The organism is Streptomyces sp. 3211.6, assembly GCF_003634815.1.
Lineage (GTDB): Bacteria > Actinomycetota > Actinomycetes > Streptomycetales > Streptomycetaceae > Streptomyces > Streptomyces katrae_A.
In genome coordinates, this window is record NZ_RBXC01000001.1 from 5,779,646 (window position 1) to 6,010,331 (window position 230,686).

General features: G+C 73.1%; 180 protein-coding genes, 1 tRNA gene, 2 rRNA genes, 2 pseudogenes and 1 riboswitch (2 of these 186 cut by a window edge). Of the genes and pseudogenes, 121 read left to right on the plus strand and 64 right to left on the minus strand.

What is annotated here, in order from left to right:
* The 3 genes from BX286_RS26810 to BX286_RS26820 form a co-directional block, all read left to right on the plus strand.
* A 23S ribosomal RNA gene (locus BX286_RS26810) occupies positions 1-1,519 on the plus strand; it begins 1,599 nt to the left of the window's first position.
* Positions 1,520-1,593: 74 nt separating this feature from the next.
* Positions 1,594-1,710 (plus strand): 5S ribosomal RNA (gene rrf / locus BX286_RS26815).
* 5 nt (positions 1,711-1,715) lie between these two features.
* Positions 1,716-1,788, plus strand: a tRNA-Thr gene (locus BX286_RS26820).
* Between the two features lie 125 nt (positions 1,789-1,913).
* Here BX286_RS26820 and BX286_RS26825 read toward each other — a convergent pair.
* Positions 1,914-4,472, minus strand: a complete 2,559-nt coding sequence (locus tag BX286_RS26825; RefSeq protein WP_121016495.1) for a SpoIIE family protein phosphatase — start codon at positions 4,470-4,472, stop codon at positions 1,914-1,916.
* A gap of 192 nt (positions 4,473-4,664) precedes the next feature.
* Between BX286_RS26825 and BX286_RS26830 the strand changes: the two genes are divergently transcribed.
* The 8 genes from BX286_RS26830 (at position 4,665) to BX286_RS26865 (ending at position 18,455) form a co-directional block, all read left to right on the plus strand.
* On the plus strand, positions 4,665-10,169 hold the full coding sequence (locus BX286_RS26830; RefSeq protein WP_187344198.1) for a HAMP domain-containing protein: 5,505 nt from the start codon (positions 4,665-4,667) through the stop codon (positions 10,167-10,169).
* Positions 10,170-10,404: 235 nt separating this feature from the next.
* On the plus strand, positions 10,405-11,085 hold the full coding sequence (locus BX286_RS26835; protein ID WP_079430076.1) for a two-component system response regulator: 681 nt from the start codon (positions 10,405-10,407) through the stop codon (positions 11,083-11,085).
* 136 nt (positions 11,086-11,221) lie between these two features.
* Positions 11,222-13,984: a DNA translocase FtsK gene (locus tag BX286_RS26840; protein WP_187344199.1), complete on the plus strand. Its 2,763-nt coding sequence runs from the start codon at positions 11,222-11,224 to the stop codon at positions 13,982-13,984.
* Between the two features lie 208 nt (positions 13,985-14,192).
* A complete protein-coding gene (locus BX286_RS26845) occupies positions 14,193-15,095 on the plus strand; it encodes a helix-turn-helix domain-containing protein (RefSeq protein WP_100862747.1) in 903 nt (300 codons plus the stop codon).
* Between the two features lie 145 nt (positions 15,096-15,240).
* On the plus strand, positions 15,241-16,755 hold the full coding sequence (rimO, locus tag BX286_RS26850) for a 30S ribosomal protein S12 methylthiotransferase RimO (RefSeq protein ID WP_079430078.1): 1,515 nt from the start codon (positions 15,241-15,243) through the stop codon (positions 16,753-16,755).
* Positions 16,752-17,408 carry a CDP-diacylglycerol--glycerol-3-phosphate 3-phosphatidyltransferase gene (gene pgsA, locus BX286_RS26855; RefSeq protein WP_079430079.1) on the plus strand — a complete coding sequence of 219 codons (657 nt, stop codon included), beginning with the start codon at positions 16,752-16,754 and terminating at the stop codon, positions 17,406-17,408. Before rimO ends, pgsA begins: the two co-directional genes overlap by 4 nt.
* Before the next feature lie 38 nt (positions 17,409-17,446).
* Positions 17,447-17,965: a CinA family protein gene (locus BX286_RS26860; RefSeq protein ID WP_079430080.1), complete on the plus strand. Its 519-nt coding sequence runs from the start codon at positions 17,447-17,449 to the stop codon at positions 17,963-17,965.
* A gap of 109 nt (positions 17,966-18,074) precedes the next feature.
* Entirely contained in the window at positions 18,075-18,455 is a 381-nt protein-coding gene (locus tag BX286_RS26865) for a helix-turn-helix domain-containing protein (RefSeq protein ID WP_007266936.1), read from the plus strand.
* 475 nt (positions 18,456-18,930) lie between these two features.
* Here the strand turns inward: BX286_RS26865 and BX286_RS26875 are convergent, their stop codons facing one another.
* The 4 genes from BX286_RS26875 to BX286_RS26890 all read right to left on the minus strand — a co-directional run bounded on the left by BX286_RS26875 (position 18,931) and on the right by BX286_RS26890 (position 26,140).
* Entirely contained in the window at positions 18,931-19,701 is a 771-nt protein-coding gene (locus BX286_RS26875; RefSeq protein ID WP_187344200.1) for an SDR family NAD(P)-dependent oxidoreductase, read from the minus strand.
* A 32-nt stretch (positions 19,702-19,733) separates the two neighbouring features.
* Positions 19,734-20,546, minus strand: coding sequence for an Fpg/Nei family DNA glycosylase (locus BX286_RS26880; protein ID WP_121016501.1), 813 nt, complete (start codon positions 20,544-20,546; stop codon positions 19,734-19,736).
* A gap of 109 nt (positions 20,547-20,655) precedes the next feature.
* Positions 20,656-21,360 (minus strand): hypothetical protein, encoded by a 705-nt coding sequence (locus BX286_RS26885; RefSeq protein WP_079430083.1) that lies wholly within the window; start codon positions 21,358-21,360, stop codon positions 20,656-20,658.
* Positions 21,361-21,541: 181 nt separating this feature from the next.
* Positions 21,542-26,140, minus strand: coding sequence for an ATP-dependent helicase (locus BX286_RS26890; RefSeq protein ID WP_121016504.1), 4,599 nt, complete (start codon positions 26,138-26,140; stop codon positions 21,542-21,544).
* Positions 26,141-26,220: 80 nt separating this feature from the next.
* Here BX286_RS26890 and BX286_RS26895 point away from each other — a divergent pair, with 80 nt between their 5' ends.
* The 3 genes from BX286_RS26895 (at position 26,221) to BX286_RS26905 (ending at position 28,227) form a co-directional block, all read left to right on the plus strand.
* Positions 26,221-27,084 carry an AraC family transcriptional regulator gene (locus tag BX286_RS26895; RefSeq protein ID WP_121016505.1) on the plus strand — a complete coding sequence of 288 codons (864 nt, stop codon included), beginning with the start codon at positions 26,221-26,223 and terminating at the stop codon, positions 27,082-27,084.
* Positions 27,085-27,208: 124 nt separating this feature from the next.
* Positions 27,209-27,922 carry an AzlC family ABC transporter permease gene (locus BX286_RS26900; RefSeq protein WP_100862743.1) on the plus strand — a complete coding sequence of 238 codons (714 nt, stop codon included), beginning with the start codon at positions 27,209-27,211 and terminating at the stop codon, positions 27,920-27,922.
* Entirely contained in the window at positions 27,919-28,227 is a 309-nt protein-coding gene (locus BX286_RS26905) for an AzlD domain-containing protein (RefSeq protein ID WP_079430087.1), read from the plus strand. The genes BX286_RS26900 and BX286_RS26905 overlap by 4 nt, the downstream gene beginning before the upstream one ends.
* Positions 28,228-28,236: 9 nt before the next feature.
* Here the strand turns inward: BX286_RS26905 and BX286_RS26910 are convergent, their stop codons facing one another.
* Complete coding sequence (locus tag BX286_RS26910) at positions 28,237-29,169, minus strand: hypothetical protein (RefSeq protein WP_121016507.1); 933 nt, start codon at positions 29,167-29,169, stop codon at positions 28,237-28,239.
* 79 nt (positions 29,170-29,248) lie between these two features.
* Between BX286_RS26910 and BX286_RS26915 the strand changes: the two genes are divergently transcribed.
* Together BX286_RS26915 and BX286_RS26920 are read left to right on the plus strand one after the other, a co-directional pair.
* Positions 29,249-29,443 (plus strand): DUF3046 domain-containing protein, encoded by a 195-nt coding sequence (locus tag BX286_RS26915; RefSeq protein WP_079430089.1) that lies wholly within the window; start codon positions 29,249-29,251, stop codon positions 29,441-29,443.
* A 244-nt stretch (positions 29,444-29,687) separates the two neighbouring features.
* Positions 29,688-30,830, plus strand: coding sequence for an AI-2E family transporter (locus BX286_RS26920; RefSeq protein ID WP_121016508.1), 1,143 nt, complete (start codon positions 29,688-29,690; stop codon positions 30,828-30,830).
* Here BX286_RS26920 and BX286_RS26925 read toward each other — a convergent pair.
* Together BX286_RS26925 and BX286_RS26930 are read right to left on the minus strand one after the other, a co-directional pair.
* The gene (locus BX286_RS26925) at positions 30,784-31,539 is read right to left on the minus strand and encodes a Clp protease N-terminal domain-containing protein (protein WP_079430090.1); all 756 of its coding nucleotides are present in this window, start codon (positions 31,537-31,539) and stop codon (positions 30,784-30,786) included. The two genes, BX286_RS26920 and BX286_RS26925, sit on opposite strands and share 47 nt — an antisense overlap.
* 108 nt (positions 31,540-31,647) lie before the next feature.
* Entirely contained in the window at positions 31,648-32,073 is a 426-nt protein-coding gene (locus tag BX286_RS26930) for a hypothetical protein (protein ID WP_100862741.1), read from the minus strand.
* Between the two features lie 299 nt (positions 32,074-32,372).
* Here BX286_RS26930 and BX286_RS26935 point away from each other — a divergent pair, with 299 nt between their 5' ends.
* The 4 genes and pseudogenes from BX286_RS26935 (at position 32,373) to BX286_RS26950 (ending at position 37,987) form a co-directional block, all read left to right on the plus strand.
* Positions 32,373-33,203 (plus strand): serine protease, encoded by an 831-nt coding sequence (locus BX286_RS26935; protein ID WP_121016510.1) that lies wholly within the window; start codon positions 32,373-32,375, stop codon positions 33,201-33,203.
* A gap of 467 nt (positions 33,204-33,670) precedes the next feature.
* Positions 33,671-34,780: a recombinase RecA gene (recA, locus tag BX286_RS26940; RefSeq protein WP_079430093.1), complete on the plus strand. Its 1,110-nt coding sequence runs from the start codon at positions 33,671-33,673 to the stop codon at positions 34,778-34,780.
* Positions 34,690-35,352: pseudogene (gene recX, locus BX286_RS26945) on the plus strand (recombination regulator RecX); the annotation flags it as partial. The gene recA and the pseudogene recX, both read left to right, overlap by 91 nt.
* An 85-nt stretch (positions 35,353-35,437) precedes the next feature.
* Positions 35,438-37,987 (plus strand): ABC transporter permease, encoded by a 2,550-nt coding sequence (locus BX286_RS26950; protein ID WP_121016511.1) that lies wholly within the window; start codon positions 35,438-35,440, stop codon positions 37,985-37,987.
* A gap of 370 nt (positions 37,988-38,357) precedes the next feature.
* Here BX286_RS26950 and BX286_RS26955 read toward each other — a convergent pair whose 3' ends face one another.
* The 8 genes from BX286_RS26955 to BX286_RS26985 form a co-directional block, all read right to left on the minus strand.
* Positions 38,358-38,756 (minus strand): rhodanese-like domain-containing protein, encoded by a 399-nt coding sequence (locus BX286_RS26955; RefSeq protein WP_079430095.1) that lies wholly within the window; start codon positions 38,754-38,756, stop codon positions 38,358-38,360.
* Positions 38,753-39,286, minus strand: a complete 534-nt coding sequence (locus tag BX286_RS26960) for a cysteine dioxygenase (protein ID WP_079430096.1) — start codon at positions 39,284-39,286, stop codon at positions 38,753-38,755. The genes BX286_RS26955 and BX286_RS26960 overlap by 4 nt, the downstream gene beginning before the upstream one ends.
* Before the next feature lie 79 nt (positions 39,287-39,365).
* On the minus strand, positions 39,366-39,452 hold the full coding sequence (locus tag BX286_RS38080; protein WP_311318651.1) for a putative leader peptide: 87 nt from the start codon (positions 39,450-39,452) through the stop codon (positions 39,366-39,368).
* A gap of 33 nt (positions 39,453-39,485) precedes the next feature.
* A complete protein-coding gene (locus BX286_RS26965; protein WP_121016512.1) occupies positions 39,486-41,057 on the minus strand; it encodes an FAD-dependent monooxygenase in 1,572 nt (523 codons plus the stop codon).
* Between the two features lie 178 nt (positions 41,058-41,235).
* Positions 41,236-42,114, minus strand: a complete 879-nt coding sequence (locus BX286_RS26970; protein ID WP_079430098.1) for an amino acid ABC transporter permease — start codon at positions 42,112-42,114, stop codon at positions 41,236-41,238.
* The gene (locus tag BX286_RS26975) at positions 42,111-42,785 is read right to left on the minus strand and encodes an amino acid ABC transporter permease (RefSeq protein WP_079430099.1); all 675 of its coding nucleotides are present in this window, start codon (positions 42,783-42,785) and stop codon (positions 42,111-42,113) included. The genes BX286_RS26970 and BX286_RS26975 overlap by 4 nt, the downstream gene beginning before the upstream one ends.
* Before the next feature lie 84 nt (positions 42,786-42,869).
* Positions 42,870-43,724 carry a glutamate ABC transporter substrate-binding protein gene (locus tag BX286_RS26980; RefSeq protein ID WP_079430100.1) on the minus strand — a complete coding sequence of 285 codons (855 nt, stop codon included), beginning with the start codon at positions 43,722-43,724 and terminating at the stop codon, positions 42,870-42,872.
* A gap of 98 nt (positions 43,725-43,822) precedes the next feature.
* Positions 43,823-44,608, minus strand: coding sequence for an amino acid ABC transporter ATP-binding protein (locus tag BX286_RS26985; RefSeq protein ID WP_079430101.1), 786 nt, complete (start codon positions 44,606-44,608; stop codon positions 43,823-43,825).
* A 285-nt stretch (positions 44,609-44,893) separates the two neighbouring features.
* On the opposite strand from BX286_RS26985, the gene BX286_RS26990 reads away from it, so the two are divergent.
* The gene (locus BX286_RS26990; RefSeq protein ID WP_079430102.1) at positions 44,894-45,604 is read left to right on the plus strand and encodes a response regulator transcription factor; all 711 of its coding nucleotides are present in this window, start codon (positions 44,894-44,896) and stop codon (positions 45,602-45,604) included.
* Positions 45,605-45,616: 12 nt separating this feature from the next.
* Entirely contained in the window at positions 45,617-47,029 is a 1,413-nt protein-coding gene (locus BX286_RS26995) for a HAMP domain-containing sensor histidine kinase (RefSeq protein ID WP_121016514.1), read from the plus strand.
* A 15-nt stretch (positions 47,030-47,044) separates the two neighbouring features.
* On the opposite strand, the gene BX286_RS27000 is transcribed toward BX286_RS26995, so the two are convergent.
* Both BX286_RS27000 and BX286_RS27005 read right to left on the minus strand, forming a co-directional pair.
* On the minus strand, positions 47,045-49,144 hold the full coding sequence (locus BX286_RS27000) for an endo-beta-N-acetylglucosaminidase (RefSeq protein WP_121016516.1): 2,100 nt from the start codon (positions 49,142-49,144) through the stop codon (positions 47,045-47,047).
* Between the two features lie 120 nt (positions 49,145-49,264).
* A complete protein-coding gene (locus BX286_RS27005) occupies positions 49,265-50,518 on the minus strand; it encodes a glycosyl hydrolase (RefSeq protein ID WP_121016518.1) in 1,254 nt (417 codons plus the stop codon).
* Positions 50,519-50,871: 353 nt separating this feature from the next.
* Between BX286_RS27005 and BX286_RS27010 the strand changes: the two genes are divergently transcribed.
* Complete coding sequence (locus BX286_RS27010) at positions 50,872-52,200, plus strand: LacI family DNA-binding transcriptional regulator (protein ID WP_121016520.1); 1,329 nt, start codon at positions 50,872-50,874, stop codon at positions 52,198-52,200.
* A gap of 63 nt (positions 52,201-52,263) precedes the next feature.
* A complete protein-coding gene (locus BX286_RS27015; protein ID WP_398898902.1) occupies positions 52,264-53,241 on the plus strand; it encodes an ROK family protein in 978 nt (325 codons plus the stop codon).
* 11 nt (positions 53,242-53,252) lie between these two features.
* Here BX286_RS27015 and BX286_RS27020 read toward each other — a convergent pair whose 3' ends face one another.
* Both BX286_RS27020 and BX286_RS27025 read right to left on the minus strand, forming a co-directional pair.
* Entirely contained in the window at positions 53,253-54,248 is a 996-nt protein-coding gene (locus BX286_RS27020; protein WP_079430107.1) for a TAXI family TRAP transporter solute-binding subunit, read from the minus strand.
* 272 nt (positions 54,249-54,520) lie between these two features.
* Entirely contained in the window at positions 54,521-55,447 is a 927-nt protein-coding gene (locus tag BX286_RS27025) for a LysR family transcriptional regulator (protein WP_121016522.1), read from the minus strand.
* Between the two features lie 89 nt (positions 55,448-55,536).
* Between BX286_RS27025 and miaB the strand changes: the two genes are divergently transcribed.
* Positions 55,537-57,057 (plus strand): tRNA (N6-isopentenyl adenosine(37)-C2)-methylthiotransferase MiaB, encoded by a 1,521-nt coding sequence (gene miaB, locus BX286_RS27030; protein ID WP_079430109.1) that lies wholly within the window; start codon positions 55,537-55,539, stop codon positions 57,055-57,057.
* 135 nt (positions 57,058-57,192) lie between these two features.
* A complete protein-coding gene (locus BX286_RS27035) occupies positions 57,193-57,900 on the plus strand; it encodes a class III extradiol dioxygenase subunit B-like domain-containing protein (RefSeq protein WP_121016524.1) in 708 nt (235 codons plus the stop codon).
* An 86-nt stretch (positions 57,901-57,986) separates the two neighbouring features.
* Here BX286_RS27035 and BX286_RS27040 read toward each other — a convergent pair whose 3' ends face one another.
* Both BX286_RS27040 and BX286_RS27045 read right to left on the minus strand, forming a co-directional pair.
* Entirely contained in the window at positions 57,987-58,232 is a 246-nt protein-coding gene (locus tag BX286_RS27040; RefSeq protein WP_079430111.1) for an antitoxin, read from the minus strand.
* Positions 58,233-58,280: 48 nt separating this feature from the next.
* Positions 58,281-58,475 (minus strand): gliding motility protein, encoded by a 195-nt coding sequence (locus BX286_RS27045; protein WP_398898811.1) that lies wholly within the window; start codon positions 58,473-58,475, stop codon positions 58,281-58,283.
* Positions 58,476-58,692: 217 nt separating this feature from the next.
* On the opposite strand from BX286_RS27045, the gene miaA reads away from it, so the two are divergent.
* The 6 genes from miaA to hflX all read left to right on the plus strand — a co-directional run bounded on the left by miaA (position 58,693) and on the right by hflX (position 66,811).
* Entirely contained in the window at positions 58,693-59,631 is a 939-nt protein-coding gene (miaA, locus tag BX286_RS27050) for a tRNA (adenosine(37)-N6)-dimethylallyltransferase MiaA (RefSeq protein ID WP_079430112.1), read from the plus strand.
* A 112-nt stretch (positions 59,632-59,743) separates the two neighbouring features.
* Complete coding sequence (locus BX286_RS27055; protein ID WP_121016526.1) at positions 59,744-60,310, plus strand: hypothetical protein; 567 nt, start codon at positions 59,744-59,746, stop codon at positions 60,308-60,310.
* A gap of 85 nt (positions 60,311-60,395) precedes the next feature.
* Positions 60,396-61,271: a diaminopimelate epimerase gene (dapF, locus tag BX286_RS27060; RefSeq protein WP_100862732.1), complete on the plus strand. Its 876-nt coding sequence runs from the start codon at positions 60,396-60,398 to the stop codon at positions 61,269-61,271.
* Positions 61,272-61,411: 140 nt separating this feature from the next.
* Positions 61,412-63,478, plus strand: coding sequence for a bifunctional (p)ppGpp synthetase/guanosine-3',5'-bis(diphosphate) 3'-pyrophosphohydrolase (locus BX286_RS27065; RefSeq protein WP_121016528.1), 2,067 nt, complete (start codon positions 61,412-61,414; stop codon positions 63,476-63,478).
* Between the two features lie 124 nt (positions 63,479-63,602).
* Positions 63,603-65,144, plus strand: coding sequence for a M1 family metallopeptidase (locus tag BX286_RS27070; protein ID WP_100862731.1), 1,542 nt, complete (start codon positions 63,603-63,605; stop codon positions 65,142-65,144).
* A gap of 161 nt (positions 65,145-65,305) precedes the next feature.
* Entirely contained in the window at positions 65,306-66,811 is a 1,506-nt protein-coding gene (gene hflX / locus BX286_RS27075; protein ID WP_079430117.1) for a GTPase HflX, read from the plus strand.
* A gap of 78 nt (positions 66,812-66,889) precedes the next feature.
* Here the strand turns inward: hflX and BX286_RS27080 are convergent, their stop codons facing one another.
* Positions 66,890-68,077, minus strand: a complete 1,188-nt coding sequence (locus tag BX286_RS27080) for a serine protease (protein WP_079430118.1) — start codon at positions 68,075-68,077, stop codon at positions 66,890-66,892.
* 341 nt (positions 68,078-68,418) lie between these two features.
* Between BX286_RS27080 and BX286_RS27085 the strand changes: the two genes are divergently transcribed.
* The 5 genes from BX286_RS27085 to BX286_RS27110 all read left to right on the plus strand — a co-directional run bounded on the left by BX286_RS27085 (position 68,419) and on the right by BX286_RS27110 (position 77,069).
* Positions 68,419-69,765 carry a diaminobutyrate--2-oxoglutarate transaminase family protein gene (locus BX286_RS27085; RefSeq protein WP_079430119.1) on the plus strand — a complete coding sequence of 449 codons (1,347 nt, stop codon included), beginning with the start codon at positions 68,419-68,421 and terminating at the stop codon, positions 69,763-69,765.
* Between the two features lie 699 nt (positions 69,766-70,464).
* On the plus strand, positions 70,465-72,351 hold the full coding sequence (locus BX286_RS27095) for an IucA/IucC family protein (protein WP_121016532.1): 1,887 nt from the start codon (positions 70,465-70,467) through the stop codon (positions 72,349-72,351).
* A gap of 30 nt (positions 72,352-72,381) precedes the next feature.
* Positions 72,382-73,083, plus strand: coding sequence for a GNAT family N-acetyltransferase (locus BX286_RS27100; RefSeq protein ID WP_100862729.1), 702 nt, complete (start codon positions 72,382-72,384; stop codon positions 73,081-73,083).
* A gap of 107 nt (positions 73,084-73,190) precedes the next feature.
* Positions 73,191-75,047: an IucA/IucC family siderophore biosynthesis protein gene (locus BX286_RS27105; protein ID WP_187344201.1), complete on the plus strand. Its 1,857-nt coding sequence runs from the start codon at positions 73,191-73,193 to the stop codon at positions 75,045-75,047.
* 51 nt (positions 75,048-75,098) lie between these two features.
* Positions 75,099-77,069, plus strand: a complete 1,971-nt coding sequence (locus tag BX286_RS27110; RefSeq protein ID WP_079430122.1) for an ATP-dependent DNA helicase — start codon at positions 75,099-75,101, stop codon at positions 77,067-77,069.
* Positions 77,070-77,166: 97 nt separating this feature from the next.
* Here the strand turns inward: BX286_RS27110 and lexA are convergent, their stop codons facing one another.
* The gene (lexA, locus tag BX286_RS27115) at positions 77,167-77,961 is read right to left on the minus strand and encodes a transcriptional repressor LexA (protein ID WP_079430123.1); all 795 of its coding nucleotides are present in this window, start codon (positions 77,959-77,961) and stop codon (positions 77,167-77,169) included.
* A gap of 517 nt (positions 77,962-78,478) precedes the next feature.
* Here lexA and nrdR point away from each other — a divergent pair.
* From nrdR to BX286_RS27145, 6 genes are all read left to right on the plus strand, one after another.
* Positions 78,479-78,994, plus strand: coding sequence for a transcriptional regulator NrdR (nrdR, locus tag BX286_RS27120; protein ID WP_079431988.1), 516 nt, complete (start codon positions 78,479-78,481; stop codon positions 78,992-78,994).
* 135 nt (positions 78,995-79,129) lie between these two features.
* Complete coding sequence (locus BX286_RS27125) at positions 79,130-82,009, plus strand: vitamin B12-dependent ribonucleotide reductase (RefSeq protein WP_100862728.1); 2,880 nt, start codon at positions 79,130-79,132, stop codon at positions 82,007-82,009.
* Between the two features lie 175 nt (positions 82,010-82,184).
* The gene (locus BX286_RS27130; RefSeq protein ID WP_121017738.1) at positions 82,185-83,015 is read left to right on the plus strand and encodes an arylamine N-acetyltransferase; all 831 of its coding nucleotides are present in this window, start codon (positions 82,185-82,187) and stop codon (positions 83,013-83,015) included.
* 33 nt (positions 83,016-83,048) lie between these two features.
* Entirely contained in the window at positions 83,049-83,654 is a 606-nt protein-coding gene (locus tag BX286_RS27135) for a YdbC family protein (protein WP_045947215.1), read from the plus strand.
* A 73-nt stretch (positions 83,655-83,727) separates the two neighbouring features.
* On the plus strand, positions 83,728-84,387 hold the full coding sequence (locus tag BX286_RS27140) for a histidine phosphatase family protein (RefSeq protein WP_079430125.1): 660 nt from the start codon (positions 83,728-83,730) through the stop codon (positions 84,385-84,387).
* An 11-nt stretch (positions 84,388-84,398) separates the two neighbouring features.
* Entirely contained in the window at positions 84,399-85,313 is a 915-nt protein-coding gene (locus BX286_RS27145) for an ADP-ribosylglycohydrolase family protein (protein WP_079430126.1), read from the plus strand.
* Between the two features lie 88 nt (positions 85,314-85,401).
* On the opposite strand, the gene BX286_RS27150 is transcribed toward BX286_RS27145, so the two are convergent.
* On the minus strand, positions 85,402-86,955 hold the full coding sequence (locus BX286_RS27150; protein WP_079430127.1) for an MFS transporter: 1,554 nt from the start codon (positions 86,953-86,955) through the stop codon (positions 85,402-85,404).
* A 138-nt stretch (positions 86,956-87,093) separates the two neighbouring features.
* On the opposite strand from BX286_RS27150, the gene BX286_RS27155 reads away from it, so the two are divergent.
* The 3 genes from BX286_RS27155 to BX286_RS27165 all read left to right on the plus strand — a co-directional run bounded on the left by BX286_RS27155 (position 87,094) and on the right by BX286_RS27165 (position 89,228).
* Positions 87,094-87,699, plus strand: coding sequence for a TetR/AcrR family transcriptional regulator (locus BX286_RS27155; RefSeq protein WP_121016536.1), 606 nt, complete (start codon positions 87,094-87,096; stop codon positions 87,697-87,699).
* Positions 87,700-87,825: 126 nt separating this feature from the next.
* Complete coding sequence (locus BX286_RS27160; RefSeq protein WP_079430129.1) at positions 87,826-88,536, plus strand: ribonuclease HII; 711 nt, start codon at positions 87,826-87,828, stop codon at positions 88,534-88,536.
* A gap of 59 nt (positions 88,537-88,595) precedes the next feature.
* Positions 88,596-89,228 (plus strand): hypothetical protein, encoded by a 633-nt coding sequence (locus BX286_RS27165; RefSeq protein WP_079430130.1) that lies wholly within the window; start codon positions 88,596-88,598, stop codon positions 89,226-89,228.
* Between the two features lie 169 nt (positions 89,229-89,397).
* Here the strand turns inward: BX286_RS27165 and BX286_RS27170 are convergent, their stop codons facing one another.
* Both BX286_RS27170 and BX286_RS27175 read right to left on the minus strand, forming a co-directional pair.
* On the minus strand, positions 89,398-90,024 hold the full coding sequence (locus BX286_RS27170) for a hypothetical protein (protein WP_121016538.1): 627 nt from the start codon (positions 90,022-90,024) through the stop codon (positions 89,398-89,400).
* 215 nt (positions 90,025-90,239) lie between these two features.
* The gene (locus BX286_RS27175) at positions 90,240-92,399 is read right to left on the minus strand and encodes an ATP-dependent DNA helicase RecQ (RefSeq protein WP_121017739.1); all 2,160 of its coding nucleotides are present in this window, start codon (positions 92,397-92,399) and stop codon (positions 90,240-90,242) included.
* Between the two features lie 132 nt (positions 92,400-92,531).
* On the opposite strand from BX286_RS27175, the gene BX286_RS27180 reads away from it, so the two are divergent.
* The 7 genes from BX286_RS27180 (at position 92,532) to BX286_RS27210 (ending at position 103,216) form a co-directional block, all read left to right on the plus strand.
* Positions 92,532-93,794 (plus strand): DUF4192 domain-containing protein, encoded by a 1,263-nt coding sequence (locus tag BX286_RS27180; protein WP_079430133.1) that lies wholly within the window; start codon positions 92,532-92,534, stop codon positions 93,792-93,794.
* A 536-nt stretch (positions 93,795-94,330) separates the two neighbouring features.
* Complete coding sequence (locus BX286_RS27185; RefSeq protein ID WP_398898812.1) at positions 94,331-96,262, plus strand: glycogen debranching N-terminal domain-containing protein; 1,932 nt, start codon at positions 94,331-94,333, stop codon at positions 96,260-96,262.
* A gap of 116 nt (positions 96,263-96,378) precedes the next feature.
* Positions 96,379-97,125 carry an NUDIX domain-containing protein gene (locus BX286_RS27190; RefSeq protein WP_079430135.1) on the plus strand — a complete coding sequence of 249 codons (747 nt, stop codon included), beginning with the start codon at positions 96,379-96,381 and terminating at the stop codon, positions 97,123-97,125.
* 200 nt (positions 97,126-97,325) lie between these two features.
* A complete protein-coding gene (locus BX286_RS27195) occupies positions 97,326-99,281 on the plus strand; it encodes an ABC transporter ATP-binding protein (protein ID WP_121016542.1) in 1,956 nt (651 codons plus the stop codon).
* Between the two features lie 201 nt (positions 99,282-99,482).
* A complete protein-coding gene (locus BX286_RS27200; protein ID WP_079430137.1) occupies positions 99,483-100,370 on the plus strand; it encodes a FadR/GntR family transcriptional regulator in 888 nt (295 codons plus the stop codon).
* A 309-nt stretch (positions 100,371-100,679) separates the two neighbouring features.
* Positions 100,680-102,260 (plus strand): RNA polymerase sigma factor, encoded by a 1,581-nt coding sequence (locus BX286_RS27205; RefSeq protein WP_121016544.1) that lies wholly within the window; start codon positions 100,680-100,682, stop codon positions 102,258-102,260.
* Between the two features lie 101 nt (positions 102,261-102,361).
* The gene (locus tag BX286_RS27210; protein ID WP_079430139.1) at positions 102,362-103,216 is read left to right on the plus strand and encodes a serine protease; all 855 of its coding nucleotides are present in this window, start codon (positions 102,362-102,364) and stop codon (positions 103,214-103,216) included.
* A gap of 218 nt (positions 103,217-103,434) precedes the next feature.
* Here the strand turns inward: BX286_RS27210 and BX286_RS27215 are convergent, their stop codons facing one another.
* Positions 103,435-103,671, minus strand: coding sequence for a hypothetical protein (locus tag BX286_RS27215; RefSeq protein ID WP_079430140.1), 237 nt, complete (start codon positions 103,669-103,671; stop codon positions 103,435-103,437).
* A gap of 446 nt (positions 103,672-104,117) precedes the next feature.
* Between BX286_RS27215 and BX286_RS27220 the strand changes: the two genes are divergently transcribed.
* From BX286_RS27220 to BX286_RS27230, 3 genes are all read left to right on the plus strand, one after another.
* Positions 104,118-106,235: a type IIA DNA topoisomerase subunit B gene (locus tag BX286_RS27220; protein ID WP_079430141.1), complete on the plus strand. Its 2,118-nt coding sequence runs from the start codon at positions 104,118-104,120 to the stop codon at positions 106,233-106,235.
* A gap of 138 nt (positions 106,236-106,373) precedes the next feature.
* A complete protein-coding gene (locus tag BX286_RS27225; RefSeq protein WP_100862719.1) occupies positions 106,374-106,862 on the plus strand; it encodes a DUF485 domain-containing protein in 489 nt (162 codons plus the stop codon).
* A complete protein-coding gene (locus tag BX286_RS27230) occupies positions 106,859-108,451 on the plus strand; it encodes a cation acetate symporter (RefSeq protein ID WP_121016546.1) in 1,593 nt (530 codons plus the stop codon). Before BX286_RS27225 ends, BX286_RS27230 begins: the two co-directional genes overlap by 4 nt.
* A gap of 18 nt (positions 108,452-108,469) precedes the next feature.
* Here the strand turns inward: BX286_RS27230 and BX286_RS27235 are convergent, their stop codons facing one another.
* Both BX286_RS27235 and BX286_RS27240 read right to left on the minus strand, forming a co-directional pair.
* Positions 108,470-109,180 (minus strand): response regulator, encoded by a 711-nt coding sequence (locus tag BX286_RS27235; RefSeq protein ID WP_261993517.1) that lies wholly within the window; start codon positions 109,178-109,180, stop codon positions 108,470-108,472.
* A complete protein-coding gene (locus BX286_RS27240) occupies positions 109,177-110,793 on the minus strand; it encodes a sensor histidine kinase (protein ID WP_121016547.1) in 1,617 nt (538 codons plus the stop codon). The genes BX286_RS27235 and BX286_RS27240 overlap by 4 nt, the downstream gene beginning before the upstream one ends.
* A gap of 242 nt (positions 110,794-111,035) precedes the next feature.
* Between BX286_RS27240 and BX286_RS27245 the strand changes: the two genes are divergently transcribed.
* The 4 genes from BX286_RS27245 to BX286_RS27260 all read left to right on the plus strand — a co-directional run bounded on the left by BX286_RS27245 (position 111,036) and on the right by BX286_RS27260 (position 116,947).
* Positions 111,036-112,724 carry a sensor histidine kinase gene (locus tag BX286_RS27245; RefSeq protein WP_121016549.1) on the plus strand — a complete coding sequence of 563 codons (1,689 nt, stop codon included), beginning with the start codon at positions 111,036-111,038 and terminating at the stop codon, positions 112,722-112,724.
* Positions 112,721-113,398, plus strand: a complete 678-nt coding sequence (locus tag BX286_RS27250) for a response regulator transcription factor (RefSeq protein ID WP_121016550.1) — start codon at positions 112,721-112,723, stop codon at positions 113,396-113,398. The genes BX286_RS27245 and BX286_RS27250 overlap by 4 nt, the downstream gene beginning before the upstream one ends.
* Positions 113,399-113,535: 137 nt before the next feature.
* Positions 113,536-114,330 (plus strand): ABC transporter ATP-binding protein, encoded by a 795-nt coding sequence (locus BX286_RS27255; RefSeq protein WP_121016551.1) that lies wholly within the window; start codon positions 113,536-113,538, stop codon positions 114,328-114,330.
* A gap of 55 nt (positions 114,331-114,385) precedes the next feature.
* Positions 114,386-116,947 carry an ABC transporter permease gene (locus tag BX286_RS27260; protein WP_079430148.1) on the plus strand — a complete coding sequence of 854 codons (2,562 nt, stop codon included), beginning with the start codon at positions 114,386-114,388 and terminating at the stop codon, positions 116,945-116,947.
* Positions 116,948-117,155: 208 nt separating this feature from the next.
* On the opposite strand, the gene BX286_RS27270 is transcribed toward BX286_RS27260, so the two are convergent.
* Positions 117,156-118,427, minus strand: coding sequence for a citrate synthase (locus BX286_RS27270; RefSeq protein ID WP_079430150.1), 1,272 nt, complete (start codon positions 118,425-118,427; stop codon positions 117,156-117,158).
* A 70-nt stretch (positions 118,428-118,497) separates the two neighbouring features.
* On the opposite strand from BX286_RS27270, the gene BX286_RS27275 reads away from it, so the two are divergent.
* Both BX286_RS27275 and BX286_RS27280 read left to right on the plus strand, forming a co-directional pair.
* Entirely contained in the window at positions 118,498-119,652 is a 1,155-nt protein-coding gene (locus BX286_RS27275; RefSeq protein ID WP_079430151.1) for a citrate synthase/methylcitrate synthase, read from the plus strand.
* Between the two features lie 14 nt (positions 119,653-119,666).
* Positions 119,667-120,749 (plus strand): GTP-binding protein, encoded by a 1,083-nt coding sequence (locus BX286_RS27280; RefSeq protein WP_079430152.1) that lies wholly within the window; start codon positions 119,667-119,669, stop codon positions 120,747-120,749.
* 59 nt (positions 120,750-120,808) lie between these two features.
* Here BX286_RS27280 and BX286_RS27285 read toward each other — a convergent pair whose 3' ends face one another.
* Together BX286_RS27285 and BX286_RS27290 are read right to left on the minus strand one after the other, a co-directional pair.
* A complete protein-coding gene (locus BX286_RS27285; RefSeq protein ID WP_187344202.1) occupies positions 120,809-122,956 on the minus strand; it encodes a restriction endonuclease in 2,148 nt (715 codons plus the stop codon).
* 132 nt (positions 122,957-123,088) lie between these two features.
* A complete protein-coding gene (locus BX286_RS27290; RefSeq protein WP_121016554.1) occupies positions 123,089-125,545 on the minus strand; it encodes a DNA topoisomerase (ATP-hydrolyzing) subunit A in 2,457 nt (818 codons plus the stop codon).
* 232 nt (positions 125,546-125,777) lie between these two features.
* Between BX286_RS27290 and BX286_RS27295 the strand changes: the two genes are divergently transcribed.
* From BX286_RS27295 to BX286_RS27310, 4 genes are all read left to right on the plus strand, one after another.
* Positions 125,778-127,130: a pitrilysin family protein gene (locus BX286_RS27295; RefSeq protein ID WP_121016555.1), complete on the plus strand. Its 1,353-nt coding sequence runs from the start codon at positions 125,778-125,780 to the stop codon at positions 127,128-127,130.
* Between the two features lie 20 nt (positions 127,131-127,150).
* Entirely contained in the window at positions 127,151-128,518 is a 1,368-nt protein-coding gene (locus BX286_RS27300) for a pitrilysin family protein (RefSeq protein WP_079431992.1), read from the plus strand.
* Between the two features lie 213 nt (positions 128,519-128,731).
* Positions 128,732-128,891, plus strand: a riboswitch (cyclic di-AMP (ydaO/yuaA leader).
* A gap of 12 nt (positions 128,892-128,903) precedes the next feature.
* Positions 128,904-129,710 (plus strand): M23 family metallopeptidase, encoded by an 807-nt coding sequence (locus tag BX286_RS27305; protein WP_079430155.1) that lies wholly within the window; start codon positions 128,904-128,906, stop codon positions 129,708-129,710.
* 175 nt (positions 129,711-129,885) lie between these two features.
* The gene (locus BX286_RS27310) at positions 129,886-130,551 is read left to right on the plus strand and encodes a GntR family transcriptional regulator (protein WP_079430156.1); all 666 of its coding nucleotides are present in this window, start codon (positions 129,886-129,888) and stop codon (positions 130,549-130,551) included.
* Positions 130,552-130,807: 256 nt separating this feature from the next.
* Here BX286_RS27310 and BX286_RS27315 read toward each other — a convergent pair whose 3' ends face one another.
* Positions 130,808-131,089 carry an HPr family phosphocarrier protein gene (locus tag BX286_RS27315; protein WP_079430157.1) on the minus strand — a complete coding sequence of 94 codons (282 nt, stop codon included), beginning with the start codon at positions 131,087-131,089 and terminating at the stop codon, positions 130,808-130,810.
* A gap of 212 nt (positions 131,090-131,301) precedes the next feature.
* Here BX286_RS27315 and BX286_RS27320 point away from each other — a divergent pair, with 212 nt between their 5' ends.
* Genes BX286_RS27320 through BX286_RS27335 form a run of 4 tightly spaced genes read left to right on the plus strand, consistent with a single transcriptional unit; the run spans position 131,302 to position 136,744 of the window.
* Complete coding sequence (locus BX286_RS27320; RefSeq protein WP_121016556.1) at positions 131,302-134,193, plus strand: bifunctional GNAT family N-acetyltransferase/acetate--CoA ligase family protein; 2,892 nt, start codon at positions 131,302-131,304, stop codon at positions 134,191-134,193.
* 47 nt (positions 134,194-134,240) lie between these two features.
* Complete coding sequence (locus BX286_RS27325; RefSeq protein ID WP_079431993.1) at positions 134,241-134,828, plus strand: DUF5998 family protein; 588 nt, start codon at positions 134,241-134,243, stop codon at positions 134,826-134,828.
* Positions 134,828-136,033, plus strand: a complete 1,206-nt coding sequence (locus BX286_RS27330) for an alkaline phosphatase family protein (protein ID WP_079430158.1) — start codon at positions 134,828-134,830, stop codon at positions 136,031-136,033. Before BX286_RS27325 ends, BX286_RS27330 begins: the two co-directional genes overlap by 1 nt.
* Before the next feature lie 60 nt (positions 136,034-136,093).
* Positions 136,094-136,744: a thymidine kinase gene (locus BX286_RS27335; RefSeq protein ID WP_079430159.1), complete on the plus strand. Its 651-nt coding sequence runs from the start codon at positions 136,094-136,096 to the stop codon at positions 136,742-136,744.
* A 9-nt stretch (positions 136,745-136,753) separates the two neighbouring features.
* Here the strand turns inward: BX286_RS27335 and BX286_RS27340 are convergent, their stop codons facing one another.
* Entirely contained in the window at positions 136,754-137,416 is a 663-nt protein-coding gene (locus BX286_RS27340; protein ID WP_079430160.1) for a response regulator transcription factor, read from the minus strand.
* Positions 137,416-138,621: a sensor histidine kinase gene (locus BX286_RS27345; RefSeq protein WP_121016557.1), complete on the minus strand. Its 1,206-nt coding sequence runs from the start codon at positions 138,619-138,621 to the stop codon at positions 137,416-137,418. The genes BX286_RS27340 and BX286_RS27345 overlap by 1 nt, the downstream gene beginning before the upstream one ends.
* Positions 138,622-138,753: 132 nt before the next feature.
* On the opposite strand from BX286_RS27345, the gene BX286_RS27350 reads away from it, so the two are divergent.
* From BX286_RS27350 to BX286_RS27360, 3 genes are all read left to right on the plus strand, one after another.
* Entirely contained in the window at positions 138,754-139,485 is a 732-nt protein-coding gene (locus BX286_RS27350) for an ABC transporter ATP-binding protein (protein WP_079430162.1), read from the plus strand.
* Positions 139,486-139,490: 5 nt separating this feature from the next.
* The gene (locus BX286_RS27355; protein WP_121016559.1) at positions 139,491-141,818 is read left to right on the plus strand and encodes an FtsX-like permease family protein; all 2,328 of its coding nucleotides are present in this window, start codon (positions 139,491-139,493) and stop codon (positions 141,816-141,818) included.
* 108 nt (positions 141,819-141,926) lie between these two features.
* Positions 141,927-143,240: a cation:proton antiporter gene (locus BX286_RS27360; protein WP_121016561.1), complete on the plus strand. Its 1,314-nt coding sequence runs from the start codon at positions 141,927-141,929 to the stop codon at positions 143,238-143,240.
* An 11-nt stretch (positions 143,241-143,251) separates the two neighbouring features.
* Here the strand turns inward: BX286_RS27360 and BX286_RS27365 are convergent, their stop codons facing one another.
* On the minus strand, positions 143,252-143,584 hold the full coding sequence (locus tag BX286_RS27365) for a transcriptional regulator (protein ID WP_079430165.1): 333 nt from the start codon (positions 143,582-143,584) through the stop codon (positions 143,252-143,254).
* Positions 143,581-143,997: a hypothetical protein gene (locus tag BX286_RS27370; protein ID WP_121016563.1), complete on the minus strand. Its 417-nt coding sequence runs from the start codon at positions 143,995-143,997 to the stop codon at positions 143,581-143,583. The genes BX286_RS27365 and BX286_RS27370 overlap by 4 nt, the downstream gene beginning before the upstream one ends.
* Positions 143,998-144,206: 209 nt before the next feature.
* On the opposite strand from BX286_RS27370, the gene BX286_RS27375 reads away from it, so the two are divergent.
* Positions 144,207-146,906 carry an AAA family ATPase gene (locus BX286_RS27375; RefSeq protein ID WP_398898814.1) on the plus strand — a complete coding sequence of 900 codons (2,700 nt, stop codon included), beginning with the start codon at positions 144,207-144,209 and terminating at the stop codon, positions 146,904-146,906.
* Positions 146,900-147,277 carry a 6-carboxytetrahydropterin synthase gene (locus BX286_RS27380; RefSeq protein ID WP_121016565.1) on the plus strand — a complete coding sequence of 126 codons (378 nt, stop codon included), beginning with the start codon at positions 146,900-146,902 and terminating at the stop codon, positions 147,275-147,277. Before BX286_RS27375 ends, BX286_RS27380 begins: the two co-directional genes overlap by 7 nt.
* A 99-nt stretch (positions 147,278-147,376) precedes the next feature.
* Here the strand turns inward: BX286_RS27380 and BX286_RS27385 are convergent, their stop codons facing one another.
* The gene (locus BX286_RS27385; protein ID WP_079430167.1) at positions 147,377-147,802 is read right to left on the minus strand and encodes a nuclear transport factor 2 family protein; all 426 of its coding nucleotides are present in this window, start codon (positions 147,800-147,802) and stop codon (positions 147,377-147,379) included.
* Positions 147,803-147,908: 106 nt separating this feature from the next.
* Here BX286_RS27385 and BX286_RS27390 point away from each other — a divergent pair, with 106 nt between their 5' ends.
* Both BX286_RS27390 and BX286_RS27395 read left to right on the plus strand, forming a co-directional pair.
* Complete coding sequence (locus BX286_RS27390) at positions 147,909-148,478, plus strand: PadR family transcriptional regulator (RefSeq protein WP_121016567.1); 570 nt, start codon at positions 147,909-147,911, stop codon at positions 148,476-148,478.
* Positions 148,465-149,238 carry an SGNH/GDSL hydrolase family protein gene (locus tag BX286_RS27395; protein WP_121016568.1) on the plus strand — a complete coding sequence of 258 codons (774 nt, stop codon included), beginning with the start codon at positions 148,465-148,467 and terminating at the stop codon, positions 149,236-149,238. Before BX286_RS27390 ends, BX286_RS27395 begins: the two co-directional genes overlap by 14 nt.
* Here BX286_RS27395 and BX286_RS27400 read toward each other — a convergent pair.
* Positions 149,235-150,020, minus strand: a complete 786-nt coding sequence (locus BX286_RS27400) for a VOC family protein (protein ID WP_079430170.1) — start codon at positions 150,018-150,020, stop codon at positions 149,235-149,237. The genes BX286_RS27395 and BX286_RS27400 overlap by 4 nt on opposite strands.
* 176 nt (positions 150,021-150,196) lie before the next feature.
* On the opposite strand from BX286_RS27400, the gene BX286_RS27405 reads away from it, so the two are divergent.
* Positions 150,197-151,030, plus strand: a complete 834-nt coding sequence (locus BX286_RS27405; RefSeq protein ID WP_100862701.1) for a sulfurtransferase — start codon at positions 150,197-150,199, stop codon at positions 151,028-151,030.
* A 45-nt stretch (positions 151,031-151,075) separates the two neighbouring features.
* Here the strand turns inward: BX286_RS27405 and sepH are convergent, their stop codons facing one another.
* The gene (gene sepH, locus BX286_RS27410; protein WP_079430172.1) at positions 151,076-152,098 is read right to left on the minus strand and encodes a septation protein SepH; all 1,023 of its coding nucleotides are present in this window, start codon (positions 152,096-152,098) and stop codon (positions 151,076-151,078) included.
* Between the two features lie 538 nt (positions 152,099-152,636).
* Between sepH and BX286_RS27415 the strand changes: the two genes are divergently transcribed.
* A complete protein-coding gene (locus BX286_RS27415; protein WP_261993519.1) occupies positions 152,637-153,458 on the plus strand; it encodes a hypothetical protein in 822 nt (273 codons plus the stop codon).
* A gap of 7 nt (positions 153,459-153,465) precedes the next feature.
* Here BX286_RS27415 and BX286_RS27420 read toward each other — a convergent pair whose 3' ends face one another.
* A complete protein-coding gene (locus BX286_RS27420) occupies positions 153,466-154,797 on the minus strand; it encodes a D-arabinono-1,4-lactone oxidase (protein ID WP_121016572.1) in 1,332 nt (443 codons plus the stop codon).
* Positions 154,745-156,001 (minus strand): MFS transporter, encoded by a 1,257-nt coding sequence (locus tag BX286_RS27425; protein WP_079430175.1) that lies wholly within the window; start codon positions 155,999-156,001, stop codon positions 154,745-154,747. Before BX286_RS27425 ends, BX286_RS27420 begins: the two co-directional genes overlap by 53 nt.
* 185 nt (positions 156,002-156,186) lie before the next feature.
* Between BX286_RS27425 and BX286_RS27430 the strand changes: the two genes are divergently transcribed.
* Positions 156,187-157,353, plus strand: coding sequence for a ferrochelatase (locus tag BX286_RS27430; protein WP_100862700.1), 1,167 nt, complete (start codon positions 156,187-156,189; stop codon positions 157,351-157,353).
* 9 nt (positions 157,354-157,362) lie between these two features.
* Complete coding sequence (locus BX286_RS27435; protein WP_185117162.1) at positions 157,363-158,166, plus strand: inositol monophosphatase family protein; 804 nt, start codon at positions 157,363-157,365, stop codon at positions 158,164-158,166.
* A gap of 151 nt (positions 158,167-158,317) precedes the next feature.
* Here BX286_RS27435 and BX286_RS36750 read toward each other — a convergent pair whose 3' ends face one another.
* Complete coding sequence (locus BX286_RS36750) at positions 158,318-158,485, minus strand: hypothetical protein (RefSeq protein WP_167747608.1); 168 nt, start codon at positions 158,483-158,485, stop codon at positions 158,318-158,320.
* A 270-nt stretch (positions 158,486-158,755) separates the two neighbouring features.
* Between BX286_RS36750 and BX286_RS27440 the strand changes: the two genes are divergently transcribed.
* The 4 genes from BX286_RS27440 to BX286_RS27455 all read left to right on the plus strand — a co-directional run bounded on the left by BX286_RS27440 (position 158,756) and on the right by BX286_RS27455 (position 162,287).
* Entirely contained in the window at positions 158,756-159,409 is a 654-nt protein-coding gene (locus BX286_RS27440) for a response regulator transcription factor (protein WP_079430177.1), read from the plus strand.
* A 4-nt stretch (positions 159,410-159,413) separates the two neighbouring features.
* A complete protein-coding gene (locus BX286_RS27445; RefSeq protein WP_121016574.1) occupies positions 159,414-160,658 on the plus strand; it encodes a HAMP domain-containing sensor histidine kinase in 1,245 nt (414 codons plus the stop codon).
* Between the two features lie 384 nt (positions 160,659-161,042).
* A complete protein-coding gene (locus BX286_RS27450) occupies positions 161,043-161,339 on the plus strand; it encodes a DUF4193 domain-containing protein (RefSeq protein ID WP_042809536.1) in 297 nt (98 codons plus the stop codon).
* A 9-nt stretch (positions 161,340-161,348) separates the two neighbouring features.
* Entirely contained in the window at positions 161,349-162,287 is a 939-nt protein-coding gene (locus tag BX286_RS27455) for a hypothetical protein (RefSeq protein ID WP_079430179.1), read from the plus strand.
* A gap of 13 nt (positions 162,288-162,300) precedes the next feature.
* Here the strand turns inward: BX286_RS27455 and BX286_RS27460 are convergent, their stop codons facing one another.
* The gene (locus tag BX286_RS27460; protein WP_079430180.1) at positions 162,301-162,774 is read right to left on the minus strand and encodes a DUF3093 domain-containing protein; all 474 of its coding nucleotides are present in this window, start codon (positions 162,772-162,774) and stop codon (positions 162,301-162,303) included.
* 58 nt (positions 162,775-162,832) lie between these two features.
* Between BX286_RS27460 and BX286_RS27465 the strand changes: the two genes are divergently transcribed.
* The 7 genes from BX286_RS27465 (at position 162,833) to BX286_RS27495 (ending at position 169,368) form a co-directional block, all read left to right on the plus strand.
* Positions 162,833-163,417 (plus strand): PaaI family thioesterase, encoded by a 585-nt coding sequence (locus BX286_RS27465; protein ID WP_079430181.1) that lies wholly within the window; start codon positions 162,833-162,835, stop codon positions 163,415-163,417.
* Positions 163,417-163,962: a dUTP diphosphatase gene (gene dut, locus BX286_RS27470; protein ID WP_079430182.1), complete on the plus strand. Its 546-nt coding sequence runs from the start codon at positions 163,417-163,419 to the stop codon at positions 163,960-163,962. Before BX286_RS27465 ends, dut begins: the two co-directional genes overlap by 1 nt.
* Before the next feature lies 1 nt (position 163,963).
* The gene (locus BX286_RS27475) at positions 163,964-164,731 is read left to right on the plus strand and encodes a DUF3710 domain-containing protein (RefSeq protein ID WP_079430183.1); all 768 of its coding nucleotides are present in this window, start codon (positions 163,964-163,966) and stop codon (positions 164,729-164,731) included.
* 159 nt (positions 164,732-164,890) lie between these two features.
* Positions 164,891-167,503, plus strand: coding sequence for a sensor histidine kinase KdpD (locus BX286_RS27480; RefSeq protein ID WP_121016576.1), 2,613 nt, complete (start codon positions 164,891-164,893; stop codon positions 167,501-167,503).
* A complete protein-coding gene (locus BX286_RS27485) occupies positions 167,500-168,186 on the plus strand; it encodes a response regulator (protein WP_079430185.1) in 687 nt (228 codons plus the stop codon). The genes BX286_RS27480 and BX286_RS27485 overlap by 4 nt, the downstream gene beginning before the upstream one ends.
* Before the next feature lie 42 nt (positions 168,187-168,228).
* On the plus strand, positions 168,229-168,648 hold the full coding sequence (locus BX286_RS27490; RefSeq protein ID WP_079430186.1) for an OB-fold nucleic acid binding domain-containing protein: 420 nt from the start codon (positions 168,229-168,231) through the stop codon (positions 168,646-168,648).
* A 3-nt stretch (positions 168,649-168,651) separates the two neighbouring features.
* Entirely contained in the window at positions 168,652-169,368 is a 717-nt protein-coding gene (locus BX286_RS27495) for a DUF3159 domain-containing protein (RefSeq protein ID WP_079430187.1), read from the plus strand.
* A 57-nt stretch (positions 169,369-169,425) separates the two neighbouring features.
* Here BX286_RS27495 and BX286_RS27500 read toward each other — a convergent pair whose 3' ends face one another.
* Complete coding sequence (locus BX286_RS27500) at positions 169,426-170,088, minus strand: TrkA family potassium uptake protein (RefSeq protein ID WP_079430188.1); 663 nt, start codon at positions 170,086-170,088, stop codon at positions 169,426-169,428.
* On the minus strand, positions 170,085-170,753 hold the full coding sequence (locus tag BX286_RS27505; protein ID WP_079430189.1) for a TrkA family potassium uptake protein: 669 nt from the start codon (positions 170,751-170,753) through the stop codon (positions 170,085-170,087). Before BX286_RS27505 ends, BX286_RS27500 begins: the two co-directional genes overlap by 4 nt.
* 210 nt (positions 170,754-170,963) lie before the next feature.
* Here BX286_RS27505 and BX286_RS27510 point away from each other — a divergent pair, with 210 nt between their 5' ends.
* The 6 genes from BX286_RS27510 to BX286_RS27535 all read left to right on the plus strand — a co-directional run bounded on the left by BX286_RS27510 (position 170,964) and on the right by BX286_RS27535 (position 182,792).
* Complete coding sequence (locus tag BX286_RS27510) at positions 170,964-173,018, plus strand: APC family permease (protein ID WP_079430190.1); 2,055 nt, start codon at positions 170,964-170,966, stop codon at positions 173,016-173,018.
* 114 nt (positions 173,019-173,132) lie between these two features.
* Entirely contained in the window at positions 173,133-174,464 is a 1,332-nt protein-coding gene (locus BX286_RS27515; protein ID WP_121016578.1) for a class I SAM-dependent RNA methyltransferase, read from the plus strand.
* A 180-nt stretch (positions 174,465-174,644) separates the two neighbouring features.
* Complete coding sequence (locus BX286_RS27520; RefSeq protein ID WP_121016580.1) at positions 174,645-176,207, plus strand: TIGR02677 family protein; 1,563 nt, start codon at positions 174,645-174,647, stop codon at positions 176,205-176,207.
* Positions 176,204-177,439 (plus strand): TIGR02678 family protein, encoded by a 1,236-nt coding sequence (locus BX286_RS27525; RefSeq protein ID WP_121016582.1) that lies wholly within the window; start codon positions 176,204-176,206, stop codon positions 177,437-177,439. Before BX286_RS27520 ends, BX286_RS27525 begins: the two co-directional genes overlap by 4 nt.
* Positions 177,436-181,557, plus strand: coding sequence for a TIGR02680 family protein (locus BX286_RS27530; RefSeq protein ID WP_121016584.1), 4,122 nt, complete (start codon positions 177,436-177,438; stop codon positions 181,555-181,557). Before BX286_RS27525 ends, BX286_RS27530 begins: the two co-directional genes overlap by 4 nt.
* A complete protein-coding gene (locus tag BX286_RS27535) occupies positions 181,554-182,792 on the plus strand; it encodes a TIGR02679 family protein (RefSeq protein WP_261993520.1) in 1,239 nt (412 codons plus the stop codon). Before BX286_RS27530 ends, BX286_RS27535 begins: the two co-directional genes overlap by 4 nt.
* 70 nt (positions 182,793-182,862) lie before the next feature.
* Here BX286_RS27535 and BX286_RS27540 read toward each other — a convergent pair whose 3' ends face one another.
* Entirely contained in the window at positions 182,863-189,576 is a 6,714-nt protein-coding gene (locus BX286_RS27540; RefSeq protein WP_121016588.1) for a DUF3320 domain-containing protein, read from the minus strand.
* Between the two features lie 300 nt (positions 189,577-189,876).
* On the opposite strand from BX286_RS27540, the pseudogene BX286_RS27545 reads away from it, so the two are divergent.
* Positions 189,877-189,954, plus strand: a pseudogene (locus tag BX286_RS27545) (GNAT family N-acetyltransferase); the annotation flags it as partial.
* A 54-nt stretch (positions 189,955-190,008) separates the two neighbouring features.
* Here BX286_RS27545 and BX286_RS27550 read toward each other — a convergent pair.
* Positions 190,009-190,512 carry an Lrp/AsnC family transcriptional regulator gene (locus BX286_RS27550; protein ID WP_079430208.1) on the minus strand — a complete coding sequence of 168 codons (504 nt, stop codon included), beginning with the start codon at positions 190,510-190,512 and terminating at the stop codon, positions 190,009-190,011.
* A gap of 85 nt (positions 190,513-190,597) precedes the next feature.
* Between BX286_RS27550 and BX286_RS27555 the strand changes: the two genes are divergently transcribed.
* Both BX286_RS27555 and BX286_RS27560 read left to right on the plus strand, forming a co-directional pair.
* Positions 190,598-191,599, plus strand: a complete 1,002-nt coding sequence (locus BX286_RS27555) for an asparaginase (protein WP_079430209.1) — start codon at positions 190,598-190,600, stop codon at positions 191,597-191,599.
* Positions 191,600-191,675: 76 nt separating this feature from the next.
* Positions 191,676-195,146, plus strand: a complete 3,471-nt coding sequence (locus tag BX286_RS27560; RefSeq protein WP_121016590.1) for an NACHT domain-containing NTPase — start codon at positions 191,676-191,678, stop codon at positions 195,144-195,146.
* 39 nt (positions 195,147-195,185) lie between these two features.
* Here the strand turns inward: BX286_RS27560 and meaB are convergent, their stop codons facing one another.
* The 3 genes from meaB to BX286_RS27575 are packed head-to-tail and all read right to left on the minus strand — an operon-like array spanning position 195,186 to position 200,263.
* On the minus strand, positions 195,186-196,172 hold the full coding sequence (gene meaB, locus BX286_RS27565) for a methylmalonyl Co-A mutase-associated GTPase MeaB (RefSeq protein WP_121016592.1): 987 nt from the start codon (positions 196,170-196,172) through the stop codon (positions 195,186-195,188).
* A 12-nt stretch (positions 196,173-196,184) separates the two neighbouring features.
* On the minus strand, positions 196,185-198,395 hold the full coding sequence (gene scpA, locus BX286_RS27570) for a methylmalonyl-CoA mutase (protein WP_079430213.1): 2,211 nt from the start codon (positions 198,393-198,395) through the stop codon (positions 196,185-196,187).
* Positions 198,392-200,263, minus strand: a complete 1,872-nt coding sequence (locus BX286_RS27575) for a methylmalonyl-CoA mutase family protein (RefSeq protein WP_079430214.1) — start codon at positions 200,261-200,263, stop codon at positions 198,392-198,394. The genes scpA and BX286_RS27575 overlap by 4 nt, the downstream gene beginning before the upstream one ends.
* 1,161 nt (positions 200,264-201,424) lie before the next feature.
* Between BX286_RS27575 and BX286_RS27580 the strand changes: the two genes are divergently transcribed.
* From BX286_RS27580 to BX286_RS27605, 6 genes are read left to right on the plus strand one after another with little or no spacing between them, the layout of a single operon-like run.
* A complete protein-coding gene (locus tag BX286_RS27580; protein ID WP_079430215.1) occupies positions 201,425-202,354 on the plus strand; it encodes a TauD/TfdA family dioxygenase in 930 nt (309 codons plus the stop codon).
* Between the two features lie 20 nt (positions 202,355-202,374).
* Positions 202,375-202,929 carry an NADPH-dependent FMN reductase gene (ssuE, locus tag BX286_RS27585; protein ID WP_079430216.1) on the plus strand — a complete coding sequence of 185 codons (555 nt, stop codon included), beginning with the start codon at positions 202,375-202,377 and terminating at the stop codon, positions 202,927-202,929.
* A gap of 22 nt (positions 202,930-202,951) precedes the next feature.
* Positions 202,952-203,995, plus strand: a complete 1,044-nt coding sequence (locus BX286_RS27590; RefSeq protein WP_100862680.1) for an ABC transporter substrate-binding protein — start codon at positions 202,952-202,954, stop codon at positions 203,993-203,995.
* A 6-nt stretch (positions 203,996-204,001) separates the two neighbouring features.
* Positions 204,002-204,820, plus strand: coding sequence for an ABC transporter ATP-binding protein (locus BX286_RS27595; protein ID WP_121016594.1), 819 nt, complete (start codon positions 204,002-204,004; stop codon positions 204,818-204,820).
* Positions 204,817-205,755 carry an ABC transporter permease gene (locus BX286_RS27600; RefSeq protein WP_187344203.1) on the plus strand — a complete coding sequence of 313 codons (939 nt, stop codon included), beginning with the start codon at positions 204,817-204,819 and terminating at the stop codon, positions 205,753-205,755. Before BX286_RS27595 ends, BX286_RS27600 begins: the two co-directional genes overlap by 4 nt.
* Before the next feature lie 30 nt (positions 205,756-205,785).
* Positions 205,786-207,120, plus strand: coding sequence for an LLM class flavin-dependent oxidoreductase (locus tag BX286_RS27605; protein ID WP_121016595.1), 1,335 nt, complete (start codon positions 205,786-205,788; stop codon positions 207,118-207,120).
* A gap of 86 nt (positions 207,121-207,206) precedes the next feature.
* Here the strand turns inward: BX286_RS27605 and BX286_RS27610 are convergent, their stop codons facing one another.
* The 3 genes from BX286_RS27610 to BX286_RS27620 form a co-directional block, all read right to left on the minus strand.
* Positions 207,207-208,127: an NADP-dependent oxidoreductase gene (locus tag BX286_RS27610; RefSeq protein WP_079430221.1), complete on the minus strand. Its 921-nt coding sequence runs from the start codon at positions 208,125-208,127 to the stop codon at positions 207,207-207,209.
* A 123-nt stretch (positions 208,128-208,250) separates the two neighbouring features.
* Complete coding sequence (locus tag BX286_RS27615) at positions 208,251-208,991, minus strand: DUF2470 domain-containing protein (protein WP_079430222.1); 741 nt, start codon at positions 208,989-208,991, stop codon at positions 208,251-208,253.
* Positions 208,992-209,037: 46 nt separating this feature from the next.
* On the minus strand, positions 209,038-209,706 hold the full coding sequence (locus BX286_RS27620) for a TetR/AcrR family transcriptional regulator (RefSeq protein WP_121016597.1): 669 nt from the start codon (positions 209,704-209,706) through the stop codon (positions 209,038-209,040).
* A 98-nt stretch (positions 209,707-209,804) separates the two neighbouring features.
* On the opposite strand from BX286_RS27620, the gene BX286_RS27625 reads away from it, so the two are divergent.
* The 4 genes from BX286_RS27625 to BX286_RS27640 all read left to right on the plus strand — a co-directional run bounded on the left by BX286_RS27625 (position 209,805) and on the right by BX286_RS27640 (position 212,580).
* Positions 209,805-210,200, plus strand: coding sequence for a cell division protein SepF (locus BX286_RS27625; RefSeq protein WP_079430224.1), 396 nt, complete (start codon positions 209,805-209,807; stop codon positions 210,198-210,200).
* A 66-nt stretch (positions 210,201-210,266) separates the two neighbouring features.
* Positions 210,267-211,577, plus strand: coding sequence for a biotin transporter BioY (locus BX286_RS27630; protein ID WP_079430225.1), 1,311 nt, complete (start codon positions 210,267-210,269; stop codon positions 211,575-211,577).
* Positions 211,574-211,969: a nucleotide pyrophosphohydrolase gene (locus BX286_RS27635; RefSeq protein ID WP_237293133.1), complete on the plus strand. Its 396-nt coding sequence runs from the start codon at positions 211,574-211,576 to the stop codon at positions 211,967-211,969. Before BX286_RS27630 ends, BX286_RS27635 begins: the two co-directional genes overlap by 4 nt.
* A 122-nt stretch (positions 211,970-212,091) precedes the next feature.
* Entirely contained in the window at positions 212,092-212,580 is a 489-nt protein-coding gene (locus BX286_RS27640; RefSeq protein WP_079430226.1) for a DUF6099 family protein, read from the plus strand.
* A 139-nt stretch (positions 212,581-212,719) separates the two neighbouring features.
* Here the strand turns inward: BX286_RS27640 and BX286_RS27645 are convergent, their stop codons facing one another.
* Entirely contained in the window at positions 212,720-212,989 is a 270-nt protein-coding gene (locus BX286_RS27645) for a hypothetical protein (RefSeq protein WP_100862675.1), read from the minus strand.
* 204 nt (positions 212,990-213,193) lie between these two features.
* Between BX286_RS27645 and BX286_RS27650 the strand changes: the two genes are divergently transcribed.
* From BX286_RS27650 to argF, 5 genes are all read left to right on the plus strand, one after another.
* The gene (locus tag BX286_RS27650) at positions 213,194-214,117 is read left to right on the plus strand and encodes an LLM class F420-dependent oxidoreductase (RefSeq protein ID WP_079430227.1); all 924 of its coding nucleotides are present in this window, start codon (positions 213,194-213,196) and stop codon (positions 214,115-214,117) included.
* Between the two features lie 46 nt (positions 214,118-214,163).
* Complete coding sequence (gene mmuM / locus BX286_RS27655) at positions 214,164-215,081, plus strand: homocysteine S-methyltransferase (RefSeq protein ID WP_079430228.1); 918 nt, start codon at positions 214,164-214,166, stop codon at positions 215,079-215,081.
* A 191-nt stretch (positions 215,082-215,272) separates the two neighbouring features.
* Positions 215,273-215,770: a hypothetical protein gene (locus BX286_RS27660; protein ID WP_261993521.1), complete on the plus strand. Its 498-nt coding sequence runs from the start codon at positions 215,273-215,275 to the stop codon at positions 215,768-215,770.
* A gap of 54 nt (positions 215,771-215,824) precedes the next feature.
* Positions 215,825-217,051 (plus strand): arginine deiminase, encoded by a 1,227-nt coding sequence (locus tag BX286_RS27665; protein ID WP_079430230.1) that lies wholly within the window; start codon positions 215,825-215,827, stop codon positions 217,049-217,051.
* 131 nt (positions 217,052-217,182) lie between these two features.
* Positions 217,183-218,187 carry an ornithine carbamoyltransferase gene (gene argF / locus BX286_RS27670; protein WP_079430231.1) on the plus strand — a complete coding sequence of 335 codons (1,005 nt, stop codon included), beginning with the start codon at positions 217,183-217,185 and terminating at the stop codon, positions 218,185-218,187.
* A gap of 62 nt (positions 218,188-218,249) precedes the next feature.
* Here argF and BX286_RS27675 read toward each other — a convergent pair whose 3' ends face one another.
* The 3 genes from BX286_RS27675 to BX286_RS27685 form a co-directional block, all read right to left on the minus strand.
* Positions 218,250-218,525, minus strand: coding sequence for a hypothetical protein (locus tag BX286_RS27675; RefSeq protein ID WP_121014619.1), 276 nt, complete (start codon positions 218,523-218,525; stop codon positions 218,250-218,252).
* A 71-nt stretch (positions 218,526-218,596) separates the two neighbouring features.
* Positions 218,597-219,505, minus strand: a complete 909-nt coding sequence (locus BX286_RS27680) for an IS5 family transposase (RefSeq protein ID WP_398897937.1) — start codon at positions 219,503-219,505, stop codon at positions 218,597-218,599.
* A gap of 99 nt (positions 219,506-219,604) precedes the next feature.
* Complete coding sequence (locus tag BX286_RS27685) at positions 219,605-220,024, minus strand: ATP-binding protein (protein WP_121016600.1); 420 nt, start codon at positions 220,022-220,024, stop codon at positions 219,605-219,607.
* 225 nt (positions 220,025-220,249) lie between these two features.
* Between BX286_RS27685 and BX286_RS27690 the strand changes: the two genes are divergently transcribed.
* Both BX286_RS27690 and BX286_RS27695 read left to right on the plus strand, forming a co-directional pair.
* Positions 220,250-221,077, plus strand: coding sequence for an enoyl-CoA hydratase family protein (locus tag BX286_RS27690; RefSeq protein WP_079430233.1), 828 nt, complete (start codon positions 220,250-220,252; stop codon positions 221,075-221,077).
* 4 nt (positions 221,078-221,081) lie between these two features.
* Positions 221,082-223,373: a bifunctional salicylyl-CoA 5-hydroxylase/oxidoreductase gene (locus BX286_RS27695; protein ID WP_121016602.1), complete on the plus strand. Its 2,292-nt coding sequence runs from the start codon at positions 221,082-221,084 to the stop codon at positions 223,371-223,373.
* 27 nt (positions 223,374-223,400) lie between these two features.
* Here BX286_RS27695 and BX286_RS27700 read toward each other — a convergent pair whose 3' ends face one another.
* From BX286_RS27700 to BX286_RS27715, 3 genes are all read right to left on the minus strand, one after another.
* Positions 223,401-224,240, minus strand: a complete 840-nt coding sequence (locus tag BX286_RS27700) for a GNAT family N-acetyltransferase (protein WP_100862671.1) — start codon at positions 224,238-224,240, stop codon at positions 223,401-223,403.
* A gap of 326 nt (positions 224,241-224,566) precedes the next feature.
* Positions 224,567-225,370 carry a PaaX family transcriptional regulator C-terminal domain-containing protein gene (locus tag BX286_RS27710; protein WP_079430236.1) on the minus strand — a complete coding sequence of 268 codons (804 nt, stop codon included), beginning with the start codon at positions 225,368-225,370 and terminating at the stop codon, positions 224,567-224,569.
* A 4-nt stretch (positions 225,371-225,374) separates the two neighbouring features.
* On the minus strand, positions 225,375-226,994 hold the full coding sequence (locus BX286_RS27715) for an AMP-binding protein (RefSeq protein WP_121016605.1): 1,620 nt from the start codon (positions 226,992-226,994) through the stop codon (positions 225,375-225,377).
* A gap of 133 nt (positions 226,995-227,127) precedes the next feature.
* Between BX286_RS27715 and BX286_RS27720 the strand changes: the two genes are divergently transcribed.
* Together BX286_RS27720 and BX286_RS27725 are read left to right on the plus strand one after the other, a co-directional pair.
* Positions 227,128-228,252, plus strand: coding sequence for an acyl-CoA dehydrogenase family protein (locus tag BX286_RS27720; protein ID WP_100862669.1), 1,125 nt, complete (start codon positions 227,128-227,130; stop codon positions 228,250-228,252).
* Positions 228,249-228,662 carry a RidA family protein gene (locus tag BX286_RS27725; protein ID WP_079430239.1) on the plus strand — a complete coding sequence of 138 codons (414 nt, stop codon included), beginning with the start codon at positions 228,249-228,251 and terminating at the stop codon, positions 228,660-228,662. Before BX286_RS27720 ends, BX286_RS27725 begins: the two co-directional genes overlap by 4 nt.
* A gap of 17 nt (positions 228,663-228,679) precedes the next feature.
* Here the strand turns inward: BX286_RS27725 and BX286_RS27730 are convergent, their stop codons facing one another.
* Together BX286_RS27730 and BX286_RS27735 are read right to left on the minus strand one after the other, a co-directional pair.
* Positions 228,680-228,886, minus strand: coding sequence for a 4-oxalocrotonate tautomerase family protein (locus tag BX286_RS27730; protein ID WP_100862668.1), 207 nt, complete (start codon positions 228,884-228,886; stop codon positions 228,680-228,682).
* A 47-nt stretch (positions 228,887-228,933) separates the two neighbouring features.
* A complete protein-coding gene (locus tag BX286_RS27735) occupies positions 228,934-229,683 on the minus strand; it encodes an SDR family NAD(P)-dependent oxidoreductase (protein ID WP_079430241.1) in 750 nt (249 codons plus the stop codon).
* A gap of 111 nt (positions 229,684-229,794) precedes the next feature.
* Between BX286_RS27735 and BX286_RS27740 the strand changes: the two genes are divergently transcribed.
* Positions 229,795-230,686: the 5' portion of a LysR family transcriptional regulator gene (locus BX286_RS27740; protein ID WP_079430242.1), read on the plus strand. The gene runs 41 nt beyond the window's last position; 892 of the gene's 933 nt are visible here — the first part of the coding sequence; it begins with the start codon at positions 229,795-229,797; its stop codon lies beyond the right edge, outside the window.

A 230,686-nucleotide genomic window follows, 5' to 3' on the forward strand; every position in this document is an offset into this window, starting at 1 on the left:
GCCGCCGGCCCAAGGTGGTAGTAGGTAAGCGATGGGGTGACGCAGGAAGGTAGTCCAGCCCGGGCGGTGGTTGTCCCGGGGTAAGGGTGTAGGCCGAGGGGTAGGCAAATCCGTCCCTCATATAAGGCTGAGACCTGATGCCGAGCCGATTGTGGTGAAGTGGATGATCCTATGCTGTCGAGAAAAGCCTCTAGCGAGTTTCATGGCGGCCCGTACCCTAAACCGACTCAGGTGGTCAGGTAGAGAATACCGAGGCGTTCGGGTGAACTATGGTTAAGGAACTCGGCAAAATGCCCCCGTAACTTCGGGAGAAGGGGGGCCATTCCTGGTGATGAGACTTGCTCTCTGAGCTGGGGGTGGCCGCAGAGACCAGCGAGAAGCGACTGTTTACTAAAAACACAGGTCCGTGCGAAGCCGTAAGGCGATGTATACGGACTGACGCCTGCCCGGTGCTGGAACGTTAAGGGGACCGGTTAGTGACCTTTCGGGGTTGCGAAGCTGAGAACTTAAGCGCCAGTAAACGGCGGTGGTAACTATAACCATCCTAAGGTAGCGAAATTCCTTGTCGGGTAAGTTCCGACCTGCACGAATGGCGTAACGACTTCTCGACTGTCTCAACCATAGGCCCGGTGAAATTGCACTACGAGTAAAGATGCTCGTTTCGCGCAGCAGGACGGAAAGACCCCGGGACCTTTACTACAGTTTGATATTGGTGTTCGGTTCGGCTTGTGTAGGATAGGTGGGAGACTTTGAAGCAGCCACGCCAGTGGTTGTGGAGTCGCCGTTGAAATACCACTCTGGTCGTGCTGGATGTCTAACCTCGGTCCGTGATCCGGATCAGGGACAGTGTCTGATGGGTAGTTTAACTGGGGCGGTTGCCTCCCAAAGGGTAACGGAGGCGCCCAAAGGTTCCCTCAGCCTGGTTGGCAATCAGGTGTTGAGTGTAAGTGCACAAGGGAGCTTGACTGTGAGACCGACGGGTCGAGCAGGGACGAAAGTCGGGACTAGTGATCCGGCGGTGGCTTGTGGAAGCGCCGTCGCTCAACGGATAAAAGGTACCCCGGGGATAACAGGCTGATCTTCCCCAAGAGTCCATATCGACGGGATGGTTTGGCACCTCGATGTCGGCTCGTCGCATCCTGGGGCTGGAGTCGGTCCCAAGGGTTGGGCTGTTCGCCCATTAAAGCGGTACGCGAGCTGGGTTTAGAACGTCGTGAGACAGTTCGGTCCCTATCCGCTGTGCGCGTAGGAATATTGAGAAGGGCTGTCCCTAGTACGAGAGGACCGGGACGGACGAACCTCTGGTGTGCCAGTTGTCCTGCCAAGGGCATGGCTGGTTGGCTACGTTCGGGAGGGATAACCGCTGAAAGCATCTAAGCGGGAAGCCTGCTTCAAGATGAGTATTCCCACCTCCTTGAGAGGGTAAGGCTCCCAGTAGACGACTGGGTTGATAGGCCAGATGTGGAAGCCCGGTAACGGGTGGAGCTGACTGGTACTAATAGGCCGAGGGCTTGTCCTCAGTTGCTCGCGTCCACTGTGTTAGTTCTGAAGTAACGAACTCGCCTTGCCGGCTTGAGTTCAACTTCATAGTGTTTCGGTGGTCATAGCGTTAGGGAAACGCCCGGTTACATTCCGAACCCGGAAGCTAAGCCTTTCAGCGCCGATGGTACTGCAGGGGGGACCCTGTGGGAGAGTAGGACGCCGCCGAACAACCCGCCCTTTTAGCTCAGTCGGTAGAGCGTCTCCATGGTAAGGAGAAGGTCAACGGTTCGATTCCGTTAAAGGGCTCCGAAGTAAAAAGGCCCCCGCCATCAGGCGGGGGCCTTTTTGCGTTTCCGGGGTCCGTTCCGTACGGTCCGGCTCCGCCCCGGGCCGCTGGAAGGAGGAGAGCAGCCCGGGGCCGGAAGCGTTCGTCAGGTGCCTTCGCGCGGGTGGGGGACGCGGAAGGCCAGGATGGCCATGTCGTCCGAGGCGGGCTCCGCCGCGAAGCGTTCCACCGCGCGCAGGACGCGGGCGGCGACCGCGCCGGCCGTGAGGCCCGTACAGGTGGTCAGGACCTCGGCGAGGCCGTCGTCGCCCAGCATGCGCGAGCCCTCGCGGCGTTCGGTCACACCGTCCGTGACGCAGAGGAGGACGTCACCCGGGTCCAGGGCCAGGGTCTGTTCGTAGAGGTCCAGGTCGTCGATCACGCCCAGCAGCGGCTGCGGCTCCGCCGCCGTGGTGACCTCGCCGTCCGGGCGCAGGCGCAGCGGGAGCGGGTGGCCCGCGCAGACTACCTTCATCAGGGCGCCACCGTCCGGCTGCGGGTGCAGCTCCCCGTACAGGAGGGTCAGGAAGCGGCTGCGGGCGCCCTCGTCGAGGATGGCCGCGTTCAGCCGTTCCAGGACCGCCGGGCCGCCCAGGCCCTCGCGGGCCAGCAGGCGCAGGGCGTGGCGGGCCAGGCCGGTGACGGCGGCCGCCTCCGGGCCCGTACCGCAGACGTCGCCGATGGCGAAGCCGTACGCGCCGTCGCGGATCGGGAAGACGTCGTAGAAGTCGCCGCCCACCTCGTTGCCCTCGCCGGCCGCGCGGTAGATGACCTCCACCTCCATCCCGGGGATCGCGGGAGAGCCCGGGGGAAGGAGACTGCGCTGGAGGGAACGGCTGATCGCCGTGCGCTCCGAGTACAGGCGGGCGTTGTCCAGGGCCAGGGCCGCCCGGCGCGACAGGTCGTCGGCCAGTTCGAGGATCTCCTGGCGGAAGTGCTCCTCGCTGGGCCGGCCCAGGGTCAGCATGCCGATCACCCGGTTGCGGGCGAGGAGCGGCAGGACGACCGTCTCGCCGCCGACCGCGGCGGCCGTGGCCGGCCAGGGGCGGGCCCCGGCCTCACGGACCGGCTCCGGCGGGTCGACCCGGGACAGCAACTCCTTGAGGCCGTCGATGCGTTCCTCGTCCTCGTGCAGCACGTAGGCGAGGTAGGGGTCGGATGCCTGGTCGGCGATCGTGTAGACGGCGCACCAGGTGGCCAGCGTCGGGACCGTCATCTGGGCCATCAGGGCCAGGGTCTGGTCCCGGTCGAGGGTGCCGGCCAGCAGGTCGGAGGCCTCCACCAGGAAGGACAGGGAGCCGCGGCGCAGCCGTTCCAGCTCGCCCAGGCGCGCGGACTCCACGGCGAGGGCGATGCGGTCCGCGGCGAACTGGAGGCGCAGGGCCTCCTCGTTGGTGTAGCGGCCCGGGCCCTCGGCGGCCACGCCCAGGGAGCCGGTGAGGCGGCCCTCCACCTTCAGGGGGACGGTGACCACCGAGCGCATGCCGGTGGACTCCAGGAGTGGTACGGCCCCGGGGACGGCGGACAGGTCGTCGTGGACGGCGGGCAGCCGGGCGGAGCCGTAGCGGCTGGTGCCCGCCTCGACGGGGACGCGGGCGAAGCGCTGGCGGGTGGAGGGCAGGCCCGTGGTGGCGCGGACCTCCAGCTCGGTCTCGTCGTCGGTCGCGAGCAGCAGGAAGGCGGCGTCGGCGTCGAGCATGTCGCGGGCCCGCTCGACGGTGCGCTGGAGCAGGCCGTCCAGGTCGTCGGGGGCGGGGGAGCCGATGAACACCTCGAAGGGGTCCGCGGGGCGGGGCTCGGAGAGCTGGCCGTCGGAGGCGGGTGCCCGGACCGGGGTCTGGAGGAGGGCGCGCTCGTCGTCGTGGACGAGGAGGCAGACGATGGAGGGCTCGCCGTGGGCGTCGCGGACGCGCAGGTGGGAGGCGTAGACGGGGATGACGCGGCCGTCGGCGCCGCGGATGCCGTAGCTGCCCTCCCAGCGGGACAGCCGCAGTGCCTCGGCGATGCCCGTACCGGTGCCGGGGGTCTGCGGCCAGGCGGCGAGTTCCGCGAGGGGGCGGCCGAGGACCTTCTCGGCGGGGTAGCCGAAGACGTGCTCGGCGTCCTCGTTCCAGGCCGAGATGGTGTCGGCGGCGTCGACCTGGACGACGGCGACGCGGACCCGGCTGTCGGCTAGGGGCAGGAACTGGTCCGGGACGACCGGGCCCGCCGAGCGGGTACCGACCGGACGGTCCGGGAGGTCGAGGCGGAACCAGACGTGTTTGTGCGTGGCCGTGTACTCCACGCCCCAGCGGGTGGCGAGGGCGGCGCAGAGCATCAGGCCGCGGCCGCTCTCGCGGTCCGGGTCGGCGTAGGGCCGCTCGTCGGGGTGGCGCAGGGGGAGCTCGCGCTCGGGGTACCGGTCGGCGATCTCTACGCGTACGCCGTCCTCGGCGCGCAGGCACAGGACCTCGGCCTGGGTTCCGGCGTGGACGACGGCGTTGGTGACGAGCTCGCTGGTCAGCACCACCGCGTCGTCGACGATGTCCGCGAAGCCCCAGCCGTGGAGGGTGTCGCGGACGAACGCGCGGGCAGCGGCGACCGACCGCCCTTGCGGGGTGAAACTGGCAGCCGCCCGTGCCGTGATCACAAGTCTCCTTCGACGCGGTGGGACATCGGATGCCAGGTTACTTACCTTCTCGGTCCCCGTGAGGCGGTCGCACGGGATTCCACCCGCAGGGTGCGGACCATGTGCGAAGGTGCCGAAGTGTTATGGCCGGGTTCGGCCGGGGTGAAACACTGGGCAGGCTCGGAGAGCCGGCTCTTGGACAGCCGGGGATCCGGTGGAACAGCGGTCGACCCTTTCGGGAGGGACACGGTGGAGTCTGGCGCAGCGGTGCGGCGTACGGGAACGCGCCCCAAGGGGGGCAGGTCCCGGCGGAACGGGACGACGGAAGTCGATACCGCCGCACTGAACCGGCTGCTCACGGCCCTGGTGTCGATGCGGGACGGGAACTTCCGCAAGCGGCTGACGGTGTCCGGCGAGGGCGTGATGGCGGAGATCGCCGCCGTCTACAACGAGGTCGCCGACCGGAACCTGCACCTGACCGGGGAGCTGTCGCGGGTCCGGCGCATGGTGGGCCGCGAGGGCAAGCTGAGCGAGCGGCTGGAGACCGGGGCCTGTGAGGGGTCCTGGGCTGCGGCGATCGACGCCTCGAACCAGCTGGTGGACGATCTGGCCCGGCCGGTGTCCGAGGTGGGACGGGTGCTGTCGGCGGTGGCCGAGGGCGACCTGGACCAGCGGATGGACCTGCGGACGCAGGCCCCGGACGGGGCCGGGCACCCGTTGCGCGGGGAGTTCCTGAAGGTCGGCCGTACGGTCAACAACCTGGTCGACCAGCTGTCGGCGTTCACCGACGAGGTGACGCGGGTGGCGCTGGAGGTCGGTACCGAGGGCAAGCTGGGCGGGCAGGCCCAGGTGCGCGGAATGTCGGGTTCCTGGAAGGACCTGACCGATTCCGTCAACACCATGGCCTACCGGCTCACCGCTCAGGTGCGTGATATCGCGCTCGTCACGACGGCGGTGGCCAAGGGCGACCTGTCGCGCAAGGTCACGGTGCACGTGGCCGGCGAGATGCTCCAGCTGAAGAACACCGTGAACACGATGGTGGACCAGCTGTCCTCTTTCTCCTCGGAGGTGACGCGGGTCGCCCGCGAGGTGGGTACCGAGGGCGAGCTGGGCGGTCAGGCGAAGGTGCCCGGGGTCGCGGGCGTCTGGAAGGACCTGACCGACTCCGTCAACACGATGGCGGGCAACCTGACGGCCCAGGTGCGCGGGATCGCGCAGGTCACGACGGCCGTGGCCAACGGCGACCTGTCGCAGAAGGTCCGGGTCAGCGCGCGCGGCGAGGTCGCGCAGCTGGCCGAAACGATCAATCAGATGACGGAGACCCTGCGGACCTTCGCGGACGAGGTCACGCGCGTGGCCAGCGAGGTCGGCGCCAAGGGCCTGCTGGGCGGCCAGGCCCAGGTGCCGGGGGCCGCGGGTACCTGGAAGGACCTCACCGATTCGGTGAACACGGTCTTCCGCAACCTGACCACGCAGGTGCGGGACATCGCCCAGGTGACGACCGCGGTGGCCAACGGCGACCTGTCGCAGAAGGTCACGGTCGACGTGGCCGGCGAGATGCTGGAGCTGAAGAACACCGTCAACACGATGGTGGACCAGCTCCAGTCCTTCGGCTCGGAAGTGACGCGTGTGGCCCGTGAGGTCGGCGTGGAGGGTGAGCTGGGCGGTCAGGCCCAGGTGCCCGGGGCCGCCGGTACGTGGAAGGACCTCACCGACTCGGTGAACACCGCCTTCCGCAACCTCACCGGCCAGGTCCGCAATATCGCCCAGGTGACGACGGCGGTGGCGAACGGCGACCTGTCGCAGAAGGTCACCGTGGACGTGTCCGGCGAGATGCTCCAGCTGAAGAACACCGTGAACACGATGGTGGACCAGCTGTCCTCCTTCGCCGACCAGGTCACGCGGATGGCGCGGGACGTGGGTACGGAGGGCCGCCTCGGCGGCCAGGCCCGGGTCGAGGGGGTGTCCGGGACCTGGAAGGAGCTGACCGACTCCGTCAACTTCATGGCCGGGAACCTGACCTCCCAGGTGCGTCAGATCGCCCAGGTGACGACGGCGGTGGCGCGCGGTGACCTGTCGCAGAAGATCGACGTGGACGCGCGGGGCGAGATCCTGGAGCTGAAGAACACCATCAACACGATGGTCGACCAGCTCTCGGCCTTCGCGGAGCAGGTGACCCGGGTGGCCCGGGACGTGGGCACCGAGGGCCGCCTCGGCGGCCAGGCGCAGGTGCCCGGGGTGGCCGGCGTGTGGCGCGACCTGACGGACTCGGTGAACGGCATGGCGGGGAACCTGACCTCGCAGGTCCGCAACATCGCCCAGGTCGCGACGGCGGTGGCGCGCGGTGACCTGTCGCAGAAGATCGACGTGGACGCGCGGGGCGAGATCCTGGAGCTGAAGAACACCATCAACACGATGGTCGACCAGCTCTCGAACTTCGCGGAGCAGGTGACGAGGGTGGCCCGTGAGGTGGGCACCGAGGGCATCCTGGGCGGCCAGGCGGAGGTGAAGGGGGTCTCGGGCACCTGGAAGGACCTCACCCAGTCCGTCAACTTCATGGCGAACAACCTGACCTCGCAGGTCCGCAACATCGCCGAGGTGACCACGGCGGTCGCCATGGGCGACCTGTCCAAGAAGATCACCGTCGATGCCAAGGGCGAGATCCTCGAGCTGGTCACCACCGTGAACACGATGGTCGACCAGCTGTCCTCCTTCGCCGAGCAGGTGACGAGGGTGGCCCGCGAGGTGGGCACCGAGGGCATCCTCGGCGGCCAGGCCCGGGTGCGGGGGGTGACCGGCATCTGGAAGGACCTGTCGGACAACGTCAACACGATGGCGGGGAACCTGACGGCGCAGGTGCGCGGGATCGCCCAGGTCTCGGCGGCCGTCGCCAACGGCGACCTGACGAAGAAGGTCACCGTCGAGGCGCGCGGCGAGGTCGCCCAGCTCGCCGACACGGTGAACACGATGGTGAAGACCCTGTCCTCCTTCGCGGACGAGGTCACGCGCGTGGCCCGCGAGGTGGGTACGGAGGGCCGCCTGGGCGGTCAGGCGCACGTCCCGGGCGTCTCGGGCACCTGGAAGGACCTCACCGACTCGGTGAACTTCATGGCCTCCAACCTCACCGGTCAGGTGCGGCAGATCGCCATGGTCACGACCGCCATCGCCAAGGGCGACATGACCAAGAAGATCGACATCGACGCGCGCGGGGAGATCCTGGAGCTGAAGACGACCATCAACACGATGGTCGACCAGCTGTCCTCGTTCGCCGACCAGGTGACCCGGGTGGCCCGTGAGGTGGGTACGGAGGGGATCCTGGGCGGCCAGGCCCGGGTGCGCGACGTGGACGGCACCTGGCGGGACCTGACCGAGTCCGTGAACGAGATGGCCGGCAACCTGACCCGCCAGGTGCGGGCCATCGCGGCCGTGGCCACCGCGGTGACCCGCGGGGACCTGAGCCTGAAGGTCGACGTGGACGCGGCGGGCGAGATCCAGGCCCTCCAGGACAACATCAACACGATGATCGCGAACCTGCGCGACACCACCCTGGCCAACAAGGAGCAGGACTGGCTCAAGGGCAACCTCGCCCGGATCTCGGCCCTGATGCAGGGCCGCCGCGACCTGGACGACGTGGCCAAGCTGATCATGAGCGAGCTGACCCCGGTGGTCGCCGCGCAGCACGGCGCGTTCTTCCTCGCGGTGCCCACCGGCGGGAGTCCCGAGATCGGGACGGACGGCGGCACGGAGGGCTCGTACGAGCTGCGGATGCGCGGGAGCTACGCGTACGCGGGCACTCAGATGCCGATCTCCTTCCGCCCCGGAGAGGGGCTGATCGGGACGGTCGCGGAGGAGAAGCGGACGATCCTGGTGGAGAACACCCCGCCGGGCTACCTGAAGATCTCCTCGGGGCTCGGCGAGGCGCCGCCGGCGCACGTGATCGTGCTGCCGGTGCTCTTCGAGGGAAAGGTGCTCGGGGTCATCGAGCTGGCCGGCTTCCAGCCGTTCACGCAGATCCAGAAGGACTTCCTCAGCCAGATCGCCGAGATGATCGGGACGAGCGTCAACACCATCTCCGTGAACTCCAAGACGGAGATGCTGCTCAAGCAGTCCCAGGAGATGACCGAGCAGCTGCGCGAGCGCTCCGACGAGCTGGAGAACCGGCAGAAGGCGCTCCAGGCCGCGAACGCGGAGCTGGAGGAGAAGGCGGAGCTGCTGGCCCAGCAGAACCGGGACATCGAGGTGAAGAACACCGAGATCGAGGAGGCCCGGCAGGTCCTGGAGGAGCGTGCCGAACAGCTCGCGGTCTCGATGCGCTACAAGAGCGAGTTCCTCGCGAACATGTCGCACGAGCTGCGCACCCCGCTCAACTCGCTGCTGATCCTGGCGAAGCTGCTCGCGGACAACGCGGACGAGAACCTCTCGCCGAAGCAGGTGGAGTTCGCGGAGACCATCCACGGCGCGGGTTCGGACCTGCTCCAGCTGATCAACGACATCCTGGACCTGTCGAAGGTCGAGGCCGGGAAGATGGACGTCTCGCCGACGCGGATCGCGCTGGTCCAGCTCGTGGACTACGTGGAGGCCACCTTCCGCCCGCTGACCGCGGAGAAGGGCCTGGACTTCTCGGTCCGGGTCTCCCCGGAGCTGCCCGCGACCCTGCACACCGACGAGCAGCGGCTGCTCCAGGTGCTGCGCAACCTGCTGTCGAACGCGGTGAAGTTCACCGACAACGGGGCGGTGGAGCTGGTGATCCGGCCCGCCGGGGCGGACGTGCCGACGGCGATCCGCGAGCAGTTGCTGGAGGCCGGGTCGCTGCGCGACGCGGACGCGGACCTGATCGCGTTCTCGGTGACCGACACCGGGATCGGGATCGCGGCGAGCAAGATGCTGGTGATCTTCGAGGCGTTCAAGCAGGCGGACGGGACGACGAGCCGCAAGTACGGCGGCACGGGGCTCGGGCTGTCCATCAGCCGGGAGATCGCCCGGCTGCTGGGCGGGGAGATCCACGCGGCCAGCGAGCCCGGCCGCGGGTCGACCTTCACCCTGTACCTGCCGCTGCACCCGAGCGAGCTGCCCCCGCAGGGGTACGCGCCGCCCACGCCGGGCGGGGCGCGCAGCGAGTACCGCAGGGCGGCGGAGGAGGCCCTGCCGGTGCCGCAGCCGGCCCCGGTGGCCGCGCTGCCCGCGACCCCGAAGAACGCGGTCCCGGTGCGGCAGGCGCTGCCGGCGGCGGAGCCGGCCGGGCAGGGTTCCTCGGCGCTGTTCCGGCGGCGCCGCAAGCCGGCGGCCGGTCCGCTGCCGCGCACCGAGGTGCCGGGGCAGCCGGACGGGGTGGCGTGGGAGGAACAGGAAGCGGTGCCGGCGCCGCGCACGTACGGCTTCCACGGCGAGCGGGTGCTCATCGTGGACGACGACGTGCGCAACGTCTTCGCGCTGACGAGCGTGCTGGAACAGCACGGGCTGGCGGTGCTCTACGCCGAGAACGGCAGGGAGGGCATCGAGGTGCTGGAGCAGCACGACGACGTGGCGGTCGTGCTGATGGACATCATGATGCCGGAGATGGACGGGTACGCGACCACCTCGGCGATCCGGCGGATGCCGCAGTTCGAGGGGCTGCCGATCATCGCGCTGACGGCCAAGGCGATGAAGGGGGACCGGGAGAAGGCCATCGACTCCGGGGCTTCCGACTACGTCACCAAGCCGGTCGAACCCGACTACCTGCTGTCGGTCATGGAGCAGCACATGCGCGGAGAATGACCGGAGACCGGAGCGTGACGGGAGGGCGCAGGGGGAACCTTCTGCCCTCCCACCACGTTTCCGCTCTGTGCACAGTGACATCTTGGTGACAGGGTGTGGCGATCTCGGGACTGGGGCTACGATGACCGGCACAAGGACGGACGGCGCGAAGACGTCGTCTTCTGGGGCGGGCCCCGGCACACAGGCCGGCGCCCGGAGCCGGGGAGGCCCCATGCCGGGGCGAGGAGGACAGGGCATGGTGCAGAAGGCCAAGATCCTCCTGGTCGACGACAGGCCGGAGAATCTGCTGGCGCTGGAGGCCATCCTCTCCGCGCTCGATCAGACACTGGTCCGGGCGTCGTCGGGGGAGGAAGCGCTCAAAGCGCTGCTGACGGACGATTTCGCGGTCATCCTGCTGGATGTCCAGATGCCGGGCATGGACGGGTTCGAAACCGCCGCGCACATCAAGCGGCGCGAACGGACCCGGGACATCCCGATCATCTTCCTCACCGCGATCAACCACGGTCCGCACCACACCTTCCGCGGTTACGCGGCGGGCGCGGTGGACTACATCTCTAAGCCGTTCGACCCCTGGGTGCTGCGCGCCAAGGTGTCGGTCTTCGTCGAGCTCTACACCAAGAACTGCCAACTGCGGGAGCAGGCGGCCCTGCTGCGCCTCCAGCTGGAGGGCGGCGGTTCCAACGGCGACGGCAGCAAGGAGGCGGCCGGGCTGCTGGCGGAGCTCTCGGCGCGGCTCGCGGCGGTCGAGGAGCAGGCGGAGGCGCTGACCAAGCAGCTCGGCGAGGACTCCGCCGACGCCGCCGTGGTGGCGACCGCCGCGCATCTGGAGCGCAAGCTGACGGGGCTGCGCCGGGCGCTGGACGCGCTGGAGCCGGGAGCCGGCGGGGCCGCGCCGGTCGTGCCCGCTCAGGGCTGACGGGCCGCGCGCGGTACCTGGCTGGCGGGCCGTCAGGTCTGCCGGTGTGTCAAGAGGCGTACGGACGGGGCGACACGAACGGGTGAAGGGGTGGGCACGCGTGTCCACCGGCGCGCGCACCGGTAACCTCGGGCCCATGGCCTCAAGTACGTCCGGCAAGGGTTCCCAGAGCACCGCGGGCGCCGCGAAGGGCCGCTCCGGCCGTACGACGGCGCCGGCCAAGAAGACGGCCCCGGCGCGCAAGCCTCCCGCGAAGAAGGCCGCGGCGGCCGGGCGCGCCCCCGTGAAGAAGACCGCCGCCAAAGCGGCGCCGTCCCCGACCGGGGGCGTGGTGTGGCTGGTCCGCAGTTGCTGGCTGGGGCTGGCACACCTGGTCGGGAAGGCCTTCCGGGGCATCGGCCGGGGGGCCAGGAACCTCGATCCCGCGCACCGCAAGGACGGCGTGGCGCTGCTGCTGCTCGCGCTGGCGCTGATCGTCGCCGCTGGGACCTGGTCCAACCTGAGCGGGCCCGTCGGGGACCTGGTCACGATGCTGGTCACCGGGGCCTTCGGGCGGCTGGACCTGCTCGTGCCGATCCTGCTGGGGGTCATGGCGGTCCGTTTCATCCGCCACCCCGAGCAGAGCGACGCCAACGGGCGCATCGGCATCGGCCTGTCCGCCCTGGTCATCGGCGTGCTCGGGCTGGTGCACATCGCCTGCGGGGCCCCCGGGCGCGACGAGGGCACCACCGCCATGCAGAACGCGGGCGGGCTGATCGGCTGGGCCGCCTCCAAGCCGCTGATCTTCACCATGGGCGCACCGCTGGCCGTGCCCATGCTGGTGCTGCTCACCGTCTTCGGCCTGCTGGTGGTCACCGCCACCCCGGTCAACGCGATCCCGCAGCGGCTGCGGCGGCTGGGGATCCGGCTGGGGATCATCGCCCCGAACCCTTACGACGAGGCGTACGGGCAGCCCGGCGCCGGCCGCCCCGACCGGCACGACGCCGAGCAGTGGCGGGCCCGCGCCGCCGGCGCGGCCGGGCCGGGCGACCCCGCAGACGCCGCCGAGGAGGCGGCCCTGGCCAAGCGGCGCCGGCCCCGGCGGGCCGCCGTGCGGCCGGGGGAGCGGGAGATGGACGCCGTCGACGTGGCTGCGGCGGCGGCCGCCGCGCTGGACGGGGTGGTCTACGGAGGGCTGCCCCCGAACCCGCTGGTCGCCGACCTCACCCAGGGGATCACCCCGCAGCGGGACGGGGTGGAGATCACCGCCCCGGTGCCGCCCGCCCGCGAGGAGCGGACCTCCGCGCCGGCGGAGCCGGATCCGGCCGACGCCCCGCACGAGCGCACCGCCGCGGCCTCGGGGACCCTGTCGGTGCCGGACCTGACGAAGGCCCCGCCCGAGCCCCAGCCCCTGCCGCCCCGCGCCGAGCAGCTGCAGCTGCGCGGGGACATCACCTACTCCCTGCCCTCGCTGGACCTGCTGGAGAAGGGCGGCCCCGGCAAGACGCGCAGCGCGGCCAACGACTCGGTCGTGGCGGCGCTGACCAACGTGTTCACCGAGTTCAAGGTGGACGCGCAGGTCACCGGCTTCACCCGGGGTCCGACGGTCACCCGTTACGAGGTGACGCTCGGCGCCGCGGTGAAGGTCGAGCGGATCACGGCGCTGGCGAAGAACATCGCCTACGCCGTGGCCTCCCCGGACGTGCGGATCATCAGCCCGATCCCGGGCAAGTCGGCGGTCGGCATCGAGATCCCGAACACCGACCGGGAGATGGTCAACCTGGGCGACGTCCTGCGGCTGGCGGACGCCGCCGAGGACGACCACCCGATGCTGGTCGCGCTGGGCAAGGACGTCGAGGGCGGCTACGTCATGGCCAATCTCGCGAAGATGCCGCACGTGCTGGTCGCCGGAGCCACCGGCTCCGGCAAGTCCTCCTGCATCAACTGCCTGATCACCTCGATCATGGTCCGGGCCACGCCGGAGGACGTCCGGATGGTCCTGGTCGACCCCAAGCGGGTCGAGCTGACCGCCTACGAGGGCATCCCGCACCTGATCACGCCGATCATCACCAACCCCAAGCGGGCCGCCGAAGCCCTCCAGTGGGTGGTGCGCGAGATGGACCTGCGCTACGACGACCTGGCCGCCTTCGGGTACCGGCACATCGACGACTTCAACCAGGCGATCCGCGACGGCAAGATCAAACTGCCGCCGGGCAGTGAGCGGGAGCTCAGCCCGTACCCGTACCTGCTGGTGATCGTCGACGAGCTCGCGGACCTGATGATGGTGGCCCCGCGCGACGTAGAGGACTCCATCGTCCGCATCACCCAGCTGGCCCGCGCGGCCGGCATCCACCTGGTGCTCGCCACGCAGCGGCCCTCGGTGGACGTGGTGACCGGTCTGATCAAGGCGAACGTGCCCTCGCGGCTGGCCTTCGCCACCTCCTCCCTCGCCGACAGCCGGGTCATCCTGGACCAGCCCGGCGCCGAGAAGCTGATCGGCAAGGGTGACGGACTGTTCCTGCCGATGGGTGCGAACAAGCCGGTCCGCCTCCAGGGCGCCTTCGTCACCGAGGACGAGATCGCCGGGATCGTCCAGCACTGCAAGGACCAGATGGCCCCCGTCTTCCGGGACGACGTCACGGTCGGGCAGAAGCAGAAGAAGGAGATCGACGAGGAGATCGGCGACGACCTGGACCTGCTGTGCCAGGCGGCCGAGCTGGTGGTGTCCACCCAGTTCGGCTCCACCTCGATGCTCCAGCGCAAGCTGCGCGTGGGCTTCGCCAAGGCGGGGCGGCTGATGGACCTGATGGAGTCCCGCGGGGTCGTGGGCCCCAGCGAGGGCTCCAAGGCCCGCGACGTACTGGTCAAACCCGACGAACTGGACGGGGTGCTGGCCGTCATCCGGGGCGAGGCGCCCTAGAACGGGGATCCGCCCGCCTCACCCGGCCGGAGGGGGATCGGCGGGCAACCGTTTCCCTCTGGTCTGCGTCAAGTTGAGGGAGGCAGCGGCGGGCGGCGCCCTCGCCATACGGATGGCGTAGGAAGCGGACCCTCCGGTTGCCCCACCCTTTCGTCACCCCCCTAGACTGGACATCCAGCAGGTGGCTACACGCTCGAAAGGCGCCCTCGTGTCCATCGGCAACTCCAACTCCCCCGAAGAAGAGCGGCCTTCGACCGACGACCGGTCCGAGGACCGGCTCGTCGAACGTTCCGTCGAAGGACCGTCCATCGGGACGGCCCTCAAGAAGGCCCGGATCGCCGCCGGGCTCACAGTCGACGACGTCTCCTCCACCACGCGCGTGCGCATCCCGATCGTGCACGCGATCGAGGAGGACGACTTCACGCGGTGCGGCGGCGACGTGTACGCCCGCGGTCACATCCGCACGCTCGCCCGCGCCGTTCACCTCGACCCGGGCCCCCTGGTCGAGATGTACGACGCGGCCCACGGCGGACGGCCGGCACCCACCCCCGCCGCGCCCATGTTCGACGCCGAGCGGATCCGCCCCGAACGGCAGCGGCCCAACTGGACCGCCGCCATGGTCGCCGCCATCGTCGCCGTGATCGGCTTCGTCGGGTTCACCGCCTTCGGCGGCGGCGACGAGAAGGCCAAGCACCCGGTGGCGGAAGGTTCCGTCTCCCCGCAGGCGGCGCCCAAGCAGTCGGCGGGCAAGCAGCAGCCCCCCGCCCAGACCCCGCAGGCACCCCAGGCCCCCAAGCCGGAGCCCTCGGACAGTGCCATCGCGGCCGCGCCCAAGGACCTCGTCACGGTGGTCCTGACGGCCGACGTCGGCGAGAGCTGGATCTCGGCGAAGGACCACAGCGGCCGGCTGCTCTTCGACGGCACCCTCGCGCAGGGCGAGTCGAAGACCTTCACCGACAAGGAGTCCGTGGACCTCGTCCTGGGCGACGCGGGCGCCGTCAAGCTGTTCGTGAACGGCAAGGAGATCAAGGACCGGTTCGAGTCGGGTCAGGTCGAACGGCTCACCTACACCAAGAACGACCCCCGCCAGGGCCAGGCCCAGGCGGGCTGACCGGCCCCGATCGGCGACGACCGGCGCGGAACGAAAAATTCCAGATCCCCGGGACCCGTGCGGCACCTGCCGCCGGCTCCCGGGGATCTTGTCGTGGGGGGACACGGGGCGGGGGCCGGTGCCGGGACGAAGTAGTCTTGAGTCCATGCCCGAACGCCGTACCGTCGCCCTTGTCACTCTTGGCTGCGCCCGTAACGAGGTGGACTCGGAGGAGCTCGCAGGCCGCTTGGCGGCGGATGGCTGGGAGCTCGTCGAGGACGCCGCCGACGCGGACGTAGCCGTCGTCAACACCTGTGGCTTCGTCGAAGCCGCCAAGAAGGACTCCGTAGACGCCCTGCTGGAAGCCAACGATCTCAAGGATCACGGCAGGACCCAGGCCGTCGTCGCCGTCGGCTGTATGGCCGAGCGCTACGGCAAGGAACTCGCCGAAGCGCTCCCCGAGGCCGACGGGGTCCTCGGCTTCGACGACTACGCCGACATCTCCAGCCGCCTCCAGACCATCCTCAGCGGCGGCAACGTCGAGGCCCACGCCCCGCGCGACCGGCGCCAGCTGCTGCCGATCAGCCCGGCCGAGCGCCAGAGCGCCTCCGTGGCCCTGCCCGGACACGCCCAGGACGCCGCCGAGGCGCCCGCCGAGGCCCCCGCGGACCTGCCCGAGGGCGTCGCCCCCGCCTCCGGTCCGCGCGCCCCGCTGCGCCGCCGCCTGGACAAGAGCCCGGTCGCCTCGGTCAAGCTGGCCTCCGGCTGCGACCGCCGCTGCTCCTTCTGCGCCATCCCGTCCTTCCGCGGCTCCTTCATCTCCCGCCGCCCCTCCGACGTGCTGGGCGAGACGCGCTGGCTCGCCGAGCAGGGCGTCAAGGAGGTCATGCTGGTCTCCGAGAACAACACCTCGTACGGCAAGGACCTCGGCGACATCCGCCTGCTGGAGACCCTGCTGCCCGAGCTGGCCGCCGTCGACGGCATCGAGCGCGTCCGCGTCAGCTACCTCCAGCCCGCCGAGATGCGGCCGGGCCTGATCGACGTGCTCACCTCGACCCCCAAGGTCGCCCCGTACTTCGACCTGTCCTTCCAGCACTCGGCCCCCGACGTGCTGCGCGCCATGCGCCGCTTCGGTGACACCGACCGCTTCCTGGAGCTGCTGGACACCATCCGCTCCAAGGCACCGCAGGCCGGCGTCCGGTCCAACTTCATCGTCGGCTTCCCCGGCGAGACCGAGGAGGACTTCGCCGAGCTGGAGCGTTTCCTCACCCACGCCCGCCTCGACGCCATCGGCGTCTTCGGCTACTCCGACGAGGACGGCACCGAGGCCGCCACCTACGAGAACAAGCTCGACGAGGAGACCGTCGCCGAGCGCCTCGCCCACATGCAGCGGCTCGCCGAGGAGCTCACCTCCCAGCGTGCGGAAGAGCGGATCGGCGAGACCCTTGAGGTACTCGTCGAGACGGTCGTCCCGTTCGACGAGGCGGAGGAGGGCGAGGGCGCCTACGGGCGCGCCGCCCACCAGGCCCCCGAGACCGACGGCCAGGTCGTCTTCACCGACGGCACCGGCCTGGTCCCCGGGACCATCGTCACGGCGAAGGTGGTCGGCACGCTGGGCGTCGACCTGGTGGCCGAGCCGCTGGGCACGGAGTTCTCGGACATCGAGGAGGCGGCCGGATGAGCGGAGTCCCGGCATCAGCGGCGGGCGGGACCGGCCGCCGGCCCACGCCCGGCGCGAAGCTCGGGACTGCGGCCGTCAACCAGGCCAGCCTCTGGAACATCGCCAACATCCTGACGATGATCCGGCTCGTCCTGGTGCCGGGATTCGTCCTGCTGCTGCTCGCCGACGGGGGCTACGACCCCGTCTGGCGGGTCCTGGCGTGGGCGGCCTTCGCCATCGCCATGATCACCGACATCTTCGACGGGCACCTGGCCAGGACGTACAACCTGGTCACGGACTTCGGGAAGATCGCCGACCCCATCGCCGACAAGGCGATCATGGGGTCGGCGCTCGTGTGTCTCTCCTGGCTCGGCGACCTGCCCTGGTGGGTGACCGGAGTGATCCTCGGACGGGAGCTCGGGATCACGCTGATGCGGTTCTGGGTGATCCGCTACGGGGTGATCCCCGCCAGCCGCGGCGGCAAGCTCAAGACCCTCGCTCAGGGGACGGCGGTGGGCATGTACGTCCTCGCGCTGACCGGCCCGCTGGCGACCTTGCGCTTCTGGGTGATGGCGGTGGCCGTCGTGCTGACCGTGGTCACCGGTCTGGACTACGTCCGCCAGGCCGTGGTGCTGCGCCGGGCGGGACTGGCCGCGGAGCGGGCCGCGAAGTGACGAACGGGGCGGGGGAGGCATCTCGATCCGTGGGAGCGGTGGAAGGTGCTGCGGGAGTGGCCGAAGACGTGCTGCGCCTGCTTGCGGAGAGTGACCAGAGCCTCGCCGTGGCGGAGTCGCTGACCGGGGGGATGGTCGCCGCTGAGCTCACGGCGGTGCCGGGGGCCTCGCGCTCCTTCCGCGGGTCGGTCACGGCGTACGCCACTGAACTCAAGCACCGGGTCCTCGGAGTGGACGCCGCGCTGCTCGCCGCCGAAGGCGCGGTGAACGCACAGGTCGCGGCCGAGATGGCCAGCGGGGTACGGCGCGTGATGGGCGCCTCGTGGGGGATCGCGACGACCGGAGTGGCCGGTCCCGACCCCCAGGACGGGCAGCCGGTCGGCACCGTCTTCATCGCCGTGGCGGGTCCGGGGGGCAGGAAAACGGCCCGGCTGCGGTTGAACGGCTCCCGTACGGAAATCCGTAGGGAGAGTGCACGCACAGTGCTCGAACTGCTCTCGAGCGAACTCCGCGAGAATCTGCGGGGGCAGGATACGGAACAGAACGGGGGGATTTGATGTTTGCAGCCCTGAGTGAACACGACATCGCTCCCCGCACGGCCGCGGCGCGAGGCGGTACGGTGGGGCGTGAAGGTTACGGCTACACGGTCAGAGGAGGGAGCCACCGATGATTCTGCTCCGTCGCCTGCTGGGTGACGTGCTGCGTCGGCAGCGCCAGCGCCAGGGCCGTACTCTGCGCGAAGTCTCCTCGTCCGCCCGAGTTTCGCTCGGCTATCTCTCCGAGGTGGAGCGGGGGCAGAAGGAGGCATCCTCCGAGCTGCTCTCCGCGATCTGCGACGCGTTGGACGTACGGATGTCCGAGCTGATGCGCGAAGTCAGTGACGAGCTGTCGCTGGCCGAGCTCGCGCAGTCGGCAGCCGCAAGCGAACCGGTGCCGGCACCGGTGCGCCCGATGCTCAATTCGGTCTCCGTGGCCTCGGTCACGGGCGGACCCGAACGGGTGACCATCAAGGCACCTGTGGAAGCGGTGAACGTCGTAGCCGCTTGAGTACCGCGAGCTGGACACGTGAGTGTGGCGGGAGCCCCGGGTGGTGCGTGATGCACCGGCCGGGGCTCCCTGCCGTTCCCGGTCCCCTCGTGCCGGCGTGCGCCCGGCGTCCTGGGTGCGGGGGCCCGGGGTGTGGGGGAGGATGGGCGCGACCGGGAACCGGCCCTCTGGGAGGTGGCCGTGCGGCTGTTACTCCGCATACCTGTGGCTCTGCCCCTCGTGCTCGCCCTGCCCCTCGCGCTGGCGCTGGGCGTGCTGTGGTGGTGGGCCGTGCTGAGGCTGGCGGTGGTGCCGGCCGACGCGGGGCCCGTGGAGGGGGCGATAGCCATGGGCGGCTGGGGGCTGGGACTGCTGCCCGTGCACTGTGTACCGGGGCCCGTCCGCAGGGCCCGGGGCGGGGATCCGGGTTCGCCCGCGGGCGCGGCTGGAGGCGGCCCTCCGCCGGCCGGGGACGGTGCCGCGGGCCTGGCGGGGGCTACCAGGGCATCGACACCCCTCCGTTCGGCCGAAGGATCTGGCCCGTCATGAAGGACGAGGCGTCCGATGCCAGGTAGAGCACCGCGTGGGCGATGTCCTCGGGCTCGCCGACCCGGCGCAGCGGGGACATCCGGACCATGGCGGCCTCGGTCTGCTCCTGGGCCTCGGGGGTGTGGCGGGCGGTCATCGGGGTGCGGATCCATCCCGGGGCGACGGCGTTGACGCGGATGCCGTGGGGGCCGCTCTCGGTGGCGAGGGTCTTGGTGAGCTGCACCACGGCGGCCTTGGCGGCGCTGTAGCAGAGCAGGCCGGGCTGGGCGGCGTCCACGGCGCCGGAGGCCATCGTGACGACCGATCCGGGGCGTCCGGCGGCGATCATGGCCCTGACGGCCTCCTGGCAGGTGCGCAGGACCCCCTTGAAGTTGATGTCCATGACCCGGTCGAGGTCCTCGTCGGTGGTGTCCAGGACGCTGCTGGTGTGCATGACCCCGGCGATGGCGGCGGCGATGTCGAGGGGCCCGGCCGCGGCGACGGCGGCCCGCAGGGCGGCGCGGTCGGTGACGTCGAGGGGGTGGGCGGTGGCGGTGCCGCCGGCCTTGGTGATCAGGGCGGTGGTCTCGGCCAGTCCCTGTCCGTCGCGGTCCGCGCAGTGGACGGCCGCGCCCGCCCCGGCGAGCAGGAGGGCGGTGGCCCGGCCTATGCCGGCGGCGGCTCCGGTGACGAGGGCGGTGCGGCCGGTGAGCTCGTACGCGGTGATGGGTGTGGGCATGCCAGGACGGTACGAGCGTATCTGACGGTGCGTCAATTGGTCGGGGCGTCCGGGGCGGGGCCGGACTGGCAGCGGGGGCACCAGTAGGTGGGGCGGCCGTCCTGCGGGGCCTCGCGCACGGGGGTGCCGCAGCGCAGGCACGGGCGGTGGGCGCGGCCGTAGACGAACAGCTCCCGGCCGGGGCGGTGGCTGCCGGTGGTGTTGCGGGGGCCGCCGTGGCCGGTGTTCGCGGCGAGGAGGCGCTGGGCGGCGGCCGCGATGCGGACGGCGGTCACCTCGGGGTCGGGCAGCCCGCCGACCGGCGTCCAGGGGGTGACGGCGGCCAGGAAGCAGAGCTCGGACTTGTAGATGTTGCCGATGCCCGCCAGGTTCCGCTGGTCGAGCAGGGCCTCGCCGAGGGGGCGGGCGGGGGCCGCGAGGAGGTTGGCCGCGGCCCGGTCCGGATCCCAGTCGGGTCCGAGGAGGTCGGGGCCCAGGTGGCCCACGGCCAGGTCCTCGTCGGCGGTCCGCAGCAGTTCGAGGACGGGGAGGCGGTAGCCGACGGCGGTGGTGTCCGCGGCGGCCAGGACGGCCCGGATCTCGTAGGAGGGGCCGCCCCGCCACTTCTCGGCGGGGCCGAAGACGTACCAGGCACCGTCCATGCCGAGGTGGCTGTGGAGGGTGAGGCCCCCTTCGAGGCGAGTCAGGAGGTGCTTGCCGCGCGGGGTGACGTCCAGGGTGGTGCGGCCGGCGAGGTCGGCGGTGGCGAAGCGGGGGACGCGCAGGTCGGCGTGGGTGAGGGGTTTGCCCGCGAGGGCGGCGTGCAGGCGGGCCGCGACGCGGTGGACGCTGTCTCCTTCGGGCATGGGGCCATTGTCGCGCCGCCGGGGCGGGGGAACGCGGAACCCCCCGGGCGGGGTGCCGCCGCAGGGGGTTCGCGCGATCAGGCGGTGCGGGGCCCGGTGGGGCCGCCCGTCACTTCCAGGTGAGGCCCTTCTGGGCCGGCTTGTTCAGGTTGTTGTACGGGTCGCCCCAGTACTCGGCGCCGGTGACCTTGGTGCCGGTCGGCGCGAGCGCGATGGCGCAGGAGGCCTGGCTCTTGCCGTTGGTGAAGCCGGACGGCAGCGACTCGCTCGGGCACTTCTCGAACTTGCCGACGATCAGCAGGGTGTCGGCCTCGGCGCCGCCGTCGAGCAGACCCTTCATGTGGCCCACGGAGGCGAAGGACAGGTCCGTCGTGCCGGTGTTCTTGGCCGTGTAGTGGATGTAGAAGGGGGTCTTGCCCTTCACCTTGTCGGCGACGTTCAGGGACGCCAGGTCGGCCGGGTTGCCCGCCTCGATGCTGGTGACCGTGAGGGCGAGCTGGCCGCTCTTGTTGCCGGAGGTGAACGGGACGGTCGCCGCCTGGCCGATCTTGAAGGACTGGCCGGACGTGGCCACCGCGCCGCCGCCGGCGGCGGGGGCGCCGGAGGCGCCGTCGTAGCCGCCCGCGGCCGGGGAGCTCGGGGCTCCGGCCGGCGGGGTGGCGTAGCCGCCGGGCTGGGACGCCTGGGCGGACGGGGAGGCCGGAGCCGCGGGGACCTCTTCGTTGCCGTCCTTGCAGCCCGTCAGGACCAGGGTTCCGGCCACGGCGAGGCCGGCCGCGGCCAGGGTGGTCTTGCGCATGCTGTTGGAGCTCACTCTTCTTTTCCCCCATGACTGTGCACCGCCCATGCGGTGCCTGTGATCACCTTTGATAAGCCATGGATAAGCGCCAGGGCCAGCCGAGGGAGCGGCTGGCAGCGGTTTCGTGACATGGCCAGGACATACGTGTCCGAGTCGAGACGTGAGCGAGTTCAAGCCGTATCCCCGGGCGCGACAGCTAGTTGCGCAGCCGCAGCCCCCTCGGGGTGGCGTGGAAGCCGGCCGACTCCAGGGCCTGGCCGAGGGGGGAGGTGAGGGCTGCCGCGGCGTTGATCCGCTCCACCGTCAGGTCCGGCAGGGTGCCCGCGCGGGAGGCCGCCACCAGGGCCGCCGTCGCCGCCGCGAGGCGCGCGTCACCCGGATCCGCCCAGGCCAGCAGGGTCTTGCCGCCGCGCTCCAGGTAGAGGATGAGCTCGCCGTCGACCAGAACCACCAGGGAGCCCGCCTTGCGGCCCGGCTTGTGGGTGGCGTCGGCCGGGGGCTCCGGCCAGGGCAGGGCCGCCCCGTACGCGTTCGCGGGATCGGCGGCGGCCAGGACCACCGCTGCCAGCGGGGGCGGGTTCTTCTCGGCGGCGCGCAGCCGGTCCACCGCGCCGTCCATCGCGAACTGGGCCGCGCCCAGCCCCTCCACCACATAACCCCGGCGGGCCTGCCCGCTGTCCTCGAACGCCGACAGGATCCGGTACACCGCGCTGAACCCGCCCTCGACGCCCTCCGCCGCCACCGCCCCGCGCGTGACCACCCCGTGCCGGTCGAGCAGGGTGCGGGCCAGCGCGTGCGCCCGCTGCGTCGGCTCCGGGGCGGGCGCGGGCAGCAGCGACCAGCGGCCCGACACCGTCGGCGGGCCCGTACGCGAGACGGTCGCGCTCAGGCTCCCGTACCGGCCGCGCGGGACCGTGCGGCGGGCCCGGTGGGCGGTGGCGCCCGCCGTACGGCCCGAGCCCAGCAGGGAGCGCAGCGGGGCCAGGGTGTCGTTGGTCAGCCGGCCCGACCAGGCCAGGTCCCACAGGACGGAGGACAGCGCCAGATCCGTGGCCTCGGGATGGCGGGCCCGCACGGATTCCGTGAGCTGACGGAAGAACAGGCCGTACCCGCCCGACAGGGCCTCCAGCACCGCCTGGTGCAGCGGGCCCAGCTCCAGCGGGTGCGGCTGCGGCAGCAGCAGCGGAGCCGCGTCCGCCAGGTACAGGGAGATCCAGCCGTCCTTGCCCGGCAGAGCCCCGGCGCCCGCCCACACCACCTCGCCGGTGGTGGTCAGTTCGTCCAGCAGACCCGGCGCGTACCCCGCGACCCGCGAGGGCAGGATCAGCCGCTCCAGCGCCGACGCCGGGACCGGGGCGCCCTGCAGCTGCTCCACCGCGCGCGCCAGCCCGTCGATCCCGCGCAGCCCGCCGCCCAGGTGCTGCCACTGGGGCAGGAAGGTGGCCAGCGAGGCCGGCGGGACCGGCTCCAGCTCCTGGCGCAGGGCCGCCAGCGAACGGCGCCGCAGCCGGCGCAGCACCGCCGCGTCGCACCACTCCTGGCCGATGCCCGCCGGATGGAACTCGCCCTGCACCACCCGGCCCGCCGCGGCGAGCCGGTGCAGGGCGCCCTCGGTCACCGCCGTGCCCAGCCCGAAGCGGGCGGCGACGGCGGTCGTGGTGAACGGGCCGTGCGTCCGGGCCCAGCGGGCCAGCAGATCGCCCAGCGGATCCTTGACCGGCTCGGTGAACGCCTCCGGGACCCCCACCGGCAGCGCCGTGCCCAGGGCGTCCCGCAGCCGGCCCGCGTCCTCGATCGCCGCCCAGTGCTCCGCGCCGCCGATCCGCACCCGGATCGCCCGCCGGGCACCCTCCAGGGCGGCGGTCCAGCCCGGCTCCGCACCCCGCTGCGCCAGCTCGGTGTCCGTCAACGGGCCCAGCAGCCGCAGCAGATCGGCCACCGACTCGGCGTCCTTCGCCCGCCGGTCCTCCGTCAGCCACTGCAGCTCCCGCTCCAGCTCCTCCAGCACCTCGGCGTCGAGCAGCTCGCGCAGCTCCGCCTGGCCCAGCAGCTCCGCCAGCAGCCGCGAGTCCAGCGACAGCGCCGCCGCCCGCCGCTCGGCCAGCGGCGAGTCGCCCTCGTAGAGGAACTGGGCCACGTACCCGAACAGCAGGGAGCGGGCGAAGGGCGAGGGCTCGGGGGTGGTGACCTCCACCAGGCGGACCCGGCGCGCCTCCACGTCCCCCATCAGTTCGGTCAGGCCCGGCACGTCGAACACGTCCTGGAGGCATTCGCGCACGGCTTCCAGCACGATCGGGAACGAACCGAACTCGGAGGCCACCTGGAGCAGTTGCGAGGCCCGCTGGCGCTGCTGCCACAGCGGGGTCCGCTTGCCGGGGCTGCGGCGCGGCAGCAGCAGGGCGCGCGCCGCGCACTCGCGGAACCGGGAGGCGAACAGGGCCGACCCGCCGACCTGGTCGGTGACGATCTGGGCCACCTCCCCCTGGTCGAAGGCGACGTCGGCCGCGCCCAGCGGGGCCTGCTCGTCGTCGAACTCGAAGGACGGGGGCCGGGCGGGATCGTGGTCGAGGAGGTCCAGGTCCATGGAGAGCAGGTCGGCGTCCGGCAGGCGCAGCACGATGCCGTCGTCCGCATGCATCACCTGGGCGTCCATGCCGTACTTCTCCGCCAGCCGGGCGCCCAGCGCCAGCGCCCACGGCGCATGCACCTGGGCGCCGAACGGGGAGTGCACCACGACCCGCCAGTCGCCCAGCTCGTCGCGGAACCGCTCCACCACGATGGTCCGGTCGTCCGGCACGTGCCCGCAGGCCTCCCGCTGCTCCGCGAGGTACGCCAGGACGTTGCCCGCGGCCCAGGCGTCCAGCCCCGCCGCCAGCAGCCGCAGCCGCGCGTCCTCCTCCGAGAGCCCGCCCAGCTCGCGCAGGAACGCGCCGACCGCACGCCCCAGTTCGAGCGGGCGGCCCAGCTGGTCGCCCTTCCAGAACGGCAGCCGCCCCGGCACCCCGGGGGCCGGGGTCACCAGGACCCGGTCGCGGGTGATGTCCTCGATCCGCCACGAGGTCGTGCCCAGGGTGAACACGTCGCCCACGCGGGACTCGTAGACCATCTCCTCGTCGAGCTCGCCGACCCGGCCGCCGCCCTTCTTCGGGTCGGCGCCCGCCAGGAAGACCCCGAACAGCCCGCGGTCGGGGATGGTCCCGCCGGAGGTCACCGCCAGCCGCTGCGCGCCCGGCCGGCCGGTGACCGTCCCCGCGACCCGGTCCCACACCACCCGGGGTCTGAGCTCGGCGAACGCGTCCGAGGGGTAGCGGCCCGCCAGCATGTCCAGCACCGAGGTGAACGCCGACTCCGGCAGCGCCGCGAACGGCGCCGCCCGCCGGACCAGCGCCAGCAGGTCGTCCAGCTGCCAGGTGTCCATCGCGGTCATCGCGACCAGCTGCTGGGCGAGGACGTCCAGCGGATTGGACGGCACCCGCAGGGACTCGATCGCCCCCGAGCGCATCCGCTCCGTGACCACCGCCGCCTGCACCAGGTCCCCCCGGTACTTGGGGAAGACCACCCCCGTGGAGACCGCGCCCACCTGGTGCCCCGCCCGGCCCACGCGCTGGAGCCCGGAGGCCACCGACGGCGGCGACTCCACCTGCACCACCAGGTCCACGGCGCCCATGTCGATGCCCAGCTCCAGGCTGGAGGTCGCGACCACGGCGGGCAGCCGGCCTGCCTTGAGGTCCTCCTCGACCAGGGCACGCTGCTCCTTGGACACCGAGCCGTGGTGCGCGCGGGCCAGCAGGGGCGGGGCGCCCTGCGCGGCCCCCGACTGGGCCATGATCTCGGCAGGCGGCGGCGCACCCTCGCCGAGCAGCTCGCCGGTGGCGCGCTCGTAGGCGATCTCGTTGAGCCGGTTGCACAAGCGCTCCGCGAGACGGCGGGAGTTGGCGAACACGATCGTCGACCGGTGGGCCTGCACCAGATCCGCGATCCGCTCCTCCACATGCGGCCAGATCGACGGTCTGTCCCCGCCCTCCCGGCCCTCCGTGGCCGGAGAGCCCCCGAGTTCGCCCATGTCCTCCACCGGCACGACCACCGACAGGTCGAACTCCTTGGCCGACGGCGGCTGCACGATCTCCACCCGGCCACGCGGCGCGAGGAAGCGGGCCACCTCCTCCACCGGCCGGACCGTCGCCGACAGCCCGATCCGCCGGGCCGGGCGCGGCAGCAGCTCGTCCAGCCGCTCCAGCGACAGCGCCAGGTGGGCGCCGCGCTTGGTCCCCGCCACCGCGTGCACCTCGTCCAGGATCACCGTCTCGACCCCGGACAGGGCCTCGCGCGCCGCCGAGGTCAGCATCAGGAACAGCGACTCCGGCGTGGTGATCAGGATGTCCGGCGGGCGCGACGACAGCGCCCGGCGCTCCGCGGCCGGGGTGTCCCCGGAGCGGATCCCCACCCGCACGTCCGGTTCGGGCAGGCCCAGGCGGGCCGACTCCTGCCGGATCCCCGTCAGCGGGCTGCGCAGATTGCGCTCCACGTCCACCGCGAGCGCCTTCAGCGGCGACACGTACAGCACCCGGCAGCGCTTCTTCGGCTCGGCCGGCGGCGGCTGCGAGGCCAGCCGGTCCAGGGCGGCGAGGAAGGCGGCCAGGGTCTTGCCGGAGCCGGTGGGCGCCACCACCAGCACGTCCGAGCCCTCCCCGATGGCCCGCCAGGCGCCCTCCTGCGCGGAAGTGGGCGTACGGAAGGCCCCCGTGAACCACGAGCGGGTCGCGGGGGAGAACGAGTCGAGCGCAGCGCCTGCCATGCCCCCATCGTGCACCCGGCCACTGACAACCGGCCGGACCTGGGCAAACGCACGGCGGCGCGGGAGCGCAGAATGAGGGGATGGGGAAGGAACCCGGGATCGCACCCGGCAAGGACGACGACGGGGCGGCCCGGGAGTGGGCCCGGCACTGGCACCACCCGCAGCTGCCGGGGCTGGACCTGCTGCGCGCCCACTACGTCCGCCACACCTTCCCGCGCCACGCCCACGACGGGTACGTCATCGCGGCCGTCACCGGCGGCATCGAGGAGATCGGCATGCCCGGCGGCACCCTGCGGGCCGGACCGGGGAGCGTGGTGCTGATCAACCCCGAGGTCCCGCACACCGCCCGCGCCGGGGGCCCCGAGGGCTGGGCGTACTCGACGCTCTACCCCTCCCGGGAGCTGATCACCGAGGTGGCCTCCGAGACCGGCACCCCGCGCGGCACCCCCGGCTTCACCACGGAGATGGTCCTCGACGCCCGGGCCGCGAAGCTGATCACCGAGGTGCACCGGGCCGCGGAAGCCGGCAACGCCCTGGCCGCCGACACCCTGCTGCGGGCGGTCGTGGCCCGGATGCTCGGCCGGCACGCCGCGCCGCTGCCGGTCCGTAGGGCCTCCCGCGCGGGCGCCTCCGACGCCGAGCGGGCCCGCGCCCTGCTGGAGGAGCGGATGGCCGAGCCGCCGTCGCTGGAGCAGCTCGCGGCGGAGCTGGGGACCAGCCCGTTCGCCCTGCTGCGGGCCTTCCGGGGGCGGTACGGGATGCCGCCGCACACCTGGCTCACCGATGCGCGGGTACGGCGGGCGCGCAGGCTGCTGGACGCGGGGGGCGCCCCGGCGGACGTGGCCGTCGCCGTCGGCTTCACCGACCAGCCGCACCTGAACCGCCACTTCACCCGCATCGTCGGCGTCCCGCCGGGCGCCTACCGGCGGGGGCGGGCGGGGTAGCTCCGCGGGTCCGGACACCGCGGCGCGCAGGCCCCCCGCCCCGCCCACCCCGCGCAGCGGCCGGCGGCACGGGCGTGCAAGAACGTACAAGACCCGGGCCCGCACCCACCCCTACCTTCGCCGGGTGGGAACAGAACAGGTGCTGATACAAGAGGCCCTCGACGGGGCCGGAGGGCGGCCGCGGGCCGCCGTCGTGCGGGACGCCCTCGGCGTCGGGGTGGCCGTCGGGCTGTCCGGGTTCGCGTTCGGGGTGACCGCCGCCGGAGCGGGCGTCAGCGTGCTCCAGGCCTGCGTGCTGAGCCTCCTCGTCTTCACCGGGGCCTCGCAGTTCGCCCTGGTCGGAGCGCTCGCCGCGGGCGGGAACCCGTTCACCGCGGCCGCCGGGGCCTTCTTCCTCGGAACGCGCAACGCCTTCTACGGGCTGCGGCTGTCCCAGCTGCTCGCCCTGCCGAAGGCCGTCCGGCCCCTCGCCGCGCACTGGGTCATCGACGAGACCACCGCCGTGGCCCTGGCCCAGCCCGACCGCAGGTCGGCCCGGCTCGGGTTCACCGTCACCGGCCTCAGCCTGTACCTGCTGTGGAACCTCACCACCCTGCTCGGCGCGCTCGGCGCCGAGGCCATCGGGGACACCGCCGCCTGGGGGCTGGACGCCGCCGGTCCCGCCGTCTTCCTCGCCCTCCTCGCACCCATGCTCAAGAGCACCACCGAACGGGCCGTCGCCGGACTCGCCCTCGTCCTCGGACTGGGCTTCCTGCCCGTCCTGCCCGCCGGGGTGCCCGTACTGATCGCCGCGCTGGCCGCACCCGCCGTGCTGTGGCTGAAGGGACGCAGCTCGTGAACGTCTGGATCGCCATCGGCCTCACCGTCGCCGGATGCTACGCCGTCAAGCTCGCGGGACTCCTGGTGCCCGCCGGGGCCCTGGAGCGGCCGGCGGTGCGCAGGCTCTCCGCCCTGCTGCCGGTCGCGCTGCTCGCGGCGCTCACCGCCCAGCAGACCTTCAGCACCGGCCACGACCTCGTGCTCGACGCCCGGGCCGCCGGGCTGGCGGCCGCCGCCGTCGCGCTGCTGCTGCGCGCCCCGTTCCTGGTGGTGGTCGCGGCGGCGGTGGTGGTCACCGCCGGAGTACGGGCCCTCGGGGGCTGAACCCCCGGCCTAGGCCAGGGGCCGCCCGTACGCCCGCAGCGTCAGCAGGGCCTCGATGGTGACGATCGGACGCCGCTCCAGGATGCTGCCCGGCGCCCAGGCCCGGCGGCGGACCGGCCAGCCGCCGTCGGGCTGCTGCTCCGCCGCGAGGAAGTCCAGCGAGCACCGCATCTCCTCGTCGGTGAACCAGCCCCGGGCCAGCGACTCCGGCCGCCGCGCGTAGTCGTACGGGAACAGCCGCTCGCCCGGTGCGTAGCCGGGGGAGAGCGGGTACTCCTCGCGCCGGGCCGGGTCGAGCACGGCCAGACGCCGCTCGCGCACCAGCCGGCCCAGCCGGTCCGCGGCCGCCGCCGCGCGGGCCCGCTCGGGGACGCCGTCGAGGAAGGCCACCGCGCCCTGGACCTCGTACGGATGCGCGTGGCGCAGGGTCTCGACCCGCTCCCAGCAGAACTCCGTGGCCCGGAACAGCCAGGCGTCCCAGATCCGGTTGCGGTGCAGCACCCCCACGACCGGGCCCGTGGTCACGAGCTCGCCCGGCGGGTCGTCGCCCACCGGGTGCCACGGCGCGGCGGGATGGCCGCGCGGGGCCGGGACGGCCAGCGGGAGCGCGCCTTCCGGGGTGGAGATGCGGGTCAGGTGGCGGCAGAGCCGCTCGATGCGCCGCCCGGCGCACCGGCCGAGGCCGTCGAGGATCCGCAGGGCGTGCGCGGAGTGCAGGGGCTGGCTGAGCGGACCGCGCAGATCGGGGTCCAGGCCGTGGCCGTAGCCGCCGTCCTCGCCCAGGTAGGAGCCGAGGGCGGTGTCGACCGGGTCGGCGCCACCGCCGAGGAAGTGGTACGCGAACCGGTGCTGCTCCAGCACCCGGGCCGTGAGCCAGATGAACTGCTCGGCGCGGGCCAGCGCGGCCGCGGGGGCCGGCGCGGAAGCTTCGTCTCCAGGCATGCGAGCCACCGTAGGGCGCGCACGGCGCCGGAGGGCGGCAACGGTGAGGGTGCACTCTCCGGAGCGGGATACTGGGGGCATGCGGTTGACGATTTTCTGGGAGCGGATGGCGGAGCACTTCGGTGCGGCCTACGCGGACTCCTTCGCGCGGGACCACGTCCTGTCCGAGCTCGGCGGGCGCACGGTCCACCAGGCGCTGGAGGCGGGCTGGGAGACGAAGGACGTGTGGCGCGCGGTGTGTTCGGCGATGGACGTGCCCGCCTCCCTGCGCTGACGCCGGCCGGGGACTCGTTTTCGTGGTGCGCGGCAGGTGGGACAGACTGGTCGGCGTGGCAGTGACAGACGAGACGAGCAGCCGGCCCGAAGATCCGCAGGACCGGCCGGTCCCCGGGGGGCCCGTGGCGGCCGGCCCTGCGGCCCCCGCGGAGCACCCCGCCCCGGCGCAGGCCGCAGGCGGCCCGGACGGCGGGCCCGAGGGCCCGTCATCGGGTCCCGGCCCGGCCCGGGAGGAGACGCGGATGCCGCGCTGGCTGCCGCGCGCGGTGATCCTCGTACTGGCGCTCGTCGCGTGTTTCCAGCTCGGCAGCTGGGCCTTCCACCAGCTGATCGGGCTGCTCGTCAACATCCTGATCGCGTTCTTCCTGGCGCTGGCGGTCGAACCCGCCGTGTCCAGGATGGCGGCCCGGGGCATGCGCCGCGGGCTCGCCACCTTCCTGGTGTTCCTGGGCGTGTTCGCCGCGGGCGCCGGGTTCCTCGCGCTGCTCGGCTCGATGCTCGCCGGGCAGATCGTCGACATGGTGGAGGGCTTCCCCCGCTACCTCGACATGGTGATCGACTCGATCAACCGCACCTTCCACACCAAGCTGTCCCGGCTGGAGATCCAGGACAGCCTGGTGCACTCCGACTGGCTCCGGAAGTACGTGCAGAACAGCGCCAGCGGGGTGCTCGACGTGTCCGCCACCGTGCTCGGCGGGCTCTTCAGGCTGCTGACGGTCGGCCTGTTCTCCTTCTACTTCGCCGCCGACGGCCCCAGGCTGCGGCGCGCCCTGTGTTCCGTACTGCCGCCCGCCAAGCAGTCCGAGGTGCTGCGGGCCTGGGAGATCGCCGTCGCGAAGACCGGCGGCTACCTGTACTCGCGCGGGCTGATGGCGCTGGTCTCCGGTGTCGCCCACTACGTGGTCTTCGCGGTCCTCGGGGTGCCGTACGCGCCCGCGCTCGCGGTGTGGGTGGGGCTGGTCTCCCAGTTCATCCCCACCATCGGCACCTATCTCGCGGGCGCGCTGCCGACGCTGATCGCCTTCACCGTCGAACCCTGGTACGCGGTGTACGTGCTGGGGTTCGTCGTGGTCTACCAGCAGTTCGAGAACTACGTCCTCCAGCCGAAGCTGACCGCCAGGACCGTGGACATCCACCCGGCGGTCGCCTTCGGTTCCGTCATCGCGGGGACCGCCCTGCTGGGCGCGGTCGGGGCGCTCATCGCGATCCCGGCCGTGGCCACCCTGCAGGCCTTCCTCGGCGCCTACGTGAAGCGGTACGAGGTGGCGGGGGAGGCCGGCGGCGGTGACGCGGGCGGGGTGGCCGGCGGTCCGGCGGGCGGTCCGGCTGGCGGGGGGCCTACTGCTGCCCGTCCGCGCCGAGTACGGCTGCCAGGGCTTCGGTGACGGCCGACTCGACGGCGGCCTTGTCGAGGCCGAGTCCGCTGAGCGTACCCTCGCCGTTCTCCAGCTCCAGCAGGGCGAGCAGGATGTGCTCGGTGCCCACGTAGCCGTGGCCCAGGCGCAGGGCCTCGCGGAAGGTGAGTTCCAGGGCCTTCTTGGCGTTGGCGTCGAAGGGGACGAGGGCGGGCATCTCCTCCGACGCCGGGGGCAGGGTGGCGGTCGCGGCGGCCCGGAGGGCCTCCGGCGAGACGCCCTGGGAGCCGAGGACGAGTCCGGCGAGGCCGTCGGGCTCGGCCAGCAGGCCCAGTACCAGGTGCTCGGTGCGGATCTCCGCGTTGTTCGCGGCGCGGGCCTCGTTCTGCGAGGCGACGACGACGCTCCGGGCCCGGGGGGTGAACCGGGCGAAGCCCGCGGCGGGGTCGAGGCCGGACTCGCCCTCCTTGTCGGCCTTGGGGACGAAGCGCTTCTGGGCGGCCTGGCGGGTGACCCCCATGCTGCGGCCGATGTCGGTCCAGGAGGCGCCGGAGCGGCGGGCCTGGTCGACGAAGTGGCCGATGAGGTGGTCCGCCACGTCACCGAGGTGCTCGGCCGCGACGACGGCGCCGCTGAGCTGTTCCAGGGTGTCGGCGTGGGAGTTCTTGATGGCCTCGATCAGGTCGTCGAGGCGGACGGGGTTGGCGAGCCGGACGGGTTCCACGGAAGGGTTCGTCATGAATGCAACCCTAGGTTGACACCTCGGCGGTGTCAACCATGGGTTGTCACTTGGTGGGCGGAGGGGCTGGGGACGTGTCCCCTCCGCCCGCGGCCGTGCGCGTGCCCGTCAGGCGGCCGGCTGGTTCTGGCCCGTCAGCAGGCCGAGCAGCTGGTCCATCTCGTTGCGCCAGATGCGGTGCACGTTCATGCGGGTCGGGGTCGCCTGGCCGGGGAGCTGCATGCGGAACGAGCTCCAGATGGCGTTGCGCTTGACCTCGGTGATGGTGCCGACGGCCTGGTGGGGCGGTATCGCGAAGACGATCTCCTGCGGGCGGTTGCTCATCCGGCTCGCCCGGTGGAGCACCACGGCCTGCTCGGTCACGGTGACGAAGTAGTAGCTGAGGAACGCCTGGCCGATGAGGCCGAGCATGCTCATCAGCCACACGCTCGGGCCGGCGATGGCCTGGATCGTGACGATGGGGCGGTCGGCGGGGTTGGCCTGGGCGAGGGCTTCGGCCACCTGCTGCTGGATCGTGGCCTTCTTGACGGCCATGGGTCCTCCTGAGCGGAATTTCACGGCCCCCGTCGTCGGGGGCACCGCAGAGTACCGGCCATCCGGCGGCGGTTCCGCGCCAGCCCGGGGGCGTGGGCCATGCGCCCCGAATTGGGATCGGGCGCCCGCCTCGCGGGGGCTTGGAATGATTGATTCCGTTTACTGCCGGGGGTGTTCGGCCATCCTCTTTTCCAACTCCCCATGCCCTATTGTGCGTTGACTCCGCTGGACCAAGAATGCAGTGCACATGTCAACCGAAGGATCTTCGGTCGCATTCGTCACCAGAGGGGAACCCCCACATGAACAAGCCTCTCGCCGGCGCCGTGTTGTCCCTGCTCCTGACCGGAGCGGCGGCCACGCCGGCCCTGGCCCAGGCCCCCGCGCCGCAGCGGGCCGCCGCGGTCACCTACGCGGGCACGGTCGCGCTCAGCAACTGCTCCGGCTCCGTGGTCCGCACGCCCGCCTCGCAGCCGGACGACCCGGCGCTGGTCCTGTCCAACGGGCACTGCCTGGAAACCGGCTTCCCGGCGGCCGGCGAGGTCCTCGTCAACCAGGCGTCCAGCCGCAGCTTCTCCCTGCTCAACGCCTCGGGCTCCAAGGTCGCGACCCTGCGCGCCAGCAAGATCGCGTACGGCACGATGACGGACACCGATGTCTCGCTCTACCAGCTGACCAAGACGTACGCGCAGATCCAGAGCCAGTACGGCATCGCGGCCCTCACCCTCAACGACGCGCACCCGGTGCAGGGTTCCTCGATCAAGGTGGTCTCCGGCTACTGGAAGCGCACCTACAGCTGCAGCGTCGACGGGTTCGCGTACCGCCTCAAGGAGGGGGAGTGGACCTGGAAGGACTCGGTCCGCTACACCTCGTCCTGCAACACCATCGGCGGCACGTCCGGCTCGCCGGTGATCGACACGACGACCGGCAAGGTCGTCGCCGTCAACAACACCGGCAACGAGGACGGCCAGCGCTGCACGGACAACAACCCGTGCGAGGTGGACGAGGCCGGGAACGTGACGGTCCGCCAGGGAATCAACTACGCCCAGGAGACCTACGTCCTCGTCCCGTGCATAGGCCCCGGCAACCAGATCGACCTGAACCGCCCCGGCTGCACCCTGCCGAAGCCGTAGGTCCCTCCGGGACCGCCCGCCCCGCGGCCCCGCCGCCCCCGGTCGTCCGGAGGCGGCGGGGCCGCGCGCGTGTCCTCACCCGCGGGCCGGGCTGCGGGCCGGGCCGGTGAAGGTCATCCGGCCGAGCTCGTGCCGCGGCGGCGGCAGCTCCGCGTCAGGGTCGTCATGGGGACAGCTGGGCGCGGCCGGGCGTGATAGCCGCCGAATGTGACGCGCAACACATGCCGGGGCCCTGTGGTCGGTGCCGTCGCCGGTCCCCGGGGAGGCCCTGGCCGCGGGCGGTGGGGGGCGTTCCGCCTTCGGTGTGCAGGGGTTGCGGGGCGCGGCGTGGTCGGCTTGACAGGGAAATCGAACATCCATTCTGATGAGTTATCCACAGCCGAAACGGGCGTGGAAGCGCATTGTCAGTGGCAGGCGTTAGCGTCAATGGCGTGAAGCGATCGACTCAAGCAAACCGGGTGGAACCCATGGCAGGCACCGACCGCGAGAAGGCTCTCGACGCCGCGCTCGCACAGATTGAACGGCAATTCGGCAAGGGTGCGGTCATGCGCCTCGGCGACAAGCCGAACGACCCCATCGAGGTCATCCCCACCGGGTCGACCGCGCTGGACATCGCCCTCGGCGTCGGCGGGCTGCCGCGCGGCCGTGTGGTCGAGATCTACGGGCCGGAGTCCTCCGGTAAGACGACCCTGACGCTGCATGCCGTGGCCAACGCGCAGAAGGCCGGCGGCACCGTCGCCTTCGTGGACGCCGAGCACGCGCTCGACCCCGAGTACGCCCGCGCGCTCGGCGTCGACACCGACAACCTCATCCTGTCCCAGCCGGACACCGGCGAGCAGGCCCTCGAGATCGTCGACATGCTGGTCCGCTCCGGCGCCCTCGACCTGATCGTCATCGACTCCGTCGCGGCCCTCGTGCCGAAGGCGGAGATCGAGGGCGAGATGGGCGACTCGCACGTCGGTCTCCAGGCCCGTCTGATGAGCCAGGCGCTCCGCAAGATCACGGGTGCGCTCAACCAGTCCAAGACCACCGCGATCTTCATCAACCAGCTCCGCGAGAAGATCGGCGTGATGTTCGGCTCCCCGGAGACCACGACCGGTGGCCGCGCGCTGAAGTTCTACGCCTCCGTGCGCATCGACATCCGCCGCATCGAGACCCTCAAGGACGGCACGGAGGCGGTCGGCAACCGCACCCGCTGCAAGGTCGTGAAGAACAAGGTCGCGCCCCCCTTCAAGCAGGCCGAGTTCGACATCCTCTACGGCCAGGGCATCAGCCGCGAGGGCGGCCTGATCGACATGGGCGTGGAGCACGGCTTCATCCGCAAGGCCGGCGCCTGGTACACGTACGAGGGCGACCAGCTCGGCCAGGGCAAGGAGAACGCCCGCAACTTCCTGAAGGACAACCCCGACCTCGCCAACGAGATCGAGCGGAAGATCAAGGAGAAGCTGGGCGTCGGCGTGCGCAAGGACGCCGAGAGCGGCGAGGCGGCCGAGGCCACCGCGCCGGCCGATGCCTCCGTGCCCGCCCCGGCGTCGAAGGCGAAGCCGGCGGCCAAGGCCGCCGTGGCCAAGAGCTGACCGTGCGGGAAGAGCAGGAGCGGGGCGGCAGAGCGAGGGGCGGCCGGGAGGGCCGCCAGGAACTTCCGCCCCAGAGTCCCGAGGAGCAGGCGCGGGCGATCTGTCTGCGCCTGCTCACCGGGATGCCGCGCACCCGGCGGCAGCTCGCGGACGCCCTGGCGAAGCGGGACATCCCCGAGGAGGTCTCCGAGGCGGTCCTGTCCCGGTTCGAGGAAGTGGGCCTCATCGACGACGCCGCCTTCGCCGGGGCCTGGGTCGAGTCCCGGCACCGCGGCCGGGGCCTGGCCCGCCGGGCGCTCGCGCAGGAGCTGCGGACCAAGGGGGTGCACACCACCCTCGTCCAGGAGGCGCTGGAACAGCTGGACTCCGAGCAGGAGGAGCAGACCGCCCGCGAACTCGTGGAGCGCAAGCTCCGCTCGACCCGCGGGCTGGAGCGCGACAAGCGGATCCGCCGCCTGGCCGGGATGCTCGCGCGCAAGGGATACCCGGAGGGCATGGCCCTGAGAGTGGTGCGCCGGGCCCTGGAGGCGGAGGGCGAGGACGCCGACGACCTGGGCTACCCCGGGGACTGACCGCCGGGGGGTGGGGACAGCCCCCGGGCGGGGACGCCGGGGCGCTCCAGTGCCGGGAGCGGGGCCCGCCGACAGAGTTGACCGCATGATGCTGCGTTACGCCCTTCGGACCGTCCGGGACCGCAAAGCCGGCTTCCTCGGAGCCTTCGTCGCCCTCCTGTGCGCGGCGGCCCTGATCACCGCCTGCGGCACCCTCCTGGAGACCGGGCTCCGGGGCAGGATCGCCACCGAGCGGTACGCGGGCACCCCGGTCCTCGTCTCCGCCGACCAGAACGTCCACCAGAGCACGGTCAAGGAGAAGAAGGGCAAGGCCAAGACGAAGCACAAGGCCAAGCCCGTAGCCGAACGGGCCTGGCTGCCGGCCTCCGCCGTGGACACCGTCCGTTCCGTCCCCGGGGTCGACCGGGCCGTCCCCGAACTCACCTTCCAGGCCGTCCCGCTGACCGGGGCCCCGGGCACGCCGAAGCCCTCGTACGGACACGCCTGGACCTCCGCCGTGCTCACCCCCTTCACCCTGGCCGAGGGCCACGCTCCCCAGGGCGGGGACCAGGTCGTCATCGACCGGGACCTGGCCGCCCGGGCGGGCCTCGCCACCGGAGCCCGGCTCACCGTGCAGGCCACCGGCGAACCGAAGACCTACACGGTCAGCGGCGTGGCGCGCACCACCGCCGCCGACGGCCGCCTCGGCCACCAGAACGCACTCTTCTTCTCCGACGCCGAAGCCCAGCGGCTCGCCGCCCGCGCCGGCCAGGTCTCGGCCATCGGCGTACTGCCCCGCCCCGGAGTGGACGCCGGCGCGCTCTCCGCCCGCGTCGCCCATGCCCTTCGGGCCACCACGGCCCAGGTCACCACCGGCGACGGGCGCGGCCCGGTCGAGTTCCTCGACGCGGCCGGCGCGCGGACCACCCTGGTCTCCCTGGGCGGCGCGATGGGCGGCACCTCCCTCCTCGTCGCGGTCCTCGTGGTCGCCGGCACCTTCGCCCTCTCCGTCCAGCAGCGCCACCGCGAGCTCGCCCTGCTGCGCGCCATCGCCGCCACCCCCCGGCAGCTGCGCGGCATGCTCGGCCGGGAGGCACTGCTCGTCGGCCTGGCCGCCGGGATCGCAGGCGCCCTCGCCGGACTGCCGCTGGCCGCCTGGCTGTACGGCCGTTTCGTCGCCACCGGAGCCGTCCCCGCCACCCTGGAACGCACCGCCGGGATCTTCCCGATGACCGCGGCCGTCGCGGCGAGCCTGCTCGGGGGCTGGGCCGCGGCCCGGATCACCGGGCGGCGGATCGCCCGGATCCGCCCCGCCGAGGCCCTGGCCGAAGCCGCCGTCGAGCGGCCCCGCCCCGCCTGGACCCGTACCGTGGCCGGGCTGCTCCTGCTGGCCGGCGGGGCCGTGCTGGTCGTCGTGCTCGGCTCGCTGCGCACCGAACCCGCGTCGACGCCGGTCACCTTCCTGGCCGTGGTGGTGCTGGCGGGCGCCGTGTCGCTGCTCGGCCCGCTGCTGGTGCGCGGCGCGGCCGCCTTGCTCGCCGGACCGCTGGCGCTGACCGGCCCCGGCGGCCGCCTGGCCACCGCCAACCTGCGCGGCAACGCCACCCGCATGGCGTCCGCCGTCACCCCGCTCACCCTGCTGACCGCGATGACCTGCACCGTGCTCTTCATCACCCCGACCCTGGGCGCCGCGGCCGCGACGCAGGCCCGCGAGGGGGTCCGGGCCCCCTGGGTGGTCACCGCGCAGGGACCGGGGGTCGGCCCGGAGACCGCCGAACGCCTCCGCCGCACGCCCGGAGTCACGGCCGCGACCGAGATCGTGCACACCTCCGTACGGGTCGGCCTGACGAAGTACGCGGCCCGGGGCGTCACCCCGTCCGGCCTGACCCGCACCTGGGACCCCGGGGTCACCGGCGGCAGCCTGGACGGCTTCGGCGACGGCCGGGCGGCGGTCAGCGAACTCGCCGCCGAGCAGCTGGGGCTGAAGCCGGGCAGCCCGCTGAGCCTGACACTGGGGGACGGAACCCCCGTGACGCTGACGGTCGCCGCCGTGTACGCGCGGGGGCTGGGCTTCGGCGACGTGACGCTGCCGCACGCGCTGGTGGCCGCGCACGTGGACAACCCCCTGGCGGGCAGTGTGCTGGTGGCGGCGGAGCCGGGGGTCGGCCGGGAGCGGCTGGCCGCCGCCGCGGGAGCGCCGGGGGCGGTGTCGGTGCTGTCGGCGGCGCAGGCCGACGCTGCCCGGGTGCGGCGGGCCGGGGCCGGGGCGGAGACCAACCTGCTGGCGATGGGCCTGGTCCTGGCCTTCACCGCCATCGCGGTGGTCAACACCCTGGCCATGTCCACCGCCGAACGGTTCCGGGAGTTCGGGCTGCTGCGGCTGGCGGGGGCGCAGCGGCGGCAGGTGCTGCGGATGCTGCGGGCCGAGGCGGTGGGGGTGCTGCTGCTCGGGGTGGCGCTGGGGTCGGGGATCGCGGCGGCGGTGCTGACGGCCTTCAGCGTCGGGATGACGGGGTCGGCTGCGCCGGTGGTCCTCCCGGTGGTGTGCGCGGGGGTCGTCGCAGCGGCGGCCCTCCTGGCCCTCCCGGCCGTGGCCCTCCCGGGGCGGCTGGCCCTCCGGCGCCGCCCGGTGGACGTGGCGACGTCCCAGGCCTGACCGGTCCCTGCGGGCGCGGGTGCGGCTGCCGCTGCGCGGGCTCTCCCCGCCCCGCCCTTCCACCGTTCCCCGGGCTCCGCCCGGACCCGTTCCGTGCGCTGAGCGCCCGGTGCGCTCCATCGCCGCGCGGGCTGTCTACAGCCCCGCCGCTGGGGGTCCGGGGGCGGAGCCCCCGGGAAACGGAGAAAGGGCGGGGCGGGGAGACGGCTCCGCGCAGCGGCAACGGCCCGCAGCCGACGGCTGGGCCCCAGCCAGGACAGCGGGCCCGCCCGGCAGCCAACGGGTCGGACCCCGGCCAGGGGTGCGGCCTGCGCCCGGCAGCCGACGGGCGCAGGCCGTCGCAGGGGCGCCGAGCCGTGCGGGCGACGCGTCAGGAAGGGGCCGTGGGAAGCCCCGCGGAGCGCCAGGCCTGGAAGCCTCCCGTGAGGTCCGTCGCCCGTCGGAGCCCCAGCGCGTGGAGCGACGCCACCGCCAGCGAGGACGCGTAGCCCTCGTTGCAGATCACCACCGCCCGCACATCGTGCGAGACGGCCTCCGGGAGGCGGTGGGAGCCCAGCGGGTCCAGCCGCCACTCCAGCTCGTTGCGCTCCACCACGACCGCCCCCGGGATCACCCCGTCCCGCTCGCGCAGCGCCTGGTAGCGGATGTCCACCAGCAGGGCGTCCCCGTCCAGCCACGCCTCGTACGCGGTCCGGGGGTCCACCCGGGTGTACGTCTCGCGGACCCGTTCCAGGAGCTCGTCGATGCCCACCGGGCCCGTCCCGCTCACTGCCAGTCCGCCGGGCGCTCGACGTGCTCCAGCCTGAGCACCGCGCCGCTGCGGCTGTACCGGCGGATCAGCGGCAGCGGCGGGTAGTAGGCGTGGACCGAGACCGCGTGCTCGGACTCCGACTCGTTGAGCACCTCGTGGACGTGGTGCTCGCCGAACGCCCGCCCGGTCACCGCGCCGAGGCTGCGGGTGCGGTCCACCTCCGGGGCCAGCTCCAGGGTCCGCCATCCCTCCGAGGGCAGACGCACCGTCAGGGAGTGCTCGGTGAGCCGGCCCCGCGCGGTGGCGAACGCGCCCCGCGACTCGGCGTGGTCGTGCCAGCCGGTGCCGGTGCCCGGCGGCCAGCCGATCAGCCATGCCTCGCTGCCGCCCGGGCCGTCGAGCCGGATCCAGGTCCGGCCCTCCGGGTCGAGGGGGAGCGAGTCGACGATCTCGGGGTCGGAGGCGGTGCGCAGGGCGAAGGCGAGGAGTTCCGCCGCGGTGGGGGCGGAGGAGCGGGCAGGGGCGTGCGTGGACACGGAAGCAGACATCGGGGCGTGACCGTCCTGGGGTTCGCGAAAGGGGCGCGCAGGCCCGGAAGGGCAGCGGGGCGCGCGGGAAGGGGGCGAATCAGCAGGAGGGGCGACACACGCAGCCCGCGTAGCGGAGCAGGTCCATGTGAACCCTCCGCCACAGGCGTACGTCGTTGCCGGTCATGTCGGCGAGTGAACCACGAGTGCCCGAGGGCGGTCAATCGATCACAGGAGCGGGTGTGGCGGGAGCGCCGGCCGGAGCACCCGCCCGCACGGTGTCGGCCGCCGCGTACAGCTCGGCCGGGCGGACCCCCGCGAAGGTGGCGGCGAGGTGCCCATCGGGACGCACCAGGAGCACGGTGTGCGCCGGCGCCCCCGGGTAGGCGTCCGCCACCAGCAGTTCGGCCGGCACCGGCAGTGCGCTCACGGCCGCCGCGAGCCGGGGCATCAGCCCGGCCCCCGCCCAGTGGCGCCGGTCCCACACTCCGGTACCCGGCGCGACCAGCAGCACCAGCAGCCTCCCCCGCCCCAGCAGGTCCCGCAGCGGGACCGTGGACCCGTCGGGCGCGGACACGGGCACGTTCGCCACGGGGCCGCCCGGCTCCGTGGCGGTCGGGACCTCGCGCACCGCCACCGGCGGCGCGTACACCGGCCGGCCGCCCAGCGGGCCCCGGCCCAGGTGCCCGTCGGTCAGCAGGCCTTCGGCCGACCGCCCCGACCCCGGCAGGAGGCTGCGCAGGCCGGCTCCGCCGCGCAGCACGGGCATGGTCTGGTCGGCGGCGCGCAGCCGGGCGGCGACGGCCGTGCGCCGCTCGCCCTCGTAGCTGTCGAGCAGGGCCTCGGAGGCGCCCTGGTGCCAGTCCAGGGCCAGCTTCCAGGACAGGTTCTCCGCGTCGCGCAGCCCCTCCTCGACGCTCTGGGTGCCGAGCGCGCCCAGCAGGTGCGCGGCGTCCCCGGCGAGGAAGGCCCGGCCGTCGCGCCAGCGCCGGGCGAGGCGGTGGTGCTGGATGTGCACGCCGGTGTCGATGAGGTCGTACGGCGGGGTGCTGCCGCCGCACCACAGGGCCAGGGTGTCCCGGATCAGGCTGACGAGGGCGTCCGGGGTGACGAGGTCCCCGCGCGGCGGCAGCAGCCAGTCCAGCCGCCAGATCCCGTCGGTCAGCGGCCGGGCGGTGATCTCCTCGGGGCCGGACGGAGGGTTGCGGTGCAGCAACGCCTCGCCGGGCCAGGGCAGTTCGGCGCGCAGTGCGGCCACGGCGTGCCGCTCGACGGCGGTCCGGCCGGGGAAGCGGATGCCGAGCAGCTTGCGCACCGTGGAGCGGGCCCCGTCGCAGCCGACCAGGTGGCTGCCGCGCCACCAGGTGGTGTGCCCGCCCCGGGTCTGCACCGTGACCCCGCGCCCGTCCTGTTCCAGGGACTCCAGCTTGGTGTCGGGGGCGAGCTGGACCAGGGGGTGGGCCGTGGCGGCGGCGCGCAGGCCGCGCGTGAGGGCGTGCTGCGGGAGGTGCAGGGGGGCGGGGTGGTCCTCGAAGGTGATCCGCCGGACTTCCTGACGGCGCCTCATGGTGCGCCAGGCCGCGTACTGGGCGCCCTCGTCGCCCAGGGTGGTGCAGCCGAGCCGGTGGACCATGGCCGCGGTGTCGGAGTGCAGGACGACGCTGCGGGCGGGGCGGGGCTCGTCCTTTCCGGGCCCTTCGTCGAGCAGGACGCAGGGCACGCCGTGGCCGGCCAGGGCGAGGGACAGGGAGAGTCCGACGGGGCCCGAGCCGACGACGATCACCGGGTCCATGATGCGGCTCCCGATGTCCGGTATGTGATCACAGAACGTATGCAACCCACTGGAAGTTCCGGCGTCAAGTGACCCCGGTCCGGACAAAGCAGTGTGGTGCGGCGGAGAGTTCCGCCGCACCACACAGGCTACGCCTCGTACCGGGCTGACCGGACGTCCGCCTCTCGCGTCACGCCGCTTAGTCGGCTCCGGCTGCCAGGTCGTCGACCTCGGCCACGGCGAGTACCGCCCCGGTGCTCTTCTTCGACTTCCGCACCCGGCCCTCCATCCAGGAGGCGAAGGAGGTGAGGGCGAAGTTCACCGCGATGTAGACCAGGGCGATCACCACGAGCGTGGCGATGGTGTTGCTGTAGTTCGCCGAGATCTGCCGGTTGGCGGCGAGCAGCTCGGTCAGGCCGAGCAGCGAGCCGCCGAGCGCGGTGTCCTTGAGGATGACCACGAGCTGGCTGACCAGGGCGGGCAGCATGGCCGTGACGGCCTGCGGGATCAGGACGTAGACCATGGTCTGGCCCTTGCGCATGCCGATCGCCTTGGCGGCGTCGGTCTGGCCGCGGGGCAGGGACAGTACGCCCGCGCGGACGATCTCGGCGATGACCGCCGCGTTGTAGAGCACGAGTCCCGTGACCACCGCGTACAGCGGCCGTATGTCGGACGAGACGGCGGGGACGAACTGCACGAAGAAGGCAGAGCCGAAGATCATCAGCATCAGCACCGGGATGGCGCGGAAGAACTCGACCACCGCGCCGACCGGGATGCGCACCCAGGCGTGGTCGGAGAGCCGTCCGATGCCCAGCAGGGCACCCAGCGGCAGGGCGATCAGCATGGCGATCGCACCGGCCCGCAGGGTCTCCCCGAGTCCCGGGAGCAGATAGGTGGTCCAGACCCGGCCGTCGGTGACGAAGGGGCTCCACTTGTCGGCGTCGAGCTGGTGCTTGTCCGCCATGACGGACAGGATCCACCAGGCGGCGAGCGCGAACAGGACCAGGAAGACGGCCGTGTAGATCCAGTTGCGGACCTTGGCCTTGGGGCCGGGGACGTCGTACAGCACGGAGGTCATCGCTTCACCGCCACTCGCTTGGCCACCCAGCCCAGCAGCAGACCGGTGGGCAGGGTCAGCAGGCAGAAGCCGAGGGCGAAGATCCCGAAGACGGCGAAGAGCGCGTCCGCCTCGTTCTCGACCATTTCCTTCATCAGCAGGGCCGCTTCGGCCACGCCGATGGCCGCCGCCACCGTGGTGTTCTTGGTGAGGGCGATCAGTACGTTGGCGAGCGGTGCGATGACCGCCCGGAAGGCCTGGGGGAGCACGATCAGGGTGAGCACCTGGAAGAAGCTCAGTCCGAGCGCGCGGGCGGCCTCGGCCTGGCCCACGGGCACGGTGTTGATGCCCGAGCGCAGCGCCTCGCAGACGAAGGTGCCGGTGTAGGCGCTCAGCGCGAGGACCGCGAGGCGGAAGCCGGTCTCCTTGAACGTGCTGCCGCCCATGTTGAAGCCGAGGGTCTGGCTCAGGCCCAGCGAGCTTCCGATGATCAGCAGGGTCAGCGGCGTGTTGCGGACCAGGTTCACGTACGCGGTGCCGAAGGCCCGCATCAGCGGGACCGGGCTGACCCGCATCCCGGCCAGGACGGTGCCCCACACCAGGGAGCCCACCGCCGAGTAGAGGGTGAGCTGAACCGTCACCCAGAAGGCTCCGAGCAGGTCGTACTGCCCGGAATCAAGAAAGTCGAACACGATGCCCTGCGCTCTCCCCAGGATGGCCGGCGGGACACGCCGCCGCCCGCGGACGGGCGGGCGGCGGCGCATCCCACCGGGAAATCAGCTGCCTTCGGTGATCTGCGGGGCAGGCTCGTTCTTGTAGTTGGCCGGGCCGAGGTTCTTCTTCACGGCCGCTTCCCAGCTGCCGTCCGCGACCATCTTCTTCAGAGCGGCGTTGATCTTGGTCTGGAGCTCCTTGTCGCCCTTCTTCAGACCGATGCCGTAGTTCTCGTTGCTCATCTTCAGGCCGACGAGCTTGAACTTGCCCTTGTTCTTCTCCTGCGCGGCGTAGCCGGCGAGGATCGAGTCGTCCGTGGTCAGGGCGTCCACGCCCTTGTTCTCCAGGGCGGTGAGGCACTCGGAGTAGCCACCCTGCTGAAGCAGGTCGGCTTCGGGGGCCAGGTCCTTCTTGACGTTCTGCGCCGAGGTGGAGCCCGTGACGGAGCAGAGCTTCTTCTTGTTGAGGTCCTCGACCTTGGTGATCGAGTTGTCGTCGGCGCGGACCAGCAGGTCCTGGTGGGCCAGGAAGTACGGGCCCGCGAAGTCGACCCGGGCCTTGCGCTTGTCGTTGATCGAGTAGGTGGCGGCGATGAACTTGACGTCCCCGTTGGAGATCAGGTTCTCGCGCTCGGCGCTGATCGCCTGCTTCCACTCGATCTGGTCCGGCTGGTAGCCGAGCTCCTTGGCCACGTACGTGGCGACGTCCACGTCGAAGCCCTCGAACTTGCCGTCGGGGGTCTTCAGGCCCAGGCCGGGCTGGTCGAACTTGATGCCGATGGCGATCTTGTCCGACTTGGTGCCCCCGGAGGCGCCCGCGTCGCTCGCGCTGTCCTTGCTGCCGCTGCCACAGGCGGTCGCCGTCAGCGCGAGGACGACGGCCGTGGCCACTGCCGCGCCGGCCTTGAGAACCTTCATGGTGAACTTCCCTCAGGTGAGACGTTGTTGAACGACGAGCTGGACACGTCGTGTGCGACGGCGGGCGCCGTCGACCGGATCACTACCAGACGCGGGTGTCAGTGGTGCAGGATCTTGGACAGGAAGTCCTTGGCGCGGTCGCTCTTGGGGTTGCTGAAGAACTGCTCGGGGGCGGCCTGTTCGACGATCTTCCCGTCGGCCATGAAGACCACCCGGTTGGCCGCGGAGCGGGCGAAGCCCATCTCGTGCGTGACGACCACCATCGTCATCCCCTCGGCCGCGAGCTGCTGCATGACCTCCAGCACCTCGTTGATCATCTCCGGGTCCAGGGCCGAGGTCGGCTCGTCGAAGAGCATCACCTTCGGGTCCATCGCCAGCGCCCGCGCGATCGCCACGCGCTGCTGCTGGCCGCCGGACAGCTGCGCCGGGTACTTGTCGGCCTGAGAGCCGACGCCGACCCGGTCCAGCAGCGACTTCGCCTTCTCCACCGCCGTCGCCTGGTCGGTCTTGCGGACCTTGAGCTGACCCAGCATCACGTTCTGCAGCACCGTCTTGTGCGCGAACAGGTTGAACGACTGGAAGACCATGCCCACATCGGCGCGCAGCCGGGCCAGCTCCCGCCCCTCCGAGGGCAGTTCCTTCCCGTCGACCGTGATGGTCCCCGAGTCGATGGTCTCCAGCCGGTTGATGGTCCGGCACAGCGTCGACTTGCCCGATCCCGAAGGACCGATCACCACGACGACCTCGCCGCGGGCGATGCTCAGATCGATGTCCTGAAGCACGTGCAGCGCGCCGAAGTGCTTGTTGACGTTGCTCAGTACGACCAGGCCGTCCGCGGCACCCGCCGCGTCCTGCGTGTCCTTGGCCACTGATACTCCGCTCATCGGCTTCTTGCTCCGTCCTCCGTCGGTTGGCAGGACAGTAGTGACGCGGTGCGCACACCGTCACGACATCTGAGCGAGAATTGAGGATAACGATAGGGACTCGCCCCGATACGCTCCGTGCGCCGCGCCCGCGCGCCCGCCGTGTGCGCGTACCGGGTGCATAACGGAAGAGTCGCCGGACCGGAACCCCCTTGACGTGGGAGTCTTCATCGGCATGGATGCATGGTGGCCATCTGCCATCCGAACGGAATCCGAAGAGCGAGAGAAGGAAAGGGGGACGACGCCATGAGACTGCTGCTCGTCGAGGACGACGACCACGTCGCCGCCGCCCTGTCCGCGATCCTCGCCCGGCACGGCTTCCAGGTCACCCACGCCCGCAACGGCGAGGAGGCCCTTCAGGCGCTGCTGCCGGCCGGGGCGAAACCCTTCGGGGTGGTGCTGCTGGACCTCGGCCTGCCCGACCAGGACGGATACGAGGTCTGCGGCAAGATCCGCAAGCGCACCAGCACGCCCGTGATCATGGTGACGGCCCGCGGTGACGTCCGCTCCCGCATCCACGGCCTGAACATGGGCGCCGACGACTACGTGGTCAAGCCGTACGACACCGGCGAACTCCTCGCCCGCATCCACGCCGTCGCCCGTCGCACCGGCGGCTCCGAGGACACGACCGGCACCGACGGCCCGCCCGGCGATCCCGGTGTGGTCCGGCTCGGCCCGGTCGTCGTCGAGCTGCCCACCCGCCGCGTCACCGTGAACGGCACCGACGTCCCCCTCACCCGCAAGGAATTCGACCTCCTGGCCCTGCTCGCGCAGCGGCCCGGGGTGGTCTTCCGCCGCGAGCAGATCATCAGCGAGGTCTGGCGCACCAGCTGGGAGGGCACCGGCCGCACCCTCGAAGTGCACGTCGCCTCGCTGCGCTCCAAGCTCGCCATGCCCGCGCTCATCGAGACCGTCCGCGGGGTGGGCTACCGGCTCGTCACCCCGGCCGCGCCCTAGCGGGGCCCCGCCGTGCGCGCACGCCTGCTCCCGCTCCTCGTCATCCTGATGGCGGGCGTGCTGCTCGCCCTCGGCTTCCCGCTCGCCGTCAGCCTCGCCGCCGCCCAGCAGCAGCGGGTGGTGGTCGACCGGATCGACGACAGCGCCCGGTTCGCCGCCCTCGCCCAGTTCGTCATCGACGCCGAGGGCTCCGGCGCCACCGGCGCCGACGAGCGGCGCGACACCCTCCAGCTGGAACTCGCCCGCTACCACGAGCTGTACGGCATCCGCGTCGGCATCTTCTACCGCGACGACAACGCCATGGTCCGCGCCCCCGGCTGGTGGCAGCTGCCCGACTCCGGCGAGGCCCGGCGCTCCTTCGAGGAGGCCCTCGCCGGCCGCCGCAGCCACGACCCCGGACAGGTCTGGCCCTGGCAGGTCAACGGCAGACTCCTCGTCGTCTCCCCGGTCGTCCTCGACGGAGACGTGGTCGCCGTCGTCGCCACCGAATCACCCACCGACCAGATGCGCGCCCGGATCCTGCACGGCTGGCTGCTCATCGCCGCCGGGCTCGCCGCCGCCATGCTGGCCGCGTTCGGCGCCGCACTGCGGCTGACCGGCTGGGTGCTGAGGCCCGTCCGGACCCTGGACGCCGCCGCCCACGGCATCGCCACCGGACGCATGAACTCCCGCGTCGCCGCCGCGAGCGGCCCCCCGGAACTCAGACGCCTGGCCCGCTCGTTCAACGAGATGGCCGACAACGTCGAAGAGGTACTGGAGCAGCAGCGGGCGTTCGTCGCGGACGCCTCCCACCAGCTGCGCAACCCGCTCGCCGCGCTGCTCCTGCGCATCGAGCTCCTCGCCCTCGAACTCCCCGAGGGCAACGAGGAGATCGCCTCCGTGCGCACCGAGGGCAAACGCCTGGCCCAGGTCCTCGACGACCTCCTCGACCTGGCACTGGCCGAACACGCCTCCGCCGAGATCAGCCTCACGGACATCGGTGCCCTCGCCGCTGAACGGGTGGCCTCCTGGCGGCCGTACGCCGAGGAGAAGGGCGTACGGCTCCGCGAGACGGGCCGCTCCGCCGTCACCGGCTGGGCCGACCCCATCGCCCTGTCCAGCGCGCTCGACGCCGTCATCGACAACGCCCTGAAGTTCACCCCGGCGGGTGAGGAGGTCGAGGTCTCCGTCTCCGCCGAGGGCTCCAGCGCCCTCGTGGTCGTCGCCGACCGGGGGCCCGGCCTGACCGAGGACGAACTGCTGCGCGTCGGCGACCGCTTCTGGCGCAGCAGCCGCCACCAGAACGTCAAGGGGTCCGGACTGGGCCTGTCGATCTCCCGCGCCCTGCTCGCCACCGGCGGCGGCACCCTCTCCTACGCCAAGAACCCGCCGCACGGCCTGCGCGTGACGGTGGCCGTGCCGCGCACCGGCCCGGACGCAGGCTGAGCCCCCGCCGCCGCGTCACCACCGGAATGCGGCGCGGGCCGGGGCCGAGACCGCGTACGTCTCGTCCACCGCCCGCAGCTCCAGGGCGGCCGCCCGCTCCCGCCCGGCGCGGACCAGGCGGGGCAGGTACAGGGCGGTGCCACAGGTGCCGGCCAGGAAGCGCCGGGTGCCGTCGGGCAGGTGCCGGTACAGCTCGTAGTGCCGGACCGGCCCGGCCGCCCGGCCCCAGGACAGCCGGAGCTCGGCCTCCGCACCCCGCCGGGCCGAGGCGTCGACCCCGAGGCGGGAGGGCGGGGCCGGGTGCCGGGCGGCGGTGGTGTCGCGTACCGACAGGGCTCCGAGCCGCCAGGACACCGGCTTCGTCCCCCGCGCGGTGATCCGTACGGCGAGGGCGTACGCCGTCTCCCCGGCCAGCGCCGCGAGGGGGATCCGGGAGGTCCGCCAGCCGGCGCCGGCCGTGCCGGCCCGCAGCCAGGTGTACGGGACGGGCTCGCCCGGGGCGGCCGGCGGGCGGAGCGCGACCCCGAGCTCGATGCCGAGCGGGTCCGGGCCGCCCGTGTGGACCAGCTCGGCGACCGTGGCGGGGGTCAGCGGCAGCCGGACGGCGTGCAGGCCCACGGCGGCGGGGGCGGTGAGGGCGCCCGCCACGAGCAGGCTGGAACCGCCGCGCCAGGCGTCCGCGAAGTCCAGGGAGACGTCCGGGCGTTCGCCCACGGTGTCCACCACCCAGCGGCGGCCCGGGAGCCGGTCCTGGAGCCCCAGGTGGTTCCAGGGCTCCTCCGAGACGGCCCGGCCCCCCTCGTACCAGCGCAGCCCGTGCCCCGTGTTGAAGGAGCAGGCGAACGGGAGCCCGGCGACGGTGGACCGGTCGGCGACGGCCGTCGCGGGCGCCCGCCAGACCGCACCGGGCGCGGGCCGCGCCGGATCCAGGGACTCGCCCGTCCAGAACCGGTCGTCGGCCCGGTGGAAGGCGCCGGGGGAGCGGTCCGCCAGGTGGTTGCGGGTCCATTCGGGCCGGTAGAGGCCGAGGCTGACGACGTGATCGCGGCCGCGCGGCACGATCGCGTCCCAGCGCACCTCGGAGTCCCAGCCGCGGGACTCCACGTCCACCGCGGCCCACAGCTCGTGACGGGAGCGGCCCAGCCGCTCGGCGAGGGAGGCGGAGGAGACCAGGGAACCGGGCGTCCAGCGGAAGTCCACGAACATCGTGTCCGCGACCCGGCCCGCCCGGTCCTCGAAGAACTCCTGGTTGAGCGCGTCCAGCGCCCCCCGCCAGCCCACCGCGCCCGTGCTGTTCATGGCGTCGTACCAGGTGATGCGCAGCCCGCTGGGCTCCCCGGCGGCCCGCAGGGCGCGCAGGAACTCCCGCATCCGCCCGGCCAGGGCGCTGTCGCCGCCGTCCGTCTCGGCGTTGACGAACCAGCCGTCGAACCCGTACGCCACCGCCACCTCGGCCAGCTTCTCCGCGAGCGGGAAGCGGCCGTCGGCCTCGCGCCGGACCAGGTCCCGGGTCCAGCGCAGGTCGCCGCCGTAGGCGACGGGCGGCAGGAAGACGTTGCCCAGGACCCGCACCCCGTTGCGGTGGGCCGCGTCGACCACGGGCGCGTTCGGGGCGAGGATCAGCCCCTCGCCGGCCGAACCGCCCCAGAACACCAGCTCGTCGAGGTACGCCCAGTGCGTCAGTGCGTAGAAGTCGGCGGTCGCCGAGCCCTGGGAGGGGTTCCGGGCGGTGGGTCCGAAGGAGACGAGGGTGGTGATCCGGGCCTGTCCCGTCCGGGCATCCGGGTTCGCCGGGACCGGGGTGAACCGTGGGGCCAGCGGGACGCTCGCGGTGTTGTGCGCCAGGTCCGGATCGGAGTGCGGGCTCCACTCCTTGAGGGAGCGCCAGACGATCCCCGGGCCGGGCGTCCCCCCGGGGAGGGAATCGGGGAACCAGTAGGAGGCGTACGGGGCCAGGCCGCCGGGCTCCGTCACGGGGGCGGCCCCGGCGGGGGCCGGGGAGGAGGCGAGCAGGGCGGCGGCACCGGCCCCGGCGCCCAGGGCCAGGACGGTGCGGCGCGCCGGCCGTAAGGGGGCGGCGCTACGAGGACCGGCGCCGTTGCCGGGTTCGGACATGCGGGGGCTCCTCGGGGCAGGGGGTGGTCGGGGCGGTTGGGGCGCACGGGGCGCACGGGGCGGCCGGGATCGCCGGGATGGTCGGGGGCGGGCGGGCGGTTCAGACGGGTGCCGGGCGGGTCAGGTCATGACGTCCTGCACCCGGAGCACCTCCGTGATGCCGCGGGCCGCCAGCCGCTCCGCGTCCTGCGCCTGCTCCGCCCGCACCACCGCCGGACGCACCCCCTTCGCCGCCAGGACCGCCCAGGCCTCGAAGAAGGCCCCCCCCGGGGCGCAGACCGACCGCCCCGACCCGGTGTCCAGGGCCAGCGCGGTGGACCGTACGGGCGGGCGGTGCTCCCGCCCCCGCCAGGCCCCGGCGATCCGGGCGACCACCGCCCCGGCGGGCTTGGTCCGGCCGTCGTTGGTCAGCAGGCCCAGCCCGTACTCCAGCTCGGGGAAGTCCGCCAGCTCCCGGGACACGTCGTGCGAGCACCACCAGGTGACCCCCCACAGACCGGGGCAGTCCAGCGCGGCCGCCAGGGTGGCCTCGGTGAACTCCGCCGCGTGCTCGGGCGGGACCAGCGGCGCGGGCGCCCCGACCTCCTGGAGCCACACCGGGCGGCCCGGGTCCTCGGCCCAGGCCTTGGACAGCTCGATCAGGTACGCGGCGTGCTGCTCGGTGGCCGTCCCGGCGCGCCCGTGGCGCTGCGCGGTGCCGTTGAACACCCACGCGTGCACGGCGGTCGCCGCGCCCAGCCGGGCCGCCTGGGCAGGCGTGAAGGGGTGCCCGTCCCGGAACCACACGGCGTCGTACTCGGCGTGCAGGTGGAACCGGCCGGGCGCGCCCTCCTCGCAGGCGGCCAGCATCCGCTCCAGCCAGCGCTCCGCCTGGGCGGCGGTGATCCGGTCGGGGTCGGGGTGGGGCGCGTCGGAGAACAGGTTGACCTCGTTCCCGACCGTCATCCCCAGGAAGTTCGGGCGGCCGGCGAGGGCCCCGGCCAGGGTGCGCAGGTACTCCTCCTGCGCGGCCACCACGTCGGGATCGGTGAAGATCCCGCGCCGGTGCCAGGTCGCGGTCCAGGCGGGCAGGAAGTCGAAGCTGGACAGGTGCCCCTGGAGGCCGTCCACGTGCACGTCGAGGCCGCGTTCGGCGGCCGCTTCGGCGAGCGCCACGAGCTGTTCGACGGCGCGCGGCCGGATCAGGGTCCGGTTCGGCTGGAAGAGCGGCCACAGCGGGAAGACCCGCACGTGGTCCAGGCCGAGCGCGGCGACCGAGTCCAGGTCGGCCCGCACCTCGTCGGCGTCGAAGTCCAGCCAGTGGTGGAACCAGCCCCGGGCGGGGGTGTAGTTCACGCCGAAGCGCAGGGTGCGGGGGTGGGCGGCGCGGTCCATGAGGGGTCCCGGAGTTCAGGGGGGAATTCGCCGGACGCCCACAAACTGCCGGGCCGGTCCACGGGAAGTCAACAGGGCCTCGGGAGGCCGCCGTCCGAATTCCGGCGAGCGGGGTACTTATGCGCTTCAGCCGTTCTGGCAGCAGGGCGGCGGGCAGGAACGGTCCCCGGAGCTAATGCGGTTTAGTACGGGCGCGCGTACCGGTGCCGACGGTGAAAGGGGCAGGGGAATTCAGGCCGTGCCGGAGGCCGCGGGGAGCGGCCGCCGGTGCGGACCACCGGGGCCGGATCGCGTACGGTCCGGCCAACGAGTCCACGTCGACCACGTCACCGAGGGATGAGGCAGGCACGGCCATGGCCCGCAGACCCACCATCAAGGACATCGCCCGCCAGGCCGGGGTGTCGGAGAGCGCCGTCTCCTTCGCGCTGAACGGCAAGCCGGGCGTCTCCGAGGACACCCGCGCCCGGATCCGCGGGGTCGCACAGGAGCTCGGCTGGCAGCCCAACAGCGCCGCCCGGGCCCTGTCCGGCGAACGCTCCGGCGCCGTCGGGCTGGTCCTGGCCCGTCCCGCGCACACCCTCGGCGCCGAGTCCTTCTTCCTGCGGCTCGTGTCCGGCATCCAGGAGGTGCTGTCGGCCGCCGGGACCGCCCTGCTCTTCCAGGTGGTGGAGGACGTCGAGGCCGAGTGCGCGGTCTACCGGCGGTGGTGGGCCGAGCGGCGGGTGGACGGGGTCCTCGTCGTCGACCCCCGCACCCGCGACCCGCGGCCCGCCCTCCTGACCGGGCTGGGGCTCCCGGCGGTCGTGATAGGGGGCGGCGCTGGAACGCCTCCGGACGCCTGGGACCCGGAGGGCGCCGGGGGCCCCGGGACCCCGCCCCCGTCGACCGCGGCACTGCCCGGCGCGGCGGCCGGGGCTGCGGGGTCCGCCAGGGCTGCCGGGTCCGCGTCTGTCGGGTCTGGGTCCGCCAGGTCCGCCGGGTCCCGGGCCGCCGGGTCGGGGTCTGGGGCCGCCGGGTCGGGGCCTGTCGGGGCTGCCGTGAGCGCTGGGTCCGCCGGGTCCGCCGTACCCCCGCCGGACGGCGGGGCGTGGGCGTGGGCGGGCGCAGGGACGGGCGGCGGGGCTGCCGGGCTCTCGGCCGTGCGGGCCGACGACGCGCGGGCCATGACCGAGGTCCTGGAGCACCTCCACGCCCTCGGCCACCGCCGCATCGTCCACATCGCCGGCCTGCCCGGACTCGCCCACACCGCCCGCCGGGTGGCCGCGCTGCGCGCCGAGGCCGACCGGCTCGGGCTGCCGCCCGGCCGGGTGCGCTCGGTGCCCACGGACTACTCCGACACCGAGGGCGCCGCCGCCACCCGACGGGTCCTCGCGGAGCCGGAGCCGCCGACCGCACTGGTCTACGACAACGACGTGATGGCGGTGGCGGGCAGCGCGGTCGCCGCCGGACTGGGCATCCCCGTGCCCGGCCGGCTCTCCATCGTCGCCTGGGACGACTCGGCCCTCTGCCGGGTCACCCACCCCCCGCTGACCGCCCTGGTCCGCGACACCGCCGGATTCGGCCGGCTCGCCGCCGAGGAACTGCTCCACGTCCTGGCCGGCGGCCCGCCCCGGGTCCGCGAGAGCGAGCTGCCCCGGCTGGAACCCCGCGGGAGTACCGCCCCGCCCCCGGCCGCATACTGAAATCCGGCCCCTCTCCAGGAGTTCAGGAGCGCCCCCGTGACCACCCCCACCTCAGCCTTCCCCCTGCCGCGCGCGGCCGCGGCGGCGTCCGCCGCGGCCGAAGCCACCGGTCCGACCGTGGCCGTCGACATCGGGGGGACGAAGATCGCCGGGGCGCTGGTCCACCCCGACGGCACGATGACCGCGGCCACCCGCCGCCCGACCCCGCGCGGGACGGACCCGGAGGCGGTCATGGCGGCGGTCACCGAGGTGGTCGCGGACCTGTCCGCGGACCCGCTGTGGGAGCGGGCCGTCCGCTGCGGCATCGGCAGCGCGGGCCCGGTCGACACCTCGCGGGGCACCGTCAGCCCGGTCAACATCGAGGCCTGGCGCGGTTTCCCCGTCCAGGAGCGGGTCGCCGCCGAACTGGGCGCCCGCGGGGCCCGGATCCCGGTCGTCCTGGCCGGCGACGGGGTGGCCATGACGGCGGCGGAGCACTGGCTCGGCGCCGCCCGGGGGCATGCGAACGCCCTGTGCATGGTGGTCTCCACCGGGGTCGGGGGCGGGCTGATCCTCGACAACCAGCTCCACGCCGGACCCACCGGCAACGCCGGCCACATCGGCCACATCAGCGTCGCGTTCGACGGCGAGCCGTGCGTCTGCGGCGGGCGCGGCTGCGTCGAATCCCTCGCCTCCGGCACCGCCATCGCCCGCTGGGCCCTCGACCAGGGCTGGACCGGCCCCGACCCGACGGCTGCGGGCGTGGCCGCCTCCGCCGCGGCGGGCGACCCGGTCGCACTGGCCGCCTTCGACCGCGCCGGGCGCGCCCTGGCCGCCGCCATCGCGGCCACCGCCACCCTGGTCGAGACCGACATCGCGGTGATCGGCGGCGGGGTCGCCGCCAGCGGGGACACCCTCTTCGGGCCGGTCCGGCGCCACCTGGCCTCGTACGCCACCCTGTCCTTCGTCGCGGACCTCCGGGTCGTCCCCGCCGCCCTCGGCACCGACGCCGGGCTCATCGGGGCGGCGGCCGCCGCGAGGATGCTGGCGCCGGCCGGCTGACGGGGCGGGGGCTACGGCTTGACGGAGCGGTAGTACCGCCGCGCCCCCTCGTGGAGGTCCAGCGGGTCGGTGTAGATCGCCGTCCGCAGGTCCACCAGCTGCGCCGCGTGCACCTCGTGCCCGATCCGGTCCCGGCTCTGGATCACCGTCTGGGTGAACTGCTCCGTCAGCCGGGCGTTCGTGCCCTCCTTGGTGACCAGCAGGTTCGGGACGGCCAGCGTGGCCACCGAAGAGGTGTTGCGGGCCCGCGCGTACGCGTCCTGCGGCATCACCGCCGCGCGGTAGTACCGCGCCGGGCTGCCGCTCGCCTGGAGCTGCTCCACGAGGTCGCCCAGCTGGACGAGCCGGATGTCGAAACGCTCCGACAGCTCGCGCACCGCGTTCGTCGGCAGGCCGCCCGACCAGAAGAAGGCGTCGATCCGCCCTGCCTGCAGTTCCGCCGGCATGGTGTCGATGCCGATCGCTACGGGGGTGATGTCGTGGAGCGGGTCCAGCTTGGCCGCCCGCAGCAGCCGGTCCGCGATCAGCCGGACCCCGGAGCCGTCCTGCCCGACCGCGACACGCTTTCCCCGCAGGTCGCGGGCCGACTGCACCGGCGACCCGGCGGGCACCACCAGCTGGACGTAGTCGTCGTACAGCCGGGCGCAGCCGCGCAGCTGCTCCGCGCCCGGCTTGCCGTCGGCCCGGTACTGGCCGACCGCGTCGGCCGTCGCGATGGTGAAGTCCGCCTCGCCGGACGCCACCCGCTGGAGGTTCTGCTGCGAGCCCTCACTGGTCTCCAGCCGCACCTTGACCCCGGGCATGTCCTGCGCGAGCGCCTGCTCCAGCAGCTGCCCGTAGCGGTGGTAGACGCCGGTGCGGACACCCGTGCTGAAGGTGAGCTTCCCGGTGAGCGCGGGCTCCCCGAAGGGGCGCAGCCACCACAGCAGCACCCCGAGCACGGCCAGCACGGCAACCAGCCCCACGAGGAGGCGGCGCGCGCTGACACGGGGTGGTACGAGGGGCATGCCCGCGATCCTCCCACCCGCCCCACCGTCCTGTCACGACGCGCCCCCACCCCGCCCCACCGCACCCCCGCCCAGGGCGCCCGGCCCCGCCCCGCCCCACCGCACCCCGACCAGGCCGCCCGGCCCCGCCCCGCCCCATCGCACCCCGACCAGGCCGCCCGGCCCCCGCCTCCGAGGCGCCGGGGCCCCCTGGCCCGGGTCCGCTCCCGGGGCCGGGCTCTCGGCCCCCGCCTCCGAGGCGCCGGGGCCGGCGGAGTCGGTGGGCGTCGGGGCTACCCGCGAGGGGCCGGTTCCGGGGGCAGGGCCGTCCGGAGGCGGGTCAGCAGGGCGCGGGCCGCCGGGCCGGACGGGCCGTCGGTGCGCCAGGCCAGCGCCACCCGGCCGCTCAGCTCCGGCTCCGTGATCCGCAGCACCCGCACCCCAGGGCCCGCCTGCGCGTGCGCCCCGTCCGGGATCACCGCCACACCCAGCCCCCGCTTCGCCAGCCGGGCCAGTACCGCGGGCGCGGCCGCCTCGAAGTCCACCCGGGGCGTGAATCCCGCCTCCGCACAGGCCCGCTCCAGCACCCCGCGCATCCCCGTCCCGCGCGGCAGGCCGATCAGCGGCCGCCCCCGCAGCGCGGCCAGCGGAATCGTTCCGTCCACGGCCTCCCCGACGAGGGGGTCACCGGCCCGTACCGCCGCCACCAGCGGCTCGTCGAGCAGGAGCCGCGCGGTGATCCCCTGCGGCGGCTCCCCGGCCAGCCCGACCACCGCAAGGTCCAGCCGCCCCTCCCGCAGCGCGCCCAGCATCCGCTCCGAGGTGTCCTCGGTCAGCGACATCTCCACCCGCGGGTACGCGTCGTGGAAGTCGCCGAGCAGCGCCACCAGGTCCAACGAGTCCATCGCCGCCCCGGCCGCCCCCGGTATGAGCCCCAGCGCCACCCGGCCCCGCAGCAGCCCGGAGAACTCGTCGGCCGTCCGCCGGACCCCCTCCACCGCCGCCAGCGCCGCCCGCGCGTGGACCAGTACCGCCTCGCCCGCCTCCGTCGGCGTCACCCGCCGCCCCGACCGGTCCAGCAGCCGCTGCCCCAGCTCCCGCTCCAGCTGCCCGACCTGCGCGCTCACCCCCGGCTGGGACACGTGCAGCCGTCCCGCGGCCCGGGTGAAGCCGCCCTCCTCCACGACCGCCACGAAGTACCTCAGCTGAGCAAGTTCCATGACCGGTGATGCTAGAGCGCGGGGCCGCCCCGCTCCCGGCCTCCCGTACGGGGGACGGGGGGCTCCCCGGCACCGCCTACCCTTGTTCCATGACCAGCAGCAGCGACCGGAGCCCGGCAGTGGTGGACCCCAAGGGAACTTACGAGGTGCGCACCTACGGGTGCCAGATGAACGTGCACGACTCCGAGCGACTCTCCGGTCTGCTGGAGGACGCCGGCTACGTCCGGGCCCCCGAGGGCTCCGACGGGGACGCCGACGTGGTCGTCTTCAACACCTGCGCGGTGCGCGAGAACGCCGACAACAAGCTCTACGGCAACCTCGGCCGGCTCGCCCCGATGAAGACCAAGCGCCCCGGCATGCAGATCGCCGTCGGCGGCTGCCTCGCCCAGAAGGACCGCGACACCATCGTCAAGAAGGCCCCCTGGGTCGACGTGGTCTTCGGCACGCACAACATCGGCAAGCTGCCCGTCCTCCTGGAGCGCGCCCGCGTCCAGGAGGAGGCCCAGATCGAGATCGCCGAGTCGCTGGAGGCCTTCCCCTCCACCCTGCCGACCCGCCGCGAGTCCGCGTACGCCGCCTGGGTGTCCATCTCCGTCGGCTGCAACAACACCTGCACCTTCTGCATCGTCCCGGCGCTGCGCGGCAAGGAGGAGGACCGCCGTCCCGGCGACATCCTCGCCGAGGTGGAGGCGCTGGTCGCCGAGGGCGTCTCGGAGATCACCCTGCTCGGCCAGAACGTCAACGCCTACGGCAGTGACCTCGGCGACCGCGAGGCCTTCAGCAAGCTGCTGCGCGCCTGCGGGCAGATCGAGGGCCTGGAGCGGGTCCGCTTCACCTCCCCGCACCCGAAGGACTTCACCGACGACGTCATCGCCGCCATGGCCGAGACCCCGAACGTGATGCCCCAGCTGCACATGCCGCTCCAGTCCGGCTCCGACCCGGTCCTGCGGGCGATGCGCCGGTCCTACCGGCAGGAGCGATTCCTCGGGATCATCGAGAAGGTCCGTGCCGCCATCCCGCACGCCGCGATCTCCACCGACATCATCGTGGGCTTCCCCGGCGAGACGGAGGAGGACTTCCAGCAGACCATGCACGTGGTCCGCGAGGCCCGCTTCGCCAGCGCCTTCACCTTCCAGTACTCCAAGCGCCCCGGCACCCCGGCCGCCGAGATGGAGGGGCAGATCCCCAAGGAGGTCGTCCAGGACCGCTACATGCGCCTGGTCGCCCTCCAGGAGGAGATCTCCTGGGAGGAGAACAAGAAGCAGGTCGGCCGCACCCTGGAGGTCATGGTCGCCGAGGGCGAGGGCCGCAAGGACGGCGCCACCGCCCGCCTGTCGGGCCGTGCCCCCGACAACCGCCTGGTCCACTTCACCAAGCCGGACGAGGAGGTCCGCCCCGGCGACGTGGTGACCGTGGAGATCACCTACGCGGCCCCGCACCACCTGCTGGCCGAGGGCGCGGTCACCGCCGTGCGCCGCACCCGCGCCGGCGACGCCTGGGAGAAGCGCAACGCGGCCCCGGCCCAGCCCCAGGGCGTCATGCTCGGCATCCCGACCCTCGGCGTCCCGGCCCCGCTGCCGGCGGCCACCACGGGCTGCGCGATCGACTGACCCGGGACCCACCCGGGACCCGCGGGACCCCTGGGGCCCCACCCGTGCGCCTTACCGGCACCGGCGCGGCGCCCCGCGGGGCGCCGCGCCGGGACCTCTGGCCCGATCGGCGGGACAGCGCCTAGGCTGCGGATCATGCTCGTAGCCGCCGCCGTCTGCCCCGCCCCGCCGCTCCTCGTGCCGGAGGTCGCCGCGGGCGCCGCCGCCGAACTCGACGACGCCCGTACCGCCTGCTCCGACGCGCTCGCCGTGCTGGCCGCCTCCCGGCCCGACGTGCTGGTCGTGGTCGGCTCCTGCGACGCCGACCACCAGGGGCCGTATCCGCAGGGCTCCCGCGGCTCCTTCCACGGCTTCGGCGCCGACATCGAGGTCCGGCTCGGCGAGGGCGAGGAGGGGCCGCGCCTGCTGCCGGCCTCCCTGGCCGTCGGCGCCTGGCTGCTGGGCCGCGCGCGCTGGGGCGCCGCCCCCGTCGAGGGGATCGGGGTCGCCGCCTCGCTGGAGGCAGCGCGCTGCCTGGAGACGGGCCGGGAGCTCGCCGCGGCCGACGAGCGGGTCGCGCTGCTGGTCATGGGCGACGGCAGCGCCTGCCGCACGCTCAAGGCCCCGGGCTACCTCGACGACCGCGCCGCCGCCTTCGACGCCGCCGCAGGCCGGGCCCTGGGCTCCGCCGACACCGACGCGCTGGCCGCGCTGGACCCCGTGCTCGCCGCCGAGCTCCAGGCGGCCGGGCGGGCGCCGTGGCAGGTGCTCGCAGGCGCCGCCGAGGGCGCGGGCCTGGGCGGACGGCTGCTGTACGAGGACGCCCCCTACGGGGTCGGCTACTTCGTGGCCGCCTGGTCCTGACCGGGGGCGCACCGTACGGCGAAGGGGCGCGGGACCCTCGGTCCCACGCCCCTTGATCCTGTCGGCGCCCCTCGGGGCGGCCCGCCTCAGGAAGCCGCCGGCGGCGTCGGCCCGCCAGGGGCGTCCTTGTGCGCGACCTTGCCCAGGGCGTCCTTCGCCTTGTCCGTACCGGTCGTGATCCGGTCGCTGTACTTGCCATGGGTCTTGGAGTCCACGACCTTGGCGACCTTGTCCAGGCCCTCGCCGATCCTGCCCTCGTGCTTCTGCGCGAGATCGCCGACCTTCTCCTTGGCCGGAGCGAGCTTGGCCTTCAGATTGTCGAGCAGGCCCATGGGTCACCTTCCTGGGGTCCCCCCGGACCGAGCCCGGGGGAGCGGTGGCTACGTACGGGCGCCCTCGCCGGCCTCGCTGTCCGCGGCCACCTCCGCCGACTGCTGCTTGGGAATCTCCACGGCGGCCTCCGCCGCGGGAGCCCCGGCCGCAGCCGCCTCGTCCTCCCCGGCACCGTCGGCCGGCTCGGTCGCCGCGGCCGGCGTCTCCGCCGCGGCGGCCTCGGCCGCGACCTCCTCGGTCACTGCCTCGTCCTTACGGCGAAAAATCCGGTCAAAAACGCCCATGTCTACTCCCATAACGTTACTCGTGCGGGTGAAGTTCCGCTGTGGCCGGACCGGCCTCCACCGGATGTGCGCCAGGCGCACGCCGGGCCGGAACCTCTTCAGGGCAACGACCCCGGCCACACCCCGTCACCTCACCCGATCGGGTACATGCCGCGGGGTTTGCGAGACTGTTCCGGTGAGGAATGCAGCCCCCGCCCCGCGGGTCATCGCCGTCGTCGGTCCCACCGCGGCCGGAAAGTCCGACCTGGGCGTCGCCCTGGCCCGCCACTTCGACGGGGAGGTCGTCAACGCCGACTCCATGCAGCTCTACCGGGGGATGGACATCGGCACCGCCAAGCTGACGATGGACGAGCGCGGCGGCGTTCCCCACCACCTCCTCGACATCTGGGACGTCACCGAGACCGCCAGCGTCGCCGAGTACCAGCGCCTCGCCCGCGCCGAGATCGACAAGCTCCTCGCCCAGGGCCGCACCCCGGTCCTCGTCGGCGGATCCGGGCTCTACGTCCGCGGCGCCCTCGACGCCATGGAGTTCCCCGGCACCGACCCCGAGGTCCGCGCCCGGCTGGAGGAGGAGGCCACCCTGCGCGGCCCCGGCGCCCTGCACGCCCGCCTCGCCGCCGCCGACCCGGCCGCGGCCGCCGCGATCCTGCCCAGCAACTCCCGCCGCATCGTCCGGGCCCTCGAAGTGATCGAGATCACCGGCAAGCCCTTCACCGCCAACCTCCCCGGCCACGAGTCCGTCTACGACACCGTCCAGATCGGCGTCGACGTGGCCCGCCCCGAGCTCGACGAGCGCATCGCGACGCGCGTCGACCGCATGTGGGAGGCCGGACTGGTCGACGAGGTCCGCGCCCTGGAGGCGCAGGGCCTGCGCGAGGGCATCACCGCCTCCCGCGCCCTGGGCTACCAGCAGGTGCTGGCCGCCCTCGCCGGCGAGTGCACCGAGGACGAGGCCAGGGCGGAGACCGTACGGGCCACCAAGCGCTTCGCCCGCCGCCAGGACTCCTGGTTCCGCCGCGACCCCCGCGTCCACTGGCTCAGCGGAGCAGCCGCCGACCGCGGGGAACTCCCCGGACTCGCGCAGTCGTTGGTCGAACGAGCGGTCACAGCCTGATCACGTGATGGCATCGGGAAGCTCCGTGCGCCCGTCGCAGGCCCCCGACCGTGCCATCATCAAACTTCTGAACAGTGGCGTGCGGAGTCCGAAGTGGGGAGGGCGCGTGGCTATGGAGGCCGGCCCTCGGCGAGACACCGGGCGGGACGACACCGAGCGGGGAACGGACGTACCCCTGTCCGCCCTCCCGGCGGTGACCGGCGAGCCCGCGGGCCCCGGCGCGCCGGGAGCCCCCGGCGGCCCGGACGGCCCCGACGGACTCGGCCTGCCCGCCGACCCCGCCCGGCTGACCACCGACGGCCCCGAAGCGCCCGAGCCCGGCAGCGAGACCGCCGACGCCCCCGCCGTCGAGGTCGAGCTGCGCCCCCAGCGCCGGCTGCGCATCTGGCAGATCGCCCCCATCGTGATGCTGGCCGCCGCCGGCTCCCTGATGTTCGCCTTCCCCCTCGCCTTCGAGTTCGGCGACGGCGGAGCGGTCGTCGCCATGCTCGGCTTCCTCATCAGCTCCTGCGCGGGCGGCTGGGGCATGATGGCCGCGCGCCGCGTCGGCTACTCCTGGCCGGGGCTCCCGCCCCGGGGCAGCGGCCGCCGCCCCGACTGGCGGATCGCCGGGCTGTACGCGCTGGTCGCGCTGGCCGTCGTCGCACTGGCCGTCTACCGGGTGGCGCGCCTGCGCTGACCAGCGCCGACACCGTGCTGACGGCGGCCTGACCGGATGCCGGGCCCACCAGCCGGGGCCGTGCCCCGCTCGGTACCATGGGCTCGTGACGCACACCACCCTCCCCTTCCTCAAGGGCCACGGGACCGAGAACGACTTCGTGATCGTCCCCGACCCGGACAACGCCGTCGACCTGCCGCCCACCGCCGTCGCAGCCCTGTGCGACCGCCGGGCCGGCATCGGGGCGGACGGTGTGCTGCATGTGGTGCGCTCCGCCGCCCACCCCGAGGCCGCGCACCTGGCCGACGAGGCCGAGTGGTTCATGGACTACCGCAACAGCGACGGCTCCGTCGCCGAGATGTGCGGCAACGGCGTGCGCGTCTTCGCCCGCTACCTCCACCACGCCGGCCACGTCGAGCCCGGCGACTTCGCGGTGGCCACCCGCGGCGGGGTCAAGCAGGTCCACCTCGCCAAGACCGGCGACGTCACCGTCTCCATGGGCCGCGCCCGGCTCCCCGAGGGCGAGGTCACCGTCTCCGTCGGCGAGCGCTCCTGGCCCGCGCGCAACGTGAACATGGGGAACCCGCACGCGGTGGCGTTCGTTGAAAGCCTCGACCACGCCGGCGACCTGTACAGCCCCCCGCCCTTCAGCCCGGCCTCCGCCTACCCCACCGGGGTCAATGTCGAGTTCGTCGTCGACCGCGGCCCGCGGCACGTCGCCATGCGCGTCCACGAGCGCGGCTCCGGCGAGACCCGCTCCTGCGGGACCGGCGCCTGCGCCGTCGCCGTGGCCGCCATCCGGCGCGACGGAGCCGACCCCGCCGTCACCGGTGAGCCCGTCTCGTACACCGTCGACCTGCCCGGCGGTACCCTCGTCATCACCGAACACCCCGACGGTCGCATCGACATGACCGGTCCGGCCGTCATCGTGGCCGCCGGCGAGTTCGAAGCGGACTGGCTCAGGGAAACTGCCTTCGCCTGAAGATTCCCTCTCTTGGGTGATCCGTTTCACGCTGAGCGAGAGGCGGACTGCGCCACGTGGTGGGGTCGGTAACATCAGGCACCGGCCCTGAGGGCTCACCCCATGCCCGCCACCGCCGGTCGAAGCAGCCGGAGGTGCCCATGAGTGCAGAGGCCACGAACCCCGAAGCACATGCAGAAGTGCGCCCTGAGCTGCGCAGACGTGGCCGTACCCGGCTCGATCTGCGCCGCCTGGGCCGAGCCGCCCTGCTCGGGCCCGCGTCCCGGGACCGCCTCCCGGACGCCATCGGACACGTAGCAGAAGCGCACCGCGCCCACCACCCGGATGCGGACCTCTCCATCCTGCGCCGCGCGTACCTCCTCGCGGAGTCCTCGCACCGCGGCCAGATGCGCAAGAGCGGCGAGCCGTACATCACGCACCCGCTCGCCGTCACCCTCATCCTGGCCGAACTCGGCGCCGAGACCACCACACTGACGGCCTCCCTGCTGCACGACACCGTCGAGGACACCGAGGTGACCCTCGATCAGGTGCGCGCCGAGTTCGGCGACGAGGTCGCCTTCATCGTCGACGGGGTCACCAAGGTCGAGAAGATCGACTACGGCGCCGCCGCCGAACCCGAGACCTTCCGCAAGATGCTCGTCGCCACCGGCAACGACGTCCGCGTCATGTCCATCAAACTCGCCGACCGGCTGCACAACATGCGCACCCTCGGCGTGATGCGCCCCGAGAAACAGGCCCGCATCGCCAAGGTCACCCGCGACGTCCTCATCCCGCTCGCCGAACGCCTCGGCGTCCAGGCCCTGAAGACCGAGCTGGAAGACCTCGTCTTCGCGATCCTGCACCCCGAGGAGTACGAGCGCACCCGCGCGCTCATCGCCGCCCACTGCGGCGCGGACGACCCCCTCCCCGCCATCGCCGAGTCCGTACGCACCGTCCTGCGCGAGGCGGGCATCAACGCCGAGGTGCTCGTCCGCCCCCGGCACTTCGTCTCCGTCCACCGCATCTCCCGCACCCGCGGCGAACTGCGCGGCCCGGACTTCGGCCGCATCCTCGTCCTCGTCGGCGAGAACGCCGACTGCTACGCCGTCCTCGGCGAACTCCACACCTGTTTCACCCCGGTCGTCTCGGAGTTCAAGGACTTCATCGCCGTCCCGAAGTTCAACCTCTACCAGTCGCTGCACACCGCCGTCGCCGTCCCCGAGGGCTACGTCGCCGAAGTCATCGTCCGCACCCGGCAGATGCACCGCGTCGCCGAAGCCGGCGTGGTCGCCCTCGGCAACCCGTACGCGACGGGCGAGGGCTCCGACTGCGAAGGAGTCGACCCCACCCGGCCCGGCTGGCTCTCCCGGCTCCTCGACTGGCAGCAGTCCGCGCCCGACCCCGACACCTTCTGGACCGGACTGCGCGCCGAACTCGCCCAGGACCGCGAGATCACGGTCTACCGCGCCGACGGAGGCACCCTGGCCCTGCCCGCCGGGGCCGGCTGTATCGACGCCGCCTACGCCCAGTACGGCGAAGCGGCCCACGGCTGTATCGGCGCCCGCGTCAACGGGCGCCTCACCTCCCTCTCCGCCCCGCTCTCCGACGGGGACACCGTCCAGTTGCTGCTCGCCCAGGACGCCTCCTCCGGGCCCGCCGCCGACTGGCTGGAGCACGCGAAGACCCCGGCCGCCCGCATCGCCATCAGCAGCTGGCTCCAGGCCCACCCCGAGGGGGCCGTACCCGCCGCCGCGGCCCCCCGCGCACCGCTCTCGGTGCCCGGGCTGCGCGGGGGCGGGGGCAACGCCGTCGCCGACCTCCCCGACGCGCACGTCCGCCTCGCCGGCTGCTGCACCCCCGTCCCGCCGGACGCGGTCGCCGGGTTCGTCGTACGGGGCGGCGCCGTCACCGTCCACCGGGTGCACTGCCCGGCCGTCGCCCAGATGCGGTCCCTGGGCCGCACCTCCGTCGCCGTGCACTGGCGGGCCACCGCCGACTGCCGCGTCACGCTGCTCGCCGAATCGTTCGGCCGCCCGCACCTGCTGGCCGATCTGACCGAGGCCATCGCCCGCCAGGGGGTCGAGGTGGTCTCCGCCACCGTCGAGCCGCCCGTGGAGCAGCGGGTCCGGCACAGCTACACCCTGCAGCTGCCCGACGCCTCCGTGCTGCCCGGGCTGATGCGGGCCATGCGGGACGTGCCGGGCGTGTACGACGTCAGCCGGGCCTGAGGGGGCCGGGGCCCGGGGCTGGGGGGAAGCGGGGGCCGGGGGGCCGCCGGGGGAGTCTCTCGTTCGGGTGGATCCGTCGCGCGCCGCGCGCGGGCCCGCGACGGGCGCTGGTAAGCGGTGGTGGATGCAGCTCTCCTCCCCGCGCCTGCGCGCCGCCCTGCTCGCCGCGGCCTCCCTCAGCCTCGTCGCCGCCGTGCTGCCGCCGCCCAAGCCCCTCGGCATCGGCGACCGGCTCTTCCCCGAGCTCGGCAACCCCGGGTACGACGTCATCTCGTACGACCTCTCCCTCACGTACAAGGACAACCGCAGCCCCCTCGACGCGGTGACCGCCATCGAAGCCCGTGCCCTGGCCCCGCTGGAGCGGATCAACCTGGACTTCACCCACGGGACGGTGGCCTCCGCCGAGGTCAACGGCGAACCCGCGCGGTTCGAGAGCGCGGGGGAGGACCTCGTACTGACTCCCGCGCACCCCGTCGCCGCGCACACCCCGCTGCGGATCACCGTCCGCCACACCAGCGACCCGCGCGGCTCGGCCGACGGAGGCTGGGTCACCACCGAGGACGGCCTGGCCATGGCCAACCAGGCCGACGCGGCCCACCGGGTCTTCCCCGGCAACGACCACCCCGCCGACAAGGCCTACTTCACCTTCCACGTCACCGCCCCCGAGGGCTACACCGTCGTGGCCAACGGCCTGCCCGGCGCGGTCCCCGCCGCGCGCGCCGCCGGGGCGACGGAGTGGACGTACCGGACCCTGCACCCGATGGCCACCGAGCTCGCACAGGTCTCCATCGGCCGCTCCGCCGTCCTCCAGCGCACCGGACCGCACGGGCTGCCGCTGCGCGACGTGGTGCCGGCCGCCGACCGGCAGCGGCTGGAGCCCTGGCTGCGCAAGACCGCCGGGCACATCGAGTGGATGGAGCAGCGGGTCGGCCGCTACCCCTTCGAGAACTACGGGGTACTGATCGCGCGGGCCCGCACCGGCTTCGAGCTGGAGACGCAGACCCTCTCCCTCTTCGAGAACGGCCTCTTCGCGGGGGAGGCCGAGGGCTACCCCGAGTGGTACGTCGAGGCCGTCATGGTCCACGAGCTCGCCCACCAGTGGTTCGGCGACAGCGTCACCCCGCGCACGTGGTCCGACCTGTGGCTCAACGAGGGACACGCCACCTGGTACGAGGCCCTGTACGCGGACGGGCTCGGCAAGTACTCCCTGGACCGGCGGATGCGCGAGGCCTACCAGCGCTCCGACCAGTGGCGGGCGGCAGGCGGCCCCCCGGCGGCCCCCAAGGCGGCGGCACCCGGGCAGAAGATCGGCCTGTTCCGGCCGGTGGTCTACGACGGGTCGGCGCTGATCCTCTACGCCCTGCGCGAGGAGATCGGCGCCCCCGCCTTCGACCGGGTCGAGCGGCGGTGGGTGGCGGGGCACAAGGACGGGACCGCGGGCACCGAGGACTTCGTGCGCCTCGCCTCCCAGGAGGCCGGACGCGACCTCACGGCCTTCCTGAACCCCTGGCTGTACGGGGAGAAGACCCCGCCGATGCCCGGCCACCCGGACTGGAGCGCCCCGGCGGCCAAGGCGGCCCCGCAGGCCGCTCCGAAGCCGGCCCCGCACGCCGCTCCGAAGGCTCTCCCCGCCCGGGCAGCGAAACCGGCCGGAAAAACGGTATGACGGGCCCGGAACGGGCATGTCACCATCGAAGCGGCCGACGACGGGGCGGACCGGGGAATCACCGGACCGGGTCCCGCGTTGGACGTGACAGAGACAGTCACGCTCGGCGGTACCTTTGGCCCTGACCGGCGCGCACGCAATCGAATCGACGTAAGGATCCAATGACCTCCTCTTCATCCCCTTCCCAGGACCCGCGGGACGCGCAGAACGTGCGGGACCCGCAGCGCTTCACCGAGAGCCTTCGGGCCGATGCCCTGATGGAAGAGGACGTCGCCTGGAGCCACGAGATCGACGGAGACCGGGACGGCGACCAGTTCGACCGCTCCGAGCGCGCGGCCCTGCGCCGCGTGGCCGGTCTCTCCACCGAGCTCGAGGACGTCACCGAGGTCGAGTACCGCCAGCTCCGCCTGGAGCGCGTGGTCCTCGTCGGTGTCTGGACCTCCGGCACGGTGAGCGACGCCGAGAACTCCCTCGCGGAGCTGGCGGCCCTCGCCGAGACGGCGGGCGCCCTCGTACTCGACGGTGTCATCCAGCGCCGCGACAAGCCCGACCCGGCCACCTTCATCGGTTCCGGCAAGGCCCGTGAGCTGCGCGACATCGTGCTGGAGAGCGGCGCCGACACCGTCGTCTGCGACGGCGAGCTCAGCCCCGGCCAGCTCATCGCCCTCGAGGACGTCGTCAAGGTCAAGGTCGTCGACCGGACCGCCCTCATCCTGGACATCTTCGCCCAGCACGCCAAGTCCCGAGAGGGCAAGGCGCAGGTCGCCCTCGCGCAGATGCAGTACATGCTGCCGCGACTGCGCGGCTGGGGTCAGTCGCTGTCCCGGCAGATGGGTGGCGGCGGCGGTGGCGGCATGGCCACCCGAGGCCCCGGTGAGACCAAGATCGAGACCGACCGGCGCCGCATCCGCGAGAAGATGGCGAAGATGCGCCGGGAGATCGCCGAGATGAAGACCGGCCGCGACATCAAGCGGCAGGAACGGCGCCGCAACAAGGTGCCCTCGGTCGCCATCGCCGGCTACACCAACGCCGGAAAGTCCTCCCTGCTCAACCGCCTCACCGGCGCGGGCGTCCTGGTGGAGAACGCACTGTTCGCCACCCTCGACCCGACCGTGCGCCGCGCCGAAACCCCGTCCGGCCGGATCTACACCCTGGCCGACACCGTGGGCTTCGTCCGGCACCTGCCCCACCACCTCGTCGAGGCCTTCCGCTCCACGATGGAGGAGGTCGGCGACTCCGACCTCATCCTGCACATCGTGGACGGCTCGCACCCGGCGCCGGAGGAGCAGCTGGCGGCGGTCCGCGAGGTCATCCGCGAGGTCGGCGCGGTCAACGTGCCGGAGATCGTGGTGATCAACAAGGCCGACGCCGCGGACCCGCTCGTCCTGCAGCGCCTGCTGCGCATCGAGCGGTACTCCATCGCCGTCTCGGCCCGCACCGGCCAGGGCATCGGGGAGCTCCTCGCGCTCATCGACAGCGAGCTGCCCCGGCCCGCCGTCGAGGTGGAGGCCCTCGTGCCGTACACCCGCGGCGGGCTGATCGCCCGGGCGCACGCCGAAGGCGAGGTGATCTCCGAGGAGCACACCCCGGAGGGCACCGTGCTCAAGGCGCGGGTCCACCAGGAACTCGCGGCGGAACTGGCGCCGTACGTCCCTGCCAAGCAGTAACGCCACCCGGCAACACCGAGGGCCCTCCGCGCGTGCGGAGGGCCCTCGGTCGTTTCGCGCCTGCCGGCGCAGCCGCGCTCAGCGCTTGAACTTGGCGCTCACCGCGTCGTAGATCCCCTTGGCCTCCGGACCCAGCTTCGGGCCGGCCAGCCAGCCCGCCTTCGCCGGGCCGATCGAGGTGTTCGACACCAGCGCGGGCTTGCCGTCGGCGCCCGTCGCGATCCAGCCGCCGCCGGAGGAGCCGCCCGTCATCGTGCAGCCGATGCGGTACATCACCGGGTCCTGCTGGCGCAGCGCCAGACGGCCCGGCTTGTCCGTGCACTGGTAGGCCTTCTGGCCGTCGAAGGGGGCCGCCGCCGGGTAGCCCGTCGCCGTCATGCCCGTGATCTTCGGGACGGCCGGGGCGTTGAACTCGACCGGCAGCGCCGTACCGACCGTCTCCTCCAGGGACTTGCCGTTACCGCCCTTCTCCGGGGTCACGTGCAGCACCGCGAAGTCGTACGGAGCGCCCGCACCGCCCGTCGGACCGCCGTTCGCGATCCACTGGTCGGAGGTCTGCGCCCAGTCGCTCCACCACACGCCGTACGGGGCCACCTGCTCGCGCGGCGCGCCCTTGAGCTCGGCCGCCGGCCGGCCCGCGTTGTTGTACGAGGGGACGAAGGCGATGTTGCGGTACCAGCCGCCGGCCTTGCCCGCGTGCACGCAGTGGCCCGCCGTCCAGACCAGGTTCGACTTGCCGGGGTGCGCGGGGTCCTTCACCACGGTCGCCGAGCAGACCATCGAGCCCTCGGGACCGTCGAAGAAGACCTTGCCGGACGCCGGAACGCTGGAGTGGTAGGGCGCGGCCGCGGCCTTGGCCGTCACCGGCGCCGGGGTCGGGTCCGTGACGCCCTGGTCCTTGCCCGCGTCGGGGTCGACGGACGGGCGCTGCGGCTGTTCCGCGTCACGCATCCGGTCCGGGTCCCAGAGGCCGTCGATGATGGGGTTGACGTAGTCGCCCGCCTCACGGAGCCAGTCGTCCTTGTTCCAGTTCTTCCACGCGCCCCCCTTCCACTTCTCCATGTCGAAGCCGTGCTGCTTGAGCTTGTCCTTGAGCTCTTGCGGGATCTTGATCGGGCCGTCCGCGGCGCCGCCGGACGGGAGGGGCGCTGCCACGGTCGGCTTGGCGTCGCCGCCGGCCTCCCCGTCGCCGGGTCCGCAGGCCGCGGCGGTCAGCGCGAGCGCGGCCGCGCACAGGGCCGCGGTGACCGGTCGGTTCGGTCGCATGTCGTAAGTCCCCCAGGTGCTTCGAGGTGTTGGGACGGTGTCGTCCAGGGTGCTTCGGTTCGCTTTCGCAGCACCCCACTATGCCGCCGCCGTTGAAGACGGCGGCCCCCGGGTCGGCGGTTCCGGGGTGCACCGGTGCTCTTGACGCCTGCTCACCCCGGGTACGGGGCCCGCCGTGACCGGATGCCGAAGGCCTTTCAACGCCCCCGGACCGCAAGGATCTTCGCCCGAACCCGTGATCCGCCGCCGTCACCGTCGTTGGTACGTACGGGGGACGGTGCAGCAGCGTTCGTGTTCGAGGCGCAATCCGGAAGAGGAACCGTGCGGGAGGTCCGACAGTCGTGTCCCTGACCGAGCAGGCCGCAGCCGCGGCACAGATCCCGCCCCAGGGCGGCCGGGGGCCTGGTGCGGCCGAGGGGATCCTGCGCAGGCAGGCACTGCGGGAGTCCGCGGCCCGGACGTACGCGCGCTCGCTGCCCATCGTCCCGGTACGGGCGCGCGGGCTGACCATCGAAGGTGCCGACGGGCGGCGCTACCTCGACTGTCTCTCGGGCGCGGGCACCCTCGCCCTCGGGCACAACCACCCCGTGGTCCTCGAAGCCATCCGCCGGGTCCTCGACTCGGGGGCCCCGCTGCATGTGCTCGACCTCGCCACCCCGGTCAAGGACGCCTTCACCACCGAGCTCTTCGCGAACCTGCCGGCCGGGCTGGCCGCCGACGCCCGCGTCCAGTTCTGCGGGCCGGCCGGGACGGACGCGGTCGAGGCCGCGCTCAAGCTGGTCCGGGTCGCCACCGGACGCTCCGGCCTGCTCGCCTTCGCCGGGGCCTACCACGGCATGACGGCCGGCGCCCTGGCAGCCTCCGGTGGCGCCCCCGACGTCCGCGTGACCCGGCTGCCCTACCCGCAGGACTACCGCTGCCCGTTCGGGGTCGGGGGTCCGGAGGGCGCCCGGCTCTCGGCGACCTGGACCGAAAGCCTCCTCGACGACCCCAAGGGCGGGGTCCCCGCCCCGGCGGGCATGCTCGTCGAACCCGTCCAGGGCGAGGGCGGGGTCCACCCGGCCCCGGACGACTGGCTGCGCCGCATGCGGGAGATCACCGAGGCCCGGGGAATCCCGCTGATCGCGGACGAGGTCCAGACCGGGGTGGGCCGCACCGGCGCCTTCTGGGGCGTCGACCACGCCGGGGTGGTCCCCGACGTGATGGTGCTGTCCAAGGCCATCGGCGGCAGCCTGCCACTCGCCGTGATCGTCTACCGCTCGGAGCTGGACGCCTGGGAGCCGGGAGCCCACGCCGGAACGTTCCGCGGCAACCAGCTCGCCATGGCGGCCGGCACCGCCACCCTCGCCTACGTCCGCCACAACGGCCTCGCCGGGCGCGCCGCCGAACTGGGCGGCCGGATGCTCACCGCCCTGCGCGGCCTGGCGGCCGACCAGCCCTGCGTAGGCGACGTACGTGGCAGAGGCCTGATGCTCGGCGTCGAGATCATCGACCCCGACACGGGAGCCGCCGCCCCCGCCCTGGCCGCCGCCATCCGCCAGGAGTGCCTGGACCGCGGCCTGATCGTCGAACTCGGCGGCCGTCACGGCGCCGTGGTCCGCCTGCTGCCCCCGCTCACCCTCACCGACGAGCAGGCCACAGCCGTCCTGGACCGCCTCGCCGACGCCGTCCCCGCCGCCGCCCACTGACCAAGGACCCCACCCGTGCCCGACCCCGAGACCTCCCCCGGCCACCCCGCCCCGGCCCCGCCCACCGCCCCCCAGGCAGCCCCGCACACCACCCCACCCCGGACCGAAGCCGCAGCGCAAACCGCAGCCGACCCCGGAGCAACAGCCACCCCCGGCACCCCGTCTCCCCGACCCAGGACGGGAGCCGGAACCGCAGCCGCCACCCCGGCATCCTTGCCATGGACCGAAGCCGAGGCCGCCCCCGCCACCCCGGCACCCCTGCCCAGGACGGGAGCCGGGGCCGCCACCGCCCCCGCCACCCCGGCACCCCTGGGGGACACCCGGCAGTCTCCCGGCCCGGACGCCGCACCCACTCCGGCCCCACCCTGGACCGGACCCGCAGCCCCAGCCCCAGCCGGAGCCGGACGCGGACCCGCACCCGCACCCGGACCCGAGGCCGGAGCCAGCCCTGGAGCCGGAGCCGGGCCCGCACCCCGATCCGGAGCCGGACGCGGACCCGCACCCGCACCCGGACCCGAGGCCGGAGCCGGCCCTGAAGCCGGAGCCGGGCCCGCACCCCGACCCGGAGCCGGCGTCGGACTCGCCCCCGCGTCGGCAGGCCTGGGGGCCACCCCGCAGCCCCCCGACCCGGACGCCGCACCCGCGCCGGCGCTGCCCTGGACGGCAACCGCAGCCGAGGCCGGTCAGTCGCCCGACGCCATGCCCTCCGCCGCCCCCGGGACACCCGCGAGCGGTGCCGGAGCCCCCCCAGCGCCCCGGGCAGGAGCCGCGGCCGGGACGGTGCCCCGGCAGAAGGCAGGCGCCCCGCGGCCCCGGGTGGGCGGGGCCGGACCCGTCGGGCCGGAGCCGGCGGTGCTGCCCGACCTGCTGGACCACCCGGACCCGGCCACCGCCGCCGAGGCCGCCACCGTGGAGAACCTGCTGCGGTGCTGGGTCCGCGAGAGCGGCATCGGCCGCCCCGACGGGCCCGCCGGCACCCTCCTGCGCATCCCCCTTCCCGCATCCGCCGCCGCACTGCTGGTTCCCGTCCGGCACTGGTCCGAGGCCGGCTGGCACCGCTTCGCCCCCGCCCGACTCGAAGGCGCCCCCGCCGACGCCCCCGCTGTGGACGCCGTCACCCTCGCCGCCCTGATCGCCCGCGAGGGCAACGGCCGCGGTGCCGACCTCGTCGGCCGGGTCGCCGACTCGGTGCGCCGCACCACCGAGTTCATCGCCGACCGACGCCGCCGCCCCACCGCCCCCGCCCCCATCACCGGGGACCTCTTCCTCACCGCCGAACAGTCCCTCCTCCTCGGCCACCCCCTCCAACCCGACCCCAAGAGCCGCGAAGGGCTCTCCGACGCCGAAGCCCACCGCTACTCACCCGAACTCCACGGCTCCTTCCCCCTGCACTGGTTCGCCGTCGCACCGACCGCCCTCGCCACCGACTCCGCCTGGACCGAACGCGGCCGCCCCGTCTCCGCCGCGCAGCTCCTCGCCCGGCTCGCCCCCGGGCTCCCGCTGCCCGCCGGCACCACCCCCCTTCCCCTGCACCCCTGGCAGGCCCGCGACCTCCTCCAGCGCCCCGTCGTCGCCGCTCTCCGCGACGCGGGACTCCTCATCGACCTGGGCCCGTACGGAGCCCCCTGGTATCCCACCTCCTCCGTCCGCACCGTCCACCGCCCCGGCACCCCCGCGATGCTCAAGCTCTCCCTGGGCCTGCGCATCACCAACTCCCGCCGGGAGAACCTCCGCAAGGAACTCCACCGCGGCGTCGAAGTGCACCGGCTGCTCCGCACCGGCCTCGCCGAGGAATGGCAGACGGCCCACCCCGGCTTCGACATCGTCCGCGACCCCGCGTGGGTCGCCGTCGACACCCCGGACGGCACCCCCGTACCGGGACTCGACGCCCTGCTCCGCCACAACCCCTTCCGCTCCGACGACGACGCCGTCTGCGTCGCCGCACTCACCTCCCCACGCCCATGGCCAGGCCGCACCACGATGCGCTCCCGGCTCGCCGACACCGTCTCCCGGCTCGCCACCAGCACCGGCCGCCCCACCTCCGCCGTCGCCACCGAGTGGTTCCTGCGCTACCTCGACCAGGTCGTCCTGCCCGTCCTGGCCTTCGACGCACTCGCCGGCATCGCCCTCGAAGCCCACCAGCAGAACACGGTGGTCCTCCTCGACCGGGCCGGCTGGCCCGTCGGCGGCCGCTTCCGCGACAACCAGGGCTACTACTTCCGCGAGTCACGGCGCACCGAGCTGGAACACCGGCTCCCCGGCATCGGCCGCGCCAGCGACACCTTCGTCCCCGACGCCGTCACCGACGAACGCTTCGCCTACTACCTCGGCATCAACAACGTGCTCGGCCTCATCGGGGCCTTCGGCTCCCAGCGGCTGGCCGACGAGCGCGTACTCCTCGCCGCCTTCCGCCGGTTCCTCGGCAGGGCCGCAGACCTCGGCCCGCTCCCCGCGCAGTTGCTGGACTCACCCACCCTCCGCTGCAAGGCGAACCTGCTCACCCGCCTGGGCGGCCTCGACGAGCTCGTGGGCCCCGTCGAAACGCAGTCCGTCTACGTCACCATCACCAACCCCCTCCACGACTGACGCGCTCCCACCGACACGGAGAAGAGCCCGATGCCCCCCGCCGAAACGACCACCAGCACCGCCACCAGCACTGCCATCGGCCCCGCCCGCCACGCGGCCGACCATCACGAGAACGCAGGGCACCGCTTCGCCGTCGGACTGCTGCCCCTGCTCGCCGAGGCGGACCTCCTCGACTCACCCGCGGGCTGGGGCGCCCTGCCCACACCGGCCGGAGCCTTCCGCCTCGAACCCGTACGGCCGGGCCGAGACCTACAGCTCCTCACCCGCTGGATGAACGACCCCGACGTCGCCGCCTACTGGGAGCTCTCCGGCGCCTCCGCCGTCACCGCCGCCCACCTGCGGACCCAGCTCGACGGCGACGGCCGCAGCATCCCCTGCCTCGGCGTCCTCGACGGCACCCCGATGAGCTACTGGGAGATCTACCGGGCCGACCTCGACCCGGTCTCCCGCCACTACCCGGCGCGCCCCCACGACACGGGTATCCACCTGCTGATCGGAGACGGCACGAACCGCGGACGGGGCCTGGGGACCACGCTGCTGCGCGCCGTCACCGAGCTCGTCTTCGACAACCGCCCCCGCTGCACACGGGTCATCGCCGAACCGGACATTCGCAACACCCCCTCCGTCTCAGCCTTCCTCGGCGCCGGTTTCCGCTACGCCACGGAAATCCAACTCCCCGAGAAGCGCGCCGCCCTGATGATCCGGGAGCGGTCGCTGCGCAATCTCCTCTGATCGCCGCCGAACCGCATCCGCCGTTTTCAGGATCGACCGTCCTTTTACGCCTCTCCCTTCGAAAACTCCGTGGAGCACTGCGGAGTTCCCGATCCTCGAGGAGTCCCGTGCCGAATTTCCCCGCAGCCCCAGACTCCGCGGAACCCGCCGTCCCCCCGTCGCCCCAGCACCCGTGCATGCCCCCCGAACTCAACCGCCCGACCTGGGACGACGCGGCCCGCCGACTGCTCGCCAAGATGCTCGCCGAGTTCGCGTACGAGGAGATCGTCACCCCCGCCCCGGCGCCGGCGGCCGCGGGCGACGCCTGGACCCTGACCCTCGACGACGGCAGCAGCCTCGGGTTCCGCGCCCGCCGCCGCGCCTACGGCAGCTGGCAGGTCGCGCCGGACACCATCACCCTCACCCCGCCGCCCCCCTCCACCGGCCCCCCGCAGGCCTTCGCGGACCCGTACGGCTTCCTCGTCCGCGCCCGCACCCTCCTCGGCCTCGACGGCCCCACCCTCGGCCACCTCATCCGCGAGCTCAGCTCCACCCTCGCCGCCGACGCCCGCCTCGACCACCACGCCCTCACCGCCGACGTCCTCGCCGACCTGGACTACGCCGCCCTCGAAGGGCACCAGACGGGCCACCCCTGGCTCGTCCCCAACAAGGGCCGCGTCGGGTGGTCCGCCGCGGACGCCGCGGCCTGGGCCCCCGAAGCCCGCACCCCGCAGCGCCTGCCCTGGCTCGCCGCCCACACCTCCCTCGCCGAATACCGCGGCGGCGCCGGCCTCGAGGACCCCGCGCGCCTCTACGCGGCGGAACTCGACCCGGTCTCCCGGGCCGCCTTCGACCAGACCCTGCGCGACCGGGGCCTGGACCCCCTCCGCTACCTCTACCTGCCCGTCCACCCCTGGCAGTGGGACGAGGTGGTCCTCCCCCTCTTCGCCCCCGCCCTCGCCTCCGGAGCCCTGGTCCCGCTCCCCGCCGACCCCGACGAACGGCTCCCGCAGCAGTCCGTCCGCACCTTCCTCAACCTCACCCGCCCCGACCGCCACAGCGTCAAAGTGCCGCTGTCCGTCTTCAACACCACGGTCTGGCGCGGCCTGCCCGGCGAGCACACCCTGGCCGCCCCCGCCGTGACCGCCTGGATCCACTCCCTGCGCGACGCCGACCCCTTCCTCCGCGACGAATGCGGGGTGATCCTGCTCGGGGAGGTCGCCTCCGTCACCGTCCGCCACCCCGTCTACGACCAGCTCCCCGAGGTCCCCTACCAGTACAAGGGAGTCCTCGGGGCGATCTGGCGCGAGCCACTGACCCGCCACCTCGCCCCCGGTGAGCGCGCCCGCACCCTCGCCTCCCTCCTCCACACCGACCCGCGCGGCCGCGCCTTCACCGCCGAGCTCGTCGCCCGCTCCGGCCTGTCGCCCACCGCCTGGCTCCAGCGCCTCTTCGCGGCGGTGCTGCCCCCGCTGCTCCACTTCCTCTACCGCTACGGCACGGTGTTCTCCCCGCACGGAGAGAACGCGATCGTGATCTTCGACGAACAGGACGTGCCGGTCCGCCTGGCGGTCAAGGACTTCGTGGACGACGTCAACATCAGCCGGGACCCGCTCCCCGAGCAGGCGTTCCTGCCCGACGAGGTCCGGGCGGTCCTGCTCACCGAGCCGCCCGCCTTCCTCACCCAGTTCATCCACGCCGGCCTGTTCATCGGCGTCTTCCGCTACCTCGCCCCCCTCTGTGACGACCGCCTGGGAGTTCCGGAGACCGATTTCTGGTCCCTCGTACGGGCGGAGATCCTCCGCCACCAGGCCCGCTTCCCCGAGCTCAAGGACCGCTTCGAGCTCTTCGACCTGCTCACCGAGCGGATCGACAGGCTGTGCCTCAACCGCAACCGGCTCCACCAGGACGGCTACCGCGACCGCCCGGACGTCCCCCGGGCCGTCATCCACGGCACCGTGCCCAACCCCCTGCACCACCCGTGAGGCCAGATCGGTACCTCACTGTCAGCGGAGCCCCGTAGGGTTGGTCCTGCTATGACGAAGCCCTCCCTCCCCGACCTCCTGCACGCCGCCGTCTCCGCCGTCGGCGGCACGGAGCGCCCCGGCCAGGTGGCCATGGCCGAAGCCGTCGCCGAAGCGATCGACGACAACTCGCACCGGCTGATCCAGGCCGGCACCGGCACCGGCAAGTCCCTCGGCTACCTGGTCCCGGCCCTCGCGCACGGCGAGCGCGTCGTCGTGGCCACGGCGACGCTGGCGCTCCAGCGCCAGCTCGTCGAGCGCGACCTGCCGCGCACGGTCGAGGCGCTGCATCCGCAGCTGCGCCGGCGGCCGCAGTTCGCCATGCTCAAGGGCCGGTCGAACTACCTGTGCCTGCACCGGCTGCACGAGGGTGCCCCGCAGGACGAGGAGGAGGGCCTCTTCGACCAGTTCGAGGCCGCCGCCCCCACCAGCAAGCTCGGCATGGACCTCCTGCGCCTGCGCGACTGGGCGGACGAGACCGAGACCGGCGACCGCGACGACCTCACCCCCGGGGTCTCCGACAAGGCCTGGAGCCAGATCTCGGTCTCCTCCCGGGAGTGCCTGGGCGCGACGAAGTGCGCGTACGGCGCCGAGTGCTTCGCGGAGGCGGCCCGTGAGCGGGCCAAGCTCGCCGATGTGGTGGTCACCAACCACGCGCTGCTCGCCATCGACGCCATCGAGGGCGCGCCCGTCCTGCCGCAGCACGAGGTGCTGATCGTGGACGAGGCCCACGAGCTGGTCTCCCGCGTCACCGGCGTCGCCACCGGCGAGCTCACCCCGGGGCAGGTCAACCGGGCCGTAAAGCGTGCCGCCAAGCTGGTCGACGAGAAGACCGCGGACTCCCTGCAGACCGCATCGGAGACCTTCGAGCGGGTGATGGAGCTGGCACTCCCCGGCCGTCTGGAGCAGATCCCCGACGACCTCGGCTACGCGCTGGCCGCGCTGCGCGATTCCGCGCGCAATGTGATCTCCGCGATCGGTGCCACCCGTGACAAGTCCGTCCATGACGAGGACGCCGTCCGCAAGCAGGCCCTGGCCGCAGTGGAGAACGTCCACACGGTGGCGGAGCGGATCATGCTCGGCTCCGAGTACGACGTGGTCTGGTACGAGCGCCACGACCGCTTCGGCGCCACCCTCCGGGTCGCACCGCTGTCGGTGTCGGGGCTGCTGCGCGAGAAGCTCTTCGAGGACCGCTCGGTCGTCCTCACCTCCGCCACCCTCAAGCTCGGCGGGGACTTCAACGGGGTCGCGGCCTCGCTCGGCCTCTCCCCCGAAGGGGTCGAAGGGGAGGACGTACCGATGTGGCGCGGCCTGGACGTCGGGTCGCCGTTCGACTATCCGAAGCAGGGCATCCTCTACGTCGCCAAGCACCTGGCCACCCCGGGCCGGGAGGGCACCCGTGGCGACATGATGGACGAGCTGGCGGAACTGATCGAGGCGGCGGGCGGGCGCACCCTCGGCCTCTTCTCCTCCATGCGCGGAGCCAAGGCGGCAGCCGAGGAGCTGCGCGGGCGGCTCGACAATCCGATCCTGCTCCAGGGCGAGGAGACTCTGGGCGAGCTGATCAAGACCTTCGCCGCCGACCCGCGCACCTGCCTGTTCGGGACGCTCTCGCTCTGGCAGGGCGTGGACGTTCCCGGCCCCAGCTGCCAGCTGGTGATCATGGACCGGATCCCGTTCCCGCGCCCCGACGACCCGCTGATGAGCGCCCGCCAGAAGTCCGTCGAGGAGAACGGCGGCAACGGCTTCATGGCGGTGGCCGCCACGCACGCGGCCCTGCTGATGGCCCAGGGCGCCGGCCGACTGGTACGGGCCTCCGGCGACCGGGGCGTGGTCGCGGTCCTCGACCCCCGGCTGGCCACGGCCCGGTACGGGAGCTTCCTGCGGGCCTCGCTGCCCGACTTCTGGTACACCACGGACCGCAACCAGGTCCGCCGCTCACTGGCCGCGATCGACGCGAGCGCTCAAGCCGACGGCAAGTAGGTCCGGCAGCCCGCCCACAGCGGGTCCGGCCCGCAGCGGGCATGGAACAGCTCCGGGACCGGCGCAGAGGGTCCCGGAGCTGGCTGGGGGCGAGGGGTCAGACCCGGCGCAGTACCGCGACGACCTTGCCGAGGATGGTCGCCTCGTCGCCGGGGATCGGCTGGTAGGCGGCGTTGTGCGGGAGCAGCCAGACATGGCCGTCCTCCCGCTTGAAGCGCTTGACGGTGGCCTCGCCGTCGAGCATGGCGGCGACGATGTCGCCGTTCTCCGCGACCGGCTGGCGGCGGACGGTGACCCAGTCGCCGTCGCAGATGGCCGCCTCGATCATCGAATCGCCGACGACCTTGAGCACGAACAGCTCACCGTCGCCGACGAGCTGGCGGGGGAGCGGGAACACGTCCTCGACCGACTCCTCGGCGAGGATCGGGCCGCCGGCCGCGATCCGGCCGACCAGGGGGACGTAGGAGGCGGCGGGCTTGCCGGTGGTGTCGGTGGGCTGCGAGCTGGGCTGGTCCGAGCCGCGCACCTCGTAGGCGCGGGGGCGGTGCGGGTCGCGGCGCAGGAAGCCCTTCCGCTCCAGGGCCATCAGCTGGTGAGCGACGGAGGACGTGCTGGAGAGGCCCACGGCCTGGCCGATCTCGCGCATCGACGGCGGGTAGCCGCGGCGCTGCACCGAGTCCCGGATGACCTCGATGACCCTCCGCTGCCGGTCCGTGAGCCCGGAGCTGTCGGCGCGGATGCCTGGAGGCCGCCCTGGCAGCGAGCGTGCGGGGCGTACGGTCGCCTCCGCCTCCGGGTTCTGACTTGCGTCATTCATGGCATGCACCGGCTCGAGTCGGCTCTGGGAGCGGTTCTGGGCAGTGATGGTGGCACTGTCTGCGGTGGTGGTCACGTCGGCCCCTCTCGAAATGTTCTCCCTAGCTGGACAACGGTAGTTGCTTTCGAAAGGTTGCGCCAAACACACGTTCGAGTGAAAAATCGCGGATCGCCCACTCGGATGAGAGCAGTAGGTGTATGGCCGGCCGGCGTGGGTGGCCGGTGCGAACGGCGGTCCGCAAGCGTGTGGCCGAGCCGCCGTCCGAACGCGGATTCGGAACCGCGTCTGGTGCTTACGGTACCCTTCCGGGTTGGGTCGCCGCCGCCCGGGTCGTCGCCCAGTGTGGCACCGAAACCTACGGAAACCGGCCATCGCGCCCCGCGACACGCGTAGGGACGTAAATCCTCCCCAACGCAAGATCTAGTGGTTGGATGGGCGTCGCAACCCACAAGTTGTGGTCCACGGTCGGCTCGAACGTTCGGGATCGCATATGCTTGTGGCTGCTTCACGAGCCCCCGGCGGAGACTCGCTCTCTGTCGCTGAGGGGCTCCGTGGGGTGATTCAGTCGTGCCAAGAGGAGGGTGAGGGAACCATGCACTGCCCCTTCTGCAGGCACCCCGACAGCCGCGTCGTCGACAGCCGCACCACCGACGACGGAACGTCGATCCGCCGGCGCCGTCAGTGCCCCGACTGCTCCCGTCGCTTCACGACGGTGGAGACGGCCTCGCTGATGGTGATCAAGCGAAGCGGGGTCACCGAACCCTTCAGCCGCACCAAGGTCATCTCTGGCGTCCGCAAGGCGTGCCAGGGGCGGCCGGTCACCGAGGACGCCCTCGCCAAGCTCGGCCAGCGGGTCGAGGAGGCGGTGCGCGCCACCGGAAGCGCCGAGCTGACCACCCACGACGTGGGTCTGGCCATACTCGGCCCGTTGCAGGAGCTCGACCTGGTCGCGTACCTGCGGTTCGCGTCCGTGTACAAAGCTTTCGACACCCTTGAAGACTTCGAGACCGCCATCGCGGAACTTCGCGAGCCGCGGCCTCACCCCCATGAGTGCGAGCCCGGAGGGACCCCCCCGGTCGTCCCCGTGCCCGCCTCCGCCGCCGACTGACCGGATCGGGGCCGCAGCGCAGTGCGGCCCCTCCGGCCGGCCGGGCGAGATTCGTAGATACAAGAAACAGCATTGTGCCGCGGAATATCGCTGGCACTTTAGGGCGTTTTTGCCCGCATATGGGAGGCAGGCGGCATGACAGAGACGGCGAGCAGCTCGGCACGTGGTTCCCGCGCCAAGGGGACCAAGGCCGCCAAGGGCGGCCTGCGGATCGAGCGCATCCACACCACCCCCGGCGTGCACCCGTACGACGAGGTGAACTGGGAGCTCCGTGACGTCGTCATGACCAACTGGCGCGACGGCTCGGTCAACTTCGAGCAGCGCGGCGTCGAGTTCCCCGACTTCTGGTCGGTGAACGCGGTCAACATCGTCACCAGCAAGTACTTCCGAGGCGCCGTCGGCACCCCGCAGCGCGAGACCGGCCTCAAGCAGCTCATCGACCGCATCGTGAAGACCTACACGAAGGCCGGCGAGGACTACGACTACTTCGCGTCCCCCGCCGACGCGGAGATCTTCGAGCACGAGCTGACCTACGCCCTCCTGCACCAGATCTTCAGCTTCAACTCCCCGGTGTGGTTCAACGTCGGCACGCCCCAGCCGCAGCAGGTCTCCGCCTGCTTCATCCTGTCCGTCGACGACTCCATGGAGTCGATCCTCGACTGGTACAAGGAAGAGGGCATGATCTTCAAGGGCGGCTCCGGCGCTGGCCTGAACCTCTCCCGCATCCGCTCCTCCAAGGAGCTCCTCTCCTCCGGCGGAAACGCCTCCGGTCCGGTCTCCTTCATGCGCGGCGCCGACGCATCCGCCGGAACGATCAAGTCGGGCGGCGCCACCCGCCGGGCGGCCAAGATGGTCGTCCTGGACGTGGACCACCCGGACGTCGAGGACTTCATCGCCACCAAGGTGAAGGAGGAGGAGAAGATCCGTGCCCTGCGCGACGCGGGCTTCGACATGGACCTGGGCGGCGACGACATCACGTCCGTCCAGTACCAGAACGCCAACAACTCCGTCCGCGTGAACGACGAGTTCATGACGGCCGTCGAGAACGGCACCGAGTTCGGCCTGCGCGCCCGGATGACCGGCGAGGTCATCGAGAAGGTCGACGCCAAGGCGCTCTTCCGCAAGCTCGCCGAGGCCGCGTGGGCCTGTGCCGACCCGGGCATCCAGTACGACGGCGTGATCAACAACTGGCACACCTGCCCCGAGTCCGGCCGCATCACCGCGTCCAACCCGTGCAGCGAGTACATGCACCTGGACAACACGTCCTGCAACCTCGCCTCGCTGAACCTGATGAAGTTCCTGCACGACGACGGCAAGGGCAACCAGTCCTTCGACGCCGAGCGCTTCGCCAAGGTCGTCGAGCTCGTCATCACCGCGATGGACATCTCCATCTGCTTCGCGGACTTCCCCACGCAGAAGATCGGCGAGAACACCCGCGCCTTCCGCCAGCTGGGCATCGGCTACGCCAACCTCGGCGCCCTGCTCATGGCCACCGGCCACGCCTACGACTCGGACGGCGGCCGGACCCTCGCCGCCTCGATCACCTCGCTGATGACCGGCACCGCGTACAAGCGCTCCGCCGAGCTGGCCGCCATCGTCGGCCCCTACGACGGTTACGCCCGCAACGCCGACTCGCACAAGCGCGTCATGAAGCAGCACGCCGACGCCAACGCCGCCGCGCCGCGCACCGAGGACCTGGACAACGCGATCTGGGCCGCCGCCACCGAGGCATGGCAGGACGTCCTGCGCCTCGGCGAGAAGAACGGCTTCCGCAACGCCCAGGCCTCCGTCCTCGCGCCGACCGGCACCATCGGTCTCGCGATGTCCTGCGACACCACCGGTGTCGAGCCGGACCTGGCCCTGGTCAAGTTCAAGAAGCTCGTCGGCGGCGGCTCGATGCAGATCGTCAACGGCACCGTCCCGCAGGCCCTGCGCCGCCTGGGCTACCAGGAGGAGCAGATCGAGGCGATCGTCGCCCACATCGCCGAGCACGGCAACGTGGTCGACGCCCCCGGCCTGAAGACCGAGCACTACGAGGTCTTCGACTGCGCGATGGGCGAGCGCTCCATCTCCCCGATGGGCCACGTCCGCATGATGGCCGCGATCCAGCCCTGGATCTCCGGCGCGATCTCCAAGACGGTCAACATGCCGGAGACGGCGACCGTCGAGGAGATCGAGGAGATCTACTTCGAGGCGTGGAAGCTGGGCGTCAAGGCGCTCGCGATCTACCGCGACAACTGCAAGGTCGGCCAGCCCCTCTCCGCAAAGAAGAAGGAAGAGGCGAAGGCCGAGATCACCGAGAAGGCCGAGGAGACCATCCGCACGGCCGTCGAGAAGGTCATCGAGTACCGCCCGGTCCGCAAGCGCCTCCCCAAGGGCCGCCCGGGGATCACCACCTCCTTCACGGTCGGTGGCGCCGAGGGCTACATGACGGCCAACTCCTACCCGGACGACGGTCTGGGCGAGGTCTTCCTGAAGATGTCCAAGCAGGGCTCGACCCTCGCGGGCATGATGGACGCCTTCTCCATCGCCGTCTCCGTCGGTCTGCAGTACGGCGTCCCGCTGGAGACGTACGTCGCGAAGTTCACCAACATGCGCTTCGAGCCGGCCGGTATGACGGACGACCCGGACGTGCGGATGGCCCAGTCGATCGTCGACTACATCTTCCGCCGTGTGGCGCTCGACTTCCTGCCCTTCGAGACCCGCTCGGCCCTCGGCATCCACTCCGCCGAGGAGCGCCAGCGCCACCTCGACACCGGTTCGTACGAGCCGCTCGAGGAGGAGCTCGACACCGAGTCCCTGGCCCAGTCGGCGCCCGTCGCCCCCGTGGCCAAGCCGGTGGCGGTCGTCCCGGTCCCGGCCCCGAAGACCGCGCACAGCAACGCCGAGCTGGTCGAGATGCAGATGGGCGTCTCCGCCGACGCCCCGCTCTGCTTCTCCTGCGGCACCAAGATGCAGCGCGCCGGCTCCTGCTACATCTGCGAGGGCTGCGGCTCCACCAGCGGCTGCAGCTGACGGCTGACGCCTAGCACCACGTGAAGAGGGTGCCGACCTCCGGGTCGGCACCCTCTTCGGCGTGTGCGGCGCGGTGGGTGAATACGGTTGGTGTGGCGGGCCCGACGCGGTGATCATGGGGCTGGGTCCGCGGGCGTCGGGGGCCCGGGACGTCACAGCGGGGGAGCGGATGGGCATGTGGAACGGTGACGAGCTGGATCTGGACGCGTACCTGGCCCGGATCGGACTCGGGCGCGAGGCCCGGGAACTCAGGCCGGACCTGCGGACGTTGTACGAGGTGCAACGCGCCCACACCGCCGCCATCCCCTTCGAGTCCCTGGACGTCCTGCTCGGCCGCCCCGTCGAGCTGGAGGTCAAGGCCCTGGAGGACAAGCTCGTGCACGGCCGCCGCGGCGGCTACGGCTACGAGCAGAACTCGCTGCTGGCCGCTGCCCTGGAGCGGATCGGCTTCGAGGTCAGCGGGCGCGGCGCCCGCAACCGCACCCGCACGGACGCCGTGACGCCGGTGACGCACGCGGCCCTCGTCGTCACCGTCGACGGCGAGCCGTGGCTCTGCGACGCCGGATTCGGCTACCAGGGGCCGTGCGAGCCCGTTCCGCTCGGACGGCCCGGGACCGAGGTGCGCCAGGGGCCGTGGACGTTCGCCGTCCACGAGGAGGAGCACGGGGTCCTCGTCCTGCGCATCCGCCGCGGCGATGCGTGGCGCGACCTGTACGCCTTCTCCCCGCAGCCCTACCTGCCCGTCGACTACGTCGTCCTGAACCACTACAGCTCCAGTCACCCCCGCTCCTCCTTCATCGGGAAGACCCTCGTACAGCTCCCGGGCGACGCGGTCCGCACGACGCTCGTGGACCGGGAGCTGATGCGCCTGTACCCCGACGGGCGGACCGAGCGGGAGCCAGTCGCCCCGGACGGGCTGGTCGGTCTGCTCGACCGGGAGTTCGGCCTTCGGCTGCCCGAGCGGGATGCGGCCGAACTGGTACGGATCCACCGCTCCGAGTACTGACCGGGGCCGGGCCCGGGCCCGTACGATGGCGCGGTGCTGGTCAAGTGGATTCGCTGCACGGTGACGGACCGACGCGGGTTCGAGCGCGGGCAGCGCAAGTGGGCGGGGCTGCCCGGCGAGCCCGGGTTCCGGGGGCAGGGCGGCGGCTGGAGCAGAGGCCGGCAGGGGGTCGCGCATGTCTTCGCGTTCTGGGAGAGCCGTTCCTTCTACGACTCCTTCATGGCCCGTTCCCACGACAGACTGGCCGCCGCGCAGACCGGCACCTACACCGACGCGCGGGTCACGCTCTTCGACTACCGCTTCGACGTGAAGACCGGCTTCGAGCCGCGTTTCAGCGACGCCGACGTGGTCCGGGTCGCGCACACCCGGGTCCGGGAAGGCCGCGTGGAGCACTTCGCGCTGATGCAGGAGAAGGTCTGGAACCCCGCCATGGCGGGGTCGCCCGGGATGATCCGGGGACTCTTCGGCGAGGCGCCGGGCCGGGAGTTCCTGGTGCTGTCCATGTGGCGTGCGGCCGCCGAGCACGGCAAGTATCGGCAGGAACGGGTGGAGCGGCTCTCGCTGCGCGCCCAGACCGAGGCCGACGTCGAGGCGCTCACGGGGGACGTCGTGGACCTCGAACCCAGCTGGACGGTATGACCGTACGACGAACCGCACCGCGACCGGCGTGCCCGGGGCCCACCCGCCCCGGGCGCCGCATAGGGTCGGGGGCATGGTTCGACCACGGCGCATCGTCCTCGTCCGGCACGGGGAATCGGAGGGGAACATCGATGACACGGTGTACGAGCGTGAGCCCGACCACGCCCTGCGCCTGACCCGCGCGGGCCGCGAACAGGCCGCCGAGGCCGGGGTACGGCTGCGCGAGCTCTTCGGCGAGGAGCACATCAGCGCGTACGTCTCCCCGTACCGCCGCACCCTCCAGACCTTCCGGGAGCTGCGTCTGGACCCCTCTCGGGTGCGGATGCGCGAAGAGCCCCGGCTGCGCGAGCAGGACTGGGGCAACTGGCAGGACCGCGACGACGTCAAGCTCCAGAAGGCCTACCGCGACGCCTACGGCCACTTCTTCTACCGCTTCGCACAGGGCGAGTCCGGCGCCGACGTCTACGACCGGGTCGGTTCCTTCCTGGAGAGCCTCTACCGCAGCTTCGAGGCGCCCGACCATCCCGAGAACGTACTGCTGGTGACGCACGGGCTGACGATGCGGCTGTTCTGCATGCGCTGGTTCCACTGGTCGGTGGCCGAGTTCGAAGCCCTCTCCAACCCCGGGAACGGCGAATTCCGCGTGCTGATGCTCGGTCCGGACGGCCGGTACCGGATGGACCGCCCGTTTGAGCGGTGGACCACACCCGAGCCTTATGACCTGGACGGCTAAAGTGGCGCGCGATGACCGCTGATTCCGCTTCCGAACGGCGCTACGCACGCGCCCTGTCCAGCCTCCGTGGGCTGGCCCTGGGGGACGCCCTGGGCTCCCAGTACTTCGTCCCCGTGAACCTTCCGCTGCTCAAGCGGCGCGAGCTGCCGGCCGGCAGCGAACCGTGGCAGTGGACCGACGACACCGAGATGGCCTGCTCCGTGGTGGCCGTGCTCGCCGCACACGGTCGCATCGACCAGGACGCGCTGGCATCCTCGTTCGCCGAGCACCACGACTTCGACCGCGGCTACGGGCCCGCCGTGAACCGGATGCTGCGCCTGATCCGCGAGGGCGAGGACTGGCGCACCCTGGCCGCCGAGCTCTTCAACGGGCAGGGCTCCTGGGGCAACGGCGCGGCGATGCGGATCGCACCGCTGGGCGCCTGGTACGCGGAGGACCCGGAGCAGGCCACCCACCAGGCGGAGATCTCCGCCTACACCACCCACCAGCACCGCGAAGCCGTGTGCGGGGCCATGGCCGTCGCCGCCGCGGCCGCGCTGGCGGCGACCCCGGCCGGCCCGCCGTCCGCCGAGGAACTGCTGGACGGGGTGATCGCGCTGGTGCCGCGCAGCGCCGTGGGCGCCGGCGTGCGCCGGGCGCGCGACATGCTGGACTACGGCGACGCCAACACCGTCGCGGCCGTGCTGGGCTGCGGCCGGCGCACGAGCGCCCACGACACGGTGCCGTTCGCCCTGTGGTCGGCGGCGCGGGCGCTGGACGACTTCGAGCGGGCCTTCTGGACCACCGCCCAGGTGGGCGGCGACGTGGACACGACCTGCGCGATCGTGGGCGGGATCCTGGGCGCCCGCGGCGACTCCGCGCTGCCGCAGACCTGGCTGGCCCGGACCGAGGCGCTCCCGGCCTGGCTGCCGGAAGCCGCGGTCTAGCCGGTCCCCTTCGCCGGACCCGGTGCCGGAGACCCGGGTGAGGGGGAGGAGTCCCCTGACCCGGGTCCTGTCGTACGGTGCGCCCCGCTCAGGCGGCCGGGCCGGCTTCGGCGGCGGCTCCGCTGAGGGCGTCCAGGTCGCTCTTGCGGACCCGGATCACCACCAGGGCGCTGACCAGGGCCAGCCCGGCCATGGCGACGGCGGCGGTGAAGGCGCTGGAGATGCCCTGGGTGAGGACGAGGTCGCCCCAGGGGTCCGGCAGCCGCCCTGTCTGCCGGAACGCCGCCAGCTGCGCGGGGTCGGCCTGCGCCGTGAAGGCGGGGACCCGCCGGGCGGCCTCGTCGCGGCTCGCCGTGCCGAAGACGGTGACCAGGATGGACAGGCCGAGGGAGCCGCCGACCTGCTGGCTGGCGTTGAGCAGCCCGGAGGCCGCGCCCGCTTCCCGGGGTGCCACCCCGGAGACGGCCGTGAGGGTGAGGGTGACGAAGTTCAGGCCCATGCCGAAGCCGAACAGCAGCATCGGTCCGAGCACACCGGAGAGGTACGTGCTGTCGGTGCGGATGAAGGTCAGCCAGCCGAGGCCGATCCCGGTGAGCGCCGACCCGGTGACCATGAACGGTTTGGGCCCGAGGCGGGGCAGCAGGCGCTGCGAGAGCCCGGCGGCGGTGATGATCGCCGCGGTTACCGGCAGGAAGCCGAGCCCGGACTGGATCGGGGAGAAGCCCAGCACGTTCTGCACGAACTGGACGATGAAGAAGAACATGCCGAACATGGCGGCGGCCAGGCCCAGCATGATCAGGTACGTGCCCGCGCGGTTGCGGTCGGCGAACATCCGCAGCGGGATGATCGGTTCGGCGGCCCGGGTCTCGATCAGCACGAAGAGCCCGAGCAGGACGACGGCGGCGGCGAAGGAGCCGAGGGTCAGGGAGTCGCGCCAGCCGTCCTCGGATGCCCGGATGAACCCGTAGACGAGCGAGGTCATGCCACCGGTGGCGGTGAGCGCTCCCGCAGCGTCGAAGCGGCCCGGATGGCGTTCGGACTCGTTGATGTAGAGCGGTGCGAGGACGGTGATGAGCACGCCGATCGGCACGTTCACGAAGAGGACCCAGCGCCAGTCGAGCCACTCCGTGAGCATGCCGCCGGCCAGCAGCCCGACGGCGCCTCCGCCGGCGGAGACGGCCGCGAAGACGCCGAACGCCCGGTTGCGGGCGGGGCCTTCGGCGAAGGTGGTGGTGATCAGGGCGAGCGCGGTCGGGGAGGCGATGGCGCCGCCGACCCCCTGGAGGGCCCGGGCGGCCATCAGGTGCCAGGGCTCCTGGGCGAAGCCGCCGAGCAGGGAGGCCAGGGTGAACAGCAGGATTCCGGTCATGAAGACCCGGCGCCGGCCCAGGATGTCGCCGGCCCGGCCGCCGAGCAGCAGCAGTCCGCCGAAGGCCAGGGTGTAGGCGCTGATCACCCAGGAGAGGTCGGTGGTGGAGAAGGCGAGCGCGGTCTGGATGTGCGGGAGGGCGATGTTCACGATCGTCGCGTCGAGGACGACCATGAGCTGACAGGCGGCGATGACGGTGAGTGCGACGCGCGGGCGGCCGGGCCGGCGGGCGGCCCCGGGTATCCGGGGCGGGGCGAGTTGAGCGCTTTTCACTGTGGATCCCCCCGAAGTGAAATAGTGAACGCATCCGTTCACTGCGGACCACGGTAGGAGTCCGCACGGAGGGAACGCAAGCGTTCACTATGGCTGGAAATCCGTGCGAAGAGCCGCGGATGGTCGGAGGTTTGGGGCATGGCGGGTTCGGACGCGACGGAAGGAGCGGCGCCGGTGCGCAGAAGGGGTCCCGAGCTCGAACGGGCGATCCTGGACGCGGCCATGGAGCAGCTGGGCAGCGTCGGCTGGAACGCCCTCACGATGGAGGGGGTCGCCGCCCAGGCCCGTACCGGCAAGGCGGCCCTCTACCGTCGCTGGTCCTCCAAGGCGGACCTGGTGGCCGAGGTGCTCCGGCGCGGACTGCCGGCGCTGGGGGAGGCCACGGACCAGGGATCGATCCGCGAGGACCTGTACCGGCTGTGCGTCCGCATGTGCGACGTCATGCGCTCGCCGGCCGGGGTGGCGCTCCGCGCCGTGCTTCACGAATGCGACCCCGCCCATGGCGACCTCTTCCGCGAGGTGATCCGGCAAGGGCTGCACGAGCCGGCGCACAAGGTGATCTGGGAGCTGGTACTGCGCGGTATCGAGCGGGGAGACGTCCGTGCGGACGCCACGAGTCCGCTGATTGTCGACGTGATCCCGGCGATGCTGATGTACCGGGCGAAGGTGTGCGGGAGCGAATGGCCGGACCGGGAGATCGCCGAGATGATCGACGGGCTGATGGTGCCGATGCTCCGCGCCTGAGCCCCCGCGGCCGGGATGCCGCGGCCCCGCGCGGGTCCGTGCGCCGCCCTCCCCGCGCCCGGTGCGCGCGCTTGCCACGGGCCGGGGTGTGCAGGCGGCCCGGGGCGGCGTACCCTTGCTGGCGCCATGCCGTACGAAGCACCCACCCACACCGTCGAGCGCTCCCTCCGTGCAACCACCGGCGCCAAGGTCATCGCCGGGGTCGACGAAGTCGGACGAGGGGCCTGGGCCGGTCCCGTCACCGTGTGTGCGGCGATCACCGGTCTGCGCCGGCCTCCCGAGGGGCTCACCGACTCGAAACTCCTCACCCCCAGGCGGCGCGACGAGCTGTTCGACGTCTTGCAGGCCTGGGTCACCGCGCACGCCCTCGGCCACGCCTCCCCGGAGGAGATCGACGAGCTGGGGATGACGGCCGCGCTGCGGCTCGCGGCGGTGCGCGCACTGGACGCCCTCCCGGTGCGGCCGGACGCGGTGATCCTCGACGGCAAGCACGACTACCTCGGCCGGCCCTGGCAGGTCCGTACGGTGATCAAGGGTGACCAGTCCTGCATCGCGGTCGCGGCGGCCTCGGTGATCGCCAAGGTCCAGCGCGACCGGATGATGGCCGCGCTGGGCGAACCCGGCGACGGGCTGGAGGACTTCGCCTTCGGCGCCAATGCCGGCTACCCGTCGCCCGTGCACCGCGCCGCCCTGGAGGAGCGCGGCCCCACCGTGTACCACCGGCTCTCGTGGTCGTACCTCGACGCGCTCCCCCAATGGCGGCACTTGAAGAAGGTCCGCCGCAGCGAGGAGTCGATGGAGCTGGAAAACGGAGGCCAACTCGGCTTCGATTTCTGATCGCACCCACGTGCCACCCACCGGTACGTTTCGTACCGGTGTTTGATAGACATCAACTCATGCCTCTCACCCCCGCCATCGAGGAGCCTCAGATTCACGAGAGTGCCCAGGGTCCCCGCGTCACGCCGGCCGCGAGCCGCACCGCGCAGACCCCCCGCCCCGTACCTGGTCCGCGTCCCGCCGCCGTACCCCGGCCCGGGCGCCCCGGTCCCGTCCGCCCGGCCCCGCCCGCGCAGCGCGCGGGACAGGCCACCTCCGGACCCGTTCCCGCAGCCCCCGCCGCGCCGTCCGTCTCGGCCGCGGTGCCGCAGGTCCAGCTGATCCCGGCCTCGGCCGAGGGTGCCCTGGACGCGGCCGAGGAGGCCGTGGACCTGCTGCTCGACACCGGGCGCGCGCCCGGTGACATCCTGGTGATCACCACTGGCGACCCGCACCCGTGGGCCGCGCACGAACTGTCCTTCGGCGAGGCCTCCTACTGGGCCCAGCACGACGCCGGGGACGACGTCTTCTATGCGGACGCGGCGGACGTGCAGCGTGCTGCCGGGCGTCCGGTCGTGGTCTTCGCGGCCAACGGCGGGCCGGACGGAACGACCGCCACCGCACTGCCGGTCGCGCTCGCGCGGGCGGGTGCCCTGCTCGTCGTCTGCGGTGACGTGAAGCAGATCAACTCCGTGCTGGGCGCGGGCGTCTGACGCTCCCTCTCCCACACGGGCGAGGGGCGGGGCGGCCGGCCCCGCTGAGGTCCGAGGCCCGACCAGCCGTACCCCCTTCCGCGGGAGTGCGGCCGTGCGGGCCTGGGCCCCGTCCCGGCGGACCGGCGCCCAGGGGGCGTCGCGACGCCGCGGAGATCTGTCAGACCCCCTAGCGGGCGGCCGCCCGGCGCAGCGGCTCCACGATCCCGCCTGCGGTGGTCAGGGGCAGTGAGGCGATCTCGGTCATGGAGCCGAGCCGCTCGGGCCGGGACTCCGAGCTCGGGTGCCGTCCACCACGGCCTTCGCCCAGCACCTGCCAGCCCCCGCGGGTCAGCGTGATGTACGCGCCGCAGCGCAGCCCGTGCAGGGTGCAGGCGTCCCGCAGGCCCCACATCCAGGCCCCGTCCTCCTCGGTCCACCGTTCGTCGCCGTCACGGCAGTACATGAGCACGGCCGTCCGGACCGGGGTACGCCGCCGCAGGTCGTGCGGGATGACCCGGCGCAGCCGGGACAGCAGGGCGTTGCGGTACTCCCAGCCGTCCGCCGACGCCGAGCGCTGCACGAACGAGGCGCTGGCGACCAGTCGTTCCTCCGGGCCGAGCACGGCTATGACGGCGGTGGACGGCACCGGGCTGTGCCGGGAGTGCAGGCCGCTGACCACCTCACGCGGGTTGCGCAGCAGGGGAACTCCTGCGGCGGTCCATTCGGAGGGTTCGAGCAGTCGGCCGTGCCGACTGGCGCCACCGGTGGCCGTTGTCAAGGACGCGGTCGCGGGCGGGGCGAATCCGAAGGTCACGGTCCTCCCTTCGGGTACACGCCCGCGAACGGGCACGGCTGAGGTGTGGGCGCGCCACAGCGCGGCCCAGGAGAGTGCCGACGAGCCGAGCGGGAGCACTCCGATTCTCGCGTGGCCCGCGAGGATGGGGCAATGAGCATTTGAGGACGCGGACCGGAATTCGCCGGTATGCCGTTCATATCCTTGCCCCGCCACGCCGGAGTCGACTCATTCCGCTACGGCTGGAGCGCGAGCACCAGCGGAAACACCCCCCTCACCCCCGCTCGCCGCAGCAGCCGGGCGGCCACTGCGAGGGTCCAGCCGCTCTCCGCGCGGTCGTCGACGAGGAACACCGGACCAGGGACCTCGGCCAGGCTCGCCGCCAGGGCTGGCGGCACGGTCAAGGCCTGGTGGAGTCCCCGGACCCGCTGGGCGCTGTTCGAGGACGGGAGCCCGAACTCCGGTGCCTGGTCGGTGTACTCCAGGGCTCCGAGCATCGGAATCCGTCCGACCTCCGCGATCCGCGCGGCCAGCGAGCCGACCAGTTGCGGGCGGCTGCGCGAGGGCAGCCAGACCACTCCCACGGGCCGGGCAGGGGCGTCCTCGGCCCCGGAGGCCCAGCCGCCCGGCCCCCGCGCCCAGTCGGCCAGAACGGCCACCACGGCCTGTGCCACATCGTCCGGAACCGGCTGGTCGGGTGCCTGGGGGGCCAGCATCGGTCGCAGCCGGTTGCCCCAGCCGATGTCGGACAGCCTGCCCAGAGCCCGGCCCGGTGCCGCCTGTTCGCCGGCCGGGATCCGGCCCTTGAGGTCCACACCCACCGCCGCGAGGCCGGTCGGCCACATCCGGCGCGGTTCCAATTCCACCCCGGGGCGGCCCAGTTCCCCCCGGGCGGTGTCCAGCGAGGCGGAGGAGACCTCCGCGGTGAAGCGGGCGCCGGCGCAGTTGTCGCAGCGGCCGCAAGGGGCGGCCTCCTCGTCGTCGAGCTGCCGGCGCAGGAACTCCATCCGGCACCCCGTGGACGCGGCGTAGTCGCGCATCGCCTGCTGCTCGGCCGACCGCTGCCGGGCGACCCACGCGTACCTCTCGGCGTCGTACACCCAGGGCTCGCCCGTCGCGGTCCAGCCACCCTTGACCCGATGGACCGCGCCGTCCACGTCCAGCACCTTGAGCATCGACTCCAGCCGGGTCCGGCGCAGGTCGACCAGCGGCTCCAGGGCCGGCAGCGACAGGGGCCGGCCGGCCTGCGCCAGGACGTCCAGGGTGCGGCGCACCTGTTCCTCCGGGGGGAACGCCACCGACGCGAAGTACTGCCAGATCGCCTCGTCCTCGCGCCCGGGGAGCAGCAGTACCTCGGCGTGTTCGACGCCGCGGCCGGCGCGGCCGACCTGCTGGTAGTAGGCGATGGGGGAGGAGGGCGAGCCCAGGTGCACCACGAAGCCCAGGTCGGGCTTGTCGAAGCCCATGCCGAGGGCAGAGGTGGCCACCAGGGCCTTGACCCGGTTCGCCTGGAGATCGTTCTCGGCCTGCTCGCGGTCGGCGTTCTCGGTCTTGCCGGTGTACGAGGAAACCGTGTGCCCCCGGTGGCGCAGGTAGGCGGTCACCTCCTCGGCGGCGGCCACCGTCAGGGTGTAGACGATGCCGGAGCCCGGCAGGTCACCGAGGTGGTCGGCGAGCCACGCCAGCCGGTGTGCGGCGTCGGGCAGGTTCACCACGGCCAGGCTCAGGCTCTCGCGGTCCAGGGGGCCGCGCAGCACCAGGGCGTCCGTGCCCGCCCCGGTGCCGAGCTGTTCGGCCACGTCGGCCGTCACCCGGGCGTTGGCGGTGGCCGTCGTCGCCAGGACCGGGACGCCCGGGGGGAGGTCCGCCAGCATCGTGCGCAGCCGGCGGTAGTCGGGGCGGAAGTCGTGCCCCCAGTCCGAGATGCAGTGGGCCTCGTCGACGACGAGCAGGCCCGTGGCGGCGGACAGCTTGGGCAGGACCTGGTCGCGGAACTCGGGGTTGTTGAGGCGCTCCGGGCTGACCAGCAGGACGTCGACCTCGCCCGCCGCGACCTCGGCCTGGATGCCCTCCCACTCCTCCGGGTTGGCGGAGTTGATGGTGCGGGCGTGGATGCCGGCGCGGGCGGCGGCCTCGACCTGATTGCGCATCAGCGCGAGCAGCGGGGAGACGATCACGGTCGGTCCGGCGCCGGCGGCCCTCAGCAGGGAGGTGGCGACGAAATAGACCGCGGACTTGCCCCAGCCCGTGCGCTGCACGACCAGGGCCCGCCGCTTGTGCGCGACGAGGGCCTCGATCGCCCGCCACTGGTCCTCGCGCAGCCGCGCGGTGCCCGTGGGGTCGCCCACGAGGCGGGCGAGTACGGAATCGGCGGAGGACCTCAGGTCTGCGTTCATGCCCCCCATGCAACCCGATGCCTCTGACATCGCGCCAATGCGGACTCCCGCCTGTGGATGTTGAAGGCTGGACGAGCGGGCGGGTTATCCACAGGGGTTTCCGGATCGGATCACGCACGGGACCGTCGGGTCATGACGACGAACCACGAATCACGCAGCCCGTCCGGCCGGCCGTCCATCAGCCCCGCCGGAGCCCCCACCGAACCCCAGATCACCCTGCGCAGTCCGGCCGAACTGGCCGACGCCCTGCCCTACATGCTCGGCTTCCACCCCACCGACTCCCTCGTGATGGTCTCCGTCCACGGCGCGTGCGGCCGCTTCGGCGGCCGGCTCCGGGTGGGGATCCCCACCGCCCCCGCCGAGTGGGAGGACACCGCCCGCCAGGTCGCCGACTGCCTGATCAAGGGTGGCGAACGGCGCGGGGACAAGCCCGACGGCATCGTGGTCTTCCTCTGCCAGGACCCGGTCGGCGGCGAGAGCGGGCAGCGGGTCATGACCCGGCTGCGGCCGCTGGCCCAGCGGCTCCGGACGGCCTGCGGCGCGCTGGACGTCCCGGTCCTGGAGGCCCTGTGCCTCTCCGGCGGCCGCTACTGGTCGTACGTGTGCCCCGAGGGCGCCTGCTGCCCCGCCGAAGGGACCCCGCTGGCGCCGTCCGGTACCTCGGTGATGGCTGCGGCGGCCACCTTCGCCGGTCTCCAGGTCCGCGGCTCCCTCAAGGAGATCGAGAAGCGGATGGCACCGCTCGGCGGGGCCTGGGCCACCGAGCAGGAGGAGGCCCTGGAGCGGGCCGCCGTGGACCTCGTGCCGAGGATCCTCGACGGGGAGACCCGCGAGGAGGTCGGCGCGCAGACCCTCGATCTGGCCCGCACCCTCCTGCGCAGGCTGACCCTCGCCCCGCCCGCCGAGGGCGGGCCCGGAGCGGACGACTGGGACGACGCGCTGCTGGGCCACGACGAGGCCGCCGCCGTGATCCTCGGGCTCCAGGACCGGGCGATCCGCGACATCGCCGCCGAGTGGATGGAGGGCGACGAGGCCGCCCCCGCCCTGCGCCTGTGGCGGGCCCTGGCCCGCCGCTGCGTCGGCGCCTACGGGGAGCACGCGGCGGCCCCGCTCACCCTGGCGGGCTGGGTCTCCTGGTCCAGCGGGGACGAGCCGACCGCCCGGATCGCCCTCGGACTGGCCCTGCGGGCCGACGCCGAGTACCGGTTTGCCCAGCTGCTCCACCACGCCTGCAACGAGGGCATCGACCCCGAGGGGCTGCGGGAGTGCCTGCGGGAGGAACGCAGGCGCCGCGAACCCCGCCGCAAGCGCAACGCCGCCACCAGGCGCCCGCCCGGCCGCCGGGACGGACAGCGCCGCCGTCCGTCCCGCCGCGCCGAGGGGAACGGGCAGTGAGCGCCCGTCAGGCGCCCCTGCCGGGCCGCCTCTCGCGACGGCTGTGGAGCGCGGCGGCCGGCTCCGCGCACCGTCCGCGCGCCACCCGCTGCGGGCCGCCGCCACCGCGGGCCGTGACCCGGGCGGGGGCGGGGGCGTTCAGCCGGTGGGCGGTGGGGGTCCGGCCGCGCCGCCGCCCAGCCGAACCGGCCGGAGCGCAGACAAGGCGGCACATGGCTCCCCCCGCACCTGAAACCGGCCCGACCGGAACCACACCCGCTCCCCGCCCACCGGTGTTCGCACCCGGGCCCCCGCCCCCGGCGGGCTCCTACCCACCAGGGGCTCCGCCCGGGACGGCGCCCGCTGCGGGCTCGTACCCGCCGGGGGCTCCGCCCGGGACGGCGCCTGCCACCGGCTCGCGCCCGGCCGTGCCCCCGCCCGGGACCGTCCCCGGGCGCGACGTCCCCGCACCGGGGCCCCTGCCGGCGCGCGCCTCCGCTTCCGGGGCCCGGCCGCCGGGGCAGCCCACCGGGGCGGGCGGTGGGCGGCGGGCCGAATTGCCTCCGGTACACGGCGCCGTCATCTGCGTCGCCGCCCCCTGCCTGGTCATCTCGCCCGAGCACGGTCAGCTGACCGGGCGGGGCATCGAGGGGATCTACCGGTCCGGGCGACGGCTGCTGTCCCGCTGCGTCCTGCGCGTCGCCGGACAGGACCCCGTCGCCGTCCAGGGGCGGAGCCTCGGGGCCGACCGGGCGGCCTTCACCGCCACCGTGCGCACCGGGGTGGAACCCGGCCCCGACCCCGACATCGGCGTCGAGCGGGTCCGGTACGCCGACGGCACCGAGCGCATCACCGTACGCAGCTTCGCCGCACGGCCACTGCGCCTGCCGGTGGAGGTCTCCCTGGGCACGGACCTGGCCGAACTGGCCGCGGTGGCGGCCGGCCGGGCCGGGCCCGAGCTCACCGCCGCGGTGCACGCGGCCGGGCTGCGCTGGAGCACGGAGGAGGCGCTCGCCGTCACCACCGCCGAACCGGCCCCCGACGACGCCCTCGCCACCGCCGGACTGCTGCGCTGGCAGCTCGAACTGGGACCGGGCGAATCCCGCAGCATCGAGCTGCGGACCAGCCGGGAACGCACCCCGCGGGCCCCCGCCGGACAGGTCGCGAACCCGCTCGCCGACGCCCGCGCCGAGGGCGACGACCCGAGGACCGAGGCATGGCTCAGAACCAGCGTCGAAGACCTGCGGGCACTGCTGCTGAGGGACCCCGCGGAGCCCGGTGACGCCTTCGCGGCGGCCGGAGTGCCCTGGCGGCTCGGGCTGGCTCCGGCCGAGTCGCTGTGGGCCGCCCGGATGGCACTGCCCCTCGGCACCGGGCTTGCCGCCGCCACCCTGCGGACACTGGCCCGCAGCCAGACACCCGGCCGCGGCCCCGGGGGCGGCATGATCCCGGGCCCGCTGCGTGCCGCCGGACCGCAGCTGCCGCCCGGCTGCACCGGCACCGAGGCCACCCTCGGCTTCCCGGCGGTGCTCGCCGAGGCCCGCCGGTGGGGGCTGCCCGAGGAGGAGGTGGCCCGCCTCCTGCCGGCCGCCGAGCGCTGCCTGGACTGGCTGCGCCGGGCGCTCGGCGAGGACGGCTTCCTGGCCGACCCCGACCCGGGGCCGCGCCGCTGCGAGACCCAGGCCCACGCCCACCGGGCCGCGCTGCTCGGTGCGGATCTGCTCGAAGGGTGCGGGCGGGCCGGAGCCGCCGAGTGGCGGGAATGGGCGGCCGCCCTGAGGGAGAGGTTCCTGGACCGGTTCTGGATCGACGGCCCGGACGGGGGCCGCCCCGCCGCCGCCCTGCATCCCGACGGCCGGCCGCTGCCCCGGCTGACCGGGGCGGCCGCGCACCTGCTGGACACCGGCCTGCTGGGCGGCGGCCGCCTCGCGCCCGGCCTGCTGGACCGCATCCGCACCGAACAGCTCGCCCGGCTGCTCGGGGCCCCGGCCATGGATTCCGGATGGGGGCTGCGGAGCATGGCGGCCCGGGAGCCGGGCCACAACCCCTTCGGCCACCGCTCGGGCGCGGTCCGGGCGCACGAGAGCGCCATCGCGGTGGCCGGACTGGCCCAGGCCGGATACGAGAAGGAGGCCGCGGGCCTGCTGCGGGGCCTGCTGGACGCCGCAGAGGTCTTCGGATACCGGCTGCCGGAGATGTACGCCGCCGAGCAGCGCACCGCCGGAAGCGCCCCGCTCCCGCATCCGGCGGCCTGCCGGCCGGCGGCCGTGGCCGCCGCCGCGGGGATCCACGCCCTCACCGCCGTCGCGGGCATCCGCCCGGACGCCCCCGCGAGAACGGTCGCGGTCACCCCGCGCGCGGGCGCCCCCCTCGGCGCCCTGCGGCTGGCAGGGCTGCGGGTGGCGGGGGAGCCGTTCACCGTCCGGATCAGCCGTCTCGGCGTCGGCATGGTGGAGGAGGCCGCCGATGAGCTCCAACTGGGAGGGTGAGAGGGCGCCCGGGCGGCGCGCCGCCTGATCGCGAGGATGCGGACTGGGTTCCAGATCACCGTCCTCGGGATCACGAAAGCGCTGTTTATCGTCAGGCAGACGACTATGATCGCGGCATGTCGCCCTACGACCCGTCGGCCTTTCCGCCCTTCGCCGTCACCGTCGACCTGGTCGTGCTCACCGTGCGGCGCCACGCGCTCTGCGCGCTGGTCGTACGACGGGGAGAGCAGCCGTTCCAGGGGCGCTGGGCGCTGCCCGGCGGCTTCGTGCGCGGGGACGAGGACCTCTCCGCCGCCGCGGCACGGGAACTCGCCGAGGAAACCGGGCTGTGCGCGCACGACCCGGCCTCTCCCGGCGTCGACAACGGGGCGCACCTCGAACAGCTCGCCACCTACGGGGACCCGCAGCGCGACCCCCGGATGCGGGTGGTCAGCGTGGCACACCTGGTGCTCGCCCCCGACCTGCCCGCACCCCGCGCGGGCGGCGACGCCAACAGCGCCCGCTGGGCTCCCGTCGACGAACTCCTGGAAGGCCCCGACCAGACCGTCACGAGCCTCGCCTTCGACCACGCGCGGATCCTCGCCGACGGCGTCGAGCGGGCCCGCTCGAAGATCGAGTACTCCTCGCTGGCCACGGCCTTCTGCCCGCCGGAGTTCACCGTCGGCGAGCTGCGCCGGGTGTACGAGGCGGTGTGGGGCGTGGCGCTCGACCCGCGCAACTTCCACCGCAAGGTCACCGGGACCCCCGGGTTCCTGGTCCCCGCGGGAGGGACGACGACCCGTCAGGGCGGCAGGCCCGCCCAGCTGTTCAGGGCCGGCGGCGCGACCCTGCTCAACCCGCCGATGCTGCGGCCGGAAGTCTGACCCGCCGCCACCGCGGCCCTCGTGGCCTTCGCCGCCGCTTCCGGCGCGGGGGCGGCGGCCGGCCCGGCCCGGGCTGCCCCGGACGGCGGCACTGCCGGCCGTCACCCGGACCGGTTGCATAGAAAATCGGACATATCGCGTTATCTTGCATGCGGTACTCACCCTGCCGCTGAGCGGTCTCACACCCTGCGAGAGAAGCGATGCTCCAGGCCATCGGACTCACCAGCACACCCCGTCGAGATCTGCCGCCCCTCGTGGACGACCTCACCTTCGAGGCCCGCCCGGGGTGCGTGACCGCCCTGCTCGGGGAGCCGGGTTCGGGCAAGACCACCGCCCTGCGGCTCATGCTCGAACTCGAACCGGGCCGCGGCATCACCTACTTCCGCGGCCGCCCACTGCACCGGGTCCCGCATCCGGGGCGTGAGGTCGGCGTGCTGCTCGGGGACGTCCCCGGGCATCCGTCGAGGACGGTCCGGGGACAGCTGCGCATGCTCTGCGCCGCGGTCGGCGTCCCGGCCTCCCGGGCGGACACCATGATGGAGGTCGTCGGCATCGCGGGCCTGCGCGACCAGCGGCTCGGCTCGCTCTCGGCCGGCATGGACCGCCGCGTCGGCCTGGCCGCGGCCCTGCTCGCCGACCCCTGCACCCTGCTCCTCGACGAGCCGGCCGCCGGCCTCCAGCCCCGCGAACGCGCCTGGCTGCACGGGCTGCTGCGGGGCCATGCCTCCCTCGGCGGGGCCGTGCTGTTCACCACCGCCGACGCCAAGGAGGCGGCCCGCAGCGCCGACCGGGTCGTCTCCATCGCCTCGGGCCGCCTCGTCGCCGACCAGGAGGCCGCCGACTTCGCCCGCACCCGGCTGCGCCCGCGGGTCGCCGTGCGCACCCCGCACGCCGCCCGGCTGGCCGACGTGCTGGGACGCGAGGCCCGGGCCGCGCACCGCCCCGTGGAGATCGTCGAGGAGAGCGGCAGCCGGCTCTCGGTGTACGGCAGCAACTGCGCCGAGGTCGGCGAGGCGGCGTTCCGGCACGGGGTCCTCGTCCACCAGCTCGCGGACGAGACCGGCGACGCGGGAGCGCCCGTCCCGCCCGTACCGCAGGCCCGCACCGGGGCCGGTTCCGCGGGCAAGGCGGACGCGCGGGTCGAGGCCCCGGCCCCGGTGCGGGCCGGAGCGGGTGCCGCCGCCGGCCCCGACGTCCCCGTTCCGTCCGAGTCCCGTACCGATCCGCGCACCACCTCCGCCCCCGGTGCGGGGGGCCGGGCCGTGGCGGGCGCCGGGTCCGTGTCCTGGCCCGCCCCCGGGCCGGAGGCCGAGGGCCGTCCAGCCCCCGCCGCCCGGCCCCCGCGCGCCTGCTCCGAGGCCCCCGTCTCGGTGGTACGCCGCGTGGGCGGCCCGCTGCGGCCCCTGCGCTACGAACTCCGCCGCGTCTTCGGCACCGCCACCCCCTTCCTCACCGCGGCCCTCGTCGTCGCCGTCTCGGCCCTCACCGCCCTGGTGCTCGCCCGGGCCGGGCACACCCCGCGCGACCGGGTCCTCGCCGCCTGGCCCGAGCTGGTTCCGCTGCCCCCCGCCGCACTCGGGGCGGGACTGCTCGGCGCCCTGGCCTTCGGTGAGGAGTACCGCTACCCCGCCCTCGCCACCGACCGGGGCACCGTCCCGCGCCGTCTCGGGCTGCTCACCGCCAAGCTCGGAGTCTGCTCCGCCCTGGCCCTGCTGCTCGGCGCCTTCGCCGCCGCCGCCGACGCCGCCGCCCTGTGCCTCGTCTTCGGCCGCGCCCCGCTGGGCACCTGGCCGGAGTGGGCGGTGCCCGCCGCGAGCTGGGCGGGGCTGCTGGTCGGCTGCGCCTGGGCCGGGGTGCTCGCCTCCGCGGTGTTCCGCTCCGCCTCGGCCGGCCTGGCCGCCGTGCTCGCCGTACCGGTGATGGTCGTACCGCTGGTGCGCAAGGCGCTGGAAGGCCCGTCCGCGTACCCCGTGCACGGGTTCGCCTCCCGGCTGCGCGGTCTGGCCTCGGCCCCTTGGCCCGCGGAGACGGACCGCTACGTCCTGGGGGCCTTCCGGGTGATGGTCCAACCCGTGGGAGCCGGGCTGGTGTTGTCGTTGATGGTCCTGTTGTGCGCCTATGGGTTCACAGGACTGCGCGGTCGGGTCCGTTGGTGATCGTTACGGTGCCGTAGCCGACTTCGGGGAGACCGGAGAAGACCGCTTCGCCCAAGATCACACGAAGCGGACCGCAACTCCCCGCAAAAGGCCCGGTTCTTTACGATAAGTCGTCAATTGAGTAGGTGGCACCGATCACCCTTTCGTGTGCTTTTCACCAAAGACCTCAAGGGCGGTGGGGGCACGGCCGACAAAGGATTCGTGAGTACCCTTGCGCACACCATGATGACCGCCGCCCGCCACGCCGACTCCGGCCTCGCCGGCCCGGGCGAACTCGACCGCTACACCTATGCGGAGGCCGCCGGCACCGACCGGGTCGGTCCGCCCCACTGGGACGGCGCCGACGTCGAGTTGAGCCGTGTGGGCCGCCGGGCGGCCGGCAGCCGCGGCCGCGGGCTGCACGGCCAACTCGTCCAACAGCTCGGCCAGATGATCGTCTCCGGCGACCTCGGCGCGGACCGCCCCCTGGTCCCCGAGGAGATCGGCCAGCGCTTCGAGGTCTCCCGCACCGTCGTCCGCGAATCGCTGCGGGTCCTGGAGGCCAAGGGCCTCGTCAGCGCCCGCCCCAACGTGGGCACCCGGGTCCGCCCCGTCGCCGACTGGAACCTCCTTGATCCGGACATCATCGAGTGGCGCGCCTTCGGCCCCCAGCGCGACGACCAGCGCCGCGAGCTCAACGAGCTCCGCTGGACGATCGAGCCCCTCGCCGCCCGCCTCGCCGCCGGCCACGGCCGCCCCGACGTCCAGCAGCGCCTCTCCGACATGGTCGAGATCATGGGCCACGCGCTCGGACAGGGCGACGCGATCACCTTCGCGCGCGCCGACAACGAGTTCCACGCGCTGCTGATCCAGGTCGCCGGCAACCGCATGCTGGAGCACCTCTCGGGGATCGTCTCCGCCGCCCTCCAGGTCTCCGGCAGCCCCGTCACCTCCTGCGACCGCCCCGGCGAGACCTGCGTGGCCCACCACGCGCGGATGGTCGAAGCGCTCGCCACCGGCGACGGCGCGGGTGCCGAGAGCGCCATGCGCCAGCTCCTGACGGTGCATCCGGAGGTCGAGCGCGTGGTGCCCGCCCCGCGCGAACACTGACTCCCCGGCGCACGGGGGCGTGGGGGTGCTGCACCGGTCGCCGGGCCCGTTCTTCGGGCCCGGCGACACCGGTGTGCGAGGGGTGCCGGGAACCCGGTGTGACTTGGGCCACGAAGATTGGGCGTAACGCTCTGCGACGTCACGCGATGACCTAAGCGGTGATGGCCGACGGAGGGAAACAGCAGCCCTTGGGGTGCTGTGCAGCTCCCCGGCCCCTGCCCGCGCCCCCGGCCCATCCCCAGTCGGTGGTCGTCGGCTCCGGTCCAGCACCAGGCCGGGGTCGGAACCCGTTCCCATCGTTCCGAGAGGTTGTTCGTGTCGGCCAGCACATCCCGTACGCTCCCGCCGGAGATCGCCGAATCCGAGTCTGTGATGGCGCTCATCGAGCGGGGCAAGGCCGAGGGGCAGATCGCCGGCGATGACGTGCGTCGGGCCTTCGAGGCTGACCAGATTCCTGCGACCCAGTGGAAGAATGTCCTGCGCAGCCTCAACCAGATCCTCGAGGAAGAGGGTGTGACGCTGATGGTCAGTGCCGCAGAGTCGCCCAAGCGCACCCCACGCAAGAGCGTCGCAGCGAAGACCCCCGCCAAGCGTACGACGACCAGGCCGGTCGCCGCCAAACCGGCTGCGGCCCCGGCCGCGGCCGAGGTCCCGGCGGAGGCCGGGCCGACGGAACCCGACACCGCCGAGGTCCTCGCCGAGGAACCGGCGGCCGAGCCCGCCGCCGCGAAGAAGACCGCGGCCCGCAAGACGGCGGCGAAGAAGGCCGCACCCGCGAAGAAGGCTGCCGCGAAGAAGACCGCGGCCAAGAAGACCGCCGCGAAGAAGGACCTGGACGAGGGCGACGAAGAGGCCGGCGACGAGGGTCCCGACGCGGTGAAGGCCGAGGCCGAGGAAGAGGAGGAGGGCGGGGAGAACAAGGGCTTCGTCATCTCCGACGACGAGGACGACGCCCCCGCCCAGCAGGTCGTGGTGGCCGGCGCCACCGCGGACCCCGTCAAGGACTACCTCAAGCAGATCGGCAAGGTCCCCCTCCTCAACGCCGAGCAGGAGGTCGAGCTCGCCAAGCGCATCGAGGCGGGCCTGTTCGCCGAGGACAAGCTGGCCAACTCCGACAAGCTGGCGCCCAAGCTCAAGCGCGAACTGGAGATCATCGCCGAGGACGGCCGCCGCGCCAAGAACCACCTGCTGGAGGCCAACCTCCGCCTCGTGGTCTCCCTGGCCAAGCGCTACACGGGCCGCGGCATGCTCTTCCTGGACCTGATCCAGGAGGGGAACCTGGGTCTGATCCGCGCGGTCGAGAAGTTCGACTACACCAAGGGCTACAAGTTCTCCACCTACGCGACGTGGTGGATCCGGCAGGCGATCACCCGCGCCATGGCCGACCAGGCCCGCACCATCCGCATCCCGGTGCACATGGTCGAAGTGATCAACAAGCTCGCCCGCGTGCAGCGCCAGATGCTCCAGGACCTGGGCCGCGAGCCCACCCCGGAGGAGCTGGCCAAGGAACTGGACATGACCCCCGAGAAGGTCATCGAGGTCCAGAAGTACGGCCGCGAGCCGATCTCCCTGCACACCCCGCTGGGCGAGGACGGCGACAGCGAGTTCGGCGACCTGATCGAGGACTCCGAGGCGGTCGTCCCCGCCGACGCGGTGAGCTTCACGCTCCTGCAGGAGCAGCTGCACTCGGTGCTCGACACGCTCAGCGAGCGCGAGGCCGGCGTGGTCTCGATGCGCTTCGGGCTGACCGACGGCCAGCCCAAGACCCTCGACGAGATCGGCAAGGTCTACGGGGTCACCCGTGAGCGCATCCGCCAGATCGAGTCCAAGACCATGTCGAAGCTGCGCCACCCGTCGCGCTCCCAGGTGCTGCGCGACTACCTGGACTGACCGGACCGGCAGGGGCGTACGGCGGTGGCCGCGCGGGTGCGCGCGGCCACCGGGCATCCCACTCTGGGTGGAGTCATGCACACTCGGAGTCAGGAGGCCCCATGAGTCGTCCCTTCGCCCGTGCCCTGGCGGGCGCACTGACCCTGGTGGCGGGAGCGGCCGTGGCGCCGCTGGCCCAGGCGCCCGCTGCGGCGGCGGACAGCGTGGTCATAGGCGGGCAGCCGGTGAAGGTGGCCGACAGCCCGTGGGTCGTGGCCCTCGCCAGCCGTGACCGGTTCGGGGGTATCCGTGACGGGCAGTTCTGCGGCGGTGTCCTCGTCGCCCCGACCACGGTGGTGACGGCGGCCCACTGCCTCAGCCGGCAGGTGCTGGGCGGGCCGGTCGACTCCGTCGCCGACTTCCGGGTGATCACCGGCCGTACGGAGCTGCGCGCTCCGGAGGGACGGGAGATCGCGGTCCGGGCGGCCCGGGTGAACCCCGCGTACGACCCCGGCACCAACGCCGGCGACCTCGCCGTGCTGGAACTGGCCGAAGCCGTCCCGGCGGACCACGTGCTGCCCATGGCCGGCGAGGGCCACCCCGGCTACGAGGCGGGTACCGGGGCGGCGGTGTACGGCTGGGGGGACACGAGCGGGTTCGGGGACTACGCGTACGGGCTGCGGGCGGCGCAGGTCACCGTCCTGGACGACGAGGTCTGCCGACGGGCGTACCCGGGCAACGCGGACGGTCAGTACCGGGCCGACTCCATGGTGTGCGCGGGCGACCGGTCCGGCGGGAAGGACGCCTGCCAGGGGGACAGCGGCGGCCCGCTCGTGGCCCGGGGGCGGCTGATCGGCCTGGTGTCCTGGGGACGCGGCTGCGGGCGCGCGGAGAGCCCGGGGGTGTACACCCGGATCGCCCCGTTGGTCGACTTCGTCAGCGGCCCGCAGAGGGGCCGGCGGCCGAGCGGCGCCTGAGAGGCACCGCTGAGCGTCCGCAGGGGCTCCAGGAGCCCCGTAACGGTCCGCGCGGGGGCGCTGGGGCCGCAGGACGGCTCCCGCGGGGGACGGGGAAGGGCCTCGGGCAGGGCCCGGGCCTCGGACATGAGGACGGGCGGCGCCTCTGGGTCTCAGAGGTGCCGCCCGTCGACCGGCCTTGCCGGTCCTGGCTCGTCGGATGCGAGGGCAGGCCTGTGTCAGCGGTCCTCGGTGTCGGCTGCGTGGGCGGCCGGAGCGGACGTCAGCCGCTCGGTCTCATCCTGTATTTCCGCGGCGATCTTCTTGAGTTCCGGCTCGAACTTACGCCCGTGGTGGGCGCAGAAGAGCAGTTCACCACCGCTCAGGAGGACGACGCGCAGATATGCCTGGGCGCCGCAACGGTCGCATCGGTCAGCGGCCGTCAGCGGGGTCGCGGGTGTCAGAACAGTAGTCACGTCGCCTCTTCTCTAGCTCGACGAGCTGTCGTACCAGGGTCAACATCCAACCAGGCCGAAAACGTTCCCGCTCGCGGCTTTTCCTCGAAACTTCCTTCCGAAGCTGGCCGGCTGCTGCCGGTTGGCGGCGAAGGAGCCGTATTGCGTTGCTTTACGGTTTCGCGTTGTCAGTCGTTCGCTTGTAGCAGTTTCGTCCTCCCCGGCGTGAGTGCCGGATGTAGATGAGGACGTGCCCGAACCCTAAATGGTTCATGCCTGGAAGGGAACGTGATGTTTGCTTCACCCTCACGGGGGATCGAACATCCGTACGGATCTGCACTAGGCTGTGGAACGGGCGAGGGTGGCGTTGCATCGGCTCTACCAGGCCTCGGTACCCTTCGACGGGCGACCGAGCCGCCCCCGCCCTCCAGCGGGCCAGAAAAGAAATTCAGCGAGGAGCGAACTGCGTGACCGCCGACACGTCCGTGCCTTCCAGCGCGCTGCTGTCCGGAGCAGACCGGGACGGTTCCAACTACACCGCGCGGCACCTGCTCGTCCTCGAAGGCCTCGAGGCCGTCCGCAAGCGCCCCGGCATGTATATCGGCTCCACCGACAGCCGAGGCCTGATGCACTGCCTCTGGGAGATCATCGACAATTCCGTCGACGAGGCCCTGGGCGGCTACTGCGACCACATCGAGGTCGTCCTCCACGAGGACGCGTCGGTCGAGGTCCGCGACAACGGCCGCGGCATCCCGGTGGACGTCGAGCCCAAGACCGGCCTGTCCGGGGTCGAGGTCGTCATGACCAAGCTGCACGCCGGCGGAAAGTTCGGCGGCGGCTCGTACGCGGCCTCCGGCGGTCTGCACGGCGTCGGCGCCTCCGTGGTCAACGCCCTGTCGTCCCGCCTCGACGTCGAGGTCGACCGCGGCACCACCCACAGCATCAGCTTCCGCCGCGGCGTCCCCGGCACGTTCACCGACGAGGGCCCCGACGCCCCCTTCGACCCGGGCAGCGGCCTGCGCAAGGGCAAGCGGGTGGCCAAGGGCAAGACCGGCACCCGGATCCGCTACTGGTCCGACCGCCAGATCTTCCTCAAGGACGCCCGGCTCTCCCTGGAGACGCTCTACCAGCGCGCCCGCCAGACCGCCTTCCTCGTGCCCGGGCTGACCATCGTCGTCCGCGACGAGCGGGCCATCGACGGCGCCGGCAAGACCGAGGAGACCTTCCGCTACGACGGAGGCATCAGCGAGTTCTGCGACTACCTCGCCCAGGACAAGGCCGTCTGCGACGTCCTGCGCCTCAGCGGCGCGGGCACGTTCAAGGAGACGGTCCCGGTCCTCGACGACCGCGGCCACATGACCCCCACCGAGGTCACCCGCGAGCTGGGCGTGGACATCGCCCTGCGCTGGGGCACGGGGTACGAGACCAACCTCAAGTCCTTCGTGAACATCATCGCCACCCCCAAGGGCGGCACCCACGTGGCCGGATTCGAGCGGTCGGTCACCAAGACGGTGAACGAGGTGCTGCGCTCCGCCAAGCTCCTGCGCGTCGCCGAGGACGACGTCGTCAAGGACGACGCCATGGAGGGCATGACGGCGGTGGTCACCGTCCGCCTCGCCGAGCCGCAGTTCGAGGGCCAGACCAAGGAGGTGCTGGGCACCTCCGCGGCCACCCGGATCGTCGCCGCCGTCGTCGCCAAGGAGCTCAAGGCCTTCCTGACCTCCACCAAGCGCGACGACAAGCAGCAGGCCCGTGCCGTGATGGAGAAGATCGTCGCGGCCGCCCGGACCCGGATCGCGGCCCGCCAGCACAAGGAGGCGCAGCGCCGCAAGACCGCGCTGGAGACCTCCTCGCTGCCGGCCAAGCTGGCGGACTGCCGCAGTGACGACGTGGACCGCAGCGAGCTGTTCATCGTCGAGGGGGACTCGGCCCTCGGGACGGCCAAGCTCGCCCGGAACTCCGAGTTCCAGGCGCTGCTGCCGATCCGCGGCAAGATCCTCAACGTCCAGAAGTCCTCGGTCTCGGACATGCTCAAGAACGCCGAGTGCGGTGCGATCATCCAGGTCATAGGAGCCGGCTCCGGCCGCACCTTCGACATCGACGCCGCCCGGTACGGGAAGGTCATCATGATGACCGACGCCGACGTGGACGGCTCCCACATCCGCACCCTGCTGCTGACCCTCTTCCAGCGCTACATGCGGCCGATGGTCGAGGCGGGCCGGGTCTTCGCGGCCGTCCCGCCGCTGCACCGGATCGAGCTGGTCCAGCCCAAGAAGGGCCAGGACAAGTACGTCTACACGTACTCGGACCACGAGCTGCGCCAGACGCTGCTGGAGTTCCAGCGCAAGAACGTCCGCTACAAGGACGCCATCCAGCGCTACAAGGGCCTCGGCGAGATGGACGCCGACCAGCTCGCGGAGACCACGATGGACCCGCGCCACCGCACCCTGCGGCGGATCAACATCGGCGACCTGGAAGCGGCCGAGCAGGTCTTCGACCTCCTCATGGGCAACGAGGTCGCCCCGCGCAAGGAGTTCATCACCAGCTCGGCCGCGACCCTGGACCGCTCGCGCATCGACGCCTGATCCGGTCCTGCGGTGTCCGGCGTTCTCCACTCCCTCACCTGATGGAGTGAAGAGCGCCAGGACACCAGTCCGGAAAGCGACCATTCGGCACATCCTTGTGAGCACGCCGCCGATGCGGCGGCGGACAAGGAGAGTTCGGTGGACAAGCACGAAGGTCGTGAAGCCGGAACGATCCGGCTTGACGACCCCTGGTACGACTCCCTGGCCGTGGGCTGGGGCGAGGGCGCGGAGCCCTTCCCGCCGCCCGGGCCCACGGCGGACCGAGGCGGCCCCGGGGCGTCCGACATCTACCTGGAAGTGCAGCGCAGCGCCGCCTTCCAGGAGGTCCGGGGCCGGTACCGGAGGTTCGTCGTCCCCGCGACCGCCGGTTTCCTCCTCTGGTACGTCGCCTACGTGGTCGCGGCCACCACGGCTCCCGGGCTGATGGCGCGGCCCGTGGTGGGCTCGGTCAACGTGGCCCTGCTGGCGGGCCTCGGCCAGTTCCTCAGCACCTTCCTGCTGACCTGGGCCTACTCCCGGCACGCGCGGCTGCGCCGGGACAGCGCCGCGCTCGACTTGCGCTGGACCGTCTTCGAACGGGAGCGCGGCCAGGAGCGCACCCGCGGCGGGCGGGGGGAGGGCCGGTGACCTCCGAACACCAGACGCTCGCGCTGATCCTGTTCAGCCTGTTCATCGCCGTCACCCTCGGCATCACCACCTGGGTCAGCCGCAGGAGGCACGGCTCGGCGGAGGAGTTCTACGCGGGCGGCCGGCTGTTCTCCCCCATGGAGAACGGATTCGCCATCGCCGGCGACTACATGTCCGCCGCCTCCTTCCTCGGGGTCTCCGGGCTGATCTCCCTCTTCGGCTACGACGGGCTGCTGTACCTGATCGGCTTCCTCGTGGCCTGGCTGCTGGTGCTGTTCCTGGTCGCCGAACTGGTGCGCAACTGCGGCCGCTTCACCCTCGCCGACGTCGTCGTCGCGCGGATGAGCGAGCGGCCGGTGCGGATCGCCGCCGGGACCTCTTCGGTGGTGGTCTCGGTGCTGTACCTGGTCGCGCAGATGGTCGGCGCGGGCAGCCTGGTGGGGCTGCTGCTGTCGGACGCCGGGCCCGGCGCCCGGACCCTGACGGTGGTGGGGGTCGGTGCGCTGATGGTGGTCTACGTCGCCTTCGGGGGGATGCGGGCCACCACCTGGATCCAGATCGTCAAGGCCGTCCTGCTGATCGGCGGGGCGATCACCCTCACCGTGCTGGTCCTGCTGCGCTTCCACGGGAATCTCGACCAGCTCCTGTCCACCGCCGCCGAACGCAGCGGGCACGGCGTCCGGTTCCTGAGCCCGGGCCTCAAGTACGGCGGGGGCTGGACGGCGCGCGTCGACTTCATGAGCCTGGGCCTGGCCCTGGTCCTGGGCACGGCCGGGCTGCCGCACATCCTGTCGCGCTTCTACACCGTCCCGACCGCGCGGGCCGCGCGCCGGTCGGCGGTGTGGGCGATCGGGCTGATCGGGGGCTTCTACCTGATGACCATCGTGCTCGGCCTCGGGGCGGCCGCGCTGGTGGGGCCCGACTCCGTACGGGCGTCCAGCGCCTCCGGGAACACGGCCGTCCCGCTGCTGGCCGCCTTCCTCGGCGGGGGCGCCGACTCGACGGGGGGCGCGGTGCTCTTCGCCCTCGTGGCCGCTATCGCCTTCGCGACGATCCTCGCCGTGGTCGCCGGGATCACCCTGGCCTCCTCCGCCTCCGTCGCGCACGACCTGTACGCCTCCCTCAGGCGGCGGCGGGCCCGGCAGCGCAGCGAGGTGGCCGTGGCCCGGGTGGCGGCCGTGGGGATCGGGGCGGTGGCCATCGCCCTCGGGCTGCTGGCCCAGGACATGAACGTGGCCTTCCTGGTGGGCCTGGCCTTCGCCGTGGCGGCCTCGGCGAACCTGCCGGTGCTGCTGTACTCGCTGTTCTGGCGCGGCTTCACCACCCGGGGGGCCGTGTGGTCCGTGTACGGGGGGCTGGTTCCCGCATTGCTGCTGGTCGTCCTGTCACCGGTGCTCTCCGGGAGTCCCGGATCCCTCTTCCCGGGCCTGGACTTCCAGTACTTCCCACTGCAGAACCCCGGGATCGTTTCGATCCCGCTCGGCTTCCTGGCGGGCTGGCTGGGTACGGTCACCTCCTCCGAGGAGGCGGACGAGCGCAAGTACGCCCAGACGGAGGTCCGTTCCCTGACCGGGGCCGGAGCGGTGTGAGTTCCGCCGGGCGGCGGTTCAGGCGCCGCCCGACGGGAGCCAGGTGTAGCGGTGTTCCGGGCGGCCGGTCTCGCCGTAGCGCAGGGCCAGCGAGACGCGGCCGGCGCGGTCCAGGAGCTTCAGGTAGCGCTGGGCGGTCTGGCGGCTGATGCCGGCGCGGTCGGCGATCTGCTGGGTGGACAGGGGGCCCTCGGCCGTGCGCAGCACCCGGCGGACCACCTCGGCGGTGGTCGGGGAGTGCCCCTTGGGCAGCTCGTTGGGGGTGCCGGCCGAGGCGAGGGCTCCGAAGATCCGGTCCACCTCGGCCTGTTCGGCCTCGCCGCCGCCGGACAGAGAGCGGCGCAGGGCCGCGTAGGCCTCCAGTTTGGCGCGCAGGCCGGCGAAGGTGAACGGCTTGACCAGGTACTGGAGGGCGCCGAGCCGCATGGCCGCCTGGACGGTGGCCAGGTCCCGGGCGGCCGTGACCATGATCACGTCGGTGTGCCGGCCCAGCTGGCGCAGACGTCGCACCAGGTCCAGGCCGGTCCCGTCGGGCAGGTAGTGGTCGAGCAGGACCAGGTCCACCGGGCGGGCGGTGAGGAACTCCAGTGCCGCGGCCGCCGAATGGGCCTCGCCCGACACCTGGAACCCGGGAACCTTCGCCACGTACGCCGCGTTGATACGGGCAACACGCATGTCGTCGTCGACGACCAATACGTGGATCGGGGACTCCTTCACCGCAGGGTTCACCGCAAGGCCTCCGGAAGTACGACGGAGAACTCCGCCCCTCCGTCCTCTGCTTCACCGGCCCGGGCGCTTCCGCCCTGCCGCTCCGCGAGGCGGCGTACGAGGGCGAGGCCCAGCCCGCGCTCGCGGTGGGCCGCGGGCTGCTTGGTCGACCAGCCCTCCGTGAAGATCTCCTCGCGGCGCCCGGCGGGGATCCCGGGGCCGCTGTCGCGCACGCGGAGGACGGCGGTGCGTCCTTCCGCGCGGATGCCGACCTCGACCAGGGGCGCGGTGGAGCCGGCCGCCGCGTCCAGGGCGTTGTCGACGAGGTTGCCGAGGATCGTGACGAGGCCGCCCGGGTCCACCAGGCGGTCGGGAAGGAGGGAGTCCGGGGCGAGGCGCAGCGGGACACCGCGTTCCGCCGCGACGGTGGCCTTGCCCACCAGCAGTGCGGCCAGCAGGGGGTCGTGGACCTTTTCGGTGACCTGCTCGGCCGTGGTGCGGTGCACGCCCACGACCTCGGTCACGAACGCCTTCGCTTCCTCGTGCAGCCCCAGCTCGAGGAGGCCGAGGAGGGTGTGGAGGTGGTTGGCGTGCTCGTGGTCCTGGGCGCGCAGGGCGTCGATCAGGCCCTTGGTGGAGTCGAGCTCGCGGCTCAGGTGCTCCAGTTCGGTGCGGTCGCGCAGGGTGGCGACGGCCCCGCCGTCGGCCGTGGGCATCCGGTTGGCGACCAGGACGCGCGGGCCCTGGACGGTCAGCAGGTCGCGGCCGGTGACGCGGCCCGCCAGGACGTCGCTGGTGCGGCCGGCGCCGAGGACCTCGTCCAGGGGGCGGCCGGCCAGGGCGTCCGCGCGGTCCTGGTCGAGGCCCAGCAGCCGGGCCGCCTCGTCGTTGACGAGGCGTACCCGGTCGTCGTGGTCGAGGGCGATCACGCCCTCGCGGATGGAGTGCAGCATCGCCTCGCGTTCCGCGAGGAGGCCGGCGATGTCGGAGAAGGCCAGGTCCCGGGTCTGCCGTTGGATCCGGCGGGAGAGGAGGAAGGCGGCGAGCGCGCCGGCGGCCAGAGCGCCGCCGGCGTAGGCGAGGAGGCCGGGGATGGCGCCGAGCAGCCGTTCGCGCACGCTGTCGTAGGCGATGCCGACGGAGACGGCTCCCACGATCTCTCCGTCGGCGGCGACGAGGGGGACCTTGCCGCGGGCGGAGCGGCCGAGGGTGCCCTGGTCGATCTCCATCACCTCGTGGCCGGCGAGGGCGTCGGCCGGGTCGGTGGAGACGGGCAGTCCGATGCGGTCGGGGCTGGGGTGGGAGCGGCGGATCCCCTTCAGGTCGAGGACGACGACGTACTCGGCTCCGGTCGCGCGGCGGATCCGCTCGGCCGCGGCCTGGACGGGGCTGTCGGCGGTGGGCCCCGACGCGAGCAGGCCGGCGGCCAGGGCGGGGTCCGCCGCCGCGCTCTGCGCGATGGCCAGTGCGCGCCGCATCGCCTGGTCGTCCAGCTGGTGGCTCAGGGGCGCCAGGAAGAGCCCCGTGGCCAGGACGAGGACCCCGGCGGCGATGGCCAGCTGGGTGAGCAGGATCTGCGAGACGGCGCGTCGGGGCAGGCCGAGGCGCCGGACGCGCAGGGGGAGGAACCGCATGACTGGTAACCGTAGGTCGGCGGGCGCGGAAGCGGAACGGCCGTCGCTCAGGTCCCCCCGGGCGGTCACCGACCGTGAACGGGCCGCGGTCCGGTCACCGCCGGGCAGCACCCCGGGCCCGCTGCGGGGGACCAGGTGCCGGATAGCTCCTGAACGTCCAGCAGGGATGGGGATGACGATCAGGAAGGGGGCGGAGGTGGTTCTCTGTCTTTTGGCAGAGGGGTGGATCGGCCGTGAGGCGCATGCCATCGCCGGTTGCGGAATCGATACTGGTCAGCGTGGTGAGCTCTCCGTTCCGTGTCCGTCGTCCGCTCCGGGGCCCCGTGCGCGCGGTGGCGGAGACGGGCTGGGTGCTGCTCGCCGGGCTCGGAGTGTGGGCGGTGGTCGGCTCCCTCGGTGTGCTCCCGCGCCCGTACCTCCAGCTGCCCGCGCTGGCCGTCGCCGGGTGCCTGTTCCCGCTGCGGCGCCGCTGCCCGGTGCCCGTCCTCCTCGTCCTCGCCGCGCTGACCGGGGTGGCCTCGTGCGTCGGCCCGGTCAGCGCGGCGACCGCGTACACAGTGGCCCGGCGGACGGTGCGGGCGCGGACGCGGGCCCGGCTGCTGGGCGCGGCGGCCGCCCTGCTGGTGGTGTGCGCGACGCTCTGCGCGCCCTGGCTCGGCCCGGGGCCACTGCCGTACGGGCCGGCGCTCGGGCTGGTCCTGACGCCGACCGCCGTCCTCGTCCCGGGCCTGGTCGGCACCTCGTACGGGCAGCAGCGGCGGCTGGTGCGGGCGCTGCGCGAGCGCGGGGACGCGGCCGAGCGGGCTCGCCGGCTCGCCGACAGCGAGGCCCGCACCCATGAGCGCTCCCGGATCGCCGCCGAGATGCACGACCTGCTGGGGCACCGGCTCAGCCTCATCTCCCTGCACGCGGGCGGCCTGGAGCTGGCCCTGGAGCGCGCCGATCCCGAGCTGCGCGAGGAGGCCGTCCTGGTGCGGCGGACCACCCGGGACGCCCTGCGCGAGCTGCGCCAGGCCCTCGGGGTGCTCGGGCCGCTGGGCCGGGACACCGGGCCGGATGCCCTCACCGACGCCACCGGCACCCGCGCCGACATCGAGGCCCTGGTGGCGGGGTCGCGGGACGGCGGCATCGCCGTACGGCTCGACTGGACGGGTCCGGACCTCGACGCCCGACCGGCGGGGGTGCGGCGGGCGGTGCACCGGGTGGTGCGGGAATCGCTGACCAACGTCCACCGGTACGCCGGCGCGGCGCACGTCGCCGTCACCGTCGCGCACGACGAGGAGACCGTACGGGTCACCGTCCGCAACGGCGCTCCGCCCGCCGCCTCCGCCCCCGCGCGCGCTCTGGGCACCGGCCGCGGCCTCACCGGTCTGCGCGAGCGCGTGGAACTGCTGGGCGGTACCTTCGCCGCCGCCCCGCTGCCGTCCGGCGGCTTCCGGGTGGAGGCCGTCCTGCCCGCCGAACCGGGCGAGGCCCCCGCCCCCAGAAGGGAGGAGGTCCCCGGCGCAGGTGACGGCGTCCCCGCCGAGCCGCCCCCGGCCGAACGCGGCACCGCGCAGGCGCTGACGCTGGCCCTCGGGCTGGCGGGGCTGAGCGTGCTGACGGCCCTCGGGACCCTCTTCGTCTACGCCACCGCCCCGCACCGGGACGCGGGACCCCGCCCGCTGCCCCGGGTCGGCATGACCTACGGCGACGTGATGGGGAGCGGAGTCAGCGACAACGCGGCGGTCCGGGCCGCGGCCACCGGCCGTGAACCGCCGCGCCCGCCCGGCACGGCCGGCTGCGTGTACCCGTTCAACGGGGCCACCGAGTCCCGCCCCGGTTCCCTGACCATCGCCCGCTACTGCTTCGACGCCGCGCAACGCCTCGTCGCCATCGACCGCTTCACCGTCCCGTCGGTCCGCGACGCCACACCCTGGGAGATCCCGTGACCGAGTCCGCCGGCCCGATCCGCGTGCTGCTCGCCGACGACGAGGCGATGATCCGGGCCGGGGTGCGCCTGATCCTGCGGCACGCCGACGGCATCGAGGTCGTCGCCGAGGCCCCCGACGGGCGGCAGGCCGTCGAACTGGCCGCCGTGCACCGCCCGGACGTCGTCCTGCTGGACGTCCGGATGCCGGTCCTCGACGGGCTGGCCGCGATCGCCCCGCTGCTCGCCCTCGACCCGGCGCCGCGCGTGGTGATGCTGACGACCTTCGGCGACGACGACAACGTGGTCCGGGCGCTGCGGGAGGGGGCCGCCGGGTTCCTGCTGAAGGACGAGGGGCCGCAGGAGCTGATCAGCGCGGTCCGGGCGGCCGCCGCCGGGGACGCCGTGCTCTCCCCGGGGGTGACCGGGGCCGTGATCTCCCGGATGCTGACGGCAGGTGGGCCGCACGGCGCCGCGGGCCCGCCCGAGGACGACCGGATCGCCCGGCTGACCGGCCGGGAGCGGGAGGTCCTGGCCATGCTCGGCGAGGGCCTGTCGAACCAGGGCATCGCCGCCCGGCTCGGCATCGGGACCGGCACCGTCAAGACCCATGTGGGCGCCATCCTCGACAAGACCGGCTCGGCGAGCCGGGTCCAGGCGGCGCTGCTGGCCCACCGGACCGGCCTGGCCTCCTGAGCCCCCGGGCATAGGCGCGGCGGCCCGGACCTCTGCCTTCCGGCAGAGCCCGGCCGCCCGGCACCTGTCTTGCGGCAGAGGCCGACTCGCGCCTTGCGGGCGATGTTTACGCAGGTCAGAGCCATGACGATGGATCCATGTCACGGACCTTCCCGCCTTTTGAAACCCCCTCTCCCTCCGGTGCGGCCCTGCCGGAGCCGGCCGCCCGGGCCATCGGCCTGACCAAGACGTACGGCACGGGCGAGACCCGGGTCACCGCGCTGGACGCGGTGACGGTGGACTTCGCCCGGGGCCGGTTCACCGCCGTCATGGGCCCCTCCGGATCCGGCAAGTCCACGCTGATGCACTGCATGGCCGGCCTGGACCCCGTCACCTCGGGCTCGGCCCGGATCGGCGGGGTCGAGCTGTCCTCCCTGGACGACCGCCGGCTGACCCGGCTGCGGCGCGAGAAGATCGGCTTCGTCTTCCAGGGCTTCAACCTGATGCCGACCCTCACCGCGCTGGAGAACATCACCCTGTCGCTGAGGCTGGCCGGCCGGCGGCCCGACGCCTCCTGGCTGGACACCGTCGTCGCCACCGTCGGCCTCTCCGGCCGGCTCGCGCACCGCCCCGCCGAACTCTCCGGCGGCCAGCAGCAGCGCGTGGCGGTGGCCCGCGCCCTGGCGTCCCGGCCGGAGATCGTCTTCGCCGACGAGCCGACCGGCAACCTCGACTCCCGCTCCGGTGCGGAGGTCCTCGGCTTCCTGCGCGACTCGGTGCGCGAACTCGGCCAGAGCGTGGTGATGGTCACCCACGACCCGGTGGCCGCGGCCCACGCCGACCGGGTGGTGTTCCTCGCCGACGGCCGCCTGGTGGACGAACTGCACGAGCCGACCTCCGGGGCCGTGCTCGACCGGATGCTCGCCTTCGACGCCCGCGGCCGCACCTCCTGAGCCGCCCGCCACCCCCTCCTCCCGCCCGCCGCGCCACACCTCCCGAAAGCCCGCCATGCTGCGAACAGCCCTGCGCAACGCCCTTGCGCACAAGGCCCGTCTGGCCATGACCGTCCTCGCGGTCTGCCTCGGGGTCGCGTTCATCTCCGGCTCACTCGTCTTCGCCGACTCCACCACCGCCGCCTACCGCGCCTCCATGGCCCGCGACCACGCCGGGACCGCGGTCACCGTGGACCCCAAGTACCCGCTGGGAGCCCCCGCGGACCAGCGCGAGTCCGTCCTCGACGACGCGCTCGTGGCCAGGCTGGCCGCCGTCCCCGGCGTCGGCGCGGCCCGCCCCTCCGTCGACGGCTCGGCCACCCTGGCCGGCAAGGACGGCTCCCCGCTGCGCGCCGGCAACACCATGGGGAAACTGGCCGCCGCCTACATCCCCGGCGCCGACGGCAAGGACGCCCGCTACCCCCTGACCGCCGGACGGGCCCCGCGCACCTCCGGGGAGGTGGCCCTCGACCGGGGCACCGCCGACGCCGGCTCCTACTCCCTCGGCGACACCGTCACCCTGGCCACCGACGGCCCGGTGCTGCGGCTGCGGCTGGTCGGCATCGTCTCCACCACCGACACCCGCGTCACCTCCGGCGGCACCCTCGCCGTACTCGACCGGGCCACCGCCCAGGAACTGTTCGCCACCCCGGGCCGTTACACCGGTATCGACCTCTCCGCGGCGCCCGGCACCACCCCGCAGGAACTCGCCGGGCGCATCGGCGCCCTCCTCCCGGCCGACCGGGCCGAGGCGACCACCGCCGCCGCCCTCGCCGCCCAGCAGTCCGTCTTCATCGACAGCAGGACCAGCAGTTACGCCCGGCTGCCCCTGATCTTCGCCGTGGTGTCCCTGTTCATCGGCTCGTTCCTCATCGTCAACACCTTCACCATGCTCGTCACCCGGCGCTCCCGGGAGATCGCTCTGCTGCGCGCGATCGGCGCCACCCGACGGCAGGTGACCGCGTCCGTCCTCGCCGAGGCGGCCCTGGTCGGGTTCCTCGCCTCGGTGCTCGGCTTCGTCCTCGGGCTCGGCGTCGCCGCGGTCCTGCCCGACGCCCTCGGCGGGGCGGACGATCCGCTGCCGCGGGGCCCGCTGGTGGTCGGCCCCGCGCCGGTACTCGCCTCCCTGGCCGTAGGCGTCGGCGTCACGGTCCTCGCCGCGTGGCTGCCCTCCCGCCGGGCGGCCCGCATCGCCCCCGTCGAGGCGATGCGCACCGCCGACCGGCCCCCCTCCGTCGCCCTGTCCCGGATCCGCGGCGCGGCCGGTGCGGCCGTGCTCCTCGTCGGCGCCGGGCTGCTGGTCTCGCTGGAAGGCGCCGAGAACGCCTCGGACGCGAACCTGCGGACCGCGATGTCCGGCTGCGCGATCCTCGTGACCGGGCTCATCCTGCTGGCCCCGCTCCTGGCGGGCCCGGTGATCCGCCTGCTCGGCCGGCTGACCGGCCGCTTCGGGGTCGTGGGCGACCTGGCCCGCGACAACGCCCTGCGCGACCCCCGGCGTACGGCGGCCACCGCCGTCGCCCTGATGATCAGCACCGCCCTGGTCTGCGGGCTCGCCGTCATCGAGCACTCCTCCAGCCGCGCCCTGGACTCCCAGGCGGCGGCCGGGCTGAGCGCCGACTACGTCGTCAGCACCCGCGGCAACACCACCACCATCGACCCGGCCGCCGTCCGGCGGATCGCCGCCCTGCCCGGGGTGTCCACGGCCTCGGCCGTCGCGGACTCCACCTTCTCGGCCGGGGCCTCCGCCCGGCAGGTCTCCGGTGTCGACCCCAAGACCGTGGGGGCCGTCATGAAGCTGCGCTTCACCAGCGGTTCGGCCACCGCCGTCGGACCGGGCCGGATCGCCGTCTCCAGCAGCTTCGCCCGTGAGAACCGGCTCGTCACAGGCGGACGGATCGACGGGAGCATCGGGCCCGGACAGGGCGACCGCGACCGGTCCTTCACCGTCGTCGGGATCTACGAGGACAACCCCACCGCCCAGGACGTCCTGGCCGACCGCGGTGACGTCCAGCAGCACGGATTCCTGCGCGACTCCGTCCAGCGCGTCCTCGTCCGCACCGAGGCGGGCGCACCCGGCATGGAGAAGCGGCTGCGCGGCGCCGTCGACGACAACCCCCTGCTGAAGGTGCAGGACCGCGGCGCACTCGTCCGGGAACAGGCCGGTGTCGCGGGCGACCTGATGACCATGGTCTTCGGACTGCTCGCCATCGGCGTGGCCATCTCCGCCCTCGGCATGGTCAACACCCTCGCCATGTCCGTCGCCGAACGCACCCGGGAGATCGGCGTCCTGCGCGCGATCGGCATGGACCGCGCCGGCATCCGCCGGATGATCGGGCTCGAAGCGCTCGCCGTCGCCGCCTACGGAACCCTGCTGGGCCTGGCCGGCGGCCTGTTCGGGGCGTGGAAGGTCAGCGGACTCGCCAGCGGGGCCATTCCCCAGTACACGTTCTCCCTGCCCTGGGGGACCCTCGCCCTGGTCGTCGCCCTCTCGCTCGCCGTCGGCGCCGCGGCGGCCGCGCTCCCGGCCCGCCGGGCCGCCGCGCTCGGCCCGCTGCGGGCGGTGTCCGGAGGCTGAGCCCGGCGGCGGCCGCCGCCCTGCCGGTGCCGGTGCCGGTGCCGGTGCGGGGCCGGGCCGCGTCGGCCGGCTGGATGCTCGAGCTCCAGGGCGCTCCGCCCGCGCGGGCCACCGGCTCGCACCGGGCGCAGGTGTCCGGCCTGCGCCGCCACCTCGGCCGGCTCCCGGGCGCTGTGGTCGCCGTCCTGGGGCGGCTGAGGTCAGGGGGTCAGGGGGTCGGACGGGGCGGCCGCGGGCCCGTGTAGTGGCCGCTGGGCCGCATCCGCAGGGGCCGTTCCTGGTACTCCTCCAGCGCGTGCGCGACCCACCCGGCCGTCCGGGCCACCGCGAACACGGTCTCCCCGGCCTCGGCGGTCATCCCGCAGGACAGCGTCAGCACCGCCAGCGCCAGGTCGACGTTCGGGTGCAGCCCGTGCCGGGCCATCACCGCCGCCACCTCGCGCGCCGCGCCCAGGGCGGCGGCGGCCTGGGGCAGTTCCTCCAGCCGCCCGAACAGCGCCCGCGCCCGCGGGTCCTCGCCCCGGTACAGGCGGTGGCCGAACCCCGGCACCCGGCGGCCCGCGCGCAGGTACTCCGCCACCACCGGGGCGGCGCCGCCCCGTTCCGCCACCTCCTCCAGCATCCGGTGCGCGAGCCGGCCCGCCGCCCCGTGCAGGGGGCCTTCGAGCGCGCCGAGCCCGGCCGAGACGACGGCGTACGGGTGGGCCCGCGCGGAGGCGGCGACCCGTACGGCCAGGGTGGAGGCGGCCAGGTCGTGGTCGACCAGCAGGGCCATGGCCAGGTCCAGGGCGTCCACCGCCACCGGGTCCGGCTCCCGGACGGTCAGCCGGGACCACAGCCGCCAGGCGAGCCGCCCGTCGCCCGGGTGGGCCGGGGCCGCCTCCGGCAGGGCCGTGACCAGCGTCGGGATCAGGCAGCGCGCCGTGCCCAGTACGGCTTCCTCGGACAGGTCGAAGCGCAGCGGGTCGGCGGCCGCCGCGGCGGCCACCGCGACCCGCAGCAGGTCCAGGGGCCCGCTGTGCTCGGGCATCGCGGCCACCGCCCGCCGGGCCGCGGCCAGGGGCTCCGGGGGAGCGGTGAACCGCGCCCCGGGCGCCGGGGACCCCGTCCAGAGCCATTCGGCCACCTCCTCGAAGGCGTACCGGGAGGCCAGCTCGACGGCGTCCACACCGCGGAACCAGTAGCGGTCGGTCTCCGGCTCGATGAGGGTCAGCGCGGTGCGCACGGCGAGCTCCCCCGCGGGGGGACCGGCCGCCTCGCGACGGCTGCGCCGGGCCAGCGCCTCGACCTCGGCCGCGTCGAAGGTGCTCCCGCGCCCGGCCGGGTCCCGGCGGCTGCCGAGCTGGCCCCGGCTGACGTACGCGTACACGGTCGCCGGCTTCACCCCGAGGAGCCGCGCGGCCTCCTGCGTGGTGATCCGGCGGCGGAGGGCCGCCTCCGCGGGAGCGTCGGAGGGGGAGCCGGACGGACGGTCACTCATGACCCACAGCCTACATATATTGATTGGATCAATCTTGACGTGGATCAAATCAATGGTGGATGGTCGATCCATGAACAACACCACCGTCGAAGTGCCCCGCGGTCTCGCGGGAGTCGTGGTCACCGACACGCAGCTCGGTGACGTCCGGGGCCGCGAAGGCTTCTACCACTACCGCCAGTACTCGGCCGTGGAACTGGCCGCGTCCCGCACCTTCGAGGACGTCTGGCACCTGATGTTCCGCGGCGCCCTCCCGGCCGGCCCGGCCGAACGGGCCGCCTTCGCCGCCGAGACCGCCTCACTGCGCCACCTGCCCGCCGAGGTCGGGGAGGCCCTGCCCGCCCTCGCCCGGGCCACCGCCCTCTCCGGACCGCTCGCCGGACTGCGCACGGCACTCTCCCTCCTCGGCGCCTCCGCGGGATTCCGCCCCGTCTACGACCTCGACCCCGACCGCCGGGCCGCCGACGCGCTCGCCGCCTGCGCCGCCGTACCGACCCTGCTCACCGCCCTGCACCGGCTGGGCCGGGGCCTGGAGCCGGTCGCCCCGCGCGACGACCTCCCGTACGCCGCCAACTACCTGTGGATGCTCACCGGAGAGGAGCCCGACCCCGTCAAGGCCCGGGCCGTCGAGCGGTACCTGATCTCCACCGTCGACCACGGCTTCAACGCCTCGACCTTCACCGCCCGCGTCATCGCCTCCACCGGCGCCGACGTCGCGGCCTGCCTCACCGGGGCGATCGGCGCCCTCTCCGGCCCGCTCCACGGCGGCGCGCCCAGCCGGGCCCTGGACACCCTGGACGCCATCGGCACCGCCGACCGCATCGGCCCCTGGATCCGCGAGCGGGTGCTCGCAGGGGACCGGATCATGGGCTTCGGACACCCCGTCTACCGCACCGAGGACCCGCGCTCGCGGATGCTGCGGGACATCGCCCGGCAGTTCGGCGGACCGCTCGTGGAGTTCGCCGTGGAGGTCGAGCGGCAGGTGGAGGAGATCCTCGCCGAGCTGAAGCCGGGCCGGGAGCTGCACACCAACGTGGAGTTCTACGCCGGGGTGGTCATGGAGCTGTGCGGGCTGCCGCGCGAGATGTTCACCCCGACCTTCTGCGCCGCCCGCGTGGTCGGCTGGAGCGCCAACGTCCTGGAGCAGGCCGCCGACTCGAAGATCATCCGTCCGGCCGCGCGCTACACCGGCCCCACCCCGCCCCAGCCCGTACCGTTCGTGGGCTGACTACGATCGTCCGGGTGAACAGCGTCCAGCCCATCCCCGTCGTCGTCCTCTCCGGATTCCTCGGCTCCGGCAAGACCACGGTCCTCAACCACCTCCTCACCCACCGCGGGGGCACCCGGATCGGGGTCGTCGTCAACGACTTCGGCTCCATCGAGATCGACGCCATGTCGGTGGCCGGCCAGGTCGGTGACTCGATGGTCTCCCTCGGCGGCGGCTGCCTGTGCTGCGCGGTCGACGGCAGCGAACTGGACGCCTACCTGGAGAAGCTCGCCGCGCCCGTCCACCGGATCGACGTCATCGTCATCGAGGCCAGCGGGCTCGCCGAGCCCCAGGAGATGATCCGGATGCTGATGGCCAACGAGAACCCGGCCGTCCGCTACGGCGGCCTGGTACAGGTCGTGGACGCCGCCGAGTTCGACGCCACGCGGGCCGCGCACCCCGAGACCGACCGCCACCTGGCCGTCGCCGACCTGGTGGTGCTCAACAAGACCGACCGGGTCGACGCCGCCGAACGGGCCCGCATCGAGGCGGAGCTGGCCGCGCTCGCCGCCCCCGGCACCCCGCTGGTCGGCGCCGACCACGGGCGGATCGACCCGGAACTCCTCTTCGACCGCCGCCCCTGGACCGAGACCCGCGGACAGCTCTCCTTCGAGGACCTCCTCGCGGAGGCCGGCGAGCACGGGCCCGGGGACGAGGAGGAGCACGCCGGGCACGCGCACGCGGCGTACGAGAGCGTCTCGTTCACCACCGACCAGGCCCTCTCCCCGCGCCGGTTCATCGACTTCCTCGACCGCCGCCCCGCCGGCCTCTACCGCGTCAAGGGCTTCGTCTGGTTCGGGGTCCCCGGCCACCGGGAGCGCTACGAGGTCCACGCCGTCGGCCGCTTCCTGCGCTTCGACCCCGGCCCCTGGGGCCAGGGCGAACCCCGCCGCACCCAGCTCGTCCTGATCGGCAAGGGCATCGACGGCCCGGGCCTGCTGGGCGAACTGGAGGCCTGCCGCGAGGCCGACCCCGGGCGGGCACTCCCGGAGAGCATGTGGGCAGTGCTGCGCTACGTACCCCGGCCGCCGGAAGGCGACGTCGAGGACCCCGCGTAGGCCGTCTCTTCCGGATCTCGCCTGGCCCGCGCCGACCGGCAAGATCCGAAAGAGACGGCCTAAGCGACCTCGACGCCGTACTCGCGCAGCAGGTCCTCCAGGCCGCCCCGGTAGCCCTTGCCGCCGATGACGAACTTCCAGTCGCCGTTCGGGCGGCGCCGGAACGAGCCCAGTACCAGGGCCGTCTCGCCCGCCCTGCCGTCCGAGACCTCCAGCCGGTCGAGCTCCTGCCCGGACGCGTCCAGCAGCCGGATCCGGGCGTCGGTGAAGCCGGCCAGGTCGGCGTGCGGGTCGGCCTCCGGGTCGATCGCGGCCACCAGCACGAGCCGGTCGGCACGCTGCGGCAGCGCGTCGAAGCCGACCTCGACGGCCGCCTTGTCGGGGGCCGCGTGCGGGCGGGAGCGCACCGAACCGTCGGGGGTGCGCGGGTTGTTGAAGAAGACGAAGTGGTCCTCGCTCAGTACCCGGCCGCCCTCGCACACCAGCGCGCACACGTCGAGCGCCACCCGGCCCGACCAGTCCATGCCCAGCACGTTGAACCCGTCGGGCACGGGGGCCGCGGCGGGCACGGCCGGCGTACCGGCCGGGAAGCGGGTGTCCGGCAGGGTGGGCGCGTCCGCCGCGGGGCCCCGCTGCGCCGGGACCTGAGCGCCGCCGAGGCGGCCCCGCAGCCCGTACCGGTGCAGCAGGTCCACCAGGTCCGCACCGGGAACCAACTCCAGCGGCTTGCCGTTGGCAAAGGTGTACGACCCGGGCCCGAAGGACGCGGTGGTGACCAGCACCCCCTTGTTCGCCCCCTTGTCCTGGACCGTGCCGTACAGGTCCCGGACCGCCGTCGGCGGGACGGTGTTGCGGTACCGCTTGACCTGCACCACGATCCGCCCGCCCCGGATCGGGGCCGGGTCCACCGCCTCCACGTCCACGCCGCCGTCGCCCGAGCGCTGCGTGGTCACCGCCTCCATGCCCATCGCCCGGAACAGTTCGGCGACCAGGTTCTCGAAGGCGATCGGATCCATCTGGAACAGGTCCGGCTCGTCCTCGCCGTCACCGCCGGCCTGTCCGCCGTGGCTGACCACGCCCCCGCCGACCTCGTCCGGCCGGCGGCCCGCCCGTACGGCCGTCAGCTGGTCCGGCCGCGCCGACAACTGCCCGCGCAGGCCCTCGACCAGGCAGTCCACCGCGCTCACCTGCTCCAGCCGCAGCCCGCGGAAGGCGCTCCGCGGTGCCTGCACCGAGGCCAGGACGAGCTGTGCCTCACGGCCCGTCACCGGATCGTGGTCGTCCACGAAGCCGTTGACGACCACCGAGTCCAGCGCCCCGAACTCGTCCGCCGCGTACACCTCGTGCAGCACCAGCAGCAGGCACTGGGCCAGCAGGTCCCGGTACAGCGCCCGGCGCTGCGTCACGGGCCGGGCCGTCTCCTTGTCCTGGTCCGTGCCCGGCACGTACCGCACGGACTTCGCCGCGGGCACCACCTCGTAGCGCGGCAGCTCCCAGTCGAGCACCAGCTGCCGCATCGCCGGGTCGTACGCCGCGGACACCTGGTGCGGCAGGTCCTCCGGCCAGGCCGTCGAGGCGTACAGGGCGGCCGAGAAGTACTCCACCGCCGCCTCCGGGTCGCCCGCGCGCAGCGAGGCGGCCAGCTCGGTGAGCCCGCTGTTGTGGCGGCAGATCCCGGCGAGCTGATCGGCGGCCCAGCGGTCGTACTGCCGCCGGTACGCCTCCAGCTGCCGCAGCCGCTCCTGCTCCGCCGCGTGCGCCGCCTGCCAGGCCTGCGTGTACCGGTCGTGCGCCTCCCGTTCCGCCTGGGCGCGGCGGCCCGAGCCGAGGGTCCAGCCGCTGCTCTGCTGCTGGAAGTCCCGCAGCTGCGGCATGGGCACGGGATGCGCGAGCCGGCCCGGGGCGAAGGGTTCCAGCTGCTCGGAGCGGACCAGGGAGGCCATCCGGAACGCGGGCGCCCGGCAGCCCGAGGCCAGCAGCCCCTGCAGGACGGCGACCTCCGCGTCGAGCCGCTCGGTGGCCCGCCGCGCCTCGGCCTCCCGGTGCTGCTTGTAGGCGGCCTGCTGCTCGCGCCGGCCCCGGGCGGCCTCCCGTTCGTACTCCCGCCGCCGTCGCTCCGCCTCACGCTGCTGGATCAGCTGCGTCCGCTGCTGCTGGCGCTGGGCCTCGGCCCAGACCCCGATCAGCCCGCTCGACCGACGACTCATCAGCTCTGCTCTCCCCCCACCCGCGTGTACCGGGAAAACAGTAGTCGGCGCATGGGGGGAGGCGGGCCGGGGTCACGGCACGGGGCGGGCGCCGAAGACGCCCGCCCCGGACGCCGGGTACGCCGTACGCCGCTACAGCGCGGCCCCCGCCAGCACCGCGACCTCGGCCGGGAGCGCGGCGCCCGAGCCGTCACGGCGCGGGTCCGGGGCCGGGAGCGCGGCCGGGGTGCCGTTCGCGGCGGCCGCGCGGGCCGGGGCGTTGCCCGCCCAGGCCAGCACCAGCACGTCCTCGCCCTTCAGGAACCGCTGGCAGCGCACACCGCCGGTGGCCCGGCCCTTGCGCGGGTACTGGTCGAACGGGGTCAGCTTGCCCGAGCTCGGCGAGCCCTCGAGGGTCCCCTGCCCGCCCGCCACCGTGAACACCAGGGCGTCCCGGGCCGGGTCCACCGCCGAGAAGTGGATCACCTTGGCGTTCCCCGAGAGCTTGATGCCCGCCATACCGCCCGCCGGGCGGCCCTGGGGGCGCACCTGGGCGGCCGGGTAGCGCAGCAGCTGGGCGTCGTCGGTGATGAAGACCAGGTCCTCCTCGCCGGTGCGCAGCTCGACCGCGCCGATGATCCGGTCACCCTCCTTGAGGGTGATGACCTCCAGCTCGTCCTTGTTGGCCGGGTAGTCCGGCACGACCCGCTTGACCACGCCCTGCTCGGTGCCCAGGGCCAGGCCCTGCGAGGACTCGTCCAGCGAGGTCAGGCAGACCACCGTCTCGTCGGCCTCCAGCCCGGAGACGAACTCCGAGACCGGGGCCCCGCCCGCCAGGTTCGGCGCGGCGTGCGTGTCGGGCAGCTGCGGCAGGTCGATCACCGACAGCCGCAGCAGGCGCCCGTAGGAGGTCACCACGCCCACATCGGCCCGGGCGGTCGCGGCCACCTGCGAGACGATCAGGTCGTGCTTGGCGCGGGCGGCGCCCTCGTCCGCCGCCGGCGGCTCGGCGTTCGCCGTACGGGCCAGCAGGCCCGTGGACGACAGCAGCACCCGGCAGGGGTCGTCCGCGACCTCCAGCGGCACGGCGGCCACGGCCGTACCCGCCGACTCCAGCAGCACGGTACGGCGCGGGGTCCCGAACTTCTTGGCGACCGACGCCAGTTCCGAGGAGACCAGCTTGCGCAGCTCCGCGTCCGAATCCAGGATCCGGGTCAGCTCCTCGATCTCCGCGGTCAGCCGGTCGCGCTCGGACTCCAGCTCGATCCGGTCGAAGCGGGTGAGCCGGCGCAGCGGGGTGTCCAGGATGTACTGGGTCTGGATCTCGCTCAGCGAGAAGCGCTCCATCAGGCGCTCCTTGGCCTGGGCGGAGTTGTCGCTGTCACGGATGAGGCGGATGACCTCGTCGATGTCGAGCAGGGCCACCAGCAGGCCCTCGACCAGGTGCAGCCGGTCGCGCCGCTTGCCGCGGCGGAACTCGCTGCGCCGGCGCACGACCTCGAAGCGGTGGTCCAGGTAGACCTCCAGCAGCTCCTTCAGACCCATCGTCAGGGGCTGCCCGTCGACCAGTGCGACGTTGTTGATGCCGAAGGACTCCTCCATCGGCGTCAGCTTGTACAGCTGCTCCAGCACGGCCTCCGGGTGGAAACCGTTCTTGATCTCGATGACCAGGCGCAGGCCGTGCGCCCGGTCCGTGAGGTCCTTGACGTCGGCGATGCCCTGGAGCTTCTTCGAGCCGACCAGGTCCTTGATCTTCGCGATGACCTTCTCGGGGCCGACCGTGAAGGGCAGCTCGGTGACGACCAGGCCCTTGCGGCGGGCCGTCACGTCCTCCACGGAGACCGTCGCGCGGATCTTGAACGTGCCCCGGCCGCTCTCGTAGGCGTCCTTGATGCCGGACAGGCCCACGATCCGTCCGCCGGTGGGCAGGTCGGGGCCCGGGACGAAGCGCATCAGCGCCTCGAGGTCCGCCTCCGGGTAGCGGATCAGGTGGCGGGCGGCCGCGATGACCTCGCCGAGGTTGTGCGGGGCCATGTTCGTGGCCATGCCGACGGCGATCCCGGACGCGCCGTTGACCAGCAGGTTCGGGTAGGCGGCCGGCAGGGTGACGGGCTCGCGCTCCTGGCCGTCGTAGTTGGCGGTGAAGTCGACGGTGTCCTCGTCGATCGACTCCGTCATCAGCGACGTGGCGTCGGCCATCCGGCACTCGGTGTAACGCATCGCCGCCGGCGGGTCGTCGTTGCCGAGGGAGCCGAAGTTGCCGTGCCCGTCGACCAGCGGCAGCCGCATCGAGAAGGGCTGGGCCATGCGCACGAGGGCGTCGTAGATCGACTGGTCCCCGTGCGGGTGCAGCTTGCCCATGACCTCGCCGACGACGCGGGCGCACTTCACGTACCCGCGGTCGGGGCGCAGGCCCATCTCGCTCATCTGGTAGACGATGCGCCGGTGCACCGGCTTCATGCCGTCCCGGGCGTCCGGCAGGGCCCGGGAGTAGATCACCGAGTACGCGTACTCGAGGAAGGAGCCCTGCATTTCGTCGACGACGTCGATGTCGAGGATCCTCTCCTCGAAATCCTCCGGCGGCGGGGTCTTCGTGCTGCGGCGGGCCATCGCTGCGGCGCTCCTAACCAAGATCGGGGGGTGGTACGTGCTGGGGTGTGCGACGGGGTCGACGCGGACCATTGTGGCCCCAGGCACCGACAACGCCGACTCCGACCCTGGCGAGCACCCCCTGGACGGAGCCCTCGGGGGAGTGAGGGCCGGGAACTTCTCCGCGCACCTGCGCGCTTGCATACAGTGGCAGGTCGATAAGAAATCTCTGCATCGCGATCGAAGGGACCACATGCCCATGGGTCACACGGCCACAGCTCAGGCCGGCTCCGGCGGCCTGACAGCGACCGAGCACCGGCTGGCCAACGGCCTGCGCGTGGTGCTGTCCGAGGACCACCTCACCCCGGTCGCCGCCGTCTGCCTCTGGTACGACGTCGGCTCGCGCCACGAAGTCAAGGGGCGGACCGGTCTGGCTCACCTCTTCGAGCACCTGATGTTCCAGGGATCGGCGAGCGTACCGGGCAACGGGCACTTCGAGCTCGTCCAGGGCGCCGGCGGCTCGCTGAACGGCACCACCAGCTTCGAGCGCACGAACTACTTCGAGACGATGCCCGCCCACCAGCTGGAGCTCGCCCTGTGGCTGGAGGCGGACCGCATGGGCTCGCTGCTGGCCGCCCTGGACGAGGAGTCCATGGAGAACCAGCGCGACGTCGTCAAGAACGAGCGCCGCCAGCGCTACGACAACGTCCCGTACGGCACGGCGTTCGAGCGCCTGACGGCCCTCGCCTACCCCGAGGGCCACCCGTACCACCACACCCCGATCGGCTCCATGGCCGACCTGGACGCCGCCTCCCTCGAGGACGCCCGGAACTTCTTCCGCACGTACTACGCGCCCAACAACGCCGTCCTGTCGGTCGTGGGCGACATCGACCCCGAGCGCACCCTCGCCTGGGTCGAGAAGTACTTCGGCAGCATCCCGGCGCACGACGGCAAGCAGCCGCCCCGCGACGGCACCCTCCCCGAGACCATGGGCGGGCAGCTGCGCGAGGAGATCGTCGAGGAGGTCCCGGCCCGCGCGCTGATGGCGGCCTACCGCCTCCCGCACGACGGCACCCGCGCGTGCGACGCGGCCGACGTGGCGTTGACGATCCTCGGCGGGGGCGAGTCCTCCCGCCTGCACAACCGCCTGGTCCGCCGCGACCAGAGCGCCGTCGCGGCCGGTTTCGGCCTGCTGCGGCTGGCCGGCGCGCCCTCCCTGGGCTGGCTGGACGTCAAGACCTCCAGCGGTGTCGAGGTGCCCGCCATCGAGGCGGCCGTGGACGAGGAGCTCGCCCGGTTCGCCGCCGAGGGCCCCACCGCCGACGAGATGGAGCGCGCTCAGGCGCAGCTGGAGCGCGAGTGGCTGGACCGGCTGGGCACCGTCGCCGGCCGCGCCGACGAACTGTGCCGCTTCGCGGTGCTGTTCGGCGACCCGCAGCTGGCGCTGACCGCCGTCGGGCGCGTCCTGGACGTCACCGCCGAGGAGGTGCAGGCCGTGGCCGCCGCCCGGCTGCGCCCCGACAACCGCGCGGTCCTGGTCTACGAGCCGCTGGCCGGCGCCGAAGAGAACGACGAGAGCGACGAGAACGAGGGGGCGGAGCAGTGAGCGACACCGCAGCCGTCACGATGACCTTCCACCCGCGTCCGGAGGCCGGTGAGGCCAAGCCGTGGGCCTTCCCCGCCCCCGAGCGCTCCACCCTGGGCAACGGGCTGACCCTGCTGCGCTGCCACCGCCCCGGCCAGCAGGTCGTCGCGGTCGAGGTCAACCTCGCGGCCCCGCTCGACGCCGAGCCCGCGGGCCTCGACGGCGTGGCCACGATCATGGCCCGCGCCCTGTCGGAGGGCACCGACAAGCACTCCGCCGAGGAGTTCGCCGCCGAGCTGGAGCGCTGCGGCGCCACCCTCGACGCCCACGCCGACCACCCCGGCGTGCGCGTCTCCCTGGAGGTCCCGGCCTCCCGCCTGCCCAAGGCGCTCGGACTGCTCGCCGAGGCGCTGCGCGCGCCCGCGTTCGACGACGGCGAGGTCGCCCGGCTGGTGCGCAACCGGCTCGACGAGATCCCGCACGAGCAGGCCAACCCGCAGCGCCGGGCGGCCAAGGAGCTCTCCAAGGAGCTCTTCCCGGCCACGCTGCGCATGTCCCGCCCGCGCCAGGGCACGGAGGAGACGGTCGCCCGGATCGACTCCGCCGCCGTACGCGCCTTCTACGAGGCCCACGTACGCCCCGCCACCGCCACCGTGGTGATCGTCGGCGACCTGACCGGCATCGACCTGGACGCCGCCCTGGCCGACACCCTGGGCGCCTGGACGGGGGACACCGCCGCCCCCCTGCCGGTGCCGCCGGTGACGGCCGACGACACGGGCCGCGTAATCATCGTGGACCGGCCCGGCGCGGTCCAGACGCAGCTGCTGATCGGCCGGATCGGCCCGGACCGGCACGACATCGTCTGGGCCCCGCAGGTCCTGGGCACGTACTGCCTGGGCGGCACCCTGACCTCCCGTCTGGACAAGGTGCTGCGCGAGGAGAAGGGCTACACCTACGGCGTGCGCGCCTTCGCCCAGGTGCTGCGCTCGACAGCCGACGGCAAGGGAGCCTCGATGCTCGCCATCAGCGGCTCGGTGGACACCCCCAACACCGGCCCGGCGCTGGAGGACCTGTGGCAGGTGCTGCGCACCCTCGCCGCCGAGGGCCTGACGGACGCCGAGCGCGACGTGGCGGTGCAGAACCTGGTGGGCGTGGCCCCGCTGAAGTTCGAGACGGCCGCCTCGGTCGCCGGGACCCTGGCGGACCAGGTGGAGCAGGAGCTGCCGGACGACTACCAGGCGCGGCTGTACGCGCGGCTGGCCGAAACCGGTACGGCGGAGGCCACTTCGGCGGTGGTGAGCGCCTTCCCGGTGGACCGGCTGGTCACCGTCCTGGTGGGCGACGCGGCGCAGATCGAGGAGCCGGTGCTGGCCCTCGGGATCGGTGAGGTCACGGTCGTCACCAACTGACCGGAGGCCGGCCGGCAACTGACCGGTGACCGGCCTGTTTCGAGGGGCCCGGCGGAGCATCCGCCGGGCCCCCTTTGTCCGTTTGGTGGTGTGGTTTCAGGTATGCGGTGTGGCGTACGCAACAAATCCGCTCGTCTGTTTGGCGATTGACTGATGATCCGCCTAGCGTCAGGCGTGCTGTCCGTCAGTTGTGCCAGCCGCACCCGCGGCACCGGGCAGCGATCGCCGAGTCCCCGTCAGGCGCGAGCCTGGGGAGCCGGGGACCCACATCAGTCCCTGGGGTGAATCGGACCGCCTCGCCAGAGGGGGGCCGTAGGAGACCTTCCTGCTCCGAACCCGTCAGCTAACCCGGTAGGCGAGAGGGAAGGAAAGGATCACCCCCGCCATGGCGTTTGGCAGTCGTGCAGCCGGTTCCGGCAAGCACCGTGGTTCGAGCCGCATGAGCCGCAAGACCGCCGGCTACGCCGGCATAGCCGCCCTCGCCACCACGGGCGTGGTCGGCACCCTGGCGGCCCCGGCCTTCGCCGCCGACTCCCACGGCGGCCCGTCCTTCGAGGACACCGGCGCCCTGAACGCGATCGTCGTCGCCGACGGCCTCCAGGACGACATCCAGGTCCAGGCCGAGACCCAGCAGACCGCCGCCGAGTCCGTCGCCGCCCAGGCGCAGGCCGAGGCCGACGCCAAGACGCGCGCCGCCGAGGCGAAGCGCATGGCCGAGGCCAAGGAGAAGGCCGAGCGCGAGGCCGCCGAGAAGGCCGCCCAGGAGGAGGCCCGCAAGCGCCTCAACACCTTCGTGCTCCCGGTCGACGGCTCCTACGTCAGCACCCAGTACGGCGCGGGCGGCGGCATGTGGTCCTCCGGCAGCCACACGGGCGTCGACTTCCACGCCGACGAGGGCACGTCCGTCCACGCGGTGGGCGCGGGCACGATCGTCGAGGCCGGCTGGGGCGGCGCCTACGGCAACAACGTCGTGATCCGCCACAACGACGGCACCTACACCCAGTACGGCCACCTGATGTCGCTGAACGTCTCGGTCGGCGAGACGGTCACCGCGGGACAGCAGATCGGCCTGTCGGGCTCCACCGGCAACTCCAGCGGCCCGCACCTGCACTTCGAGGCCCGCACCGGTGCCACGTACGGCACGGACATCAACCCGCTGGCCTACCTGCGCAACCACGGCGTCGGCATCTGACGCAGGTTTCCACGTCCACGGAAGAAGGCCCCGGCTCCCAGAGCCGGGGCCTTCTTCGTTTTCGCCGTTTCCGTTTCCGATTTCCGGGCGTTCTCGGAAATCGAGCCGTGTTGCAATAGAGTCGCGGCACGGTAGATGGAAACGAAACCCAGCGGAACCCAGCGGAGGTCCGGCCTTGCGTATTCCGGCGCACGCGGTGTGCACAGCGATTCGCGACGATATCGTCTCCGGATTCTTCGGCCCCGGCGGCCGGCTGACCGAGGAGGTGCTCGCCCGCCGGTACGGGGTCTCGCGGGTGCCGGTGCGCGAGGCGCTGCGCACGCTGGAGTCCGAGGGGTTCGTCACCACGCGGCGGCACGCGGGGGCCTGCGTGGCGGAGCCGGGCGAGCAGGAGGCCGCCGATCTGCTGGAGCTGCGGATGCTGCTGGAGCCGCTGGCCGCCTCGCGCGCCGCCCGGCGGCGGACGGATGCGCACCTGAAGGTGCTGCGGGGGCTGGTGCGGCTGGGCCAGGAGCGGGCCAGGCGGGGGCAGGGCGAGGACCTGCGGTCGCTGGGGAGCTGGTTCCACGAGACCCTGGCGCAGGCGTCCGGCAGCCCGGGGCTGATCGCGCTGCTGACGCAGACCCGGCACAAGATCGCCTGGATGTACGAGGTGGGGGCCCCGGCCCGGCCGGTGGACTCCTGGGCGGAACACGGGGCGCTGGTGGACGCGGTCGCGCGGGGGGACGCGGAGCGGGCGCGGGCGGTGGCCGCGCTGCATGCGGAGCGGGCGGTGGGGGTTTTCCGGCTCCGGGTGAGGAGTTTGCAACGTGCCGTAAACACGGGAGGTGGCCGGAATTAACGCCGGGCCCGTATAAAAGGGGCCGGGTCTGGCGGAATTCTATTCCGGTGGAGCGGGATGTGATTTCCGGTCGATTCCCGCTGCGGATGTTTCAGCACGGCGGGCTTTTCCCGACGGGATTGCGCTGCGGCGGCCGTCCGCGGGAGGCTGCCGGGCCTGGGGCCGGAGGCGGCGGGGGCGGCCCGGTACCGGAAACGACGAAGCCGCGGTCCCCGGGGTGGTGGGGGCCGCGGCTTCGGTGAAGGGTCGTGGTCGGTCAGACCGTTTCGGGGAGTTCCTCCAGGCCCTCCGCCACCAGCTTCGCGAGCCGGTCCAGCGCGGCCTCCGCGCCCTCGGCCTCGGACGCCAGGACGATCTCCTCGCCGCCCTGGGCGCCCAGGCCCAGGACCGCCAGCATCGACGCGGCGTTGACGGGGTCGCCGCCCGCCTTCGCGATGGTCACGGGGACGCCGGAAGCGGTCGTCGCGCGGACGAAGATCGAGGCGGGACGAGCGTGCAGGCCCTCGGCCCAGCCGACGTTGACGCGGCGCTCTGCCATGGTGATGCCCTTCAGGTTCTCGCGGTTGTCTAGACCAGTCTCTCACGTCACCCGGAATGCTCGGACCGACCTTCGGCCCGATCCCGCCGCCGTTCGGCCCTCATCAGCTTTGCACTGATTTGCCCCGGCGCGCCTCATTCCCGGGCCCTGTGCCGTCCGGCCTGTCGGAGCCACCCGGCCACCTGGCCGGATCTTCCCCTTAGGCTGGCCCCATGACCATCGCGTCGGACCCCTCGTACCCGGCCCACTGGGAAGCGGACGTAGTGCTGCGCGACGGCGGCACCGCCCGGATCCGCCCCATCACGACCGAGGACGCGGGCCGCCTGGTCAGCTTCTACGAGCAGGTCTCGGACGAGTCGAAGTACTACCGCTTCTTCGCCCCCTACCCCCGCCTCTCCGACCGCGACGTCCACCGCTTCACGCACCACGACTACGTGGACCGCGTCGGCCTCGCCGCGACCATCGGCGGGGAGTTCATCGGCACCGTCCGCTACGACCGCATCGGCCCCGACGGCCGCCCCGCCTCCGCCCCCGCAGACGAGGCCGAGGTGGCCTTCCTCGTCCAGGACGCCCATCAGGGCCGCGGGGTCGCCTCCGCCCTGCTCGAACACATCGGAGCCGTGGCCCGGGAGCGGGGCATCCGCCGCTTCGCGGCCGAGGTGCTGCCCGCCAACACCAAGATGATCAAGGTGTTCACGGACGTCGGCTACCAGCAGAGGCGCAGCTTCGAGGACGGCTCCGTCCACCTCACCCTCGACCTCGAACCCACCGCCGAGTCCCTCGCCGTCCAGCGCGCCCGCGAACAGCGCGCCGAGGCCCGCTCCGTCCAGCGGCTGCTGGCCCCCGGCTCGGTCGCGGTGATCGGCGTCAGCCGCTCCGGATCCGGGGTGGGCGCCGCCACCCTGCGCAACCTGCGCGACGGGGGCTTCCACGGGCACCTCTACGCCGTCAACGAGGCCCGGGCGGCCGGGATGGAGGGCGACCTGCTGGACGGGGTGCGGGCCTACCGCAGCGTCGCGGACATCGGGGCCCCCGTGGACCTCGCCGTGATCGCCGTCCCCGCCGAGCGGGTCGCGGACGCCGTCGCCGACTGCGGGGAACACGGGGTGCAGGGGCTGGTGGTGCTGTCGGCCGGGTACGGGGAGAGCGGCCCGGACGGGCTGGCCCGCCAGCGCGAACTGGTCCGCCAGGTCCGCTCGTACGGGATGCGGCTCATCGGGCCCAACGCCTTCGGGGTGATCAACACCGCGGCGGACGTGGAGCTCAACGCCTCCCTCGCGCCCGCCCCCGCCACCGCCCGCGGCCGGATCGGGCTGTTCACGCAGTCCGGGGCCATCGGCATCGCCCTGCTGTCCGGGCTGCTGCGCCGCGGCGAGGGACTGTCCTCCTTCGTGTCCGCCGGCAACCGGGCGGACGTCTCCGGCAACGACATCCTCCAGTACTGGTACGAGGACGGGGCCACCGACGTGGCCCTCATGTACCTGGAGACCCTCGGCAACCCGCGCAAGTTCACCCGCCTCGCCCGCCGCACCGCCGCCGTCAAGCCCCTCGTCGTCGCCCTCGGCGGCCGCCACACCCCCGCCGGACACCTGGTCCCCGGCACCCGCCTCCCCGAGGCCACCGTCTCCGACCTGCTCCGCCAGGCCGGCGTCATCCGGGTCGACACGGTCACCGAGCTCGTCGACGCCGGGCTCCTGCTGGCCGGCCAGCCCCTGCCGGCCGGCCCCCGGGTGGCCATCCTCGGCAACTCCGAGTCCCTCGGCGTCCTCACGTACGACGCCTGCCTGACCGAGGGGCTGCGGCCGCTGCCCCCGCTGGACCTGACCACCGCCGCCACGCCCGAGGACTTCCGCACCGCCCTCACCGCCGCCCTGGCCTCCGAGGACTGCGACGCCGTCGTCGTCACCGCCATCCCCTGGGTCGGCGAGCGGGCCCTGGCCGACGACCTCGCGGAGGCCCTGCGCGAGGCCGTCGCCGAGGTCCCCGGCAAGCCCGTCGCCGTCGTCCACGTCGAGCTCGGCGAACTCGTCGAGGCCCTCTCCGCCGCCCGGCCCACCGCCCCGGCCGCCACCCCGCCGCCCGCCGCCCCCGGCGACCGCACCCCGCCCGCCGCCCCCGGCGCGGCTCCCGCTCCGGCCCCCGCCCCCGGCGCGGCTCCCGCTCCGGCCCCCGCCCCCGGCGTGGCCGCCGCCCCCGCCCCCGGCGCGGCCGCCGCCCCCGCCCCGGTCCCCGGCGGACGGATCCCCGCCTACCCCGCCGCCGAGCGCGCCGTGAAGGCCCTCGCCGAAGCCGTCCGCTACGCCCAGTGGCGCCGCGCCAACGCGGACGCCGGGCACGTCCCCGAGTACGAGGACATCGACGAGAGCGGCGCCGCTGCCCAGCTCGCCTCCCTCGTCGCCGGGGTCGCCGAGGGAGCCGCGCTGACCCTGGACGAGCCCGACGCCCGCGAGCTCCTCGCCCGCTACGGGATCCGGGTCCTGCCCACCCTCCCCGCCCCCAGCGCCGACGCCGCCGCCCGCGCGGCCCGCGTCCTCGGCTACCCCGTCGCCCTCAAGACCACCGCCCCCCACCTGCGCCACCGCGCCGACCTGGGTGGCGTACGCCTGGACCTCACCACCGAGGCCGAGCTGCGGCGCTCCTACGAGGAACTCACCGAAGCCCTCGGCAAGCCCGCCGAGCTGCTGCCCGTCGTCCAGTCGATGGCCCCGCGCGGGGTGGACACCGTCGTCCGCTCCGTCGTCGACCCCGCCGCCGGCGCCGTCCTCTCCTTCGGGCTCGCCGGAGTCCCCTCCGAGCTCCTCGGTGACACCGCGCACCGCCTGGTCCCCGCCACCGACCGTGACGCCGCGGGACTGGTCCGCGCCCTGCGCGCCGCGCCCCTCCTCTTCGGCTGGCGCGGCAGCGACCCCGTCGACACCCCCGCCCTGGAGGAACTGCTGCTGCGGCTGTCCCGCCTGGTGGACGACCATCCCGAAGTGACCGGAGTCTCCCTGGAGCCGGTCGTCGTCGCCACGGAGGGCCTCTCCGTGCTCAGCGCCACCGTGCGGGTCGCCCACCCGCCCGCGCGGACCGACCTCGGACCGCGGACCCTGCCCAGCTACTGACCGACGGGCAGGTAGGGGGACCCCGTACGGGCCTTAGGATGGACCTCATGGCGAAATCCGGTACGACGACCCAGGGGCTGCGCGCGGCGATCGAGCGCAGCGGCTACTACCCGGCCCTCGTGGCCGAGGCCGTGGAGGCCGCGGTGGGCGGCGAGCCGGTCTCGTCGTACGTGGTCCACCAGGAGACCACCTTCGACTCCAACGAGGTGCGCCGGCACGTGACCGTGCTGGTCCTCACCGACAGCCGGTTCATCGTCAGCCATACCGACGAGCAGGCCGCCGACGCCGGGTCCCCCTCCCCGTACGCGACCACCTCCACCGAGTCGGTCAAGCTCGGCTCGATCTCCTCCGTGGTGCTCAGCCGCGTCGTCGCCAACCCGGAGTCCTACACGCCCGGGCAGCTGCCCCGCGAGGTCGTCCTGACCATCGGCTGGGGCGCGGTCTCGCGCATCGACCTGGAGCCCGCCGCCTGCGGCGACCCCAACTGCGACTCCGACCACGGCTACACCGGCAACTCCACCGCCGACGACCTCAGCCTGCGCGTCAGCGAGGCCGGCGACGGCCCCGAGACCGTCCGCCAGACCCTGCTCTTCGCCCAGGCGCTCTCCGAGGCCACCGCGGCCACCACCCGCTGATGGCGTACTCCGTGCCGCCGAACTGGCAGGACGAACCGGAACTCCTCGACCTCGCAGACGCCCCGGTCCCGCACTACGGAACCGGCTCGCTCGCCGACCTGCTGCCGACCCTGGCGGCGGGCCAGGGCGTCCCCGGGCTCACCGCCGGGATCGCCGAGCTGACCCCGGCCGACCGCAACTGCGTCTTCCTCGTCGACGGCATGGGCTGGGAGCAGATCAAGGCCCACCCGGAGTACGCCCCCTTCCTCACCTCCCTCCTCGCGAGCTCCCGCGGGGGCACCGGCCGGCCGCTGACCGCCGGCTTCCCGGCGACCACCGCCACCTCCCTCGCCTCCGTCGGCACCGGCCTGCCGCCCGCCCGGCACGGCCTGCCCGGCTACGCCGTGCGCAACCCGGCCTCCGGCGAGCTGATGAACCAGCTGCGCTGGTACCCGTGGACCCCGCCCAAGCCCTGGCAGCCGTACCCGACGGTCTTCCAGCTCGCGGACGCGGCCGGCGTGCACACCGCCCAGGTGTCCGCGCCCAACTTCCAGAGCACCCCGCTCACCCAGATCGCCCTCAGCGGCGGCACCTTCCACGGCCGGATGACCGGCGAGGAACGGATGGACCTCGCCGCGATCCAGCTCGCGGCCGGTGAGCGCTCCCTCGTGTACACGTACTACAGCGAGCTCGACGGGGCCGGACACCGCCACGGCGTGGACTCCGACGCCTGGCGCGGCCAGCTCATGTACGTGGACCGGCTCGTGCAGCGGCTCGCCGAACAGCTGCCGCCGCGCACCGCCCTCTACGTGACCTCCGACCACGGCATGGTCGACGTCCCCTTCGACGAGGACTCGCGCATCGACTTCGACGAGGACTGGGAGCTGGGCGCGGGAGTCGCCCTGCTCGGCGGCGAGGGCCGCGCCCGGCACGTCTACGCGGTGCCCGGCGCCGAGGCCGACGTGCTGACCGTGTGGCGCGAGGTACTCGGCGACCGTTTCTGGATCGCGAGCCGCGAAGAGGCCCTGGAGCTGGGCTGGTTCGGCGCGCCGGGGGAGTGCGACGAGCGGGTCCTCGGCCGGATCGGCGACGTGATCGCCGCCGCCCACGCCGACGCCGCGATCACCGCCTCCCGCAACGAGCCCAACGAGTCGGCCCTCACCGGTATGCACGGCTCCATGACGGCGGCGGAACAGCTGGTCCCGCTCCTCGAAGTCCGCACCTGAGCCCTCCGCCGCCCCACCCCTCCTCCCCGCCCCCACGACCCGAAAGGTCCCGTACTTCCCATGCCCGAGCTGGTGTTCTTCTCCGGAACGATGGACTGCGGGAAGAGCACACTGGCTCTCCAGATCGGCCACAACCGCTCCGCCCGAGGCCTCCAGGGCGTGATCTTCACGCGCGACGACCGGGCGGGCGAGGGCAAGATCTCCTCCCGGCTCGGCCTGGTGACCGAGGCGGTCGAGGCCGCCGAGGGCATGGACCTCTACGCCTACCTGGTGGAGCTGCTGTCCAAGGGCGGCAAGGCCGACTACGTGATCGTGGACGAGGCGCAGTTCCTCGCGCCCGAGCAGATCGACCAGCTGGCCCGCATCGTCGACGACCTCGACATGGACGTCTTCGCCTTCGGCATCACCACCGACTTCCGCACCAAGCTCTTCCCCGGCTCCCAGCGGCTGATCGAGCTGGCCGACCGGATCGAGCAGCTCCAGGTCGAGGCCCTGTGCTGGTGCGGGGCCCGGGCCACGCACAACGCCCGTACGGTGGGCGGGGTCATGGTGGTCGAGGGCGCCCAGGTGGTGGTCGGCGACGTCAACCGCCCGGCGGAGGAGATCGGCTACGAGGTCCTGTGCCGCCGCCACCACCGCCGCCGCCTCACCTCCGCCTCGGCCCACGCCGGCGCCCTCTCCCCGGACGTCCTCCCCGTCAACCACGCCTGACCGGGCGCATCAGCCGGTCGGTGCCACCAAAGCGTGCTCGTAGGCGATGATGACGAGGTGGACGCGGTCGCGGGCGTCGAGTTTGGCCAGCAGGCGCGTCACGTACGCCTTGACGGTCGCGCCGCTGATGAACATCGCCTCGGCGATCTCGGCGTTCGACATGCCCCGGCCGATCAACGTAAGTACCTCGAGCTCGCGGTCGGTGACCCCCAGGACTGCCTTGGACGGCGGCGGGACGGCCCGCTGCGGGCGATCGGCGAACTCCTCGATCAGGCGGCGCGTCACCTTCGGCGCTATGAGCGCATCCCCGTCGGCCACGACCCGTACCGCCGTGATGATGTCGTCCAGGGCCATGTCCTTGACGAGGAATCCCGAAGCCCCGGCCCGCAAGGAGTCGTAGACGTTGTCGTCGTCGTCGAACGTCGTCAGGACGATGACGTGCGGGGCGCCGGTGTCCTTCGTGATCATCCGGGTGGCCTCGATGCCGTCCATGCCGGGCATGCGGATGTCCATGACGACGACGTCGGGATTCAGATCCCGGACCAGCTGTACGGCCTCGGCGCCGTTCCCGGCTTCTCCGACGACCTCGATGTCCGGGATGTCGGCGATCACCATGCCCAGCCCGGTGCGGATCAGCGGCTGGTCGTCGGCGAGCACGACGCGGACCGGCATCAGACCTCCATCGGGATGGGGAGACGGGCGGTCACGCGGTAGCCGCCCTCGGGGCGCGGACCGGCGGTGAAGTCGCCGTGCAGCAGTTTCACCCGGTCACGCATCCCGGCGATACCGTAGCCGCTGCCTTCGCCTCCGCCGCTCCCGGATCCGCTGTCGACGATCACGACGGACAGTTCGGAGGGGTGGAATACCACGGAGACGCGGCACTGCTGTGTTCTGGAGTGCTTCACCACGTTGGTGACGGACTCCTGGATGATGCGGAACGCGGACAAGTCGACCTCCGGTGGCAGAGGACGCCTCTCGCCGCGCCACTCGACGTCCACGCGGACGCCGGCGTCCCTCACGTTCTCCACGAGCTTGTCGACGTCTTCGAGCCCGGCGGCCGGCTTCCCGGCGTCACCGGACGCGGCGTCGTGGAGCGCGCCGAGCATGCGCCGTAGGCCGGCGAGCGTCTCCCGGCTCGTGTCCTCGATGGCGCCGAGGGCCCTGCGCGCCCCCTCCGGCTGCGTATCGATGACCCGCCGGGCGGCCCCGGCCTGGAACGCCACGACGCCGATGCTGTGGGCGACCATGTCATGCAGTTCCCGGGCGATCCGCAGCCGCTCGGCCGTCACCGCCTGCTCCGCGACCCGGGTGCGCATCTGCTCGGTGTGCTCCCGTTCCTGACGGCGCGCGTTCCCGATGACCCAGGCGACCACGATCATCATCAGGACGACCGCCTCGACCGAGGTGCCCACCCGGAGTCCCAGCGCCAGGCGCGTGCCGATGTAGCCGAGGAGCCCGGTCAGGGCCAGCCCCGCGGCGCACAACGACGTCCGCCGCGCCTCGGCGGCGGTGGCGAAGCAGAGGGCGACGCAGACCGGCAGGTACTGCTCGGGCGCGATGCTGGTCGTGTGCAGGGGGCCGTTGGTCAGGACCAGCGCGCTGACCACCAGCATCGTCATCGATGTCAGCGGTCGACGGGTCAAGAGCCGGCAGGCGCCCGCCAGCAGGGCCACTGCCAGGAGCAAGGTCGCCAGCTCGCGGTGGTCCATCGAGAACGGCTCGATGCGGTGGCTCTTCTCGCCCCAGGGCTGCAGCTGTTCTCCCGGCCAGCGGATCTGGACGACGAACGAGTAGATCGTGGACACACACCAGGCGAGCGCCGTCCACGCGCCGGGTGTCACACGCCGGACCAGCGTGGGAGGCGGTGTCGTGAGCATGACGCGATCGTAGCCGCGTGATCATCCCTGGGAATCGGACCCGGGGTGTACACCCCAGGTTGGTATCCGCGCTCCGATCCGTGGACGACGCTCCGATGCCGCCGGACCAGGGCGATCGGCACTGTTCTCCGCATGACGAACATGGGCGGTTACGAGGAGCGTGAAGTCGTCGTCCGGCTCACGGACGTACGGAAGGACTTCGGGGACTACGCGGCCCTGGACGGCGTTTCGCTGGAGATCGGCGCGGGCGAGTCGGTCGCCGTGATGGGACCGTCCGGCTCCGGGAAGTCGACCCTGCTGAACATGGTCTCCGGACTCGACCGGCCGACCGCCGGATCGGTCGTCGTCGCCGGGGAGGACCTGGTCGAGCTCGACGAGAAGGGCCTGGCGCTGTTCCGGCGTCGCCGGATCGGCATGATCTTCCAGTTCTTCAACCTGCTGGACGACCTGCCCGCCCTGGACAACATCGCCCTGGCCGGCCAGCTGGTCGGGCTGAAGGCGTCGGCCGCCCGCGAGCGCGCCCTGGAGCTCATGGGCGAACTCTCGATCGCCGACCGTAAGAACATCTATCCCGCCTCACTGTCGGGCGGCGAGCGGCAGCGGGTCGCCACGGCGCGGGCCTTGATGAACCGACCGTCGCTGCTGCTCGCCGACGAGCCGACCGGCGCCCTGGACAGCAGGTCCGGCGACCAGGTGATGCAACTGCTCATGGACCTGAACCAGCTCGGCCAGACCCTCCTGATCGTCACGCACGACCCGCGGCTCGCCGCCCGGTGCGCCCGGCGGGTCGTCGAGGTCGCGGACGGGCGCATCGCCCGGGACCGCCTCGTCGACCACGCCGCGGTCGCAGAGGCCGCACGATGAGCGCCGTGTGGCGGGCTTCCCGCGCGGCGGTGAAGCGCCGCAGACTCCAGACCTTCGTGCTCGGCGTCGTCGTCATGGTCTCCAGTGCCATGGCCGTCGCGACCCTGGCCCTGCTGGCGGCCGTGTCGGGCCCCTTCGACACGGCCTACGACGCCGCGAACGGTGCGCACGTCGTCGCCGAGTTCGACAGCTCGAAGGCGACCGCGGCCCAGATCGCCCAGGCCGCGAACGCCCGCGGCGTCGAGGCCGTCGCAGGCCCGTATCCCGCAGCCGTCCTCCACTCGCCCTCGCAGACCGGCGATCACCCGATCGGGCTGGCCGGTTCCTTCACCGTCGTAGGCCGGGACCGGCCGGACACCGCGGTCGACACCCTCAAGCTCAGCGCCGGCCGCTGGGCGACCGGTCCGGGAGAGATCGTCCTGAACGAGCCGTCGTTCATCGGTCCGGACCAGATCAAGTCCGAGCACGAGGTCGTCACCCCGGACGGCGTGCGTCTCAAGGTCGTCGGTTACGCGAACTCGGCCGGCCAGTCGGCGGGCGGCTGGGTCACCCCGGACCAGGCCCGGGCCCTGCAATCCGGCTCGCCCTCGCTCCAGATGATGTACCGCTTCGATGACGCCGGTTCCGACTCGGCGCTGAAGGCCGGCATGGCTGCTGCCACGAAGGGCCTGCCGTCCGACGCCCTGACGGGGACCGGGTCGTACCTGACCATCAAGGCGAACCTCGCCAAGGGCCCGAACACCTACGTGCCGTTCCTGACGGTCTTCGGCATCCTCGGCCTGACCGTCTCGGTCCTGATCGTGGGCAACGTCGTCAGCGGCGCGGTCGTCTCGGGTTTCCGGCACATCGGAGTCCTCAAGGCCCTGGGGTTCACCCCCCACCAGGTGACGGCGGTCTACCTCGTCATGGTCACGTTCCCGGCGACGATCGGCTGCGCGCTCGGCTCGGTGATCGGCGGCTTCGTGGGCAAGAAGCTGGTGAACCAGGCCTTCTGGGGCCTCTTCGGCAGCGACCTCGTCATGGGCAAGGCCACCGTCCCGACGTGGGTCCATCCGGTGGTGCTGATCGGGATGCCCGCTCTCGTGGCGCTGTCCGCCCTCGTTCCGGCGATGCGCGCCCGTCGCCTCCCCGCCGCAGTGGCCATCAGCGCGGGCGGCGTCCAGCAGACCGGACACGGTCTGGCGGTCCAGCGGTGGCTCGGCGGATCGAGACTGCCGCGCCCGGTGAGCCTGGGCCTGGGCTGGCCGTTCGCCCGGCCGGGCCGCACGGTCCTGACGCTGTCGACGGTCGTGCTCGGCGTCATGACGGTGACGATGGCTCTCGGCATTTCGGCCTCGGTCGTCAAGTTCGGGCAGATGCAGCAGCAGACCGACAAGATCCAGGTGCGCGTCGACGTCAATGACCCCAAGTGGGGGACTCCCGGCCCGACGCACTCCGACGACCGGCTCTTCGCGCTGCTGCGCTCGCTGCCCGGCGCCGAGCACGTGTCCGCGCAGGCCCCGCTGCAGACCCGCATGGCGGGCTGGTCGGGAACCCTCCGTGTGGGCGTCGAGCGTGGTGACACCAAGGAGCTGCATCCGGACCTCGCCCGGGGACGCTGGATCGAGGGGCCGAACGAGGTGGTGGTCTCGTCGGAGTTCTGGCACGAGCACAAGGTGTCCCTCGGCGACACGATCACGCTGGACACCAGCGACGGACCCCAGCCGCAGAAGATCGTCGGCGAGAGCGTCGGGGGATGGGACGTGACGACCCTCGACTGGAACCGGTTCGTCCCGCTCAGCCCGGCCCAGCGCGCCCAGGGCTTCTCCGTCCAGCTCGCGAAGGGCACCGACCCGCAGGCCTACGCCGAGGCGGTCGCGCGTACGGACCCGGGGCTGAACGCGGTGGTGAACGGCGCCTCCGACACACTGGAGAAGGTCATCATCAGCGTGGTGTCGACCCTCACCGTGATGCTGATCGTCGTTTCGAGCCTGGGCGTGTTCAACACGGTGGTCCTCAACACCCGTGAGCGCCGCAAGGACCTGGGGATGCTCAAGTCGATCGGAATGACGCCCCGCCAGGTGATGGCCATGGTGGTGACGTCCATGGCGGTGCTCGGGGCGGCCGGCGGGATCGTCGGCGTCCCGCTCGGGATGCTCGCGCACCGGATCGTCATCCCGATGACCGGACACGGCACCGGGCTCGACCTGCCGGATTCGCTGGTGCAGGTGTGGAACTGGCCGACGGTGGCGTTGCTCGCCCTCTCGGGTTCCGTGATCGCCGCGCTGGGTGCCTGCCTCCCGGCCCGTGGTGCGGCGAAGGCCCCTGTCGCGGAGGTGCTGCGGACGGAGTAGCGGACAACCACGCCTGAACCGCGGCTCCTGCGGACGGACTTCCGTAACTCACGACGACCTGCCCGCGCGAGGGAGCCGGGCCCGAGGGCCCGTCCTACGCTTCGTGAGGTGACGACCGCAGCCGCGCCCGTTCCCGCCCCCACCCACCACGCCCTGCTGGTGCTCCTCCTCCAGCTGGCGCTCCTGCTGCTCCTCGCCGTCTGCCTCGGGCAGCTGGCCGCGCGCTTCAGGCTGCCCGCGATCGTCGGAGAGCTCTGCGCGGGGGTCCTCGTCGGCCCCTCGGTCCTCGGCCATCTGCTGCCCGGCTTCGCCGCCTGGCTGCTGCCGCAGCAGCCCGAGCAGATGCACCTCCTCGACGCGGTCGGGCAGCTCGGCGTCCTGCTCCTCGTCGGGATCACCGGGATGGAACTCCAGTCCGACCTCGTCCGGCGGCGCGGCGCCACCGCGGTACGGGTGAGCGCCGCCGGTCTCATCCTGCCCCTGGTGCTCGGCGTCGCCACGGGCTACCTGCTGCCCCGCTCACTGCTGCCCGCCGGCACCGACCCGACGGTGTTCGCCCTGTTCCTCGGCGTGGCCCTGTGCGTCAGCGCGATCCCGGTGATCGCCAAGACCCTGCTGGACATGGACCTCCTGCACCGCGAGGTCGGCCAGCTGACCCTGGCCTCCGGGGTGATCGACGACGTCGTCGGCTGGTTCCTGCTCTCCGTCGTCTCGGCGATGGCCACGGCCGGTCTGACCGCCGGCCGGCTCGCCGCCTCCCTGCTCTACCCCGTGGGCGTCGTGCTGTTCGCCCTGCTGGTGGGCCGGCCCGCCGTCAGGCTCGCGCTGGGCGCGGCCGGCCGCTCGCCCGAGCCCGGGCCGACCGTCGCCGTGGCGGCGCTGGCCGTACTGCTCGGCTCCGCGGGTACGCACGCCCTGGGTCTGGAGCCGGTCTTCGGGGCCTTCGTCGCCGGCGTACTGATCAGCACCAGCGGCAGACCGGACCGGGAGAAACTGGCCCCGCTGCGCACCACGGTGCTGGCCTTCCTCGCGCCGCTCTACTTCGCCACGGCCGGGCTCCGGACGGACCTGACGGCGCTGGCCAGGCCGGAGGTCCTGGCCGCGGCCTGCGCGGTCCTCGCCGTGGCCGTCGTCGGCAAGTTCGCGGGGGCCTACGCCGGGGCGAAGCTGAGCCGGCTCAGCGGCTGGGAGGCCCTCGCCCTCGGCGCCGGCATGAACTCCCGCGGGGTGATCGAGGTGATCGTGGCGATGACGGGCCTGCGGCTCGGCATCCTCGGACCCGAGGCGTACACCGTCGTCATCCTCGTCGCGATCGTGACCTCCCTCATGGCCCCGCCCCTCCTGCGCCTGGCCATGGCCCGCGTCGAGGAGGGTCCGGACCCGCAACCCCACCCGGCCCCGGCTGCCGCGGCCGGTGTCTGACCCGCCCCGGATCAGCCCAGCGGGCCCGCGATGGCCGCCAGGGCGGCGAGGTGCCGGCGGTAGCCGGCCAGGCCGTCCTCCGTCAGCCGCAGCCAGGTCCGCGGCCTGCGCCCGACCCGCCCCTTCTCGACGGCCACCCAGCCCTCCTCCTCCAGCCGCGTCACCTGCTTGGACAGCGCGGAGTCGGTGATCTCCACGAGGTCCCGCACGGAGGCGAACTCGGCCTTCTCCACGGGCGCGAGCGCCGCCACGATCGACAGCCGCACCGCCGAGGAGAGCAGCGGTGCGAGGGCGTGGCGTGGATGCGGGGAGCGCCCCGGATCCGCGGGGGTCTGCGTGCTCATGCCGCCCGCGTCCCCTGCCGGGCCGCCACGGCGGGCGGCAGCGCGCACACGAGCGCGGCGGCGGCCGCGAAGCCGGCACTGTCCGGGAAGACGGCGAGGCCGGCCGCGAGCGCCGCCGCGTAGCAGGCCGCCCACGCACCGACCGCCGTCAGGTGCCGGCGGGCGTACCCCCGCGGAACCACCGGCTGCCGCGTCGCGAACACCGACAGCCCCGTCACCACCAGGGCGTTCGCCAGCGAGCACACCAGCGCGCCGGCCGGCCCGTGCCACAGCAGCACCGCCGGGACGAGGGCGAGCTGCCATCCGGCGAACGCCCACAAGTATCCGGCGTGCCAGCGGCCCCGCCTGCGTGCCTGGGCCTCGATGCGTGCGACGCCGCTCAGTGCGACTGCCGCGGCTGCTCGTTCGGACATGGGTCGTCCCCTCCCCGTAGTGCTCCGGGCGGCCTGTGCATGGCCACCCGGCATCTAGTTTCCACTATGGAAAGTAGTTGGCGATGCGTCAGGTGTCCATATCGCCGTACGAGTCCGGGGTGTGGCCGGAACGTGTCGGGTCGCACCTGCGGTGGACCGGCATGATCTACCGTGGGGCGGCATCTGCTGGTGTGGCGTGAGACGGGGGCATGGGCGTGCCGATCGGATTTGTCGACCGCGTGGAGCACCTGGACGAGCTGCGCTCGGTCGTCGCCGCGCTCGGGGACGGGCGGGGCGGGCAGGCCATCGCGGTCGACGGGGTGTCGGGCATGGGCAAGTCGGCGCTGCTGCGGGCCTTCGAGGCCGAGGCGCCCGCCGGCTGCCGCGTCGTGTCCACCCGGTGCCGCCCCGGTATCGGCCCCGACCTGATGTACGGGCCGGTCCTCGACCTGCTCCTGAAGCTGGGCGAGGCCGAGCCCCGGCGGCGCGGGCGCTTGCGGCGGATGCTCGGCGCCACCGGGCAGGGGGTGGTCCGTTCGGCCCCCGAGGTCCTCTCGGCGATCGTCCCGGGACTGGGGGCCGTGTTCACCCTGGGCCGGGAGATCACCGAGGCCTCCCTCGACTCCGGCTCCATGCCCTTCGACAGCCTCCTGCCCTTCCGGCACGCGGCCGCCCTGCGGATCGCGGAGGGCCTGCTCGAACTCGTGCGCCAGGGCCCGCCGACCGTCATCGTCATCGACGACGTCCAGCACATCGACGAGAGCAGCCAGCTCGTCCTGGACCAGCTGCTGCGCGCCCTCGCCCGCGAACAGCTGGCCGTGGTCCTGAGCCACGCCAGCGACGCCGCACACGCCGACGGCAAGGAGTCCAAGGTCGAGGCGCTGCTGCACAGCTGGGCCGGCGAGGGACTGCTGCGCCGCCGCACGATGCGCGGGCTGCCGCAGGACGCCATCGCCGAACTCGTCGCGCAGCGGCATCCCGCCGCCCCGCCGGCCCTCTCCCGCCGGCTGGCCGAACTGACCGGCGGACACGCCATCTTCGTCTCCCTCTGCCTCGACGAGTGGACCCCGCAGGACGGCGCCGAGGTACCCCTGCCGGCCAGCCTCTCCCGCGTCGTCGAGGAGCGGCTGCGCGCCCTGACCGACCAGGACCGGCTCCTGCTGGCCACCGCCGCCACCCAGGGCGACGTGTTCCTCTCCCACACCGTCGCCGCCGCGACGGGCCTGCCCCACGACCTGGTCATGGAACGGCTGCGGCTGATCGCCCGCGACCACCGCCTGGTCGTCCCCGCGACACCGCCCGCCTGGGCGCGCTGGGAGTCCGCCGACTGCTACCGCTTCGAGCACCGGGCCCTGTGGAGCGTGGTCTACACGGAGCAGAGCGCCGAGCAGATGCGTTCGCGGCACGCCCGCATCGCGCACGCCCTCGGCCAGGGCCCGCCGGAGACCATGTCGCTGGAGCGCCGCCTGGAGGTCGCCCGCCACCTCCGCCACGGCGGCCCCTCCTGCCTCCTCGCCTCGGCCGACGCCCACTTCGACCTCGCCCGCGACGCGGCCACCCAGGGGCTCTCCTTCGCCGAGGCCGAGCGGCACTGCGAGGAGGTCATCCGCGCCGTACGGCAGCTGCCCGCCGGCACCGAGGGCCGCGACCGGCGCCTGGTCCGCGTCGTCGAACTGCTGCTCTCGCTGACCGAGGTCCGCTGGCGCGGCCAGAGCACACCGGCCGGCGGCCCGGACATCGACGCCCTGGCCGCCGAGGCGGAGGCGGCCGCCGCCCGCTGCGCCGACCCCGACCTCGTCATCCGGGCCACCCTGCTGCGCGGCAAGACCCTGCTGGCCACCCGCGGCCTCGTCCCCTCCCTGGAGAAGCTGAGGGCGGCCGTCGAACTGGCCGAGGAACACGGCGACCCGGCCGCCCTGTTCGTGGCCCGCGTCGAGTACGGCCGCCAGGTCTCCAAGCGCAGGCTCGCCGACGGCCTGGCCCAGCTGCGCGAGGCCGAGCGCCTGTACGCGTCGGACCCGCGCCTGGGCGGCGGCGCCACCCCGGTCCTCCAGCACGCCCGCAACCTGGGCGAGATGCAGCTCGGCATCACCCTCTTCGACAGCGGACACCTCTCCGAGGCGCTGGCCCGCCTCGGGCGGTGCGTGGCCCGGCTGCGCGAGGAGCCGCTCAACGCGGAGCTGCCCATGGCGCTCAACTACCTCGCCCAGGTGCGCCTGGGCCTCGGCGACGGCACCGGCGCGGCGGAGGCGCTGCGCGAAGCCCTCGGCTTCGAGGCGGACCGGGGCGGCGACAGCGCCTGGCACGCCTACAACGCGGCGCTCCTCGCCCGGATCCTCGCCGACCGGCCGGAGACCCGGGACGAGGCCCGGCGGCTGATTGCCGACGCCTGGGCGGAGACCGAACGGACCTGGCTGGCCAACCTCGTCCCCATCGTCCGCAACCTCTGCGCCGAGGTCCTCCTCGCCGGAGCGGACGGGGACCCGCGGGCCCCCGGCGCCGCGGAGGCCCTCCAGGAGGCGGAACGGCTGGCTATCGCCACCTGCGTCGAGACGCGGCGCAGCGGCATGGTCCGCAGCGAGATCGCCGCGTATTGCCTGCGCAGCCGGATCCGGCTGCGCGGGGGAGACCCGGCCGGGGCCGTGGAACAGGCCCGGGAGGCCCTGAGGATGCTGGACGAGGTGGGGGACATGCCCGCGCTGCGGACGGAGGAGGTCCTCTGGCACGCCGGGCGGGCCCTCGCGGCGTACGGGGCCGGGGAGGAGGCCCGGGGGCTGCTGGGCCGGGCCCGGCGGGAGGTCCTGCGCAAGGCGGGGCTGATCGGCGACGAGGCGCTGCGCGAGCGGTTCCTGACCGCGGTGCCGCTCAACCGCTCGCTCCTCGCGGCCGACGGGGAGGGAACGTGCTGACCATCACCAAGGAGTTCCACTTCTCCGCCAGCCACGTCCTGGACCGGCTGCCCTCCTGGCACCCGTGCGCCCGGATGCACGGCCACAACTACGCCGTCGTCATCGAGCTCTCCGGCCGCCGCGAGGACCTGACCGAGGCCGGGTTCGTCCGGGACTACCGGGACCTGGACGCCTTCAAGCAGTGGATGGACGAGACCTTCGACCACCGGCACCTCAATGAGGCGCTGGGGGGGGGTATCTCCCCGTCGGCCGAGAACCTGGCCGTGTGGATCTTCGACCAGTGGACGGAGCGGATCCCCGAGCTGACGGCGGTCAGGATCTCGGAGACCCCGAAGACCTGGGCGGAGTACCGGCCGGCCAGGGGCGCCTGACGGCACCCCGGCGAGGCCGGCCGGCCCCGGGCGCGACTGACGGGCGCGACTGACGGGCGCGACTGACGGGCGCGACTGACGGGCGCGGCTGACGGGCCCTCAGGCGGGCCCGGGGGCGAGCCCGTCCTCGACCAGGCCGGCCAGGACCGCCTGGCCCAGGGCGTGGACGGCGGACTGGGGCCGGACCATCACGGTGAACTCCTTGATCCGGCCCTCCTCGTCGAACTGCAGCTGGTCGATCCCGTGGATCTGGCGGCCCGCCACCAGCGCCCGGAAGGGCAGGACGACCGTCGGGGCGGCCTCCCCGTCCGCGCTGGTCTCGGCCTCCCCCTCCAGGCGCCCCAGGTAGCGCAGGTCCTCGAAGGTGCGCAGCAGCACCCCGAACAGGCCCATGACCATGGCCTTGCCCTCGAACGGGACGAACTTCACCGGGCTGTAGAGGCGGACGTCCTCCGTGAACAGTTCGTCCAGCGCGGCGAGATCGCGCTTCTCCACGGCGGCGCGGAAGCGTTCGGCAGTCTCCATGACCCCTCCTGGAATGCGTGGTGATCCGAGTACTAGTCAACAATCGGACTAGTCACTTTCTTGAGTATGATGCCGACGGGTACGAGGAAAGGGAAGGGGGCCCGGCATGGCACTGCGGCACGCGGTCCTGGCGGCGCTGCTCGACGACGAATACAGCGGCTACCAGCTGGCGAAGGCCTTCGACATCAGCGTCGCCAACTTCTGGCACGCCCTGCCCCAGCAGCTCTACGCCGAGCTGGCCAGGCTGGAGGCGGACGGGCTGGTCGCGGGCCGCGAGGTGGTCCAGGAGACCCGGCCCAACAAGCGCCTCTTCCGGGTCACCGACGCCGGCCGCGCCGAGCTGGAACGGTTCGCCGAGGCCGCGTCCAAGCCGTCCTCCATCCGCGACGACCTCCTCGTCAAGGTCCAGACCGCCGACCGCATCGGCACCGGCCCCGTCATCGAGCAGCTGGAGCAGCGGGCGGCCGCCGCCGGGGCCAAGCTCGAACTCCTGGGCACACTCCTGCACCACATGCGCGGCGACACGGACGAGGCGGAGTACCTCCTGCGGGGCGAGCGGATCGGGCGGTACCTGACCTGCCTGCGCGGCCTGGCCTTCGAACGGGAGCACCGGGACTGGTGCCTGCGGACCGCGGCCGTACTACGGGAAAGGCAGCAGACGGATGCACAACGGTGAACCCCTGTGCTACGTCGCCCTGGGCGACAGCCAGACCGAGGGGCTCGGGGACGGCGACGACACGGTGGGCCTGCGCGGGTTCGCCGACCGGCTCGCCGAGCACCTCGCGGCCGTCCACCCGGGCCTGCTCTACGCCAACCTCGCCGTCCGCGGCCGGCTCGCCGGCCGGGTCCGGGCGGAACAGCTGGGCCCGGCCCTGGAGCTGCGGCCCGACGTGGCCACCGTCGTGGCCGGCGTCAACGACGTGCTCCGGCCCCGGTTCGACGCCGCCGAGGTGGCCGGAGAACTGGAGGAGATGTTCGCCGCGCTGACCGCGGCCGGGGCCCGGGTCGCGACCGTCACCTTCCCCGACGTGGGCCGGATCGCGCCCATGGCCCGGCCGCTGCGCCCGCGCGTGGCGGAGCTCAACGCCCGCGTCCGGGCCGCCGCCGCGCGCCACGGGGTCGTGGTCGCCGAGACGGGCCGGGCGGCCGTGGGGACCGACCCGCGTCTGTGGAGCACCGACCGGCTGCACGCGAGCCCCCTCGGCCACGCCCGGATCGCCGCCGCCCTGGCCGAGGCCCTCGCCCTGCCGGGAGCCGACGACACCTGGCAGCGCCCCCTGCCGCCCCGGCCGCCGCGCACCGCCGTCCGGGCGGTGGCGGCCGAGGTGGGCTGGGCGGCGGGCTTCCTCGGCCCCTGGCTCGGCCGGCGGCTGCGCGGCGCCTCCTCCGGCGACGGCCGCACCGCCAAGCGCCCCCGTCCGCTGCCGCTCGCCTAGTCCTCCGCGGCGGACCGCACCAGGGCGAAGACCGCCCCCTCCGGGTCCGCCACCAGGGCCAGCCGCCCCCGGATCCGGTCCCGGGGCGGGCTGAGCACCCGGCCGCCCAGCGCGGCGACCCGGGCGGTCGCCGCGTCGGTGTCGCGGACCTCGAAGTACGTCATCCAGTGCGGGCCACGGTCGTGCGGCAGGGAGCGGCCGACCCCGTGCACCGCCGCCACCGGCCGGCCGTCCAGCCGCAGGGTCAGGTAGTCGAAGTCGGCCGAAGCCGCCGGGTGCCGCTCGGCCTCGTGGCCGAAGACGTGCTGGTAGAACTTGCCGACCGTCGACGTGTCCTGGGTGACCAGCTCGTTCCACACCGGGGTCCCCGGCACCCCGTAGGGCCGCCCGTGGCCCGAGTCCTGCCAGATCCCGAAGATCGCCCCCAGCGGGTCGGAGCAGATCGCCACCCGTCCCTCGGCCCCGGCGTCCATCGGGCCCACCGCCACCGTCCCGCCGCAGGAGCGGATCGCCTCGGCCGCGCAGTCGGCGTCGTCGATGGCGAAGTAGGGGGTCCAGGCGACCGGAAGGTTCCGGTCGGGCGGCATCTCGCCGATTCCGGCCACCTCCTCTCCGTCGAGGACGGCCCGGACGCCCGGGCCGAGCTGCGCGGGTCCCGGCTCGTACTCCCAGCCGAACAGGTCGGCGTAGAAGTCCTCGGTCCTCCCGAGCCCGTGCACCATCAGGCTCACCCAGCACGGTGTGCCGGACGGCCGCCGCGAAGCCCCCGCTGCCTCGGTCATGTCAGCAGTCTCCTCCGTCGTGTCCCGAATGACGCCGCTGATGCTTCCACTCCGCGGGGCGCCGTGCGGCCCGACCGGGCCGGACGGGGCGGGCGCGGACGGAGATGACCGGATCACTGCGGCCCGTCGATGTCCGGCTTGTTACACGGGTGTCCGGCGGGGAGGAAGATGGGCCCATGACTGCGATTCTCTCGGCCTCCGCACTGATGGACGAGCTGGCCTCCGACCGCCCGCCGGTGCTGCTGGACGTCCGCTGGCAGCTGGGCGGCCCCGACCAGCGACCCGCCTACGAGGCCGGGCACCTGCCCGGCGCCGTGTACGTCGACCTCGACCGCGAACTGGCAGGTCCGCCCGGGTCCGGCGGCCGCCACCCGCTGCCCGAACCGGAGGCGTTCGGCGCCGTGATGCGCCGCGCCGGGGTCCGGACGGACGAGCCGGTGGTCGTGTACGACGGCGGCCAGGGCTGGGCGGCCGCCCGCGCCTGGTGGCTGCTGCGCTGGACGGGTCACCCGAACGTGCGAGTCCTGGACGGGGGCCTGGCCGCGTGGACCGCGTCGGGCGGCCCGGTGACGGCCGACGCGCCGACTCCGGGCGAGGGCGATTTCAAGCCAAACCCCGGCGCGCTGGGCCTGCTGGAAGCCGACGACGCGGCCGCCCTGGCCCGTACGGGACTGCTGCTGGACGCCCGGGCGGGGGAGCGCTACCGGGGCGAGGTCGAGCCCATCGACCGGGTCGGCGGTCACATCCCGGGCGCGGTCTCGGCGCCGACCACCGAGAACACGGGCCCCGACGGCCTGTTCCTGCCGGCGGAGACCCTGAAGGCCCGGTTCGCGGAGCTGGGCGCCACCCCGGACACCGAGGTGGGCGTGTACTGCGGTTCCGGGGTCTCCGGGGCGCACGAGGTCCTCGCGCTGGAGGTGGCGGGCATCCCGGCCGCCCTCTACGCGGGCAGCTGGTCGCACTGGTCCGCGGACCCCGCCCGCCCGGTGGCCACCGGCCCCAACCCCTGACGCGTCCGAGTCCGGCGGCGCCCCTCGGGGCTCCGCCGGACCGGGCTACTCCTGCTTCTTGCGCCGGGTCCCGAAGACGATCTCGTCCCAGCTGGGCACCGCCGCGCGGCGCCCGGGCCGGACCCCGTCGGCCTCGGCCTGCCGGTCGGTCGTGCCCGTCAGCCGTTCGCGATGACCCGCGACCGTCCGCGGCATCAGCACGTCCGCGTACGCCGCTCCGGCGCCGGCCGAGGCCGCCGCGGCCGGGGGCTCTTCCGTCCCGGCCTCCTCCTCCGCGTCGTCGGTCCGGTCCGGGACCACCAGGTCGCCCCGGAAGCTGGGGACGGCCTCCAGCAGGCTGGTCAGCGTGTCCCGTTCCTCCTCGGGCTCCGGCGCGGGCGGCGGGGCGGCGGGGCGCTCGATCTGCCGGTCGAGCGCGCGGTCCAGCGGCCGGTCGCGCGGCAGCCGGGCGATCCTCGGAACGAACGGGAAGCTCGGTTCCGGGGTCGACGGCAGGTCGTCCGACTCGCCGATCAGGGAGCGGGCCTCGTCGTCCACGGCGACGACCAGTCGGCGCGGCGGGTCGTACGTCCAGCTCGCGGAGTGCGGCTCGCCCACCACCCGGTAGACGAGCAGGACCTCCCAGGTGCCGTCGTCGCGGCGCCAGGAGTCCCACTGCACCGAGTCCTTGTCGGCCCCGCGCAGCGTGAGCCGTTCCTGCACGGCCTCGCCGAGCTGCGGTCCGGTGTTCTCCCCGGGGCGGCGCACGGGGGTCTTGCGGGCCCGCTCGGCCATGAAGGCGCGCTCGGCCAGGACCGGGCCCTCGAAGCGCCGGACCCGGTCGACGGGGATGCCGGCGAGCTGCGCGACCTCCTCTGCGGAGGCACCGGCCCGTATGCGCGCCTGGATGTCACGGGGGCGGAGGTGGCTCTCCACCTCGATCTCGATCTGGTTCAGGCGCGCGCGGTCATTGCGCACGGCAGCCCGCAGCCGCTCGTCGATCGGAAGCGTGTACTCCGTGCTGTCCGCAGCCTTGAGCACCAGTCGTGTTCCGTCATTCGAGACGGCCACGACACGCAGTTCGGGCATGGGGACCTCCCGGGTGGTGCCTGCCGACGTCACGTGCGTCGCTGCTTCCGCTAGTCGAGTGTGGCCTGCCCGGGTGCAGCCTGCCACAACCTTGCCGAGTTAAACCGGCGTGTCGGGCATGCGCCCTTGATCGACGTTATGGCACGGTTACCTGTTGGGCACGCACAGTGACCAATTGGTTACTGTGCGCAGCAGGAGCCCGTGCGATACCGCGGCATCACCGGTCTTGAGCGCCGCTTCTCCGTCAGCCGGCCCCCTCTCCCGGGTCCGGACATCCGAAAGGAAGGACGGCCCCAGGGCTCGCCACAGTACTCCATTCGGGCCACCTGGGTGGACCGCCGCGCCGCCGAACTTGTCCCGGGCGGCGGGAGTTGGCCTGCCCGGAATCGGGCCCTGAAGGCGGTCCACCTGCGTACGCGGCCGATTCGGGGTGTCCTGCTTCACAGAATCCACAGAAACGGAACTTCTCATTTCGCTCAGGTGTCGGTAACTGCAGGAAGAGGAGAAGCGCGAGGGGCAGGACACGCAGGGGATGGCGATGGGTCAGAAGACGGTAGGGGGAGGCGGACCGGGCGGTCGCGAGGACGAGGGCACGGGCGGAGGGCGCGCGAAGCTCGACCTGAGCGCGGCCCAGGTCGCGGGCAGCTCCCTCGCCACCGTCGCGGCCGCGCTGCTCGCCTCCAAGCTGGGCGTCTACGGCACCATCCTCGGCGCCGGCGTGGTCAGCGTGGTGGCGACCGCCGGCGGCCCGGTCATCCAGCACGCCTTCCGCCGCACCGGCGACCGGCTGCGCGAGGGCGTCCGTCCCAGGAGCCGTCAGGTCCCCGCGCCCGCCGGGGCGGAGGGGTACGCGGCCCCGCCGGCGGGGGAGTTCGGCGAGGCCACCGTGCACGGCACCCGCGTACGGGGCTGGAAGCGCACGGCGGTGGCCTCCGGGGCGGCCTTCGCCCTCGCCATCGGCGGCCTCGGGACGTACGAGGCCTTCGCGGGCACCTCCGTCAGCAGCGGCGGCGGCACCCTCCTGTCGGGCGGCTTCCGCACGGCGCCCGACCACCGCCCCTCCGAGCGGAAGGACGCCCCGGACTCGGGGGACCGCGGCGAGCGGGGCGAACAGGGCGGGAAGGGCGGCAAGGACGGCCCGGACGGGCGGAGCCCCGGCCCGGGGGGATCCCCGAGCCCGTCCGCCTCGCACGGCGGGCGCGGTCCGGACCCGGACCCCTCGCCCACCCCCTCCCGCTCGGCGGGCCCCGGCCCGGACCCGTCCCCCTCGGCCTCCCGGCAGACCCCGGACCCGGGCCCCGCCCCGAGCACCGGCGGCACCGGCGCACCGGGCGGGGGCGGCGGCGCCGGACGGGAGTGACCGGGCGTCAGTCCCCCAGCACCCGCCGCAGGTAGTCGTTGCCGAACAGCCGCTCCGGGTCCAGCCGGTCGCGCAGCGCCGTGAACTCCCCGAACCGCGGGTACGCCGCGGCCAGGTACTCCGCGTCCCGGGTGTGCACCTTGCCCCAGTGGGGGCGCCCGCCGTGGGCGGTGAAGATGCGCTCGGCCGCCGTGAAGTAGGCCTGGTACGGGGTGCCCCGGTACATGTGCACCGCGATGTACGCCGTGTCCCGGCCCGAGGCCGTGGACAGGGGGATGTCGTCCGCCGGGGCCGTGCGCACCTCCACCGGGAAGCTGATCCGCAGGTCGGAGCCGTCGACCATGGCCTTGAGCTCCCGCAGGGCCCCGACCGCCCGCTCGCGCGGGAGGGCGTACTCCATCTCCACGAACCGGACCCGGCGCGGGCTGGTGAACACCTTGTACGGGATGTCCGTGTAGGTGCGCGCCGACAGGGCGCGGCTGGCGATCCGGGCGATGGAGGGGATGGCCGCGGGGACCGCGCGGCCCAGCGAGTTGACGGCCTGGAAGAGGCCGTTGGACAGCAGCTCGTCCTCGATCCAGCCGCTGACCGCTCCGGGCGGGGCGGCGGGGCCCTGGCTGCGGTTGTTGCGCTTGGTGTTGCAGTTGCCGGTGTGCGGGAACCAGTAGAACTCGAAGTGCTCGTTCTCCGCGACGTGCTGGTCGAACTCGGCGGTCACCCGGTCGAACGGCATCGGCTCCTCACGGGCGGTCAGGAAGAACAGCGGCTCCACCGCGAAGGTGATCGAGGTGACGATGCCCAGCGCTCCGATGCCGAGCCGGGCGGCCGCGAACACCTCCGGGTTCTCCTTCTCCGAGCAGACCATCAGCCGCCCGTCCGCGGTGACCAGCTCCAGCGCGCGGATCTGCGCGGCGATGGAGGCCGAGTCGCGGCCGGTGCCGTGCGTGCCGGTGCTGGTGGCGCCGGAGACCGTCTGCTCCATGATGTCGCCCATGTTGGTGAGCGACAGGCCCTGAGCGGCCAGGGCGCGGTTGAGGTCCTTCAGGGCCGTGCCGGCCGCCACGGTGACCGTGCCGGCGCCCCGGTCCACCGACAGGATCCCGGTGAGCGCCTGCGGCCGTACGAGCACGCCGTCGGTGGCGGCGGCCGCGGTGAAGGAGTGGCCGGTGCCGACCGCCTTGATCCGCAGGCCCTCCGCGGCGGCCCGGCGGACCGCCTCCTGGAGCTCACCGACCGAAGCGGGGGTCACCGTGCGCGCCGGCGTGGCGCGGACGTTGCCCGCCCAGTTACGCCACGCGGTCCGCCCGTTCTCCGCTGCTGTCCCCGATGTCGCCGTCACGCGAGGGCTCCTCCCCTTGCGCCGGCCTCGTCAGCCGGCGGTAACCCGCGAACGCCACCGCCGCCGCGGCGATCCCCGAGGAGATCGAGACGACGTACCCGCGCTGGGCCCCGGCCGCGTCGATGACCAGACCGGTCACGGAGGAACCGACCGCGACACCGACTGCCAGGCCGGTGCTGATCCACGTCATGCCCTCGGTGAGCTTCGCGCGTGGTACGTGCGCTTCGATCAGGGCCATCGTGGTGATCATCGTGGGAGCGATGGCGAGGCCCGAGACGAAGAGCGCCACGGCCAGAAACGGAAGGTTCCCGGCCAGTAGGAGGGGGATCATACTCACGGCCATCGCACAGATGCCCAGTACCCACCGGCGTTCCGTCCGGCCCTTGAGGTGGAGCAGGCCGAAGACGATGCCCGCCAGACAGGATCCGGCCGCCCAGATGGCCAGGATGAAGCTGGCGGCGGATTTGTGGCCCTGCTCCTCGGCGAAGGCGAGGGTGGAGACGTCGATGGAGCCGAAGATGGCGCCGGTCGCCACGAAGGTGGCCGTCAGCACCTGGAGGCCGGGGGAGCGCAGGGCGGAGGAGCGGCCGTCCTCCTGGCCGCGCGGATGCGGCGGCGGCTCCGTGGCGCGCTGTGCGGTGAGCAGCCAGACGCCGACGAGCAGGCAGCCCGCGGCGATCACCGGGCCGGCCTCCGGGAACCAGGTGGTGGACAGCCCGATGGCCAGGATGGGGCCGAAGATGAAGCAGACCTCGTCGATCACGGACTCGAAGGAGTACGCGGTGTGCAGCTCGCGCGGCGCGTCCCGGTAGAGCTCGGTCCAGCGGGCGCGGACCATCGAGCCGACGCTCGGGACGCAGCCCGCGACGGCCGCGAAGACGAACAGGGTCCAGTCGGGCAGCCCGTTGGCGGCGGCCAGGACCAGGGCCGTGACGGAGGCGACGGAGACCAGTGTCGCGGGCCGCAGCACCCGCCGCTGGCCGTACTGGTCGACCAGCCGGGAGACCTGGGGGCCGATCACCGCGGCGGCCAGGGCCAGGGTTCCGGTGAGGGCGCTGGCCATCGCGTAGCGGCCGGTGATCTCAGAGATCATCGTGAGGATGCCGACGCCGACCATGGAGATCGGCAGCCGGCCTATGAGGCCGGCGGCGCTGAAGGCCTTGGTGCCGGAGGCCGCGAAGATCGCGCGGTAGGGACTGGGCAAGGTCTCTCCGTAAGGGACGTCATAGGCCCATACAGGTTACGACCGCCTCTGGGGCACCCGCACGGGGAAATCGGCGACACCGACATTTGAGGCGGCGGAACTTAGGGTCACCTTACCTGGAAGGCGTCCCGGCATGCGGACCGGCCGGTTCTCCCGCGCGCACCCCGGGTGGCAGGATTCGAGGCATGTCAGACCAGCTCCGTGCCCCCGACGCGCCCGCGGCCGAAGGCCTCGCGGCCCCCTACGACGCCCTCCTGCTGCTGTCCTTCGGCGGCCCCGAGGGACCCGACGACGTCGTGCCGTTCCTGGAGAACGTCACCCGCGGGCGAGGGATCCCGCGCGAGCGCCTCAAGGAGGTCGGGCAGCACTACTTCGGCTTCGGCGGGGTCAGCCCGATCAACGGGCAGAACCGCGAGCTGCTGGCCGCGCTGCGCAAGGACCTCGCGGACGCGGGGCTGGACCTGCCCGTGTACTGGGGCAACCGCAACTGGGCCCCGTACCTGACCGACGTGATGCGCGAGATGGTCCGCGACGGCCGCCGCCGCATCGCCGTCCTCGCCACCAGCGCGTACGCCTCCTACTCGGGCTGCCGCCAGTACCGCGAGAACCTCGCCGACGCGCTGGCGGCCCTGGCGGAGGAGGGCCTGGAGCTCCCCCGGGTGGACAAGCTGCGGCACTACTTCAACCACCCCGGCTTCGTCCGGCCCATGACCGACGGGGTGCTGGCCTCGCTCGCCGCCCTGCCCGAGGAGGTCCGGGACGGCGCCCACCTGGCCTTCACCACCCATTCCATCCCCACCGCCGCCGCCGACGCCTCCGGCCCGGTCGAGGACCACACCGAGGGCGGCGAGGGCGGGGCCTACGTCCGCCAGCACCTCGACGTCGCCCGGGTGATCGCCGACGCCGTCGAGGCCGAGACCGGCACGGCCCGCCCCTGGAAGCTCGTCTACCAGTCCCGCAGCGGAGCCCCCCACATCCCGTGGCTGGAGCCCGACATCTGCGACCACCTGGAGGCCCTGCACGCCGAGGGCGCGCCGGCGGTCGTCATGGTGCCCATCGGCTTCGTCTCCGACCACATGGAGGTCCTCTACGACCTCGACACGGAGGCCATGGCCAAGGCCGCCGAGCTGGGCCTGCCCGCCGCGCGCTCCGCCACCGTCGGCGCCGACCCGCGGTTCGCCGCGGCCGTACGGGAGCTCGTGCTGGAGCGGGCCGCCCGCGAGCGCGGCGAGCGGCCCGCGGAGTGCTGGCTGGGCAGCCTGGGCCAGAGCCACGACCTGTGCGCGGTGGGCTGCTGCCCGGCGCGCGCGCCCCGCCCGGCGGCCGCCGGCGCGGACAGCCCGTACGCCTAGGGGGAGAACGTGATCTCACAGGAGCTGAAGGCCGAACTGCTGGAGGTGGGCCTGGAGGCCGCCCGGCGGGCCGGGGAGCTGCTGCGCGACGGCCGTCCGGCCGACCTCGCGGTGGCCGCGACCAAGACCAGCCCGATCGACGTGGTGACCGAGATGGACCTCGCGGCGGAGAAGCTGATCACCGCGATCCTCGCGGAGCGGCGGCCCGGGGACGGGCTGCTCGGCGAGGAGGGCGCGGACGTCGTCGGCACCAGCGGGGTCCGCTGGGTCGTCGACCCGCTGGACGGCACCGTCAACTACCTCTACGGGCTCCCCGGCTGGGGCGTCTCCGTCGCCGCCGAGTACCGGGGCGAGACCGTGGTGGGCGTGGTGGCGGCCCCGATGCGCGGGGAGACGTACCACGCCGTGCTCGGCGGCGGGGCCTGGTCGGGCGGCGCCCGGCTGTCCTGCCGGGCGGCGGCCCCGCTGGACCAGGCGCTGGTCGCCACCGGCTTCGGCTACCTCAAGAGCCGGCGGGAGCACCAGGCCGAGGTGGTCCGGAGGATCATCCCGCTCGTCCGCGACATCCGGCGCGGTGGCTCGGCGGCGCTCGACCTGTGCGACGTGGCGGCCGGCCGGCTCGACGGGTACTACGAGCGCGGACTGAACCCCTGGGACTTCGCGGCGGGCGAGCTGATCGCCCGCGAGGCGGGCGCGCTGACCGGCGGCCGGCCCGGCGAGCCGCTCTCGGGAGAGCTGGCGGTGGCGGCCGGCCCGGCGGTCTTCGCCTCCCTCCAGCCGCTCCTGGACGAAGCCGGGGCCTGGCACGACTGAGCCCGTCCCCGCGCCCATGCGGAAGGACCCCCCGCCGCGGGTGCGGCAGGGGGTCCGTCGCCGTTCTGGGTGCCCTCCCGGGGCCGGGGCTCCGGGGCGGGCGGTGTCGCTCGGGCCGAGACGGCCGTACAGACCGGGGCGGGGGCCCCGGTCAGGCCGCCTTGACCGCCACTCCGTGCTCCGCGGCGAGCCGCTGGAGGTCTTCCAACGCGGCCTGTTCCACATCCGCGAGGTAGTCGTCGCCCGTCTCACGGGCCTTGCTCAGGTCCGACTGCGTGGCGCTGATGCGCTGCAGGAGACCCGCGGTGAATGCGTCCATGGTGGGTGCGCCCCCTCTTCGTGGGTCGCGGCGGACGAGCGCGGGGCAGTCCGCCGTCAGGGAGTGGATGGGGTGTGCAGACGTCCTCCCCGGCACCCTGGGCCCAGAAACCTCGTAAGGCCAGGGAATCCTCACTTCCGACCCCTTCAGGCGCCCGGGAAGGGGCGGAGGGGCGCCTTACAGCCGGTTTACGGCCGAAACCGGCAGGATGGAGGCGCAATACAGGTGTGCCCTCAGGAGTGCCCTCGGGGCTCGAAGGAAGGAAACGACGTGCGCGTACTCGTCGTCGAGGACGAGCAGCTGCTCGCCGATGCGGTGGCCACGGGCCTGCGCCGGGAGGCCATGGCCGTGGACGTCGTGTACGACGGCGCCGCGGCCCTGGAGCGCGTCGGGGTGAACGACTACGACGTGGTCGTGCTCGACCGGGACCTTCCGCTGGTGCACGGCGACGACGTCTGCCGGAAGATCATCGAACTCGGCATGGCCACCCGCGTCCTCATGCTCACCGCCTCCGGCGACGTCAGCGACCGCGTGGAGGGCCTGGAGCTGGGGGCCGACGACTACCTGCCCAAGCCCTTCGCCTTCAGCGAGCTGATCGCCCGCGTCCGCGCCCTGGGCCGGCGGACGACCGTGGCGCTGCCGCCCGTGCTGGAGCGGGCCGGGATCAAGCTCGACCCCAACCGGCGCGAGGTCTTCCGCGAGGGCCGGGAGGTGCAGCTGGCGCCCAAGGAGTTCGCGGTGCTGGAGGTGCTCATGCGCAGCGAGGGGACCGTGGTCTCCGCCGAGCAGCTGCTGGAGAAGGCCTGGGACGAGAACACCGACCCCTTCACCAACGTGGTCCGGGTCACGGTCATGACCCTGCGCCGCAAGCTGGGCGAGCCGCCCGTCATCGTGACCGTGCCCGGCTCCGGCTACCGGATCTGACCCGATGGCCGCGACCCCCTCGCCACCACCGGCGCCACCGAAACCCACCTGGGACCCCGGCCAGCCCGAGGGTCCCTTCCCGTGGCTGCGGCCGACCATCCGCATACGGCTCACCCTGCTGTACGGCGGCATGTTCCTGATCGCCGGGATCCTGCTGCTGTCGATCATCTACCTGCTGGCGGCCCAGGCCCTGCGGGAGGGCAACGCGCTCCCGTTCAAGATCGTGGGCGGCCAGAAGGTCGAGGTCTCCAGCAGCACCTGCCCCGGCGTGGCCATCGACCAGTCGATCGAGCAGTTCAACGCCGCGATCGGGCAGTGCATCCTCGACCAGCGCAAGCACGCGCTGGACGACCTGCTCAGCCGCTCGCTGATGGCCCTGATGGGCCTGAGCGTGATCGCCTTCGCCTTCGGCTACGCGATGGCCGGCCGGGTGCTCTCGCCGCTGGGCAAGATCACCCGTACCGCCCGCCGGGTGGTCGGCTCCGACCTGACCCGGCGGATCGAGCTGGACGGGCCGGACGACGAGCTGAAGGAGCTCGCCGACACCTTCGACGAGATGCTCGACCGCCTGGAGCGGGCCTTCACCGCCCAGCAGCGGTTCGTGGCCAACGCCTCGCACGAGCTGCGGACCCCGCTGGCCATCAACCGGACGCTGCTGGAGGTCCACCTGTCGGATCCCGGTGCGCCGGTGGAGCTCCAGCAGCTGGGCAAGACGCTGCTGGCCACCAACGAGCGCAGCGAGCAGCTGGTCGAGGGCCTGCTGCTGCTGGCCCGCAGCGAGAACCAGATCGTGGAGCGCAAACCGGTCGACCTGGCGGAGGTCGCCTCGCGCGCCATCGACCAGGTGCACGGGGAGGCGCAGGCCAAGGGCGTGGAGATCCGCGGCGAGCGCGCCCTGGCCGTGGTCCAGGGCAACGGCGTGCTGCTGGAGCGGATCGCCCTGAACCTGGTGCAGAACGCCGTCCGGTACAACGTGCCGGGGGGCGGCTGGGTGGAGGTCACGACCGAGGTCCAGCACGGCCAGGCGGTGATGCTCGTCTCGAACACCGGTCCTGTGGTTCCCGCGTACGAGGTGGACAACCTCTTCGAGCCCTTCAGACGGCTGCGTACGGAGCGAACGGGCAGTGACAAGGGTGTGGGCCTCGGCCTGTCCATCGCGCGCTCCGTGGCGCGCGCACACGGCGGCCGCATCCTGGCGACCCCGCGCGAGGGCGGTGGCCTGGTGATGCGTGTCACGTTGCCCCTTTGATCCGCCCTCCAGGTTGTTCGCTGTCAGCGGAACGGCCTGGAGGGGTGGCAAGCCTCGACTGTGTGATCGATCACATTGTCGAGTGTCCGGGCATGTGCGTTCCGTGACCCTGAGAAGGCCGGAAAGCCCGGGAAGTCCGGGTTTCCGGCGCCCCGGATGGCGGGAAATACACGGGGTGGCGTCCGTGCAATACGCCCCCGGGACCGTGTACGGTCCCGGTCGTCATCCCAGCTGCGGCCCCCTGCGGGCGTGGAGCTGGGTGTCGATTGAGTAACAGACCTTGATGTGAGGCAAAATCTCCGCCTCAGGTCGGGCACAAGTCCGGCCTCTCGCGCGTTACGTGCGCTGAGACACCGCTAAATCCCAGAGGGGGAGAGCGAAAAAATGGCAACGGACTACGACACCCCACGCAAGACCGACGACGACGTCGACAACGACAGCATCGAAGAGCTGAAGGCGCGGCGCAGCGACAAGGTCACTTCGAGCGTCGACATCGAGGACTTCGACGGCGCCGAGAGCCTGGAACTCCCGGGTGCGGACCTCTCCAACGAGGAGCTGGCCGTCCGGGTGCTGCCCAAGCAGGCCGACGAGTTCACCTGCATGAGCTGCTTCCTGGTGCACCACCGCAGCCAGCTGGCTCGTGAGAAGGACGGCCAGCCGATCTGCCGCGACTGCGACTAGGTCTCGGCCGTGACCGGCTCGACGCCGTTCCGGAAGCTCCGCTTTCGGAAGACCGGCGATCCGGCGGCAGGAGCGCAGGCGGAAACCACGGGTCCGGCAACGGGCCCCGGGGCCGTCGGCGACCCGGCCTCCGGCACGACTGTCGTGCCGTCCGACACCGCCCCGGCGGTGCCGCCGGCCACAGTGGCGGACGAGGAGTCCCGGGACAGGCCCGGGGCGCGTCGGATGCAAGCCGTCAAGAACGGTGTGCGCAAGGGCGGCGAGAGTGCGAGAAACGCCGCCCTGTACATCACCGACCTCATCATCGAGAACGCCCCGCGCGTTCCGGTCAGGGACCTCGCGACCCTGCGCGCGCAGTTCCCCGGCCTCGGTCCCGATCAGCTGGCCGACAAGCTGATCGCCGGGGCCGCCAACGCCACCTCGACCGTGGGTGCGGGCATCGGCGCGGCCGCCATGATGCCGGTCCCGCCCGCCATGCCGGCGGAGCTGGCCGCCGAGATCACCGGCGTCGCCGCCATCGAGCTGAAGCTCATCGCCGAACTGCACGAGGTCTACGGGCAGCGGCCGCCCGGCACCCTGAAGGACCGCAGCCTCGCCTACCTCACGGCCTGGACCGAGGAACGCGGGATCGACCTGACCAAGCCGACCACGCTCAACGCGGCGCTCGGCGGCCAGATGAAGCGCGAACTGCGCCAGCAGATCACGAAACGGATGGTCCGCAACCTGCCCAACCTGATGCCGTTCATGGTCGGCGCCGCCGTCGGCGCGGTCATGAACCGCCGGGACACCAGGAAACTCGCCGAGAAGGTCCGTACGGACCTGCGCCGCCGGGCCGTGCCCTGGGCGGCCCTCCCCGCCGCCGGACCCGCGCAGCACCCCGCCCAGCCCCTTCCCGGGGCCGCCCCGGCCGCACTGGAGCCCCCGGACCCCGACGGCTTCGGCCGCTGACCGCCCCCGGCCCTCAGGCCTGCGGAGCCGAAGCCTCCCGCGCGGCGCGGACCGCCGCCGCCAGGGCGTGGGGCTCGCGCGTGGAGACGTACACGTACGGGGTGGGGTCCGCCGGGTCGGTGACCTCGATCCGGACCGCCGTCGGGATGTAGCTGCGCATCAGCATGAAGGCCCGCATGTCGGCCTTGTACGTGCGCCAGGCCCGCGCCTCCTCGCCCTCCAGCACCTCGGGCTCGCCCAGCGCCGACACCGGGATCCGGGACTCGCCCGCCGCCAGCACCCCGTTCACCACGCGCACCCGGGCGGAGCCCATCGAGCTCACCAGCATCCCCGCCAGCGCGCCGCCGCCGACGAACCCCGCCAGCAGCGGCAGCGTGCCCAGCGGAAGGGTGATCAGGGCGCCGGCCACACCGGTCAGGGCGGCGATGCCCCACCAGGAGCGGGGGGCGGAGAGGCGTTCGTCGTGGTGCGCGGGGGAGAGCTGCATGCCCTCAAGCCTCCCACGAGGCGACCGGCGGGTAGCCGCGCGGGTAAGGTCTGCGGCTGTGAGTGGACGAAACACAGCGTTGACGCCCCCGGCCGGTGCCGTCGCTCCGGTCCGGCATCCCGATGCCCCGGCACCCGGAGAGCTCCTCGGTGCGCACTACGAACACTGTTTCGGGTGCGGCGGGGGCCAGCCCCACGGGCTCCATCTGGAGGCCCGCGCGGGTGAGGGCGTGCGCGTCACCGCCGAGTTCACCGTCCGTCCCGCCCACCAGGGCGCGCCGGGCCTCGCCCACGGCGGGGTGCTGGCCACCGCGCTCGACGAGACGCTGGGATCCCTGAACTGGCTGCTGCGCGTCATCGCGGTGACCGGCCGGCTGGAGACCGACTTCGTGCGGCCCGTCCCGGTGGACACCGTGCTGCACCTGGAGGCCGAGGTCACGGCCGTCGCGGGCCGGAAGATCTACTCCACGGCCGTGGGCCGGATAGGCGGCCCGGACGGGCCCGTCGCCGTCCGCGCCGACGCGCTCTTCATCGAGGTGAAGGTCGACCACTTCATCGACAACGGTCGGCCCGAGGAGATCCGGGCGGCGATGGCCGACCCGGACCAGGTCAGGCGCGCACGCGCCTTCGAGGTGAACCCCTGATGTCCCAGAAGAACCACGGACCCCGTCATGACGTCGACGTGCTGATCCGCCGCGTCGACCCCGAGGTCCCGGTCCCGGCCTACGGCCACCCCGGCGACGCCGGCTGCGACCTGGTGACCACCGTGGCCGCCGAGCTGGAGCCCGGGGAGCGGGCCGTCCTGCCCACCGGCATCTCCATCGCGCTGCCCGACGGGTACGCCGCCTTCGTGCACCCCCGCTCGGGCCTGGCCGCCCGCTGCGGCCTCGCGCTCGTGAATGCCCCGGGGACGGTGGATGCCGGGTACCGTGGGGAGATCAAGGTGATCGTGGTCAATCTCGACCCGCGCGAGAGCGTCCGGTTCGAGCGCTTCGACCGCATTGCCCAGCTGGTTGTCCAGCGGGTCGAGAAGGTCCGCTTCCACGAGGTGGCGGAACTTCCCGGCTCGGCCCGGGCCGACGGGGGGTTCGGCTCCACCGGCGGTCATGCGGCCGTGGCCGGATCCGGCGCTGGTCAGCAGGGTGGGAATGGCTACGCTTCGGTCGTAACCGACCGGGAAGGACAGTGACGTGTTCGGACGTCGCAAGAAGAACGACTCCGCCGACGACGGCGGCGCGGCCGAGCAGGTCGACGGCGTGCGCCCCGACGAGGCGGCCGAAGCCGGGGAACCCCGGCGGGTGAACCTGCCTCCGGCCCCGCGGCCCGACGGCCCCTGGGACGTCTCCGAGGTGCCCGGCAACCCCGCGGACGGCCGGGTCGACCTCGGCGGCATCCTCGTCCCCGGTGTCGAGGGCATGGAACTGCGCGTCGAGGTCGCCGGTGACGCGATCGTCGCCGCCACCGTGGTCCTGCGGGACAGCGCCGTCCAGCTTCAGGCCTTCGCCGCCCCCAAGAAGGAGGGCATCTGGGGCGAGGTCCGCGAGGAGATCGCCTCGGGCATCACCCAGCAGGGCGGTCTCATCGACGAGGTCGACGGGCCCCTGGGCTGGGAGCTGCGCGCGCAGGTCCCCGTTCCGCTGCCCGACGGCCAGACCGGCGCCCAGCTGGTGCGCTTCGTCGGCGTCGACGGCCCGCGCTGGTTCCTGCGCGGCGTCATCTCCGGCCAGGGCGCGGTGCGCCCCGAGTCGGCCGGCGTGCTGGAGCAGATCTTCCGGGACACCGTCGTCGTGCGCGGCGAGGGCCCGATGGCCCCGCGCGACCCCATCGTCCTGAAGCTGCCGAACGACGCCCAGATGGTGCCGGACGGCGTGCAGACGGCCGAGGACCAGGAGAGCTCCCGCTTCTCCGGCGGCATGGGCCAGCTGGAGCAGGGCCCGATGATCACCGAGATCCGCTGAACCGGCGGACCTCGGCGCCACCCGTTTCACACCGCGGGCCGTACTCCTCCGGGGATACGGCCCGCTGCCGTTCCCGCCGGGCGTCAGGGATGCGTCAGGGATCTCCGTCCGGCCGCCGATCGGTGCGTGAACAGCGGGAACGTCCCCGAGAATGAGCGCATGGGACGCGGCAGGCTGAGGATCTATCTGGGCGCGGCACCCGGGGTGGGCAAGACGTACGCCATGCTCTCCGAAGGCCACCGGCGGGTGGAGCGGGGCGGTGACGTCGCCGTCGGCTTCGTCGAGCACCACGGGCGGCCGCGCACCGAGGTCATGCTGCACGGCCTCGAACAGGTCCCCCGGCGGGAGCTGGTCCACCGGGGCGCCACCTTCACGGAGATGGACGTGGACGCGGTCCTCGCGCGCCGTCCCGCCGTGGCCCTCGTCGACGAGCTCGCGCACACCAACGTGCCCGGCTCGCGCAACGCCAAGCGCTGGCAGGACGTCGAGGAGCTCCTGCGGGCCGGCATCGACGTGGTCACCACCGTCAACATCCAGCACCTGGAGTCCCTCGGGGACGTGGTCGAGACGATCACCGGCGTGCGCCAGCGCGAGACCGTCCCGGACGAGGTGGTCCGGCGGGCCGACCAGGTCGAACTGGTCGACATGTCCCCGCAGGCCCTGCGCCGGCGGATGGCCCACGGCAACATCTACCAGCCCGACAAGGTCGACGCGGCCCTGTCCAACTACTTCCGGCCCGGCAACCTGACCGCGCTGCGCGAGCTGGCGCTGCTGTGGGTGGCCGACCGGGCCGACGAGTACCTCCAGCAGTACCGCGGCGAGCACGGCATCCGATCCACCTGGCAGGCCCGCGAGCGCATCGTCGTGGGCCTCACCGGAGGGCCAGAGGGGCGGACGCTGATCCGCCGGGCCGCGCGGATGGCCGCCAAGGGCTCCGGCAGCGAGATCCTCGCCGTGTACATCGCCCGCAGCGACGGGCTGACCTCCGCCTCCCCCAAGGAGCTCGCGGTCCAGCGGACCCTGGTCGAGGACCTTGGAGGAACGTTTCACCATGTGATCGGCGACAACGTCCCCGAAGCCCTCCTCGCCTTCGCCCGCGGGGTCAACGCCACCCAGATCGTCCTGGGCTCCAGCCGCCGCAAGACCTGGCAGTACGTCCTGGGCCCCGGGGTGGGCGCGACCGTGGCCCGCGACTCGGGACCCGACCTCGACGTGCACATCGTCACGCACGAGGAGGTGGCCAAGGGGCGCGGGCTGCCCGTGGCCCGCTCCGCCGCCCGGCTCGGGCGGCCCCGGATCGTGGCCGGCTGGCTGGTCGGCGTGGTCTTCCCGGTGCTGCTCTCCCTGCTGCTCACCCACATCAGCACGGACCCGGGCCTGGCCAACGACATGCTGCTGTTCCTGGGGCTGACGGTGGCGGCCGCCCTGCTGGGCGGGCTCTGGCCGGCGCTCGCCTCCGCCGCCTTCGGGTCGCTGCTGCTGAACTACTTCTTCGTCGAGCCCCTGCACCGGTTCACCATCTCCGACCCCCGCAACATCATGGCCATCTCGGTCTTCTTCGGCGTCGCCGTCTCGGTGGCCTCCGTGGTCGACCTGGCGGCCCGGCGCACCCACCAGGCCGCCCGGCTGCGGGCGGAGTCCGAGATCCTGTCCACCCTGGCCGGAAGCGTCCTGCGCGGCGAGACCGCCCTGGACGCGCTGCTGGAGCGGGTGCGCGAGACCTTCGCCATGGAGTCGGTGGCCCTGCTGGAGCGGGCCGGCGAGCTGGAGCCCTGGACCCCGGCCGGCAGCGTGGGCCCGGCGCCCGTGGCCCGGCCGGAGGACGCCGACGTGGACATGCCGATCGGCGACCACATGGCGCTGGCCCTGTCCGGGCGGGTACTGCCCGCCGAGGACCGCCGGGTGCTCGGCGCCTTCGCCGCCCAGGCCGCCGTGGTGCTCGACCGCCAGCGGCTGGTGGGGGAGGCCGAGGAGGCCCGCAGGCTGGCCGAGGGCAACCGGATCCGCACCGCCCTGCTGGCCGCCGTCAGCCACGACCTGCGCACGCCCCTGGCCTCCATCAAGGCCTCCGTCAGCTCCCTGCGCTCCGCTGACGTCGAGTGGTCCGAGGAGGACCGGGCCGAGCTGCTGGAGGGCATCGAGGACGGCGCCGACCGGCTGGACCACCTGGTGGGCAACCTGCTCGACATGTCCCGGCTCCAGACCGGCACCGTGACCCCGCTGATCCGGGAGATCGACCTGGACGAGGTGGTCCCGATGGCGCTGGGAGGCGTACCGGAGGACAGCGTGCTGCTGGACGTGCCGGAGACCCTGCCGATGGTGCGGGTGGATCCGGGGCTGCTGGAGCGGAGCGTGGCCAACGTCGTGGAGAACGCCGTCAAGTACAGCCCCCGGGGACAGCGGGTGCTGGTCGCGGCCAGCGCCCTCGGCGACCGGGTCGAGGTCCGGGTCGTCGACCGCGGGCCCGGGGTGCCCGACGAGGCCAAGGACCGCATCTTCGCCCCGTTCCAGCGGTACGGGGACGCCCCGCGCGGGGCCGGGGTGGGCCTGGGCCTGGCGGTGGCACGGGGCTTCGCCGAGGCCATGGACGGCACCCTCACCGCCGAGGACACCCCCGGCGGCGGGCTGACCATGGTGCTCACCCTCCGCGCGGCGCACCCCGCCGGGCACGCCGGAACCGCGGACCGCCCCGACGTCGTTGTCCAGGCGGATCCCCCCGAAATCCAGCGCACCGGGGACCTCCCCGGACGACAGAAAGCAGGACCCCGATGACCCGGGTGCTCGTGGTGGAGGACGAACCGCAGATCGTCCGGGCCCTCGTGATCAACCTCAAGGCGCGCAAGTACGAGGTGGACGCCGCCGCCGACGGGGCGGCCGCTCTGGAACTGGCGGCCGCCCGCCACCCCGATGTGGTCGTCCTCGACCTCGGCCTGCCCGACATGGACGGGGTCGAGGTGATCAGGGGCCTGCGCGGCTGGACCCGTGTCCCGATCCTGGTCCTCTCCGCCCGGCACAGCTCCGACGAGAAGGTCGAGGCCCTCGACGCGGGCGCCGACGACTACGTCACCAAGCCCTTCGGCATGGACGAGCTGCTCGCCCGGCTGCGCGCGGCCGTCCGCCGGGCCGAGCCTGCCGCCGGGGCGGGCGGGGACGAGGTGGTCGTGGAGACCGAGGGGTTCACGGTGGACCTCGCGGCCAAGAAGGCGGTCCGCGAGGGACGCGACGTACGGCTCACCCCCACCGAGTGGCACCTGCTGGAGGTGCTCGTGCGCAACGGGGGGAAGCTGGTCAGCCAGAAACAGCTCCTCCAGGAGGTCTGGGGGCCCTCCTACGGGACCGAGACCAACTACCTGAGGGTCTACATGGCCCAGCTGCGCCGCAAGCTGGAGGCGGACCCCTCGCACCCGCGGCACTTCATCACCGAACCGGGCATGGGCTACCGCTTCGAGAAGTAGTGGGGCTTCGAGGGGGAGCGGGGGCGCCGGTAGGCTTCCTGTATGAGTGCTGAACCGCGTCCCGAGAAGCCCGCGAAACCGGCCAGGCCGGCGGGCCGGTTCCGCCGGATGATAGAGCGGCTGTCCACCTCCCAGGAGGAGCTGCATTCGGCGGAACTGCAGGAGGACGCAGAAGCCGCGGGGTGCACGCGGATCTGCGACTGCCACGACCGCCAGATAGTCAAGGTGACCGGAACCCTGCGTACCGTCACCCTGCGGCCGCGCGCGGGCGTACCCGCCCTGGAGGCGGAGCTCTTCGACGGCTCGGCCGCGCTGGACGTGGTGTGGCTCGGGCGTCGCTCGATCGTGGGAATCGAGCCCGGGCGGCGCATGATCGCCTCCGGGCGGATCGCGATGAGCCACGGACGCCGGGTCCTGTTCAACCCGAAGTACGAACTCCGACCCCTCGGACAGGAGCACTGACCGGTGACGTCACTCGACCGACCGACCACGCCGGGGTCCGCCCCCTCCAACCCCCCCGGGGACCAGAAGGAGGTCACGCAGGCGGCGCTCTTCGACGCCTTCGGCGGCATCCGGGGCACCGTGGAAACGATGCTCCCCGGCCTGCTGTTCGTGATGATCTACACGATCAACAAGGACGTGAAGATGTCCGCCATCGCGGCGGGCGTGGTCGCGGTGCTGCTGGTGATCGTGCGGCTGCTGCGCAAGGACACCGTCAAGCACGCCTTCAGCGGGGTCTTCGGCGTCGGCGTGGGCGTGGCCTTCGCCCTGTTCACGGGCAGCGCGAAGGGCTTCTACCTGCCCGGCATGATCTACGGGGTCGGCCTGGGCGTGGCCTTCACGCTGTCGGCGCTGGTCGGCTTCCCGCTGCTGGGCGTGATCCTCGGGCCGGTGTTCAAGGAGAACCTGTCCTGGCGGACCCGCAACCCAGGGCGCAAGAAGGCGTACACCAAGGCCAGCCTGGCCTGGGGCCTGATCTTCCTGGCGAAGTACGCGATCCTCTTCCCGCTCTACTGGTGGGGTGACGAGACCCAGCTGGGCTGGGTGCTGATCGCGCTGAAGCTCCCGCCGATGGTGCTGGCCGTGTACTTCACCTGGGTCTTCCTGGCGAAGGCGCCGCCGCCGATCGACGTGATCGCCGAGTACGAGGCCGAGGAGGCCGCCCGCGAGAAGCGGGGCTGAACCGCAGCGTGCCGAAGGGGCGGGGTGACCGGGTCACCCCGCCCCTTCGGCGTCGCCTCAGTGCTTGGCCTGGAGGAGGTCCTCCAGCTGCTCCTCACGGGCCTGGGCGGCCACGAACAGGAGCTCGTCGCCCGGCTCCAGGGTCTCCTCGCCGTGCGGGGTGAGCACCCGGTTGCCGCGGATGATCGTCACCAGCGAGGTGTCCTCGGGCCAGTTGATCTCGCTGATCTGGGTCCCCGCCACCGAGGAGTCGGCCGGCAGGGTCAGCTCGACCAGGTTGGCGTCGCCGTGGCTGAAGCGCAGCAGGCGCACCAGGTCGCCGACGCTGACGGCCTCCTCGACCAGGGCCGACATCAGGCGCGGCGTGGAGACCGCGACGTCGACGCCCCAGGACTCGTTGAAGAGCCACTCGTTCTTCGGGTTGTTCACCCGCGCCACGACCCGGGGGACCCCGTACTCGGTCTTGGCGAGGAGGGAGACGACCAGGTTCACCTTGTCGTCACCGGTGGCGGCGATGACCACGTTGCAGCGCTGCAGCGCCGCCTCGTCGAGCGAGGTGATCTCGCAGGCGTCGGCCAGCAGCCACTCCGCCTGCGGCACCCGCTCCACCGAGATGGCGGTCGGCGCCTTGTCCACGAGGAGCACCTCGTGGCCGTTCTCCAGCAGCTCGCCCGCGATGGAGCGGCCCACGGCCCCGGCTCCGGCGATCGCGACCCTCATGCGTGTGCCTCCTCGGGGCCCTCGGCGAAGGCCGCCTCGACCTTGTCGATCTCGTCCGTGCGCATCATCACGTGGACGAGGTCGCCCTCCTGGAGCACGGTCTGCGAAGTGGGCAGCATCGCCTCGCCCAGGCGGGTGAGGAACGCGACACGCACGCCCGTCTCCTCCTGGAGCTTGCTGACCTTGTGCCCGATCCAGGCGGGGGAGGTGTGCACCTCCGCCAGCTGGACGCCGCCGCTCGGGTCGCGCCACAGGGGCTCGGCACCCGACGGCAGCAGCCGGCGCAGCATCTGGTCGGCGGTCCACCGTACGGTCGCGACGGTGGGGATGCCGAGGCGCTGGTACACCTCGGCGCGCTTGGGGTCGTAGATGCGGGCGGCGACGTTCTCGACGCCGAACATCTCGCGGGCCACGCGGGCCGCGATGATGTTGGAATTGTCACCACTGCTGACCGCGGCGAAGGCTCCCGCCTCCTCGATCCCGGCCTCGCGCAGGGTGTCCTGGTCGAAGCCGACCCCGGTGACGCGGCGGCCGCCGAACGAAGCCCCGAGCCGGCGGAATGCGGTGGGGTCCTGGTCGACGACGGCGACCGTATGCCCCTGCTGCTCCAAGGTCTGCGCGAGGGCGGAGCCCACTCTTCCGCAGCCCATAATGACGATGTGCACGGCCGTCCTTCCGGCTGTCAGCGGCTCGCTGGTTTCCAGCCTCATTGCATGCTCTGGCTAAACAGGGTCTCAGACCACGGCCCAAGCTACACACGGGTGGTCACCGGTGTGACCATTTGGGGTCCGCGGGGTGCCTCATTGGCGGCGCATTGGTGAGGATCATGGACCGGGGGTTCGTCAGCCCGATATCGAACGCTTACGATCCTCTGCGTGTCCAAACTGACCGACGTGCCCAAACGGATCCTGATTGGCCGGGCGCTGCGCAGCGACCGCCTCGGGGAAACGCTCCTCCCCAAGCGGATCGCCCTTCCCGTCTTCGCCTCCGACCCGCTCTCGTCCGTGGCATATGCCCCCGGCGAGGTCTTGCTTGTCCTGTCGATCGCGGGTGTGTCGGCGTACCACTTCAGCCCCTGGATCGCGGTCGCGGTCGTCGTGCTGATGTTCACCGTCGTGGCTTCCTACCGGCAGAACGTCCACGCGTACCCCAGCGGCGGCGGCGACTACGAGGTCGCCAACACCAACCTCGGCCCCAAGGCCGGGCTGACGGTGGCGAGCGCCCTGCTCGTCGACTACGTCCTCACCGTCGCCGTGTCCATTTCCTCCGGCGTCGAGAATCTCGGCTCCGCCGTCGATTTCGTCATCGAGCACAAGGTGCTCTCGGCGATCATCATGATTCTGCTCCTCACGCTGATGAACCTGCGCGGAGTGAAGGAATCCGGGAAACTCTTCGCCATCCCGACGTATGTGTTCGTCGGCGCGGTTTTCGTCATGATCGCCTGGGGTGCCTGGCGCGGCCTGGTCATGGGCGACACCATGACCGCGCCCACCGCCCACCTGGAGATCAAGGCCGAACACCAGGGACTCGCCGGCTTCGCGCTGGTCTTCCTGCTGCTGCGCGCCTTCTCCTCCGGCTGTGCCGCCCTGACCGGCGTCGAGGCCATCAGCAACGGCGTGCCGGCCTTCCGTAAGCCCAAGAGCAAGAACGCCGCCACCACCCTCGCCCTGATGGGCGCCCTCGCCGTCACCATGTTCTGCGGGATCATCGGCCTGGCCATGGCCACCAAGGTCCGCATGGCCGAGGCACCCGCCACCAACCTGCTGGACCACGGCGTCCCCGTCGGCGCCGGCTTCGTCCAGCACCCGGTGATCTCCCAGGTCGCCGAAGCCGTCTTCGGCAGCGGCAGCATCCTGTTCATCGTCCTGGCGACCGCGACGGCCCTGGTCCTCTTCCTGGCCGCCAACACCGCCTACAACGGCTTCCCGCTGCTCGGCTCGATCCTCGCCCAGGACCGGTACCTGCCGCGCCAGCTGCACACCCGCGGCGACCGGCTCGCCTTCTCCAACGGCATCGTGCTGCTGGCCGGCGCCGCCATGCTGCTGGTGTGGATCTACGACGCCGACTCCACCAAGCTGATCCAGCTCTACATCGTCGGCGTGTTCGTCTCCTTCACGCTCAGCCAGATCGGCATGGTCCGGCACTGGAACCGCCACCTGGCGAGCGAGCGCGACCAGGCCGCCCGCCGCCGGATGCACCGCTCCCGGGCCATCAACACCTTCGGCGCGGCCTTCACCGGGCTCGTCCTGGTCGTCGTGCTGGCCACCAAGTTCACGCACGGCGCCTGGGTCGCCCTCATGGGCATGCTGATCTTCTACGGCACCATGACCGCCATCCGGAAGCACTACGACCGGGTCGCCTCCGAGATCGCCGCGGACGAGGGCCCCAGCGACGACAGCGTGCGCCCCTCCCGGGTCCACTCCATCGTCCTGGTCTCCAAGGTCCACAAGCCCACCCTGCGCGCCCTGGCCTTCGCCAAGCTCACCCGCTCGGACACCCTGGAGGCGCTCAGCATCAGCGTCGACCCGGCCGAGACCAAGGCGCTCAGGGACGAGTGGGAGCGGCGCGGGATCAACGTCCCGCTGAAGATCCTCGACTCCCCCTACCGCGAGATCACCCGCCCGGTGGTCGAGTACGTCAAGGGGCTGCGCAGCGAGAACCCGCGCGACGCGGTCAGCGTCTACATCCCCGAGTACGTCGTCGGCCGCTGGTACGAGCACCTGCTGCACAACCAGAGCGCGCTGCGCCTCAAGGGCCGCCTGCTCTTCACCCCCGGCGTGATGGTCACCTCGGTGCCCTACCAGCTGGAGTCCTCGGAGCTCGCCCGCCGGCGGGCCCGCAAGCGCCAGGAGTGGAACGCCCCGGGCGCGGTGCGCCGCGGCCCCGTCGACACCCCGCGGCCGCGTCCCAAGGACCCGGCGGGGAGGTAGGCCCGGCGGGTGGCGAACGGCCGGACGGGATCCACGTAAACTGGTGGGTCGGTCGTCCGGCCGTTCGCCTTTTTCCGTTTTTCCGCCCCTGAATCTCCCTGGAGTCTCCCCACCATGACCGAGCAGAACGAGAAGCAGTCACTGGTCGGGGAGGAGTACGAGGTCGAGGTCGGCCCCGTCGCGCACGGCGGCCACTGCATCGCGCGGACCTCCGACGGCCGCGTCCTGTTCGTCCGGCACACCCTGCCGGGCGAGAAGGTCGTCGCCCGCGTGACGGAGGGCGAGGCGGACTCCCGCTTCCTGCGCGCCGACGCGGTCACGATCCTGACCGCCTCCAAGGACCGGGTCGAGGCCCCCTGCGCCTTCGCCGGCCCCGGAAAGTGCGGCGGCTGCGACTGGCAGCACGCCAAGCCCGGCGCCCAGCGCCGGCTCAAGGGCGAGGTCGTCGCCGAGCAGCTCAAGCGGCTCGCGGGCCTCACCCCCGAGGAGGCCGGCTGGGACGGCACGGTGGCCCCCGCCGAGGGCGACAAGCTCCCGGCCGGCGAGGTCCCGCAGTGGCGCACCCGCGTCCAGTACGCCATCGACGAGGACGGCCGCGTCGGCCTGCGCAAGCACCGCTCGCACGACATCGAGCCCGTCGACCACTGCATGATCGCTGCGCCCGGGGTCACGGAACTGGGCATCGAGAAGCGCTCCTGGCCGGCGATGGCCTCGGTCGAGGCGATCGCCGCCTCCGGCTCGAGCGACCGCCAGGTCGTCCTCACCCCGCGCCCGGGCGGCCGCCTGCCCCTGGTCGAGCTCGACAAGCCCGTCTCCGTCCTCCGGGTCGAGGAGAAGGACGGCGGGATCCACCGCGTCCACGGCCGCCCCTTCGTCCGCGAGCGCGCCGACGGCCGCACCTACCGCGTCGGCATGGGCGGCTTCTGGCAGGTCCACCCGCAGGCCGCCGACACCCTGATCAAGGCCGTCATGCAGGGCCTGATGCCGCGCAAGGGCGAGATGGCCCTCGACCTCTACTGCGGCGTCGGCATCTTCGCGGGCGCGCTCGCGGAGCGCCTCGGCGAGACGGGGGCGGTCCTCGGCATCGAGTCGGGCAAGCGCGCGGTGGAGGACGCCCGCCACAACCTGGCCGACTTCCCCCGGGTCCGCATCGAACAGGGCAAGGTCGACACGGCCCTCCCGCGCACCGGCATCACCGAGTGCGACTTGATCGTCCTGGACCCCCCGCGCGCGGGCGCCGGCAAGCAGACGGTCCGCCACATCGCGAGCCTCTCGGCCCGCCGCATCGCCTACGTCGCCTGCGACCCGGCGGCGCTGGCCCGCGACCTGGGCTACTTCAAGGAGGCGGGCTACAAGGTCCGCACCCTCCGCGTCTTCGACCTCTTCCCGATGACCCACCACGTGGAGTGCGTCGCGATCCTTGAACCCGTTGCAAAGAGCTCCTGACCTGCGGATTTGCCGATGTGCCTGATGCCCCCTGTGGGCGTGACGGGCGATATGTCGATGCTGAAACGACGCTCGGGACGCTCCTTTGCGGTGATCGTCCCGAGCCGTCCGGCGGTCGTTTTCAGCCGAGTAGCTTCGTCACTGTCTGCGATCACGGCTGATGCGTGACAATGGCCCGCGATGACTGTCACCACCAGCACCCCGGAGCCCCGACCGGACGGGTACGGCCCCTTCGCCCACCTCACCGTCCAGAACACGGCTCTCTACCGGCATGTGATGCGGGTGTTCGTCGTCGCCAAGGAGCGGTTCGCGGTGCACCTGCGGCCCGAGGACGTGCATGCCGCTCTGCCGGGCGAGGTGCGGCCCGCCGAGCTGGATGCCGTGGTGAAGGCGCTGGACAGTCTCGTCGGCTGGGGGAATCTGCGCGCCGATCCCGATACCGCCCGCGTCACCGCCGTCGAGGACTTCTACCGGAAGCGGTTCATCTACCAGCTCACCCGCGCCGGAGAAGCCGCTGAGGAAGCCCTGGGCGTCTACGACGAGGCGCTCGGGCGGCGCGGCGCCCTGCAGGCCGTCGCCCTGCACGACATCGTCACCCAGCTGCGGGCCCTGCTCGTGCTGGCAGCCGAGGAACAGCCGGATCAGGCCAAAACGCACCTGGCGCTTGACGCGCTGGCGAGTCGGTTCACCGCTCTTGCCGACAACGCCGGCGCCTTCATGGGGTCCCTGCAACGGACCATCGACCTCCACGACGTCGAGGAAGAGGTCTTCCTCGCCTACAAGGACCAGCTCATCCAGTACCTGGAGAGGTTCATCCAGGACCTGATCACCCTCGGCGGGCGCATCGCCCGGCTCATCGTGGAACTGGAAGAGGGCGGGAGCATCGGGCCGCTGCTGCGGGCGGCCGCACGGCGTGAGGCCGCCGACGCGTCGCCGGAGGAGGCGGGGCACGCCGAGCGGGAGGCGTACGAGCGGTGGGCGGGGCGCTGGTCCGGGCTCGCCGCCTGGTTCATCAGCCGGGAAGGGCGGGAGTCGCAGGCCCGGCTGCTGCGTGGGCGGGCCCTCGGCGCGATTCCGCAGCTCCTGGCCGTCGTACGGTCGCTGAACGAGCGCAGGGCCGGGCGTTCCGACCGGTCCGCCGACTTCCGTACCCTCGCCCGCTGGTTCGCCGAGGCCCCCGACGACGACTCCCGGCACCGCCTCTGGCGCGCCGCCTTCGGGCTCTACCCCGCGCGGCACCTCACCGTGGACGCCGAGACCCTGGCCGCCCGCACGGCCCGGCCGGTTCCCGCCGCGACGTCGTGGGCGGCGGCGGAGCCGCTGCGGATCAGCCCCCAGCTGCGCCGCACGGGCAGTTACGAGCGGCGTGGCAAGCCCCGCAAGGTCGAGGACCGGGAGGAGCCGCGCCGCAGGCTCGCCGAGGTGGCTGCCAAGCAGGCCGCCGAGACCGCGGCGGCCCGCGCCCGGCTCGTCACCGGCGGGATCACCCGGCTCTCCGGGCTCGGCGAACTCGACCCCGTGTCCTTCGGCCTCTTCCTCCAGCTGCTGGGCGACGCGCTGGCCACCTGGCGGCCGGGCATGCGGCATACCGTGGCCACCAGCAACGACGGCTCCATGGAGATCCGGCTCAGCGCGCTCGCCGACGGCGGCACCGCAGAGATCCGGACCCCCGGGGGTGTCTTCCGCGGCCCCGACCACCTCATCGAGATCGTCGACCTGACGGAAGGAGGCGGCGACCGATGAGCACTCCGCTCGCAGAGGTGCTGGAAGGGCAGCACGCCGCCGAGCTTCGCAAGGCGGCCCGCGCGCTGCTCAAGCAGCCCCTGCTGCTGGCCCGTGGCCGGTCCGCCGACGAGTTCCGCCTCGTTCGCCGGCACGCCTCCGAACTGCGCGAATGGTTCGACCGCAACACCGGCTGGACCCTCCAGGCAGACGCCGAGGCCGCCCGCCTGCGTAAGATCCCCGGCGTCCTCACCGACCCCACGCACCCCGCGCGGGAGGCGACCCGGGCCGCCGCCCCCTTCACCCGCCGCCGCTACGTGCTGCTGTGCCTGGCACTGGCCGCCCTCGAACGCGGCGAGGGGCAGATAGCCCTCGGCCGTCTCGCCGACCAGGTCGTCCTCGACGCCGCCGACCCCCACCTCGCCCGGGCCGGCATCCAGTTCACCCTGGACCGTCGCGAGGAGCGCCTCGACCTGGCCGCCGTCGTACGGCTCCTGCTCAGCCTCGGAGTCCTGCGGCGCGTCGCCGGAGACGAGGAGGCGTACGTCAGTGGGGCCGGCGATGTTCTCTACGACGTGGAACGCAGGGTGTTGGCGGGCCTGCTCGCCGCCCGCCGCGGCCCCTCCACCGTGCACGCCGAGACCCTGGCGGACCGGCTGACCGAACTCGTCGCCGATACCGCCCTGGACAGCGACGAGCTGCGCTTCCGCGCGATGCGGCGCTCGCTGACGCGCAGGCTGCTGGACGATCCGGTGCTCTACTACGACGGGCTGAGCGACGCCGAACTCGGCTACCTCACCCGGCAGCGAGGCTTCCTCACCTCCCGCATCACCGAACTGACCGGACTCGTTCCCGAGGTACGGGCCGAGGGCATCGCCATGGTCGACCCGGACGACGATCTCACCGACGTCCGGATGCCCGAGCAGGGAACCCACGGCCATGTCACGCTGCTGCTCGCCGAGCACTTGGCCGCGGCGGGAGGCCCGGTCACCGCCGACCGGCTGGCGCTCCGAGTCCGGGAACTCGCCGCCGAGCACGGCGGATTCTGGGCCAAGTCCGCGCGGGAGCCGGGCATGGAAGCCGAACTCGTCGAGCAGGCCGTCGCCCGGCTCGCCGCCCTCGGGCTGGTCTCCCGTACCGCCCACGGCGTGGCGCCGCGTCCCGCCCTCGCCCGGTACGCGGTCGGCGCGACCGTACTCCGTGAACCAGGCACCGCACGTATGCCCGCGCAGCGAAAGGCCCCCACGCCGTGACCCGCCTCCCCGTCCCCTTGCGCTCCCGCTGGCAGCCCCTGCGCATCGGACTCGTCGACCTCTTCCACTACGACGTGGAGGAATTCCACTTCCGGGACGGGCGCCTGCTCCTGCGCGGGAACAACGGCACCGGCAAGTCCAAGGTGCTCGCGCTGACCCTGCCGTTCCTCCTCGACGGGGACCTCGGCTCCCGCCGCGTGGAACCCGACGGCGACCCGGGCAAGAGGATGGAGTGGAACCTCCTCCTCGGCGGCGAGCACCCGCACTCCGAGCGGCTCGGCTACACCTGGATCGAGTTCGGCAGGCTCGACGAGGCCGGCGGCGAACAGCAGTTCCGTACGCTGCTCTGCGGGCTCAAGGCCGTCAGCGGGCGGGGCATCGCCCGGCACTGGTACGCGCTCACCAGCCAGCGCATCGACCACGGCCCGCAGACATCCGCCGAGGCGTCCCTCAGTCTGCTGGACGCCACCGGCACGGCCTTGTCCCGGGACCGGCTCGCGGAGGCCGTCGCAGGGCACGGCATGGTGTACGACCAGGCCAAGACCTACCGCAGGGCCGTCGACGAGAACCTCTTCGGACTCGGCGAGCAGCGTTACGGCGCCCTGGTCGACCTGCTCATCCAGCTCCGCCAGCCGCAGCTGTCCAAGCGCCCCAACGAGGCCGCACTCTCCCGCGCCCTCACCGAGGCCCTGCCGCCAATGGATCAGGCGGTCATCGCCGATGTGGCCGAGGCCTTCCGCTCCCTGGACGAGGAGAAGGAGGAACTGGCCGCCGCGTCCGCCGCCGAACGGGCCGCCTCCGCCTTCCTGGAGCACTACCGGCGCTACGCCCGTATCGCCACACGCAGGCGCGCCCGCCTCCCGCGCGGTGAGCACTCCCGCTACGAGCACCTTCAGCGGGACCTCGCCGAGGCGCAGGCCCAGCAGACCCGGGCCGAGGAGGCACGGGCAGAGGCCGAGGAGCGGATCGCCGCTCTGGAAGAGACCCAGGCGCGCCTGCGGGCCCAGGACAGCGCCCTGCGCGAGGGCCCCGAGATGCGCAGCGCCCGGGAGCTGGAACAGGCGGCGAGGGCGGTCGAGCGGACCGCCCACACCCTGGTCCGGGCCCGCGACGACCGGGATCAGGCCGCAGGTCTGCACACTCGGGCGCTCGGGAGGCTCGGCGCCGCCGAGAACCGGCTGCACTCCGCCGGCCGGCTGGCCGAGGAGGCCCTCCGCCAGGTGCAGGAGGCGGCCGACGCCGCGCGGATCGGCCTGCCCGTCGACGACCGGCTTCCCGAGCCCGAAATGCGGCGCGCGGCCGAGGAGTCGACAGACCGGGGCCGGCGCGTGCTCGCCCACGCGGAGGGGCTCCTGGCGGAGGCTGAGCACGCGGTCGAGGGGCGGCGTCAGGCTTCGGTCCGGCTCGACGAGGCGGACGCCGACCTGGATCAGACGACGGTGGCGCACGGCCAGGCGGAGGAGGCCGTGGCCCGCGCCGGGCAGGCCCTGCTGGACGACGTACGGGAACACGCACGCACCTGGACCGAACTGGCCTGTCCCGACCCGGCGGGCCTGCTCGACGAGCTCCAGGAGTGGACGCGGCACCTCGACGGGCCCTACCCGGCCCGCGCACACGCGGCGCGCGCCCACAGCGCAGCCTCGCTGCGGCTGGCCGACCAGGCGGCCGAAGCCGCACGCCGGACAGCGGAGCTGACGGCGCGCACCGGCCGGGTCCGCGCGGAGCTGGCCGCGCTGGAGGCAGGCGGCCGACGCGCCCCCCAGCCCCCGCCCACCCGCACACCGGGCCTGCGCGAGCAGCTTCCGGGCGCACCGCTGTGGCGGCTGGTGGACTTCGATGACGGCCTCCCGGACCGGGAGCGCGCCGGGCTGGAGGCGGCACTGGAAGCGTCCGGGCTGCTCGATGCCTGGATCCTGCCCGACGGCTCGGCCCTGGCTGCGGACGGGCACGACGTACTCCTCTCCCCGGCGACCGGGGCGGTCGCCGGGCCCTCGCTCGGCGGGCTGCTCCGGCCGGCGATGGACGATGGCGACGCGCAGGCCGCGGCGGTGGGCGAGGACACGGTCGAACGGCTGCTCGCCGCCATCGGCGCGGGAGGGGACAGCGGGGCAGGCACCTGGGCGGCGACCGACGGGCGATTCCGGGTCGGTGCGCTCACCGGACGCTGGGCCAAGCCCGCCGCCGAATACGTCGGTGAGGGCGCACGAGAGGCAGCCCGGCGAACCCGCATCGCGGCCCTGAGTGCGGAACTCGACCTGCTCCAGCAGGAGTCGGAAGCCGCCCTGGCACAAGCGGAGGAGGTGGCCGCTCGTCGCCGTGTTCTCGACGGTGAGCTGGCCGCGATACCCGACGAGAGCCCCCTCACCCGGGCGCATGCCCACGTGACCGCCGCCGCCGAGGCGGTACGCAGGACCCGGCTGCGGCGCGAGGAACGCGCCGCCGACCTCACCGAGGCGGCCGGGCGGGCCGAGCGGGCCGTCACCGAGCTCGCCGAGACGACGGCCGAACTGGGCCTGCCCGCCGACCGGGAGGGCCTGGCCGCCGTTCGCCGGGCGCACGGCTCCCTCGCCGTGGCTCTGGCCGCCCTCTGGCCGGCGTTGCGCGAACGCGGAGAGGCGGCCCGCCAGGCCGAGGAGGAACGCGCCGAGGCCGGACAGGCGGGCGAGCGGACTGCCGAACTCGCCCTGAGGGCCGAGGAGGCCGGGCGGGAGGCAGCGGCCGCGGACGAGCGGCACACCACACTGCGCTCCACGGTCGGCGCGGCCGTAGCCGAACTCCAGCGACGGCTGACCGAGACGGCCGAAGCCCTGCGTGCTTGCGAGGCCGACCAGAAGGCCACCCGGCAGCGTCACGCCGAGGCCGACCGGGATGCGAGCAAGGCCGAAGGCCACATCGAGCGGCTCGGGAAGAACCTCGCGGAAGCGGCCGAGACACGCGCGGAAGCCATCGCGGGGCTACAACGGTTCACCACCACCGGACTGATCGCGGTCGCCCTGCCCGACCTCCAGGTGCCCGACGCCGGCGACGGCCCCTGGGCGGCAACCCCCGCCATCGCGCTCGCCCGTGCCATCGAAGCGGGTCTGTCGTCGGCCGACGACTCGGACGGGGCGTGGGAACGCGTACAGCGCCGCCTGAGCGAGGAACTCAAGACCCTCCAGGACACACTGTCCCGGCACGGCCACACCGCCTCCGCCCGCATGGTGGAGGACGGCATGGTCGTCGACATCGTCTACCAGGGCCGCGAGCGGGCCGTCCCCGAACTCGCCTCGGCGCTCACCGCCGAAGTCGGTGAGCTCACCCGCATCCTGTCCGCCCGCGAACGCGAAATCCTCGAAACCCACCTCATCACCGAGGTCGCGGGCACCCTCCAGGAGCTCATCGGGGCCGCCGAGCGTCAGGTGCGGGACATGAACGCCGAGCTGGAGGACCGCCCCACCTCCACCGGAATGAAACTGCGGCTCATCTGGCGGGCCTCCCGCAAGGCCCCCTCCGGACTGGCCCAGGCCCGAGAGCGCCTGCGCCAGTCCGCCGACGCCTGGACGGCGGAGGACCGTGCTGCCGTCGGGGAGTTCCTGCAGGCCCAGATCGCCCGGCAGCAGACCGACGACACCTCCGGCAGCTGGCTCGAATACCTCACAGCCGCGCTCGACTACCGGTCCTGGCACGAATTCGGGGTCGAGCGGCACCAGCACGGCCGCTGGGTCCCGGCCACCGGCCCGGCCTCGGGCGGCGAGCGGGTCCTCGCCGTCTCCGTGCCGCTGTTCGCCGCGGCCTCGTCGCACTACGCGAGCGCGGGTAGCCCGCACGCCCCGCGCCTGGTCACCCTTGACGAGGCGTTCGCGGGCGTCGACGACGACTCGCGGGCCAAGTGCCTGGGTCTCCTCCAGGCCTTCGACCTGGACGTCGTCATGACCAGCGAACGCGAATGGGCCTGCTATCCCCAGGTCCCCGGCATCGCCATCGCCCAGTTGTCCCGGATCGACGAGGTGGCGGCGGTACTCGTCACCCGCTGGGAATGGGACGGCACACGTCGGCTCCGCCGCGAGGACCCGGTACGGCCGCCGGATCGCAGGGACGCAGCGGCGGAAGCGGCCGGACCGGAGCCGCTGTGGAAGTGACCCCTGACGGTGCGCCCGTCGACGACGCCAGGCTGCGCCGCCTCCTGGGAGACCCCGGCCTCGCATGGTTGGTCGACCGTGCGCGCCGGCGCCTGGAGCGTGAACAGCCCCTCACCGGCCCGGTGTCACTCAGCGCGCCCACGTCGTCCCAGCGGGCGTCGGCCGAGCGGCTCCTGGGCCGCTCTCCCGGCAGCGGGCGTTCCCTGAGCGTCCGGCTCGACGAGGTGGACGCCGTCCTGCGCCGCAGCGGTATCAGCCCCGGCGGCCTGGCCCCGGCGTTGGAGGCGCTCACCGGGCCGATCGTCGCCCTCGGCCCGGCCCGTGAGGCCGAGGACCTGGCCTGGCAGGAGGCCTACGCTCCGATCGACGCCCTCGCGGACCATTTTCCGGCACTCGCGGCCTGGGCCGCCCGGCTCCGGGGCGACGGTCTCGTACGGCGCCTCGCAGGCACTCCCGCCGCAGCGCGTGCCCTCCTCGACCAGACGGCCGTCGTCCTCGGCTCGCTGCCCATGGACCCTCCCGTGTCACTCCCCGCCTTCGCGGCCCGGCGGCTCGGCAGTGCCCACGCCCTGGACGACGGCGCACCCTTGGCCACGATCACCCTGTCGGGTATCCGAGCCCTGACGGGCTTCCCCGACGGGACGGGTACCGAATGGCGTCGGGAGGCTTGGGCGTCGGCGGGCCTGCTGCGCGACGAGCTGTCCTCCACGGTCCTTACCCTGAACCTGCGGGGCACGCCCGCGCTGGACTGGATGGCCGACGCGGGCGAGCCGTCCGTGCTGACCCTGCGGCAGCTGATCCGCAGGCCGCCCGCCTCGACCGCCTCGGCCGTTCGGATCTGCGAGAACCCGGCGGTACTCGCCGCGGCGGCCGAAGCGTACGGCCCGCGCTGCGTGTCACTGGTGTGTCTCCAGGGACAGCCGTCCGCTGCCGCTCTCCTCCTTCTCCGGCAGCTGCACGAGGGCGGGGCAACGCTCCATTACCACGGGGACTTCGACTGGGGCGGCCTGCGCATCGCCTCGGCCCTGCTGCGCCGTGTTCCGTGGCAGCCCTGGCGCTACACGGCTGCCGACTACCGAGCCGCAGCGCTCGCAAGCCCAGACGGTTTGCCGCCACTCGCCGGACAGCCGACCGTGGCTCCCTGGGACCCGGATCTGAAACAGGCCCTCTTGGAGCGGGGCGTCCGCGTCGAGGAGGAGACGCTCCTCGACGTGTTGCTGTCCGACCTCGCGTGACGGTTCCCGTCCACATCATTCCTGGGACGCATCACGCGGGGCCTGGCCGGTCGTCCGTGGTCTGAACTCGTCAGGCACCATCCGCGGGCATCAGGAAGCCGTCCGCTTCGCGGACCGCCCCCTTCGCCACGAGCTCGTCCACATCGCTCGTGAGTGCATCCCGGATGTCAGGGCCCAGCCGGGTCCACCCGAAGAAGCGTGCGACCTCGCGGAGCAGCTCCTCCCGGTGAACGCCCGGGCTTTCCCCGACCACGTGCCCCACGACGAGCCGCCGCTCGACCGACGGGACCTGCCCGACCTTGCGCGCCATGGTCGGGGTCGGGGTGCGAGCGAAGGCGGGCTCTCGGTCAGGAAGGTCATACGCCTCGCCGACGCGCACGATCTGGCCCGCGGAGGTGATCCTCCGCAGCGCTCGACGCACCGAGTCCCGGACCACCGCGCCCGCTCTCGAGATACCCCACGCCGAACGCACCCGGGTGAGGATCAGGTCCTCCGTCATCGGGCCCTCGGCCTTGATCACGGAGAGGGCGACGTCGGCGACGACCCCCACGGCGTCCGGGTCCTGCAGCTCCGCATGCCGCATGCCGCGGCGCTCGGCGGACGTGATCCGCAGGTTGACCAGCTGGACGTCCCCGAGCTCCTCGTACGCCCGGCTCCACTTCGGCGGCCCGTCGTCCAGCGCCACGAACGTCACCGCCGGCCCCGTGTCCGCCGTCGTGTCCGGAGCGGCAGGTGCCTCTGCAGGCGTCCCCTCGGTGACCGGCTGCTGCGGCATCACCTGAAACGGGTCCCGTGCGCACGCCTCCTCCACCGCGGCGCGCAGGCGGGCGATCGCGTCCCGGCGGTTGCGGTACCAATCGGTGCCCCAGATGCGGTGCAGCTTCCAGCCGAGGTCGCGCAGCACGGCTTGCCGCAGCCGGTCGCGGTCGCGGGCCGCACGCGAGGAGTGGTACATGACGCCGTCGCACTCGATGCCGAGGGCGTAGCTGCCCGGGGCGGCGGGGTGGCGTACCGCCATGTCGATGCGGAAACCGGCGACACCGACCTGGGGCTGTACGGAGTAGCCCCAGTCGCGCAGAACGGCCAGGACCTCTTCCTCGAAGGGGCTCTCCGGAGCGGCATCCGGGTCGGCCGCGGCCGTCGCCAGGATGTGGGGGCCGTGCTCGGCGTACTGGAGGTAGCGCTTCAGGTGCTGGACGCTCTTGTTGGTGCTGTCGGCCAGCTCGGAACCATGGAACGAGGCGATGACCTCCATGCGCCGCCGCGCGCGGGTCACGGCGACGTTGAGACGGCGCCAGCCGCCTTCCCTGTTGATGGGGCCGAACGTCGAGAGCAGCTTGCCCCGGTGGTCCGGGCCATAGCCGACGGACAGGATGACGACGTCGCGCTCGTCGCCCTGGACGGTCTCCAGGTTCTTGACGAAGAAGCCGTCGAGGCGGTCCTCGGTGAAGAAGTGATCGAGGTCGGGCCGGGCGGTTCGTGCCTTCTGCACCGCGTCCTCGATGGCCTCGGCCTGTGCCTTGGACAGGGCGACCACACCCAGGCTGAGCCCCGGCCTGGTGGCGAAGTGGTGGATCACGCGCTGCGCGACTGCCGCCGCCTCGCCCGGGTTGTTGCTTCGGCCGCCCCGGTCGTAGACACCGTCGGCCTTGAAGAACTCGACGCCGAGGTCCGGGCTCTGCTCGTACGCGCCCGGGAAGGTCACCATGGTGTTGTCGTAGAAGTCGTTGTTGCTGAAGGCGATGAGGTTCTCGTGGCGGCTCCGGTAGTGCCACCGCAACGGCAGGCCGCGCAGCACGCCGCTGGCCTTGCAGGCGTCGAGCACGGACTCGAAGTTGTCCGCGCCCTCCTCGTCCCACTCGTCATCGTCGTCGCCGTCGCTGCCGGCGCTGAAGAACGAGGTCGGCGGCAGCTGCTTCTGGTCACCGGCCACGATGAGCGCATTGCCGCGGTAGACGGAGTTCACCGCGTCCTGCGGCAGTACCTGGGAGGCCTCGTCGAAGATGACGACGTCGAATCGGAAGTCGGGCGGCAGGAACTGGCTGACCGTCAGCGGGCTCATCATGAAGCAGGGCTTGATGAGCCGCACGACATCCCGCGTCTCACCGAGCAGCTGGCGTACCGGCTTGTGGCGGCGCTTGAGCTGTGACTGCCGGCGCAGCTCGGCGGCGGGGCCGATGTTGGTTCGGCGGGGGCGGCGGGCATTGCATGCCGCGATGACCTCGGCGTGCGCCGCCTCGACGAGGGCGCGGTCCGCGTCCCGGAACCGCTCGACGAGCTGATCGCGGTCCACTGCGCGCATCGGCTTGAGCCGGGCGTCGAGTCCGAGACGTCGTTCGATCCAGGCGGTGAGGACCGCTCGTTCGACGGAGGCAGGGAAGTCGGCTGCGGACACGCCACGCTGAGCGAGCTGGGAGGGCAGCCCGTCCAGGCCGTACCGTCGCAGCTGCCTGAGGGCGTCGGAGCAGGTGGTCCACGCCTCGGGGCCGAAGGGGTCGTCGTCCAGCCGGGACAGGCAGGTCGCGGCAGCGGGCAGCGACTCCCGGAGCTCGCGCTGCAGGAGGCGGCCGCGCTGCACGTCGAAGTGTCCGACGAGATCGTCCCGCTGGCGCTGCCATTCGTCGTGGCGGTCCGCCACGGACGTCTCGGCGGGTGCGTCCAGCATCAGCCGGGCCGCTGGGACGGACAGCGGGGCCGCGTGGCTTCCGTGTGCGGTCCGGCGAACCTGCTGGGACCAGTCCAGGGCGTCGAGTACGGCTCCCTTGTCGGTTTCCGTCCCCTGGTAGAGGTCACCGAGCAGCTCCCCGTGACGGGGGGCGTCGTCGTCGAACCGCGCCACGGCTGCCCGCGCGTCGGCTACTGCTGTCACCGCCTGCCGCGCCCGCGAGAGGGACAGTCCGCCGTCGGTGTCGGCCACGCGGGCCACGGCGTGGAGGAGGTCGGCAGCGTCCTCGAAGGGTTCGACGTGGGCGCGCAGCCAGCGCGCAGCGTCGGGCATCGGGCCGGCGAGCAGGTGCGCGCCCGCGGCCGCGAGGTGCGGCTGACCGGCGTATTCCCGCCAAGTGTGCAGGTCGGTACGGATCTGCGGCTCCGTCTGTCGCACAAGGGTGTGCGGAACGGGACGTCCGTCGGCGAGGAAACGGATGAGGCGTGCCCGGCGTGTGGGATCGGCGAGCGTGTCCGGCGCCAGCCGCTCCACGGTGTGCGCCGCTTCCAGGGCGTCCTGAAGCGCGGCAGTGTCGACGCCGTCGGCGGACGCGTAACGGCCGAGCAGCTTGCGCTGCTCCTCGTCGGCGCAGCCGCCCGGGGCGGATCGTTGGATGCCCCAGGCCCGGTGCAGGAGTTCGGGGATGCCGCTCCGTTCCGGCGCTGCGTCGGATGAATCCGCGCGCAGCTCGGCGGGGTCGGTGCTCAGCCCCTGGTACCAGGAACCGCAGAGGCGACGATGCGCCTCCTCCTCAGCGGCAAACCCGGCGGTCTCCCGCCGGCCCTCCTGTGCGGCGCCGATCGCCGCCCGTGCGCCTGCGAGCGTGTACGCGAAGCCGGGTCCGTCGTCGCGACGGCCGAGGGAGGCGGCTGTGTCGATGAGGTCGACGGCCCGGGCGATCGGATCCAGGTGGTCGCGCAGCCAGCGGGCAGCGTAGGCCGGAGAGCACTTGGCGAGCTCGTCCGCGACCGGGGCCAGGCGGGGGCGTGTCAGATCCTGCCGCCAGGTGTTCAGATCCTCGCTCAGGGCCCGGCAGTGCTCCAGCAGTTCCGGGGCAGGGGTGTGGCCGTCGGCGATCTGGGCGGCCAGCAGGCCGCGGCGGTGCGGGTCCAGGACCGTGTCCGGCGCGAGCCGGTGTACGGCGCAGGCGTGCGCCAGTGCCGCCTCCAAGGCGGGCACGTCGGGCAGCTCCGCCCCGGCGTAGTGTCCGAGAAGAGCGGCATGCGTACGGGCGAGAGACCGCAGCCGGCTGTGGGCCGTGTGCCAGTCGAGGGCGAGCGGCAACCGGGCGTACAGCTCGCTGCGCCACGAGCCCGCGACCGTCAGCGCACCGAGTGCCTTGCGGTCTGCGCGCACCGCGCCGGACAGCAGGCCGCCGATTCCGCGCGAGCCTTCGGACAGGCGGCCTATCAGGTCCGGCAGTCCGGGGGAGACGGCGGTCTCGGGCCGGAAGACGTCCTGCGCAGCCCGCTCGGCCTCAGCGAGCCGGTGTGCGGCGTCGGAGATCTCCGTGCAGGCTTCCCGTACCCGGGACATCACCTGCGGGTCGAGCCATGTGCCGAGCATCCGGTGGGAGGCCGTGGCCAGCTCCACGAGAGCGATGAGCTCCTCGGCCTCCTGCGTGCTTCTCGGACGGTCAAGCCCGAGGAGCCTGGCCGTGGCCGCGGCGTGCTGCTCGGCCGATTCGAGGGTCGCCCCCAGGCTCGCGAACCAATCGGAGAGCTCCGCGGCCTGCGTACGGGTCAGAGCGCTCAGGTCCAGGCCACGCGGTTCCAGTCCGCCAAGGCCCCGCTCGGACGCCGGTGGTTCCGTGTCGAGCGTGGCGGGGATCGAGGCCCAGCCGGGTCCGGCCTCCGCGGTCGCGCGTGCTTGTGCGGCCAAAACCGTGTCACGGCGGGCGAAGAACGCGCGCAGTCCGTCGGCGACGACGTTGACCGCGGCCTTGCCGGCTTCGGATGCTCCCCCGGGCACAAGCCACTGTTCGAGGGGCCGGTGGTCGGCGCCCGCGAGTGCGACGACGTCGCAGAGGTCTTCCGCTGCCGCGACGCTGCCCGGGATGTCCAGCCCAAGCTGCTGTGCGACCTCGGCAAGGCTGCGGTGCGTACGCTCAAGGCCGTCCGCGGTCGTCTCGAACGCGTGGGCCAGCTCGTTCGCACGCTCCTCCGACAGCTCGGAGGGATCGATACCGGCCGGAGAGAGCGCGGGCAGGGCACGTTCGGCTTCGCTCGGCACGGGGGTGAGCTGCGGCGAGAGTTCCTCCCAACGCTCCCCGGCCGCGGAGCGGGCGGTGGCCTGCGCCCTGACCACCTTCTTCAGCGCGGAGAGGAAGCCGTCCACCGGGCTCGCCACCGTGTCGGCGAAGTCGGCGCTGGTCAGCCATGCCTCGGGCACCGGCCGGCGTGACCCGATGAGCGCGAGGAGCTTGATGAGCCGGCGGACGCCGTCCTCCTCCTCGATCGGCTCGCCGTCTTCCGAGAGGTCCTGGTAGCGCGCCACCGCCGCGGCGAGCCCGTCCCGGGCGGCCATGGCCTGTTCGAGCGCCGGACGGGGATGCGGACTGCCGGCCTTCAGGTCCCGCCAGGGGAAGGACGGATCCGCGACCGCCTGCCAGGCGTCGGCAATGGTCTTGGTCGCCTCGATGATGAGGTGCAGGTCCTGTCCGCTGAGTGCTGCGGGGTCGAACACCTTCTGCTGACGGGAGCCCCCGTCGGACTCCGAAGCCAGGAATGCCACATGCGCCTCGGACAGCCGCCCGACCCTCCCGATCACGTCGTGCAGGCTCTGGCCGAGTGGCTGGCTGACCTCGTTCATCGCCTCGGCATAGGCGCTGAGGGCCTCGCGTGCCTCGCGGGCCCGGGCGACCGCCTCCTGGGAGAGCCGTGGGGCTCGAGGCTCCTCCTCCAGGGCCCTGCCCAGCTCCTGAGCGACGGCCCGGCGGCTGGTGTTGTGGCTGTGCAGGGGCAGGGCGTACGAATCGAGCCCGACGGACTTCAGCCGATCCAGCACCACGTCGAGCGCGGCAGCCTTCTCACTGACGAACAGCACGCTGCGGCCCGCGTGCATCAGGCCGGCGATCATGTTGGTGATCGTCTGGCTCTTGCCCGTACCCGGAGGGCCGTCGAGCACGAAGGACTGCCCGGCGACAGCGGCCGCGACGGCCTGACGCTGCGACGCATCGGCATCGAGGACGAGCGGGCTGTCCTCCGGCGGACTGAGCTCGTCGATCCGGTCGGTGTCGATCTCCTCGAAGTCGAAGCGGTCCGACGCCAGTCCCGCCTTGGGACCGAGCGCCACCGCCCGTACGAGGTCGCTGTTCAGGATGCGGGCCTCGTTGTCCAGCAGGTCCTGGTACATCGACTCCTTGTGGGAGGCGAAGAGCGCCAGCACCACGCGCCTCGAAACCTCCCACGCCTTTTTACCCGCCACTGCGTGGGTGACCGCGTCGAGCACGGCGTCGAGGTCGGTCGGATCCTGTTCCGTGACGGGCGACCAGTCGATGAGGAACTGCTCCAGCTTGACCCTGAGCGCAGGGTTGAGACGCGGTTCCTCGTCGTCGTTGGCCACCAGGCGGACTCGTCCGTTGCTCAGCCGCTCGATCCGCACGGGGAGGAGAAGGATCGGCGCATCGCTGCTCGTCGATGCGCCGTCCTCACGCCAGCGGAGGATGCCGACGCCCAACTGGAGCGTCCACAGGCCGTAGTCGTTGAAGAGCTGGGTGGACTTGCTGCGCAGGCTTGTCAGCGCACGGAGGAGCGCCGGGCCCGTCGTCTTCTGGGTGACGATCCCGGAGGCGGCCCCCTGCCGTTCGGCGAGGCGGGTTGGTGCCGGGGCCCCCTCAGGGTTCTCGGCGTCGGGGTCCTCGTCGGGCAGCGGCGCGAACTCCCAGCCGCGTTCCAGACCGGCGACGAGTTCCCCGGCGGGCGGATGCGAGATCTCCAGGGTCGCCGCCTTGGTGTGCCTGAAGTTGAGGAGCCGATTGCGGCCGCTCAGGTCGACGAGCGACGTCCGCCAGTTGGCCAGGATCGATTTGAACCGTTCCAGCTCTTCATCGCCGCCGAAAGCACTCGGGTTTGCCACACTCGTCCTAGCTGCTCGTGTTGTCTTGCTGGGCCTGCGAGGAGCGACGTGCCCTGATGAAGCCACACAAGCCCGGGGCCAATCCGCTCCCGAGAGTGGTGCCCTCCGCCTGCTCCGGTCCTGCAGATCTCGCTGATTGGAGAATCCTACGACTCAGACCCTTTGGCGTGAAGAGTGGTGCCTTTCCGCCCCTGGCTCCGCAGTTGGAGACGGCGCGTTCGCCGATTCGTCCCCGGGGGGTGGGTCATGCCGTGCCTGATTCACCGCCAGATGTCCGATGCTGACGGGCCGTTGACGTGCGGCTTCACCCTCGAGGGGACGATGCGCAGCGCCCTGCTGCACGAGGACGGATGGCACGACGAGCACCTGCACGCCTGATGCGGGGTGACCTCTGACGGCGTCGGACCGGCACGCCGTCGGACCCGCAGGCTGTCAGACCGGCAGGCCGGTCGGTTCCTTGATCCGCTTCATGATGATCTGGGAGTTGACCTCGGTGACCCCGGACAGGGCCGTCAGCCGCTCGATCCACAGGCGTTCGTACGCACGGAGGTCGCCCACGGCGATGCGCAGCAGGCAGCCGGGGCTCCCGAACAGGCGGTAGGCCTCGATCACGTCGGGGATGTCCTGGAGTGCCGCCTCGAAGGCCTCGACGGCCTCCCGGTCGCGGCGGACCTCAACCGACACCAGCACCTCGAAGCCCCGGCCCACCGCCTCGGGGTCGATCACCGCGCGGTACCCCTGGATCACCCCGTCCTGCTCCAGCTGCCGGACCCGCCGCATGCAGGGGGAGGGGGTCAGCCCCACGCGCTGGGCCAGCTCCTGGTTGCTGAGCCGTCCGTCGCGCTGTAGCTCACGCAAGATTTCACGATCAATGGCGTCCATCGCGCAATTATCCCCCACGATCTCACAGAGCTGCCCTGCAACGCGCAATCGCATTGCGCGTAGATCTCACTATCATTGCCCTTTCCAGCAAATTTGTGCGAACCCCGCTCCGGGGTCCAGACGTCAGGGAAGGGTGGCCATGGGGCGCATCGTCGTCATCAGCACCGGCGGAACGATAGCCAGCCGGTGGACGGGCTCGGGCTTCGCCGCCGAGGCCGGCGGCCGCGAGGTCATGGCCACCGCGCCGCTGCCCGAAGGCATCACCGTCGAGGTCGTCGACCTGTTCAGCGTGAACAGCCCCCGCCTCACCACCGCCCACCAGCTCACCCTGCTGCGCACCATCCACGAGGTCCTCGCCGACCCCGCCGTCGACGGCATCGTCGTCACCCACGGCACGGACACCCTGGAGGAGTCCGCCTTCCTGGCCGACCTCCACCACCACGACCCCCGCAGCGTCGTGTTCACCGGCTCGCAGCTGCCCATGGGCTCCACCGAGGGCGACGGCCCCGGCAACCTCTACGACGCCCTGCTCACCGCCGCGACCACGCGCGGGCTCGGCGTCCTGGTCGCCTTCGCCGGCCGCGTCCACGCCGCCCGCGGCACCATGAAGACCCAGGCCGTGGCCCTGGACGCGTTCGCCGACCCCTCCAAGGAACTGCTCGGCAAGATCGGCTTCGGCAAGGTCACCGTCCTGCGGCAGCCCCAGCGCCCGCGGCCCCTGGCCCTGCCCGCGATGCCGGAGCTGCCGCCGCGCGTGGACATGGTGATGCACCACGCCGACGGCGACCCGGTCCTCCTGAACGCCGCCGTCGCGGCCGGCGCCCGGGGCATCGTCCTCGTCGGCACCGGAGCGGGCAACGCCACCCCGGAGATCGTCGAGGCGGTGCGGGAGGCCGTGGCCCGCGGCGTGCTCGTCGCCCTGACCACCCGCGTCCCGGCCGGCCCGGTCACCGAGATCTACACCCACGGCGGCGCGGTCGACCTCGTCGCCGCCGGCGCCGTCCCCACCGGCACCCTGCGCGCCGGCCAGGCCCGCATCGCGGTCCTCTCCGCCCTGCTCGCCTCCGACAGCCCGGCCGAACAGGCCCGCGTCCTGCGCGCGGCCCTGTCCGAGGAGGACCCGGTCCTCGTCGACGCCTAGCCATTCCGGCCCGCCCGCGTCCCGGGCGCCATAGGATTCCCCCGCAACGATCACGACGTCGCGGGGGGACGCGTAGATGGAGCCCGGGATCATCGGCACACGGCTGGCCTCGGCGGCCGTCGGCCCGCTCGTCAGGAAGCTCTTCGTCACGGAGGGCCCCGGCGCGGGACTGGTCACCAAGCCGATCCGGATCTCCGGCTACGTCTCGTTCCGGGGCGAGAAGCGCTCCCTGACGGAGTCCGACCTGCGCACCCTGGCGGCCAAACTGGTCCGCCAGGCCCTGCGTCACGGCGAACGCCCCGTCACCGCCGACGAACAGCAGGCGGTGACCGACGCCCTCGCCGCCACCCTGCACGCCCTCGGCGACCTGACGATGTCCGACGTCGACGCCGTCCGCCTCGGCGCCACGGCTTTCGCCCGTGCGCTGCGCGGTGCGGCCGGCCGTCCCGAACGCGAACTGACCGCGGACGGCACGTACTTCTACGAGCGGCTGCTCGAAGCGGCCTGCCTGCACATCCTGCACTTCTTCACCCAGCGCTCGACCTTCGTCGCCCACGCCCTGGTGGAACAGACCCGGGGCATGGCGGAACTGACGGCCAAGGTGGACGAACTGATCCGCCGCGATCCGCTCCCGGGCGCGCAGGACGCGGCGTTCGAGGCCGAGTACCTGCCGTGGGTGGCCCGCAAGCACGCGAAGCTGACCATCTACGGCATCGACCTCAGCAGCACCCCGCGTCGGTGGCCGCTGGACGCGGCGTACCTGAGCCTGGAAGTGACGTCGCCGCTCGGATCGTTCGCCCGGGGACCGTTCGGGCGGGCGATGGTGACCGTGCTTGATCTGTGGGGATCTGGTGCCGAGGGGGAAGCGGCGGACCGGGACCGCGATGTACGCATCGCCGCAGCCCTGGCCCAGCAGTCCGGCGGCCGGCTTCGGGCCGACGGAGGGCAGGACGACGTTCCTTTCGACCCCGCGACTCTCACCCGCGACGTACGCCGCCTCCTCGACCAGCCCGTTGACCAGGTACTGGGCGACAACCGCAGGATCCTGCTCCGAGGTGAGGCAGGCTCCGCCGAGACCACCCTGGGGCGGTGGATAGCCGAAGCCTTCGCCCCCCAGCCTGCCGACCAGGCACTGGCGGCCAGCCACCGGGTCCTGCTGCGCGGTGAAGCCGGATCCGGCAAGACCACCCTGGTGCAGTGGCTGGCCATGTCCGCCGGCCGCCAGGACCTCCCGCCGGAGATGGCCTACCTCGAGGACCGCATCCCCTTCGTCCTGCCCCTGCGCACCCTGACCCGCCATGGCGAACGGCTCCCGGGGCCCCGTGAGTTCCTGACCGCCGCCGGTTGCCCGCTCGGCGGGGGCCAGCCCGACGGCTGGGCGCACCGGGTGCTCTCGGCGGGGCGGGGTCTGGTCCTCGTCGACGGCATCGACGAGGTCCCCGACGCCGAGCGCGAACGGACGCGCACCTGGCTGGGGGACCTGATGGACCTGTACGACGGCGACAACCGCTGGCTCGTCACCTCACGCCCCTCCGCCGTCGGCATGGACTGGCTCGCCGAGGAGGGATTCACCGAGCTGACCCTGTCCGCGATGAGCCCCGCCGAGGTCGCCACGTTCATCAAGCGCTGGCACGCGGCGGCCCGCCAGGGTACGGACGAGGACAAGGAACTCAAGGCGTACGAGGCCCAGCTCCTCGCCTCCGTACGCCTCAAGCCCGAACTCGGCCGACTCGCCACCAACCCCCTGATGTGCGGCCTGATCTGCGCCCTCCACCGCGACCGGCGCGGCTACCTCCCGCACGGCCGCAAGGACCTCTACGAGGCCGCGCTCTCCATGCTGATCAGCCGCCGCGACCGCGAGCGCGACATGCGCGTGCCCGACCTCCGGGAGGAGCCCCAGCTCGACCTGTTGCAGCGCCTCGCCTACTGGCTGATCAAGAACGGCCGTACCGAGATGGACCGTTCGCGGGCCGAGGAGATCATCGCCCGGGCCCTCCCCGCCGTCCCGGAGGCGGCGGCCCTGGGCGGCGCACCCGCAGTCTTCGACCACTTCCTCCAGCGCAGCGGACTGCTCCGTGAACCGGGCCCCGGTACCGTCCACTTCGTCCACCGCACCTTCCAGGACTTCCTCGGCGCGCGGGCGGCCGTGGAGGAGGGCGACTTCGGGCTGCTGGCCGGGCACGCGGGCGACGACCAGTGGGAGGACGTCATCCGGATGGCCGTCGCCCTCGCCCGGCCCGCCGAACGCGCGGCGATCTTCCGCGACCTGCTCGCCCTGGGCGACGGCTCCGCCGACCGGCGCACCCAGGTGCGCGTGTACCTCTTGGCGGCGGCCTGCCTGGAGCACGCGACCACGCTCGCTCCGGAGATGCGCGCGGAGGTCGAGGCCCGCACCGCGACGCTCATTCCGCCGAGCGACGAGGACGAGGCCAGGGCCCTGGCCGAGGTCGGCCCGTTGCTCCTGGACCTCCTCCCGGGCCCGGAGGGGATCGACGACTGGGACGCGCGCAACGTGGTGATCGCGGCCTCACATGTGGCGTCCGAGGCGGCAGTCCCCTTCCTGGCCCGGTTCGCCGGCCATCCCTTCCCCCTGGTCCGTTCCCAGCTCGTATGGAGCTGGGGGCGCTTCGACTGCGCCGACTACGCGGACGCGGTGATCGCCCGGCTGGAACCGGCCCATCTCGACTACACCCTTCGGTCCGACGACCAGCTGGAGCAACTCGAGCGCCTCGGCCTCCGCCCGGAGCGCCTGGACATCAGGCGCGACGTGTCCGGGGAGGCTCTGGCACGGTTCCTCGGCCGATACCGCCCCGTGGACCTCCGGCTCCAGGGGGCCTCGGTCTCCGACCTGGCCTTCCTGACATCAGGATCGGCCCCGACATCGCTCACGCTCAGCGGATGTCCCGGGCTGAAGGACCTCTCGGCCCTGGGAGGCATGCCGATCACGCACCTCGACGTCGCCACCCCCCGGCCGGACTTCGACCTGTCCGCCGTGTCCGGACTGCGGGACCTGGAGACCCTGGGCGTTGACGGCCCCGCCGGTATGAGCTGGTCGGTCCGGGACCTGCCCGCGGGCGCCCCTTTGAGCAGGCTCTTCGTCTTCGGTGGGGTGACTTTCGCCGGTGCGCTCGAGGGGCTGGGAGCGTTCTCCCGGCTCCGTCAGCTGGTGCTCGCCCCCGCTTCCAGCCCGGCCTCGGCCGCCGACTGGCAGGAGGTGCGGTCCCTGCCGCTCGTCTCCCTCAGGGTGTCCCTCTCCTCGCTCGCCGCCCTCCCGGCGGAGGCGACGCTGCCGGACATCAAGAGCCTGGAACTTTCCGGCGGCGGTGAGGAAGCCCTCCGGAGCGCCATTCCGCGGATTCCCACGGCCTTCCCCCTGTTGGAGAGCTGCCGGTTCACCGGCGACTTCACCGGGGACGGGGAGATCGACATCGCACCGATGGCGCAGCTGCCCGCATTGAGGGAGGTCGCCATCGAGGTGAACGGCGCCCGCATCCGCGGCGCCGACCTGATTGCGGACGTGAGGCTGGTTGTTCGGGCCCAGCGGTGACCCCGGTGCGGGCCCGGACCCCGGGCCCGCGCCAGGCCGTCAACCACCCGTGAACGCCGCCAGGATCCGGTCCGCCGCCGACGTGGCGGTGACCGTGCCCGCGCGGACCCCCGTCTCCAGGGCGGGGGCCAGCTCGCGGACCGACGGGTTCGCCTTCAGGCGTTCCAGCAGTTCGTCGCGCACCATCGACCAGGTCCACTCGACCTGCTGCGCCGCCCGCTTCGCGGCCAGGCGGCCGCCCGTCTCCAGGACCGTCCGGTGCTGCTCCAGGCGGTTCCAGACCTCCTCCAGCCCCGTCGACTCCCGCGCGCTGCACGTCAGCACCGGCGGGGTCCACGCCGCGTCCGCCGGGTGCATCAGGCGCAGCGCGCCGGACAGCTCCCGGGCGGCGGCCTTCGCGTCGCGTTCGTGCGGGCCGTCGGCCTTGTTCACCGCCAGGACGTCCGCCAGTTCCAGGACGCCCTTCTTGATGCCCTGCAACTGGTCGCCCGTCCGGGCCAGGGACAGGAGGAGGAAGGAGTCCACCATCCCCGCCACCGTCGTCTCCGACTGGCCCACGCCGACCGTCTCCACCAGGACGACGTCGTAGCCCGCCGCCTCCATCACGATCACGGACTCGCGGGTGGCCTTGGCGACCCCGCCCAGCGTCCCCGCCGACGGCGAGGGGCGGACGAAGGCCGACGGGTCCACCGACAGGCGTTCCATCCGGGTCTTGTCGCCCAGGATGGAGCCGCCCGTACGCGTGGACGAGGGGTCCACCGCGAGGACGGCCACCCGGTGCCCGAGGCCCGTCAGCATCGTGCCGAACGCGTCGATGAAGGTGGACTTGCCCACGCCCGGCACCCCGCTGATGCCGATCCGGCGCGCCTTCCCCGAGTGGGGCAGGAGCTCCGTCAACAGCCGCTGCGCCAGCGCCCGGTGGTCCGCCCGGGTGGACTCGACCAGGGTGATGGCGCGCGCGATCTGCGCGCGCTTCCCGTCGAGCACGCCCTTCACATACACGTCGATGTCGATCTTCGGCGGCATACCGCGTCCTGCCTACAGCTCGTGGCCGAGATCCGCGGCGAGCCGCGTCACCAGGTCGTGGGCCGCGTCCGGGATCACCGTGCCGGGCGGGAACACCGCCGCCGCGCCCATCTCCAGCAGCGTGGGGACATCGGCCGGCGGGATGACACCGCCCACCACGATCATGATGTCCTCACGGCCCTCTTCCGCCAGCTGCTCGCGCAGCGCCGGAACGAGGGTCAGGTGGCCGGCCGCCAGCGACGAGACGCCCACCACGTGGACGTCCGCCTCGACGGCCTGGCGGGCCACCTCCGCCGGGGTCTGGAACAGCGGGCCGACGTCCACGTCGAAGCCCAGGTCGGCGAAGGCCGTGGCGATCACCTTCTGGCCGCGGTCGTGGCCGTCCTGGCCCATCTTCGCGACCAGGATGCGCGGACGACGGCCCTCCGCCTCCTCGAACCGGTCGACGAGCGCACGGGTGCGCTCCAGGGACGGGGACTCGCCTGCTTCGGTGCGGTACACACCCGAAATCGTACGGATCTGGCTCGCGTGCCGCCCGTACACCTTCTCCAGGGCGTCCGAGATCTCCCCGACCGTGGCCTTCGCCCGCGCCGCGTCCACCGCCAGGGCGAGCAGGTTGCCCTCCAGGCCCTGGCCGGCCCCGCGTTCGGCCGCGTTCGTCAGCGCCCGCAGGGCGTCCTGCGTACGCGCCTCGTCACGTTCCTCACGCAGCCGCCGCAGCTTCGCGATCTGCTGCGCGCGCACCGAGGAGTTGTCGACCACGAGCACGTCGATCTGCTCGTCGTTCTCCACGCGGTACTTGTTGACGCCGATCACCGGCTGGCGGCCCGAGTCGATCCGCGCCTGGGTGCGGGCCGCGGCCTCCTCCACGCGCAGCTTCGGGATGCCCGCGTCGATGGCCTGCGCCATGCCGCCAGCCGCCTCGACCTCCTGGATGTGCTGCCAGGCCCGGCGCGCCAGGTCGTACGTCAGCTTCTCCACGTACGCGCTGCCGCCCCACGGGTCGATCGACCGGCAGGTCCCCGACTCCTGCTGGAGCAGCAGCTGGGTGTTGCGGGCGATGCGGGCCGAGAAGTCCGTCGGCAGCGCGAGGGCCTCGTCCAGGGCGTTGGTGTGCAGCGACTGGGTGTGGCCCTGGGTCGCGGCCATCGCCTCGATGCACGTACGCGTGACGTTGTTGAAGACGTCCTGGGCGGTCAGCGACCAGCCCGAGGTCTGCGAATGCGTGCGCAGGGACAGGGACTTGGCGTTCTTCGGGTCGAACTGCCGGACCAGCTTCGCCCACAGCAGGCGCGCCGCGCGCAGCTTCGCGACCTCCATGAAGAAGTTCATGCCGATCGCCCAGAAGAACGACAGGCGCGGCGCGAACGCGTCCACGTCCAGCCCGGCGCCCTGCCCGGCCCGCAGGTACTCCACGCCGTCGGCCAGGGTGTACGCCAGCTCCAGGTCGGCCGTGGCCCCCGCCTCCTGGATGTGGTACCCGGAGATCGAGATGGAGTTGTACCGCGGCATCTTTTGCGAGGTGAAGGAGAAGATGTCCGAGATGATCCGCATCGAGGGCTTCGGCGGATAGATGTAGGTGTTGCGGACCATGAACTCCTTGAGGATGTCGTTCTGGATGGTCCCGGCGAGCTTGTCGGGGGAGACGCCCTGCTCCTCCGCCGCCACGATGTACAGGGCGAGGACCGGCAGCACCGCGCCGTTCATCGTCATCGACACCGACATCTTGTCGAGCGGGATCCCGTCGAACAGCTGCCGCATGTCGTAGATGGAGTCGATCGCCACGCCCGCCATGCCGACGTCGCCCGTCACGCGCGGGTGGTCGCTGTCGTAGCCGCGGTGCGTCGGCAGGTCGAAGGCCACCGACAGGCCCTTCTGGCCGGCCGCGAGGTTGCGCCGGTAGAAGGCGTTGGACTCCTCCGCCGTGGAGAAGCCGGCGTACTGCCGGATAGTCCAGGGCTGGTTCACGTACATCGTCGGGTACGGGCCGCGCAGGTACGGGGCCATGCCCGGGTACGTCCCCAGGAAGTCCAGGCCCTCCAGGTCCCGGCCCGTGTACAGCGGCTGCACGCCGATGCCCTCGGGGGTCTCCCACACCAGGTCGCCCGTGGCGGCCCCGGTGGACTCCTTCACCGCCGCGCGCCACTGGTCCTCGGTGGCGGCCGGAGCCGCTCCGCCCAGGGCGAGCTCGGAGAAATCGGGGATGCCGCTGTTGCCGCTCACTGGGCCACTCCCATCCGGTCGAGTACGGAGGACAGCACGGCGACCGCGTCGCAGCCGGCGAAGACGTACTCGTCCACGGCGCCGGCCGAGGTGCCGGGCCTGCCCGCGAGGAACACCGTCGAGGCGCCGGCCCCGCGCAGGGCCGCCGCCACCGCCTCGGCCTGCTCCTCGTACAGCGCGTCGCCGGAGCACAGCACCGCCACGCCGTCCGCGCCGCTCGCCGCGTACGCGGCGGCGGCGGTCGTCGCGTCGACCGACACCGGGTCGTGGACGGGCTCGATGCCGCCCGCCTGGAAGAGGTTCGAGGCGAAGGTGGCCCGCGCGGTGTGCGCGGCGGCCGGCCCCAGCGCGGCGAGGAACACCCTCGGGCGGCTGCCGGTCGACTCCAGGTGGGCGTCGCTGCGCGCGCGCAGCGCCTCGTACGCCTCGTCCCGGCGCACCCGGGGCAGGCCCCCGGAGGGCGCGGTCGGCGCGGCCTCGCGCACGACGGGCTTCTCCGACAGCAGCGGGAACTCGCTGACACCGGTGATCGGTTCGCGGCGGGTCGCCAGCTTCTTCGAGCGGGCGGCCCAGGTGGCCGCGAGGCGGTCCGCGACCAGGCCGGAGCGCAGGGCGGCCGCGAGTCCGCCGGCGCGCTCGACGGTCTGGAAGAACTCCCAGGCGGCGTGCGCCAGTTCGTCGGTGAGCTGCTCCACGTAGTAGGAGCCGCCCGCCGGGTCGATCACCCGTGCCAGGTGCGACTCCTCCAGGAGGATGGTGGAGGTGTTGCGGGCGATGCGCCGGGCGAAGGCGTCGGGCAGGCCCAGTTCGCTGTCGAACGGGAGCACGGTGACGGAGTCCGCGCCGCCCACGCCGGCCGCCATCGAGGCGACGGTGGTCCGCAGCATGTTCACCCACGGGTCGCGGCGGGTCATCATCACCGGCGAGGTGACGGCGTGCTGCCGCTGGGCACCGGCCTCCGGGGCCCCGCAGGCCTCGGCGACCCGGGCCCACAGGCGCCGCGCGGCGCGCAGCTTGGCGATGGTCAGGAACTGGTCGGCGGTCGCCGCGTAGCGGAACTCCAGCTGCCCGAGGGCGGCTTCGGTGCCGAGTCCGCCCTCGGTGAGGGTGCGCAGGTACGCGACGCCGGTGGCGAGCGACAGTCCGAGCTCCTCGGCCGCCGAGCCGCCGGCCTCGTGGTACGGCAGCGCGTCCACGGTCAGAGCGCGCACGCCCGGCCAGGACGCGGCCGCCTCGCGGGCCAGCTCGACGGCGGGCGCGGTGTCCAGGGCCTCGCCGGTACGGGCCTCGTGGCCCAGGGGGTCGACGCCGAGCGCGGCGCGGGCGGCCTCCGGGGCGACGCCGCGCTCCGCGTACAGGGCGAGCAACGCCCGTGCGGCGACGGCGAATTCGGCACCGGCGTCGAGGGCGACGGGCGCCAGGTCGAGGTACACCCCGTCGAGGGCCCGGCCGAGTTCGGCCGCCGGGACCCCGTGGCGGCCGACGGTGAGCCAGAGGGAGGTGGTGCCGTTCTCCAGGTCGGCCAGCGCCGCCTCGTTGACGCGTACGGGGTCACTGCCCGCGATCCGCTGGCGCACGTCCCAGCCGGAGGCGCTGGTGCCGTCCGGGGTGCCGCCGCGGACGAAGGGCGCGAAGCCGGGGAAGCCGGTGGTGTGGGCCTTCGCGTCCGCGCCGGGGCGTGCCGTGTACAGCGGGCGGGTGGTGAGCCCGTCCTCGAGCGTCGTGGACAGCGCTGCTTCCGCTGCCTCGCCGGATACTTCCTTGCCCGACTTGCGCAGTACGCCTTCGACGAGGCGTTGCCACTGCTCATGTGTCGCGTCAGGAAACTCGGCGGCCAGGGAGAGCCCGTCGTCAGGCAGGACCGTCATGGCCCGAATGCTAGGCGTGGCTACTCGGCGGTTACCAGAACCAACGGATGTGATCTCCCCCTCCCAGATGAGCCCGTGCCCTGGCCGGGCGGGGTGCGGGGTCGGGGGTGGCCGGGGTCGGTCCCGGGGTGGGGTGTCGTCCGGGGCGGGCTTCGATGTTCGGCGCTCCGAGCCGGATCACTGCTGTGGGTCGGTACAGGGCGCCGAAGTCATCTCGTTTTAGCCCCGGACGACACCCCACCCCGTCCCCGCCCCCGACCGGGCACGTCCAGATCTGCGGCTACCGTCACGGCCAACCTTGCGGGCCGGGGATGTCTGGTTCTTCGGCTTTCGCCACGCGAATCGGCTGCGGTGTGGCGCGGGTCTGGGGCGGAGCCCCAGGGAACGGGGACCCAGCCCCCGCGGCCGGGCCGCCGCACGAAAGACGCGTGGCTACGGCGTTGCGGCCCTATGAAATCCAGCCAGGGGTTTTCGGCCGCCTGGGAGAGGAAGCCCCAGGTCAGCGAGGGTTCGGTAGCCCATGGCGACCCCAACGGCAGGGGTTGACCGGGACCTGCCCCGCTGACAGGCTCCGAGCCATGACCGCGAACGAGCAGCACCTCGCCCCGCGGCTCCACACCCCCGGCCCCTGTACCGCGCCGGGCCGGTGTCCGGGCCGCTGTCCGGTCCCCTGCGGGGCCTGACCCCCGAAGGTAGGCCGGCCCGCCGGATGAGCGGGCGCACCGCCCGGCCCGGGCGCCCCCTGGGACCGTAGGCCCGGACCCCGCAGACCGGCGGCCGGGACCCGGCGGTCCCGTACCCCGCTGCGTCAGTCGGACCAACCTGTGGCCACCGCCCCCGGCGATCCCGGGACCGGTCAGCCGCGGGCCCGTCCCGTCGGGCGGTCCGGTGCGCTGCCGCCTCACATCCCGCCGCCCCCGGCGGAGCCCTCCACGTACGGCCCCGGTCCCGGCAGAGCCCTCTCGGCTCGGTCGCCCCGGGCAGAGCTCTTCACGCATGCCCCGCCGCCCGGCGGAGCCACCTCACGCCCTGCCGGCCGGCGCAGCCATCGTCACGGCCCGCCGCAGGGTGCAGCCCCGCTCACGTATGCCCCGCCACACCGGCGGAGCCATCCTCACGCCCCGCCGCCCGGCGGAGCCTCGTCGTGTCCCAGGAGAACCCATGACCACCGCCACCGCCCTCACCGTCACCCGCCTCGGCGGCCGCATAGGCGCCGAGATCGGCGGCGTCCGCCTCGGCGGGGACCTCGGCCCCGCCACCGTCGCGGAGATCCGCGCCGCCCTCCTCGCCCACAAGGTCGTCTTCTTCCGCGGCCAGGAGCACCTCGACGAGGCCGGCCACGAGGCCTTCGCCCGGCTGCTCGGGACGCCCGTCGCGCACCCCACCGTCCCCTCCGCCGACGGCCGCTACGCCCTCGGCATCGACTCCCACCACGGCGCCCGCGCCAACCAGTGGCACACCGACGTCACCTTCGTCCCCGCCTACCCCGCCTTCTCCATCCTCCGCGCCGTCACCATCCCCCCGTACGGCGGCAACACCCTCTGGGCCAACACCGCCACCGCCTACGCCCACCTCCCCGCCCCGCTCCGCGCCCTCGCCGACGGACTGCGCGCCCTTCACTCCAACGAGTACGACTACGCCGCCCTCAAGCCGGACGCCCTCCCCGAGGCCCTTGCCCAGTACCGCGAGGTGTTCACCTCCACCAGCTTCCTCACCGAGCACCCCGTGGTCCGCGTCCACCCCGAGACCGGCGAACGCACCCTGCTCCTCGGCAACTTCGTCCAGCGCATCGCCGGGCTGACCGGCCGGGACTCGCGCGCGCTCCTCGACCTCTTCCAGGCCCACATCGAGAGCCCCGAGAACACGGTGCGCTGGCAGTGGCGGGCCGGTGACGTCGCGATCTGGGACAACCGGGCCACCCAGCACTACGGCGTCGACGACTCCGACGACCACGAGCGCACCCTGCGCCGCGTCACCGTCGACGGCGAGGTCCCCGTGGGCCCCGACGGCGTGCCCTCCCGGCTGATCAGCCCGGACACCGTCCCGGACCCCGCCTTCGGCATCGCATCCGGCGCCTCCGCCTCCGCCTGATCCGTCAACGAGGAGCCCCCGTGCCCAAGCTGCTCGCCCTCACCGGCAGCCCCTCCGCCCACTCCCGTACCGTCGTCGTCGCCGAGCACGTGCTGCGCCGCCTCGACCACGCCGGGTTCGACACCGCCCACCTGGACGTACGCCTGCTCCCCGCCGCCGACCTGCTGTCGGCCCGCCGCGGCGAGCCGGAGATCCGCCGTGCCCTGGAGGCCGTCGCCGAAGCCGACGGCCTGGTCATCGCGACCCCGGTCTACAAGGCCTCGTACACCGGACTGCTCAAGGCCTTCCTCGACCTGCTCCCGCAGGACGGCCTCGCCGGAAAGACGATCCTGCCCCTCGTCACCGGCGGCAGCCTCGCCCACGTCCTGGCCATCGACTACGCCCTGCGCCCGGTCCTCGCCGCCCTCGGCGCCCGCCACGTCACCGCCGGCCGCTTCGTCCTGGACTCCTCCGTCGAACGCGGAGCCGGACCGGACCGGCTGCGCCCCGAGGCGGAGCTGGACCTCTACCAGGCCGTCGACGAGTTCGCCGACGCCCTGCGCGCCACGGCGCCGAACCTCGCCGCCACCCCGTAACCCGTACCGACAAGGACCCGCCATGCCCGCAGCACCCCTCACCCCGACCACGCGCACCCGGCGCCAGTTCCTCACCCTGCTCGGCATCTCGGCGGCCGCGGTGAGCTGCGGCACCGCCACCGCCGGCGGCGGGTCCGCCCGGCCGGGCGGCCAGGTCACCACGCTCAAGTACCAGGGCAACGTCGGCGCGGTCACCCTGCCCGAGCTGGCCGCCGACCTCGGCCACCTCGGCGGCCTCACCCTGGAGTGGGTCGGTAACACCATCAGCGGCCCGCAGGACATCCAGTCCGCCGCCACCGGCCAGATCCACTTCGGCGGCGCCTTCAACGGGGCCATCGTCAAACTGGCCGCCGCCAAGGCCCCGGTCCAGGCGGTCGTGTCGTACTACGGCGTGGACCGTGATGCCTTCAGCGGCTACTACGTCCGGGAGGACAGCCCCATCCGTTCGGCCCGCGACCTGATCGGCAAGAAGGTCGGCATGAACACCCTGGGCGCGCACTCCCAGGCGATCCTCGACATCTACCTGGAACGCAACGGGGTCGCCAAGGCCGACGCGGCCAAGGTCGAATCCCTGGTCGTGCCGCCCGTCAACACCGAACAGGCGCTGCGCCAGGGGCAGCTCGACGTCGGCGTGCTGGGCAGCCTCCTGCGCGACAAGGCCCTCGCCGCCGGCGGCATACGCCCGCTGTTCAGCGACTTCGACCTGCTCGGCACCTTCAGCGCCGGCTCCTACGTGATGACCAAGCGCTTCATCAAGGAGAACCCGGACACCGTCCGCACCTTCACCACCGGGGTCGCCAAGGCCATCGAGTGGTCCCGCACCACCCCGCGCGAGGAAGTCGTCGCCCGCATGGAGTCGATCGTCAAGAAGCGCGGCCGCAACGAGGACACCGCGACCCTGAAGTACTGGCGCTCGTACGGGGTAGCGGAGCCGGGCGGGCGCATCCAGGACAAGGAGTTCCAGCTCTGGCTGGACTGGCTCGCCGAGCGCGGCGAGATCAAGGCCGGAGCGCTCAGGCCGTCCGATCTCTACACGAACGAGTTCAACGGGTACGGGAAGGGCTGACTCGCCATGGCGAAGATCGAATTGCGGTCGGTGACGAAGACCTTCCCGGTGAAGGGCAGGAGCAGGGAGGAGTTCACCGCCCTCGACGGCATCGACCTGGAGGTCGGGGAGGGGGAGTTCCTGGTCGTCGTCGGCCCCAGCGGCTGCGGCAAGTCCACCCTCCTCGACCTCCTCGGCGGCCTCACCCGCCCCACCTCCGGGCAGATCCTCCTCGACGGCCGGCCCGTCACCGGCCCGGGCCTCGACCGGGGCATCGTCTTCCAGCAGTACGCCCTCCTGCCCTGGCGCACCGCGCTCGGCAACGTCGCATTCGGCCTGGAGGCGACCGGTGTCCCGCGCAGACAACGCGCGGCGCGCGCCAGGGAGTTCCTGGAGCTGGTGGGGCTCGCCGGATTCGAGGACCGGCACCCGCACGAGCTCTCCGGCGGGATGCGCCAGCGGGTCGCGATCGCCCGCTCGCTGGCGTACGACCCGGACGTGCTGCTCATGGACGAACCCTTCGCCGCGCTCGACGCGCAGACCCGCGAGTCCCTCCAGGACGAGCTGCGGCGCATCTGGCAGAGCACCGGCAAGACCGTCGTCTTCATCACGCACGGCATCGAGGAGGCGGTGTACCTGGGCCAGCGGGTGGCCGTCATCACCTCCCGCCCGGGCCGCGTCAAGGAGGTCGTCCCGGTCTCCCTCGGCGACCGGTCCACCGGGGCGACGGGCGAGGACCTGCGCTCCAGCCCCGAGTTCGCCCGTCACCGCCACGAGATCTGGACCCTGCTCCACGACGAGGTGGCCCGCGCCCGGCAACTGGAGAAGGAAGAGGCCGCCGTATGAGCACCGAGACCCCCGTTCCCGTCCTCCCCGCACCCACCGCGGAACCCGCCCGGGCCGTCGTACGGGATCCCGCGCGCCCGGCGCGACCCGCCGGGGCCCGCCCGGAACCGGCGGCCGCCCCCGGGCCCGCGAAGCCCGCGGCTCCCGCCCGCCGTGCCGCCTGGGCGCCGGCCGTGCTGCGCCGGCTGCGGGCCGGGCTGCTGCGCTCCGCGGCGGTGCTCGCCCTGCTCGCGCTGTGGGAGGCCGCGCCCCGGCTCGGGCTGGTCGACGCCACGTTCCTGCCGCCCTTCAGCGAGGTGGCCCGGGCCTGGTGGGGGCTGCTCGCCGACGGGCAGCTCGGCGAGCACACCCGGGCCAGCCTCACCCGTTCCTTCGGCGGCTTCGCCATTGCCGTGCTGATCGCCGTCCCGCTCGGCCTGCTGATCGGCTGGTACCGGCCCGTCGCCGTCTTCCTCGGCCCGCTGCTGGAGCTGTTCCGCAACACGGCGGCCCTCGCCCTGCTGCCCGTCTTCGTGCTCCTCCTCGGCATCGGGGAGACCTCGAAGGTGTCGATCGTCGTCTACGCCTGCGTCTGGCCGGTCCTGCTGAACACCATCAGCGCCGTCGGGAACGCCGACCCCACCCTGGTCCGGCTGGCCCGCTCGATGGACCTGTCCACCCCCAGGCTCTTCCAGAAGGTGATCCTGCCGGCCTCCGTGCCCGCCGTCTTCACCGGCATCCGGCTGGCCGGAGCGGTCTCGATCCTGGTCCTCGTCGCCGCCGAGATGATCGGCGCCAAGGCCGGCCTGGGCTATCTGATCAACGCCTCGCAGTTCAACTTCGCCATCCCCCAGATGTACGCGGGGATCGTCACGATCTCCGCGATCGGGGTGGCCTTCAACCAGCTCCTGGTCGCGGTCGAACGCCGCCTCAGCCTCTGGCGCGTCCCCGCCTGACCCGCCCCGCCGTCCTCCAAGGGAACAGACATGCCCGCAGCTCCCCGCACCCTCCACCTCAACGCCTTCCTGATGAACGCCGGCCACCACGACGCCGCCTGGCGCCACCCCGCCGCCAGCCCCGAGCGGGTCACCGACGTCGCCTACTTCCAGGAACTGGCCCGCACCGCCGAACGCGGCCTGCTCGACTCGGTCTTCTTCGCCGACGGGGTCGCCCTGTGGGGCAAGGCACGCCACAACGCCCTCGGCGGGTTCGAACCGCTGACCCTGCTGTCCGCGATCGCCGCCGTCACCTCGCGCATCGGGCTGATCGCGACCGTCTCCACCACCTTCAACGAGCCCTACAACCTGGCCCGCAAGTTCGCCTCCCTCGACCACATCAGCGGCGGCCGGGCCGGCTGGAACATCGTCACCTCCGGCACCGTCGACGAGGCCCGCAACTTCAACCGCGAAGAGCACCTGGAGCACGCGGTGCGCTACGAGCGCGCCCGCGAGTTCCTCGACGTCGCCATCAAGCTCTGGGACAGCTGGGAGGACGACGCGATCGTCCTCGACAAGGAGCGCGGCATCTACGCCGACACCGACAAGCTGCACCCGGCCGCCCACCGCGGCGAGCACTTCTCCGTCGCCGGACCGCTCAACGTGCCCCGCTCGCCCCAGGGCCGCCCGCTGCTCGTCCAGGCCGGCTCCTCCGAGGACGGCAAGGAGTTCGCCGCCCGGTACGCGGAGGCCGTCTTCACCGCCCAGCAGACCCTCGCCGACGGCCAGACCTTCTACAAGGACCTCAAGTCCCGCCTCGCGAAGTACGGCAGGGCCGAGGAGGACCTTCTCGTCCTGCCGGGCATCGCCCCCGTCATCGGCTCCACGGAGGCCGAGGCCAAGGCCCTGGAGCAGGAGCTCACCGAGCTCCAGGTCCCCGAGTACGGGCTGGCCCAGCTCTCCGGCATGCTCGGCACCGATCTGACGGGCCTGCCGCTCGACGGCCCCCTGCCCGAGCTCCCCGAGGAACGGGACATCAACGGCAACAAGAGCCGCTTCACCCTCGTCGCCGAACTCGCCCGCCGCGACGGGCTCACCCTGCGCGAGCTGATCGCCCGCCTCGGCGCTGGCCGCGGCCACCGCGTCCACGCCGGTACCCCCGAGCAGATCGCCGACCAGCTGGAGGAGTGGTTCACCCAGGGCGCCGCCGACGGCTTCAACATCATGGCGCCCGTCCTGCCCACCGGCCTGACCGACTTCGTCGACCACGTCGTACCGGTCCTCCAGCGCCGCGGCCTCTTCCGCACCGAGTACTCCGGCAGCACCCTGCGCGAGCACTACGGCCTGCCGCGCCCGGCCAACCGGTACGCCGGGCAGAGCGCCTGAGCGGCCGTTCCTACGCCCGGGGGCGGGTGGAGCTCCGCATGCGGAACTCCACCCGCCCCCGGGGCGTTCCCCCGGTACGAGGAGGCTCAGACCGTGAGGACGATCTTGCCGCGGGCCTGGCCGGCCGCGCTGAGCTCCCAGGCGCGGCCGGCCTCCGCCAGCGGCAGGACGTGCCCCACCTTGACGGTGATCTTTCCGGTGTCGGCGAGTTCGGCGAGGCGGGTGAGGTCGGTGGCCGAGGAGCGCGCCCAGATGTGCTTGGCCCCCTTCTCGCCCGCGTCGTTGTCGGCGACGGAGATCACCGGGCCGCCCGGCCGGACGATGGACTGGAGCAGCTCGACGCCGCCCTCGCCGTAGAAGTCGAGCCCGACGTCGACGCCCTCGGGGGCCAGCGCGGCGACCCGCTCGGCCACCCCGTCCCCGTAGAGGACGGGTTCGGCGCCGAGCGAGCGCAGGTAGTCGTGGTTGCGGGCGCTGGCGGTACCGATGACCCGGGCGCCGAGGGCGACCGCGATCTGGACGCCCAGCGAGCCGACCCCGCCGGCGGCGGAGTGGATGACGACGGTCTGGCCGGGGCCGACCCCGGCGCGGGTGACGGCCTGGTAGGAGGTGAGCCCGGCCAGGGGGAGACCCGCGGCCTCCTCGAAGGAGAGCGTCGCGGGCTTGCGGGCGAGGGTGCGCACCGGGGCCGAGACCAGCTCCGCGTACGTGCCCAGCTGGACCCATTCCTTGCGGACGTACCCGTAGACCTCGTCGCCCACGGCGTAGTCGTCGGTGTCGGGGCCGACCGCCTCGACGACGCCGGCCACGTCCCACCCCGGGATCACCGGGTGGCGGACCTCCAGGACGTGCCCGAGGAAGCCGGCGGCCAGCTTCCAGTCCACGGGGTTGACCCCGGCGGCTCTGACCCGGATCAGCACCTCGCCGGGACCCACCTTGGGCTCGGGTACTTCAACGAGCTCCAGGGCGGTGGGAGTTCCGTAGCTGCTGTAGGTGATTGCCTTCATGTAGGGGGCAACGAAGGGGGCGGGGGAAGGTGTTCCGCCCGGTTCCCGGGCTCCGGCGGTCCTTCAGCGGCCTTCCGGCGCGCCTCCGGCGGTCCTCGTGCGCTTCTCCGGCGCCTGGGGCGCTCACGCGGGCAGGGTGTTGGGGTGCGAGCGCCGCCGGGCCGCGCTGAGCAGGGCCTGGATCTGTGCCCCCGACTGCTCGACCTCGTCCAGCGGGGAGGGGAAGGGCAGCCGTACGTCGCGGTGCCCGGCGCGTTCCTCCAGGCGCAGGGTGATCCCGTACCGGTCCAGGGCGAGCGGCAGTGCGCGGACGACGGCGGCCGTGGGGCGGGGCCGGACCAGCCGCAGCAGCAGAGTGACCAGTTCGGGGTGCTCGTCGAGGAGGTGCGTGAGCATGCCCGCCTCGTAGGGGGCGAGCGGGTCGGGCCAGGCGCCGTCCAGCTCCTCCAGCCCGAGGTACGAGGTCCCCTCCGCGGTCTCCAGGACCGCTTGGCCGTATTCCACGCAGGTGGTGGCCCCGGGCCCGTCCTCCTCGCCGGCGTACGGGCTCAGCAGGTGGCCCAGCACCGTGACGCGGGCCCGCACCCGGTCGCGGACCGGGGTCGGGGCGATGTCGGTGAACTCCAGCCGGATGGAGGGGCGGCCGTCGCCGAGGAGGGAGGCGGGGTGCCCGGCGGCGGGTGGCGCCGGGTGCAGGTGGAGCCGGCCGAGGGGATCGCCGTCGTCGAGGTGGCGGACCTCGTGGCGCACGCCGTCGACGACCACCGTCATGGAGTGCGCGGCGGCCAGGACGGAGCGGACCCGCTCCGCGTCGGTGGGCCGGGCGGCGTCGGGCGTGGCGGCGGGGGCACCGGGCAGGCGCATGCGGATCTCTCCCTCGTCCAGCGAAAGCAGGTTAGGTATGCCTAACCTAACCTACTCCTGGTTCGGGGAGTACCCCGCGGGCCAGCCGCCCCAGGGTCTCGGTGATCCGTTCGGGCGGGAACCCGAGGGTGTGGCGCTGGAACTGGTAGACCTCCGGGGCGAGCGGGCTCAGCAGCGCGTCCACGCTGACGTCGGGATCGGGGGCGCCCGCCTCCACCAGCAGGGACCGGACGTGCGCGCGCCAGTGCCGGTAGGCGCCCGCGGAGAAGCGGGCCGGGCCCGGCCGGATGCCCAGGGTCAGCGGAAGATGTCGTTCCAGATGGTCCAGGGCGGCGCTGTAGAAGGCCGCCAGCCGCTGCGCCGGGGGCGCGCCCGGGCCCAGCGGTGGCGGGCCGAAGGCGAGGCGGCCCTGCAGGATGCGCTCGTGCTCGTCGAGCAGGGCCGCGGCGACGGCCGCCGGATCGGGGAAGCGGCGGTAGAGGGTCGCCCGTCCCACCCCGGCGGCCTTGGCTATCTGGTCCATCGTCACACTGCGCGGGTCCCGCTCCGTGAACAACTGCTCGGCGGCCGCGAGGATCTGGGCGTGGTTGCGGATCGCGTCCTCGCGCCGCGGCGGCCGCCCGGCGCCCGCGCCGGCCGCCCCCGGCGCGGCATGCCGGAGGGGACGGGCTCCCGCGACGTCGCGTAACGTGCGGACCTCGTCGCCATTGGTCATGGCGGCGACCCTACGTGCTCCGTGTCGGTGTTGGGCCGAACGGGTGAAACGCGAGAGGATGGGGGGATGCACATGAAGCGCACGGCCGAGGCGGCCCGGTGAGCAGGTACGACGTCACCGACGAGCAGTGGGAGGGACTCGCGCAGGTGGTGCCGCTGCGCAGTCGCAACGAATGGCCCTCCCGGGTGGACCACCGCACGATCCCCAAGGGCCCCGGGGCGTCCGAGGCGGAACAGCGGCGCTTCGTGGTGATCCGGGTCCAGATCTTCGCCGACGCGCGGGAGGTGGCGGAGTACCTGATCGCGCAGATCCCGGTCCTGCTGGACCTCACCGGCGCGGACAGCGAAGTGGCCAAGCGGATCCTCGACTTCAGCAGCGGTGTGGTCTTCGGGCTGGGCAGCGGGATGCACCGGGTCGACCGGAACGTCTTCCTGCTGGCGCCCGTCGGGACCGAGGTCGAGGGGATCGCGGCCGCGGCCGTCCCCCGATCGTAGGAAGGTCGCGGCGGTGGAACGGTTCGCCGGACCCGGCCCGGGTCCCGCGGACCGTACCGTCCGGCCATGGACGCCACTTTGCGCGCGGCGGGGCCCCGGGTTCCCGGCGCGCCCTCCGCTGCAGTCGACGAACACCCCGCCCCCGGGACCCGGCCGGTGGAGCACCGGCGGCCCGCCGTCACCGAGTTACGGCTGTCCGCCTTCGGGCGGCACCGGGCCGCGGTGTTCCCCCTGGGCCCGCTGACCCTGTTCACCGGGCCCAGCGGCAGCGGCAAGTCCCAGGCGCTGGACGCCTATGCGGCCCTGTCCCGGCTCGCCTCCGGGGCCGCGCTGGAGGAGGCCTTCCCCGACCCGGTGGCCCGGGTGCCGGAGGCGGCCCGTCCCGACGGCGGCGGGCGGCGCGGCTTCCGGATCGGCTGCACCGTCGACGGTCCGGCCGGCCCCGTCCGCCTCGACCTCGCCGTACAAGCGGAGCCCACGCTGAGGATCGCCGGTGAACGGCTCTCCCAGGACGGGGACGTGCTCCTCGCCACCGCCCTGCGCGATCCGCGCCGGCCCTCCGTCCAGGCCGCCTGGCTGACCGGCGGCTCCGCCGGGATGACCCGCGCTCCGCTCCCCGGCGACCGGCTCGGCACCGCCCTGCTGCCGCTGCGCGTCGCCGGGGCCACGGCCGGGCAGCGGCGGGTGCTGGCCGCGGCCGAACAGGTGGTGGTGGCGCTGCGGTCGGTGTTCCCCTGCGACCCCCGGCCCGGCCGGATGCGGGCGGCCGTGCCGCCCGGGGAGGGTCGGCTGCGCGGAGACTGCGGGAACCTTGCCGACGTCCTGCGCCGGACCCGCCAGGAATGCGGCACCCGGTACGCCCTGCTGGCCGGGGCGGCGCGGACGGGGTGCGCGGGTCCGGTGTCCGGGCTGGGGGTACGGGGGGACGGCCCGGGCGGTGCCGGTGCCGGGGCGGGGGCCGGAGTCGGGACCGGAGCCGGCGGCGTCGGGGCTGCCCTCGGCCCGGGCGGTGCCGGGCGGGCCGGCGGGCTGGTGGCGGCCGTGCTGGAACGCGGCGACGGGCGCCCCGCCACGGAGTTCGCCCGGCTCGGCGACGGTGAACTCCGCTTCCTGGCCCTCGCCCTCGTCCTGCTCACCGGCCCCGGGGTGCTGGCCGTGGAGCCGGCGGCCGAGCTCCTGTCGGCCCGGCAGGCGCTGACCGTGCTCTCCGACGGCCTCGACCGGGGCCTGGACCGGCGGCAGACCGCCGAACTGCTGCGCCTGGCCCTGCTCTCCGGGGAGCGCGGTCACATCCGGCTGGTGGCGGCGGTCGGCGAGGACACCGCGGGAACCGCCCGGGAGCTCCCCGGCGTCTCAGTGGTAGACCTGTCCCCATGAGTGCTGCACCCACGGGCGACGGGCCGGAGCCGCCACCGCGAGGCGAACGGCTGTACCGACTCCAGCGACGGCTGGCCGAGTTCGCGGCCGCCCGGGACTGGGCCCCGTACCACACGCCCAAGAACCTGGCCGTCGCGCTGAGCGTGGAGGCCTCCGAACTGGTCGAGATCTTCCAGTGGCTGACACCGGAACAGTCAGCGGCGATCATGGAAAAGCCCGAATCCGCACACCGGGTGACCGACGAGGTGGCCGACGTGCTGGCGTATCTGCTGCAGTTCTGTGAGGTCCTTGGGGTGGATGTGCTGGATGCGCTCGCCGCGAAGATCGAACGGAACGAACGCCGTTTCCCGGTGAGCGGGACATCGACACCAGATTGTCACTCTTCGGAGTGATGGCGTCGTCCACAACCTTGATTGTGTCCACAGATTTCCGAATACCCCTGGCTTTACTGGCTCGTTGCCTTCACTCTGGGTAGTGGAGATTGGCGGGATGTCGTGCGGACGGGGGACGGCATATGGATGCGGTACGGCTCATCGCGGCCGGCCGGCACGCGCTGGCAAGGAGCGCGGCCGCGTGGGACATCGTGGGCGAGGCCTGGCAGGCCCAGGCGCTCGCCCAGGGGGTGGGGAGCTGGCTGGCGGTCGCGGGGCCGCCGGAGCTCAGAGCGGAGGCAAGGGGACTGGGGGAAGCCGGAGGCAGAGGCTGCGGGGCCATAGACCGCTCGGCCCTGGGCGAGGGCGAGGGAGCCGCGCTCGACCAGCCGCCGCGGGCGGCGCAGCTGACGGGGGTGGCCGATGTACGGCAGGCGCTGCTGGGACTCCAGGCGCTGCTCGGCGAGGTCGGGATAGCGCTCGTCGGAGTGGCCTGTGCGACGGACGAGGAGGGCCTGTACTGGCAGTGCATAGAGTCGATCGACGCGGCGGACGAGTCGAGCGACCGGGTGCGGGCCCTGCTGCGCAGGATGACCGTCAGGGAACGGGGGTCGGCCTCGGGCGTGCTGTGAGGGGGGCGTGCGGCGGGGCCCGGAGGTGCGGCCCGGGGTCCGGGGAGCGCCGGGGCGTGCGCGGTGGCGTGGGCGATGGCGTGTGTGGCGGCGTGTGCGGCGGAGGGGTCCCGCCGCGCGCGACGGGACCCCCGGCCGGTCAGAAGGACCGGTCGGAGCGGCCCTCGCTCTCGTGGGCGCGGCTGCCCGGGGTGACCGGCTCGGCGGGCAGAGTGCGGTCCGCGGAGTTCTGGAGGTCGGCGTCGAGCTGGGACAGGTCGGCGTTGAGCGCCGCCATCAGCTCCTCCATCTGCTGCAGCAGGCCCTTCGGCGCGCCGTCCTGGGCGGGCACCGCCGGCTCCTGGTGTGCGTGGTCGTGTGCTGCCTGTCCGGTCTGTCCGGGGTACTCGGGCACGGACTGGTGGGACATGGCGGCCTCCTCGGCCCTGGCCCTTCCGGTGCGGAAGGGGGCGGTGGTCGTACCGGCGGGAGGCCGCCGGCGCGCGGGCCGGGCGGTCCGGCCCCGTCCGAGCCAACGAGCCCCATCGGCGCTGGTCACTGAGGCGGCGGGGCGCGCGCCTCCCGGTTGACGCAGATTCACCCGGCAGGGGAGCGGGAGGGGCAGGATGGAGCCATGGATCTTCGCATTTTCACCGAGCCACAGCAGGGCGCCGACTACGACACCCTCCTGACCGTTGCCAAGGCCACCGAGGAACTCGGGTTCGACGCGTTCTTCCGCTCCGACCACTATCTGCGGATGGGGTCGGTCGACGGGCTGCCCGGGCCCACCGACGCCTGGATCACCCTCGCGGGCCTGGCCCGCGAGACCAAGCGGATCCGGCTGGGCACGCTGATGACGGCCGGCACCTTCCGGCTGCCCGGCGTCCTCGCGATCCAGGTGGCGCAGGTCGACCGGATGTCCGGCGGCCGCGTGGAACTCGGCCTGGGTGCGGGCTGGTTCGAGGAGGAGCACAAGGCGTACGGGATCCCCTTCCCGGCGGAGCGGATGGCCCGGCTGGAGGAGCAGCTGGCCATCGTCACCGGTCTGTGGGCCACCGAGCCCGGCGCGGCCTTCGACTTCCGGGGCACCTACTACCAGGTGGAGAACTCCCCGGCCCTGCCCAAGCCGGCCCAGGCCAAGGTCCCCGTCCTCGTCGGCGGGCACGGGGCACGGCGCACCCCGCGCCTCGCGGCCCGGTACGCGGACGAGTTCAACATGCCGTTCGCCTCGGTCGAGGACAGCCGCCGGCAGTTCGCGCGGGTCCGTGAGGCCGCCGCCGAGGCCGGGCGCAAGGCGGAAGAGATCGTCTACTCGAACGCCCTGGTGGTGTGCGTGGGCAAGGACGACGCCGAGGTCGCCCGGCGGGCCGCCGCCATCGGCCGCGAGGTCGACGAGCTGAAGGCCAACGGCCTGGCCGGCTCCCCGGCCGAGGTCGTCGAGAAGCTCGGCACGTACGCGGCCATCGGCTCCTCCCGCGTCTACCTCCAGGTCCTCGACCTCGACGACCTGGACCACCTGGAGCTGATCTCCGGCCAGGTCATGTCCCAGCTCGGCTGAGCCGCCCGACCCGACCGGACCGCACCACAGGACGGAGGAACGCCCCGTGCCCCGCGCCACCGGCCCGCTGGCCGAAGCCCTGGCCCGCAGGCCCGTACTCCTGGACGGCGGGCTGAGCAACCAGCTCGCCGACCAGGGCTGCGACCTGTCCGGCTCCCTCTGGACCGGCCGGGTGCTGGACGAGCGCCCGGAGCAGGTGGAGGCCGCCCACGCGGCCTACGTCCGGGCCGGCGCCGAGGTGCTGATCACCGCGAGCTACCAGATCGGCCACGACCCCGGCCTGCTGGAGCGCTCCGTCCGGGTGGCCGACGCCGCGGCGCGGGCCGCCGGGCACGAGGTGTGGGTGGCCGCCTCGGTGGGGCCGTACGGGGCGGTCCTGGCGGACGGCTCCGAGTACCGCGGCCGGTACGGGCTGAGCCGGGACGCGCTGGCCGCCTTCCACCGCCCCCGGATCGAAGCGCTGCTCGCGGCCGGGCCGGACGTCCTGGCGCTGGAGACCGTCCCGGACTCCGACGAGGCGCAGGCCTTGCTGCGGGTCCTGGCCGGCACGGGGGCGCGGGCCTGGCTCAGCTACACCGTCGCGGGCGGCCGCACCCGGGCCGGGCAGCCCCTGGCGGAGGCCTTCGCCCTGGCCGCCGGCGCCCCCGAGGTGATCGCGGTCGGCGTCAACTGCTGTGACCCGGCGGACGTGCTGCCCGCGCTGGAGGCGGCCGCGTCCGTCACGGCCAAGCCGCTGCTGGCGTACCCCAACGACGGCTCCGTCTGGGACGCCGGCACCCGCACCTGGCACGCCCCCGCGCACCCCGCCCCCTGGCCCGCCACCGCCTGGCGGGCGGCCGGCGCCCGGCTCCTCGGCGGCTGCTGCCGGGTCGGCCCGCCCTGGATCGCGGGACTCCGCGCCGCCCTCGGGCCCCTGCCGCCGGAGGTCGCTCTGGAGTCGGAGCCGGTCGACCCCCGGCTGTGAGCCCCCGCCCGCCGGCCGGCCCCCGGCCGCGAGGCGAGAGGACCGCGTAAAGCGGCGGCCCCCGTACGGCCTCGAATTAGGTCGTATGGGGGAACTTTCGCCGAGAAGGCCGGGGAAACCGGCGGCGGGATCGTTCACCCAGGGCAGCGGAATGTCCGCGACCCTGGAAGGACGGAACGTCACCTATGAAGATGACCGCGCGCGGAAGCATTGCGGCGCTCATGACCTGTATGGCCGCGGCCGCCGCGGCCTCCCCGGCCGTGGCCGACTCGGTGCCGGTGGGTGTCCCGCTGGACGCCGTGGAGACCACGCTGGGCGTGCCCACGCCACAGGTGGGCGCCGCCGTCCCGATGCCGGTCGTCGGCGCCCCCGAGGCGCCCGTCCTCCACAAGGGCGACCTGCTCCCCAGCCCGCTGCTCCCGGCGGTCCCGGTGGCCACCGACCTCGGGCTGACCAAGGTCGTCTCCCCGGTGCCCAACCTGCTGGGCTCCAAGGAGACGGATGGCGAGGGCTCCCTGGAGTCGCCGGCGACCACCCTGCTCACCCGGACGCCCGGCGCGGTCTTCGGCGCCCCGCTGACCATGCCCGACGCCGGCAACCGGGGGATCCCGAACCTGACCGCCCCCAAACTGGGCCTGGTCGCCCCGGAGCTCATCGGCAACCCCTCGGCGCTCCTCGGCCTGCACTGAGCCGCACACCTGACGCGGGGTCGGAAAGCCGTCCGGTCTGGGTACGTCTACGGCATGGGATTCCATGTCGACTCCGAGACCGGGCGGCTTCGCCGCGTCATCCTCCACCGCCCCGACCTGGAGCTGAAGCGCCTCACACCCAGCAACAAGGACGCCCTGCTCTTCGACGACGTGCTGTGGGTGCGCCGGGCCCGCCAGGAGCACGACGGCTTCGCCGACGTGCTGCGCGACCGGGGCGTCGCCGTCCACCTCTTCGGCGACCTGCTCCGCGAGGCCCTCGACATCACCGAGGCGCGCCACCTCGTCCTGGACCGGGTCTTCGACGAGAAGGAGTACGGGCCCCTCGCCACCGACCACCTGCGCTCGGTCTTCGACGGCATGACCTCGGCCGAGCTCGCCGAGGCGCTGGTCGGCGGCATGACGAAACGGGAGTTCCTGGAGCGGCACAGCGAGCCGGTGTCGGTGCGCTTCCACGCGCTGGAGATGGACGGCTTCCTGCTGGGGCCGCTGCCCAACCACCTCTTCACCCGGGACACCTCCGCCTGGATCTACGACGGGGTGTCCATCAACGCCATGCGCTGGCCGGCCCGGCAGCGCGAGACCGTGCACTTCGAGGCGATCTACCGGTACCACCCGCTCTTCACCGGTTCGGGCCCCTTCCACTACTGGTCGCAGGGCCAGCCGGACTACCCCTCGACCATCGAGGGCGGGGACGTCCTCGTCATCGGCAACGGCGCCGTGCTGATCGGGATGAGCGAGCGGACCACCCCGCAGGCGGTGGAGATGCTCGCCCGCGGCCTGTTCGCGGCGGGGTCGGCCTCGGCCATCGTGGCGCTCGACATGCCCAAGCGGCGGGCGTTCATGCACCTGGACACGGTGATGACGATGGTCGACGAGGAAACGTTCACCCAGTACGCGGGGCTCGGCATGCTGCGCTCCTACACGATCCGGCCGGGGCAGGGGGCGAGCGAGCTCCAGGTGAGCGACCACCCGCCGGAGCACATGCACCGGGCGATCGCGGCCGCGCTGGGCCTGGACAAGGTGCGGGTGCTGACCGCGGGGCAGGACGTGCACTCGGCCGAGCGCGAGCAGTGGGACGACGGGTGCAACGTGCTGGCGGTGGAGCCCGGGGTGGTCGTCGCCTACGAGCGGAACGTCACGACCAACACGCACCTGCGCAAGGAGGGCATCGAGGTGATCGAGATCCCCGGCAGCGAGCTGGGGCGGGGCCGCGGCGGGCCGCGGTGCATGAGCTGCCCGGTGGAACGGGACGCCGGCTGAGCGCAGGCTGAGGGGGACGGGCTGGTGATCACAGGTGCGGTTGCCGCACGTGTGATCCACCAGACTGCATATCAATACAAGGGGTCGTATATACTTCCGCAATCCCCTGTCAGCGTCCCCCTGGAGTCCCGATGGCCACCGACCTCTTCGGTCGCAGTTTCCTCAAGGAGCTCGACTTCACCGCCGCCGAGTTCCGCGGCCTGGTCGAACTCGCCGCCGAACTCAAGGCGGCCAAGAAGGCGGGCGTCGAGGAGCGCCGCCTCCAGGGCAGGAACATCGCGCTGATCTTCGAGAAGACCTCCACCCGCACCCGCTGCGCCTTCGAGGTCGCCGCCGCCGACCAGGGCGCCCACACCACCTACCTCGACCCCTCCGGCTCCCAGATCGGCCACAAGGAGACCGTCCGGGACACGGCGCGGGTGCTCGGCCGGATGTTCGACGGCATCGAGTACCGGGGCGACAGCCAGGAGGCGGTCGAGGAGCTCGCCGCCTGCTCCGGCGTGCCCGTCTTCAACGGCCTCACCGACGACTGGCACCCCACCCAGATGCTGGCCGACGTGCTGACCATGACCGAACACTGCGCCAAGCCGCTGGAACGTATCGCCTTCGCCTACCTCGGCGACGCCCGTTTCAACATGGGCAACTCCTACCTGGTGACCGGCGCGCTGCTGGGCATGGACGTGCGGATCGTGGCGCCGAAGGAGTACTGGCCGGCCGAGGCCGTCGTGGCGCGGGCCCGCGAGCTGGCCGTGTCCAGCGGGGCGCGGATCACCTTGACCGAGGAGGTCGCGGAGGGCGTGGCGCAGGCCGACTTCGTGGCCACGGACGTGTGGGTCTCGATGGGCGAGCCGAAGGAGGTCTGGGACGAGCGGATCGCGGCCCTGGCGCCGTACGCCGTCACCATGGACGTGCTGCGCGCGACCGGCAACCAGGACGTGCGGTTCCTGCACTGCCTGCCCGCCTACCACGACCTCGGCACCAAGGTGGCCCGGGAGGTCCACGAGCGGCACGGGCTGGAGTGGCTGGAGGTCTCGGACGAGGTGTTCGAGTCGGCGCACTCCGTCGTCTTCGACGAGGCGGAGAACCGGCTGCACACCATCAAGGCCGTGCTCGTCGCGACGATGGCGAAGCCCTAGGCCGTGTTTTAGAACTCGCCGACCTGCCTGGTTGGCCGTCCGGGGAAGTCGCGGGCGGCCATTCAGACGGTGAGGTCGCGGGCGATGTCGTTGATGCTGGTCGCTGTGGTGACCTCGTGCTCGTTGCGGGTGGTATCGCGGCGGACGAACTCGTAGCCGCCTTCGTCCAGGACGGCCACGGAGGCGAACCAGACGGGGTCGTCCTCGTCGGGCTGGACGACCACGAAGGTGTTGTCGGAGTCGTTGAGGTCGCTGACCATCATGAACAGCGCGTCCTCAGAGGGGTCGTCGATGCGGTCGCCGTTCTCGCTGTCGGCGCCGTAGTACTGGGCCCCCATCGCTGCTTCTCCCTCGCGTTGTTCGCCCTGGCCGCGGTCAGCATGGCATGCGGACCGACGGCCCAGGCCAGTCACAGCCATTCACCGATGGCGGCGATCAGGACGGTTGCCTCGAAGCGGACCGCGAGCTTGTCGAACCGGGTGGCCACCGCCCGGTTGCGCTTGAGCCGATTGATCCCACACTCGACCGCGTGCCGAGCCTTGTAGTCCTCACGGTCGAAGGCCGGAGGCCGCCCGCCGGCCTTCCCCCGCCGCTTGCGGTTCGCGACCTGGTCGGCGGGCTCTGGGATGGTACAGCGGATTCCCCGTTTTCGCAGGTAGGCCCGGTTGGCGCGGGAGGAATACGCCTTGTCGCCCCGCACCCGCAGCGGGCGGACACGAGGACGGCCCGGTCCGGTGCGGGGAACCCGGATGCCTTCCAGCACGGCGGCGAACTGAGGGCTGTCACCACGCTGACCTGCGGTGACCAGCAACGACAGCGGCCGTTGACCTTGCTCGCAGGCTAGATGGATCTTCGTGGTGAAACCGCCCCGGGACCGACCCAGTCCGTGGTCTTCCGGCTCGGCGCGGGTCCCGCCGGGCGGTTCCTTCTGGGCCTGTCCGTCGCGGCGGGCACCCGCGGCGTGCTGATGGGCCCGGCAGATCGTGGAGTCGACGTTGACCTCCCACGTGATCAGCCCTGCCTCATCCGCGCGGGCTTGCAGCCTGGTCAGCAGTGCAGGCCAGGTGCCGTCACGCTGCCAGCGGCGGAAGAGCCCATAGACCGTCTGCCACGGCCCGTACTCCGACGGGAGATCCCTCCACGGAGCACCAGTCCGCACCCGCCACCGAATCCCGTCGATCAGCCTCCGCCGGCCCAACGGCGGCCGCCCCAACACCGCGACCGGCAGCAGTGGTTCCAGCACGGCCCACTGACCATCAGAAAGATCCCCTCGCCCCACACCACGATCATCACGGCGCAGGGCGAGCGACAAGCCCATTTCTAAAACACGGCCTAGCCGCCGCGCGGGCGGCCCGCATCCTCAGCCGCATAGTCGGCCGCATAGTCATACGGGCCCTGCCGGGCGGTCCTGCGGCGCTCAGGCGCTCGTCGCGCGGGCCGGCAGGGTGAACCAGACGGCCTTGCCGTGCTCGGTGGGGCGGTGGCCGCAGGCCGAGCTCAGGGCCCGGAGCAGCAGCAGTCCGCGGCCGTGCTCCTGCCAGGGGTCCGGGTGACCCTCGTGCGGGCGGGTCACCAGGTCGCGCGGCGGCCTGGGATCGCCGTCGTGGACCTCCACCTGGCAGCCGTCCGCCAGCATCTCCACGACCAGCTCGATCGGCGCCCCCGCGGTGGTGTGCTCCACGGCGTTGGCCACCAGCTCGGCGGTCAGCAGCTCGGCGGTGGCGCGGTCGGCGGACGGTTCCGTTTCCGTCAGGGCGGTACGGACCAGGGCGCGGGCCATGGGTACGGCGGCGGCCGTGTGCGGCAGGGCGAGCCGCCAGGCGGAGGCGTCGGGCATGGCCGGTCCGTCCGTTCCGTTCCGTCTGGGTGGGGGCGGGGAGAGAGAAACTCCCGGATTCAACTTCAACGATACGGAGCGCCGTGCGCGCCTCGTAGGGCACCCCGGCGTGAAGGCGGACCCACGCCCGCGGTGCGGCGGGACCTTCGGCTCGGACCGGGCCGCCGTCACCCATCTGTCGCGTTTCCGTGACGGCAGTCACAAGTCGGTGATAGCGTCGTACGCGTGAGCCCCTTCACCGGTTCCACACCAGCGACCGAACGGTGGCGCCACCTGCGGGTGACCCGGCAGGACGGCATCGCCACCGTCACCCTCGACCGCCCCGAGAAGCTGAACGCGCTCACCTTCGGCGCCTACGCCGACCTGCGCGATCTGCTCGCCGAACTCTCCCGCACCCGCTCCGTGCGCGCCCTCGTCCTGGCCGGAGAGGGCCGCGGCTTCTGCTCCGGTGGGGACGTGGACGAGATCATCGGCGCCACCCTCGCCATGGACACCTCCCAACTCCTCGACTTCAACCGGATGACCGGCCAGGTGGTCCGCGCCGTCCGCGAATGCCCCTTCCCGGTGATCGCCGCCGTCCACGGCGTGGCCGCGGGAGCCGGAGCCGTCCTCGCCCTCGCCGCCGACTTCCGCATCGCCGACCCCACCGCCCGCTTCGCCTTCCTCTTCACCCGCGTCGGCCTCTCCGGCGGCGACATGGGCGCCGCCTACCTGCTGCCCAGGGTCGTCGGCCTCGGCCACGCCACCCGGATCCTGATGCTCGGAGAGCCCGTACGGGCCCCCGAGGCCGAACGCATCGGCCTGCTCAGCGAGCTCGTGGACGAGGGCAAGGCCGACGCCCGCGCCGCGGAACTCGCCGCCCGCCTCGCCTGCGGACCCGCCCTCGCCCACGCCCAGACCAAGGCCCTGCTCACCGCCGAACTGGACATGCCGCTGGCCGCCTCCGTGGAGCTGGACGCCAGCACCCAGGCCCTGCTGATGCACGGCCAGGACTACGCCGAGTTCCACGCCGCCTTCACCGGGAAGCGGCCGCCGCAGTGGAAGGGCAGGTAGCGCCGTGTCCCCGTCCGTTCCCGCGCCCGGGTCCGCCCCGCCCGCCAAACGGGTGGCCGTCATCGGCGGGGGGCCGGGCGGGCTCTACGCCGCCGCGCTCCTGGCCCGCCAGGGGCACGCCGTCGACCTGTGGGAGCGCGGCGCCCCCGACGACACCTTCGGCTTCGGCGTCGTCCTCTCCGACGAGACCCTCGGCGGCATCGAACGCGCCGACACGACCGTCCACGCCGCCCTCGCCGCCGAGTTCGTCCGCTGGGACGACGTGGACGTCGTCCACCGCGGCCGGCTGCTGACCTCCGGCGGCCACGGCTTCGCCGCCCTCGGCCGGCGCCGCCTCCTGGAGATCCTGCACGCCCGCTGCGAAGCCCTCGGCGTGCGGCTCCGCTTCCGCGCCGCGGCCCCCGACGCCTGGGCCCTCGCCGGCGCCTACGACCTGGTGGTCGCGGCCGACGGGGTGCACAGCGCCACCCGCGAGAGCGGCGCCGAGCACTTCCGGCCCACCGTCACCCGCGGCCGCTGCCGTTACGTCTGGCTCGCCGCCGACTTCGCCTTCGACGCCTTCCGCTTCGAGATCGCGGAGACCGAGCACGGCATCATGCAGCTGCACGCCTACCCCTACTCCACCGACTCCTCCACCGCCATCGTCGAGATGCGCGAGGAGGTCTGGCGGGCCGCCGGCCTCGACCTGTGCGACGAGGAGGAGTCCGCCGCCCGCTGCGCCAAGATCTTCGCCGAGGCACTGCGGGGCAGGCCGCTGCGCGGGAACCGCTCCGCGTGGACCCGGTTCCACACCGTCGTCAACGAACGCTGGTCGCACGGCAACGTGGTCCTCCTCGGCGACGCCGCCCACACGGCCCACTTCTCCATCGGCTCCGGAACCAAACTCGCCGTCGAGGACGCCCTCGCGCTCGCCGAGGCCGTCGCCGCGCACCCCGAGGTCCCCGACGCCCTGGCCGCCTACGAGGCCGAACGCAGGCCCGCCGTGGCCAGCACCCAGCGGGCCGCCGCCGCCAGCATGCGCTGGTTCGAGGAGATCGGCGGCTACGTCGGCCAGCCCGCCCGGCAGTTCGCCTTCAATCTGCTCACCCGCAGCCGCCGGGTCACGCACGAGAACCTGCGGCTGCGCGACCCCCGCTTCACCCGCGCGGTCGAGGCCGACTTCGGCTGCCCGCAGGAGGGGCACGACGGGCCGGTGACCCCGCCCATGTTCACCCCGTTCACCCTGCGCGGGCTGACCCTGCGCAACCGGGTCGTCGTCTCGCCGATGGACATGTACTCCGCCGAGGACGGGGTGCCCGGCGACTTCCACCTGGTGCACCTGGGCGGGCGGGCCCTGGGCGGGGCCGGGCTGGTCATGACGGAGATGGTCTGCGTCAGCGCCGAAGGCCGGATCACCCCCGGCTGCGCGGGGCTGTGGACGGCGGAGCAGGCCGCCGCCTGGAAACGGATCGCCGACTTCGTCCACGCCTCGGCGCCCGGCACCGCCCTCGGCGTCCAGCTCGGCCACTCCGGCCGCAAGGGCTCGACCCGGCTCATGTGGGAGGGCATGGACGAACCGCTCCCGGAGGGCAACTGGCCCCTGGTGGCCGCCTCCCCACTGCCCTACAGGCCCGGCGTCTCCGCCGTCCCCCGCGCCCTGGACGCCGCCGGGCTCGCCGCCGTCCGCGCCGAGTTCGCGGCGGCCGCCGCACGGGCCGCCGACTGCGGCTTCGACCTGCTGGAACTGCACTGCGCCCACGGCTACCTGCTGTCCGGCTTCCTCTCCCCCCTCACCAACCAACGCGACGACGCCTACGGGGGTTCCCTGGAGAACCGGCTGCGCTTCCCCCTGGAGGTCTTCGACACCGTCCGCGAGGTCTGGCCCGCGGACCGCCCGATGACCGTCCGGCTGTCGGCGACCGACTGGGCGCCCGGCGGCACCACGCCCGAGGAGGCGGAGCGGATCGCGGCCGCGTTCGCCGCGCACGGCGCCGACGCCGTCGACGTGTCCACCGGACAGGTGGTCGCGGACGAGGCTCCCGAGTACGGTCGCTCCTACCAGACCCCGTACGCCGACCGGATCCGCAACGCGCTGGGGATCCCCGTCATCGCCGTCGGCGCGATCTCCTCCTGGGACGACGTCAACTCCCTGCTGCTGGCCGGCCGCGCCGACCTGTGCGCCCTGGGCCGCCCGCACCTGTACGACCCGCACTGGACCCTGCACGCCGCCGCCGACCAGGAGTACGCCGGCCCGGGCGCGCCCTGGCCCGCCCCGTACCGGGCGGGCAGCCGCAAGCCTCCGACCGGCAAGGGATGAGGTGGCGCGGCGCCGTACGGAGCCGCCTCAGGTGCGGACCCGCTCGACGCGGTCCTCGACGGGGGTGAAGCCGAGGCGCTGGTAGACGCTGTTGCTGGTGGGGTTGGCGAGGTCGGTGAAGAGCAGGACCTCGGTGGCCCCGGCCGCCTGCGCCGCCCGGCTCGCCGCGTGCGTCACCCCGGCGGCGTAGCCGCGGCGCCGCTCGGCGGGCGGCGTGTAGACGGGGCCGATGCGGGAGGCGGAGCCGATCGGGCGGAAGAACGCGGCCAGGGACACCGGCCTGCCTTCGTGCTCCCAGATGAGGAATCCGCCGTACGAGATCCGGTCGCGCAGGGAGGCCTCGGAGGGGGTGACGGGGATGCCGCACTCCTGGCCGAACTCCGCGGTCCACCGTGCCAGCAGCGGCAGGTCGGCCTCGGTGGCGCGGCGGGCCCGGCCCCGGGGGGCCGGGTCGGGGGCCGTCAGGGCGCCCAGCCGGTACAGGCGCAGCTCCTCGGCGACGCGGGTCGGCGTGCCCCATGCCTCCGCCAGGGCCTGCGCGTCGGCGCGGCGGGCGTTGAAGTTCGTGACGCGGGAGAGCAGGGGATCGGCGGAGAGCGCGCCGCCCAGGGCGCGGACCGCCTCCGCGGGCAGGACGCCGAGCAGCAGCGGGAACGGCGGTGTGTGGAGGACGGCTCCTTCGACGGTCCCGTCGGTTCCGGTCCACCAGCCGAAGACGGGTTCGGCGTCGCCGTAGGCCTGCGGGCCGCGCCGCTCCAGGGCGTCGATGGCGCTCAGCATGGTGGTGTTGACGACGGGGTGTGCTGCCACGGCAGGGCGCGCGGCGGCCAGGTAGGCCGCCAGATCGGTGCTGAAGGTCCAGGTCATGCCCCATCGTGGCGGGCCGGTCGGCAGGCCCGCACCGGGTTTTCCCGCGGCCGCCGCGGGGTGGGTTTCCGGGGCGTGCGGAGTGGCGGGTGCGCTCCCCCGGGCGGGGGAGGCGATCCCCCCGTGCGGGGGAGGAACGGGGGGCGGGCCGCTGGGATCTTGGGAGTGCGAGCAGGACACCGGCTCCGCCGCCGTGGCGGGCCGTCGGACGAGGAGGAACCATGAGCGCCCACGCAGTCACCGCACCGGCACCCGTACCCGCATCGCGACCCGCGCCCGCGCCCGCATCCGTACCCGTGCCCGGCCGGCCGGCGGGCGGGGTCCGGCTACGAGGGCTGTACGAAGCGGGCGCCGGTGTCGCGCAGCCGGGCGTGCAGTTCGGTGAAGACCGCCGCGGCCCGGTCGCCCGGCCAGTCGGCCGGAAGCAGCTCCCGCGGCAGCCCCGGGTCCGCGTAGGGCAGCCGCCGCCAGGTGTCCAGGGCGGGCAGGTAGGCCCGGTAGGCGGCCTCGGGGGTGGGCTCGGGGCCCGACTGCAGGGCCCGCAGGACGGGTTCGTGCAGGTCCAGGAACTCCTCGTGCTGCTTGGCCAGGGAGGCCAGGTCCCACCAGCGGGCCACCGCCTCGGCCGTCGGGGCGAAACCGAGGTGGGCGCCGCGGAAGAGCTCCACGTACGCGGTCAGGTGCAACCGCTCCAAGGTGTGTCCGGTCTCCTCGGCGAGCTGGGCCGGTGCGATCCACACCCCCGGGGCCACCGCCCCGAAGCCCAGCCGGGCCAGGCGCGAGCGCAGCAGGTGCCGCTTGTGCCGCTCCTGCTCCGGGACGGAGAAGACGGCGACCAGCCACTCCGGCGAGACCGGGACGGATCCGTAGATCCGCCGGTCGCCGTCCTCCAGCAGCAGCCGGGCCTCCTCGGAGGGCTCGTAGCCGGCCGAGCCGTCCGCGGCCTTCGCGGGCACCAGGAAGCCCCGCCGCTTGAGCCGGGACACCGAGGAGCGGACGGAGGGCGCGTCCACCCCGGCCGCGCCCAGCAGGCGGACCAGCGCGGACACCGGGACGGCGCCCTCGAAGGACCGCCCGTAGGCGCCGAAGAAGGTGACGATCAGGGATCGCGGAGTGTGTTGCTCGACCACGGGTTCACTCTAGATCGCGCAGCCGGAACCGTTGGAGCTTGCCGGTGGGTGTACGCGGCAGTGCGGGCAGGAAGACGAAGGACCGCGGGCATTTGTGGGGGGCCAGCTCCCCCTTCATGAAGGTCCGCAGCTCCTCCTCCGTGAGCACGGCCCCCTCGCGCGGCACGGTGTAGGCCACCACGATCTGCCCGCGCCGTTCGTCGGGCCGGCCCACGACCGCGGCCTCTGCCACGTCGGGATGGCGCAGCAGCGCCTCCTCCACCTCCGGGCCCGCGATGTTGTAGCCCGAGGAGATGATCATGTCGTCGGCGCGGGCGACGTAGCGGAAGTAGCCGTCGGGGTCGCGGACGTAGGTGTCGCCGGTCAGGTTCCAGCCGTCGCGGACGTAATCACCCTGGCGGGGGTCGGCCAGATAGCGGCACCCGACCGGTCCGCGGACGGCCAGCAGCCCGGGCTCGTTGTCGGGCACGGGCCGGCCGGAGGGGTCCACCACGCGGGCCTGCCAGCCGGGGACGGCACGGCCGGTGGTGCCGGGGCGGATGTCCTCGTCGGCGGCGGAGATGAAGATGTGCAGCAGCTCGGTGGCCCCGATGCCGTTGATGATCCGCAAACCGGTGCGCTCGTACCAGGCCTGCCAGGTGGCGGCGGGCAGGTTCTCGCCGGCGGAGACGCAGCGGCGCAGCGCGGACAGGTCGTAGGCGCCGGTGTCGTAGGGGCCCAGGGTGTCCAGCATCGAGCGGTAGGCGGTGGGGGCCGTGAACAGGACGCTGACCCGGTGCTCGGCGAGGGCGGGCAGCAGGCGGCGGGGTGCGGCCTCCTCCAGCAGCAGGGCGCAGGCCCCGGCCCGCAGTGGGAAGACGACCAGTCCGCCGAGGCCGAAGGTGAAGCCGAGGGGCGGACTGCCGGCGAAGACGTCGTCGGGGCGGGGTCTGAGGACGGTACGGGAGAAGGTGTCGGCGACGGCGAGGAGGTCGCGGTGGAAGTGCATGCAGCCCTTGGGACGGCCCGTGGTCCCGGAGGTGAAGGCGATGAGGGCCACGTCGTCGGCGGAGGTCTCGACGGCGGGGTAGGGGGCGGAGTGGGACTCGGCCAGCCGCAGGAGGTCGTCGGGGGAGTCCCCGCCGTAGGGGGTGATCCGCAGCCCCGGCACCGCTGCCCTGGCCAGGTCGTCGAGGGCGTCGGTGTGGCAGACGGCGTGCCGGACCCGGGCCATGGCACACACCGTCGCCAGTTCCTGGGCGCGCTGCTGGGCCAGTACGGTGACGGCCACCGCGCCCGCCTTCATCACGGCCAGCCAGCAGGCGGCGAGCCAGGGCCCGGTGGGCCCGCGCAGCAGCACCCGGTTGCCGGGGACCACGCCGAGGTCGGCGGTGAGGGCGTGGGCGAGGCGGTCCACGCGTGCGCGGAGCTCTCTGTAGGACCACACCTCGCCCGAGCCGCTGCGGAAGGCGGGCCGGTCCGCCCCGAACCGGCCGATGGTGGCGTCGAGCAGTTCGGCGCCGCAGTTGAGCCGGTCCGGATAGGCCAGTTCGGGCAGCTCGAAGAGGAGCTGCGGCCAGGCGTGGGCGGGCGGCAGGTTGTCACGCGCGAAGGTGTCGGTGTGGGCGGAAGGCTTGAGCTCCAAGGCGGGTTCGCCCCCTTGCGACGTCCGGATTGGGGTGGAGCCGGCCGTGCTGATCTGTCCAGAGCGTATCGTGATGGTGACGGCAGTCAACAGGACGCGATAGAGGAACACGACGGGACTTGGGGGCCTTCGGATGGCCGGATTCGCGCTCGGAGTGGAACAAGAGCAATGGTGCGGGCAGTTGCGCGCCCTCGCGGAGCGGCGGCTCAGACCGCTCGCAGAGAAGGGCGAGCCCGGCCGGGTGAACCGGCCGCTGCTGGCGGAGCTGGGGGAACTGGGTCTGCTGGAGCGGGTCTTCTCCTCCGGCGCGCTGGATCTGTGCCTGCTGCGGGAGTCGCTTGCCTACGGGTGCACCGAGGCGGAGACGGCCCTGGCCCTCCAGGGCCTCGGGGGCCATCCGGTGCTGCGCTCGGGCAGTGCCGTCCAGCGGGAGCGGTGGCTGCCGGGGGTCCGGGCGGGGCGGCTGGTGGCGGCGTTCGCGCTGAGCGAGCCGGGCGCCGGATCCGACGCGGCGGCCCTGGCCCTGGCGGCCGCCCCGGACGGGGCCGGCTGGAGGCTGGAGGGGGCCAAGTGCTGGATCTCCAACGCCCCCGAGGCCGATTTCTACACCGTCTTCGCCCGGACGGGGGACGCGCCGGGCGCCAAGGGCATCACCGCCTTCCTGGTCCCGGCCGACCGGCCCGGGCTGACGGGCGAGGGCCTTGACATGCTCTCGCCGCACCCGATCGGCTCCCTGGCCTTCGACGGGGTGCCCGTGGGCCGGGAGGACGTCCTGGGTGAGCCGGGGCAGGGGTTCCGGGTGGCGATGGAGACCCTGAACCTGTTCCGGCCGAGCGTGGGGGCCTTCGCGGTGGGCATGGCGCGGGCCGCGCTGGACGCCACGCTGTCCCACACCGCCGGCCGCACGGCCTTTGGCGGGGTACTGGCCGACCTCCAGGCGGTCGGGCACCGGGTGGCGGAGATGGCCACCCGTACGGAGGCCGCCCGGCTGCTCGTGTACGCGGCGGCCGGCGCCTACGACGACGGCGCGCCGGACGTGCCGGGGCGGGCGGCGATGGCCAAGCTCCTCGCGACGGAGACCGCCCAGTACGTGGTCGACCACGCCGTCCAGCTGCACGGGGCGGTCGCCCTGCGGCGGGGCCATCTGCTGGAGCACCTGTACCGGGAGGTGCGGGCGCCCAGGATCTACGAGGGGGCCAGCGAGGTGCAGCGCGGCATCATCGCCAAGGAGCTCTACCGGAGGGTGGCGGCCCGATGAGCCCCGACCGTCCCGGTCCGGACCGGATCAACCCGGAGGAGCTCTCCCCGGCGACGGGCTTCTCCCACGCCGTCGCCGCCACCGGGGGCCGGCTGGTGTTCCTGGCCGGCCAGACCGCCCTCGACGGCTCCGGCAAGGTGGTGGGTGACACCCTGCCGCAGCAGTTCGAGCGCGCCCTGGCCAATCTGCTGACGGCCCTCGCGGCGGCGGGCGGCGCCGCCTCGGACCTGGCCCGGGTGACGGTGTACGCGGTGGACGTGGAGGACTACCGCGCGCACGCCCCCGAACTGGGCCGGATCTGGCGCCGGCTCGCGGGCCGCGACTACCCGGCGATGGCGGTGGTCGGGGTGGTCCGCCTCTGGGACACCGAGGCCCTGGTGGAACTGGACGGGATCGCGGTGCTCCCGTAGGCCGTGCGGTCCCGTGCCTAGGCGCGGGTCCGGCGGCGGTACTCCTCGGTCGGGACCCCGCCCACGCCCCAGTCCTCCAGGGCGACTTCGTCGATCAGGACGAAGGTGGTGGCGGGGTCCTTGTCGAGGACCTTGACCAGCAGGTCGGTGACGCCGGCGATGATCTCGGCCTTCTGGGCGGCGGTGGCGCCTTCACGGGTGATCTTGACGTTGACGTACGGCATGGCGGAAGTTCCTTCCGGAAGTGGGGATGCGGGGGTTGGGGCGGCGGTCAGGGGCGGCCGGTGACGTGGCCGCCGTCCACCCGCAGGGCGTGGCCGGTGACGAACGTGGCGCCCGCCAGGTACAGCACCGCCTCAGAGATCTCGGAGACCTCGCCGACCCGGTCCAGCAGGGCGAGCCCGCCGTAGGAGTCCACGTCGGAACCCGCGTGCAGCGGGGTGCGGATGATGCCGGGCGACACCAGGTTGACCCGGATGCCGTCGGCCGCGAGCTCGGCGGCCAGGCTCGTCGTCAGCGCGTGCACCCCGGCCTTGCTGACCACCGGGGCGGAGGCCGGGAAGCCGGCGATGGCGTGGTCCACCAGGGTGGTGCCGATGTTGACGATGCTGCCGCCCCGGCCCTGGGCGCGCAGCGCCCGTACGACGGCCTGGGTGGTGAGGTAGGTGCCCTTGAGGTTGCCGGTCAGGAAGCCGTCGAGTTCGTCCTCGGTGACCTCGGTGAAGGGCTTGGGGGCGAAGGTGCCGGCGTTGTTGACCAGTACGTCGATGCGGCCGAAGCGCTCCAGCGCCGTGCGGACCAGGGACTCGCCCGTCTCCGGCGCGGCGATGGCGCCCGCGACCCGGGCGGTGCGCTCGGGATGACCGAGGCCGGCGGCCGCCTTGGCGAGGCGGTCGGCGTCCCGGCCGTTGAGGACGACGTTGGCGCCGTCGGCCAGGAAGGCGCGGGCGATGTCCAGGCCGATGCCGCTGGAGGCGCCGGTGATCAGGGCGGTGGTACGGGGGGCGGTGGTGTCGGTCATGTTCCGGGTGCCTTTCGGGGCGGATCGGTTCGTCTGGGCGACACCAGAAACGTATGAGCCCTCAACTCATAACACCACGACGGATATTGGAGCATGTAATAATCCGGCGTTATGGATGTGGACCTGCGTGACCTGGAGCTCCTGGAAGCCACCGCCGCCGCGGGCTCCCTGACCGCCGCCGCCGAGCGGCTCTACGTCAGCCAGCCCGCCCTCAGCCAGCGGCTGACCCGCCTGGAGGGCCGTCTCGGGATGCGGCTCTTCGACCGGCAGGGCCGCCGCCTGGTGCCCAATGCGGCGGGCCGCCGGATGCTCGTCGCGGCCCACCACATCCTGGGCGAACTGGAGTCGGCCACCCGCGACCTGCGGGAGATGCGCGACGGCCGCGACCGGCGGGTGCGCTTCACCGCCCAGTGCAGCACCACCTTCCCGTGGCTGCCGCCCGTACTGCGCGCCTTCCGCGAACGCGAGCCGGACATCGACGTGCGGATCGCGGCCGTGCCCGACGACGCCCCGATCCCGGCCCTGCTCGCCGACCAGGTGGACGTCGCGCTGGTCACCAAGCCGGACCTGCAGATGGACCGGGTCACCCTGACCCGGCTCTTCGAGGACGAGATGGTGGCGGTGGTGCCCGCCGGACACCCGTGGGCCTCCCGCGCGCACCTGACCGCCCGTGACTTCGACGGCGTCGACCTGGTCCTCTACGACTTCTACGACCAGAAGCGCATCCCCTCGATGCCGCTGCCGCTCCCCGCCGGGGCCCGGCCCGGCCGGATCACCACGATGCCCGTGGTGACCGACCTGGTGGTCGAGATGGTGGCGGGCGGCCAGGGGGTGACGGTGCTGCCGAACTGGGTGGTGGCCCCGTACGTCGCCTCGCACGGGCTCGCGCTGGTCCGCATCGGGGCGCAGCCGCTGACCCGGACCTGGTTCTGCGCCACCCGCCCCGGCCCGCATCCGCCCCACCTCGAGGCGTTCGTGGAGGAGCTCGTCACCCGGCTCACGG

What these genes read in the sequence shown, in the direction of transcription:
- BX286_RS26835 (WP_079430076.1), top strand. Translation starts at nt 10,405, where the DNA reads ATGGTGCAGAAGGCCAAGATCCTCCTGGTCGACGACAGGCCGGAGAAT.
- BX286_RS26840 (WP_187344199.1), top strand. Translation starts at nt 11,222, where the DNA reads ATGGCCTCAAGTACGTCCGGCAAGGGTTCCCAGAGCACCGCGGGCGCC.
- rimO (WP_079430078.1), top strand. Translation starts at nt 15,241, where the DNA reads ATGCCCGAACGCCGTACCGTCGCCCTTGTCACTCTTGGCTGCGCCCGT.
- pgsA (WP_079430079.1), top strand. Translation starts at nt 16,752, where the DNA reads ATGAGCGGAGTCCCGGCATCAGCGGCGGGCGGGACCGGCCGCCGGCCC.
- BX286_RS26865 (WP_007266936.1), top strand. Translation starts at nt 18,075, where the DNA reads ATGATTCTGCTCCGTCGCCTGCTGGGTGACGTGCTGCGTCGGCAGCGC.
- BX286_RS26875 (WP_187344200.1), bottom strand. Translation starts at nt 19,701, where the DNA reads ATGCCCACACCCATCACCGCGTACGAGCTCACCGGCCGCACCGCCCTC.
- BX286_RS26880 (WP_121016501.1), bottom strand. Translation starts at nt 20,546, where the DNA reads ATGCCCGAAGGAGACAGCGTCCACCGCGTCGCGGCCCGCCTGCACGCC.
- BX286_RS26890 (WP_121016504.1), bottom strand. Translation starts at nt 26,140, where the DNA reads ATGGCAGGCGCTGCGCTCGACTCGTTCTCCCCCGCGACCCGCTCGTGG.
- BX286_RS26895 (WP_121016505.1), top strand. Translation starts at nt 26,221, where the DNA reads ATGGGGAAGGAACCCGGGATCGCACCCGGCAAGGACGACGACGGGGCG.
- BX286_RS26910 (WP_121016507.1), bottom strand. Translation starts at nt 29,169, where the DNA reads ATGCCTGGAGACGAAGCTTCCGCGCCGGCCCCCGCGGCCGCGCTGGCC.
- BX286_RS26915 (WP_079430089.1), top strand. Translation starts at nt 29,249, where the DNA reads ATGCGGTTGACGATTTTCTGGGAGCGGATGGCGGAGCACTTCGGTGCG.
- BX286_RS26920 (WP_121016508.1), top strand. Translation starts at nt 29,688, where the DNA reads ATGCCGCGCTGGCTGCCGCGCGCGGTGATCCTCGTACTGGCGCTCGTC.
- BX286_RS26925 (WP_079430090.1), bottom strand. Translation starts at nt 31,539, where the DNA reads ATGACGAACCCTTCCGTGGAACCCGTCCGGCTCGCCAACCCCGTCCGC.
- BX286_RS26930 (WP_100862741.1), bottom strand. Translation starts at nt 32,073, where the DNA reads ATGGCCGTCAAGAAGGCCACGATCCAGCAGCAGGTGGCCGAAGCCCTC.
- BX286_RS26935 (WP_121016510.1), top strand. Translation starts at nt 32,373, where the DNA reads ATGAACAAGCCTCTCGCCGGCGCCGTGTTGTCCCTGCTCCTGACCGGA.
- recA (WP_079430093.1), top strand. Translation starts at nt 33,671, where the DNA reads ATGGCAGGCACCGACCGCGAGAAGGCTCTCGACGCCGCGCTCGCACAG.
- BX286_RS26950 (WP_121016511.1), top strand. Translation starts at nt 35,438, where the DNA reads ATGATGCTGCGTTACGCCCTTCGGACCGTCCGGGACCGCAAAGCCGGC.
- BX286_RS26960 (WP_079430096.1), bottom strand. Translation starts at nt 39,286, where the DNA reads ATGTCTGCTTCCGTGTCCACGCACGCCCCTGCCCGCTCCTCCGCCCCC.
- BX286_RS38080 (WP_311318651.1), bottom strand. Translation starts at nt 39,452, where the DNA reads ATGACCGGCAACGACGTACGCCTGTGGCGGAGGGTTCACATGGACCTG.
- BX286_RS26965 (WP_121016512.1), bottom strand. Translation starts at nt 41,057, where the DNA reads ATGGACCCGGTGATCGTCGTCGGCTCGGGCCCCGTCGGACTCTCCCTG.
- BX286_RS26970 (WP_079430098.1), bottom strand. Translation starts at nt 42,114, where the DNA reads ATGACCTCCGTGCTGTACGACGTCCCCGGCCCCAAGGCCAAGGTCCGC.
- BX286_RS26980 (WP_079430100.1), bottom strand. Translation starts at nt 43,724, where the DNA reads ATGAAGGTTCTCAAGGCCGGCGCGGCAGTGGCCACGGCCGTCGTCCTC.
- BX286_RS26985 (WP_079430101.1), bottom strand. Translation starts at nt 44,608, where the DNA reads ATGAGCGGAGTATCAGTGGCCAAGGACACGCAGGACGCGGCGGGTGCC.
- BX286_RS26990 (WP_079430102.1), top strand. Translation starts at nt 44,894, where the DNA reads ATGAGACTGCTGCTCGTCGAGGACGACGACCACGTCGCCGCCGCCCTG.
- BX286_RS27000 (WP_121016516.1), bottom strand. Translation starts at nt 49,144, where the DNA reads ATGTCCGAACCCGGCAACGGCGCCGGTCCTCGTAGCGCCGCCCCCTTA.
- BX286_RS27005 (WP_121016518.1), bottom strand. Translation starts at nt 50,518, where the DNA reads ATGGACCGCGCCGCCCACCCCCGCACCCTGCGCTTCGGCGTGAACTAC.
- BX286_RS27010 (WP_121016520.1), top strand. Translation starts at nt 50,872, where the DNA reads ATGGCCCGCAGACCCACCATCAAGGACATCGCCCGCCAGGCCGGGGTG.
- BX286_RS27020 (WP_079430107.1), bottom strand. Translation starts at nt 54,248, where the DNA reads ATGCCCCTCGTACCACCCCGTGTCAGCGCGCGCCGCCTCCTCGTGGGG.
- BX286_RS27025 (WP_121016522.1), bottom strand. Translation starts at nt 55,447, where the DNA reads ATGGAACTTGCTCAGCTGAGGTACTTCGTGGCGGTCGTGGAGGAGGGC.
- miaB (WP_079430109.1), top strand. Translation starts at nt 55,537, where the DNA reads ATGACCAGCAGCAGCGACCGGAGCCCGGCAGTGGTGGACCCCAAGGGA.
- BX286_RS27035 (WP_121016524.1), top strand. Translation starts at nt 57,193, where the DNA reads ATGCTCGTAGCCGCCGCCGTCTGCCCCGCCCCGCCGCTCCTCGTGCCG.
- BX286_RS27040 (WP_079430111.1), bottom strand. Translation starts at nt 58,232, where the DNA reads ATGGGCCTGCTCGACAATCTGAAGGCCAAGCTCGCTCCGGCCAAGGAG.
- BX286_RS27055 (WP_121016526.1), top strand. Translation starts at nt 59,744, where the DNA reads ATGGAGGCCGGCCCTCGGCGAGACACCGGGCGGGACGACACCGAGCGG.
- BX286_RS27065 (WP_121016528.1), top strand. Translation starts at nt 61,412, where the DNA reads ATGAGTGCAGAGGCCACGAACCCCGAAGCACATGCAGAAGTGCGCCCT.
- BX286_RS27070 (WP_100862731.1), top strand. Translation starts at nt 63,603, where the DNA reads ATGCAGCTCTCCTCCCCGCGCCTGCGCGCCGCCCTGCTCGCCGCGGCC.
- hflX (WP_079430117.1), top strand. Translation starts at nt 65,306, where the DNA reads ATGACCTCCTCTTCATCCCCTTCCCAGGACCCGCGGGACGCGCAGAAC.
- BX286_RS27080 (WP_079430118.1), bottom strand. Translation starts at nt 68,077, where the DNA reads ATGCGACCGAACCGACCGGTCACCGCGGCCCTGTGCGCGGCCGCGCTC.
- BX286_RS27095 (WP_121016532.1), top strand. Translation starts at nt 70,465, where the DNA reads ATGCCCTCCGCCGCCCCCGGGACACCCGCGAGCGGTGCCGGAGCCCCC.
- BX286_RS27100 (WP_100862729.1), top strand. Translation starts at nt 72,382, where the DNA reads ATGCCCCCCGCCGAAACGACCACCAGCACCGCCACCAGCACTGCCATC.
- BX286_RS27110 (WP_079430122.1), top strand. Translation starts at nt 75,099, where the DNA reads ATGACGAAGCCCTCCCTCCCCGACCTCCTGCACGCCGCCGTCTCCGCC.
- nrdR (WP_079431988.1), top strand. Translation starts at nt 78,479, where the DNA reads ATGCACTGCCCCTTCTGCAGGCACCCCGACAGCCGCGTCGTCGACAGC.
- BX286_RS27125 (WP_100862728.1), top strand. Translation starts at nt 79,130, where the DNA reads ATGACAGAGACGGCGAGCAGCTCGGCACGTGGTTCCCGCGCCAAGGGG.
- BX286_RS27130 (WP_121017738.1), top strand. Translation starts at nt 82,185, where the DNA reads ATGTGGAACGGTGACGAGCTGGATCTGGACGCGTACCTGGCCCGGATC.
- BX286_RS27140 (WP_079430125.1), top strand. Translation starts at nt 83,728, where the DNA reads ATGGTTCGACCACGGCGCATCGTCCTCGTCCGGCACGGGGAATCGGAG.
- BX286_RS27145 (WP_079430126.1), top strand. Translation starts at nt 84,399, where the DNA reads ATGACCGCTGATTCCGCTTCCGAACGGCGCTACGCACGCGCCCTGTCC.
- BX286_RS27155 (WP_121016536.1), top strand. Translation starts at nt 87,094, where the DNA reads ATGGCGGGTTCGGACGCGACGGAAGGAGCGGCGCCGGTGCGCAGAAGG.
- BX286_RS27160 (WP_079430129.1), top strand. Translation starts at nt 87,826, where the DNA reads ATGCCGTACGAAGCACCCACCCACACCGTCGAGCGCTCCCTCCGTGCA.
- BX286_RS27165 (WP_079430130.1), top strand. Translation starts at nt 88,596, where the DNA reads ATGCCTCTCACCCCCGCCATCGAGGAGCCTCAGATTCACGAGAGTGCC.
- BX286_RS27175 (WP_121017739.1), bottom strand. Translation starts at nt 92,399, where the DNA reads ATGAACGCAGACCTGAGGTCCTCCGCCGATTCCGTACTCGCCCGCCTC.
- BX286_RS27180 (WP_079430133.1), top strand. Translation starts at nt 92,532, where the DNA reads ATGACGACGAACCACGAATCACGCAGCCCGTCCGGCCGGCCGTCCATC.
- BX286_RS27190 (WP_079430135.1), top strand. Translation starts at nt 96,379, where the DNA reads ATGTCGCCCTACGACCCGTCGGCCTTTCCGCCCTTCGCCGTCACCGTC.
- BX286_RS27195 (WP_121016542.1), top strand. Translation starts at nt 97,326, where the DNA reads ATGCTCCAGGCCATCGGACTCACCAGCACACCCCGTCGAGATCTGCCG.
- BX286_RS27210 (WP_079430139.1), top strand. Translation starts at nt 102,362, where the DNA reads ATGAGTCGTCCCTTCGCCCGTGCCCTGGCGGGCGCACTGACCCTGGTG.
- BX286_RS27240 (WP_121016547.1), bottom strand. Translation starts at nt 110,793, where the DNA reads ATGCGGTTCCTCCCCCTGCGCGTCCGGCGCCTCGGCCTGCCCCGACGC.
- BX286_RS27245 (WP_121016549.1), top strand. Translation starts at nt 111,036, where the DNA reads ATGCCATCGCCGGTTGCGGAATCGATACTGGTCAGCGTGGTGAGCTCT.
- BX286_RS27255 (WP_121016551.1), top strand. Translation starts at nt 113,536, where the DNA reads ATGTCACGGACCTTCCCGCCTTTTGAAACCCCCTCTCCCTCCGGTGCG.
- BX286_RS27260 (WP_079430148.1), top strand. Translation starts at nt 114,386, where the DNA reads ATGCTGCGAACAGCCCTGCGCAACGCCCTTGCGCACAAGGCCCGTCTG.
- BX286_RS27270 (WP_079430150.1), bottom strand. Translation starts at nt 118,427, where the DNA reads ATGAGTGACCGTCCGTCCGGCTCCCCCTCCGACGCTCCCGCGGAGGCG.
- BX286_RS27275 (WP_079430151.1), top strand. Translation starts at nt 118,498, where the DNA reads ATGAACAACACCACCGTCGAAGTGCCCCGCGGTCTCGCGGGAGTCGTG.
- BX286_RS27285 (WP_187344202.1), bottom strand. Translation starts at nt 122,956, where the DNA reads ATGAGTCGTCGGTCGAGCGGGCTGATCGGGGTCTGGGCCGAGGCCCAG.
- BX286_RS27290 (WP_121016554.1), bottom strand. Translation starts at nt 125,545, where the DNA reads ATGGCCCGCCGCAGCACGAAGACCCCGCCGCCGGAGGATTTCGAGGAG.
- BX286_RS27295 (WP_121016555.1), top strand. Translation starts at nt 125,778, where the DNA reads ATGCCCATGGGTCACACGGCCACAGCTCAGGCCGGCTCCGGCGGCCTG.
- BX286_RS27300 (WP_079431992.1), top strand. Translation starts at nt 127,151, where the DNA reads ATGACCTTCCACCCGCGTCCGGAGGCCGGTGAGGCCAAGCCGTGGGCC.
- BX286_RS27305 (WP_079430155.1), top strand. Translation starts at nt 128,904, where the DNA reads ATGGCGTTTGGCAGTCGTGCAGCCGGTTCCGGCAAGCACCGTGGTTCG.
- BX286_RS27315 (WP_079430157.1), bottom strand. Translation starts at nt 131,089, where the DNA reads ATGGCAGAGCGCCGCGTCAACGTCGGCTGGGCCGAGGGCCTGCACGCT.
- BX286_RS27320 (WP_121016556.1), top strand. Translation starts at nt 131,302, where the DNA reads ATGACCATCGCGTCGGACCCCTCGTACCCGGCCCACTGGGAAGCGGAC.
- BX286_RS27325 (WP_079431993.1), top strand. Translation starts at nt 134,241, where the DNA reads ATGGCGAAATCCGGTACGACGACCCAGGGGCTGCGCGCGGCGATCGAG.
- BX286_RS27330 (WP_079430158.1), top strand. Translation starts at nt 134,828, where the DNA reads ATGGCGTACTCCGTGCCGCCGAACTGGCAGGACGAACCGGAACTCCTC.
- BX286_RS27335 (WP_079430159.1), top strand. Translation starts at nt 136,094, where the DNA reads ATGCCCGAGCTGGTGTTCTTCTCCGGAACGATGGACTGCGGGAAGAGC.
- BX286_RS27340 (WP_079430160.1), bottom strand. Translation starts at nt 137,416, where the DNA reads ATGCCGGTCCGCGTCGTGCTCGCCGACGACCAGCCGCTGATCCGCACC.
- BX286_RS27345 (WP_121016557.1), bottom strand. Translation starts at nt 138,621, where the DNA reads ATGCTCACGACACCGCCTCCCACGCTGGTCCGGCGTGTGACACCCGGC.
- BX286_RS27350 (WP_079430162.1), top strand. Translation starts at nt 138,754, where the DNA reads ATGACGAACATGGGCGGTTACGAGGAGCGTGAAGTCGTCGTCCGGCTC.
- BX286_RS27365 (WP_079430165.1), bottom strand. Translation starts at nt 143,584, where the DNA reads ATGAGCACGCAGACCCCCGCGGATCCGGGGCGCTCCCCGCATCCACGC.
- BX286_RS27370 (WP_121016563.1), bottom strand. Translation starts at nt 143,997, where the DNA reads ATGTCCGAACGAGCAGCCGCGGCAGTCGCACTGAGCGGCGTCGCACGC.
- BX286_RS27375 (WP_398898814.1), top strand. Translation starts at nt 144,207, where the DNA reads ATGGGCGTGCCGATCGGATTTGTCGACCGCGTGGAGCACCTGGACGAG.
- BX286_RS27385 (WP_079430167.1), bottom strand. Translation starts at nt 147,802, where the DNA reads ATGGAGACTGCCGAACGCTTCCGCGCCGCCGTGGAGAAGCGCGATCTC.
- BX286_RS27390 (WP_121016567.1), top strand. Translation starts at nt 147,909, where the DNA reads ATGGCACTGCGGCACGCGGTCCTGGCGGCGCTGCTCGACGACGAATAC.
- BX286_RS27395 (WP_121016568.1), top strand. Translation starts at nt 148,465, where the DNA reads ATGCACAACGGTGAACCCCTGTGCTACGTCGCCCTGGGCGACAGCCAG.
- BX286_RS27400 (WP_079430170.1), bottom strand. Translation starts at nt 150,020, where the DNA reads ATGACCGAGGCAGCGGGGGCTTCGCGGCGGCCGTCCGGCACACCGTGC.
- BX286_RS27405 (WP_100862701.1), top strand. Translation starts at nt 150,197, where the DNA reads ATGACTGCGATTCTCTCGGCCTCCGCACTGATGGACGAGCTGGCCTCC.
- sepH (WP_079430172.1), bottom strand. Translation starts at nt 152,098, where the DNA reads ATGCCCGAACTGCGTGTCGTGGCCGTCTCGAATGACGGAACACGACTG.
- BX286_RS27415 (WP_261993519.1), top strand. Translation starts at nt 152,637, where the DNA reads ATGGGTCAGAAGACGGTAGGGGGAGGCGGACCGGGCGGTCGCGAGGAC.
- BX286_RS27430 (WP_100862700.1), top strand. Translation starts at nt 156,187, where the DNA reads ATGTCAGACCAGCTCCGTGCCCCCGACGCGCCCGCGGCCGAAGGCCTC.
- BX286_RS36750 (WP_167747608.1), bottom strand. Translation starts at nt 158,485, where the DNA reads ATGGACGCATTCACCGCGGGTCTCCTGCAGCGCATCAGCGCCACGCAG.
- BX286_RS27445 (WP_121016574.1), top strand. Translation starts at nt 159,414, where the DNA reads ATGGCCGCGACCCCCTCGCCACCACCGGCGCCACCGAAACCCACCTGG.
- BX286_RS27450 (WP_042809536.1), top strand. Translation starts at nt 161,043, where the DNA reads ATGGCAACGGACTACGACACCCCACGCAAGACCGACGACGACGTCGAC.
- BX286_RS27460 (WP_079430180.1), bottom strand. Translation starts at nt 162,774, where the DNA reads ATGCAGCTCTCCCCCGCGCACCACGACGAACGCCTCTCCGCCCCCCGC.
- dut (WP_079430182.1), top strand. Translation starts at nt 163,417, where the DNA reads ATGTCCCAGAAGAACCACGGACCCCGTCATGACGTCGACGTGCTGATC.
- BX286_RS27480 (WP_121016576.1), top strand. Translation starts at nt 164,891, where the DNA reads ATGGGACGCGGCAGGCTGAGGATCTATCTGGGCGCGGCACCCGGGGTG.
- BX286_RS27485 (WP_079430185.1), top strand. Translation starts at nt 167,500, where the DNA reads ATGACCCGGGTGCTCGTGGTGGAGGACGAACCGCAGATCGTCCGGGCC.
- BX286_RS27490 (WP_079430186.1), top strand. Translation starts at nt 168,229, where the DNA reads ATGAGTGCTGAACCGCGTCCCGAGAAGCCCGCGAAACCGGCCAGGCCG.
- BX286_RS27500 (WP_079430188.1), bottom strand. Translation starts at nt 170,088, where the DNA reads ATGAGGGTCGCGATCGCCGGAGCCGGGGCCGTGGGCCGCTCCATCGCG.
- BX286_RS27515 (WP_121016578.1), top strand. Translation starts at nt 173,133, where the DNA reads ATGACCGAGCAGAACGAGAAGCAGTCACTGGTCGGGGAGGAGTACGAG.
- BX286_RS27520 (WP_121016580.1), top strand. Translation starts at nt 174,645, where the DNA reads ATGACTGTCACCACCAGCACCCCGGAGCCCCGACCGGACGGGTACGGC.
- BX286_RS27525 (WP_121016582.1), top strand. Translation starts at nt 176,204, where the DNA reads ATGAGCACTCCGCTCGCAGAGGTGCTGGAAGGGCAGCACGCCGCCGAG.
- BX286_RS27550 (WP_079430208.1), bottom strand. Translation starts at nt 190,512, where the DNA reads ATGCGATTGCGCGTTGCAGGGCAGCTCTGTGAGATCGTGGGGGATAAT.
- BX286_RS27555 (WP_079430209.1), top strand. Translation starts at nt 190,598, where the DNA reads ATGGGGCGCATCGTCGTCATCAGCACCGGCGGAACGATAGCCAGCCGG.
- BX286_RS27560 (WP_121016590.1), top strand. Translation starts at nt 191,676, where the DNA reads ATGGAGCCCGGGATCATCGGCACACGGCTGGCCTCGGCGGCCGTCGGC.
- meaB (WP_121016592.1), bottom strand. Translation starts at nt 196,172, where the DNA reads ATGCCGCCGAAGATCGACATCGACGTGTATGTGAAGGGCGTGCTCGAC.
- BX286_RS27575 (WP_079430214.1), bottom strand. Translation starts at nt 200,263, where the DNA reads ATGACGGTCCTGCCTGACGACGGGCTCTCCCTGGCCGCCGAGTTTCCT.
- BX286_RS27580 (WP_079430215.1), top strand. Translation starts at nt 201,425, where the DNA reads ATGACCACCGCCACCGCCCTCACCGTCACCCGCCTCGGCGGCCGCATA.
- BX286_RS27590 (WP_100862680.1), top strand. Translation starts at nt 202,952, where the DNA reads ATGCCCGCAGCACCCCTCACCCCGACCACGCGCACCCGGCGCCAGTTC.
- BX286_RS27595 (WP_121016594.1), top strand. Translation starts at nt 204,002, where the DNA reads ATGGCGAAGATCGAATTGCGGTCGGTGACGAAGACCTTCCCGGTGAAG.
- BX286_RS27600 (WP_187344203.1), top strand. Translation starts at nt 204,817, where the DNA reads ATGAGCACCGAGACCCCCGTTCCCGTCCTCCCCGCACCCACCGCGGAA.
- BX286_RS27605 (WP_121016595.1), top strand. Translation starts at nt 205,786, where the DNA reads ATGCCCGCAGCTCCCCGCACCCTCCACCTCAACGCCTTCCTGATGAAC.
- BX286_RS27610 (WP_079430221.1), bottom strand. Translation starts at nt 208,127, where the DNA reads ATGAAGGCAATCACCTACAGCAGCTACGGAACTCCCACCGCCCTGGAG.
- BX286_RS27615 (WP_079430222.1), bottom strand. Translation starts at nt 208,991, where the DNA reads ATGCGCCTGCCCGGTGCCCCCGCCGCCACGCCCGACGCCGCCCGGCCC.
- BX286_RS27620 (WP_121016597.1), bottom strand. Translation starts at nt 209,706, where the DNA reads ATGACCAATGGCGACGAGGTCCGCACGTTACGCGACGTCGCGGGAGCC.
- BX286_RS27630 (WP_079430225.1), top strand. Translation starts at nt 210,267, where the DNA reads ATGGACGCCACTTTGCGCGCGGCGGGGCCCCGGGTTCCCGGCGCGCCC.
- BX286_RS27635 (WP_237293133.1), top strand. Translation starts at nt 211,574, where the DNA reads ATGAGTGCTGCACCCACGGGCGACGGGCCGGAGCCGCCACCGCGAGGC.
- BX286_RS27640 (WP_079430226.1), top strand. Translation starts at nt 212,092, where the DNA reads ATGGATGCGGTACGGCTCATCGCGGCCGGCCGGCACGCGCTGGCAAGG.
- BX286_RS27645 (WP_100862675.1), bottom strand. Translation starts at nt 212,989, where the DNA reads ATGTCCCACCAGTCCGTGCCCGAGTACCCCGGACAGACCGGACAGGCA.
- BX286_RS27650 (WP_079430227.1), top strand. Translation starts at nt 213,194, where the DNA reads ATGGATCTTCGCATTTTCACCGAGCCACAGCAGGGCGCCGACTACGAC.
- BX286_RS27660 (WP_261993521.1), top strand. Translation starts at nt 215,273, where the DNA reads ATGACCGCGCGCGGAAGCATTGCGGCGCTCATGACCTGTATGGCCGCG.
- BX286_RS27665 (WP_079430230.1), top strand. Translation starts at nt 215,825, where the DNA reads ATGGGATTCCATGTCGACTCCGAGACCGGGCGGCTTCGCCGCGTCATC.
- argF (WP_079430231.1), top strand. Translation starts at nt 217,183, where the DNA reads ATGGCCACCGACCTCTTCGGTCGCAGTTTCCTCAAGGAGCTCGACTTC.
- BX286_RS27675 (WP_121014619.1), bottom strand. Translation starts at nt 218,525, where the DNA reads ATGGGGGCCCAGTACTACGGCGCCGACAGCGAGAACGGCGACCGCATC.
- BX286_RS27680 (WP_398897937.1), bottom strand. Translation starts at nt 219,505, where the DNA reads ATGGGCTTGTCGCTCGCCCTGCGCCGTGATGATCGTGGTGTGGGGCGA.
- BX286_RS27685 (WP_121016600.1), bottom strand. Translation starts at nt 220,024, where the DNA reads ATGCCCGACGCCTCCGCCTGGCGGCTCGCCCTGCCGCACACGGCCGCC.
- BX286_RS27700 (WP_100862671.1), bottom strand. Translation starts at nt 224,240, where the DNA reads ATGACCTGGACCTTCAGCACCGATCTGGCGGCCTACCTGGCCGCCGCG.
- BX286_RS27720 (WP_100862669.1), top strand. Translation starts at nt 227,128, where the DNA reads ATGGCCGGATTCGCGCTCGGAGTGGAACAAGAGCAATGGTGCGGGCAG.
- BX286_RS27725 (WP_079430239.1), top strand. Translation starts at nt 228,249, where the DNA reads ATGAGCCCCGACCGTCCCGGTCCGGACCGGATCAACCCGGAGGAGCTC.
- BX286_RS27730 (WP_100862668.1), bottom strand. Translation starts at nt 228,886, where the DNA reads ATGCCGTACGTCAACGTCAAGATCACCCGTGAAGGCGCCACCGCCGCC.
- BX286_RS27735 (WP_079430241.1), bottom strand. Translation starts at nt 229,683, where the DNA reads ATGACCGACACCACCGCCCCCCGTACCACCGCCCTGATCACCGGCGCC.